Annotated in this window: 193 protein-coding genes and 9 pseudogenes (2 of these 202 cut by a window edge); 90 read left to right on the forward strand and 112 right to left on the reverse strand. The window is 59.4% G+C overall.

The window, feature by feature from the left end:
- Together gspD and IPI80_RS03425 are read left to right on the forward strand one after the other, a co-directional pair.
- A protein-coding gene (gene gspD, locus IPI80_RS03420) for a type II secretion system secretin GspD (protein WP_413857155.1) crosses the window boundary here: on the forward strand, positions 1 to 129 show its 3' end. Its footprint begins 1,968 nt before the window's first position; only the last 129 of its 2,097 coding nucleotides appear in the window; its start codon lies off the left edge, out of view; its stop codon occupies positions 127 to 129.
- Positions 130 to 143: 14 nt separating this feature from the next.
- Entirely contained in the window at positions 144 to 1,541 is a 1,398-nt protein-coding gene (locus IPI80_RS03425; protein ID WP_413857588.1) for a GspE/PulE family protein, read from the forward strand.
- Positions 1,542 to 1,563: 22 nt separating this feature from the next.
- On the opposite strand, the gene IPI80_RS03430 is transcribed toward IPI80_RS03425, so the two are convergent.
- Both IPI80_RS03430 and IPI80_RS03435 read right to left on the reverse strand, forming a co-directional pair.
- Positions 1,564 to 2,535, reverse strand: coding sequence for a lipase secretion chaperone (locus IPI80_RS03430; RefSeq protein ID WP_413857157.1), 972 nt, complete (start codon positions 2,533 to 2,535; stop codon positions 1,564 to 1,566).
- 6 nt (positions 2,536 to 2,541) lie between these two features.
- Positions 2,542 to 3,459, reverse strand: a complete 918-nt coding sequence (locus IPI80_RS03435) for a lipase family alpha/beta hydrolase (RefSeq protein WP_413857590.1) — start codon at positions 3,457 to 3,459, stop codon at positions 2,542 to 2,544.
- A gap of 286 nt (positions 3,460 to 3,745) precedes the next feature.
- On the opposite strand from IPI80_RS03435, the gene gspF reads away from it, so the two are divergent.
- Positions 3,746 to 4,978 (forward strand): type II secretion system inner membrane protein GspF, encoded by a 1,233-nt coding sequence (gene gspF, locus IPI80_RS03440; protein ID WP_413857159.1) that lies wholly within the window; start codon positions 3,746 to 3,748, stop codon positions 4,976 to 4,978.
- Positions 4,979 to 5,027: 49 nt separating this feature from the next.
- Here the strand turns inward: gspF and IPI80_RS03445 are convergent, their stop codons facing one another.
- On the reverse strand, positions 5,028 to 5,177 hold the full coding sequence (locus IPI80_RS03445; protein ID WP_413857161.1) for a hypothetical protein: 150 nt from the start codon (positions 5,175 to 5,177) through the stop codon (positions 5,028 to 5,030).
- Between the two features lie 126 nt (positions 5,178 to 5,303).
- Positions 5,304 to 7,286 carry a S9 family peptidase gene (locus IPI80_RS03450; protein WP_413857163.1) on the reverse strand — a complete coding sequence of 661 codons (1,983 nt, stop codon included), beginning with the start codon at positions 7,284 to 7,286 and terminating at the stop codon, positions 5,304 to 5,306.
- Between the two features lie 162 nt (positions 7,287 to 7,448).
- On the opposite strand from IPI80_RS03450, the gene IPI80_RS03455 reads away from it, so the two are divergent.
- From IPI80_RS03455 to IPI80_RS03465, 3 genes are all read left to right on the forward strand, one after another.
- On the forward strand, positions 7,449 to 7,661 hold the full coding sequence (locus IPI80_RS03455; RefSeq protein WP_413857165.1) for a hypothetical protein: 213 nt from the start codon (positions 7,449 to 7,451) through the stop codon (positions 7,659 to 7,661).
- Positions 7,662 to 7,805: 144 nt separating this feature from the next.
- Entirely contained in the window at positions 7,806 to 8,948 is a 1,143-nt protein-coding gene (locus IPI80_RS03460; protein WP_413857167.1) for an efflux RND transporter periplasmic adaptor subunit, read from the forward strand.
- A 2-nt stretch (positions 8,949 to 8,950) separates the two neighbouring features.
- The gene (locus tag IPI80_RS03465; RefSeq protein WP_413857169.1) at positions 8,951 to 12,172 is read left to right on the forward strand and encodes an efflux RND transporter permease subunit; all 3,222 of its coding nucleotides are present in this window, start codon (positions 8,951 to 8,953) and stop codon (positions 12,170 to 12,172) included.
- A gap of 190 nt (positions 12,173 to 12,362) precedes the next feature.
- Here the strand turns inward: IPI80_RS03465 and ssb are convergent.
- Together ssb and IPI80_RS03475 are read right to left on the reverse strand one after the other, a co-directional pair.
- Positions 12,363 to 12,859 (reverse strand): annotated as a pseudogene (gene ssb / locus IPI80_RS03470) (single-stranded DNA-binding protein).
- 33 nt (positions 12,860 to 12,892) lie between these two features.
- On the reverse strand, positions 12,893 to 14,098 hold the full coding sequence (locus IPI80_RS03475; RefSeq protein ID WP_413857592.1) for an MFS transporter: 1,206 nt from the start codon (positions 14,096 to 14,098) through the stop codon (positions 12,893 to 12,895).
- 162 nt (positions 14,099 to 14,260) lie between these two features.
- Between IPI80_RS03475 and uvrA the strand changes: the two genes are divergently transcribed.
- Entirely contained in the window at positions 14,261 to 17,371 is a 3,111-nt protein-coding gene (uvrA, locus tag IPI80_RS03480) for an excinuclease ABC subunit UvrA (RefSeq protein ID WP_413857171.1), read from the forward strand.
- A 105-nt stretch (positions 17,372 to 17,476) separates the two neighbouring features.
- Entirely contained in the window at positions 17,477 to 20,305 is a 2,829-nt protein-coding gene (locus IPI80_RS03485) for a tetratricopeptide repeat protein (RefSeq protein ID WP_413857173.1), read from the forward strand.
- A gap of 13 nt (positions 20,306 to 20,318) precedes the next feature.
- On the opposite strand, the gene IPI80_RS03490 is transcribed toward IPI80_RS03485, so the two are convergent.
- The 9 genes from IPI80_RS03490 to IPI80_RS03530 form a co-directional block, all read right to left on the reverse strand.
- Positions 20,319 to 20,939: a glutathione S-transferase family protein gene (locus IPI80_RS03490; protein ID WP_413857175.1), complete on the reverse strand. Its 621-nt coding sequence runs from the start codon at positions 20,937 to 20,939 to the stop codon at positions 20,319 to 20,321.
- A 19-nt stretch (positions 20,940 to 20,958) separates the two neighbouring features.
- On the reverse strand, positions 20,959 to 21,660 hold the full coding sequence (locus tag IPI80_RS03495; RefSeq protein ID WP_413857177.1) for a glutathione S-transferase family protein: 702 nt from the start codon (positions 21,658 to 21,660) through the stop codon (positions 20,959 to 20,961).
- Between the two features lie 79 nt (positions 21,661 to 21,739).
- The gene (locus tag IPI80_RS03500) at positions 21,740 to 23,197 is read right to left on the reverse strand and encodes a DUF1501 domain-containing protein (protein WP_413857178.1); all 1,458 of its coding nucleotides are present in this window, start codon (positions 23,195 to 23,197) and stop codon (positions 21,740 to 21,742) included.
- Positions 23,198 to 23,199: 2 nt separating this feature from the next.
- Positions 23,200 to 25,032, reverse strand: coding sequence for a DUF1800 domain-containing protein (locus tag IPI80_RS03505; protein ID WP_413857180.1), 1,833 nt, complete (start codon positions 25,030 to 25,032; stop codon positions 23,200 to 23,202).
- A gap of 113 nt (positions 25,033 to 25,145) precedes the next feature.
- The gene (gene pyrF / locus IPI80_RS03510) at positions 25,146 to 25,982 is read right to left on the reverse strand and encodes an orotidine-5'-phosphate decarboxylase (protein ID WP_413857182.1); all 837 of its coding nucleotides are present in this window, start codon (positions 25,980 to 25,982) and stop codon (positions 25,146 to 25,148) included.
- A gap of 5 nt (positions 25,983 to 25,987) precedes the next feature.
- Positions 25,988 to 26,800: a uracil-DNA glycosylase gene (locus tag IPI80_RS03515; protein WP_413857184.1), complete on the reverse strand. Its 813-nt coding sequence runs from the start codon at positions 26,798 to 26,800 to the stop codon at positions 25,988 to 25,990.
- A gap of 15 nt (positions 26,801 to 26,815) precedes the next feature.
- Positions 26,816 to 27,283 (reverse strand): ribosomal protein S18-alanine N-acetyltransferase, encoded by a 468-nt coding sequence (gene rimI / locus IPI80_RS03520; RefSeq protein ID WP_413857186.1) that lies wholly within the window; start codon positions 27,281 to 27,283, stop codon positions 26,816 to 26,818.
- A gap of 2 nt (positions 27,284 to 27,285) precedes the next feature.
- Positions 27,286 to 28,053 (reverse strand): tRNA (adenosine(37)-N6)-threonylcarbamoyltransferase complex dimerization subunit type 1 TsaB, encoded by a 768-nt coding sequence (gene tsaB / locus IPI80_RS03525; protein ID WP_413857594.1) that lies wholly within the window; start codon positions 28,051 to 28,053, stop codon positions 27,286 to 27,288.
- 10 nt (positions 28,054 to 28,063) lie between these two features.
- Positions 28,064 to 29,110, reverse strand: coding sequence for a DMT family transporter (locus IPI80_RS03530; protein WP_413857188.1), 1,047 nt, complete (start codon positions 29,108 to 29,110; stop codon positions 28,064 to 28,066).
- 58 nt (positions 29,111 to 29,168) lie between these two features.
- On the opposite strand from IPI80_RS03530, the gene dacB reads away from it, so the two are divergent.
- From dacB to IPI80_RS03545, 3 genes are all read left to right on the forward strand, one after another.
- Positions 29,169 to 30,638 carry a D-alanyl-D-alanine carboxypeptidase/D-alanyl-D-alanine-endopeptidase gene (gene dacB / locus IPI80_RS03535; protein ID WP_413857190.1) on the forward strand — a complete coding sequence of 490 codons (1,470 nt, stop codon included), beginning with the start codon at positions 29,169 to 29,171 and terminating at the stop codon, positions 30,636 to 30,638.
- Between the two features lie 143 nt (positions 30,639 to 30,781).
- Positions 30,782 to 31,957 (forward strand): SGNH/GDSL hydrolase family protein, encoded by a 1,176-nt coding sequence (locus IPI80_RS03540; RefSeq protein ID WP_413857192.1) that lies wholly within the window; start codon positions 30,782 to 30,784, stop codon positions 31,955 to 31,957.
- Positions 31,958 to 31,976: 19 nt separating this feature from the next.
- On the forward strand, positions 31,977 to 32,651 hold the full coding sequence (locus IPI80_RS03545) for an OmpW/AlkL family protein (protein ID WP_413857194.1): 675 nt from the start codon (positions 31,977 to 31,979) through the stop codon (positions 32,649 to 32,651).
- A 65-nt stretch (positions 32,652 to 32,716) separates the two neighbouring features.
- Here IPI80_RS03545 and IPI80_RS03550 read toward each other — a convergent pair whose 3' ends face one another.
- Positions 32,717 to 34,594 carry a hypothetical protein gene (locus IPI80_RS03550; RefSeq protein WP_413857196.1) on the reverse strand — a complete coding sequence of 626 codons (1,878 nt, stop codon included), beginning with the start codon at positions 34,592 to 34,594 and terminating at the stop codon, positions 32,717 to 32,719.
- 91 nt (positions 34,595 to 34,685) lie between these two features.
- On the opposite strand from IPI80_RS03550, the pseudogene IPI80_RS03555 reads away from it, so the two are divergent.
- Both IPI80_RS03555 and IPI80_RS03560 read left to right on the forward strand, forming a co-directional pair.
- A pseudogene (locus IPI80_RS03555) lies at positions 34,686 to 35,789 on the forward strand (ExeA family protein); the annotation flags it as partial.
- Positions 35,790 to 35,796: 7 nt separating this feature from the next.
- Positions 35,797 to 36,456: a general secretion pathway protein GspB gene (locus tag IPI80_RS03560; RefSeq protein WP_413857198.1), complete on the forward strand. Its 660-nt coding sequence runs from the start codon at positions 35,797 to 35,799 to the stop codon at positions 36,454 to 36,456.
- Here IPI80_RS03560 and IPI80_RS03565 read toward each other — a convergent pair.
- From IPI80_RS03565 to purE, 3 genes and pseudogenes are all read right to left on the reverse strand, one after another.
- A pseudogene (locus IPI80_RS03565) lies at positions 36,440 to 37,491 on the reverse strand (L-threonylcarbamoyladenylate synthase). The gene IPI80_RS03560 and the pseudogene IPI80_RS03565 sit on opposite strands and share 17 nt — an antisense overlap.
- 51 nt (positions 37,492 to 37,542) lie before the next feature.
- A complete protein-coding gene (locus IPI80_RS03570) occupies positions 37,543 to 38,721 on the reverse strand; it encodes a 5-(carboxyamino)imidazole ribonucleotide synthase (protein WP_413857200.1) in 1,179 nt (392 codons plus the stop codon).
- Positions 38,718 to 39,212 (reverse strand): 5-(carboxyamino)imidazole ribonucleotide mutase, encoded by a 495-nt coding sequence (purE, locus tag IPI80_RS03575; RefSeq protein ID WP_413857202.1) that lies wholly within the window; start codon positions 39,210 to 39,212, stop codon positions 38,718 to 38,720. The genes IPI80_RS03570 and purE overlap by 4 nt, the downstream gene beginning before the upstream one ends.
- 120 nt (positions 39,213 to 39,332) lie before the next feature.
- Between purE and trxA the strand changes: the two genes are divergently transcribed.
- Together trxA and IPI80_RS03585 are read left to right on the forward strand one after the other, a co-directional pair.
- Positions 39,333 to 40,289 (forward strand): thioredoxin, encoded by a 957-nt coding sequence (trxA, locus tag IPI80_RS03580; RefSeq protein ID WP_413857204.1) that lies wholly within the window; start codon positions 39,333 to 39,335, stop codon positions 40,287 to 40,289.
- Positions 40,290 to 40,330: 41 nt separating this feature from the next.
- Positions 40,331 to 40,738: a hypothetical protein gene (locus tag IPI80_RS03585; protein ID WP_413857206.1), complete on the forward strand. Its 408-nt coding sequence runs from the start codon at positions 40,331 to 40,333 to the stop codon at positions 40,736 to 40,738.
- A gap of 75 nt (positions 40,739 to 40,813) precedes the next feature.
- On the opposite strand, the gene IPI80_RS03590 is transcribed toward IPI80_RS03585, so the two are convergent.
- The 10 genes from IPI80_RS03590 to def all read right to left on the reverse strand — a co-directional run bounded on the left by IPI80_RS03590 (position 40,814) and on the right by def (position 51,333).
- Positions 40,814 to 41,995 carry an acetate/propionate family kinase gene (locus tag IPI80_RS03590; RefSeq protein WP_413857208.1) on the reverse strand — a complete coding sequence of 394 codons (1,182 nt, stop codon included), beginning with the start codon at positions 41,993 to 41,995 and terminating at the stop codon, positions 40,814 to 40,816.
- Between the two features lie 14 nt (positions 41,996 to 42,009).
- The gene (locus tag IPI80_RS03595; protein ID WP_413857210.1) at positions 42,010 to 43,446 is read right to left on the reverse strand and encodes a bifunctional enoyl-CoA hydratase/phosphate acetyltransferase; all 1,437 of its coding nucleotides are present in this window, start codon (positions 43,444 to 43,446) and stop codon (positions 42,010 to 42,012) included.
- 14 nt (positions 43,447 to 43,460) lie between these two features.
- Positions 43,461 to 44,369 carry a phosphoribosylaminoimidazolesuccinocarboxamide synthase gene (locus IPI80_RS03600; protein WP_413857212.1) on the reverse strand — a complete coding sequence of 303 codons (909 nt, stop codon included), beginning with the start codon at positions 44,367 to 44,369 and terminating at the stop codon, positions 43,461 to 43,463.
- A gap of 195 nt (positions 44,370 to 44,564) precedes the next feature.
- Positions 44,565 to 45,629: a class II fructose-bisphosphate aldolase gene (gene fba, locus IPI80_RS03605; protein WP_413857214.1), complete on the reverse strand. Its 1,065-nt coding sequence runs from the start codon at positions 45,627 to 45,629 to the stop codon at positions 44,565 to 44,567.
- Positions 45,630 to 45,695: 66 nt separating this feature from the next.
- Entirely contained in the window at positions 45,696 to 47,129 is a 1,434-nt protein-coding gene (gene pyk, locus IPI80_RS03610; protein ID WP_413857216.1) for a pyruvate kinase, read from the reverse strand.
- 267 nt (positions 47,130 to 47,396) lie between these two features.
- On the reverse strand, positions 47,397 to 48,590 hold the full coding sequence (locus IPI80_RS03615; protein WP_413857218.1) for a phosphoglycerate kinase: 1,194 nt from the start codon (positions 48,588 to 48,590) through the stop codon (positions 47,397 to 47,399).
- Between the two features lie 84 nt (positions 48,591 to 48,674).
- The gene (locus IPI80_RS03620; RefSeq protein WP_413857220.1) at positions 48,675 to 49,037 is read right to left on the reverse strand and encodes an AzlD domain-containing protein; all 363 of its coding nucleotides are present in this window, start codon (positions 49,035 to 49,037) and stop codon (positions 48,675 to 48,677) included.
- Between the two features lie 2 nt (positions 49,038 to 49,039).
- Complete coding sequence (locus IPI80_RS03625; protein WP_413857222.1) at positions 49,040 to 49,783, reverse strand: AzlC family ABC transporter permease; 744 nt, start codon at positions 49,781 to 49,783, stop codon at positions 49,040 to 49,042.
- A 7-nt stretch (positions 49,784 to 49,790) separates the two neighbouring features.
- On the reverse strand, positions 49,791 to 50,798 hold the full coding sequence (fmt, locus tag IPI80_RS03630; RefSeq protein ID WP_413857224.1) for a methionyl-tRNA formyltransferase: 1,008 nt from the start codon (positions 50,796 to 50,798) through the stop codon (positions 49,791 to 49,793).
- 25 nt (positions 50,799 to 50,823) lie between these two features.
- Positions 50,824 to 51,333 carry a peptide deformylase gene (gene def, locus IPI80_RS03635; RefSeq protein ID WP_413857226.1) on the reverse strand — a complete coding sequence of 170 codons (510 nt, stop codon included), beginning with the start codon at positions 51,331 to 51,333 and terminating at the stop codon, positions 50,824 to 50,826.
- Positions 51,334 to 51,521: 188 nt separating this feature from the next.
- On the opposite strand from def, the gene IPI80_RS03640 reads away from it, so the two are divergent.
- The 3 genes from IPI80_RS03640 to IPI80_RS03650 all read left to right on the forward strand — a co-directional run bounded on the left by IPI80_RS03640 (position 51,522) and on the right by IPI80_RS03650 (position 54,496).
- Positions 51,522 to 52,742 carry a LysM peptidoglycan-binding domain-containing protein gene (locus IPI80_RS03640; RefSeq protein ID WP_413857228.1) on the forward strand — a complete coding sequence of 407 codons (1,221 nt, stop codon included), beginning with the start codon at positions 51,522 to 51,524 and terminating at the stop codon, positions 52,740 to 52,742.
- 18 nt (positions 52,743 to 52,760) lie between these two features.
- Entirely contained in the window at positions 52,761 to 53,903 is a 1,143-nt protein-coding gene (dprA, locus tag IPI80_RS03645) for a DNA-processing protein DprA (protein WP_413857232.1), read from the forward strand.
- Between the two features lie 95 nt (positions 53,904 to 53,998).
- Positions 53,999 to 54,496 carry a DUF494 domain-containing protein gene (locus IPI80_RS03650; RefSeq protein ID WP_413857234.1) on the forward strand — a complete coding sequence of 166 codons (498 nt, stop codon included), beginning with the start codon at positions 53,999 to 54,001 and terminating at the stop codon, positions 54,494 to 54,496.
- Between the two features lie 56 nt (positions 54,497 to 54,552).
- Here the strand turns inward: IPI80_RS03650 and IPI80_RS03655 are convergent, their stop codons facing one another.
- From IPI80_RS03655 to IPI80_RS03675, 5 genes are all read right to left on the reverse strand, one after another.
- The gene (locus tag IPI80_RS03655) at positions 54,553 to 57,183 is read right to left on the reverse strand and encodes a DUF1631 family protein (RefSeq protein WP_413857236.1); all 2,631 of its coding nucleotides are present in this window, start codon (positions 57,181 to 57,183) and stop codon (positions 54,553 to 54,555) included.
- A 14-nt stretch (positions 57,184 to 57,197) separates the two neighbouring features.
- Positions 57,198 to 58,151 (reverse strand): protein translocase subunit SecF, encoded by a 954-nt coding sequence (gene secF, locus IPI80_RS03660; protein ID WP_413857238.1) that lies wholly within the window; start codon positions 58,149 to 58,151, stop codon positions 57,198 to 57,200.
- 12 nt (positions 58,152 to 58,163) lie between these two features.
- Positions 58,164 to 60,044, reverse strand: a complete 1,881-nt coding sequence (gene secD, locus IPI80_RS03665) for a protein translocase subunit SecD (protein ID WP_413857240.1) — start codon at positions 60,042 to 60,044, stop codon at positions 58,164 to 58,166.
- Positions 60,045 to 60,081: 37 nt separating this feature from the next.
- Positions 60,082 to 60,414, reverse strand: a complete 333-nt coding sequence (yajC, locus tag IPI80_RS03670; protein ID WP_413857242.1) for a preprotein translocase subunit YajC — start codon at positions 60,412 to 60,414, stop codon at positions 60,082 to 60,084.
- A 154-nt stretch (positions 60,415 to 60,568) separates the two neighbouring features.
- The gene (locus tag IPI80_RS03675) at positions 60,569 to 64,186 is read right to left on the reverse strand and encodes an indolepyruvate ferredoxin oxidoreductase family protein (RefSeq protein WP_413857244.1); all 3,618 of its coding nucleotides are present in this window, start codon (positions 64,184 to 64,186) and stop codon (positions 60,569 to 60,571) included.
- A 135-nt stretch (positions 64,187 to 64,321) separates the two neighbouring features.
- On the opposite strand from IPI80_RS03675, the gene IPI80_RS03680 reads away from it, so the two are divergent.
- On the forward strand, positions 64,322 to 64,801 hold the full coding sequence (locus IPI80_RS03680; RefSeq protein ID WP_413857246.1) for an Lrp/AsnC family transcriptional regulator: 480 nt from the start codon (positions 64,322 to 64,324) through the stop codon (positions 64,799 to 64,801).
- 25 nt (positions 64,802 to 64,826) lie between these two features.
- Positions 64,827 to 65,204, forward strand: a complete 378-nt coding sequence (locus IPI80_RS03685) for a hypothetical protein (protein WP_413857248.1) — start codon at positions 64,827 to 64,829, stop codon at positions 65,202 to 65,204.
- A 35-nt stretch (positions 65,205 to 65,239) separates the two neighbouring features.
- On the opposite strand, the gene IPI80_RS03690 is transcribed toward IPI80_RS03685, so the two are convergent.
- On the reverse strand, positions 65,240 to 66,448 hold the full coding sequence (locus tag IPI80_RS03690; protein ID WP_413857250.1) for a murein transglycosylase A: 1,209 nt from the start codon (positions 66,446 to 66,448) through the stop codon (positions 65,240 to 65,242).
- On the opposite strand from IPI80_RS03690, the gene IPI80_RS03695 reads away from it, so the two are divergent.
- A complete protein-coding gene (locus tag IPI80_RS03695) occupies positions 66,381 to 66,533 on the forward strand; it encodes a hypothetical protein (protein WP_413857252.1) in 153 nt (50 codons plus the stop codon). The genes IPI80_RS03690 and IPI80_RS03695 overlap by 68 nt on opposite strands.
- Before the next feature lie 67 nt (positions 66,534 to 66,600).
- Here IPI80_RS03695 and IPI80_RS03700 read toward each other — a convergent pair whose 3' ends face one another.
- Both IPI80_RS03700 and IPI80_RS03705 read right to left on the reverse strand, forming a co-directional pair.
- Positions 66,601 to 67,416: a carbon-nitrogen hydrolase family protein gene (locus IPI80_RS03700; protein ID WP_413857254.1), complete on the reverse strand. Its 816-nt coding sequence runs from the start codon at positions 67,414 to 67,416 to the stop codon at positions 66,601 to 66,603.
- On the reverse strand, positions 67,413 to 71,552 hold the full coding sequence (locus IPI80_RS03705) for a YhdP family protein (protein ID WP_413857256.1): 4,140 nt from the start codon (positions 71,550 to 71,552) through the stop codon (positions 67,413 to 67,415). The genes IPI80_RS03700 and IPI80_RS03705 overlap by 4 nt, the downstream gene beginning before the upstream one ends.
- A 15-nt stretch (positions 71,553 to 71,567) precedes the next feature.
- Between IPI80_RS03705 and glnE the strand changes: the two genes are divergently transcribed.
- Positions 71,568 to 74,312, forward strand: a complete 2,745-nt coding sequence (glnE, locus tag IPI80_RS03710; protein WP_413857258.1) for a bifunctional [glutamate--ammonia ligase]-adenylyl-L-tyrosine phosphorylase/[glutamate--ammonia-ligase] adenylyltransferase — start codon at positions 71,568 to 71,570, stop codon at positions 74,310 to 74,312.
- On the opposite strand, the gene rfaE2 is transcribed toward glnE, so the two are convergent.
- Together rfaE2 and IPI80_RS03720 are read right to left on the reverse strand one after the other, a co-directional pair.
- Positions 74,309 to 74,806, reverse strand: coding sequence for a D-glycero-beta-D-manno-heptose 1-phosphate adenylyltransferase (gene rfaE2, locus IPI80_RS03715; RefSeq protein ID WP_413857260.1), 498 nt, complete (start codon positions 74,804 to 74,806; stop codon positions 74,309 to 74,311). The two genes, glnE and rfaE2, sit on opposite strands and share 4 nt — an antisense overlap.
- A gap of 560 nt (positions 74,807 to 75,366) precedes the next feature.
- On the reverse strand, positions 75,367 to 75,981 hold the full coding sequence (locus IPI80_RS03720) for a glutathione S-transferase N-terminal domain-containing protein (RefSeq protein ID WP_413857262.1): 615 nt from the start codon (positions 75,979 to 75,981) through the stop codon (positions 75,367 to 75,369).
- A 96-nt stretch (positions 75,982 to 76,077) separates the two neighbouring features.
- Here IPI80_RS03720 and purB point away from each other — a divergent pair, with 96 nt between their 5' ends.
- Together purB and IPI80_RS03730 are read left to right on the forward strand one after the other, a co-directional pair.
- On the forward strand, positions 76,078 to 77,457 hold the full coding sequence (gene purB, locus IPI80_RS03725) for an adenylosuccinate lyase (RefSeq protein WP_413857264.1): 1,380 nt from the start codon (positions 76,078 to 76,080) through the stop codon (positions 77,455 to 77,457).
- Positions 77,458 to 77,468: 11 nt separating this feature from the next.
- On the forward strand, positions 77,469 to 78,029 hold the full coding sequence (locus IPI80_RS03730) for a YaeQ family protein (protein WP_413857266.1): 561 nt from the start codon (positions 77,469 to 77,471) through the stop codon (positions 78,027 to 78,029).
- A 31-nt stretch (positions 78,030 to 78,060) separates the two neighbouring features.
- Here IPI80_RS03730 and IPI80_RS03735 read toward each other — a convergent pair whose 3' ends face one another.
- Entirely contained in the window at positions 78,061 to 78,489 is a 429-nt protein-coding gene (locus IPI80_RS03735; RefSeq protein WP_413857268.1) for a DUF3717 domain-containing protein, read from the reverse strand.
- Complete coding sequence (locus IPI80_RS03740) at positions 78,490 to 79,164, reverse strand: class I SAM-dependent methyltransferase (protein ID WP_413857270.1); 675 nt, start codon at positions 79,162 to 79,164, stop codon at positions 78,490 to 78,492.
- 177 nt (positions 79,165 to 79,341) lie between these two features.
- On the opposite strand from IPI80_RS03740, the gene IPI80_RS03745 reads away from it, so the two are divergent.
- Genes IPI80_RS03745 through IPI80_RS03755 form a run of 3 tightly spaced genes read left to right on the forward strand, consistent with a single transcriptional unit; the run spans position 79,342 to position 82,110 of the window.
- On the forward strand, positions 79,342 to 79,644 hold the full coding sequence (locus IPI80_RS03745) for a hypothetical protein (RefSeq protein WP_413857272.1): 303 nt from the start codon (positions 79,342 to 79,344) through the stop codon (positions 79,642 to 79,644).
- A 7-nt stretch (positions 79,645 to 79,651) separates the two neighbouring features.
- Positions 79,652 to 81,763 (forward strand): tetratricopeptide repeat protein, encoded by a 2,112-nt coding sequence (locus IPI80_RS03750; RefSeq protein ID WP_413857274.1) that lies wholly within the window; start codon positions 79,652 to 79,654, stop codon positions 81,761 to 81,763.
- On the forward strand, positions 81,760 to 82,110 hold the full coding sequence (locus IPI80_RS03755) for a phage holin family protein (RefSeq protein WP_413857276.1): 351 nt from the start codon (positions 81,760 to 81,762) through the stop codon (positions 82,108 to 82,110). Before IPI80_RS03750 ends, IPI80_RS03755 begins: the two co-directional genes overlap by 4 nt.
- On the opposite strand, the gene IPI80_RS03760 is transcribed toward IPI80_RS03755, so the two are convergent.
- Positions 82,081 to 83,664 carry a M48 family metalloprotease gene (locus tag IPI80_RS03760; protein ID WP_413857278.1) on the reverse strand — a complete coding sequence of 528 codons (1,584 nt, stop codon included), beginning with the start codon at positions 83,662 to 83,664 and terminating at the stop codon, positions 82,081 to 82,083. The two genes, IPI80_RS03755 and IPI80_RS03760, sit on opposite strands and share 30 nt — an antisense overlap.
- Before the next feature lie 56 nt (positions 83,665 to 83,720).
- The gene (gene tfpZ, locus IPI80_RS03765) at positions 83,721 to 84,494 is read right to left on the reverse strand and encodes a TfpX/TfpZ family type IV pilin accessory protein (RefSeq protein WP_413857280.1); all 774 of its coding nucleotides are present in this window, start codon (positions 84,492 to 84,494) and stop codon (positions 83,721 to 83,723) included.
- 90 nt (positions 84,495 to 84,584) lie between these two features.
- On the opposite strand from tfpZ, the gene moaC reads away from it, so the two are divergent.
- Entirely contained in the window at positions 84,585 to 85,073 is a 489-nt protein-coding gene (gene moaC, locus IPI80_RS03770) for a cyclic pyranopterin monophosphate synthase MoaC (protein ID WP_413857282.1), read from the forward strand.
- On the opposite strand, the gene IPI80_RS03775 is transcribed toward moaC, so the two are convergent.
- Positions 85,050 to 86,345: a PglL family O-oligosaccharyltransferase gene (locus IPI80_RS03775; protein WP_413857284.1), complete on the reverse strand. Its 1,296-nt coding sequence runs from the start codon at positions 86,343 to 86,345 to the stop codon at positions 85,050 to 85,052. The two genes, moaC and IPI80_RS03775, sit on opposite strands and share 24 nt — an antisense overlap.
- Before the next feature lie 243 nt (positions 86,346 to 86,588).
- Here IPI80_RS03775 and IPI80_RS03780 point away from each other — a divergent pair, with 243 nt between their 5' ends.
- From IPI80_RS03780 to IPI80_RS03835, 12 genes and pseudogenes are all read left to right on the forward strand, one after another.
- Positions 86,589 to 87,230, forward strand: coding sequence for a glycosyltransferase (locus IPI80_RS03780; protein WP_413857286.1), 642 nt, complete (start codon positions 86,589 to 86,591; stop codon positions 87,228 to 87,230).
- Between the two features lie 20 nt (positions 87,231 to 87,250).
- Entirely contained in the window at positions 87,251 to 87,709 is a 459-nt protein-coding gene (locus IPI80_RS03785; protein ID WP_413857288.1) for a glycosyltransferase, read from the forward strand.
- 781 nt (positions 87,710 to 88,490) lie between these two features.
- Positions 88,491 to 89,047: pseudogene (locus IPI80_RS03790) on the forward strand (sugar transferase).
- 19 nt (positions 89,048 to 89,066) lie between these two features.
- Positions 89,067 to 89,987 carry a glycosyltransferase gene (locus IPI80_RS03795; RefSeq protein WP_413857290.1) on the forward strand — a complete coding sequence of 307 codons (921 nt, stop codon included), beginning with the start codon at positions 89,067 to 89,069 and terminating at the stop codon, positions 89,985 to 89,987.
- A gap of 191 nt (positions 89,988 to 90,178) precedes the next feature.
- Complete coding sequence (locus IPI80_RS03800; RefSeq protein WP_413857292.1) at positions 90,179 to 90,868, forward strand: hypothetical protein; 690 nt, start codon at positions 90,179 to 90,181, stop codon at positions 90,866 to 90,868.
- Positions 90,869 to 91,091: 223 nt separating this feature from the next.
- Complete coding sequence (locus IPI80_RS03805; protein WP_413857294.1) at positions 91,092 to 91,487, forward strand: hypothetical protein; 396 nt, start codon at positions 91,092 to 91,094, stop codon at positions 91,485 to 91,487.
- 7 nt (positions 91,488 to 91,494) lie between these two features.
- The gene (locus IPI80_RS03810) at positions 91,495 to 92,025 is read left to right on the forward strand and encodes a hypothetical protein (protein ID WP_413857616.1); all 531 of its coding nucleotides are present in this window, start codon (positions 91,495 to 91,497) and stop codon (positions 92,023 to 92,025) included.
- Positions 91,965 to 92,246, forward strand: coding sequence for a DUF268 domain-containing protein (locus IPI80_RS03815; protein ID WP_413857596.1), 282 nt, complete (start codon positions 91,965 to 91,967; stop codon positions 92,244 to 92,246). The genes IPI80_RS03810 and IPI80_RS03815 overlap by 61 nt, the downstream gene beginning before the upstream one ends.
- A 50-nt stretch (positions 92,247 to 92,296) precedes the next feature.
- A complete protein-coding gene (locus IPI80_RS03820; protein WP_413857296.1) occupies positions 92,297 to 92,992 on the forward strand; it encodes a class I SAM-dependent methyltransferase in 696 nt (231 codons plus the stop codon).
- A gap of 223 nt (positions 92,993 to 93,215) precedes the next feature.
- Positions 93,216 to 93,545: an alpha-1,2-fucosyltransferase gene (locus IPI80_RS03825; protein WP_413857298.1), complete on the forward strand. Its 330-nt coding sequence runs from the start codon at positions 93,216 to 93,218 to the stop codon at positions 93,543 to 93,545.
- A pseudogene (locus IPI80_RS03830) lies at positions 93,524 to 93,865 on the forward strand (alpha-1,2-fucosyltransferase); the annotation flags it as partial. The gene IPI80_RS03825 and the pseudogene IPI80_RS03830, both read left to right, overlap by 22 nt.
- Complete coding sequence (locus IPI80_RS03835) at positions 93,862 to 94,449, forward strand: glycosyltransferase family 2 protein (RefSeq protein ID WP_413857300.1); 588 nt, start codon at positions 93,862 to 93,864, stop codon at positions 94,447 to 94,449. The pseudogene IPI80_RS03830 and the gene IPI80_RS03835, both read left to right, overlap by 4 nt.
- Positions 94,450 to 94,525: 76 nt before the next feature.
- Here the strand turns inward: IPI80_RS03835 and IPI80_RS03840 are convergent, their stop codons facing one another.
- The 11 genes from IPI80_RS03840 to sucC all read right to left on the reverse strand — a co-directional run bounded on the left by IPI80_RS03840 (position 94,526) and on the right by sucC (position 109,800).
- A complete protein-coding gene (locus IPI80_RS03840) occupies positions 94,526 to 96,274 on the reverse strand; it encodes a Wzy polymerase domain-containing protein (protein ID WP_413857302.1) in 1,749 nt (582 codons plus the stop codon).
- A gap of 8 nt (positions 96,275 to 96,282) precedes the next feature.
- Positions 96,283 to 96,924, reverse strand: a complete 642-nt coding sequence (locus IPI80_RS03845) for a pilin (RefSeq protein WP_413857304.1) — start codon at positions 96,922 to 96,924, stop codon at positions 96,283 to 96,285.
- A 20-nt stretch (positions 96,925 to 96,944) separates the two neighbouring features.
- On the reverse strand, positions 96,945 to 99,365 hold the full coding sequence (locus IPI80_RS03850; protein ID WP_413857306.1) for a GspE/PulE family protein: 2,421 nt from the start codon (positions 99,363 to 99,365) through the stop codon (positions 96,945 to 96,947).
- Entirely contained in the window at positions 99,362 to 100,153 is a 792-nt protein-coding gene (locus tag IPI80_RS03855; RefSeq protein WP_413857308.1) for a 3',5'-cyclic-nucleotide phosphodiesterase, read from the reverse strand. Before IPI80_RS03855 ends, IPI80_RS03850 begins: the two co-directional genes overlap by 4 nt.
- Positions 100,154 to 100,163: 10 nt before the next feature.
- The gene (locus tag IPI80_RS03860) at positions 100,164 to 102,413 is read right to left on the reverse strand and encodes a CHASE2 domain-containing protein (protein ID WP_413857310.1); all 2,250 of its coding nucleotides are present in this window, start codon (positions 102,411 to 102,413) and stop codon (positions 100,164 to 100,166) included.
- A gap of 56 nt (positions 102,414 to 102,469) precedes the next feature.
- Positions 102,470 to 103,141 (reverse strand): FHA domain-containing protein, encoded by a 672-nt coding sequence (locus IPI80_RS03865; RefSeq protein ID WP_413857312.1) that lies wholly within the window; start codon positions 103,139 to 103,141, stop codon positions 102,470 to 102,472.
- 48 nt (positions 103,142 to 103,189) lie between these two features.
- Positions 103,190 to 103,975, reverse strand: a complete 786-nt coding sequence (locus tag IPI80_RS03870; protein ID WP_413857314.1) for a Stp1/IreP family PP2C-type Ser/Thr phosphatase — start codon at positions 103,973 to 103,975, stop codon at positions 103,190 to 103,192.
- Positions 103,976 to 103,981: 6 nt separating this feature from the next.
- A complete protein-coding gene (locus tag IPI80_RS03875; RefSeq protein WP_413857316.1) occupies positions 103,982 to 106,729 on the reverse strand; it encodes a CHASE2 domain-containing serine/threonine-protein kinase in 2,748 nt (915 codons plus the stop codon).
- A gap of 159 nt (positions 106,730 to 106,888) precedes the next feature.
- Entirely contained in the window at positions 106,889 to 107,563 is a 675-nt protein-coding gene (locus tag IPI80_RS03880; RefSeq protein WP_413857318.1) for a TerC family protein, read from the reverse strand.
- A gap of 111 nt (positions 107,564 to 107,674) precedes the next feature.
- Positions 107,675 to 108,568 carry a succinate--CoA ligase subunit alpha gene (sucD, locus tag IPI80_RS03885; protein ID WP_413857320.1) on the reverse strand — a complete coding sequence of 298 codons (894 nt, stop codon included), beginning with the start codon at positions 108,566 to 108,568 and terminating at the stop codon, positions 107,675 to 107,677.
- A gap of 68 nt (positions 108,569 to 108,636) precedes the next feature.
- A complete protein-coding gene (gene sucC, locus IPI80_RS03890) occupies positions 108,637 to 109,800 on the reverse strand; it encodes an ADP-forming succinate--CoA ligase subunit beta (RefSeq protein ID WP_413857322.1) in 1,164 nt (387 codons plus the stop codon).
- 182 nt (positions 109,801 to 109,982) lie between these two features.
- Here sucC and argC point away from each other — a divergent pair, with 182 nt between their 5' ends.
- The gene (argC, locus tag IPI80_RS03895) at positions 109,983 to 110,918 is read left to right on the forward strand and encodes an N-acetyl-gamma-glutamyl-phosphate reductase (protein WP_413857324.1); all 936 of its coding nucleotides are present in this window, start codon (positions 109,983 to 109,985) and stop codon (positions 110,916 to 110,918) included.
- 117 nt (positions 110,919 to 111,035) lie between these two features.
- Here argC and recX read toward each other — a convergent pair whose 3' ends face one another.
- Positions 111,036 to 111,488 (reverse strand): recombination regulator RecX, encoded by a 453-nt coding sequence (gene recX / locus IPI80_RS03900; protein WP_413857326.1) that lies wholly within the window; start codon positions 111,486 to 111,488, stop codon positions 111,036 to 111,038.
- A gap of 62 nt (positions 111,489 to 111,550) precedes the next feature.
- On the reverse strand, positions 111,551 to 112,651 hold the full coding sequence (recA, locus tag IPI80_RS03905; RefSeq protein WP_413857328.1) for a recombinase RecA: 1,101 nt from the start codon (positions 112,649 to 112,651) through the stop codon (positions 111,551 to 111,553).
- Between the two features lie 142 nt (positions 112,652 to 112,793).
- Between recA and IPI80_RS03910 the strand changes: the two genes are divergently transcribed.
- The 3 genes and pseudogenes from IPI80_RS03910 (at position 112,794) to IPI80_RS03920 (ending at position 115,482) form a co-directional block, all read left to right on the forward strand.
- Positions 112,794 to 113,276 carry a MarR family winged helix-turn-helix transcriptional regulator gene (locus tag IPI80_RS03910; RefSeq protein WP_413857330.1) on the forward strand — a complete coding sequence of 161 codons (483 nt, stop codon included), beginning with the start codon at positions 112,794 to 112,796 and terminating at the stop codon, positions 113,274 to 113,276.
- A gap of 99 nt (positions 113,277 to 113,375) precedes the next feature.
- Positions 113,376 to 114,049, forward strand: a pseudogene (locus IPI80_RS03915) (response regulator).
- Entirely contained in the window at positions 114,046 to 115,482 is a 1,437-nt protein-coding gene (locus IPI80_RS03920) for a sensor histidine kinase (RefSeq protein WP_413857332.1), read from the forward strand. Before IPI80_RS03915 ends, IPI80_RS03920 begins: the two are co-directional and overlap by 4 nt.
- Positions 115,483 to 115,515: 33 nt before the next feature.
- Here IPI80_RS03920 and IPI80_RS03925 read toward each other — a convergent pair whose 3' ends face one another.
- The 3 genes from IPI80_RS03925 to IPI80_RS03935 are packed head-to-tail and all read right to left on the reverse strand — an operon-like array spanning position 115,516 to position 117,481.
- The gene (locus IPI80_RS03925; protein WP_413857334.1) at positions 115,516 to 116,178 is read right to left on the reverse strand and encodes an SPOR domain-containing protein; all 663 of its coding nucleotides are present in this window, start codon (positions 116,176 to 116,178) and stop codon (positions 115,516 to 115,518) included.
- Between the two features lie 4 nt (positions 116,179 to 116,182).
- Entirely contained in the window at positions 116,183 to 116,962 is a 780-nt protein-coding gene (locus tag IPI80_RS03930) for a biotin--[acetyl-CoA-carboxylase] ligase (RefSeq protein WP_413857336.1), read from the reverse strand.
- Between the two features lie 3 nt (positions 116,963 to 116,965).
- The gene (locus IPI80_RS03935; protein WP_413857338.1) at positions 116,966 to 117,481 is read right to left on the reverse strand and encodes an SET domain-containing protein; all 516 of its coding nucleotides are present in this window, start codon (positions 117,479 to 117,481) and stop codon (positions 116,966 to 116,968) included.
- A 115-nt stretch (positions 117,482 to 117,596) separates the two neighbouring features.
- Here IPI80_RS03935 and IPI80_RS03940 point away from each other — a divergent pair.
- Positions 117,597 to 120,268 (forward strand): annotated as a pseudogene (locus IPI80_RS03940) (DNA topoisomerase III).
- Between the two features lie 38 nt (positions 120,269 to 120,306).
- Here IPI80_RS03940 and IPI80_RS03945 read toward each other — a convergent pair.
- Complete coding sequence (locus IPI80_RS03945; RefSeq protein WP_413857340.1) at positions 120,307 to 120,687, reverse strand: YchJ family protein; 381 nt, start codon at positions 120,685 to 120,687, stop codon at positions 120,307 to 120,309.
- 78 nt (positions 120,688 to 120,765) lie between these two features.
- On the opposite strand from IPI80_RS03945, the gene IPI80_RS03950 reads away from it, so the two are divergent.
- Positions 120,766 to 121,356 carry a lysophospholipid acyltransferase family protein gene (locus IPI80_RS03950; RefSeq protein WP_413857342.1) on the forward strand — a complete coding sequence of 197 codons (591 nt, stop codon included), beginning with the start codon at positions 120,766 to 120,768 and terminating at the stop codon, positions 121,354 to 121,356.
- A 44-nt stretch (positions 121,357 to 121,400) separates the two neighbouring features.
- Complete coding sequence (locus IPI80_RS03955; RefSeq protein ID WP_413857344.1) at positions 121,401 to 122,435, forward strand: potassium channel family protein; 1,035 nt, start codon at positions 121,401 to 121,403, stop codon at positions 122,433 to 122,435.
- Here IPI80_RS03955 and rarD read toward each other — a convergent pair.
- From rarD to tkt, 4 genes are read right to left on the reverse strand one after another with little or no spacing between them, the layout of a single operon-like run.
- The gene (rarD, locus tag IPI80_RS03960) at positions 122,425 to 123,306 is read right to left on the reverse strand and encodes an EamA family transporter RarD (protein ID WP_413857346.1); all 882 of its coding nucleotides are present in this window, start codon (positions 123,304 to 123,306) and stop codon (positions 122,425 to 122,427) included. The genes IPI80_RS03955 and rarD overlap by 11 nt on opposite strands.
- Positions 123,307 to 123,341: 35 nt before the next feature.
- The gene (locus tag IPI80_RS03965) at positions 123,342 to 125,300 is read right to left on the reverse strand and encodes a tetratricopeptide repeat protein (protein WP_413857348.1); all 1,959 of its coding nucleotides are present in this window, start codon (positions 125,298 to 125,300) and stop codon (positions 123,342 to 123,344) included.
- Positions 125,301 to 125,339: 39 nt separating this feature from the next.
- Positions 125,340 to 126,338, reverse strand: coding sequence for a type I glyceraldehyde-3-phosphate dehydrogenase (gap, locus tag IPI80_RS03970; protein WP_413857350.1), 999 nt, complete (start codon positions 126,336 to 126,338; stop codon positions 125,340 to 125,342).
- Between the two features lie 31 nt (positions 126,339 to 126,369).
- Positions 126,370 to 128,451, reverse strand: coding sequence for a transketolase (gene tkt, locus IPI80_RS03975; protein WP_413857352.1), 2,082 nt, complete (start codon positions 128,449 to 128,451; stop codon positions 126,370 to 126,372).
- Between the two features lie 141 nt (positions 128,452 to 128,592).
- Here tkt and IPI80_RS03980 point away from each other — a divergent pair, with 141 nt between their 5' ends.
- From IPI80_RS03980 to IPI80_RS03995, 4 genes are all read left to right on the forward strand, one after another.
- The gene (locus IPI80_RS03980; RefSeq protein ID WP_413857354.1) at positions 128,593 to 128,985 is read left to right on the forward strand and encodes an S-adenosylmethionine decarboxylase family protein; all 393 of its coding nucleotides are present in this window, start codon (positions 128,593 to 128,595) and stop codon (positions 128,983 to 128,985) included.
- Between the two features lie 59 nt (positions 128,986 to 129,044).
- On the forward strand, positions 129,045 to 129,710 hold the full coding sequence (locus IPI80_RS03985; RefSeq protein ID WP_413857356.1) for an N-acetyltransferase family protein: 666 nt from the start codon (positions 129,045 to 129,047) through the stop codon (positions 129,708 to 129,710).
- On the forward strand, positions 129,707 to 130,630 hold the full coding sequence (locus tag IPI80_RS03990) for a carbon-nitrogen hydrolase family protein (protein ID WP_413857358.1): 924 nt from the start codon (positions 129,707 to 129,709) through the stop codon (positions 130,628 to 130,630). The genes IPI80_RS03985 and IPI80_RS03990 overlap by 4 nt, the downstream gene beginning before the upstream one ends.
- A 191-nt stretch (positions 130,631 to 130,821) precedes the next feature.
- A complete protein-coding gene (locus IPI80_RS03995; RefSeq protein WP_413857360.1) occupies positions 130,822 to 132,270 on the forward strand; it encodes a catalase in 1,449 nt (482 codons plus the stop codon).
- 6 nt (positions 132,271 to 132,276) lie between these two features.
- Here the strand turns inward: IPI80_RS03995 and IPI80_RS04000 are convergent, their stop codons facing one another.
- From IPI80_RS04000 to IPI80_RS04010, 3 genes are all read right to left on the reverse strand, one after another.
- Entirely contained in the window at positions 132,277 to 133,041 is a 765-nt protein-coding gene (locus IPI80_RS04000; protein WP_413857363.1) for a ParA family protein, read from the reverse strand.
- 72 nt (positions 133,042 to 133,113) lie between these two features.
- Positions 133,114 to 133,719 (reverse strand): hypothetical protein, encoded by a 606-nt coding sequence (locus IPI80_RS04005; RefSeq protein ID WP_413857365.1) that lies wholly within the window; start codon positions 133,717 to 133,719, stop codon positions 133,114 to 133,116.
- A gap of 100 nt (positions 133,720 to 133,819) precedes the next feature.
- Entirely contained in the window at positions 133,820 to 134,152 is a 333-nt protein-coding gene (locus IPI80_RS04010) for a hypothetical protein (protein WP_413857367.1), read from the reverse strand.
- 217 nt (positions 134,153 to 134,369) lie between these two features.
- On the opposite strand from IPI80_RS04010, the gene IPI80_RS04015 reads away from it, so the two are divergent.
- Positions 134,370 to 135,305 (forward strand): LysR family transcriptional regulator, encoded by a 936-nt coding sequence (locus tag IPI80_RS04015; protein ID WP_413857369.1) that lies wholly within the window; start codon positions 134,370 to 134,372, stop codon positions 135,303 to 135,305.
- A 12-nt stretch (positions 135,306 to 135,317) separates the two neighbouring features.
- Here the strand turns inward: IPI80_RS04015 and IPI80_RS04020 are convergent, their stop codons facing one another.
- The 6 genes and pseudogenes from IPI80_RS04020 to IPI80_RS04045 all read right to left on the reverse strand — a co-directional run bounded on the left by IPI80_RS04020 (position 135,318) and on the right by IPI80_RS04045 (position 142,195).
- A complete protein-coding gene (locus IPI80_RS04020) occupies positions 135,318 to 136,991 on the reverse strand; it encodes an NAD(P)-binding protein (protein ID WP_413857371.1) in 1,674 nt (557 codons plus the stop codon).
- A 12-nt stretch (positions 136,992 to 137,003) separates the two neighbouring features.
- On the reverse strand, positions 137,004 to 137,522 hold the full coding sequence (mobB, locus tag IPI80_RS04025; protein WP_413857373.1) for a molybdopterin-guanine dinucleotide biosynthesis protein B: 519 nt from the start codon (positions 137,520 to 137,522) through the stop codon (positions 137,004 to 137,006).
- Positions 137,523 to 137,560: 38 nt separating this feature from the next.
- Positions 137,561 to 139,169: pseudogene (locus IPI80_RS04030) on the reverse strand (polyamine aminopropyltransferase).
- Positions 139,170 to 139,299: 130 nt separating this feature from the next.
- Positions 139,300 to 139,518, reverse strand: coding sequence for a DUF350 domain-containing protein (locus IPI80_RS04035; RefSeq protein WP_413857375.1), 219 nt, complete (start codon positions 139,516 to 139,518; stop codon positions 139,300 to 139,302).
- 24 nt (positions 139,519 to 139,542) lie between these two features.
- Entirely contained in the window at positions 139,543 to 141,054 is a 1,512-nt protein-coding gene (locus tag IPI80_RS04040) for a DUF4178 domain-containing protein (RefSeq protein WP_413857377.1), read from the reverse strand.
- A 94-nt stretch (positions 141,055 to 141,148) separates the two neighbouring features.
- Positions 141,149 to 142,195, reverse strand: coding sequence for an SPFH domain-containing protein (locus IPI80_RS04045; RefSeq protein WP_413857379.1), 1,047 nt, complete (start codon positions 142,193 to 142,195; stop codon positions 141,149 to 141,151).
- Positions 142,196 to 142,324: 129 nt separating this feature from the next.
- On the opposite strand from IPI80_RS04045, the gene IPI80_RS04050 reads away from it, so the two are divergent.
- Genes IPI80_RS04050 through IPI80_RS04060 form a run of 3 tightly spaced genes read left to right on the forward strand, consistent with a single transcriptional unit; the run spans position 142,325 to position 145,749 of the window.
- Positions 142,325 to 143,134: a nucleotidyltransferase family protein gene (locus IPI80_RS04050; RefSeq protein ID WP_413857381.1), complete on the forward strand. Its 810-nt coding sequence runs from the start codon at positions 142,325 to 142,327 to the stop codon at positions 143,132 to 143,134.
- A gap of 18 nt (positions 143,135 to 143,152) precedes the next feature.
- The gene (locus tag IPI80_RS04055; RefSeq protein ID WP_413857383.1) at positions 143,153 to 145,093 is read left to right on the forward strand and encodes a sensor histidine kinase; all 1,941 of its coding nucleotides are present in this window, start codon (positions 143,153 to 143,155) and stop codon (positions 145,091 to 145,093) included.
- Positions 145,090 to 145,749 carry a response regulator transcription factor gene (locus IPI80_RS04060; protein ID WP_413857385.1) on the forward strand — a complete coding sequence of 220 codons (660 nt, stop codon included), beginning with the start codon at positions 145,090 to 145,092 and terminating at the stop codon, positions 145,747 to 145,749. The genes IPI80_RS04055 and IPI80_RS04060 overlap by 4 nt, the downstream gene beginning before the upstream one ends.
- Before the next feature lie 7 nt (positions 145,750 to 145,756).
- Here the strand turns inward: IPI80_RS04060 and IPI80_RS04065 are convergent, their stop codons facing one another.
- A complete protein-coding gene (locus tag IPI80_RS04065; protein ID WP_413857387.1) occupies positions 145,757 to 147,238 on the reverse strand; it encodes an RNB domain-containing ribonuclease in 1,482 nt (493 codons plus the stop codon).
- Positions 147,239 to 147,350: 112 nt separating this feature from the next.
- Between IPI80_RS04065 and IPI80_RS04070 the strand changes: the two genes are divergently transcribed.
- Complete coding sequence (locus tag IPI80_RS04070) at positions 147,351 to 148,703, forward strand: putative bifunctional diguanylate cyclase/phosphodiesterase (RefSeq protein ID WP_413857389.1); 1,353 nt, start codon at positions 147,351 to 147,353, stop codon at positions 148,701 to 148,703.
- On the opposite strand, the gene IPI80_RS04075 is transcribed toward IPI80_RS04070, so the two are convergent.
- The 3 genes from IPI80_RS04075 to IPI80_RS04085 all read right to left on the reverse strand — a co-directional run bounded on the left by IPI80_RS04075 (position 148,619) and on the right by IPI80_RS04085 (position 150,734).
- Positions 148,619 to 149,623 (reverse strand): LysR substrate-binding domain-containing protein, encoded by a 1,005-nt coding sequence (locus IPI80_RS04075; protein WP_413857391.1) that lies wholly within the window; start codon positions 149,621 to 149,623, stop codon positions 148,619 to 148,621. The genes IPI80_RS04070 and IPI80_RS04075 overlap by 85 nt on opposite strands.
- Before the next feature lie 188 nt (positions 149,624 to 149,811).
- Positions 149,812 to 150,159 carry a PspC domain-containing protein gene (locus IPI80_RS04080; RefSeq protein WP_413857393.1) on the reverse strand — a complete coding sequence of 116 codons (348 nt, stop codon included), beginning with the start codon at positions 150,157 to 150,159 and terminating at the stop codon, positions 149,812 to 149,814.
- Positions 150,160 to 150,323: 164 nt separating this feature from the next.
- Positions 150,324 to 150,734 (reverse strand): SirB2 family protein, encoded by a 411-nt coding sequence (locus IPI80_RS04085; RefSeq protein WP_413857395.1) that lies wholly within the window; start codon positions 150,732 to 150,734, stop codon positions 150,324 to 150,326.
- 150 nt (positions 150,735 to 150,884) lie between these two features.
- On the opposite strand from IPI80_RS04085, the gene IPI80_RS04090 reads away from it, so the two are divergent.
- From IPI80_RS04090 to IPI80_RS04100, 3 genes are read left to right on the forward strand one after another with little or no spacing between them, the layout of a single operon-like run.
- Entirely contained in the window at positions 150,885 to 151,121 is a 237-nt protein-coding gene (locus IPI80_RS04090) for a FeoA family protein (RefSeq protein ID WP_413857397.1), read from the forward strand.
- Complete coding sequence (gene feoB / locus IPI80_RS04095; protein ID WP_413857399.1) at positions 151,118 to 152,998, forward strand: ferrous iron transporter B; 1,881 nt, start codon at positions 151,118 to 151,120, stop codon at positions 152,996 to 152,998. Before IPI80_RS04090 ends, feoB begins: the two co-directional genes overlap by 4 nt.
- Positions 152,999 to 153,002: 4 nt before the next feature.
- A complete protein-coding gene (locus IPI80_RS04100) occupies positions 153,003 to 153,236 on the forward strand; it encodes a hypothetical protein (RefSeq protein WP_413857401.1) in 234 nt (77 codons plus the stop codon).
- A gap of 2 nt (positions 153,237 to 153,238) precedes the next feature.
- Here IPI80_RS04100 and IPI80_RS04105 read toward each other — a convergent pair whose 3' ends face one another.
- Together IPI80_RS04105 and IPI80_RS04110 are read right to left on the reverse strand one after the other, a co-directional pair.
- Positions 153,239 to 155,827: a cation-translocating P-type ATPase gene (locus IPI80_RS04105; RefSeq protein WP_413857403.1), complete on the reverse strand. Its 2,589-nt coding sequence runs from the start codon at positions 155,825 to 155,827 to the stop codon at positions 153,239 to 153,241.
- A 9-nt stretch (positions 155,828 to 155,836) separates the two neighbouring features.
- Positions 155,837 to 156,796 (reverse strand): cation diffusion facilitator family transporter, encoded by a 960-nt coding sequence (locus IPI80_RS04110; protein WP_413857598.1) that lies wholly within the window; start codon positions 156,794 to 156,796, stop codon positions 155,837 to 155,839.
- Positions 156,797 to 156,943: 147 nt separating this feature from the next.
- Between IPI80_RS04110 and IPI80_RS04115 the strand changes: the two genes are divergently transcribed.
- From IPI80_RS04115 to hemN, 10 genes are all read left to right on the forward strand, one after another.
- Positions 156,944 to 157,702, forward strand: coding sequence for a substrate-binding periplasmic protein (locus tag IPI80_RS04115; protein WP_413857405.1), 759 nt, complete (start codon positions 156,944 to 156,946; stop codon positions 157,700 to 157,702).
- Positions 157,703 to 157,710: 8 nt separating this feature from the next.
- Positions 157,711 to 159,585 carry a GGDEF domain-containing protein gene (locus IPI80_RS04120; RefSeq protein ID WP_413857407.1) on the forward strand — a complete coding sequence of 625 codons (1,875 nt, stop codon included), beginning with the start codon at positions 157,711 to 157,713 and terminating at the stop codon, positions 159,583 to 159,585.
- Positions 159,582 to 160,337 carry a substrate-binding periplasmic protein gene (locus IPI80_RS04125; RefSeq protein ID WP_413857409.1) on the forward strand — a complete coding sequence of 252 codons (756 nt, stop codon included), beginning with the start codon at positions 159,582 to 159,584 and terminating at the stop codon, positions 160,335 to 160,337. The genes IPI80_RS04120 and IPI80_RS04125 overlap by 4 nt, the downstream gene beginning before the upstream one ends.
- Before the next feature lie 88 nt (positions 160,338 to 160,425).
- Positions 160,426 to 160,650, forward strand: a complete 225-nt coding sequence (locus tag IPI80_RS04130; protein WP_413857618.1) for a hypothetical protein — start codon at positions 160,426 to 160,428, stop codon at positions 160,648 to 160,650.
- Positions 160,651 to 160,821: 171 nt separating this feature from the next.
- On the forward strand, positions 160,822 to 163,173 hold the full coding sequence (locus tag IPI80_RS04135) for an NADP-dependent malic enzyme (RefSeq protein WP_413857411.1): 2,352 nt from the start codon (positions 160,822 to 160,824) through the stop codon (positions 163,171 to 163,173).
- A 209-nt stretch (positions 163,174 to 163,382) separates the two neighbouring features.
- Positions 163,383 to 163,712 carry a ribonuclease gene (locus IPI80_RS04140; RefSeq protein ID WP_413857413.1) on the forward strand — a complete coding sequence of 110 codons (330 nt, stop codon included), beginning with the start codon at positions 163,383 to 163,385 and terminating at the stop codon, positions 163,710 to 163,712.
- A gap of 36 nt (positions 163,713 to 163,748) precedes the next feature.
- On the forward strand, positions 163,749 to 164,150 hold the full coding sequence (locus tag IPI80_RS04145; protein ID WP_413857415.1) for a barstar family protein: 402 nt from the start codon (positions 163,749 to 163,751) through the stop codon (positions 164,148 to 164,150).
- Positions 164,129 to 164,350, forward strand: coding sequence for a hypothetical protein (locus IPI80_RS04150; protein ID WP_413857417.1), 222 nt, complete (start codon positions 164,129 to 164,131; stop codon positions 164,348 to 164,350). The genes IPI80_RS04145 and IPI80_RS04150 overlap by 22 nt, the downstream gene beginning before the upstream one ends.
- Before the next feature lie 185 nt (positions 164,351 to 164,535).
- Complete coding sequence (locus tag IPI80_RS04155; protein WP_413857419.1) at positions 164,536 to 166,563, forward strand: PAS domain S-box protein; 2,028 nt, start codon at positions 164,536 to 164,538, stop codon at positions 166,561 to 166,563.
- 29 nt (positions 166,564 to 166,592) lie between these two features.
- A complete protein-coding gene (hemN, locus tag IPI80_RS04160) occupies positions 166,593 to 167,984 on the forward strand; it encodes an oxygen-independent coproporphyrinogen III oxidase (RefSeq protein ID WP_413857421.1) in 1,392 nt (463 codons plus the stop codon).
- Here the strand turns inward: hemN and IPI80_RS04165 are convergent.
- From IPI80_RS04165 to IPI80_RS04180, 4 genes and pseudogenes are all read right to left on the reverse strand, one after another.
- Positions 167,977 to 168,453: an RrF2 family transcriptional regulator gene (locus IPI80_RS04165; protein WP_413857423.1), complete on the reverse strand. Its 477-nt coding sequence runs from the start codon at positions 168,451 to 168,453 to the stop codon at positions 167,977 to 167,979. The genes hemN and IPI80_RS04165 overlap by 8 nt on opposite strands.
- Before the next feature lie 73 nt (positions 168,454 to 168,526).
- Positions 168,527 to 169,339, reverse strand: coding sequence for a 16S rRNA (adenine(1518)-N(6)/adenine(1519)-N(6))-dimethyltransferase RsmA (gene rsmA, locus IPI80_RS04170; protein WP_413857425.1), 813 nt, complete (start codon positions 169,337 to 169,339; stop codon positions 168,527 to 168,529).
- On the reverse strand, positions 169,336 to 170,643 hold the full coding sequence (locus IPI80_RS04175; protein ID WP_413857427.1) for a peptidylprolyl isomerase: 1,308 nt from the start codon (positions 170,641 to 170,643) through the stop codon (positions 169,336 to 169,338). Before IPI80_RS04175 ends, rsmA begins: the two co-directional genes overlap by 4 nt.
- 6 nt (positions 170,644 to 170,649) lie before the next feature.
- Positions 170,650 to 172,838 (reverse strand): annotated as a pseudogene (locus IPI80_RS04180) (LPS-assembly protein LptD).
- A gap of 88 nt (positions 172,839 to 172,926) precedes the next feature.
- Between IPI80_RS04180 and IPI80_RS04185 the strand changes: the two are divergent.
- The 4 genes from IPI80_RS04185 to IPI80_RS04200 all read left to right on the forward strand — a co-directional run bounded on the left by IPI80_RS04185 (position 172,927) and on the right by IPI80_RS04200 (position 178,686).
- A complete protein-coding gene (locus IPI80_RS04185) occupies positions 172,927 to 174,066 on the forward strand; it encodes an aminoglycoside phosphotransferase family protein (protein ID WP_413857429.1) in 1,140 nt (379 codons plus the stop codon).
- Between the two features lie 67 nt (positions 174,067 to 174,133).
- Positions 174,134 to 174,895, forward strand: coding sequence for a 16S rRNA (uracil(1498)-N(3))-methyltransferase (locus IPI80_RS04190; RefSeq protein WP_413857431.1), 762 nt, complete (start codon positions 174,134 to 174,136; stop codon positions 174,893 to 174,895).
- Between the two features lie 128 nt (positions 174,896 to 175,023).
- A complete protein-coding gene (locus IPI80_RS04195; RefSeq protein WP_413857433.1) occupies positions 175,024 to 176,340 on the forward strand; it encodes an iron-containing alcohol dehydrogenase in 1,317 nt (438 codons plus the stop codon).
- Between the two features lie 54 nt (positions 176,341 to 176,394).
- Positions 176,395 to 178,686, forward strand: coding sequence for a saccharopine dehydrogenase NADP-binding domain-containing protein (locus IPI80_RS04200; protein ID WP_413857435.1), 2,292 nt, complete (start codon positions 176,395 to 176,397; stop codon positions 178,684 to 178,686).
- A 316-nt stretch (positions 178,687 to 179,002) separates the two neighbouring features.
- Here IPI80_RS04200 and IPI80_RS04205 read toward each other — a convergent pair whose 3' ends face one another.
- The 16 genes from IPI80_RS04205 to IPI80_RS04280 all read right to left on the reverse strand — a co-directional run bounded on the left by IPI80_RS04205 (position 179,003) and on the right by IPI80_RS04280 (position 198,836).
- Positions 179,003 to 180,280 (reverse strand): Tm-1-like ATP-binding domain-containing protein, encoded by a 1,278-nt coding sequence (locus IPI80_RS04205; RefSeq protein WP_413857437.1) that lies wholly within the window; start codon positions 180,278 to 180,280, stop codon positions 179,003 to 179,005.
- 27 nt (positions 180,281 to 180,307) lie between these two features.
- Complete coding sequence (locus IPI80_RS04210) at positions 180,308 to 181,714, reverse strand: APC family permease (RefSeq protein WP_413857439.1); 1,407 nt, start codon at positions 181,712 to 181,714, stop codon at positions 180,308 to 180,310.
- A gap of 31 nt (positions 181,715 to 181,745) precedes the next feature.
- Positions 181,746 to 183,101 (reverse strand): aminotransferase class III-fold pyridoxal phosphate-dependent enzyme, encoded by a 1,356-nt coding sequence (locus IPI80_RS04215; protein ID WP_413857600.1) that lies wholly within the window; start codon positions 183,099 to 183,101, stop codon positions 181,746 to 181,748.
- Positions 183,102 to 183,106: 5 nt separating this feature from the next.
- Positions 183,107 to 183,808 carry an HAD-IA family hydrolase gene (locus IPI80_RS04220; RefSeq protein WP_413857441.1) on the reverse strand — a complete coding sequence of 234 codons (702 nt, stop codon included), beginning with the start codon at positions 183,806 to 183,808 and terminating at the stop codon, positions 183,107 to 183,109.
- Positions 183,805 to 185,241, reverse strand: coding sequence for an NAD-dependent succinate-semialdehyde dehydrogenase (locus IPI80_RS04225; RefSeq protein ID WP_413857443.1), 1,437 nt, complete (start codon positions 185,239 to 185,241; stop codon positions 183,805 to 183,807). The genes IPI80_RS04220 and IPI80_RS04225 overlap by 4 nt, the downstream gene beginning before the upstream one ends.
- Before the next feature lie 60 nt (positions 185,242 to 185,301).
- Positions 185,302 to 186,279, reverse strand: a complete 978-nt coding sequence (locus IPI80_RS04230; RefSeq protein WP_413857445.1) for a WD40/YVTN/BNR-like repeat-containing protein — start codon at positions 186,277 to 186,279, stop codon at positions 185,302 to 185,304.
- Between the two features lie 13 nt (positions 186,280 to 186,292).
- Positions 186,293 to 188,626: an efflux RND transporter permease subunit gene (locus IPI80_RS04235; RefSeq protein WP_413857602.1), complete on the reverse strand. Its 2,334-nt coding sequence runs from the start codon at positions 188,624 to 188,626 to the stop codon at positions 186,293 to 186,295.
- A 121-nt stretch (positions 188,627 to 188,747) separates the two neighbouring features.
- On the reverse strand, positions 188,748 to 190,400 hold the full coding sequence (locus tag IPI80_RS04240) for a DUF1302 domain-containing protein (RefSeq protein WP_413857447.1): 1,653 nt from the start codon (positions 190,398 to 190,400) through the stop codon (positions 188,748 to 188,750).
- A gap of 30 nt (positions 190,401 to 190,430) precedes the next feature.
- Positions 190,431 to 191,789, reverse strand: a complete 1,359-nt coding sequence (locus IPI80_RS04245; RefSeq protein ID WP_413857449.1) for a DUF1329 domain-containing protein — start codon at positions 191,787 to 191,789, stop codon at positions 190,431 to 190,433.
- 262 nt (positions 191,790 to 192,051) lie between these two features.
- Positions 192,052 to 192,597, reverse strand: coding sequence for a methylamine dehydrogenase light chain (locus tag IPI80_RS04250; RefSeq protein WP_413857451.1), 546 nt, complete (start codon positions 192,595 to 192,597; stop codon positions 192,052 to 192,054).
- A complete protein-coding gene (gene mauD / locus IPI80_RS04255) occupies positions 192,594 to 193,214 on the reverse strand; it encodes a methylamine dehydrogenase accessory protein MauD (protein WP_413857604.1) in 621 nt (206 codons plus the stop codon). The genes IPI80_RS04250 and mauD overlap by 4 nt, the downstream gene beginning before the upstream one ends.
- Positions 193,214 to 193,762 carry a MauE/DoxX family redox-associated membrane protein gene (locus IPI80_RS04260; protein WP_413857453.1) on the reverse strand — a complete coding sequence of 183 codons (549 nt, stop codon included), beginning with the start codon at positions 193,760 to 193,762 and terminating at the stop codon, positions 193,214 to 193,216. Before IPI80_RS04260 ends, mauD begins: the two co-directional genes overlap by 1 nt.
- Positions 193,759 to 194,970 carry an amine dehydrogenase large subunit gene (locus IPI80_RS04265; RefSeq protein WP_413857455.1) on the reverse strand — a complete coding sequence of 404 codons (1,212 nt, stop codon included), beginning with the start codon at positions 194,968 to 194,970 and terminating at the stop codon, positions 193,759 to 193,761. Before IPI80_RS04265 ends, IPI80_RS04260 begins: the two co-directional genes overlap by 4 nt.
- Positions 194,971 to 195,156: 186 nt before the next feature.
- Positions 195,157 to 196,110, reverse strand: a complete 954-nt coding sequence (locus IPI80_RS04270) for an AraC family transcriptional regulator (protein ID WP_413857457.1) — start codon at positions 196,108 to 196,110, stop codon at positions 195,157 to 195,159.
- A 76-nt stretch (positions 196,111 to 196,186) separates the two neighbouring features.
- Positions 196,187 to 198,388, reverse strand: a complete 2,202-nt coding sequence (locus IPI80_RS04275) for a cytochrome-c peroxidase (protein ID WP_413857459.1) — start codon at positions 198,386 to 198,388, stop codon at positions 196,187 to 196,189.
- Complete coding sequence (locus IPI80_RS04280) at positions 198,378 to 198,836, reverse strand: hypothetical protein (RefSeq protein WP_413857462.1); 459 nt, start codon at positions 198,834 to 198,836, stop codon at positions 198,378 to 198,380. Before IPI80_RS04280 ends, IPI80_RS04275 begins: the two co-directional genes overlap by 11 nt.
- A gap of 277 nt (positions 198,837 to 199,113) precedes the next feature.
- Here IPI80_RS04280 and IPI80_RS04285 point away from each other — a divergent pair, with 277 nt between their 5' ends.
- From IPI80_RS04285 to IPI80_RS04295, 3 genes are all read left to right on the forward strand, one after another.
- A complete protein-coding gene (locus tag IPI80_RS04285) occupies positions 199,114 to 199,671 on the forward strand; it encodes a MarR family winged helix-turn-helix transcriptional regulator (protein WP_413857464.1) in 558 nt (185 codons plus the stop codon).
- Positions 199,672 to 199,735: 64 nt separating this feature from the next.
- Positions 199,736 to 199,909, forward strand: a complete 174-nt coding sequence (locus tag IPI80_RS04290) for a hypothetical protein (RefSeq protein ID WP_413857606.1) — start codon at positions 199,736 to 199,738, stop codon at positions 199,907 to 199,909.
- Between the two features lie 87 nt (positions 199,910 to 199,996).
- Positions 199,997 to 201,163: an MFS transporter gene (locus tag IPI80_RS04295; protein WP_413857466.1), complete on the forward strand. Its 1,167-nt coding sequence runs from the start codon at positions 199,997 to 199,999 to the stop codon at positions 201,161 to 201,163.
- A 16-nt stretch (positions 201,164 to 201,179) separates the two neighbouring features.
- On the opposite strand, the gene IPI80_RS04300 is transcribed toward IPI80_RS04295, so the two are convergent.
- From IPI80_RS04300 to otnI, 3 genes are all read right to left on the reverse strand, one after another.
- The gene (locus IPI80_RS04300; protein ID WP_413857468.1) at positions 201,180 to 202,022 is read right to left on the reverse strand and encodes a lysophospholipase; all 843 of its coding nucleotides are present in this window, start codon (positions 202,020 to 202,022) and stop codon (positions 201,180 to 201,182) included.
- Positions 202,019 to 203,479, reverse strand: coding sequence for a M20/M25/M40 family metallo-hydrolase (locus IPI80_RS04305; RefSeq protein ID WP_413857470.1), 1,461 nt, complete (start codon positions 203,477 to 203,479; stop codon positions 202,019 to 202,021). Before IPI80_RS04305 ends, IPI80_RS04300 begins: the two co-directional genes overlap by 4 nt.
- 71 nt (positions 203,480 to 203,550) lie before the next feature.
- Positions 203,551 to 204,372, reverse strand: coding sequence for a 2-oxo-tetronate isomerase (otnI, locus tag IPI80_RS04310; RefSeq protein ID WP_413857472.1), 822 nt, complete (start codon positions 204,370 to 204,372; stop codon positions 203,551 to 203,553).
- Between the two features lie 107 nt (positions 204,373 to 204,479).
- Here otnI and IPI80_RS04315 point away from each other — a divergent pair, with 107 nt between their 5' ends.
- On the forward strand, positions 204,480 to 205,430 hold the full coding sequence (locus IPI80_RS04315) for a Bug family tripartite tricarboxylate transporter substrate binding protein (protein ID WP_413857608.1): 951 nt from the start codon (positions 204,480 to 204,482) through the stop codon (positions 205,428 to 205,430).
- A 27-nt stretch (positions 205,431 to 205,457) separates the two neighbouring features.
- Here the strand turns inward: IPI80_RS04315 and IPI80_RS04320 are convergent, their stop codons facing one another.
- Positions 205,458 to 207,005, reverse strand: a complete 1,548-nt coding sequence (locus tag IPI80_RS04320) for a wax ester/triacylglycerol synthase family O-acyltransferase (protein WP_413857474.1) — start codon at positions 207,003 to 207,005, stop codon at positions 205,458 to 205,460.
- 17 nt (positions 207,006 to 207,022) lie between these two features.
- On the reverse strand, positions 207,023 to 207,871 hold the full coding sequence (locus tag IPI80_RS04325; RefSeq protein ID WP_413857476.1) for an esterase/lipase family protein: 849 nt from the start codon (positions 207,869 to 207,871) through the stop codon (positions 207,023 to 207,025).
- Positions 207,872 to 208,066: 195 nt separating this feature from the next.
- Here IPI80_RS04325 and IPI80_RS04330 point away from each other — a divergent pair, with 195 nt between their 5' ends.
- Positions 208,067 to 209,419 carry a hypothetical protein gene (locus IPI80_RS04330; RefSeq protein ID WP_413857478.1) on the forward strand — a complete coding sequence of 451 codons (1,353 nt, stop codon included), beginning with the start codon at positions 208,067 to 208,069 and terminating at the stop codon, positions 209,417 to 209,419.
- Positions 209,420 to 209,451: 32 nt separating this feature from the next.
- On the opposite strand, the gene IPI80_RS04335 is transcribed toward IPI80_RS04330, so the two are convergent.
- From IPI80_RS04335 to metX, 6 genes are all read right to left on the reverse strand, one after another.
- Complete coding sequence (locus tag IPI80_RS04335) at positions 209,452 to 210,756, reverse strand: TRAP transporter large permease (protein WP_413857480.1); 1,305 nt, start codon at positions 210,754 to 210,756, stop codon at positions 209,452 to 209,454.
- Positions 210,753 to 211,256 (reverse strand): TRAP transporter small permease, encoded by a 504-nt coding sequence (locus tag IPI80_RS04340; RefSeq protein ID WP_413857482.1) that lies wholly within the window; start codon positions 211,254 to 211,256, stop codon positions 210,753 to 210,755. Before IPI80_RS04340 ends, IPI80_RS04335 begins: the two co-directional genes overlap by 4 nt.
- 67 nt (positions 211,257 to 211,323) lie before the next feature.
- On the reverse strand, positions 211,324 to 212,304 hold the full coding sequence (locus IPI80_RS04345; protein ID WP_413857484.1) for a DctP family TRAP transporter solute-binding subunit: 981 nt from the start codon (positions 212,302 to 212,304) through the stop codon (positions 211,324 to 211,326).
- A gap of 97 nt (positions 212,305 to 212,401) precedes the next feature.
- Positions 212,402 to 213,862, reverse strand: coding sequence for a WS/DGAT/MGAT family O-acyltransferase (locus tag IPI80_RS04350; protein WP_413857486.1), 1,461 nt, complete (start codon positions 213,860 to 213,862; stop codon positions 212,402 to 212,404).
- Positions 213,863 to 214,026: 164 nt separating this feature from the next.
- A complete protein-coding gene (gene metW / locus IPI80_RS04355) occupies positions 214,027 to 214,614 on the reverse strand; it encodes a methionine biosynthesis protein MetW (protein WP_413857488.1) in 588 nt (195 codons plus the stop codon).
- Positions 214,611 to 215,780, reverse strand: coding sequence for a homoserine O-succinyltransferase MetX (gene metX / locus IPI80_RS04360; protein WP_413857490.1), 1,170 nt, complete (start codon positions 215,778 to 215,780; stop codon positions 214,611 to 214,613). Before metX ends, metW begins: the two co-directional genes overlap by 4 nt.
- A 262-nt stretch (positions 215,781 to 216,042) precedes the next feature.
- Here metX and IPI80_RS04365 point away from each other — a divergent pair, with 262 nt between their 5' ends.
- The 5 genes from IPI80_RS04365 (at position 216,043) to IPI80_RS04385 (ending at position 222,954) form a co-directional block, all read left to right on the forward strand.
- Entirely contained in the window at positions 216,043 to 217,245 is a 1,203-nt protein-coding gene (locus IPI80_RS04365) for an ammonium transporter (RefSeq protein WP_413857492.1), read from the forward strand.
- Positions 217,246 to 217,323: 78 nt separating this feature from the next.
- Positions 217,324 to 221,022, forward strand: a complete 3,699-nt coding sequence (locus IPI80_RS04370; protein WP_413857494.1) for an ATP-binding cassette domain-containing protein — start codon at positions 217,324 to 217,326, stop codon at positions 221,020 to 221,022.
- A gap of 124 nt (positions 221,023 to 221,146) precedes the next feature.
- A complete protein-coding gene (locus IPI80_RS04375) occupies positions 221,147 to 221,707 on the forward strand; it encodes a cytochrome b (RefSeq protein WP_413857496.1) in 561 nt (186 codons plus the stop codon).
- Between the two features lie 43 nt (positions 221,708 to 221,750).
- Positions 221,751 to 222,338, forward strand: coding sequence for a YceI family protein (locus tag IPI80_RS04380; protein WP_413857498.1), 588 nt, complete (start codon positions 221,751 to 221,753; stop codon positions 222,336 to 222,338).
- A gap of 40 nt (positions 222,339 to 222,378) precedes the next feature.
- Positions 222,379 to 222,954, forward strand: coding sequence for a YceI family protein (locus tag IPI80_RS04385; protein ID WP_413857500.1), 576 nt, complete (start codon positions 222,379 to 222,381; stop codon positions 222,952 to 222,954).
- Between the two features lie 37 nt (positions 222,955 to 222,991).
- Here IPI80_RS04385 and IPI80_RS04390 read toward each other — a convergent pair whose 3' ends face one another.
- On the reverse strand, positions 222,992 to 224,167 hold the full coding sequence (locus tag IPI80_RS04390; RefSeq protein WP_413857502.1) for a YbfB/YjiJ family MFS transporter: 1,176 nt from the start codon (positions 224,165 to 224,167) through the stop codon (positions 222,992 to 222,994).
- Positions 224,168 to 224,306: 139 nt separating this feature from the next.
- Here IPI80_RS04390 and IPI80_RS04395 point away from each other — a divergent pair, with 139 nt between their 5' ends.
- The 7 genes from IPI80_RS04395 to IPI80_RS04425 all read left to right on the forward strand — a co-directional run.
- Positions 224,307 to 225,428 (forward strand): alkene reductase, encoded by a 1,122-nt coding sequence (locus IPI80_RS04395; RefSeq protein WP_413857504.1) that lies wholly within the window; start codon positions 224,307 to 224,309, stop codon positions 225,426 to 225,428.
- A gap of 161 nt (positions 225,429 to 225,589) precedes the next feature.
- Positions 225,590 to 226,792 carry an ABC transporter substrate-binding protein gene (locus IPI80_RS04400; protein WP_413857506.1) on the forward strand — a complete coding sequence of 401 codons (1,203 nt, stop codon included), beginning with the start codon at positions 225,590 to 225,592 and terminating at the stop codon, positions 226,790 to 226,792.
- Positions 226,793 to 226,982: 190 nt separating this feature from the next.
- Positions 226,983 to 227,219 carry a DUF883 family protein gene (locus IPI80_RS04405; protein WP_413857508.1) on the forward strand — a complete coding sequence of 79 codons (237 nt, stop codon included), beginning with the start codon at positions 226,983 to 226,985 and terminating at the stop codon, positions 227,217 to 227,219.
- Between the two features lie 19 nt (positions 227,220 to 227,238).
- On the forward strand, positions 227,239 to 227,646 hold the full coding sequence (locus tag IPI80_RS04410; RefSeq protein WP_413857510.1) for a phage holin family protein: 408 nt from the start codon (positions 227,239 to 227,241) through the stop codon (positions 227,644 to 227,646).
- On the forward strand, positions 227,627 to 227,941 hold the full coding sequence (locus tag IPI80_RS04415; protein WP_413857512.1) for a YqjK-like family protein: 315 nt from the start codon (positions 227,627 to 227,629) through the stop codon (positions 227,939 to 227,941). Before IPI80_RS04410 ends, IPI80_RS04415 begins: the two co-directional genes overlap by 20 nt.
- A 24-nt stretch (positions 227,942 to 227,965) precedes the next feature.
- Positions 227,966 to 228,382: a hypothetical protein gene (locus IPI80_RS04420; RefSeq protein WP_413857514.1), complete on the forward strand. Its 417-nt coding sequence runs from the start codon at positions 227,966 to 227,968 to the stop codon at positions 228,380 to 228,382.
- A gap of 124 nt (positions 228,383 to 228,506) precedes the next feature.
- Positions 228,507 to 230,686 carry the 5' portion of a M1 family metallopeptidase gene (locus tag IPI80_RS04425; RefSeq protein WP_413857516.1) on the forward strand. Its footprint extends 442 nt past the window's final position, so only the first 2,180 of its 2,622 coding nucleotides appear in the window; the start codon lies at positions 228,507 to 228,509; its stop codon lies beyond the right edge, outside the window.

The raw sequence follows: 230,686 nt of genomic DNA on the forward strand, positions 1-230,686 counted from the left end.
GAGCTGATGCGTGCTACGCAGCAGGGGGCTCAGCCAGCACCCAGCTTGTCGGTTCCGGTCAACGCCGGACCGGTCATGCCAACGGCGCCTATTCCGCGCGCGGAACAACCCACCCCCAAGCCGCAGTAGCCATGGCCCAGTCCGTGCAGTACCCCCTGCCTTACGCCTTTGCGCGCAGCCACCAGTTGCTGCTGGAGGAGGCAGACGGGCAGTTGACACTGTGGCTGCATGCGCTCGACAGTGAGCGCACCACCAGCGCCGTAGGCGAAGTCAACCGCAAATTTGGCATCACTCAGGTTCAAACCGAAGGCATTGAGGCCTTGAGCCAACGTATCAGCGCCGCTTATGCCCAAAGCGAGTCCAGCGCCGCCACCGTGATCAGCGAGGTAGAGGCCGACGTGGACCTCTCACGCATGATGCAGGCCCTACCCGCCATCGAGGATTTGCTGGAAACGTCGGACGACGCCCCCATCATCCGCATGCTCAACGCCCTGCTCACGCAGGCCGCACGTGACGGCGCCAGCGACATCCACATCGAACCCTATGAGCGCCACAGCAGCGTGCGTTTTCGCGTCGATGGCTCGCTGCGCGACGTGGTACAGCCCAACCGCGCCCTGCACGCCGCACTCATTTCGCGCCTGAAGATCATGGCCGATCTGGACATTGCCGAGAAGCGCCTGCCGCAGGACGGCCGCATATCTTTGCGCATCGGCACACGCGGGGTGGACGTGCGGGTCAGTACGCTGCCCAGTGCCCACGGCGAACGCGCCGTGCTGCGTTTGCTGGACAAGAGTGGCGGCAAGCTGAGCCTGGAATCGGTGGGCATGCAGGGTGATGTACTGCAACGCTTTGAGCACCTGGTGGCCCAGCCCCACGGCATCATTTTGGTCACTGGCCCCACCGGTTCGGGTAAGACCACCACGTTGTATGCCGCACTGCAAAAGCTCGACACCCGGCGTCAAAACATCATGACGGTGGAAGACCCTATCGAGTACGAACTTGCCGGCGTCGGGCAGACCCAGGTCAATGCCAAGATCGACCTCGACTTTGCCAAGGCCCTGCGTGCCATCCTGCGCCAGGACCCGGACGTGATCATGATCGGGGAAATCCGCGATTTCGAGACCGCGCAGATTGCCATCCAGGCCTCGCTCACCGGGCACCTGGTACTGGCCACGCTGCACACCAATGATGCGGCCAGCGCAGTGACCCGACTGACCGACATGGGGATCGAGCCATTTTTGTTGAGTTCTTCTTTACTCGGCGTATTGGCGCAACGCTTGCTCCGTAAACTCTGCACGCCCTGCAATGGCGCAGGCTGCCCCGATTGCGGACACACCGGCTACCAGGGTCGCACGGGCGTGTTCGAACTGCTGGTGACCAACGATGCCATCCGTGCGCAGATTCACCACCAGGCATCCGAAGCCGACATTCGCGCGGCAGCCCAAGCCAGTGGTATGAAACTGATGCGCGAGGATGGCGAACGCTTGGTACAGACCGGCATTACCTCGCGCGAGGAACTGGTGCGCGTGACACGCGACTGATCGCTACGGTAATTTCAATCCGCTACTCGTAGGCCGCCAGCCGAGGGCGCTCCGATTCACTGAACAAACTTTGCTGGAGTTGCACCAGCCTCGTCTGGCGCTCGGATTCCGTGGCATTGGCATCGGCCTTGAGCAACTTGGCGCGCTCATCCTGGTAGCGGGCAATCCGGCCTTTCCAGGCCGCTTCGTCGCGGTCTACCTCTGCTAGGCGCGCTGCAGCCTGCGGATCAAACTCTTTGGCGCGCATACGGTAGACGTCGTCTTCGCTGGCGCCTTTGGCTCGCAACTCCTGGGCCATCTGGTCCACACGAACCACCACAGAGCTCGCGTCACGTTCCTTGCGCAGGTTTTCAGGCATAGCCGCATCCATAGCGGCCAACTGTTGCTTTTTCTGTTGTTCACTCAGGTTCGGGTTCTGGCTGATTTCAAGGCGCGCCACGGCATCCATGTCGTAGGCATCTTCAAATCCAAACATGCCCGTCACTTCATCCGCACTGAAGTAGCGTGCACGCAGGTCCTGCATGGCCAACAGGCGTTTGCGGATGGCGGTCACGCCTTGTCCCGCCAACTCTAAACGGGATTCCAGCTCCACCAATTCACGCTTGAATGCAATGTACAGACCAAGCAGGCGCTGGGCCCTTTGCGCCTGGTCAGGTGGCAAGCGGCGTTGAAGTTCGCTCTGGATGTGGGCAGTAATGGCTTCGATGCTCTGCTCGCCCACCGTACTCAGATAGTAGTCGAACAGACGTCGGAGTTCCCCATAAGCCAGTGCGCCGGACACTGCAGTGCCGCTGGCTGTTTGCATGGATTGCAGGTCGCCATCAGGCAGCGTGTCCTGCAACGAGCGCACAAAAGGCGCAGGTTGGTGGGGCTGCGCCACGGATGGCGCAGTGAGTGCCTCAGTAGGATCGCTTTGCTGCCACCAGTAGAGCCCCATCCCGCTTAGTGCCAGGGCCAGCAGGCCCAGACCAACGCGGGTAGGGCTGAGTCGCATGGACGTTTACAGGCCCATACCCCGCAGCCGGTTGGCTTGCTGGCGGTACAGGGTGACCGGGTTGGTCTCAAAAATGTTGATCAGGCCCACGGTCTGGTTGACTTCGTCCATGTGGTTCATGGCATAGTCATCGCGGATGACGCGGCCCAGGTGGGTTGAGCAGCTTGCCACCAAACCGTCCGTCTTGGCACCGCCAAAGGCCAGCGAGGTCAGCGCCAGGGCCGGGTCCATGATGTCAAACACATTGGTGTAGGGCTTGGCGCCACTCCACGAGAAGTAAGACACACCCTTGACCGTGTAAGCACCTTCGCCGCATGCGCTGGTGGGTATGCCTTCAGGATGGGCCTGGTTGAACTTGAGGGAACCCGCCGTGCTCAGTGACTTGGCTGCCGCCAAAGCGTTTTGGCTTAAGCCAGAGCCGCCGCTGAGGAAATTGATCACCGTTGCCAATCCGTTGGTAACGGAAACGACTACGCTATTGGCCAGTGTTCCGGGAGGTGCCACGCCCAACAACACGTCCGCCACGGCCGATCCCTTGTTCACACCACCCACCGAAGTGACAGACGCCACCAGGTCCGGCCGAATAGAGGCCACGTAGCGAATAGTGGGGCCGCCATGACTGTGGCCAATGAGGTTGACCTTGGCCGCGCCCGTAGCCGCCAGGATTTGCTTGACCTGAGTGAGCAGTTGCTCGCCACGCACCTCGGTGCTGTTGGCGGCAGAGACCTGCGTCACGTATACCTTGGCCCCATCCGCACGCAAGGCAGAAGGAATGCCGTACCAGTATTCCACCGGGCCGATATTGTCAAAGCCAAACAGGCCGTGGACCAGCACGATGGGGTATTTGGTCTGGGTGTAGCCCGCCGCGAACGCGGAGGCCGGAAATAGTGTCAGGGCCAGCATGCAGGCGCCCAGCCAGGTCATTACGATTTTTTTCAAAATAATCTCCAGTTGGGCCGCAGGCCCTGGGGTTGAAAGGAATCCGTCCGATAAGGCAGTGCGACCTCTTGGGTGGGGGCGCTGTCGCAGGATGACCCGGCACCGGCCGCTGGTATCGGTCGATCCAAATCAAAAAAGCACGATCGTGCGTTTTCATTGATATTACTGGACTGTCGCCATCGTGTCATTCTGGAAAACCCGGATGACGTGAAAAATCTGGGTCGTGATCGACTTAGCGCATTCACGGAAATTCAGCGGATAACATCGAGCCATGCCCGCCTACACATTTGAAGCCCTGGACGCTGACGGCAGCACCCGCAAGGGCGTCATCGAAGCCGACACCGCCAAGAGCGCCCGCGGCCTTTTGCGGGCTCAGTCTCTGGTGCCCATGGTGGTGGAGGCTATAACTGCCGGTAACGCTGCCGGGGCGAACACGCCGGCCAGGGGCACCACGCTATGGAGCAGCCGGGTCTTTGGCTCCACCGCCCTGGCAATCTGGACACGCCAGATCGCTGGCTTGGTGGTATCGGGCCTGCCGTTGGAGCGCGCACTGACATCGCTATCCGAGGAGTCCGAAGACGAACGCCAGCGCCAACTGGTGGCAGCCCTACGCGCCGAGGTAAATGGCGGCACGGCTTTTGCCACAGCCCTGGCACAACACCCACGCGAATTCAGCCCGACCTATTGCGCCGTGGTCGGTGCCGGCGAACACAGCGGCAACCTGGGCCTGGTACTGGAACGGCTGGCCGATGATCTGGAGCAAGGTCAGGCGCTCAAGGCGCAGTTGGTGGGCGCTGCACTGTACCCCGCCATCGTGACACTGGTGGCCATTGCTATCGTGATGTTTTTGCTGGGTTACGTGGTGCCCCAAGTGGCCGAAGTGTTTGCCGGCAGCAAGCGCGCGCTACCCCTGTTGACGGTGATCATGCTGGGTCTGGGCAACTTTGTCCGCAATCAGGGTTGGTGGTTGTTATTTACTATTATTTTTATAGTTATTTGTGCACGTTTGGCGTGGGCTAGCGCCACTTTTCGTGAACGCTTCGATGCTGCATGGCTGAACCTACCGGTGTTGGGCAAGCTGTCCCGCGGCTACAACGCCGCGCGCTTTGCCAGCACCTTGGCCATGCTGGCCAGCGCCGGCGTGCCTATTCTGAAGGCCTTGCAGGCAGCGGCCGACACCGTATCCAACCGCGCCATGCGCATCGACGCGCTGGACGCGCTGGTACTGGTACGTGAGGGCGCGCCCCTGGCACAAGCCCTGGCACAGAAGAAGCGGTTTCCCGGCCTCTTGGCGATGTTTGCCCGCCTGGGGGAACAAACCGGCCAGCTCCCAGTGATGCTGGAGCGCGCATCTCGACAACTGGGCACCGAGGTGCAACGCCGAGCCCTGCAACTGGCCACGCTGCTGGAGCCGCTGCTGATCGTCGCCATGGGACTGGTGGTAATGCTGATCGTGCTGGCGGTGCTGCTGCCCATCATCCAGCTCAACCAGCTGGTGCGCTGAACTCAGGCCCGCTGGTCGACCTTGTGTACAAAGCGGTGTGCACGCAAAATCAGATGCCTTCAGCCACCCAGCGCCGTAATCGGGTCATACCACCAATTTTTGATGATTGGCTGCGACCCAAACTACTAATGCTTTCGGCCTCGGTGTCCTTTCCCGCTCGGCGCAGACTGGCAGCATGGGCCAGGTTCTTGATCGTCATACTGGGAACAGCATGGATCACATCGGTTAGAAAGCGGGGCGTTAAATAGGATGGAGCTGCCACCGATACGGTTGCAACAACGGGAAGTGGCGGCGCCCCAGTCCATTCATCGCTCGGTCGCTACTGCTACTGACTACCAGACAGCAGGGTCTGCTCCAGAAAACGTACCGTGGCATAGAACTCAAAGTCGGCATTGGCTTTGCGCCGAAATCCGTGACCCTCGTTATCAGCCAGCAGGTACCACACCGGTACGCCGTTCTTGCGTACTGCCGCCACCATTTGATGAGCCTCGGTGTAAGGCACGCGCGGGTCGTTCTTACCCTGCACCACAAACAGCGGCACGGTGATGGAGGCAGCATTGTTCAACGGCGCAATCTTCTCGTGAAAGGCACGCATTTCCGGGTCGCGCTCATCGCCATATTCGACGCGACGCAGATCACGGCGGTAGCTTTCGGTGTTGTTAAGGAACGTAACAAAGTGGCTGATGCCCACCACGTCGATAGCGCCGCGGATCAGCGGGCTGTAATCCACCGCCGTAGCCAGGCTCATATAACCGCCATAGCTGCCACCGGAGATGGCGATGCGCTTGCCGTCCAGGCGTGGGTGGCTGGACGCCCAGGTCAAAAAGGCACCGCCGTCTTTGACCGAATCCTTGCGCTTGAAGCCATTGTCCAAATCCAGATAAGTCTTGCCGTATCCCATAGAGCCGCGCACATTGGGCAGCAGCACGGCTACGCCCATTTCGTTGAGGAAGTAGTTATAACGACCCATGAAACGCACGGTCGACTGCCCCTCTGGACCACCGTGAAAGCTCACCAACAGCGGGCGCTTACCGGGAAACTTGGCCGCATCTGGCAGAAAAAGCCAGCCGCTGATGGTTAAACCATCAAAGCTCTTGATTTGCACCAACTCCGGACTGACGAACGTGTCGGGCTGCACCCCAGGCGCGGAGGCCGCCGTCGTCCAGCGCTCGGTCTTGCCGCTGGTTGCATCCAGCGTGTAAACATCGCCCGGACTTTGCGGTGAGTTGATTGAGAACGCCAGCGCGTTGCGCTGGGTTTCGTGCCACTTTCCACCACCCAATGAGCCACCTGGGATGTCGGGGCGTGCCATTTCCTTGCCGGTGATGCCGTCAAACAGGTGCAACTCATCGCGCCCGTTGACATTGGCCACGGACATCAGGCGCTGGCCGTCTGCCGACAGGCCGATATTCTCAATATCCCAGGGGATGTGATGCGACAGCATGGTGAGGGACTGATCACGCCGATCAAACACCGCCAGCTCGGAAAATTCGCCGCCCTGGTTGGTGGTAAGAAACAGGCGCTGGCCGTCAATGCTCCAGGCAAAACCGCTGTATCCGGCCGCTGGCATACCGGCTTTGGGCAGAATCTTTTCACGCGCACCGGTCTTGGCATTGATCAGGAACACGTCCGAATCATTGGGCGTACGGTACTGCTGCGCGGCAATAGTGCTGTCGTCCGGGCTGAATTCAAAGTTACCCCAGCCGCCACCGGGCAGCTCAGCTAAACGCGTGTGGCCCTCAGGTGTCAAGGGGTCCACCATTAGAAGAGTGGTGGCCACCTGGGCACGGCTGCCACTTTGGGCTGTTTTGTCCAGCGGGACGGATTCAACCAACAACCGGTCGCCTGCACGGGTCCAGGTGTAGCCGCTGCGCTCGTCCGGGTTGGAAAGCAGGGTGGACGCACGCGTGTCCAGGTCCATACGAAACACCTGGGTGGCTTCGTTGCCGCCCACATCGCGGCTGTACACAATGTACTTGCCATGCTTTGGCGCAAAGGAAGCCGATGACACGTAATCCGGGAAATCCGTGATCTTCTCCAGTTTGCCACCGGGGGTTTTGAGCCAGTAAATCTGGGCAATGCTGGCACCTTGTTCGCGGTGGCGCACCAGCATGGAGCGCTCGGCAGGGTGCCAACCCACAAAACCATAGCCACGGAACTCGGTGTACAGCGACACTTTGTCGGCGATAGCCTTGGAGATGGGCGGAATCCCGTCCGCCAGCAAATGGGTATTGGGCTGCACCACGTCCTGCGCACCCGCGCAGGCCACGGCAAGGGCAAATACGACACCAACAAACGTTTGTCTCATTCCTTCATCCTTATTGATTTTTGCAAACCTATTGTGATCGAGTCGCATCCCACCCCTGCAAATCAGCAGATCGTCACATGGGATGGGAAGTTGGTCGCAAACCTAGTGCGCCACGCGCCGCCCTTGCCTACATTACGGACCAACAACCAAACGGAGCCCACCATGACAACCCGCCGCACTCACCAAATCCTTGCCTTGATCGTGGGTAGTACCCTATCGGCTATCTGTCTGAGCACTGTGGTGGTCGGTATGCAACGCCCTGAGGCGCCCCGCCTGTACTCGATAGAATTGCCGACTGTCACCGTCGTCGCCCACCGGGCTGCGGCTCCGCAGGCTACCGCACAGGCCAACCCGGTTTTCGACAAAAACAGCTAAGCTTGCGGTTGTACATGGCCGCGATGCTAACTGGCCGGTGCCGCAGACTGGCGCCATAATCGCGACCTTGGCACTGTCACATTGACTCTGGTCAAACACTTCTTGCCCCCCAAAATCATTGATGTTCCCCACGGAAAGCTCTCTATGTTGCGACCTCTAATCCTAGTCATTGTCCTGCTTGCGAGCCTTTCAGCCTGTGACAAATTTCCGGGGAAAGGGGATAAAAAAGATGCTGCCGTCGCTCCTGCCAAGTTGGTCATCGGTGCAGAAGACATCATCACCGTGACCGCCAACGCACTGGCGTCGGGTCCGGTGGTAACCGGCTCTATCCAGCCCGAACGCAAGGCCGACCTGCGCGCCGAAGTGTCAGCAGTCGTGCTACAGGTACTAAAGGAAAACGGGGATGCTGTCCGCCAGGGTGATGTGCTGGTGCGTCTGGACCAAACCGCCATCCGCGACAGCCTGCACTCCGCCGAGGACAACGCCCGCAATGCCGCGCAATCGCTGGACCAGGCCGAGCGCAACCTGCAGCGTCTCAAAACTCTGCGGGCGTCGGGCATGACCTCGCTACAGGCTCTGGACGATGCTGAAGTGCGCCGCAACGGCGCCCAGAGCGAACTGTCTGCCTCCAACACCCGCTTGGTGCAGGCGCGCCAGCAACTGGAACGCACCATCGTGCGCGCACCGTTCAACGGTGTCGTGGGCGACCGCAAAGTGTCCGCCGGCGATACGGCCTCTATCGGCAAGGAACTGCTCAAGGTCATCGACCCCACCAGCATGCGCTTTGCCGGGCGCATTTCGGCCGACAAGGTGAGCCTAGTAAAGATCGGACAGACGGTTAGTTTCCGCATCAACGGCTATCCTAACCAGGAGTTTCACGGCAAGCTCACGCGCATGGACCCCAGCGCCAACGACGTGACACGCCAGGTGGAGGTGTTGGTCAGTTTCACCGACGCCAACCAGCCCCGCGTGGCCGGCTTGTTTGCCGAAGGCAACATTGCCACCGAGAAGGTCATGGCCATCACCCTGCCCGAGTCTGTGATGGTGAGAGCCGGGGACAACGTCTCGGTCTGGCGCGTCAAGGACAAGAAACTCAATAGGGTCGAACTGGCCTTGGGCGTTCGCGACGCCCGCACCGGTTTCTATGAAGTCCGCACCGGGCTGGCCGATGGCGACGTCATTCTGCGCAATCCCAGCTCCAACTTCAAAGAGGGGCAGGAAGCCGAAATGGCGACCAGGAAGCCCGCAGTCGCCGGTTCTGCTGCCGCCGCCGCACAAGGAACCTGAGCATGTTTCTCTCCGACTTCAGTATCAAGCGCCCGGTCGCCACCATTGTCCTGATCATCGCGCTCATGGCCATGGGCCTGCTGGCACTCAACAAGTTGCGGGTCAACCAAAACCCGGATGTGGAAATTCCCGGCATCCAGGTTTTCATCAACTACCCCGGAGCCTCGCCGGACTCAGTCGAACGCGAAATAGTCAACCGGCTTGAGCGCTCCTTCCAAAGCGTCTCGGGCGTCAAAAATGTGTACTCCACCAGCAAGGAAGGCAATGCCAGCTTCTGGATCGAGTTCGCCTTCAACAAGAATATGATCGAGGCGGCCGACGACGTCCGCACTGTCATTTCCAGTGTGCGCTACAAGTTGCCCACGGAAATGCGCGAACCCATCGTGCGCCATTTCGACCCGGCCGCCCAGCCCATCATGAATCTGGCCCTGTCCAGCAGCAAGCAAAGCCACGCCGAAATTTCCCGCGTCGCTGAAGACGTGCTGGCCGACAAGCTACGCGCGGTACCCGGCGTAGCCACCGTCAATGTCAATGGCTCACTCAAACGCGAACTTTCGGTGCTGTTGCGATCGGACAAATTGCGGGAGTTCAACGTCTCGGTGGGTGACGTGACAGCCGCCCTGCGCGCGCAAAACGCGAACGCTCCGGTGGGTAAGGTGCTCAGCTCCCTGGACGAGGAAAGCATCCGTCTGGTCGGACGCATTGAGTCGCCCGAAGAATTCCAGGGCATTGTAGTCAAGCGTGTGAATGGCCAGGTGGTGCGCTTGTCACAAGTAGCCACTATTCAGGACGGCTATGCCGATCTGGACGGTTTTAGCATCCGCAGTGGAAAGCCTAACGTGGGAATCTTTGTGGTGCGTGCGCGAGATGCCAGCACGGTCAGCGTGGCTGAGGATATTCGAAAAGTAGTGGAAGACGTCAATAAGGATTTCGACAAGGACGGCAATGGCACCAAGCTGGAAATCACGCGTGACGGTGGTACAGACGCCCAACGCAGCCTCAACAACGTGGTCGAATCTTTGGTGCTGGGCGCCTGTCTGACCATTTTCGTGGTGTACGCCTTTCTTAACTCCTGGCGCTCCACGCTCATTACTGCGTTAAGTCTTCCTACCTCAGTCATCGCCGCCTTCATTGCTGTCTGGCTATGCGGTTTTACGCTCAACTTCATGACGTTGCTGGGGCTCTCGCTGGCGATTGGCGTGCTGATTGACGACGCCATTGTGGTGCGGGAAAACATCGTGCGCCACATGCAACGCGGTTCTGACCGGCGCAAGGCCTCGCTGGATGGCACGGCCGAAATTGGCCTGGCGGTGGCAGCCACCACCTTCTCCATCATCGCGGTGTTTATTCCGGTGGCCTTCATGCCTGGCGTGTCCGGCGAATGGTTTCGGCCCTTTGCATTGACAGTAACCTGTTCGGTGCTGGTCAGCCTGGGCATCTCTTTTACGCTGGACCCCATGCTATCGGCCTACTGGGGCGACCCACCGGACCACCATACCGCGCCAAAGAAAGGCTTTGAGGCGGTCCTGGCACGCTTTAACACCTGGTTTGACCACCAGGCAGACCGGTACGGCAACGTGATTGCCTGGGCCCTGCACCACCGCCGCTGGATGGCCATCATTGCAGTGTCCAGCCTGCTGGTGGCCATAGTGTTGCAAGTCAAAGTCGGTGGCACCGCCTTTTTACCAACGTCGGACTCCGGCAACCTGATGATTGAGGTCCGCACCCCTCCTTCGTCTTCGCTGGAATACGCACGGCTAAAAATGGAACGCGCTGCTGAACTGGCGCGCACCATACCCGAGACCAAGGACACCAACAGCAACATTACATCGGGTGGTGGGCGCATCTATATCGACATCGGCAAGCGCAACACCCGCGCCCGTACCGCCAAGGCGATCGCCACCGATCTGCGTGAAAAAGTTCGTGGCCTGGTCGGCGCCGAATACACTGTGCTTGACGATCTGAATAATGGTGCACGCAAGCCGATCCAAATTGACTTCACCGGGCCAGACTCCCGCAAGTTGTTGGAAATTACCAGTGCCTACATGGATAAGTTGCGTCTGATTCCGGGTGCCGTCGATGTGGGCCTGTCGCAGCAAGATCCCAAGAAGGAGCTGACCATTGAACTCAACCGCAGCTTGGCTAACTCCATGGGCATCTCGGCCAACGACGCAGCACAGGCCTTGCGGGTGGCCTTTGCTGGCATCGAAGTTGGCGACTGGGTAGACCCCACCGGCGAGACCCGTGACGTTGCTGTGCGCCTGCATCCCGACGACCGGGTTAGCAAGGAAAACATCGAACGCCTGCCCATTGCCGTGAGTGGAACCAACCTGATGGTGCCACTGGACCAGATTGCCACCATCAGCATGGGCAAGGGCCCATCGGGCATTGAGCATGCCAATGGCAAACGCACCATCACCGTGTCTGCCAATGCGCAGGGCCGTTCCAACGGCGAGGTGACGGACGATGCCATGAAGCTGGCCAAGAGCTTTGACTACCCACCGGGCTATGGCCTGTCCCTCGGCGGTGCCGGCCAGGACCAAAAGGAATTGTTCACCGAAATGCTGATAGCCCTGCTGTCGGGTATTGGCCTGATGTACCTGATCTTGGTGATGCAGTTCGGCTCATTTACCGCACCGCTGGGCGTGATGCTTTCCCTGCCGCTGTCGTTGATCGGCGTGGTGCTGGCGCTCTTGATCACCCGTGGCACGCTCAACCTGATGAGCTTCATTGGCATCATCATGCTCATGGGCCTGGTGGCCAAGAACGCCATTTTGCTGCTCGATGCTGCCCGCAAGAAGGAGGCCGAGGGCGTGGACCGCGAAGATGCCCTGATGCATGCCGGACGGGTGCGCCTGCGACCCATCCTGATGACCACCTTTGCCTTGATTGCCGGCATGATGCCGGTTGCCATTGGTTTGGGTGAGGGCGGCGAGTTTTACCAGCCCCTGGCAGTGGCCATCATTGGCGGCACTATCACCTCCACCCTGCTGACCCTGCTGGTGGTGCCCACCTTCTATGACAGCATCGAAATAAGTCGCGACCGCATGGTGGCCAAGTACCAGCGACGTGCCACGCGCATGAACGGTCTATTGGCCTTTGCCCTGACCTTTGCCGAAGCGATTCTGACACTGTTGTTGTTGCGCCTGGTGTACCGGCTGCTGATGCGCCTGGTTGCCCGAATCACCGGGACTCGGCGCCTGGCACCTTCCGGATCACACTGACACCAACCGAAATCCAGCCGGCCACCACCCACACAACGGGCGCAAGGGGCGTGGCGTCTGGCCAGGGTGTGCCAAATGATGTTGTCAGGAATTGCCTGCGTGTTCATGGCATCGTCAAAAGCATTGTGCACTGAAAAACCCGGAGCGGTGGGGCACCGATCCGGGTTTTGAATTGGGAAAACGGAACTGTCTAAAAAGGAATGTCGTCATCCATGTCTTCAAAGCCACTGGCCGGGCGCGGGGGCGGTGCCTGGCGTGCGGCAGGTGCTGCGGCAGCCGGGCGCGGGGCGCTGGTGCAGGACGGCGCGGTGCGCTGTCGTAACTGCCTTCGTCACCCGACGGCTCGCCCATGCCTTCACGGCCACCCAGCATCTGCATCTCGTTGGCGATGATGTCGGTGGCGTATTTCTCGACTCCATCTTTGTCGGTGTACTTGCGGGTCTTGATGCGGCCTTCCACATAGACCGAACGTCCTTTCTTCAGGTACTGGCTCACGATCTCGGCGAGCTTACCGAAGAAAGTTACGCGGTGCCATTCGGTCTCTTCCACCATTTCGCCGCTCTTGTTTTTGTACTTGCTGCTGGTGGCAATGGTGATGTTGGCCACCGGCTCGCCGCTGGGCATGTAGCGCACTTCAGGGTCGCGCCCCAGGTTGCCGACCAGAATGACTTTATTGACTGATGCCATGGTGTTCCTAATTCTCTGAATGTGGGAAGGAGTTTAGCCGGCCTTGGGTGCGTGCGACTGGGTTAGAGATGGCGCCTCCATGGGCCAGGCTACGAACAACCAGGCCAACATGGCCAAGGCAGACACAATGAACAGAGCCTGTGGCCCATGGCTCTTGACCAGCCACCCACCCACAGCGCCACCAGCAAACAGACCCAGCGATTGCAGGCTGTTATACATCCCAAGGGCCGTGCCCCGGGCACTGGTGGGTGCCAGACGAGACGCCATACTGGGTTGACTGGCTTCCAGCACATTGAAGCCACAGAAAAAGACAAACAGCACAAAACCCAGGGCATTCACCGTGGGCGTGCCGAGCACAATGCCCAGCAGCCCGAGTTGCACCAGGCAAATCACCCCTACCGAGGACAAAAAGACGGCACGCAAATAACCCCGCCGTTCCAGCGGAAACAGGGTCGCGCCCATGACCACAAAAGAAGCCAGAACGGCCGGCAGGTAGACCCACCAATGGTGATCCTTGGGCAAACCGGCCTGAACCAGCATGGTCGGCAACGCCACCCACATGGACAGTTGCACCGCATGCAAAATGAACACGCCGAAATACAGGCGTCGCAGGCCAGGATTGTGCGCAGCAGTACGCAGGCTCGCACCCAGGCTGACCGGGGCCTGCTCGGCGTGCTTGGTGGGCTCCGGCGGAACCATCCACAGCACCACCGCAACACCAATAATTGCCAAAACGCAAGTGAGCGCAAACATGCCATTTAATCCCATGACGGCATTGAGTAGCGGCGACAGCACCAGCGACACCGCAAACATCAGACCAATACTGGCGCCGACCAGTGCCATGGCCTTGGTTCGCACCACGTCACGGGTCTGATCGGCCAACAGCGCGGTGACAGCGGCCGAAATGGCGCCGGCACCCTGCACTGCGCGTCCCGCAACCAGCCATGCCATGGTTGGTGCCAGGGCCGCTATGGCGCTGCCCAGGGCAAAGACCAGAAGCCCAATTACCATGATGCGCTTGCGACCAAATCGGTCCGAAGCCACCCCAAAGGGAATCTGTAACAGGCCCTGGGTCAGGCCGTAAATTCCCATTGCCATGCCGATAAGAGCCGGGTCATCGCCCCCTGGGTATTTGCGGGCTTCCAGAGAGAAAACTGGCAGCACCAGAAACAGGCCCAACATGCGCAGGGCAAAAATCAAGGCCAGCGACGCGCTCGAGCGTCGCTCCTGAGCGGTCATAGCCGTTGTAGTGGGTGGCGTCCCGGCGTCTGGAGACAGGGTGGTGGATGAAGACAAGACTGTAAAACCCATGGGCACCGCACGGTGCGGCAAGAAACTCCATTGTCTCCGATCCACCTTCAACCGGCCCAGGCTGGGCCGAAAATACCGCAAGTCACTATCATGGTGGGTTTCCCTTTACCGGCACCTACCTTGAATTCTTCATTTGACGACAAGCACCTCGAAGCCCAACTGGAAGGGAAGTACCTGGCCCGCGCCTTGCAGCAACAAACCATCAGCATCCGGGGTGCGCGCACGCACAACCTGAAGAACATCGACCTGGACATTCCGCGCAACCAGCTGGTGGTGATTACGGGGTTGAGTGGCTCGGGCAAGTCCAGCCTGGCCTTTGACACCCTGTACGCCGAGGGGCAGCGCCGCTATGTCGAAAGCCTGTCCACCTACGCCCGCCAGTTCCTGCAGTTGATGGACAAGCCCGACGTGGACGTGATCGAGGGCCTGTCGCCTGCCATCTCCATCGAGCAAAAGGCCACCAGCCACAACCCGCGCTCCACCGTGGGCACGGTGACCGAGATTCACGACTACCTGCGCCTTTTGTTCGCCCGTGCCGGCACGCCCTACTGCCCCGACCACGATCTTCCCCTGCAAAGCCAGACGGTGAGCCAGATGGTGGATGCCGTGCTGGCCCTGCCGGTGGACACCCGCCTGATGATTCTGGCCCCGGTTGCGCGCGAGAAGAAGGGCGAGTTTCTGGATGTGTTTGCCGAAATGCAGGCCCAGGGCTATGTGCGTTTCCGGGTCAACGGCGTGATTTATGAAGTTGACGATCTGCCCGTGCTCAAGAAGACCGAGAAGCACGATATTGACGTGGTGATCGACCGCGTCAAGGTCCGCGCAGATATGCAGCAGCGCCTGGCAGAAAGTTTCGAGGCGGCCCTGCGGGTGGCCAACGGGCGCGCCATCGCCCAGGAGATGGATACACCGGATAGCTCTGAAAATGATAGTGCCTTACGTAGATCCGACGAGGGCTACAGGCCAAAAGAGCATTTATTCAATGCGAAGTTTGCCTGCCCGGTGTGCAGCCACTCCATCTCGGAGCTGGAACCGCGGCTGTTCTCTTTCAACTCGCCCGTGGGCGCGTGCCCTGCCTGTGACGGCCTGGGGCAGCAGGAGTTTTTCGATCCGGCGCGGGTGGTGGCTTTTCCCACGCTGAGTCTGGCCAGCGGCGCCATCAAGGGCTGGGACCGGCGCAATGGCTATTACTTTTCCATGCTGGAGAGCCTTGCCAAGCACTACAAGTTTGACATCGATGCCCCGTTCGACACGCTCCCTCAAACGGTGCAAGCGGCCATCCTGCACGGCTCGGGCGAGGAGGAGATCAAATTCAGCTACGTCATGGATTCCGGGGCGTCACAAGGCAAAAAGCTCTCCAAAAAGCACGCCTTTGAAGGCATCCTCCCCAACATGCAGCGGCGCTACCGCGACACCGACTCCAGCGTGGTACGCGAAGACTTGGCCCGCTTCCGCAGCACCCAGCACTGCCCGGTTTGCGATGGTACGCGCCTGCGTCTGGAGGCACGCCACGTCAAGATTGGCGAGGGTGATCAGGCCCGGGCCATTTACGAGATCAGCCGCGCCACCCTGAAGGAAAGCTACGCCTACTTCCAGACCCTCACTATGCACGGTGCCAAAGGCGACATTGCCGCCAAGGTGGTGCGCGAGATCGGCTTGCGGCTGAAGTTCCTGAACGATGTGGGGCTCAATTACCTCAGCCTGGACCGCAGCGCCGAGACGCTCAGTGGTGGCGAAAGTCAGCGCATCCGCCTGGCCTCGCAAATTGGCTCCGGCCTGACTGGCGTAATGTATGTGCTGGACGAACCATCCATTGGCCTGCACCAGCGCGACAACGAGCGCCTGATCGACACCCTCAAGCACCTGCGCGACATTGGCAACAGCGTGTTGGTGGTGGAACACGACGAGGACATGATGCGCGCAGCGGACCACATCATCGACATGGGTCTGGGCGCGGGCATTCATGGCGGGCGTGTCATTGCCCAGGGTAATTTTGAGCAAGTCAAAGCCAACACCGAATCACTCACCGGCCAATATTTGGCCCATACGCTGCAAATTGCGGTTCCCAAACGCCGCACGCCCTGGCTGCCCACCGTGCACGGTAGCAGCTACAAAGGGCCGGACAAAAACAAGCAGCGCTTCGCGCCCAGCCCGGCTGCCGAACGCCGTGCAGCACGTGAAGCACACCACCAGGCCACGCTGGGTGACTTGCAAGCCTTGCGTGTGGTGGGCGCCACCGGCCACAACCTGAAAAATGTCAGCGTGGATTTCCCTGTGGGCCTGTTCACCTGCGTGACGGGTGTATCGGGTTCAGGCAAGTCCACCCTGGTGAACGACACGCTCTACGCGGCTGTGGCGCGCACCCTCTACCGCGCCCATGAAGAACCGGCAGCGCACGTGGCCATTGAAGGCATTGAGCATTTCGACAAGGTCATCAATGTTGACCAGAGCCCGATTGGCCGCACGCCGCGCTCGAACCCAGCCACCTACACCGGCTTGTTCACCCCCATCCGCGAGTTGATGGCCGAGGTGCCCATGGCGCGCGAACGCGGTTACGGCCCGGGGCGCTTCAGTTTCAACGTAGCCGGTGGCCGCTGCGAAGCTTGCCAGGGTGACGGAATGGTCAAGGTGGAGATGCACTTTCTGCCCGACGTGTACGTGCCCTGCGACGTATGTTTGGGTGCGCGCTACAACCGCGAAACGCTGGAGGTGCTCTACAAGGGCAAGAACATTGCGCAAATACTGCAGCTCACGGTAGAGGCCGCATACGACTTCTTGCAGGCGGTACCCACCATCGCCCGTAAGCTACAGACGCTATTGGATGTGGGGCTCTCGTACATCAAGCTCGGCCAAGCTGCCACCACCTTGTCCGGCGGGGAGGCGCAGCGCGTCAAGCTGGCACTGGAACTGAGCAAGCGCGACACTGGACGCACGCTCTACATTCTGGATGAACCCACCACGGGGCTGCACTTCGCTGACATTGCCCTGCTGTTAAACGTTTTGCACCAGCTGCGTGACGCCGGCAACACCATCGTTGTCATTGAGCACAACCTGGATGTCATCAAAACCGCCGACTGGCTGATTGATATGGGCCCCGAGGGCGGTTCGGGCGGTGGCACGGTGCTGAGCATAGGCACACCAGAAGACATTGCTGCCAACCCGGCCAGCCATACCGGGCGGTATCTGGCGCGTTTGCTGTAAGCGGTTCAACTGCGGCATGGTTCGCCAGCGAGCGTGCTATTGTTCGCCCACGCAGCCCACAACGGCTGTCGCTCTACCATTAAAGCCCACTCCGCACGCCACACAATGCAACTGTTCGAGCGCAATGTCGAAGTTGATCGTCTTCTCAGCACATTGGACGACGCCTGCCCACTGGAAGAAGCCCTGCAGAACCAATGCACAGTGGCATGGTATTTACGACAGCGGGACAATGCCCACGCCAACCAACTGGCGCAGTGCGTGCGGCAGGCCTTGGCGGCACAGCACGCCATCCCTTCACCTGCGGCCCAACGGCTGGAGGCCCGTTTAAGTCTTATCGATGCAGAAACCGCCTGGCTGATGTCCGATCTGGAGCGCGCGCTCCAGATGGCCCAGACCGCGCTGCAGGTTTTCAAGATCTTGCAAGACTCTATTGGTTGTTCAGATACGCAGGGCATTCTGACGTCCATCCACTCCAGCGCCGGCAACCTGTCATTGCGTGACGAATGCCTGGCCGCAGCCGTGCACAGTGCACAGCAAAGCGGCGACGCCCAGCGGCTGGACTTCCTGGAGGCCACCCAGGCGCGCTACGCGACCTTGCGCGATGTGCACCTGAGCCATGCGCTGTGGGGTGCGCGCTTCTCCGAAGGTGAGGAACCGGTCCACCCCTGTGCAGCTACCAGCGTCCACTCTTACTTTGCAACACGCGACTACAACTCTGGCAACTTCGCCGGTGCCCTGCAACACTTTGACCGCGCCTTTGCTGCCGCAATGGCCTCTGGCCAGGTCGTCACGGCGGTGGTCGTGGCAGTCAATACCGGAAGTGCTTATGGAGTGCTCAACGACCACGAGGCCGCACTAGAATGGCTGCAACGCGGTCTGGATCTGGCCCGCCCTAATGGCTGGGCCATCACACTGGGCCCCTGTTTGCGCCAGATGGGCGAAATTCTTCGGGTCATGGGCCGGCTGGATGCGGCGCAATCGCTGCTAGACGAGGCCATGCAGGTCTACACGCCGTTGCGCCACTCGCGCAATTTCAGCTCAGTGCTGAGCGGTCTGGGTGACCTGGCCCAAACCCGCGGCGACTACCAGCGCGCGCTGGCCCTGTTTCGCGAACAGGTCGAACGGGCCCAGCATATGGCCCAGACCGACCAGGCTATTGAAGGCCACATCGGAATTGCCAGCGCTTTGCTGCAATTGGGTGATGTTGCCGAGGCAGAACGCGAGGTGCAAGCCGCCTTGCAACTGGCACAAAACCAGGGTGCTGCGGTGCTGGAAGTCAGTTGCCTGCGGCTGATGGCGCGCATCGACACCAGCCATGGTAAACGGGCGCTCGCCCTTGAGCGCCTGGAACAGGCCCTGGTAGCTGCCCGCCAGATCGACGGTTATCTGATTCCGGGCGACCTGCTGTTCCTTTTGGCCGAAGAATATTCCCAGCAGGGACGCCATGCTGAGGCCTATCGCATGGCGGTGCAGGCCAGCGAAGCGCGCGAACGGGTATCGAGTCAAGAGGCGTCCAACCGCGCCACTGCCATGCAGGTTCGCCTGGATACCGAGCGTTCCCACGCGCAAACGGAGCACCACCGCCGCCAGGCCGAGGCTGAAGCGCGCCGAGCCGAATTGCTGCAACAAAGCAGCGACACCTTGGAACGACTGGGGACGATTGGTCAAGAAATCACCTCGCAGCTGGACAAGGAAAATGTCTTTGCTGCCATTGAACGTCACGTGCACGGCCTGTTGGACACCACCAGCTTTTCCATTTATATGATGGACGCTGATGGCCAGGGGCTGACGTCGGTGTACGACATCGAAGAAGGCGTGCGTCTGCCCAGCGACCGGGTACACATTAGCGACACACAGTCTTATTCGGTACGCTGTGTTCGGGAGCGACGAGAGTTGTTAGTGGACTTTGCCGACATGGTCACAAAACCGAACTATGTGCCCGGCACCCTGGCCACCATGAGCGCCCTGTTTGCACCGCTGGCCATTACTGATCGGGTGCTCGGTGTCATGACCATCCAGTCGACCCGTGCCCATGCCTATGCCGAAAACGAACGCCTGATCTTCCGCACCCTGTGCGCCTATACGGCCATCGCCTTGGACAACGCGGTGGCCTACTCCCACCTGCGCGATGCCAAAAACCAACTGGTGGTGCAGGAAAAACTTGCTGCTCTGGGCTCACTGGTGGCTGGTGTGGCGCACGAACTCAACACGCCCATCGGCAACAGCTTGCTGACTGCCAGCACGCTGCAGGAGAACACAGCGGTGCTGGAAGCTGCCGCCGCCGGCGGGACCATGCGTCGAAGCGCCCTGGCCGACTACATCGCTTCCACGCAAGAGGGACTGGAACTGGTGATCCGTGGGTTGCACTCTGCCGGGGAACTGGTTCAGAGCTTCAAACAGGTTGCTGTGGATCGTGCCACGGAACAGCGACGCAGCTTCGACCTGTTACGCACCAGCCAGGAAGTAGTGGCCACCCTGCAACGCGGCGTCCAGAGGGCAGGGCACAAGCTCACCATGGATATGGAACCGGACATCCTGCTCGACAGCTACCCCGGCCCTTATGGCCAAGTGCTGACCAACCTCATCAACAACGCTTTGCTGCATGCGTTCGAAGGTCGCCAGGGTGGCACTATGCACCTGCACGCCCAACGACTGCGTCCATCGCAAGTTGAAATTCGGTTCACGGACGATGGTGTGGGCATCGCGCCCGAGAACCTGAGCCGAGTTTTTGACCCGTTCTTCACCACCAAGCTGGGCAAAGGCGGTAGCGGACTGGGTATGTCCATCAGCTACAACATCGTCACCTCGCTGTTTGGCGGTGAAATGGCAGTCAGCAGTGTCCTTGGTCAGGGTAGCTGCTTTACGTTGCGGTTGCCACTGGAAGCGCCACTCAACACGGTGGACACGCTGCACGCGCCTGAACTGGAGCGTTAAGAAGCAGGGTGGCTTACTTCGCAGCAGCGCTGGGACGGTCGGCCACCCGATCACGCCAGGCCTGCAACGCCAGCATGCCCTCATGGCCGGGCTTGAACTTCATCAGCTTGGCAAACTCGATGGCACAAAACGCAGTGATGTCGGCAATGGTGAAGCGGTCACCGGCAATCCACGGCTGGCGCTCCAGCACATGGTCAAACCAGGCTGCCACCTCGCGCACCTTTTGCGCCTGGGATTGACCATACTCCGGAAATTGCGGCTGCTCCAGTGGCGCCAGACCTGGGTGGGTGTGGCGCACGACGTTGGCGATGCCACCCAACAGGTACAACTCAACCCGACGGTCCATCATTTCGATGAATGCGCGCTCCTCAAAATTCTCGCCCATCAGGTTGGGTTCGGGGTGCAGGCCTTCCAGATAGGTGCAAATGGCACGGGTTTCGGTCAGCACGCGGCCATCGTCCAGCTCCAGCGCGGGCACTTTGGCCAACGGGCTCTTGGCCCGGTAGGCCTCACCCTTGTGTTCATTGGCGTTGAGATCGACATTGACCAAGTCGATACCGGCAATGCTTTTTTCAACCATGAACATCATCACGCGCCGTGGGCTGGGCGCACCGGGCGATACATACAGTTTCATGCGAGTCTCCTGGATTTCATTACTTGCGGGATTGTCCCGTTTCCAGCATTTTGCGCGCACCTTCGGCAAACGCTTTGGCCTGTTCGGCATCGTCCGTGCGCAGGTCCAACGATGAAGGCGGCATCTGGATGCCGCGCAGCACCGCAGGGCGGGCACGAATGGCATCGAGCCAACGCTTGAGGTTCGGCAGGTCATCCATCTCTACCCCCGACCATCGGTGGGTGCGCACCCAGGCCCAGTTGGCGATGTCGGCAATGGAGTAATCACCAGCCAGGTATTCATGGTCCTTGAGGTGGCCATCCAACACGCGAAACAAACGCTTGCTTTCCCCCTGGTAGCGGTCAATCACACTCTGGATTTTTTCGGGAAAATATCGATGAAAAACATTGGCCTGGCCCATCATGGGACCGATACCACCCATCTGGAACATCAACCACTGGATCACGCGCGAGCGGCCCTTCATGTCCGTCGGCATCAGACGTCCGGTCTTCTCCGCCAAGTAGATAAGGATGGCGCCCGACTCAAACACGGCAAAGTCACCCTCATCACGGTCGACAATGGCGGGAATGCGCCCGTTGGGGTTAATGGCCAGAAACGTTGGCGTTTTCTGCTGACCCTTGGACAGGTCCAGCACCTGCAGGCTGTAGGGCAGCGCCAGTTCTTCAAGGGCTATGGATATCTTGTGCCCATTGGGCGTGGCAGCGGTATAGAGATCAATCATGGCGGCGGGGCTCCCGGCAAGTTTAGCCTTGCATTCTGCCCGCGAGCACCAAAGCGCGCTGTCACAGGGTTGCCAGGTTCTAGCCCATGAAGCCTAGATTGGTCGGGTAGTCGGGTCGCCCAGCGGCCACACCAAAGCGCCGCAGATTGGGCAGAATACCGGCAAGCTCCGGGTCAGTGACGCCGAACCAGGTGGCCAAGGTTGCTGCGTACTGATCCACCGCAGTAGATGGCAGCAGGCGCCCCTGCCCCACATGCCACTGGTCCTGCGCCGCAGCCGTGCTGCCTACGCTCACAGGAGGTGGCGTACCGTAAAAAGCAGCACCCCGTACGGCACCGCCCACAACCAAGTGGTGGCTGCCCCAGCCATGATCAGTGCCGTCGCCATTGGAGGCCAGTGTGCGGCCAAAGTCCGAGGCGGTGAAGGCGGTAACATGGTTGGCCACGCCCAACTCCACTGTGGCGTTGTAAAACGCTGTCATGGCATCACTGACCTTGCCCAGCAGTGCGGGGTGCTGGGCAATCAAGTTGTCATGCAGGTCAAAACCCCCAATGGACACCATGAAGACCTGGCGTTTGGCACCCAACGCATTGCGCGCACCAATGAGGCGCGCCACCATCTTGAGCTGGTCAGCCAGCGAGTTGCTGGCGGGAAAACCCGTACCCAGGCTCACACCGGCCAGGCCGGAGGTGATCTGCGTCTCCGCCCCAATGGCCCTAGCAGTGACGCGGTTGCATTCGTTCTCCAGAACATGGGTGCGCGGCTGCTGAACCAGGGTGGCCAAGGCGGCTTTCACTGCGCTAGAGCCATACACATTGTTCTTGACCGCGTTGATGGCCACAGCACCGCCGGGACTGACCTGGTAAGACAAGGCGCTGTCACCCGACAGAAACACCGCATTGCCCGTGACGTTGATGCAGGTGAACAGCGAATTGCCGTTGCCAGCCATGGCCAGGTCTCCGATGTTGCCGCCCCAGCCAATGGTGGAGCCTTCGGGCGAGGACGACTGCCAAATGGACTGCTGGTCATTGTGGGAGAAGAGCTTGGGCGGACGCGGATAGTTGGCACGATCAGAGCTGCTGTACTGTGCCTTGGTCAACGGCACCACTAGCGGGCCAACATTGAGCTGCACCGCCGCATGGCCTGCATTAAACAAATTGGCCATCCCGGTCATAGCCGGGTGCAGCGCGTATTGCCTGCCACCCGCCAGCGGGGCGAAAGGATTGAGCAAAGTGGGTGCCAGTGCAGACTTGGCCAGAGCAATACCACCGGCTGTCTGGCCGGCACCACCGCGTCGTATGGCGCTATACAAGTTGTAGCTTTCGTCGTCATAGGTGACGACCGTATTGGCATAGTCATTACCACCATAGAAAAACACGCAGACCAGGGCTTTGTAATCGGTGGCATCGAAGGCTGCCGCCTCGCCAATGGCAGCCAGGTTCAACGCGAACGGCAACGCAGTGCCGCTCAGAGCCAGCTGGGCGCTGCGGCGCAGGAAGGCACGGCGGCCCTGGTTGTCGGGTTGTTGGTTATGCATGGCTATTTCTGGATCAGGTATTCGCTGGATGCCATGACCAGCAGCACCGCTGCGGCCACGCGGTTGCGCTTGTTGGCGTCGGTACTGGTGGCGGTCAGCGCCGTGGCATTGAGTGCATTCACGATCAGGGTCTGGTTGGTTACCGACATTTGGCCCGCGCACAGCAACAGGTTCAGCCGCTTGACCAGCGCGGTGGCGTCCAGCACCAGGGCCAGCTCAGCTGTGTAGCTGGCGGCGATGTCATACCCATTGGTGGTATTGCTGGTGCTTTGCGGCAGGTCCGGTGCATTCACGTAAATACCGTTTCGAATGACGCCCTGTATGGCGTTAAGGTAGCCGCCCACGCTGCTCTCGTTGACCAACTGAAACTCGGGGGCTGGTGTGAGCGAGGCACTCAGTGCCGTACTGGGCGGAACATAACCGGGGCGGAAATAATTGAACACACTGGGTGAGCGCAGCGGGCTTTGCCCCAGCTGCGTGGCGGGGTTGCTCTGGTCGCCAATCTTCCAGCTACCCCGCGCGGACCCAATGCCAAAGCTGCGCCCCCATTGCACAAACCGCACCATTGGTTCGCGCAGCTTGCCAAAACCATTCTGCATGAGGCCGCCGGGGCCACGCGCTTCGTCGTCCAGCAACACAGCGGACAACACCGCCTGCAGGTCGCCGCGCACGCCGGCTCCATTGTTGTTAAAAGCGCTGGCCACCCGCGCTACGTAAGCCGGACTGGGGTTGCTGGTGACCAGCCGCTGGATCATCTGCTTGCCAAAGAAGGGGCCGACGTTGGGGTGGTTGAACAGGGTGTCCAGCGCCGTGCGCAGCGCGGCCACACCGTCGGTGTCGGCCGGCACGGTGGCACCAAGAAAGGTGGCTGCCAGTGCAGAGTGGTTGTTGGGGGTTAGGCGCATGGGGATGCGCGTGAACACCGTGTTGGGAATGTTGCGACGGTTAACTGGTTCCAGCGTGTTGACGTTCTGCGTCTGGTCGAAGTCCCATCCGGTGAACACGCGGGCAATGTTGGTGATGTCGCTTTGGGAGTAAGTCTCGATTTTGTTGCCATTACCGTCGCGCTTTTCAGTTCCATCCAGGTTGAGCTGATACAGGCCGATGGTGAAGAGTTGCATCACCTCACGACCGTAGTTTTCATCCGGTGCGCGATTTGTGGCGACGTTTTCCTTGAGGTTCCCTTTGGTGTTCAGGTAGTAGCCCATGGCCGGGTGGAGGGTGACATCCTCCAGCAGCTTGCGGTAGTTGCCAAAGGCATTGGACGCCAACATGTCCCACCATGCGGCAATGGCGTAGCTGCGCCAACTGAAATCCAGTCCTGATAGCGACACCACGAAAAACTCGGACAAGGCCAAGGCCACGCGCTTGCGCACCGCATCGCTGGACGTCATGAGCTGATTCCAGACCATGTAGTCGCCGGGGTAGGTGTTGTCGTAGAAATTGGTGCTGCTGCTGATGGTGCCGTAGCCGCGCACATTGAGCCAGTCAAAACCGGTCTGGCTCGCCGGGGTAGCGAATTGCTCGCCCAGCCAGGCGGCATAACCTTTGGCACGCACGGCGGCCATCTCGGCATCGGATGCAGAAAACTGGGCCTGTAATAGAAACCGTGCGGCATCTTCGTCGTTGTTAGCGGACGGGTAATGGCGACCGACACCTTGATCTGTCGGATCGGTGGGAGGTGCGATGGCTGTGCCACTGCCTCCACCGCCACAGGCGGTGACCAGTGCAGAGAGTGCCAGAGCAGCCGCAAGGGGCGCGTTGGGGGTTTCGCTTGTGGAGCCTGGCGGTGATGCAAGCGCCGGCTCACATTCGCTGTAATCTGTGACGCGCATAGTGTTGTGACTCTCGTTCGACAAGAGTTTCAGCTTAGCGGTAATCACTCCCACGCATTGTGATAAGTGCGCCGTCAAGCGCATCAAGTGTTACGCCATGTAACGCCTGGGAGCTAGCGCGCTGCCGCCAACAGGTCGCGGGTGCGCAGGGCCTCGCGCCGCGCCGCATCGGCAAAGTTCACACTGGCGTCGGCGTACAAAATGGCACGCGATGAGTTGACAACAATGGCTCCAGCCGTGGTGCCATCCTGAACGCGCAGGCCAGCCTTGACGGTGGCAACTGCGTCACCACCCTGGGCGCCCACACCCGGGATCAACAGGGGCACGGTGGGGGCAAGGGCCCGCACGCGCTCAATCTCTGCCGGGTAGGTAGCACCGACCACCAAGCCTAGCTGGCCATTGAGGTTCCAGGGGCCTTGCACCAACCACGCAATGTGTTCGTATAGCAAGGGCTGGCCTTCCACCGAGGCCAGACGTTGCGACTGCAAATCATCCCCACCGGGGTTGGATGTACGGCACAGCAGGAAAGCCCCTTTGCCGTGGTACTGAAGATAAGGTGCTACCGAGTCAAAGCCCATAAAGGGTGACAGCGTGACGGCGTCAGCGCCATAGCGCTCAAAGGCCTCAATGGCGTACTGCTGGGCTGTGCTGCCAATGTCGCCCCGCTTGGCGTCCAGAATAACGGGCACATGGGGCGCAACGTTGCGAATGTGGGCAATGAGCCGCTCCAACTGTGCCTCGGCGCGGTGCGCGGCAAAGTAGGCGATCTGCGGTTTGAAGGCGATCACCAGGTCGGCGGTGACGTCCACAATGGCGGCGCAAAAGTCAAAAATCTTGTTGGCGTCACCCCGCCAGTGGGTAGGAAACTTGGCCGGTTCCGGGTCCAGCCCTACGCACAACAGCGATCCATTTTGCTGCTCGGCAGCGCTCAGTTGCTCAAGAAAGGTCATGAGCCCTATTGTAGGTGGGCCCCCTCCAGCACATCCAGGGCCAAACACAAATCGGCCCAGGCTTTGGCCTTGTCGGCGCTGGCGCGCAACAGCACTTTGGGGTGGTAGCTCACCACGACCGGAATACCCTGATAGTGGTATACCGTGCCGCGCTGCTTACCCAGGGGCAGGCTGGCCTGCTCAGGGTGTTCCTGTAACAACAGTTGTGTGGCAAAACGCCCCAGCGCCAATATGAGCTTGGGTTGCACCAACCCGATTTCGCGTTGCAGGTACTGCGCGCACTGTTGCAAGTCTGCCGCCTGGGGCAGGCGACCGGCAGGTGGACGGCATTTGACGACGTTGCACAGGTAGGCGCCCTGGCGTGCCTGGCCGTTGCGGCTGGCATCCACGGCTTTGAGCATGTTGTCCAGCAGCACGCCGGCTTGCTCCGCAAAAGGCTGGCCCAGGTGGTCCTCGTCTTCATCGGGCGGGTCTCCCACCACCATCCAGTCGGCTTGCACCGCGGTTGCAGGGGCGCACAGCGTGGACTGCTTGCGCCCAGCGTACAGGCCGCAGGCCTGGCAGATGGCGGCCGATTGGGCCAACGCGTCCCAGTCCATGTCTTGCAGCGCCAAAGGCTGGCCGGGTGCTGACGCGGACCTAACGGGCACAGCCACTGCCTGGGTGCGCTGGGGTTGTCCGGGTGGTGGTGCAGGGGACGCAGATTGCTCTTCAGCGAGCGTACCGGTGGCCGCCACCGGCACCCTTTCAGGCAGCCAGACGTGCACACCCATCTCTTGCAGCATGGCGCGTTGGCGGGTGTCGAGTTCTAAGACCATGGTGGATTCTCGCCGTTACAGCTTCAGGCTCATGACCACGGCATCCTCACGCTGGCCGTGGATGGACGGGTAATAGTCCCGGCGGTAACCCACGCGTCGGTAACCATGGGCTTCGTAGACCCGCATGGCCCGTTCATTGCCAACGCGCACCTCCAGCCACAGCCACTGCGCTGTGCGACCTCGCGCCCACAGGGTCAGCGCGTCCAGCATGACGCGGGACCAACCCTGGCCTCGGTATTCGGGCGCCACGGTGATGTTGAGCAGATGCACTTCCTCAAAGCCCTCCATGGCCACAAAGTAGCCCAAGAGCGCATCGTCTGCCACCAGCATCTGGGCCTGGTAGCCGGCTTGAAGCGCATCCAGGAAATGGCTACGGTTCCAGGGGTGGGCGTAGGCACGTTGTTCCACCGCCAACACGGCGTCCAGTCGCTCGGCCGTCAGGCTCTGAAATTGCGCTTGCGCCATGGCCTTGGCACTGGACATGCTCAGATCCCGGTTGCGACCAAGCTGGCCACCTTCTCGGCCATGCGTTCGGCCGTGGTCTTGGCTACCTTGTCGCGGATATAGCTGGGCAGGGCGTCTTTGGCAGCCACGGTCATGCCCGCAGCCATCAGTTGGGGGGCCAGACGCAACATTGCCATGGCGGTGGGCAGTGCGGGAAAATGCATCGCCGTGGAGGCGGCAGCATCACCAGCAGCCACGCGTTCGCCGTATACAGTAAACACATTGCCGGCCATCAGCCAGGGCGCGTTGTCTTTGCCGTTTGCCGCATGTGGACGGGTCAGGTTTTCAGGGCGCACCAGGGCGCTGGCTTGCTGTTCGGTCCATTGGCCATCGACGTTCCAGGCATAGGTAGCGGCGTACAACTCGTCCATGCGCGCGTCCAGCAGGGCCGTTACCACAGCCGTGCTTTGGCCATTCAAAGCGGTGAAACGCGCCTCTTCCGCCAGTGCCAACAGGGAGTCAACCGGCAGCACGGGCACGTTCGCGCCAAAGGCCAAGCCCTGCGCCACCGAGCAAGCGGTCCGCAGACCAGTAAACGATCCCGGCCCGCAGCCAAAGCAGATGGCATCGAGTTGATCCAACCGCAAACCGGCCTGCAGCAGCAAATCCAGGACAGCCGGAATCAGATCGGTAGACGCTTTGGCGCCGCCTGTGGCGTTGTGTTGCCAAAGGCGCACCTGGCCCTGCTCCGTGCGCGCAACGGCAACCGACATCACTTCGGTCCCGGTATCAAACGCCAGCAGATTCATGGTTTCCACATCACCTATAGCCATTTCGGCCTCTAGCCCTCGTAGATGCTACGTTAGGCGCTACTGATTTAATAGTAATTTTAGCCATGCCACGCACCCCAAACACAATGCCACAGGTCACCAAGGCCAGGCCGGCCAGCAGATTCCAGACCAGGGGCTCGCCCAGAAAGATCGCTGCAGAGATGGCCGACAGCCCTGGAACCAGGGCCGTAATCATGGTGGAACGCACCGGGCCAAAGTACTGAATCATCTTGGTAAAGGTAATGCCCGACACCACCACCGAGCCCACGCCCTGGAAGAACATCTGAAACGTCATGTCAGCAAGGGGTGCCACCAGCGCCTGACCCGGAACCAGGTGCAGAAGCAGCAGCACGGTGTAGATGGGCACATAGACGATAGAAGCCACCGCCGTGACGGCAATGGTGGCGCGCACCGCATCCAGCGCAAAGTGGCGCACCAGCACACTATAGGTGGACCAACACAGCGAGGCCAACACAAACAGCACATCGCCCCGCCAGACGCCACTACCGTCCAGCGCATGCAAGAGGCTGCTGCCGCCCACCAGCAGGTCGCCTCCCACGATCAAAACCAGGCCCAGTGCCCGGCTGGTAGAGACGCGATCTCCCAGAATCACGTAAGCCAACAGCGTGGTCCACAAGGGCAGGCTGCCCGGCATCAGCACCGAGGCGTGGGCCGCTGGCGCAAACACAAAACCGCTGTAGGCCAACATGGCGTACAGCAGGCCGCCAAAAAAACCGGTGATCAGGGTCTGGCGCAAGGGCAGCGGCGACAGACCAAACAGCGAGCCGGCCCAGGGCTGCGTGCGGCGGTCACGGCGCACCAGCCACCAGCCCCAAGGCAGCAAAATCAGGCCGGCACCAAGCAGCCGTGCATAGACGATGTCAAACACGTTGAGCACACCGCCGCGTGCCGGATCGGCCGATGCGCGCGCGATAACGATGAACGATGTCCAGATCGTGACCGTGATGACCGCCGCCAACACGCCCACCGCTTTGGGCGACAAGGCTGCAAACGGGTTCTTGAACGGGGTGGGCATCGCCAAGATTATCGGGGAAGGCGCGCCTAAGCTGGCCGTGCGCCGGATAATCCCGCAGATGCTGTTCACCTTGCGATTGCTTCTTGTCTCCCTTCTCGCCGCCTTATTGGGCTGCACGGCCCAGGCCCAGGGCCTGCCTCCCGAAATTGACGCCGCCCTGGCCCGAGCCAAAGTGCCGCGCGATGCCGTATCGGTTCTGCTGTTGGACGCGCAGGGCCAGAGCGCGCCGCGCATCAGCCACCGGGTGGACGTGCCCATGAACCCTGCCTCGGTCATGAAACTGGTTACCACCTTTGCCGCGCTGGACCTGCTGGGGCCAGCCTACACCTGGAGCACGCCGGTCTATATCGACGGCACGATGCGGGACGGCACGCTGCACGGCAACCTCATCATCCAGGGCCAGGGCGACCCGAAGCTGGTGCTGGAGCGCTTGTGGCTGCTGCTGCGCCGGGTGCAGGGCCTGGGCATCCAGACTATTTCCGGTGACATCGTGCTGGACCGCAGCGCCTTTGACATACCGCCACTCGACCCGGCCAGCTTTGACGGCGAGCCGCTGCGCCCCTACAACGCCGCGCCCGACGCGCTGCTAATCAACTTCAAATCGGTGGTGATGACCCTGGCGCCCGAACCCGGCAATACCGTGGCCCGCGTGCAATACGACCCGCCCCTGGCCGGGGTACAGATGCAGGCCACAGTGCCGTTGCTGGCGGGTGACTGCGGCGACTACCGCGCCCAGCTAAAGGCTGATTTCAGCGATCCCAACCGCATCCGCTTTGCGGGCGGTTACCCCGCAAGCTGTGGCGAAAAAGTCTGGGCTGTGGCCTATGCCGACCCTGGCAGTTACGCCGCACGCGCAGTGCAGGGCCTGTGGCAAAGCATGGGCGGCAAGCTGCAAGGCAGCGTGCGCTTGGGTGTGATTCCCAAAGCCGTCGGTGGCGCTGCACCCAAACCCTCGTTCGAGCTGCGCTCTGCCCCCTTGGCTGAAATCATCCGTGACATCAACAAGTTCAGCAACAACGTGATGGCGCAGCAGGTGTACCTCACTTTGGGCCGCGCACTACCCACTGCCACCACCGCAAGCACCAGCGGGGCGATCACCACGCCAGCGCTACCCGGCAACTATGCCGCGTCGCAGACCGTGGTACTGCATTGGTGGAAAGATCGCATCAGCCCTACCGACTTGCCCATAATGGACAACGGCTCAGGTCTGTCACGCAGCGAACGCATCAGCGCCCAGGCCCTGGGCCGACTACTGCAAACCGCCTATGCCTCACCCACCATGCCGGAGTTAATGGCGTCTCTGCCCATCACCGGCGTGGACGGCACGCTGCGCCGCGTCAAGACCCAAGCTGCGGGCTCGGCCCACCTGAAAACCGGGAGCTTGACCGACGTGGTAGCAGTGGCCGGCTATGTGCACGGGACTGGCGGCAGGCGCTGGATACTGGTGGCCCTGGTTAACCATGCAAATGCCCGCGCCGCCCGCCCAGCCATTGACGCCCTTGTCGAATGGGCAGCCAAACTGCGCTGAATACCCCCATCTGTATTTATCTTTACACAATTAAGCTGAGCCCTCCAATCCCCGTCAGTATTTACCCCATGGTCCGTGAGACTCAACCCTTTTATCATTAACAGTCCGAAAACGAACGGTCGTTCTATTTAATGGAGAGAGCAATGAAACAATGGAAATGGGCAGCGGTTGCTGCGAGCTGCGCGGTATTTTTAGCGGGATGCGGCGGAGCCAGCGACGGCTCTGACATCACGCCCAAGACCATTGCGCCTTCGGTCAAAGTCTTTGGTGACAGCATCATGGACAGCGGCACGTTTGGCTACAAGTTCACCATCCAGAGCGCCGACCCTGCAAAGCCCTTCCTGATCTTCCCGGAATTGGTAGCCGCCAACTTTGGCGTGAGCAACCTGTGCTCTTTCTTCCGTTTTAACGGAACGACCTTCATACCCAACACTGCCTGCACCAGCTTTGCAGTGGGCGGTGGCCGCGTTAACAACCTGACCAATGCATCGGCTCCCAGCAACAGCGTTCCGTTCTCTATCACTTACCAAATGGCAGTGGGCTCGGCCACACTGGCGCCCAGCGATTTGGTCATCATTGACGGTGGCGGCAACGATCTGGCGGACCTGACCGGTGCCTACCTGGGCGCCACCACACCCACTGGTGTTGGCACCTATATCGGCCTGCTAAACACCCTGCTGCCTCCAGCCACCGTATCGGCCATCATCGGCGCAACTCCCACTCCCACCAGCTTGGGTACTGCCGCTGGCGCTTATGCACAAGCCGTGGGCCAGACACTGGCGGCCTCCATCAAGGCCAATATCGTCGCCAAGGGTGTGAGCAAGGTTGTTGTCGTCAATTCGCCCGACATCACTGTTACACCACGCTTCATGGCTGTTCTCTCCGCAGTAGCCGCTGCTGGCGGTAGCGCCCAGCGCGATGCCGTGCAGGGCGCCGTGCGCGCCTGGACCGCTGCCTTCAATGGTGCTTTGGCCCAGGGTCTGGCCGGCACCAATGTGCAGTTATTTGACCTGAACACTGAAGGCGGCAAAATCAGCGCCAACCCGGCCCAGTTTGCCCTGACCAACATCACCACCCCGGCTTGCCCCAAGGTTGCTGGCGGTCTGGACACTACCACCGGTCAAGCCAGCCTGAGCTACCCTGCCACCGTGGCAGCTTGCAATTCGGCCAGCATGTCGGCCAATATCCCTGTGGGTGAGACCGCCGCCGACTGGTGGACACGTTATGCCTATTCCGACAACTTCCACCCTACGCCAGCACTGCACAAGTTGATCGGCCAATCCATCAACCTGCAACTCGCAAGAGCGGGCTGGTTGTAATTCACGGAGTCCACACATCATGAAAAACACACACATGAAATTCCTCCTGATCCCCGCCCTGCTGGCCTGCACGTTCGCTGCCCAGGCGCAATCCGCTGGCACAATGCTGATCCGCGTGGGTGCCACCAACATTACCCCCAATGTCACCAGTGACGACCTGACAGCCCCCAGCCTGGTCGGCACCAAGTCCAGCATTGGTAGCTCATCGCGTCTTTCAGGCGGCATCACCTACATGGTCGATGACCACTTTGCCATTGATCTGCCCCTGGCCATACCGTTCCAGCATGACATTTCGGGTGACGGTGCCATCCGGGGCGCGGGCAAGATTGGTGACGTGAAGGCGCTGCCGGCTACCTTGTTTGCACAGTGGCGCTTCCTGGATGCCAACGCGACAGTGCGCCCTTACGTGGGCGCCGGCATCACCTATGCCGCGTTCTATGGTGCCAGGTCCACCTCCACACTGACCGCCCTCACCGGTGGTACACCAGCCAACCCGACCACGCTGTCGGTGGACTCCAAGTGGGCCGCATCGTTCCAGTTGGGCGCTACATTCCAGATGAGCGGCGGCTGGTTCATTGATGCGAACTACGTCTACACGCCCCTGCGCACCCGCACCACGCTGTCAACCGGCCAGACACTGGATGCCACGCTGAACCCCAGCGCAGTTAGCTTGGCCGTGGGCATGAAGTTCTGACCCTCATCGGGTCCACATCCAAAAAGCAGCCTTCGGGCTGCTTTTTTTATGGCGCTACTCCTCCCTTACGCGTCATCTGCACAAGTCAATGCCAACACAACGCATGTCCCATCCGTCCCCGAGCGAATACTCATAACGGCACCCAGTGCCTTGGCGCGCGCAAGCATGCTTGCCATGCCCTTGCCTGCAGGGGAATTTGATGAATCAGGGGTGATCCCTGTACCGTTATCGCAGATTTCAATGTTGATGTTTGAAATAGGCTGCTGAACATGATGGTGGGCTGATAGGGTCACACAATTGGCCCCCGAGTGAGCGACGATGTTGGTAAATACCTCAAGGAGAATCATTTGAAGATCGTACGACTGCCGCACACCCCAGTGCTGCATAGTAGGCAGGGGGTCAACATTCCACTTCAAGCTGATACCCGCCGCTTGCAAACGCGGTGACAGCCGATAGCGTATCGCGCCAAGCAATGATGGTATGTCGCCTTCGACATCCTGCATGGCGTCGACAGTTATTTTGAGCTGGTCCACTGCCATTCGCAGTTGGGCCGTGATCTCGGCCTTGGACGCAGAAACCTGCTGTGCCATACGCAAAGCCCCAACCAAATGGCTGCCCAGCCCGTCATGCAAGTCCCGCATCAGCCTCTGCCGCTCAAGCAATGCACCTTGTTCCATGTCGCGGACTCTTTCGCGTTCGAATGCTGCTGTCAGTTCTACATCGCGGGCAGCGAGTTGATCAGCCAATGATGCATTCATCTCCGACAAAGCCTTCGTTGCCCTGCGCATCCGCTCAGCAATAATCCACGCGAATCCTATGCCGAAGCCTGTCCAGGCATAGCGGACCCAAGCGATATCCGTGTAGATGGATGGTGACATCCATCTCACAGTGACATCCCGAATTGCACAAATCAACATAATCGCTACGGCACCCGCAAGTATTTTCCGCTCGAGGTTTGAGTTTCGCGATAGTGTTGAAAAGACCACCCAAGCCATGGCCAAGACGTCAATGGCAAGCAGGCCCATCCAAAAAAAACCCAACGTGCGACCACCATAGATTCCAACAGCAGCAACAGCAGGTATTGCACCAATAATCAGGAAATTGGTCAGTTTGCTCACCCACCCTTTGTCCTGATCAATAACGATCAAAGCAAACTTGCATTGCAACGGCACACTCAGCACAAAGGCGGCCTGGATGACGTGGCCCCAGAGTGGCCACGGAAGCGGGGCAGGACTAAGCAAGTGCCGAGCCGTCAGAAAGGACCACAAAAGTTCAGCCAGCGCGTAGTAAAGGTAGGAAATGTCACGTTGGCGAACCCACCACAGCAGTCCCAGCATGCCGAGCATTACCCCAACCACAATCAGCATCAACCTCAAATTGATTTGTTCAAACTCGTCCCTCGCAAATAGTTTGTGAACCTCTTCGGGTGAGCCCGTGGTGATCGTGGAAAGGCCACCAAAGCGGCCGCCTTTCGCGGCGATGATCACCTCCAATGTGGTTTGCGGCGTCAGCCAATCTGTTGGAACGCTGAAATAGCGCGGTCGGGTTGCTGCATCGTCATAAGGCCCCGGAGGGTTGGATCCATAGCGCGCCAGCTCATGTTGGTTGATGTTGACTACAAACGAGTTTCCAACACGTGGTATGTAAATGGCCAGGGGTTCCGATATGTTGCTAACCGGAATCTGCATCACAAACCTGGCTTGTCCGTCTACCGCGCCAATGCTTCGGTCCCAGTTGAAGGACAAGTGAATAGGTTCGGTTTGACGCGTTGTGCCGGCGACTGTAATAGCCACCTCGGCCTCGTCAATAACAGCGGGTGCCGCCCATGATACTGATGGAACACTTGCAAGTGCAATAGCCAGGAGCAAGGCTGCACAGTTCATCAACCTGATCGCAATGGAGAGCATCACGTCGACTTTAGCAGTGCTATTGGCATAGGCCAAATTGGCCTTGGGTCAGTGTCATTCCAAATGGGTGGCAGTTGGGCAATCTATGATGACTGCCCCCTTTGCCGATTGGTATGCTTGAGGAACTATGTATTCGCAACACTTCGGGCTGACGCAGGACCCGTTCTCCATTGCCCCTGACCCACGCTACCTCTTCATGAGCGAGCGCCACCGGGAGGCCCTGGCGCACCTGCTGTACGGCGTGGCTGGGCCCGACCGGGCCAACAGTGGCATAGGCGGCGGTACGGGCGGGGGCTTTGTGCTGCTCACAGGTGACATTGGCACCGGCAAGACCACCATCTGCCGCTGCTTCCTTGAGCAAATCCCGCAAGGCTGCCATGTGGCCTACATCTTCAACCCCAAGCTCACCGTCACCGAACTGCTGCAGTCCATCTGCGAAGAGTTCCACATCCCGCTGGCGCCCACACCCGGCAACCCGCCCACGGTCAAGGCCTATATTGACGCACTCAACGCCTTTTTGCTGCACAGCCATGCCAATGGCCAAAGCTGCGTGCTCATCATTGACGAGGCACAAAACCTGGCACCCGACGTGCTGGAGCAGTTACGCCTCTTGACCAACCTGGAAACCAGCGAACGTAAGTTACTGCAGATCGTGCTGATAGGCCAGCCCGAACTGCGCACCATGCTGGAGCGCCCCGAACTGGAACAACTGGCCCAGCGGGTGATTGCGCGCTTCCACCTGGATGCACTGAGCCAGACCGAGACCGCAGATTACATCGCGCACCGCATGGCCGTGGCCGGCCACCACGGCGCCCTGCCCTTTGATGCGGCTGCGCTTCAACGCATCCACCAACTGGCGCGCGGTGTGCCACGGCGCATCAACCTGTTGTGCGGGCGTGCGCTGCTGGGTGCCTGGGCCAACGGATTGCACGAGGTTAGTCGAACGGTGGTGGACCAAGCGGCGACCGAAGTCTTTGGAGACGCTCACTCTAAAAAATGGAGCCTGCACCTGTCCCGTACAGGCCTGACTTGGGGCGGTGTCTGCCTGGTGTTGATGGTCGCTGTCCTGGGCATTGCACTGTGGCCGCCCGGTCAACACGCGGCCACCATTGCGCCCATCCAACCGGCCATCGGCGAGCTCAGATCTGAACAACAACTGGCCCCTTCCACACTGAAAATGATCGAACGCACCTCCCGCGAGACTGCACCGCGCCGAGCGGCCAGCGTACCCTGAACCCATGTCCTACATTCTTGATGCATTGAAAAAGGCCGAAGCCGAACGTGGGCGCGGCGGCGTGCCGGGTTTGCATGCGCGCCAGGTCACTGCGCCCCATGTTCCCGGCGCAGGTGGTAGACATGACCGCCTGTGGATCGCCCTGGTTGCATTCCTGGTGGTGGCTGGACTAGCGGCTTACCTGTGGACGGCTCAATCAGCACCATCCCCGGCTGTGACGCTGGCGACTGCACCTGTGGCCCAACCCGTGCCGACATCTGCTCCGGTGACCGTGGCTGCACCACCCATCGCATCCGCACAAGCCACGCAACCGGCAATGCCCCCACCAAAACCCGTGGCTCGCATAAAAGCATCGTCGCCGCTGCCCAACCGAGCTAGCGTTCCCGCAGTGGTCAGCACCGCCAAGGTGACACCCGCATCGAAACCCGCAGCCACATTGGTACCGCTATTGAGCGAACTGCCCGAAGACCTGCGCCGCCAGATTCCGGCGATCAAAATCACGGGTAGCGTTTATTCGGACAACCCGTCGCAGCGTTTGCTGCTGGTCAATGGGCTGGTGCTCAATCAGGGCGGCACCGTGGCAGCTGAGCTGACCGTGGTGGGCATCCAGCAAGGCCAATCAGAATTCAGCTTCAGGGGAACGCATTTCAGGTTGGTGCACTAGCGCGCTGCAATCGGTCGCGCACGCCTTCCCAGTCCTGGGTGTCGGGCGGTGTCTCCACCCAGATCAGTTTGACGCCAGTGGCGTCCAACTCGCGCAGCACAGAGAACAACTCGTGTGCGGTCGGGGCTGCATACTGGGGCATGTTACGCAGCACGATGTTGCGTGGCACGTTCTTTAACAGGGTGCGGGCGTAGACGGCAATCGAAGGGCGCGCGACCGAGTCAATAGCGCCGTCCAGCATCTTGAGCGCAGTCTGTAACGCCTTGGCGTCCATCAGGCGCACGGTGGCGTTGGGGGCGTAGTGGGATTCCAGAGTACCCGAAGCCTTTGGGGCCTCTAGCCCTCGTGTTTCCTGCTCCAATAGCTCTTCTTTTGATAGCAATTTGCGGCCGCACGCCTGCTCCACCTGGGTACGGCTGATGGAGCCTGGCCGCAGCAACACGGGCGCGCCACGCGTGCAGTCGATGATGGTGGACTCAATGCCCAGGTCACACGCACCACCGTCCAGAATCAGCAGGTCGGGGCCCAGCTCGCTGTCCACATGCAGAGCGGTGGTCGGGCTGACACGGCCAAAGCGGTTGGCGCTGGGCGCGGCCAGGCCCCACACCGGCGCCACGCCGGCTGGCGCATCGTGCAAGGCGCGCAGCACGGCCTGTGCAGCCGGGTGCGAGGGGCAGCGCAGCCCCACCGAAGCCTGGCCACCCGCAGCGGCACTGCCAACGCCTTCGCGGCGCGGCAGGATCAAGGTGAGCGGCCCCGGCCAGAAGGCAGACATGAGCTGCTGCGCAAAGGGTGGCACCTGCGCCGCAAAATGCGCCACGCCGGACATGCCGCCATCGTGGGCCGACACATGCACGATCAGCGGGTGGTCAGCCGGGCGGCCCTTGGCGGCAAAATCTGCGCCACCGCCACATCGTTGCCGGCGTCTGCTGCCAGGCCATACACCGTTTCGGTGGGCAAACCTATTAGTCCACCCGCGCGCAGGGTGTCGGCACAGGTGGCTATCGAGGCAGGATCAGAGGCGCTGAGGATCATGGCGGGCGAATGCGAAGGAACGGGCTAAAGTGACGTGCCGTGAGGTGCGGATCAAAACGCCGCAATGCCCAGCAGTGCGGCGGCCTGCAGGGCCGTAACCCGCACCTGCTCCACAGTTGCCCCGGTAACCGTCAGGTGGCCCATCTTGCGGCCCTTGCTGGCCGTGGCCTTGCCGTACAGGTGCAAATGCGTGCCCGGCAGGGCCAGCACCTGCGCCCACGGCGGGGAGCCCCCGTCGGGCCAGATGTCACCCAACAAATTGAGCATGATGCAGGGGCTGTGCTGGCGCGGTTGGGTGAGTGGCAAGCCGGTCAGGGTGCGTACCTGCAGGTCAAACTGCGACACATCGCAGGCGTCGATGCTGTAGTGGCCGCTGTTGTGCGGACGTGGCGCCATTTCGTTGACCACCAGGCCACCCAGCGTCTGCGCGGCGGGGCTGGCAGGGTCCAGTACAAAAAATTCCACGCACAACACACCGATGTAGTTCAATTCAGTTGCTATGGATTTTGCAGCGGCTACTGCACGTTCCACGAGGGCTAGAGGCAGATTTCCTTCATAAACTTCGGTCACGGCAAGGATACCGGCACGGTGCAGGTTGCGTTGCACTGGCAAGTTCACGCAGGTGCCATCTGCGCCGCGCGCCACGATGACAGAGCATTCCAATTGCAGCAGCAGCATCTTTTCCAGCACACAAGGCACGCCCTTCAGGTCGACCCAAGCGTCCGCCAGTTCGATGCGGTTGGCGACGCGGACCTGGCCTTTGCCGTCGTAGCCCATGCGAGCGGTTTTCAATATTCCCGGGAAGAAGTCAGCCCCCACGCTCGAATCATCAGCCACAGCAGCCAGTTGTTCAGCCGTTTCAATCACCGCATAGGGCGCCACTGGCACGCCACAACCGGCGAAATGCGCTTTTTCCTCCGCACGGTCCTGGGCAATGGCCACCGCGCTGGCCGCTGGTGAGACGGTGCAGCTTTTGGCCAACGCTGCCAGGGCGGGCGCGGGCACGTTCTCAAATTCGGTAGTAACCGCTACACAGAGCTGGGCCAGTTGTTGCAGACCGGCGGGGTCGGTGTAGGCAGTCTGAATATGGTGGTGGCTCACGCGACCGGCTGGGCTCAACGGGTCCGGGTCCAGCACGGCAGTGAAATAGCCCATTTGCTGCGCAGCCTGCACAAACATGCGGCCCAACTGGCCGCCACCCATCACGCCAAGTGTGATCTCTGGGCTCATAAGGCGGGGGGGACGGTCATGCCACGGGCCACCTCGGTCTGGTGCGCGCGGTAGGCTTCGAGTTGCTTGCGCAGCGTGGGGTGGTCGCCAGCCAGCATGGCCACGGCAAACAGGGCCGCATTGGCAGCGCCAGCTGCGCCAATGGCAAAGGTCGCCACTGGTATGCCCTTGGGCATTTGCACAATACTGTGCAGCGAATCCACGCCTGAGAGGTGCTTGCTGGCCACCGGCACGCCCAGAATCGGCACCGTGGTCTTGGCCGCCAACATGCCCGGCAGGTGGGCCGCGCCGCCGGCACCGGCGATGATGGCGCGCAGGCCGCGACCCACGGCGGCTTCGGCGTAGGCGAACATGTCGTCGGGCATGCGGTGGGCAGAAACCACCCGGGCCTCATGCGCGATACCAAACTGTTGGAGAATCTGGACTGCATGTTGCATGGTGTCCCAGTCGGAACTGGAACCCATGACGACGCCGATTTGAATGTTTGTCATTCCCCGATTTTACTTTTTCAACTTGCGCTGTTTTGCCGATGGGCCTTCACCAGGTAAAACGCACCCCCTGAGAGCAGCGACCTCCGTCGCGGCACAGCGTAGTGGCACTACACTTGTCACATGATTAACGTCACCATTGAAAACTTTGAATCCGAAGTTGTTGCCGCTTCCGCTTCCATTCCTGTGCTGGTCGATTTCTGGGCCCCCTGGTGCGGGCCCTGCAAGGTTATCGGACCGATTCTGGAGAAGGTGGAAACCGAATACGAAGGCCGCTTCAAGCTGGTCAAGATCGACTCCGACGAACAACAGGAACTGGCCCAGGCCTTTGGCATTCGCAGCATCCCCACCTGCGTGCTGATGGTCGGTGGAAAGCCGGTAGACGGCTTCATGGGCGCCAAGCTCGAGAGCGAGATCAAAGCCTTTCTGGACAAGCACGTGCCCTCAAGCGAGGTGCTGGAGGCCGAATCTGATGCCGAAGACGCCCAGGCCCTGCTCGCCGCTGGCGACCCACAAGCCGCGCTGCACAAGCTGCACGAGTCACTGTCCATCAACCCCGATAACGACGATGCCCGCTACGACTACGTCAAGCTCCTGATTGAATGCAACATGCTGGACGATGCCGAGGCAGCGCTGGCAACCAAACTGACCGAGATTCCGCGCCAGCTGCGCTTTGAAGCTTTGGGCCAGTTTATAGACGCTATCAACTTTGTCACTTCTGATGCACGCGGTACGTGGACTCCCGAGCAATTTGATGCCCTGATCGCCGCCAACAAACGCGACTTCGACACCCGCTTTGCCAAGGCCCGTGTGCTGATGGTGGGCGGCAATTGGACCGAGTCCATGGACGAGCTGCTGGAAATCATCATGCGCGACAAGGCCTGGAACGACGCGCTGCCCCGCAAGACGTTTGTGGCGATTCTGGAGCTGCTGACGCCGCCCAAGCCCAAGGTTGACATATTGGCCAGCGGCAAGACGGCCGGTGGTATCGAGATTGCCGGCAAGACCGTGGGCGAAGTGGACCCACAGGCCCAACTGGTGGCCAGCTACCGGCGCAAACTGAGCATGGCGTTGAATTAGGCAGCGCAGGCGTGAAAGCAGCCAGGGCGTAAGATCGCCGTATGCCAACACCTGCAAAAAAAACGACCAAGCCTGCGGCGAAGACCAAAACCGCCACACCATCAACAACAGGCAAAAAGGCGCTGCCGTTTTTGCGCTTCTCCCACTCAGAGGCTCTGCGCACCAAGACGCTGGATGTCCTCACCACCCTGGAGCAGTCTGACGATCCCACCGCGCACCGGGACGCGCTGGCCAAGCTGGTGGTCGAGTTGAATGATGTCGGCATGAAGTTCTACTTCATGGAACCACTCAAGCTGGCAAAACCCGGTTTTCTGGTGGAGCAATCCGCAAACCTTGGAATGGCGGGCGCCATTCAAGTCATCGGGTCGGTTGTTCGTAAAATTATTGGCCGCATGGAAGCGCCACAGCTGTTGTCGGTTTGTGCATCGATTCGTCAATTGATGCGGTAATACACGGTCTTTACTATTGATTTTATAGCGCCTCACGTATATTGCCCGAGGGCTAGAGGCTTATTTGATGTGCAATTATGCCGTCAACCGCGCCGCTTCTCGCGCCGCCACGCGGCCCTCGTCGGTCGGCACCACCCACACCTCCACCGCGCTGTCGGGGGTGTGCACAGCCATGATTCCCCTGGCGATGGCCGCCTGGTTCAGGGCCGGGTCGATCTGTACGCCCAGGTAGGCTAGGCTGGTGCAGACTTCGGAGCGCAGTACTGCGTCGTGCTCGCCAATGCCACCGCTGAAGGCCAGCACATCCAGCCCACCCATGCAGGCGGTCAAAGCGCCGCTCGCGCGCACCACGCGACGCGTGAACAGGGCAATGGCCTTGCGGGCCGCATCCGAGCCGTCGGCGCGCAAGCGGCGCATGTCTGCAGAAATGCCAGACACACCCAACAGGCCACTCTGCTGATACAGCATAGTCTGCAGACGCTGATGGTCCCAGCCCTGCTCCAACAGGTACAGCAGCACGCCGGGGTCCAGCGCGCCGGTGCGGGTTCCCATCATCAGGCCATCCAGCGCCGAGAAGCCCATGGTGGTGGAGCAGCTTTTGGCGTCCGTTGCGGCGCACAGGCTGGCGCCATTGCCCAGGTGGGCCATGACCACGCGGCCCCGGGCGCGCGGGCTGTGTTCCAGCAGGTTGTCCATGATGAACTGGTAGGACAGTCCGTGAAATCCATAGCGGCGCACGCCCTGCTCGGACAGTGATTGCGGCAGCGCAAAGGCGTAATCCTCCTCGGCCAGCGTAGCGTGATAGGCCGTATCAAAGCAGGCGATCTGCGGCAACTCTGGAAACGCCAGCCGAAAGGCGCGCACACCCGCCAGATTGTGGGGTTGGTGCAGCGGCGCCAGCGAATTGAGCCTGGCCAGTTGCTCCAGAATCGCATCAGTCACGATCACACTGGCACGAAAGTTTTGGCCACCGTGCACGACGCGATGTGCAACGGCCTCTATCGCCGGCATGCCGGTTTCGCGGGTCAACAGGCTGCGCAAGGCCAGCAAGGCACGCTCAAAGGTGCTGCCGTTACCGTCTTGCAACAGCTGCTGATGCGACACACCGTTGAAAGTCCAGCCCATTTCGGGCGTTCCGTGGGGCTCCAGCCCCTGAATACTGCCCGACAGCACACTGGCCAGAATCTGGTCAGCGTGGCGCGGGTACAAAGAGAACTTGAGGCTTGACGAACCGGCGTTGACAGCAAGAATGGCCATGGATGCTTCCCGACTCAGGATTGTTTGTCTTTCCAGGCCTCGCGCGAGCGGGTCCGCCGGGCATGGTGCGCCGCCAGCAGGGCCAGCAATGCCGAGGCCACGCGGCTGGCAGGACCGTCAGCGCGGCTGGTCAGGGCAATGGGTATCCGCGCCCCCAAAACCAGGCCCGAACCCGATGCACCGGCCAGGTATTCGAGCTGCTTGGCCAGCATGTTGCCGCTTTCCAGGTCGGGCACCGCCAGAATGTCGGCGTACCCAGCCACCGGCGAGTCAATCTGCTTGATTTGGGCCGCCTGGGCGGAGATGGCGTTGTCAAAAGCCAGCGGGCCGTCGAGCACGCCACCGGTGATCTGACCGCGCTCGGCCATTTTGCACAGGGCTGCCGCATCCAGTGTGGACGGAATGCTGGGGTTAACGGTTTCGAGCGCCGACAGAATGGCAACTTTGGGCTGGTGCACACCCATCACGCGGGCAAAGTCGATGGCATTTTGTATGATGTCCATCTTCTCGGCCAGAGTCGGCTTGATGTTCAGGGCCGCATCGGTGATGAGTAGCGGCTTGTTGTACAACGGCACGTCAAAACGGAATACGTGGGACATACGCCGCCCGGTGCGCAACTCGGGGCGCGCAAGCACGGCGTGAATCAATTCGTCGGTGTGCAGGCTGCCCTTCATGATGACTTCAACCTCACCCGAGACGGCCATGTCGGCGGCCTTGTCCGCAGCAGCGTGACTATGAACCACCGAGACGACCTCTACGCCCGTCAGGTCAATGCCGCCTTCCTTGGCCAGGTGGCGAATGCGCGCCTCGGGGCCAATCAGAACCGGAATGATGAGACCATAGCGGGCGGCATCCATGGCACCGCTGAGTGAGCCAATGTCGCAAGGGTGTACCACCGCGCAACGCACGGCTTCCAGGTCTTTGCCTTGTGCCAGCAGCGCCTTGAAGCGCGCTTCGGGATCGAACAGCTGGATCTGTGGGCCGTTGTTGCGTGGCATACGCACCTTGTGCGTGGGCGCTATGACGAGGGCCGTGCCATACAGCACGCGCTCACCTTTTTGGTTGACCAGTTGGCACTCCAGCTCGACGGTCTTCTTCGCGTCATTTTTGCTGAGCACGGTGGCTGTCACAGCCAAGGTGTCGCCCACCCGCACCGGCTTGCTGAAATGCAGCGTCTGCTCCAGATAAATGGTGCCAGCACCCGGAAACTGCGTGCCCAGTAGAGCTGAGATCAGTGCGCCACCCCACATGCCGTGCGCAATGATGCCGTGGAACAGGGTGTCATTGGCGTATTCCACATTCAGGTGTGCCGGATTGGTGTCGCCCGATACAGCGGCAAAGGCCTGAATATCCACCGCCGTGAGCGTTCGCAGCATGCGTGCGCTCTGGCCAACCTGCAACTCGTCGTATGTGACGTTTTCAAACGTTTCTTCGTTCGGATTCATGTTCATAGCGTGGTCCCACATTAACTGGTCAGGCGCTGCAACGCCTCTTGGTACTTGGCAGCAGTTTTGGCAATCACCGCGTCGGGCACCCGCGGCGCAGGCGGCGTTTTACTCCAGGGTTTGCCGTCTACCAGGGCCTGCTCCAGCCAATCGCGCACAAACTGCTTGTCATAGCTGGGCGGGTTGCTGCCTTCCACGTAGCTTTCCACCGGCCAGTAGCGGGAGGAATCGGGGGTGAGCACCTCGTCCATTAGGGTCAGGGTGCCGTCGGCGTCCAGGCCAAATTCAAACTTGGTGTCGGCAATGATGATGCCCTTGGAGAGTGCAAATTCGGCTGCAGTCTTGTAAATCTGGATGCTGATGTCGCGGATGCGGGTGGCCAGGTCCAGACCAATCATCTCCACCGTTTTCTCAAAGGTGATGTTCTCATCGTGGTCGCCCGCCGCAGCCTTGGCCGCTGGCGTGTAAATGGGCTGGGGCAGCTTGGATGCGTTTTTAAGACCCGCAGGCAGCTTGACGCCGCACACCGCGCTGTTCTCCTGGTATTCCTTCCAGCCGCTACCTGCCAGGTAGCCGCGCACCACAGCTTCTATGGGAATAGGCTTCAAACGCTTGACCAGCATGGAGCGGCCTTCCACCTGAGCCACTTCATTGGGCTGCACCGCGCCCTCAGGCGCGTCGCCAGTCAGGTGGATAGGGCACAGGTTCTGTCCCTTGGGGCCAAGCTTGTCGAACCAAAACAGGGCCATTTGGGTGAGCAGCTTGCCCTTGCCCGGAATGGGCTCGCCCATGATGACGTCAAACGCGCTGAGGCGGTCGCTGGCGACCATGAGGATGCGGTCATCCCCCACGGCGTAGTTATCACGCACCTTGCCACGGGCAAGCAGCGGCAGGGACGTCAGGGCGGAGGTGTGTACGGTAGAGGTCATGGTCGGAGCAAACGAAACGGGGTGCCACAATTAAAAATGCCCGCTGAACAGCGGGCGGGCCAGAAACTATTCCCGCTGATTATCGCAAGGAATGCCGTATGCGTAGCACCTGTTTCGCCGCCGGGCCGCCCCAAGGCGAAATGCTCCCCTCTGGGGGGCAGCGCAGTACACGCAGTGACAAGCGTGGGGGCCCTTTTACCGCACCGTCTGCGCCAGTTCACCCTTGGCGTACCGGGCGGCCATGACCTGCAGGTTGTCGCCCTTGATCTTGCCACCCTGGCCTTCGCAACCAAACTGCAGGTAGCGCTGCTTGGCAATAGCCTTGGCGGCCTCGCGGGCGGGTTTGAGCCACTCGCGGGCGTCAAACTTTTCGGGGTTCTCGGCCAGGAACTTTCGTACCGCGCCGGTCATGGCCAATCGAATATCGGTGTCGATGTTGATCTTGCGCACGCCGTGCTTGATGGCTTCCTGAATTTCTTCGACCGGCACACCGTAGGTTTCCTTCATCTTGCCGCCGAACTGGTTGATGATGGCCAGCAAGTCCTGCGGAACGGAAGATGAACCATGCATCACCAGGTGGGTATTGGGGATGCGAGCGTGGATTTCCTTGACGCGGCTGATAGCCAGAATGTCGCCCGTGGGCTTGCGGCTGAACTTGTACGCGCCGTGGCTGGTGCCAATGGCAATGGCCAAAGCATCGAGTTGCGTGGCCTTGACGAAGGTGGCGGCTTCTTCCGGGTCGGTCAGCATCTGGCTGTGGTTGAGCTTGCCCACAGCGCCAATACCGTCTTCTTCACCGGCTTCGCCCGTTTCCAGGTTGCCCAGGCAGCCGAGTTCGCCTTCAACCGTTACGCCGCTCTTGTGGGCCATGTCGACCACCTTGCGCGTCACCTCAACGTTGTAGTCAAAGCTGGACGGCGTCTTGCCGTCTTCCATGAGCGAGCCGTCCATCATGACCGAGCCAAAGCCCAGGCCAATGGCACCTTCGCAAATTTTGGGGCTGGTGCCGTGGTCCTGGTGCATGACCAGCGGGATGTGGGGATACGCCTCACAAGCTGCAAGGATCAGGTGCTTGATGAAGGGTTCACCGGCGTACTTGCGGGCACCGGCACTGGCTTGCAGGATGACGGGGGCTCCTACTTCGTCAGCAGCGGCCATAACGGCCTGCACTTGTTCGAGGTTGTTGACGTTGAAGGCTGGAATGCCGTAGCCATTGGCGGCGGCGTGGTCCAGCAGCTCGCGCATAGAAACGAGTGCCATTTTCGAGATCTCCAGAGAAGTTGGTAACCGCTTGGTAACTTGTACCGCTACGGCATTTTACCTACCTCACTCCACGCGGCAGATTTTCAGCATATTGGTGCCCCCCGGCGAGCCCATAGGTTCACCACAGGTAATGGCGTAGACGTCACCGGCGTGCACGATGCCACGGGACTTGAGGTAGTTTTCGGCCTCACGCAGTGCGGTGTCACGGTCGGCGATGGTATCGGCAAACAGGGGACGCACATTGCGGTACAGCGCCATCTTGCGCTGGGTAGCCACTTTGGAGGTGAGCGCATAAATCGGCACGCGAATCAGGTGGCGGCTCATCCACAGCGGGGTGGAGCCACTGTCCGTCATGGCGACAATGGCCTTGGCGCCCAGGTGGTGTGCAGTGAACAGCGCGCCCATGGCAATGGTCTGGTCGATGCGCTGGAAAGTCTTGCCGGTGAAGTCGGCCTCCAGCTCAAAATCTTCATGGTCTTCAGCCGCGTGGCAAATTTTGGCCATTTCCACAATGGTTTCCAGTGGGTATTTTCCGGCTGCGGTTTCGGCCGACAGCATGACCGCGTCGGTGCCATCCAGCACGGCATTGGCCACGTCGCTAACCTCGGCACGCGTGGGCACGGGGTTGGTGATCATGGACTCCATCATCTGGGTGGCTGTAATCACCAAGCGGTCATGCTCTCGGGCCAGCTTGATCATGCGCTTTTGCAGGCCTGGCACCAAGGCGTTGCCTACTTCCACTGCCAGGTCGCCGCGCGCCACCATAATGCCGTCGCTAGCCAGCAAAATTTCAAGCAGTTTCGGGATGGCCTCGGCCCGTTCAATCTTGGCAATCAGTCCGGGCTTGTGGTTGTACTCGGCTGCCGCCACATTGCACAACTGGCGCGCCATTTCCATGTCAATCGCATTTTTGGGAAAACTCACGGCCACATAGTCGGCCTGAAAGCTCATGGCGGTGCGGATGTCCTCCATGTCCTTGCCCGTGAGTGCAGGAGCGGTCAGTCCGCCACCCTGCTTATTGATGCCCTTGTTGTTGGACAGTTCACCACCGACCTTGACGGTGGTGTGCACCGCCTCACCCTGCACGGAATCAACCGTGATCACGATCAGGCCGTCGTTGAGCAGCAACACATCACCGGCTTTCACCTCACGCGGCAGGGCCTTGTAGTCCAGCCCCACGGCATCGATGTGACCCAACTCCGTGCGTGCGGCGTCCAACACAAATTTCTGGCCTGGTTCCAGAAAGATCTTGCCGTCTGCAAACTTGCCGACACGGATTTTGGGGCCCTGCAGGTCGGCCATGATGGCCACTTCTCGCCCAGCGCGCTGGGCTGCTTCGCGCACCAACCCAGCGCGGGTGATATGGTCTTGCGCCGTGCCGTGGCTGAAGTTGAGGCGCACCACGTTGACACCGGCGCGAATCATCTGCTCCAGCAGGGCAGGATCGCTGGAAGCGGGTCCTAGGGTGGCAACAATCTTGGTGGCGCGACGTGACATGAATCTGACTCCTCTGGTGTGGAGGGCATTTTCTCACGGAACAATGAACAACGCGGTTATCAACTGCATAGACAACCACGTGGGTTTCGGACTTTGAATATGGTGTGGCAATGTACCACCCTGATTCAATAGATGAGTGGCGGCGAGGTGCAGACCAGCTTTGTACTACGCCAAGCACAATGCTCGAAACCAGGTGTGTAGCGAGCCCGATCTGGTGCGCCGGGGACTGCTCAAGGTAGACCTCAAGGTCGGAGACGTGGAATTGTTCTAGCCCGCAGCACGACGCGACAGCACTTCAAACGCCGGCAGGGTCTTGCCCTCCAGCACCTCCAAAAAGGCGCCGCCGCCGGTGCTGATGTACCCGATGTGTTTCTCGATACCGTACTTGGCAATGGCCGCCAAAGTGTCGCCACCGCCAGCAATGCTGAATGCGCTGGATTCAGCAATGGCCTGTGCAATCACCTTGGTGCCGTTCTCAAACGCGGCAAACTCGAACACGCCCACTGGGCCGTTCCAGACGATGGTGCCAGCCTTCTTGAGCTGTTCGGCCAGGGCCTGTGCAGTTTGTGGACCGATGTCCAAAATCAAATCATCGTCAGCTACATCCGTCGCAGCTTTGACCGTTGCTACTGCTTCAGCCGAGAAGGTCTTAGCAGTCACCACATCGGTCGGAATCGGCACTGCCGCGCCGCGTGCTTTCATGGCCTCGATCACAGCTTTGGCCTGGTCCAGCAAATCGGGTTCAGCCAGACTCTTGCCGATTTTCAGACCCGCTGCCAGCATGAACGTGTTGGCAATGCCACCACCGACGATGAGCTGGTCTACATTGGCGGCCAGGCTCTTCAAAATGGTGAGCTTGGTTGAGACCTTGGAGCCAGCCACGATGGCCACCAGTGGGCGTTTCGGGTTCAGCAAGGCTTTGCTGATGGCGTCCATCTCGGCGGCCAGCAGCGGGCCAGCGCAGGCGATGGGTGCGAATTGGGCGATGCCGTAGGTGGAGGCCTCGGCACGGTGGGCAGTGCCAAAAGCGTCGTGCACAAAGATATCGCACAGGGCGGCCATTTTTTTGGCCAGCGCTTCGTCATTTTTCTTCTCGCCCTTGTTGACGCGGCAGTTTTCCAGCAGTACCAGTTGACCGGGCGCAACCACCACGCCATCCACCCAGTTGGCCACCACGGGCACGTTACGGCCCATCAGTTCACCCATGCGTACGGCCACCGGTGCCAACGAGTCTTTTGGCTTGAATTCGCCTTCGGTGGGGCGACCCAAGTGCGACGTGACCATAACGGCAGCACCGGCCTTCAAGGCCATTTCAATGCAGGGAATGCTGGCACGGATGCGGGTGTCTTCGGTGATGGCGCCCGTGTCATCCTGGGGCACATTCAGATCAGCGCGGATGAAGACGCGCTTGCCAGCGACTTGGCCACTGGCACACAGATCGGAGAAACGGATGACGTTCATGGGGATTCCCTCAATGGAAAGTGAAAATACCGTGCACCACGCGCATGCGGCCAACCCGGGATTGTAAAAGCGTGCGGAGTGCGGCTACCAACCCAGACCAACGTGCAGCGGCAGGTACACCGCCATGCCCACCACGATCGTGCCCAGCACCACTTGGCCAGCCCCTTTGCGCCAGAAGAAGTAGGCCACCCCGGCAGCGGCGGCAAACAGGCGTGCATCCAACACGGTGTGGATCAGGGCGCCCTGCACCATCACGACCTCAGGCACGATGACAGCTGCAATTGCCGCAATGGGCGCGTACTGCAGGCCACGTTGGGCCCACTGTGGCAGCGCCCAGTCTTTCTGTGAAATGAAGAACAACGAACGCGACAGCACCGACACGCAGGCCATCGCAACGATGGTCAGCATAGTCCAGGCGTCGGTTTCACCGGTAAAAAACCCGCCCATGTTCAATGCCCTTTGCCAGCAGCGGTTGGTTGGGATACCTGCATCTTTTCCAGCAGCAGGCACACCAGCACCGAGGCGGCAATTGCCGTCAGGATGTTGAGTTTGAGCGGCAGTGCATAGGCTGCCACGGCAGCGCTGCCCGCCACAATTGCCGAGACCCAGCGCAGCCGGGTAGACGTCAGAGAGCACATCATGCCCAACAACGCCAAAATACCCGCAAAGCCCAGCCCCCATTGGGTGGGAATCGCATTGGCCAGCACCACGCCCAGCAGGCTGCAGGACGTCCAGGCAAACCAGTTAACGCCGCCATTGCCCATCAGATAGGCCATCTGACCGATGCGACCGGCATCATCGGCGGCAGGCTGGGGGTAACGATTGACGAACAGCACATAAGTCAAATCACCGGTCATGTAGCCGGCCAGCAGACGTTCACGCAACGTCAAATGCATGACATAGGGCCGCATGTGCACACTGAAGACGACAAAGCGCAGATTCACGCACATGGCCGTGGCAAGGACCACCCAGATGGGCGCCCCCGACAGGATCAGTGGGATGGATGCCAGCTGGGCACTGCCGGCAAACACGATGGCCGCCATGAACAGGGCCTCAATCGTGCTCATGCCGGACTTAACCATCGCCACGCCGGTCATCAGGCCCCAGGCCGCGATGCCGGGCGCCACACCCAGCATGTCCGACGCACCCCGGCGAAACTCGGGTGCGCGGCGGTGCGCGCTGTCCAGAATCATGGGCCGGTCATAGTTTGGGCGCGGTGGTCGCCGGGCTCAGGTCAAAGTGCATACCCACGCGCACATCAAAGCCACGCAGAAAGTCCGCCACCGCCAAACGCTTACCGCCAGGACGTTGCAATTCCGTGAGGGTTACTACTGAATTCATAGCTACAACTGTAATACCGTCGAGGGCTGCAGCCACAATTTGTCCCAGGGTTTGCTCCACAGCGGGTACTGCGGATACCTGGCCCGCGCGCGCGCCCCAAACTTTGATGATCTCGCCATTCAATGTGCCCGTGGCGCCCGGAAACGGATCAAACGCACGCACTCGTCGCGCAATAGTGGTTGCATCCAGGCGCCAATCAATGGCCGCTTCGTTCTTTTCGATCTTGTGGGCGTAGCTCACACCCTGCATCGGCTGGGGCGTGGGTTTGAGGCGGCCCGCAGCAGCCTGTTCCAACGCCAGCACAATCATCTTGCCACCCAGATCCGCCATGCGGTCGTGCAGGATGGCAGTGGTATCCGTCTCCGAGATAGGTAGGCGTTGCATTAGCAACATATCGCCAGTGTCCAGCCCCGCGTCCATCTGCATGATGGTGATGCCGGTTTCGGTGTCGCCGGCCTCGATGGCGCGGTGGATGGGCGCGGCGCCGCGCCAGCGCGGCAGCAGGGAGCCGTGGATGTTGAGGCAGCCAAATTTCTGGCCGACGGCCATGTCATCCAACACCCACTGCGGCAGGATCAGGCCGTAGGCAGCGACCACCATCACGTCAGCATGGGCGTCTGCAATAGCCTGGCGCGCACTGCTGGCGTCCTCGGGGTATTTTCCATCCAGTCGCAGGCTGCGCGGCTGGGCCAGGGGCAGTGCATGCTCTAGCGCAAACTGTTTAACTGCTGACGCCTGCAGTTTCATGCCGCGCCCGCCCGGCCGGTCGGGTTGGGTCAGTACCAGGGCAATCGTGTGGCCGGCGGCATGCAGACACTGCAGCGCTACACGGGCAAATTCCGGGGTCCCGGCAAAAATGACCCTCATGACTCTGCCCGGGTTGCGGCGAACCTCACTGCTCGTCCTCGCGCTGGGCTTTGAGCATTTTTTTCTTGATGCGGTTGCGCTTGAGCGGCGAGAGGTATTCCACGAATACCTTCCCCATCAAGTGGTCCATCTCGTGTTGAATGCACACCGCCAGTAATTCCTCGGCCTCAATCACGCGGGCCTTGCCATCCAGGTCCAGCGCGCGCACGTGTACTGCGTCAAAACGCTCCACACCGTCGTAGATGCCGGGTACCGACAGACAGCCTTCCTCGTTGAGGTGGGTGGTCGGACTGGTCCACGCCAGTTCGGGGTTGATCAGGACCAGGGGTTCATCACGCTCTTCAGATACATCAATCACGATGACCCGCTCGTGCACGTCAATTTGTGTGGCTGCCAGGCCAATGCCCTTGGCCTCGTACATGGTTTCCAGCATGTCAGCAACCAGGGTGCGAATGCGCGGGTCAACTTCGACCACTGGCTTGGCAACCTTGTGCAATTTGGGATCGGGGTAGCAGAGAATCGGGAGTAGGGCCATGGTTTTTAACGGAGGACGCGCCTGGCAGGCGAAGGCGGGTTACCCCGCAAGATTTTGGAAATGTGGCTATTTTCGCCACTTTTGCAGGTCTGCGCAGCGTCATATGGCTAAAAACGTTGCCGAATCAAGGGCTTGAGCGCAAAATCGCGCGTAACTTATCAAGTTCTTTTTTGGAACCCCCGCACGATATGACGACACATTTGATGGCCACATCCACCATAGCGCTCGGCAAGTTGGCCACGCTGACCGCCATTGCCAGTGCACTGGTGGCCGCGCCTGCGTGGGCCCAGCACTATCCCGTAACCACTGCCCAAAAGCAGACCGCCAACGTGGTCGCACAAAGTGGCGTACCCTTGAGCGAGTTGGCTGCCAACGCGCCAGAGCGCTATACCGTCAAGTCTGGCGACACCCTGTGGGCCATATCCCGCCTGTACCTCAAGAGTCCCTGGCGTTGGCCCGAGTTGTGGGGCATGAACCTCAATGACATCAAGAATCCGCATCGCATCTATCCGGGCCAGGTATTGGTGCTGGAACGCATGAACGGCATGGCCAGCCTGAGGCTCGAAGCCGAACAGAATGCCGAACCGCCTATTGTGCGCGTGTCACCCCGCACCCGGTATGAGACGCTGTCGGATTCCGCGCTGCCCACACTTCGCTCCCACATCATCGAAGCCTTCCTGGCCGAACCGATTGTGGTGGATGATGCTGGCCTGAAGGCGGCGCCTCGTATTGTGTCTGCCCTGGAAAGCCGTGTACTGATTACCCGGGGAGACCGTGCTTATGCCCGCGGATCAGACGACGCGCCGCTATTGGACGACCAAGGCAAAGACCAGTTTTTCCGCGTATTTCGTAACGCCACCCCACTGAAAGACCCCGATACCGGTGAAGTATTGGGATACGAAGCCCAATATGTGGGTAAGGCCCTGCTAGTGCGCGGCGAGGGCACTGCTGACACCGTCAATCGGGACGGCAGCCACACCGAAGAATTTGTTCCCGCCACCATCGACATCATCAGTGCCAAGGAAGAGATCCGGGTCGGTGACCGGCTGATTCCTGAGCCCGCACGCCAAATGCAAACCTATACGCCGCGCGCACCTGAGGGCAAGGTAGAGGGACGCATCGTATCCGTCTACGGTAACGCGGTACTTAACGCTGGGCAAAACCAGGTGGTCGCCATCAACCGCGGTACTGCCGATGGTATGGAACCCGGCGTTGTGTTGGCCATCCTCAAAGACGGCGCCCGCAAGGTTGACCGCACCGGGGATACCCCCATCACCATGAAACTACCCGATGAACGCAACGGTCTGATGATGGTATTCCGCACCTTCGAGCGCGTCTCCTATGCCTTGATTCTCGAAATCACCGATGGCGTCCAGGTGGGTGACCGTCTGGTCAATCCGCGCCAGTAAGACGTCCAGCGTTGGTGCATGGATCGGGAAGAACTTGGCGCGTGGTTGCGCCTCGAATTGACGCCCGGTGTCGGCAACGCGACCGCGCGCAAACTGCTGGCCGCGTTTGGGCTACCTGATCAGGTATTTTCGGCATCAAGACAAGCCTTGGAACAAGTCGTCAGCCCAGCGCTGTCCACTGCACTTCAAAGCACACCTGCCGAATTTGCAGATCGACTGGAAGCCGCCTGGCAGTGGCTGCAGACCAGCCCGCAACAACGTCGCGTATTGACATTGGGCGATTCCAGCTACCCGCAGTCACTTTTGCACTTGGAAGATCCTCCGTTGCTGCTTTACGGCATGGGGGCGGAATCGGTGTGGACCCGTGGCGACCTAAGCCACTGCATGCCACACAGTTTGGCAGTGGTCGGCAGCCGCAACCCGACCGCACAAGGTGCGGTCAACGCACGGCAATTTTCCAAAGCTCTGACCCAGGCCGGACTGACCATTGTTTCTGGCCTGGCGCTTGGGGTCGATGGTGCGGCCCATGAAGGTGCGCTGGACGGCGCATCGCCGGATCAACTGGCCACCATTGCGGTCGTCGGTACCGGCCTGGACCGCGTTTACCCCAAACAACACCGGGACTTGGCCCATCGTATTGCGCAACATGGTTTGTTGCTTAGTGAGTACCCATTGGGCACGCCACCCCTGTCAGCAAATTTTCCCAAACGCAATCGCATCATTGCAGGACTCAGCAATGGAACGCTGGTGGTGGAGGCCGCGCTACAGTCAGGCTCACTGATTACCGCCCGCCTGGCGACGGAGCAGGGCAAGGAGGTTTTCGCTATTCCCGGCTCGATCCACTCCTCCCAGGCACGAGGCTGCCACGCGCTGATTCGCTTGGGTGCCAAACTGGTGGAAAGTGCGCAGGACGTGCTGGAAGAATTGCTCCCACAAACATCCGTACCGGCCCGAGCCACGGCAGCCGACACCACTCCGACAAGTGCACCTGAAGACAGCCTGCTGGGGGCGTTGGGTTTCAACCCTGTTGGCCTGGACGCTTTATTGGCCCGCACTGGACTGGATACGCCCACCCTACAGGCCCGCCTGATGGAGTTGGAGATTCAAGGCCAATTGGCCCGGCTGCCGGGCGGTCTTTTTCAGCGCATGGCCCTGGGTTGACGTACCCTTTCAACGGTGGCGTGCTACTAACCGGGAAATAAGCGGGAAGTCCATCGCCTTGACTACACCCCAATTTTCTGCGTTATATTGGGACCATGTTTGAAGTGCTTGTCTTCGTTTACGAAAACTACTATGCCGGGGACGGCTGCCCCGATCCGGCCCATCTGGAGCGCAAACTCAATGCCGTCGGATTTGAATCGGACGAAATTAGTGATGCGCTGACCTGGCTCAATGGGCTTCATCACGCCGCCCGGGGCTCCAAGGGTTTTGCGGGCACTTCGCAACAAGTTCCGCCAGAGTCCTGGCTGCGCGAGCCCTGCACTACCAGCGTACGCATCTATCCGGTGGCAGAGCAAAACCATTTAGGGCAGCAATGCCTGGGTTTCATCAGTTTCCTGGAGTCTTCTGGCGTACTGCCTGGGTCCATGCGCGAGGTGGTGATTGACCGCGCCATGGCCGCACCGGGCGCTCCCGTATCGCTGGATGACCTGAAGATCATTATTCTGATGGTGTTCTGGAGCTTTGGGCAAGAGCCCGATGCGCTGGTGCTGGACGAGCTCTGTGACGATTCAGACGACCGCGTGGCGCACTGACCAATTGAGGACAGAGTTGGCTCGCTGCGGGTAACTGCGGCCTGTTCCGCAAAAACTCAGGCGAGCAATCGCTCTGGGTTGGCCTCGATTTTGGACAGGGCGTCGCGCGTGGCGCGCACCGTCAGCGTTTCTTCTTCTTGCGGCAACAAAAGACCAGCCTGCAAATACGCTGCCAACCGCCCACCCTGAATCAAAAAACTCTTGCCAGAAGTGGCTGCAAACAGGTTCAAATGCTTGCGTTCACTGCGCCAGGCAAATTGCACTTGGGTGATCTGGTTGTTGTGGTCCAGGGTGAACCAGGAGCCCAATTGCAGTTCCTGCGCCCAGGCCATCATGGCGGCCGTAGGTTTGGAGCCACCGTTACCCACCACCTCGATGGCCGAAGCATCAATGCCCAACATCATTTCGATGCTTTCGGCGTCCAGCGGCAGGTCACCCATGCCGTCTTCACTCACAAAATCTTCCAGATTGCCTAGGCGCTGTGCCATGGCATCAATCTTCGCCTGGGGAATGGCCTGGGTCTTGGACAGGAATGCATCCGCCAGCGTATCGCTCACAGTTTTGATGTGTGCATCCTGCTCCGACGGCGCCATAGCCAAAAGCGTCATACCCGAACGCAATCGCAGCAGCAGATTGGGCAGGTCCTGAATCACGCGCGCGCGGTCAGCGCGATTGGGCTTGGCGCTGGCGGCCCACACCAAGTCGGTAGCCGATTTTTTGAGGGTCAGGGTGTCTTTGTGTTGCGGCCCTTTGCGCACCGCAGCAACTGCGAGCACTTCGGCCCAGACCTTGAACAAGAATTCCCGGATCTCGTCGCGCACGGGCATGTCCTTGAGCATGTTGCGCATCTCGATGGTGTACTGGATGGCCAACGTTTCCTTTTGCTCTACCTGTTGTGCGACGCTGACAACCTTTTGCGTAGCACCTTTCTCGGTGAGGAACTTGGAGAGGAATTTCTGAAATTCCTCGTACACCACTTGGTACACCTTCTTGCCGGTTTCTGGATATTGCTCGATCACCTGAACAATGCGCTTGATCTCCAATTCCATTGCGTTTCCCTGCACGCCGGTGGAGTCAAAACCCATCACGCAGGAGCCCATGCGGTCGATCAGCAGGCGGGCTGGATGGGTAGTGGTGCCCAGAAAATCCGGGTCTTCCAAGGCAACGCGTAACACCGGCATCTGCAACCGTGCAAACCAGACGCGAATACCGGGCGGAATGCGATCCTCAGCCAAAATGGCCTGGAACATCAAGGCCACAATTTCAATGGTGGCCTTCTCCCCCTTGGTTTCGGCTTTCTTCTTGAGCTCAGTGGTCTTTTCACGCAAGTCCACCGCCACGCGGGCGACTCCAGCTGGGCTGTAGTCCTCGTACATGGTGCCGCCAGATGCGTAGCTGCCCGCCTGACCCGGCCGGGGTGGAGCCATCGCTGCCGCCAATGCCGGCGACGGTGTGTGGTGCTGCTGCGTGCCGACAAAATCGCCGCCACCGTGGCTGACAAAAAGCCGGCGAATCTGCCCAATCACACCTTGGGCACGGCTGCGAGCGCGCGCCATGGGCGTAGCCGCTGTCATCATGCGCGTCTCTTCGGACGCGCCGTAACCCTGACCCACGGCGTTTTGCATACCGGAAGACTGCTTCCAGAAGGGCGTGGGCGACGATGAACCCGGGCCGGACGTTTGCGCACCGTCGGGAGCACCGCCACCACCCGAAGACGTAGCGGCCGACCGGTTGCCCCAACCCAAGCGACCGCCAAAAAACCCCCCGCCCGCACGTCCTTGCCCCTCGCCACCACCGGCATGGCCTCCTGAGACACCTGGACCGCTCGCATTCCCGGTTTGATCACCCGATCCTTGGGTCGGTGCGTACCCCCCTTGGGGTTGACCGCCGCCTTGCTGGGCGTAACCGCCACCGGCTTGTCCAAAATCGCCATATCCACTGCCACCCCTTTCGGACTGCTGCTGTTGCGACGGCGGCTGATTGACGGGCGCTCCCGGCTGCGGGCGTGGTCGTGACGACGCGCCACGGGTGGGGCTCTTGACACGATCTTTGAGCTCAATGGTGGGCATAACGCCCTTCTTGATGAGTACCTCGTTAGCGTTGGCGTAGGCGGTCTTCAGACGCTCGATCAGGAGCTTTTGCACTACTTCGGTCACCATGGACCATGCGTCTCCCGGCATACCGGAATTGGCCCACTGCTCCACCATTAAAAGGACCAGAACTTCGGGGCGCAAGACATCATTTCCGGCAAGCTCTTCAGTTCCTTCCAGAAATTGCATGCGCAGCCGCAAGTCTTCCAACTGGCTGTTGACCTTATCCATCACGGCCATAACCATGCGGGACGCCAGAATTTTGTTCTCAACGACATCGGTGCCCACCAGCTGCAAGCCTACCGCTTCAAGATTCTCGGCCTTCTTTTTCTTGGGCGGCTCCAGGCAGTCTTTCCACACCTTCATGGTGCCTTCTTGCCAAAGGGGACGGCACTTCTTGTAGGCCATCCAGACGTCACGCCGCTCCTGGCTCTCCCGCGCATTGCAGGGCTCATCCATCAGCGTAGTGAGATGTTCCTGCGCCACAGCGGCGATTTCACCCATGGCCTTACCCAGCTCAGCCAGAAAACGTTCACGCACCGCCCTGGCGAATTGTTGCCGGGGCGAGAGACTAGGAGAGCCGTGCGCTGTAGCCATGGTTTAGAACAACATTAAACGGTAGCACCCGCATTCGGGTCCGCAGGGTCACCATCTTTCTTGACGGTACCCTTGACTAGGTCTTCCCGCTGAATACCCAGCCACATCGCGATGGCGGCGGCCACAAACACCGAGGAGTAAATACCAAACAAAATACCGATGGTCAGCGCCAGCGCAAAGTAATGCAGGGTAGCTCCACCAAACACCAGCATGGACAAAACCATAAGTTGCGTCGATCCGTGCGTAATGATGGTACGACTGATTGTGGATGTGATCGCGCTATCGATGATCTGCATCGTATTCATCTTGCGATAACGTCGAAAGTTCTCGCGGATTCGGTCAAAAATCACAACCGACTCATTCACCGAATAACCCAGCACCGCCAGCACCGCCGCCAGCACCGGCAGAGAGAACTCCCACTGGAAGAAGGCAAAAAAGCCCAAGATAATGATCACATCGTGCAGGTTGGCAATGATGGCAGCCACCGCGAATTTCCATTCGAAGCGGATAGCCAGATACAGCATGATGCCAACCACCACACTTGCCAGGGCTTTAAGTCCATCAGTTGCCAGTTCGTCGCCCACCTGTGGGCCAACAAACTCGGTACGGCGCAAGTTGGCACTGGCATCGGCAGCCTTTAGCGTGGCCAGCACTTTCTCGCTTTGTGCACCAGAACTGCTGCCCTTTTGCACCGGCATACGGATCAGCACATCTTGTGCGGTACCGAAGTTCTGCACCTGCACATCGTTGATGCCCAGGGCCGCTACGCTCGCACGAATGGTGTTCAGGTCTGCAGGCTGGGAGTAGCTCACCTCCATCAGCGTGCCGCCCGTGAATTCCACAGAGAGATGCAAACCGCGGGAAAATAGGAAAAAAACCGCCGCCAGAAACGTGACGAACGAGACCACGTTGAACACCAACGCATGCCGCATGAACGGAATGTCGCGGTGGATTTTGAAGAATTCCATGCCTTTTCCCTGTTAGTTTGTCGTTACCTGATTGCCGGAATCAGGCCGCCAAACCGTCCCAATGGACACGCTTTTTAGTTTCTTTTGCCGACCGTACCACAAATTTACCACTCCGCGCGAGAAGAAGACCCCCGAGAACATGCTGGTCAAAATTCCCAGGCAGTGCACCACGGCAAAACCCCTCACCGGACCTGACCCAAAGGCGAGCAAGGCCAAACCGGCAATCAGTGTTGTTACGTTGGAGTCGATGATGGTGGCCCAAGCGCGGTCGTAACCAGCATGGATGGCCGCTTGGGGCGAAGCACCGCTGCGCAACTCTTCGCGCACCCGCTCATTGATCAGCACGTTGGCGTCAATCGCCATACCCAGTACCAGCGCCATGGCCGCCATACCCGGCAGCGTCAGCGTTGCCTGCAACATGGACAGCACCGCCACCAGCAGCAACAGGTTGAAAGCCAGCGAAATACTGGAAATCATGCCGAAGAGCATGTAATACACGCACATAAATACAGCCACGGCACAGAAGCCCCAGGTTACGCTGTGGAACCCCTTGGCAATGTTTTCGGCACCCAGGCTCGGGCCGATGGTGCGCTCTTCGATGATTTCCATCGGCGCGGCCAGCGAGCCAGCGCGCAACAGCAGCGCAGTGTCGGCTGCTTCCACGGTGTTCATGCGGCCGGAGATTTGCACCCGGCCACCACCGATTTCAGAACGGATCACTGGCGCGGTAACGACTTCGCCCTTGCCCTTTTCGAACAGCAGGATCGCCATGCGCTTGCCAATGCTTTCCCGGGTAACGTCGCGGAAAATGCGGGCACCCTTGGCGTCCAGTGTCAGATGCACCGCAGCTTCCTGGGTTTGCTGGTCAAAACCGGGCTGCGCGTCGGTCAGGTTGTCGCCGGTCAGGATCACCTGTTTCTTGACGATCACGGGTGCGCCACTGCGCTCCAGGTAGCGCTCGGAGCCAAACGGCACCGGACCGGTACCTTGCTCGGCGGCACGCGCTTCGGCGCCCTCGTCAACCATGCGGATTTCCAGCGTGGCGGTACGGCCCAGAATGTCTTTGGCCTTGGCCGTGTCCTGCACGCCAGGCAGCTGTACCACAATGCGATCCAGTCCCTGCTGCTGAATCACCGGCTCGGCCACGCCCAGCTCATTGATCCGGTTGTGCAAGGTGGTGATGTTCTGCTTGATCGCCTGCTCTTGCACCTTGCGTGCCGCAACTGGCTGAATAGATGCCACCATCTTGACTTCGGTACCGTCGGCTGTCTCCATGGTGCTCAGTTCGGCGAACTGGTCCTGAATGATGCGTCGTGCGGCTTCTGCAGTGGCAGCGTCCTTGAAACGGATCTCGATGGTCTGGCCATTGCGGTTGATGCCGCTGTGACGCACATTCTTTTCACGCAAGGTGGTACGAATATCACCGGCCAGCGACTCCGCGCGCTTGGACAGTGCGGCCTGCATGTCCACCTGGAGCATGAAGTGCACACCACCACGCAGATCCAGACCCAGGTACATGGGTGAGGCGTGCAGCGCGGTCAGCCAGGCTGGTGAACGCGACAGCAGGTTCAGCGCAACCACATAGCTGCCTTCAGCACCTTCGGGGTTGAGTGCCTTCTGGATGGCGTCCTTGGCCTTGAGCTGCACATCGGTGCTGGCAAAACGCGCCTTAATGGAAGTCCCATCCAGTGTCACCGCATCAGCGGTGATATCTGCGGCCTTGAGCGCGTCTTGCACGCGACCCAGGGTTGCGTCATCGAGCTTGAGCGAGGACTTGGCCACCGAGACCTGAACGGCCGGCGACTCACCAAAAAAGTTCGGCAGGGCGTACAACGCACCTACTACCAGTGCGATCAGGATGATCGCGTATTTCCACGCCGGGTAACGGTTCATGATCGCACTTCAGACTGGGGAGACAGTTTAAATAGAATTACTTGATGCTGCCTTTGGGCAACACCTGAACCACAGCACTGCGCTGGATTTGAAGTTCCACGCCATTGGCCACTTCCAGACCCAGGTAGTTGTCGCCCAGTTTGCTGATCTTGCCCAGCACACCACCGGCCGTCACCACCTCGTCACCCTTGGCAACGGCGTCGATCATGGACTTGTGATCTTTCTGCTTTTTCATCTGGGGGCGGATCATCACAAAGTACAGCACCACAAACATCAAAATCAACGGCAACATACTCATCAGGGAAGACTGCATGTCACCCCCGGCAGCGGCGACAGGGGCAGTTTGGGCAAAGGCAGATGAAATAAACACAGGCTAGAACTCCACAAAACGAGGGAAACAAACAAGTGCTTCACCACCACTAGGGGCGGAGCACACCCAATCGGGCAACCCTTGATTGTAATCGGGCAGCCCTTCTTGCCGCTCTCAGAATACGTTTTTGTGGACTTTGTTGCTTGAAGGGAACTCAGGCTGGACGATGAAACTGCTCCAGCAAGGTTCCCCATTGCTTGCGCGCCGCAGCCAGATGGCGGGCTTTGACATGCCCAAACCCACGAATTTGCTCCGGCAATTTGGCGAATGCCAGTGCGGCATCGCGGTTTTGCCCATTCAGCATTGGCAACATAGTTTCCAGTTCGGCGCGGTATTCCTGCACCAGTGCGCGCTCTTCCCGGCGTTCGGCGGTGTAGCCAAAGATATCGAACGGGCCGCCACGCAATACTTTCAGGGGTGCCAGCCCACGAAATGCGGTTTGCATCCAGGGGCCATAACTGCGTTTTTGCAATTCGCCCGCCGCATTGCGTTTTGCGGAGATCGGAGGTGCAAGATGGTAGTGCAGCTTGAATTTGCCCTCAAACTGGGCTGCAACCTTGGACAAAAAGGCGCCATCGGTGTGCAGGCGTGCAACCTCGTACTCGTCTTTATAGGCCATGAGTTTGAACAGGTACCGGGCCACCGCTTGGGTCAAAGGAAGAGCGGTTGCTTTGCCCGTCGGCAGGTCGGCATCGGCGATTGCCACTTCGGCACGGCGCACGGTTTCGACAAAACCGGCATAGCGGGCGGCGTAGCCTGCGTTCTGGTAACCAGTCAAATACTCCACCCGCTTGGCCACCATGGCGTCCAACGACTCTTTGACCGGCAGCGTGAACTGCACCACCTGGCCCGGGTTCAGCAGATTCTGAACAGCAGGCCAATCCAGCGCCGCTTTGCGGCCCCAGGCAAACGCCGACTTGTTGGCGGCCACAGCCACGGCATTGAGTTCTATGGCGCGCTCCAGGGATGCCAGTTGCAGCGGAATCCAGCCCTTTTGCCATGCATAGCCCAGCATGACAGGGTTCGTAAAAATACTGTCGCCCAAAAACTGCACCGCTATGGCATCGGCATCAAAGGCGCCCACACCCTCTGCGCCCACCACTTGGATGATGTCCGCCAGGCATTGCTGGGCCGGGTTGATCCAATTGGGGTTGGACACGAACGCCGCAGTGGGAGCACTGTGGGAATTCAACGCCACATGGGTGCGACCCTGGCGCATGCGCAGCGTGGTTTCTTTGCCGGCCACCACAATGGGGTCGCAGCCAATCACCAGATCGGCCGAAGCCATGCTGACCCGGGTGGTGCGGATTTCGTCCTGGTTCGAGGCAATGAGGACATGGCTCCAGGTGGCACCGCCCTTTTGCGCCAAACCGCCTGCGTCTTGGGTGACAATGCCCTTGCTTTCCAGGTGTGCTGCCACACCCAGCAACTGACCGATGGTGATAACACCGGTCCCCCCCACGCCGGCCACGATGATGCCCCAGGCCCCACCATCCAGTGATGGCAAGTTGGGTTCAGGCAAGGCACTTGTATCACCCGTGGCAGCAACAGCGCCCTTGGCCTTTTTGCGCAACTGACCGCCTTCCACCGTAACAAAACTGGGGCAAAAACCATTCACGCAACTAAAGTCCTTGTTACACGTACTTTGGTTGATCTGGCGCTTGCGGCCAAACTCGGTCTCCAGCGGCTCCACGCTCACGCAATTGCTCTGCACGCTGCAGTCGCCGCAGCCTTCGCACACCAGCTCGTTGATGACCACGCGCTTGGCCGGGTCCACCAGGGTGCCGCGCTTGCGGCGGCGGCGTTTTTCAGTGGCGCAGGTCTGGTCATAAATGATGACAGTGGTGCCCTTGGTCTCCCGGAACTGCTTCTGAATGGTGTCGAGTTCGTCGCGGTGGTGCACAGTCACACCCTGCGCCAGTTCCACTTCGGCGTATTTCTCGGGCTCGTCCGTCACCACCACAATCTGGGCGGCGCCCTCGGCCCGCATACTCTGGGCGATCTGCACCACGGAATGGCCTTCCGGGCGCTCACCGATCTGCTGGCCGCCCGTCATTGCCACGGCGTCGTTGTACAAAATTTTGTAGGTGATGTTGACCCCGGCAGCAATGCTCTGGCGCACGGCCAGCAAGCCACTGTGGAAGTAAGTGCCGTCGCCCAGGTTGGCAAACACGTGTTGCTCGTTGCTGAACGGCTGCTGCCCGACCCAGGGCACGCCCTCGCCACCCATTTGCGTAAAGCCCACGGTGGCACGGTCCATCCACACGGTCATGAAATGGCAACCAATGCCGGCCATGGCGCGCGAGCCCTCGGGCACCTTGGTACTGGTGTTGTGCGGACAACCGGAGCAGAACCAGGGCTGGCGGTCGCCCGACTTGATCTCGGCCTGGGCACGGCTGATGTCCAGTGCCTGCATGGCACTTTCCTTGGCCGCCAAAATGGCCAACTGCGTGTCCAGGCGCGCGGCAATGTCGGCGTCCACGCCCAGATTTTTGAGGCGTGCGGCAATGGCGCGGGCGATGATGGCGGGCGACAGATCGGCATTGGCGCGCAACAGCGTGTTGTCGCTGGGGTTGGGCATGCCCCATTCGCCGCCGCTGCCAAAGCCCGATCCGTCGGTCTCCATCTCATTGAACTTGCCCAACACGCGCGGACGTACGTCGGCGCGCCAGTTGTACAGGCCTTCCTTGAGTTGGTACTCGATGAGCTGGCGCTTTTCTTCCACTACCAAAATCTCTTGCAGGCCAGTGGCAAATTCGCGGGTCAGTTGCGCCTCCAGCGGCCAGACCACACCCACCTTGTGCAGGCGGATGCCCACGCGTCGGCAGGTGGCGTCGTCCAGCCCCAGGTCCAACAGGGCCTGGCGGGTGTCGTTGTAGGCCTTGCCACTGGAGATCAAGCCCAAACGGTCACTCGGACCTTCGATCACGTTGTAGTTCAGGCGGTTGGCGCGGATGTAAGCCAGGGCCGCGTACCACTTGTAATCAAACAGGCGGGCTTCCTGCTCCAGCGCGGCGTCGGGCCAGCGGATATGTACTCCGCCGGGTGGCATGACAAAGTCGGTCGGAATCTTGATCTGCACCCGATCCGGGTCAATCATGGCCGTCGCGCTGGACTCCACGATCTCCTGGATGGTCTTCATGCCCGCCCACACACCCGAGAAGCGGCTCAAGGCAAAGGCGTGGATTCCCAGGTCCAGAATTTCCTGCACGTTGGCCGGAAAAAACACCGGGGTTCCGCAGGCCTTGAAGATGTGGTCGCTTTGGTGTGCCGCTGTCGAGCTTTTCGAGATGTGGTCATCCCCGGCCACTGCGATCACACCGCCCCAAGGGGTGGTGCCAGCCATATTGGCGTGCTTGAATACGTCGGAGCAGCGGTCCACGCCGGGGCCCTTGCCGTACCAGATGCCGAACACACCGTCGTACTTGTTGCTGCCCTTGGGCGCAAAGCCCAGTTGCTGGGTGCCCCACATGGCGGTGGCGGCCAGCTCCTCGTTCACTCCGGGCTGGAATACGACGTGGTGGGCCTTGAGGTACTTCTCGGCTTTTTGCAAGGACTGGTCGTAGCTTCCCAGGGGCGAACCACGATATCCGCTGATAAAACCGGCCGTATTCTTGCCGACGCGTTGGTCGCGCACACGCTGCAACATGGGCAGCTTCACCAGGGCCTGAACGCCGCTCATGAAGGCATGGCCATAGTCCAGCGTATATTTATCGTCCAGCGAGACAGTTTGCAGCGCTTTGAGAATGTGGTCGGGCAAGGGTGCGTTCATGGGCGGTGTCTCCAGGGCTGGCCTCGGGGGCCGTTGTTCTGGAGTCAGTGTAGGGCGGTCTGGCTGATATGTCTTTGCGTTCTATCGCCCCTGTACCCTGGCAAAAGAAAGGATATTGCTTCAAAATGCCTGTAAATGGAACATCTAGACAAATTTGACCTTGCCATACTCCAAGAGCTTCAAAAAGACGGCCGCCTGAGCAACACCGAACTGGCGTCGCGGGTTGGACTTTCCACCGCGCCTTGCTGGCGGCGTGTGCGCGCACTGGAGGAGTCGGGTGTCATCAAGGGCTACCGTGCCGAGCTGGACCGCAAGAAAATCGGCCTGGGCGTGCTGGCCTTTGTTCGGCTGGACGCCGAACGCAATACCGGCGACTCCACGCGCGCGCTGGAAGAAGCTATTCACAAGTTGCCCGAAGTGGTGTCTTGCCACTACATCAGTGGCACAGGCACCTTTGAGTTGCAGGTCATCACCCAGGACCTGGACAGCTTTTCCCGCTTGGCACGCGAAAGCTTGATCAACCTGCCCCACGTCAAGGACTTGCACACCAGCTTTTCTCTGGGTGAAGTGAAAACCAGCAGCGCGCTACCGCTGGGCCACCTGCAGAGCCGCTAGGCCACACCCTTCTGGAGCGCGCACCATGAACACCCCACAACCCGCTTCCGCCGGCCATAGCAACTGGCGCCGCCAACTGACGGGTTTCTTGATGCTATTTTCGCTTCTAGCCCTCGTCGCCATTGCACAACCCACTATTAATTCAATAGTGTTAGAAAGCCAACTACCGCTGCGCAATATCCAGATTGAGGTGCGTCAGGTGCAAAGCGGTACCCAGGAAACCCACAACCGGCAAAGCCAGCGCAACAGCACCAGCAGCACCGTGCTGGTACCACTGGGTGAATGGGTCAGGGTGGCAGAGTCCGACATAGACAGCCGCACTAACCGTGCCGGTTGGGGCGGCCCGGGCGTAGAAGGCACCCAGCAAGCCAGCGAATTGCAGGTGCGCCTAAGCGTGCGATAGGGCTTCGCTGAAACATCGGGTATTGCGTGGTGACGTTATCTGGCCTGTTTGGGCCACAACGCCCATAACTGCAGTGGCTGGCGCAAGCGGCCTGCCAATTCACCTGCCTCGGCGCCCCAGCCCACGAAATAGTCCGCCCGCACAGCACCGGTAATGGCACTGCCCGTGTCCTGGGCCAGCACCAGTTTCTGCAGGCTCATCTGGGGACCACTGGATGCCAGCCACACCGGCGTACCAAAGGGAATGGACGCTGGGTCCACCGCAATGGAGCGCCCAGGCGTCAGTGCCACGCCCTGGGCGCCACGCGGGCCTTCGCTGGAGTCGCGGTCGCTGATGGCTTCTTCGCGGAAGAACACTACGCGCGGATTGCTCCACAACAGTTCTTGCTGGCGCTGCGGGTTCTGCGCCAGCCAGCTTTTGATACCGGGCCAGGAGGCATCTTTGACCAGGCCCTGGTCCAGCAACCAACGGCCCACGCTGCGGTAGGGCTGGTCGTTGGTGCCGGCATAGGCCAAGCGGACCCAACGCTGGCTACCATCGGGCTGGGAGATGCGCAGACGCCCGGAGCCCTGAATCTGCAGCATCAGGGCGTCTACCGGGTCGGCCATATAAGCGATAGCACGCCCCTGCAAGGCGGCCTGGGCCTCGGGCAGAGTGTCGATCTCCTGGCGCGAGTACCAGGGCTTGCGCTGGGCTAGCCCCGCTGGTGGTCCGTACAGGGGCACGCCAAAACCATTAGCGGGCAAGCGGCTGGCTTGCATCATTGGCTCGTAATAGGCTGTCAGCAAACCTGTGGTTTCACCCTGCGGTGATTCCACGCGGTACGGTTGCAGGCGCTCCTGCATCCAGGCACGCTGCTCGTCCGCGCTACCAATGCTCAGTCGGCGGATATCGCCGCACAGGGGTGCAAACGGGCCACCGGGGCGCTCACACCCCTTGAGCCATGCGTTCCAGGCATCAAACAGGGCGTCGTCGGCCAAGCCGGGCAAATCAGACCAGGCAGCGGGCACCCAGCGACTCTTGGTCCGGTAGAGCGTTCCGGGCACCGATCCCACCCCTTGCGACGGCGGCGTGCGCACATCCTCACCCGGCGTCGGGACACTGATCGGCGCACTGCCGCAGGCCACCAGAGTTCCTACAATCAGCGCCATTGCCCCATAAGCCAGGAGCCGTTTCATGTCATTGTTATTTCTGGAAGCCCTGGGCGCGGGGCTGATACTGGTTGGAATCATCTGGTGGACCATGTTCTCGGGTCGTAAAAATGGCGAACTGCCGGATATCGATGCCGCTGAGTCTTCTCCCGATTCTTCAGATAAAAAAACACACTAGCCCTCGTCGGATATGCGTATACAGCTATCAATTCAATAGTAAATTAAAACTACCACCGCCACACCTGTCAGAGCACACGGTGCTGCAGCGCTGGCAGTTGCGATCGGCATTGCGCCAGACGCGCAGAGTCCAGCTCGCCGCAAACCACACCGGGCTCTTGTGCCTGCTGCGCCAGCACCTGCCCCCAGGGATCAATCAACACCGACTGCCCCCAAGTGCGCCGACCGTTAGGGTGGGTTCCGCCCTGGGCGGCGGCGGCCACAAAAGCCAGGTTCTCAATCGCACGGGCACGCAACAGCACCTCCCAGTGGGCCTGGCCGGTGGTGTGGGTGAAGGCGCTGGGTACCAAAATCAAGTCAACACCATCCTGCGCATAGCTCCGATACAACTCCGCAAAGCGCAGGTCGTAGCACACGCTTAAGCCCACCTGCCAAGTGTGGCCGTCACGCGAGGGCAGGGCAAACCGGGTCGGCTGTGAGCCGCGTTGCAATACCCTGGATTCGTCGTAGGACTCGACTCCATTGTCAAAACGGAACAGGTGAATTTTGTCGTAGCGCGCCACGCACACGCCCTGCTGGTTGAAAGCCAGTGAACTGTTGAAAACCCGGTCCGGCTGCGACGCACAGAGCGGCAAGGTACCGCCCACCAGCCACAGGCCCAGCCGGCGCGCCGTATCCGACAAAAACTCTTGAATGGGTCCGCTGCCATACGCCTCCTGTATGGCCAGCTTGTCACTGTCGTGCTGTCCGATCAGACAAAAGTACTCCGGCAGGATGGCCAGTTCGGCGCCCATCTGTGCCGCCTGCTCCAACAGACTTTGGGCCTGCACCAGGTTCTCGGACAGAATGCCAGTGGACACCATCTGGATAGCTGCAACCTTCATTTGGATGACTCCTGGGTTTGGCTCGCTGGGAGAGCAGGTGCGGCAGGGGGAGCCGAAGCCGACTTGCGATTAAGTTTGGTCACCCGGGGATCGGTCCAGGTGCCGTCGAGCATAAATTCCTGCGTGGCCGCCTCCATCAACGGGCGGCGCAGGATGAGTTGGGCCAGAAAGGTGCTCAGCCCCACCACCGGGTTGATGGCGGACGCCAGCAACGAGGCACCGCCGACATTGATATCCGGCACCACAACCACCTTGATGGCCTGCGTCTCGTGGGCGATGTCGGCCTGCCCCTCCATCAACACGGCGGCGTTGATGCCCTTCATCTGCAGGTTGTTGGTGCGGGCAATACCCTGGGTAATGGACACATCGCCGCGAAAAAAATCAAAGGCAAAGCCTTCGCTGAACACATCGCGAAAATCCAGTGTCAGGCGCCGTGGCAGCGACTGCAGGCTGAGCACGCCGAGCAGTTTGCTGATGCCAGGGTCGGTCTTGAGGAACTGCCCGTTTTCCACATTGATGTTGAAGTTCCCGCCCAGGCTGGGGTAGTCCAGCGTGATGGGCGAACCCAGCCAGGCAACCTGACCTTCCACCAGGCCCCGCCCCTTGCGCACCACGCCCTTCATGCCGAAACGGTTGAGCAGTTCGCCCGAGTCCGCAATGTCGAGCTTGAAGTTCATCACCGTGCGCCGGCGTTCCTTGATGCTGCGCGGCGCGGGTGCACCGGCGCCTGGGTTGAGGTCGGTCCAGTTGCCGCTGGCAGTCAGCACGGCTTCGGGGGTGGAGATGTTGAAGCGGTTGAGGCGCCATTCACGTGGCACATCCCGTGCGGCGGCGCTGGCCGAGGCACCCAGATTGACAGCGTCGATCTCGATTCGGCCCAGCTTCTTGCCCCGCAGTTCCAGGTCGTCCACCACAATGTCCAGCGCGGGGATGCTGGCGGGTTGTTCGTCGAGCACGCTTTCCACATCCTGTGCGGCGCTGGGTGCGATCACCAGCCGGGCCAGGCGACCGTACAGACGCCCGGCGTTGGCGCCCGACGGCTGGCGGTACTCGACGTAACCATTGAGCTCGGAGGCATCCATATTGGCCCGCCACAGCGTACCGTCGCGGCCACCACCAATCACCAAGTTGTTGAGCTTGTGCCCGCCCACGGTCAGCTCCCGTGCGCGCACTGCCAGGCTGGTGGGCAGGTAGCCGATGCTCACCTGATTGGCGGGACTGGTGATGTTGGCGGGCGACAGGTCGGCCCCGGCGGCGCGGGACAGGACGCTGGACCAGGCATCCATGTCCAGACTGGCCAGGTTGATGTTGGCCACCACACCTTCAGTTGGCAAAGGGGCAGATTCGTCGGCGGCCAGCCCCACACCAATGGCGCCGCGCAGCACCCGGGCATCGGCACCGGACACGTCGCGCACATAAATCAGGTTGAGCAGTTTTCCTACGTCCAGTAGCAACTGGTCTTGCTGGCGCGCCGTGCCCTCGCTGCCGGCGATGGGGCGCACCGCTGCAATATCGAGCCGCACTGGCAGGGTTGCCTCCGCCGATTTGGCAAAGGGTGCGGGCAGGGTCAAGGCCATGCCCACCAAGTTGCTGTTGATCTGCAATTCCGGAACTTTGCCGCGCAACCCGAGTGTGGCTGTGTACGCAGCCGAGCCGTTAGCGTACTGCGCCAGCCGCGCCGCAAACCCCAACTCTTTGGCCTGGCGCAAACCGTCGGAAGTTGCAGTGCCTTGCAAACGCAGCACCGGGGGTGCAGACGATTTGTTTCCTGCGGGCGCGCTGCCAGAGAGCGCGGTCAGCCCACCGTCAATGCGCACATCACCCCCCAAGGCGCGAGCCTGCACACCGGCTACGGAAAACCCGGTTTCCGAAAACGCAATATTGCCACGCATGCGCGCAAGGTGCGGCGTATCCGGAGTAACCTGCAATTCGTTCCCCGCCAGGGCAATAGTGCCTCGCACGGTGGCCCGGTCCACCGCCGCAATCGGAAAGGCCAACTTGAAACGGTAGTCCGCCGCCCCTGCGGCACTGGCATGGTCCAGCGCCTTGCCCATCAAGCCGCCCAACGGAGAACCATTGACCACGCCGAGTATGTCGGTCAGCGGCCCCTGGGCCGCAGCGGTGACGGTAACCGTGGCGCCACCGTACAGGCTGTCCACCACACCGTCGACCTTGGTAACGCGCAGGCCCGCAGTATTGGCTACATTGCCGTGCGCACCCTTGACCTGCAGCACGGCGCGGTCAATCACCAGTTCGCCCGAGAGTTGGGTCAGTGCCGGCCACTGCAGACTGCCCTTGTCCAGCAGGAAAGACGGCACATAGGCAAAGGTAGCGTCGTGCATGTCGGCCGATATGCGGAAGTCCCCCTGCTTTGGCGTGGTGTAGGGAAAGTCATGCAGATTGCCCTTGACCTTGAATTTGACGCCCGTTGCCGTACCTGCTGTTACCGCTTCACGCACGTAGTCACGCACGTCTTTGGGCAGGCCCAATGGCAAATAGCGGTGGACCCTGGTGCCATCGGCCCGGCTCAGGCTCCCCTGCAAGTCCAGCAATCCTGGAAAACGCTTGGCGCTTGCGGCACCATCCACCGTCTGCCATTTGACTTGGGCCTCGCCCTGGGCGTCGGCATTGCCGAAACGCAGATTGGGCAGGGTCAGGCTGATCTGGGTGCCGTCCAGCTTCCATTGCACATCGGTGCTGAGTTGGTCAAAGGGCAGCAGCGGGTCTTCAAACACACCTGGCAAATCCATGCTGCCGTCCTTGACCGCCACTGTGGCCCGGCCACCGCTCTGGTTCAGGTCGAAGTCAATGTCCGCCCCTTTGAAGCCGGGTCTGGTCTCACCCGCTGTTGCCCGTGCGGCAAGTTCCAGTTGGGTCACGCGGCCCTTGGCGGTGTAGCGGCTGGGCTGCTCCATGGTTCCCTGCCAGGTGGCCTGCAAATGCTCTACCAGCCCCTTGGGCGCGAGTTGCTGCAAGGCGGTGCGGACCTTCTCTGCCAGTGGCAACCGCTGGGCAATTTGCGACAGGGCAGCCAGGTCCAGGCGGTCGGCCACCAGTTCGCCACGCGCGGGTTTGCGCAGGTCTGCATCGAACACCGATAGCCGCACGTTGCCGCCGGGCCAGTGCAAGCCATCCGCAGTCTCAAACTGCAAGGCCTGGGTAGAAACTTCGCCACCACCATCCAGCCGACGGGCACCCAGACGGCCGGTAACTCCACGCAGTGCCAGAGGCTCCAGTTTGGGGCTGAGTGTGACCATGACGTCATCCAACGCCAAGTCGGCAGTGGCGCCTGTCACGACGCCGCGGCTCACATCCACCCAGGCACGCACTGAACCAGCGCCCTGGGCCAGATCCACCCCCAGGTCGGCGTAGCGACGCAACTCGGCCAGATCGACCTGTGCAAATGTTGCAAATAACTGCCCTTGCCATTCACGCCACCGACTAGCACTGCGTGACAGCAATGGCTGACGGAAAATGCCGGCCACGCTCAGACGTCCACCCCAGTGTGCAGGCGGGTTGGCGTCCAGGCGCATGGAGTGGGACCGGTGCTGATTGCGCAGAACCCAGTCCACATCAGTCAGCGCGATAGTGGGCTCATTGCGCAATTCATCCGTCCATGTGACGGTACCGTGGCGAATCACCAGCTCGGGCTGTGAGAACACCCAATCAGCAGCTGTGCTGTCCGCATTATCCGTACTGGATACAGGGATACCCGCCACCCAGATACGCCCATCCACAGAGCGGCGAACGGCCAGCTCTGGGTGGTCTACAGTGATCTGCTCGATTCCCATTCCCATAATGGATCGGGCCGAGAGCGCCGCCAACACCTGCGGCAGCCTGAGGGTTTCGCGCCCCTGTGCATCCAACAACCGGACATCGTTGAGTTCGAGCGAAGGGATCAGACCGTTGGAGCGGGCGACGATGTCCCCCACCCGCACGGTCACGCCCAACGCACGGGACACTTGCTGCTCCAGCGTCGGACGGAATTCTGCGATTCGCGGCACAATCACGAAATGCAGTGCGCCCCAGACCATGATTAACACTATCCAGACGGATGCCACCAACCAAAAAGCTGCGCGCACAGCGAATGCGCCGACCCTGAGCAAGGGAGAGGGGTTGGGAGTCAATTCAGTCATCGCAATCGGAACACCATGTCAGGAATTATGACCCGCAATGGACACCAGGATCTGAGCGATGGTTCCCGCTTCAGCCAACGTATTCGCCGACGCTACGCCCAGCAATTAACCCTACTCCCGGCGGGCACACCCACACGGGCCAGCATGCAGGCGCTGTACGAAGGCTTGCTGGCCAATGGCAACGATGTGGGCAGTGGTCTGCGCACTGTGCGCCAACTGGTCGTTGAGCGGCTCATCCACCTGGATTGCAACGAAGGTGCCTCCCTGTCCGCCGTAACCGGTGTCATGACCGACTTGGCCGAATTTGCCCTGGATACGGCTTACCACGAGAGCTGCAAAACACTGGACGCACAACATGGCGCACCACATACGCCACAGGGCATGCGAGCCGAGTTGTGTATTGTCGGCATGGGCAAGCTTGGTGCACGTGAACTCAATGTATCCAGCGACATTGATCTCATCTATATCTACGACCAGGATGGCGAGACCGGCGGCAATGCCGAAGGCAGAAACCGCGTATCCAACCAGGAATACTTCGGCAAGCAAGTCAAGGCCATTTATGCGCTGGTAGGCGACACCACGGAGCATGGCTTTGTCTTTCGGGTTGACTTGGCGCTGCGCCCCAACGGTAACTCTGGACCTCCCGTGGTTTCGTTGGGGGCGTTGGAAGAGTATTTTCACGTTCAGGGGCGCGAGTGGGAGCGTTTTGCCTGGCTCAAGAGCCGGGTGGTGGCCCCCACGCAGTCGATTGGATCGGCCTGCGCGCTAAGCCTGCGCAGCGTGGTGATGCCTTTTGTGTTCCGGCGCTACCTGGACTACAACGTCTTTGATGCCCTGCGCGTGCTGCACCGCCAGATCCGCGACCACGCCACCAAGCGCAGCGCCGGCAAGCCCGAGCGCAACAACGACGTCAAACTCTCGCGCGGCGGTATCCGCGAGATCGAATTCACCGTACAACTGCTGCAGGTGGTGCGAGGTGGCCAGTTCCCCGAGTTGCGCACCCGTCCCACGCAGAGCGCTCTGAAGCGATTGGCCCAGGCTGGCCTGATGCCGCAGGCCACGGCCGAAGCATTGGCCCAGGCGTATGTATTTTTGCGCCAGGTGGAGCACCGCATCCAGTACCTGGACGACCAGCAGACCCACCTGCTGCCCACGGCTGATCCTGAGCTGGAATGGATTGCCCACACGCTGGGCTTTGAAGGAACTTGCGCCTTTCTGGGTGAGCTTGACCGCCACCGTGAACTGGTCGCCCAGGAGTTTGACGCCCTGCTCGGTGGTGCCCCGAAAGAATGCAAAGGCTGTGGTGGTGCGGCAGCGGCTTCACCAGGCACTAACGACTTCGACGCCCTACTGGCCCCACTCACTGGGCGTTTCCATGAGCGGGTGGCGAGCTGGCGTCACCACCCCCGCGTCTTGGCCCTGCGCGAAGAATCCCGCGCACGCTTGGCCCGGCTGGTACTACGCACAGCGCAATGGTTGGCCGAGGGCCGTGTCAGTGAAGACGCCGCAGTGCGGCTGGCCGACTGGATTGAACCCCTGCTGCGGCGCGAGAGTTATCTGGCTTTGCTACTGGAGCGCCCTGTTGTGCATGAGCGCCTTCTGCACATGCTGGGCGCTGCTCGCTGGCCTGCGCGCTACCTGCTCAAACACCCCGGCGTCATCGACGAACTGGCAGGCAACGCCCTGTTCGAGGAACGGTTTGACCCCGCTGATTTCGAGCAGGAACTGGAACGACGACGCAGTGCCTTGCAAAGCAGCGGCGAAGATGACGATGAGGCCCTGCTTGACTTGCTACGCCGCGCCCACCATGCGGATGTGTTCCGCATTCTGGCGCGCGACGTGGAAGGACGCCTAACAGTAGAACAGGTTGCGGATGACCTCAGCGCCCTGGCCGAAGTGGTATTGCGCGTTACCACCCGCTGGTGCTGGGAACGGCTGAAGAACCGCCACCAGCCGGAATGCTGCTTTGGCATCATTGCCTACGGAAAACTTGGTGGCAAGGAGTTGGGCTATGGCAGTGATCTGGACATTGTGTTTGTCTACGACGACCCGGATGACCGAGCCGGCGAAGTCTACGCAGCCCTGGTGCGCAAGCTGATCAACTGGCTCACCGTCAAGACCGGCGAAGGGGACTTGTACGAAATCGACACGGCCTTGCGCCCCAACGGCAATTCAGGGCTCTTGGTCACCAGTTTCGATGCCTATTCGAATTATCAACAGCAGCGTGGCAGCAATACGGCATGGACTTGGGAACACCAGGCCATGACCCGGGCCCGCTGTGTACTGGGCGATGCCGCGCTGCAGGCCCGCTTTGATGCGATGCGCGAAGCCGTGATCAGCGCCGAGCGGAATAACCAGGGGTTGCTCGCAGAAATTGACAACATGCGCGACAAAGTGCGCAGTGCTCACCCGGTGCGCGGGGCGCTGTTCGACATCAAACACAGTCCCGGCGGCATGGTGGACATCGAGTTTGCGGTTCAGTTTCTGGTGCTATCCCAAGGCTACCGCCATCCTGAACTGCTGGCTAATGCCGGCAATATTGCTCTGCTGCAACGTGCCCAAGCCTGCGGGCTGCTGCCAGCACCGGTAGGCGATGAAGCCGCACAGGCCTACCGCAGCCTGCGCCAAATCCAGCACCGTGCCCGCCTCAATGAAGAAACCACCCAGATTGAGGCGGCTTCGGTCGCCCACGAACGCGCTGCTGGGCTGGCCTTGTGGGAGGTGGTTTTTGCTGCCGCATCCGCGCCACAGGCCGCCTAGTTGCTTGCACGGATGCGCTGCAGTAGGCGGGTGGTTGAATAGCCTTCAACAAAAGGCAGCGCTTGGGCGCGTCCGCCCCAGGTATGCATCAGCGCGGTTTCCGGTAGCACATCCATGTCGTAGTCACCGCCTTTGACCAGAATGTCCGGTCGTATCTCCGCAATGATCTGGACCGGGGTGTCCTCATCAAACCAAGTAACCAAGTCAACGCACTGCTGGCTGGCCATGACAATGGCCCGGTCCATCTCCTGGTTCAGCGGGCGATCTTCGCCTTTGCCCAGCCGGCGCACCGAGGCGTCGGTGTTGAGCGCCACGATCAGGCTGCCACCCAGCGACCGGGCCTGCGCCAGGTACATGACATGGCCTCTGTGCAGCACGTCAAAAACACCATTGGTAAACACCCAGGGGCGTGGCAGGCCGGATAGGTGTGTCAACAGGTCGCTGCGAATGCAGATTTTGGACAAAAAGGCGGGGGTTGGGTCGTGGGCGTGCATGATGACAATGCTAGCAGGCACCTTGCGGACGCAAGAGTGGCACCTCTGTGGCGATCTGCCGATGCGAAATCCCGAACCCACCCACTCACTCCACCTGCCCCTTCGTTTTCCTCTGATGGAAAAGCGCCACTTCCCGATTGATTCCCATGAAGACCTTGCAGCTATAGTGCGACGCGGAGGCGGTTTGTACGTTGAAGTGGTCGATTCCGAGTACAGCCGTCATCCCGCGGGGCCTGATAAGCACTAACCGGGAAAGCTGCTGGACTGAAAATCGAGCTGGCGCCGGGGTTCCCACCAGGCACGCAGCGATGCAAATATGTTGCGGCAACCCGTACAACGGTATTCGCCCGTCGCCTGCAAAACACCATTGGGCGCGCGGTCAACTACCCGCTGATAGCTGGTTGCCCCGCATTCGCGGCATTTGTAAACAGTCTTGAACGTGGTCGCCATGAGCCATGCACTTTAGTACCAAGTGCACCGCTTGGGAAGTTCAAAAATGTAAAGTGGTGTGAGAAATGCAAGTAATGTTGCACCTGCGCGGCGCGGGAAAACCCGCTGTATCAGCTCGGAATCGTTTCTGCGAAGCTGACGCGTTGTATCAGCTTGTCGTGCAAACGGACCAGATTGGGGTATTCGGTGCGCCAGTCGATCTGTGGAAAACGGAAATCCAGGTAGCCCAATGCACAGCCCACGGCCACATCAGCCAGACTGAAATGAACGCCACCGCAAAAGGACTTGTCTCCCAGGCCATGACTCATGGCCTTGACCGTCGCGTTGACCTTGACAAGCTGACGGTCAATCCAGGCCTGGCTGCGTTGCGCCTTGGTGCGCCCGATCCAGGTGGCTTCCAGGCGCGCCAATATGGCAGCGTCCATCAGGCCGTCGGCCAGGGCTTCCCAGGTCTTGATCTCGGCACGCTCGCGGCCTACGGGTGGAATCAACTTGCCCACCGGTGATAGGGTGTCCAGGTACTCCACAATGACGCGCGAATCGAATAGGGCCTCCGCCCCTTCCATGATCAGGCACGGTACCTTGCCCAAAGGATTGGACTCGGAAATGGTTGTGTCGGCACTCCACACATCTTCAGACACGAAGGTGTAGTCCAGCTTTTTCTCCGCCATGACAACGCGCACTTTGCGGACATAGGGGCTGGAGGTGGATCCGAGTAATTTCATGGGCGCTCTGTTGTTTCAGGGAGCTTCATTCTAGCTATTGAGGGAGCAAACCCGCACTTTGGAGGCCAATGGTGGCGTACAACCTACAATTCGGACATGAGTTTTTCCTCCATTTCCGCCCTATCCCCCCTGGATGGCCGCTACGCCGCCAAGTTGGCCTCACTGCGTCCCTTGATGAGCGAGCAAGGCTATATGCACCGCCGTGTTCAGGTTGAAGTAGCCTGGTTCATTGCCTTGAGTGACGCCGGCTTTAAGGAATTCAAGCCGTTGACACCGGGAGCACGTACTTACTTGCTTGGTTTGATCAAAAACTTCTCGGAAGCGGATGGCGAGGCCATCAAAACGATCGAGAAGACCACCAACCACGACGTGAAGGCAGTGGAATACTGGATCAAATCCAGGTTTGAAGCCCGCCCAGAGCTGCTGGCAACCCAGGAATTTGTGCACTTTGCCTGCACCAGCGAGGACATCAACAACACCAGTCACGCCCTGCAAATCAAGGGCGCACGCGACTTGGTACTGCTACCGGCGCTGGACGCGGTCATCGCCAAGCTGCGCGGCATGGCCCACGCGTTTGCCGAGGTGCCCATGCTCAGCCGCACCCACGGCCAGACTGCCAGCCCGACCACGGTGGGTAAGGAAATTGCCAACGTGGTAGTGCGTCTCGCGGCCGCGCGCGAAAAGATTGCCGCTATCAAGATCATGGGCAAGATGAATGGCGCTGTGGGCAATTACAACGCCCACCTGTCAGCCTGGCCGGACTTTGACTGGGAGGCCTTTGCCCGCAAGGTCATCGAAACACCCGAGCCCCTGGGCTTGGGCCTGACCTTCCAGCCCTACAGCATCCAGATCGAGCCGCATGACTACATGGCCGAGCTGTTCGATGCCATTGCCCGTGCCGACACCATCCTGATTGACTGGTCGCGTGACGTCTGGGGCTATGTGAGCCTGGGGTACTTCAAACAAAAGCTCAAGGATGGCGAAGTGGGCTCCAGCACCATGCCGCACAAAGTCAACCCGATTGACTTTGAAAATGCCGAAGGCAACCTAGGTCTGGCCAACGCCTTACTCAAGCACCTGAGCGAAAAGTTGCCCATCAGCCGCTGGCAGCGCGACCTGACCGACTCCACCGTACTGCGCAACATGGGTGTGGCGGTAGGCTACGCTGTGCTGGCTTACCAGTCACTGTTAACCGGTTTGAACAAGCTGGAGATCAACGAGGCAGCCATTGCCAAAGATCTGGACACTTCATGGGAAGTGTTGGCCGAGCCCATCCAGACCGTGATGCGCCGATTTGGCCTACCCCAACCCTACGAGCAATTGAAGAAGTTCACCCGGGGCGCCGCCATGACGCGGGAACTGATGCAGGGCTTTATCGACGGCCTGGAGCTGCCGCAATCCGAGAAAGACCGCCTGCTGGCCATGACGCCAGCCAGCTACACCGGCAAGGCAGCTGAACTCGCACGCCGAGTCTGATCGCCTGAGCCATGGCCCTTAAATCCACTATCTTCAAGGTCAATCTGCAAATTGCAGACATTGACCACGGCTATTACGCCGACCACGCGCTGATGCTGGCACGACACCCCAGCGAGACCGATGAGCGCATGATGATCCGCTTGGCCGCGTTGGCCCTGCACGCCCATGCCTTACAGGACGTGTGCAACGGCGACGGCACCCTGGCGTTTGGCGCGGGCTTGTCAGACCCCGAAGATCCGGACGTTTCCCTGACCGACTATACCGGCCGCAAACGCCTGTGGATCGAGGTCGGCCAACCCGAAGACAAACCGCTGAACAAAGCCTGCCAGAAAGCCGACCAGGTAGTGGTGTACTGTTTTGCCCATGCGGCCGAAGTCTGGTGGAAAGGCATTGAGAACAAACTCACCCGCATGGACCGCCTGCAGGTCTGGCGGGTGCCCACGGAATCATCCCAGTCACTGGCCAAGTTGGCGCAGCGCAGTATGCAATTGCAAGCCACTATCCAGGAAAGCGTGCTGACACTGGGAGATGAAAAAACTACGGTAGACCTGGAACCCATACGCTGGAAATAGGTGCTAGCCCTCGTCAAATAAGCCTAACCAGCTATTGATTTGATAGTGCACCAAACCCTTCAACGGCCCGCTCGGCATATTTGTTGAAGCGCCAGGCCGTCCCCTCGTCCGTAATGCGTCGCCAGGCGGCTCGCTTTTCCACCGGAGTCATTTGCGGCCAAAGCTGTACCTCCTCAAACGTGCGCCCGCAGCCCTTGCACACGGCATCACCCTGGCTGGTGGAACAAATAGCAATGCAAGGGGTGTCGGGGGTGGTGGCGTACCAAAGGCGCCATGCTGATAACGCCGCTTCGGGCACATATTTCTCGTCAACACGCGTTACCCGTGAATAAACCATATGGGCGTAAATTTCTGCCAGTACGCGGGTATGACCCGGCAGCGAAATGCCATCAACCGAAGGTTCGTGCTGGCGCCAGTAGTTGATGGCCAGCTCCAGATCGGTGATGTGGATGTACGCCATCTAGGGTGGCGGCAAATCCAGCAGCGCGCGTTGTCTTGCGGTGGGTTCTGTCTTGAATGCCAGCGCATGAACCGCCAGTTCCACGCCTTCGGCCAAGAAGATATGCCGAAAACCACCTTGCGACAAAAACTTCATCAGCGACTTATTAGTAAAACCCGTTTTGTGTGCATAGAAATCTTGTCCGCTGCTGACAATTTCTGACTGAAGCCCGTACATCACATCGTGTGCCGATATCGGACCAGCCGGACTCACATACAAAACGTCATCCAGATCGAGCTGCCGCTCTTGCACGGCTGCGATGACTTTGGCAATGTCGGGCACACGAATTTCGGCAAATCCATCATCTTTCAATATATGCACAAAACCCTGCAACACTTTTAACCCTTCGTGGCGATAGTAATGTTCCAGGTTGTGCGAGCAATACACCGCGTCATATTGACCCGGCTCCAACGACATAAGCTCCCTGGCATCGCAAACCAGGTCCGGATTGCCGCGATCATCAATATCCAAAAGGTCATGTTGCCACCCATCGAAATAGGCAGGGATCGGTATCAACTTGCTGTTCCCGCCAACGTTGAGAACCTTGTCTGACGAAGGCAAGTTTGTAGCTTCGGTCACGACCGGAAGCTGCTCAGCCCGTCGACGAGTAAAAATACCGTTGATGGTTTCAATCAAGATTCCCAAAACGAATCACTCCTGCAAGTATTTGAAAACGCTATGAAGAGCGGCAACACACATTCTATATACGCACAAAGCCCCAACGATTAAGCATCCCTCAACATGAGGTCCATAGCCGCTTAGAATGAACTGTTCCCCCATGTCGGGGAGTGTGATGTCAAACTGGAAATTCACATGTTTAATTGGTTGAGCGCAAAAAATGCTGAAGCATTTGGTTCGGAACTGGCCAAGTTGGTCACTGAGTTTGTGCCCAATGACCCCAAGCTGGGTGACACCAAACGTCAGTCTAAGGTCAACTATGCCAAAGAGAAGATGCTTAAGCGAATTAAGCAATTCAAACAAGAAGAGATATTGAACTTCTACAAAACCGCTAAGCTTCTGAATGCTTTCAAATGGGACTTGAAGGATGCGGGTTACGACCAAAAGCTGGCAGATACGTTGGCGTCCTGGATTCTGATTAACCTTCGTGCCCAGTAGCAAACCCATGCTTGATCGATTTCGCCAAGCCTTGCAGCGTCGGCTGGATACGCTGACTGGTCAAAATACGCCACAGCCAGCACCCGTAATCAACCTGGAATACGTGGACAGCTTGAGAACCAAAGGTAACGCATTTCTGGCAGACGAAAAGTTGGATGCAGCAGAAGCCTGTTTTCGTGAGGCTCTGGACCATAAAAAGGACGACACGCGGACTTTGATTTGCCTTGGATATGTTTTAAAAGAACAGGGCAGACTAGCTGAAGCCCGCATCGTATTAAAGCGCGCCACAAATCCAGTCAACACCGACCCGGAAGTATTCGAAGCGTTCTATTTACTGGGTGAGATCTGTGAAACACAAACCGACCTTGAAGGCGCGAAGAAGCATTTCAAATCCACCCTGGGTTTGAAACCGGATTTCACAAGAGCCTGCGAAGACGTCGTACGAATACTGCGGCAACAAGGGCGGCCGAAAGAAGCCAAGGAGTTTTTGGAAGAGCAAGTGCGCCTTTGCCCAGACAATACCGACTACCGTCTCATGCTTGCCAAAGCATGTACCGATGTTTTTGACTTTCAAGGCATGGTGGACCATCTCATGGTGGCAGTTGCACGGGGCGTCAAAGACGCGTCGATCAACATGTTGCTTGGGGCCGCACTGTGCCGACTCGAACGCGAAGATGAGGCCCGTCCCTATTTTGAAATGGCGCAGGCAGCGGATCCATCGGTGTCCCACGAAGTCGATTACCACCGAGGCTACTTTTACACGCGAAATGGAAATGCGCGCGCAGCAGTAGAACTATTGGATCAGTCAATCAAGCACAAGCCGGACTACCTCCCTGCGCACTCGTTGCTGCTGCTTAACTTGAGCCATACCGCGATAGAACTGAACCGGTCGTATAAAGAAGCGGCTCAACAATTCGCCCGTGTGGCCGAAAGCACCTATCTACCACTACCAACCCTGCCAGCGGAGGTTGTTGACATTGACACCAAGGTTCTGCGTGTTGGTTTTGTCTCTGGAGAGTTTAGAGAACACCCGGTGTACCACTTTCTTGTCGGCATCTTGGAGCAAATTGACAAAACCCGATTCCATTTGGTCGCTTTTTCCAATAACCAGTTGGATGACGCACCAACCGCAACATTCAGGACACTGTTTTCTGAATGGCACGATGTACAACATCTGAACCACGCCGCTGTCGCGGACCTGGTGCGGGAACAAAGAATCGATGTACTCTTTGATTTGAGCGGACATACAGGTGATGCAAGATTGCCGGTTTTTGCGCGCAAACCTGCCCTGGTGCAAGTCGCCTGGCTGGGCTACTTCGCCAGTACCGGCCTGACAACGATGGACTACATCATTGCAGACGCTGCATGCGTACCCAAAGACTCGGATGAGTGGTTCAGCGAAAAAGTTATTCGCCTACCCAGTACGCGGCTATGCATGACAACTCCACGCACAACACGCCCAATCCCCGTAACACCAACTCCATGCAAATCCAAAAACTATATGACCTTCGGGTCCTTTCAACAGGCTGCCAAGATCAATAGCCAAGTGCTGCGGGTGTGGGCCAACGTCTTGGAATCCGTTCCACAATCCCGCTTACGGATTCAAAACAAGGCCCTGGACAGTGCCACCATTGCCAACAAGCTCTGCGCAGACATGACGCGGGCGGGCATCGACTTGACCCGCGTGGATTTGTTTGGGGCAATGGGTTGGGAAGAATACCTTGAAGCCCACCGTGAAATCGATATCCTGCTCGATACTTTCCCGTATCCTGGCGGCACAACCACGGCATTTGCGCTGTGGATGGGCGTGCCAACCATTACGCTTCGTGGCGCAACCATGCTCTCACTGCAAGGTGTGTCCATGTTGGAATGTGTCCGTTTGACCGAGTGGATTGCCAACAGCGAGGCGGAGTACGTGAACATTGCCAAGCGGTTTGCCTGCGACACAGATGCGCTTGACCTGCTCCGTCACCAGTTAAGAGCCATCGCTGAAAGCTCCCCACTCTTTGACTGCAAACTTTTCGCCACCGATCTGGAATGTGCAATCCGCGTCATGTACCAGGAAAAACTGTCAACCCTGGCGGCCCCACAAACCCACAGTGATACGCATACCCCATGAAACTCATTACCAAATGGCTGCTAAGCGCGGCATCCCTGCTGCTGGTCGCCTATCTGTACAGCGGCGTGGAAATCAAAAGTTACTCGGCAGCACTGATTGCTGCGCTGGTGATCGGGCTGTTCAACACGGTTTTGCGGCCTATTCTGGTAATCCTGACTCTGCCGGTAACGGTGGTGACGCTGGGGTTGTTCCTGTTTGTGATCAACGCCCTGATGTTCTGGTCAGCGGCCGGCATTCTGGACGGCTTCACCGTGGCGGGATTTGGCGCGGCGCTGATTGGCTCCCTGCTTTATTCCGTGCTGGGCATCGTTATTGACTCAGCGCTCCAGCGCCTGTTCCCGAACTAATTGCTCCACCTGTCGGGTGCGGGTGTCAATGATGGACGCCTCGAAGTGGTCCACGGCCGTACCTTGTTTGCGAACCCAGTCCTGGGCCGTTTTGAAGCGCGCCAACGCTGCCGGGTAGTCCAGCTGCGCCACATTGATCTCGGCCTGCGCCCGTATGGAACTGAGCGTGCGGCCCTGTGCGGCGTAGATACTGGCCAACAACTGCCATGCCTGGGCGTCTTTGGGGTGTTCGGCCACCCAGGTTTGCAGGGTTTGACTTACGGCTAACAAATCGCGAACCGGTAATGAATCTGGCGGGGCGCCCGTGGCCGAGGTCGCAGCCTTCAGCCGGGTTTGCGCCGCGAGGAACAGCTCTGCACGACTGGTCGGAATTCCGGTAGCAGCACTACCCTGGGACAGCAGGCGCGATGCGCGCGCAGTGTCATCCATGGCCAGCGCCAACTCCACTCCCAACAACCGTGCCAAACGCGCAGCTGCTGTGTCGTTACGAGTCACCTCGGTCAAACGCAGCCAGAAACCCTGTGCAGCCGAATGGTCACGCAGTTTGATGGCAGCCAGTGTCGCCCCATACAGCGTGGCGGCCTGCTGCGCCGCAGTGGTCTTGCTGAGCAGCGTGGGTTCGGCCTGTAATGACCAGGTTCGCAAGGCATCCACGGTCGGGTTGGACAACACACCCGCCCGTGCGGACATCATGGCCTGATCAGCCTCCTGCACGTTCTGACGTACCCCAGGCTGCGTGACCGGAGCAACCCCGGTCGGCGCGATGCGGGACTGCATGTCCGACATGCGTTCGGTACTCAATGGGTGGCTGCGCAGGTACGGAAAATTACCAGAGTCGTTCAACCGGGAAGCCTGCTGCAGTTTGGCAAACATGCTCACAAAACCCTGTGGAGCAAAACCGGCCTGGGTAGCGACACCAAAGCCCACCCGATCGGCCTCGCGCTCCATATCGCGCGAGAAATTGAGCTGGCTCTGCACGCCGACCGCCTGACCGCCCACAATCATGGCATTGGCGGCATCGGGGCTCTTGCCCGCAGCCAATATGCCCAGAATCATGGCGCCCAACAACCAGGGTGCCTGCTGACTTTGGCGCGTCATCATGCGCGCAATGTGGCGCTGCGTGACGTGGCTGAGTTCATGGGCAAGTACCGACGCCAATTCGTCGCGACTGGTCACAACAGCAATCAGCCCCAAATGCAGCCCCATATAGGCCCCTGGCAAAGCAAAGGCGTTTACAGTGCGGTCCCGCCCCAGAATGACCTCCCATGCATAGGTTTCATCCTGTTCGGGCGTGATCTCGCCGCGCTGGCGCGCCGCAGCGAGCAAAGGTTGCCAGATGCTTTGCACGTATTCCGTGAGGATTGCATCATCCACGTAGTCTGGGTCGCGGTACAGCTCGCGCGCAATGCGGTCGCCCAGCCGGCGTTCGGCGCTGGGGGTCATGTCGGTGCCATCACCGAGATTGGGCAAAGTGGCAGCCGAGGCGCCTGCCGGGCGACCACTGGTGACTTGGGCGGTTGCCACCGTCACACCACCGATTGCTACAACAAGCATAGCTGCTTGTGTAGCAGCGACGAGGGCTAGCACTCGATTTTTCTTATAACTCACAGTCAAAATGAATCCAGTGGCATGGTGGCTAGGATTTGCGCCGTGGAGGGGTCCAGGAAGACAGTCCAAAAGGCCTTACGCCCAACCAGGGGCAAGTACACCACGCTTTCAGCGCGGCGTCCGGCGCTGGCCAACACGCTGTCGATGTCGGCGGCCTGGGTGGGAAACCGCCTCTTCAACTGGCTGACGGGCTTGGCCGCCTTCACCACATCGGGTACTGCTTGCGCATAAGACTCCCACAGGTCTGGTCGCGCACCCAAGGGAACGCCTTGTATGGCGGCCATGGTGGCATCCATGCTTTCCTGGCTGCTCTTAAAGGGCCGCACCGCCAACAGGGTCGGCCCCAGCAAAGGCAATGCCTCTATACCTGCGGGTGTTTTATCCAGCAGCTCCGGCGGCACTTCCACAGCATGCACCACTCGAAACCGGTCAATCTCAAACACCATGTGCACCGGGCGGGCCATGCTGACGGTCCACAAACCATAGGCCAGCGCTCCCAGCTGAAGCAGCACAACCACCGCAAGGTCCCGCGTCAACTCCCTGCGAGGCTTGGCGCGGTTGAAAACTGCCAGTGTGATCAACGGGCCAAGGATGACATCCACGCTGACCACGAGCAGAAACAACTCCCGTCCGCCCGAAATTTCGCGATAGGGATAGGGGTACCAAACACCAAACACCAGTGCGCCCGCAAAAGCGGCAATGAGCAAACTGGCACCAAAATGGACACCACTGGCCGTTAGGCGGTCACGCCAGAACTGGGGTGCGTTTGTCAACATGTTGTATATCGTCCGCCAAATGGGTACAAGTAGAACACTGGGGGTATAAAGCACAGGTAAAGTTCCCTGATTTTCATACCAAATCCATCCATGCCCACACTAACCCATTTTGACACCCAAGGACAAGCCCACATGGTTGATGTCGCCGGGAAACCTGCCACCCGCCGAATTGCCATTGCCACCGGGTGCATTGAAATGCAGCCTGCCACGCTGGCGTTGATCGAATCAGGCAACGCCAAAAAAGGCGATGTGTTGGGCATTGCCCGCATCGCTGGCATCCAGGGCGCCAAGCAGACCAGCACTTTGATCCCGCTGTGCCACCCCATCGCACTGACGCGCGTTGCCATGGACTTTGTTGTAGCGCCCGCCAGCGCCACGCAGGCCGCACTGGTTACCTGCACGGCCACAGCAGAAACGGTAGGCCCAACGGGGGTGGAAATGGAGGCACTGACCGCCGTTCAGGTTGCCCTGCTCACCATTTACGACATGTGCAAGGCGGTGGATCGCGGCATGACCATCAACGGTGTGCGCTTGGTGGAGAAACACGGCGGCAAGTCAGGGAGCTTTGTGGCCAGCTGAGGCCGCAGCCCACCGCGCATAGGCGTCAGGGAACGCTGCCTTGTATCGTTGCAAATAGTAGGCGGCATCGTCATTCCGTCCCAATAGTGTGGCGCTTTCAATCAACTTTTCTATTACCCGCGGCTCGGACGAAAAATGCAGCAATTGCAAAGCTTGTTCGTAAATTTGTTCGGCGCTATCTGCGGTCAGGTTTGTGGTGGTTAGTTCCGCGAACTGCACCTGACTCTCAAATAGCCACGATTTGCGGAGCTTGTCCATCGTGTTGTCCCGGTAGTAGCTAGACCGCTCGTCAACCGGCAGGTAGATCTGGCTGATGCGCCAATAGTCCCATGCTGCATAGGCACAACCCGCCAACATGAGTGCAGCCACCCACGCAATCCGGGGTGGTGCCTTGGGTGACCTCAAGAGCAGCCAAGCACACAACCCCACTGCGATCTGAAACGGTCCGTACCACAATGGATATTCCAGCAAACTGTGCAAACCAATGAGCGCAAGGATTGTCCATGCCATTTGCCGTGTTGGGTCCTTTTCGCGCCACGGTTTGGCCCGTATCACGACCCAGAGCCCGGCGCCGCACAGTGCGGCTGCAATCGGCGCCCCCAACTCAACGGCCAGATGCAGTGGCAGATTGTGGGCATTGTCCAAAATGTCACAAAATCGCGGACCGGGATACAAGGTAACAAATTGGGCATGGCCCAACTCGCCCCAACCCCATCCGAGCCACGGTTTTTGGGTGATGAGATGCAGCACGTTGGACCATAGCGTCAAGCGACCCATGCAGGCCGCGTCACCTGCACGCAACCGTGCCCAGGCACCGCTGTTCATTGGGTCCAGCCCGGCCAGCCACGGCAGGCCTACGGTGGCAACCGCATAGACCAGTGCAGAGATCAGCAACACGCGCCGCACAGTCGATTGACGGTTCCCGCCGCACTGCGTAGCAACTGCTATGCACAACAACCACTGCAAAAGACCGGTTCGCGATGACGACGCAACGCTGCCCATTGCCAACAGCACAGCGGCTGCAACGGCCAGCCGCCAGGAAGCGCCTTGCATCACCCACCACACTAGCGCCGCCAAACCCATTGCCATGAGCGTGGCAAACTGGTTGCGCTGACGCAAATTCCCATACGCTTCACCCAACTCGGTGCCATTCACCCAAGGGGTCAGGGCGGCGCTGTCGCCAAAATACTGCACTAATCCAATAGCAGCACTAATCAGGGCGGCTATCACCCAAGCACCAGCTATGGCGCGCACCCACGTCTGCCTGTCCATGCCAGGCGCAGTTGTCGCTGTGATCACCCCAACAATCCCCAGCACTGTCCCGGCACATGCCATGGAGAAAAGCCAGGGAACCACGGCTGGTGTTGGCCCAAAGGTAAAGGGATTGAGCCATGGCAGCGTGAGCAAGCAGAAAGCACCGAATAGGAACATGAGACGATTCACTGCAAAGAAAGAGCCGCTTCGACCCGCTAGTCAAACGGGTATTTTCACCGCAATACCTTTACCATCAGGCGTATGCCAAGCCAGTTGCCTGATGTTCGCAAGAAGATACTGATCGCTTCAACCAACGCGGATTGGGCTGGTGCGCCCATCCACGTCCTGACACTGGTCACTGCATTGCAGACGAGCTTTGATGTATTTGTGGTTTTTGGAGAAGACGGGCCGGTTCGGCAAGCGCTTCTGGCAAAAGGAGTCCCAAGCACGGTTTTGCCCACACTCAGAAGCAGCATCAACCCAATTCGGGATTTTCGCTGTCTTATGGCTTTCCTGAGAATTGTTCGATCGGAACGCCCTGACCTGCTGCATGCCCATAGCAGCAAGGCAGGCATGATTGCCCGTATGGCTGGGTATCTCCAGCGCTTGCCTTGCCTCTATACGGTCCACGGCTGGGGTTTTGGGGAGGGTCGTACAGCACTTCAGAGCACGCTGGTGTACTGGGTGGAACGGGCTTTTTCACACATTGCGGGTACGGCCTACCTATTTGTTTCCAACGCTGACCAGCAGGTTGGAATAGATAGACTGAAAATTCGGCCAGATCGGTGCCTGACTGTCCACAACGGTATGCCGGATCACGGGTGCCGTGCGAAGGTTGAGAGTAGTACAACAGTCATCATGGCGGCACGTGCCAGTCACCAAAAGATCATGATCTGCTGCTGAAGTCATTTGAAGAATGCCGGATGCCATTTAGGCTAGTGCTGGTTGGCGAAGGAACTGACTCACCCGAATTTCATGCTCGAGTGCTGGCTGGAGCGCCAACCAAGCACGCACAAGTCGGCTGTCTTGGCTTGAGCGACCAAGTGCCGCAACTGCTGGCACAAGCTGGCATATTTGTGCTGTGTTCCCGATACGAGGGCCTGCCGCTTTCTATCATCGAGGCGATGTGTGCTGGTCTGCCCATTATTGCTACCGACGTGGGTGGCGTGCGCGAGTTGGTTGAAGATGGTGTGAACGGATTCCTGGTACCAGCGTGCAGTCAAGCCGCTCTCTCTAATAGCCTTGACCGTTTGCAAAGCGACACGGCACTCAGAATCCGCATGGGGCATGCAAGCCGGGAACGCTATCTGTCAAGCTTTGGTGACAAGCAAATGGTGATAGCTGTGGCACAGCGGTATCGTGCCATGCTTGGTACAGTCTAAAGGATGACAATAACCTATGTACACGGCATCCACCCCAAGACCTACGCGCACTGATCGCGGCACGCTGGCCTCGTCCATTGCACGGCGACAAAACGCCCAGCTGGGATGGTCTTTTGCGGGCTGCATCACGTTGGTGCTGAGCTACACCATTGCCCGGGGGCTGATGTGGCTGGAATGGGCGACACCTCAATTTGCGCAAACAGTGCTGTGGTGCACATTGCCCTACCTACTGTGCGCGCACTGGATCTACCGCGGGGCAAGCCTGCCGGCTGCCGAGCGCACCAGCATGCTGGTGGTGACCACGGTGATGCCCTTTCTATTGCTGATGTTGGGGTTTGCGCTGTTTCAAGAGCCCTATTCACGCGGAGCTGTATTGCTGGTCTATGTTTTGAGCACCAGCTGGTTTGTGCTGGGAGATCGGTTGCGCAAACGCGGCCGCGCACAACGGCTAGTTTGCCTGGACCCTGGCATTGCCGAACAACTAAGTGTGTGGTGTGGTAAAGGCAACCTTAGCAGCCGTGACATTGAACTAGCTCCGTTGCCCACAGATCCCCCGGAGGACTTGACGCTTCAGGGCTTTGACGGCGTCGTGCTGGACCGTCGGGTTGCGGCCAACCCCGAGCGCAGCCGATTGCTAGGCAGGCTCAAACTCAGCCACATGCGGCTGTACAGCGTAGAGGCAGTTGCAGAACTGCTTAGCGGTCGCAAAATGCTGCCTAGCGAGCAAGATGAACTTTGGGAGCTGGACGGCAACCCCGCCTACGACGTAGCCAAGCGCGCAATGGATGTACTGATAGTGCTGGCCACCGCACCCGTGTGGCTTGGGATTTGTCTTTTGGTGGGCATAGCCGTGCGCCTTAATTCCGCAGGACCTGCGCTGTACTCCCAAATGCGGGTTGGGCAAAATGGTCACCCTTTTCGGCTCTGGAAATTTCGCAGCATGCGCCACCAAGCCCAGGAGTCTGCAGCCCAGTTTGCACAGACGAATGACGCACGCATCACAGGTGTAGGTCGCTTCATACGGCGCTGGCGCTTGGACGAGTTGCCGCAGTTGTACAACGTGCTTGCAGGCCATATGAGCCTGATTGGTCCACGCCCCGAACAATTGACGTTTGTGGACGCCTTTGCTACCCGCATTCCGGCCTATACGTACCGCCACTTGGTGCGTCCTGGTTTGACTGGGCTCAGATACAGCAGGGGTACGCCGACAGCGAAGAAGGCGCGGCTGTTAAGCTCAGCTATGACTTGTATTACGTTGCCCACTACTCCATGGCGCTGGACTTGCTGATTTTCTACAAGACCGTTCGGATCGTATTAAGTGGGTTTGGGGCGCGATGAGAGACAGGCGAATCTCATCATGTTGATTCATTTCGTACATACTGGGAATGCATACCTCCCAGAATTGCACGCCTATGTGGAATTTATTCAATCTACTGGAAATCACGCACGGGTGTACCGCGAGTTAGATGCAGTACCCAACGACGCGGAAGTAGTTTGGTGGATGTGTGGTCTTGTCACTTTCCAAGCCCAGCGTAGGTTCCCTAAAGCCTTTCATATTCACGAATACGCTTCCGCGTCTATCGGCAGGCTATGCCATTTCAAAGATATTTACAAACGCTGGCTTCAAGCCACGCCTGACTACCGAGTCTTCCAGAACGAGTGGGTTTGCGCGAGACTGGGTTTTAGAGACACCGTGCCATTTGAATATCGCGACATGGGCGTCACCCCCCAATTTTTTCCAAAAGAAACTCTAAGTAGAGTCCGCGATTTTGATTGCGTTTACTCGGGAGAAATGCGAAGACTGAAGTATTTTTTGCCAGTTTTTGAAGGCCTCGCTCGGTCTGGAAGAACGGTTCTATTGATTGGCCAACTGCCTGACGTGATAAAGGACTACTTTGATACCCAATCCAATGTGACCGCAGTCGGTCGAGTGTCGTATACAGAAGTTCCACAACTATTAATACGCGCAAGTTATGGTTTGAATTTGGTTCCGAGCCAGCTACCCTATACCCAGCAGACATCTACCAAGCTAATTGAGTACTGCGCCGCCGGCCTCAAGATCGTGTCCTCCGACTATCCTTGGGTGAGAAGGTTTGAGCAACAAAACGAGGCATCCTTCTATTTCATTCCCTATTTGAACAGCGCTAAGACCTATTCCGAAATTTTTGGGGATGCCCTCGATCTTCAACCTTACCGAACACCGAAGCTACACAACTTAACATGGCCGTTGATACTCAATCGCATGCGCGTGTGGCAGGCGATTGGAATACGAGATTGACTTTTCATGAACTTTACCGCCAAGAGAGTACCTACCATACATATCTTCATACATTGAGCCGCCCGATGTGTGAGAGGTCGTCACAAACATCAGCATTTGCGGTGTGGGACTCGCACTGCGGCCCCACAACATTCCAGCCCGAAACACCTGAGACGTAGAGCCAATTCTGCACCGTCAAGAGTCTGTTTACGTTGTCCTCACGCATTAATCGCTTGGCTAAAGAGAGTAGTTGGATCATCGCCGGACAAGTCTTTTCTGTCGTGGGCTCTTTGATATTGATTCGCATACTGACGGAGTATCTTCAGCCCGCACAATATGGCGAGCTTGCGCTTGGCTTAACGCTGGCTGGACTGGTAAATCAGGTTCTGATGGGTGGAGTGATCGCCAGCGCAGGTCGCTTTTATTCGATTGCCGCAGAAAAATCTGACTTGCCCAGTTACTTTGCGGCGACGAAATCTCTTGTCGCTGATGCAACACTCGCATTGGCGGGCATGACGCTGTTGCTAATATTTGGCATGTACTGGTATGGCTACACTCATTGGTTGACCTTCACGATAGTGGTTCTGGTATTCGCAGCGTCAACTGGCAATAGCGCCCTTTTAAACAGCATACAAACTGCTGCCCGTCTACGTGCGCTCGTCGCTTCACATAGTTGCCTAGATCCATGGCTGAAGTTAGTTTTTGCTATTGGATTCATGCTTTGGCTCGGAAATACAAGCACCGCGGTGGTATCGGGCTATGCAGTTTCATCCATTCTGCTATCAGGATCGCAGTGGTATTTTCTCGGGCGAGCGATTCCTAAATCACGTAACCCACCACTTCTGACGACAAATGCTTGGCGACAGCCAATGCGAATATATGCGTGGCCGTTTTCGGTTTGAAGTTTTCACCTGGGTACAGCAGGCATCTGATCGTTGGTTCTGCAACATTTCGTGGGTGAATCAGGTGTAGGAATGTACACAGTGGTATTTCAACTTAGTTTTGTTCCCATTGGGTTGATTTACGACAATGGCAATTACAACTAATTGGTCCAATCTTGTATCTGCGCGTGGGCGGCACCAAGACACGATCCGTAATAATTCTGGGCACCGATTGGCTTGGGTCATGACCTGGCTCAGTCTTGCCGCCACAGGGTTAGCATTTTTTGTAGCACTTTTACTGCACAAGTGGCTCTTTAAACTGTTTGTCGCAGAGAACTATTCCACAGCCTCATATCTCTTGCCTTGGGTTATTTTGGCTGGCGGGCTTTTTTCGGCAGGACAAATTTTGGCATTAAAGCTCATGTCGGAAATGCGTCCTGAGTCGATGACAGTGGTAAAGGTCACAACGGCCATTGGTGGCGTTGGCCTGAATATTTGGTGTGCGTCATATTTTGGTATCGCGGGAGTAGTGGCCTCGCTTGTAATCTTTTCCTTTGTCTATTGCATATGGATGGCTTGGCTCGCCAGGCATTCAGCGGTTCTTGACGCACTGCAAGTTGAATCGCCTCACCTAGATTGACGTTTACATGAGAAAAATTGGTTTCCCCAGACTGCGCTGGCTGCTAACAGGGCAGTTTGGTTTCGCCCCCCGTGTAATGTGGAACTCGTTGCGAGAACTTCCGCGCTATGTGTCAAATTGGTATCGATTTCGTAGACACTACATCGGACCAATGCGGTTTGCGCCTTGCTTACACGATCGAAACGAAGAAGGTGGCTCCACCAAGAGTGAATACTTCTGGCAAGATTTATTAGTTGCTCGTTGGATTTTCGCCGCAAACCCTACGCGCCATGTGGACATAGGCTCCCGTGTCGACGGATTCGTTGCTCATGTTGCGAGCTTTCGCAACATCGAGGTATTTGACATTCGACCCACTGACTACGCCGGACCGGGTATTGTTTTCATGCAAGCCGACGTGATGCAAAGCGAGGCGTTAATGAAAATACCACCAGACTATTGCGATTCCTATCCTGCCTGCACGCGCTGGAGCATTTTGGGTTGGGACGGTATGGTGATCCCATTGATCCGTTGGGTTACCAAAAGGGTTTGTCCAATATGATTGCATTCTTGAAGCAAGGTGGCACCTTCTATCTGTCAATCCCAATCGGACAAGAGCGAGTGGAATTCAATGCCTTCAGAGTTTTTGATCCATTTGAAATTATTCAACTCACAAAGGCGCAGGGACTAATTTGCAATCTCTTGACAGTGATCTCCCCAAAATGCTGCAGTCGAGCATGGTCCGATTTCGCCGGAGAGACTGAAGATACTTTCAAATTCTGAGTACAACTTGGGTATATTTGTTTTCACCAAACTACTAGAAGATCTTTGAAATGAAAATCTTTAAGGATATTAATGAGACAGCTCGCAAGGATTGGCTGGAAAAGACCCTTTCTGCGTTGCCTGGCGGACTGAGATTATTAGATGCTGGTGCTGGAGAACTCCAAAATCGCAAGTACTGCAACCATCTGTCATATGTATCGCAGGATTTCTGCCAGTACCATGGGGTCGCTGGTGGTCTACAAGAGGGCCTTCAAACTCTGGCATGGGACACCACAAACATTGATATTGTTAGTGACATTACTTCGATTCCCCTTCCTGACGTCAGCTTTGATGTGATCCTCTGCAGTGAAGTACTGGAGCACCTGCCCGAGCCTACCCATGCTCTTGATGAATTTACCCGGCTCCTAAAGCCGGGTGGCGTAATAATTCTTACGGCACCCTATAGTTCAAATGTGCACATGGCACCGTATCACTATTGCTCTGGTTTCTCTAAGTATTGGTATCAGCATCACTTGACCCAGCGTGGCTACGCTATTAGACAACTCATTGCGAATGGGGATTGGTACGCCCTACTTCGGCAAGAGATATCCCGTCTGGGAGGACTTGAGCGCCGTTTAGGCAACTGGTCTTGGCCATTCGCATACGCATACGTTTTGCTCGGCATGCTCTACTTTAAGCTTCGCGCCAACAAGCCAGCAGTCGATCTAGCTTGTTTTGGCTGGCATTGTGTCGCGGTAAAAATATGATCATTGTGCGCATGTTCGGCGGACTAGGAAACCAAATGTTTCAACACGCCGCCGGTATTGCTTTCGCGCACCACCATAAGTGCGAATTGCTTTGGGATCTTTCTGCCTTTGGACACGTGAGATCGCAACGTAGTTTTGAGTTGCAGCAGGTGTTCGACTTGATACTACACACGCCGACGAATCTACGTTGCGTTTTGTACTTGGATGGCGAGGACACCATGCAATGAGAGTTGCAATTGGGAATGATCGTTTAAGCAGGCTCCGTCCTAAGACTTATATTCAGGAGCCACATTTTCAGTACTGGTCAGGTTTTTTCAGTACCAAAAACGCCTACCTAGATGGATATTGGCAAGGCGAGAAGTATTTTGAGAGAATCAGTGGCGTAATTCGTGATGCATTCACTTTCTCGGTACCCATGTCAGACCGCAACCAAGCACTAGCGGATGAAATCGATACCTGCAATTCAGTAAGTGTTCATGTTCGACGCGGCGACTACATAACCAACCCTGAGCCAGTCAATTTCATTCTTGCTGTACTCTTGAGTATTACATGATGGCAATGCAGAAAATGCTTGATCGCGTTGGCAATGCACATTTCTTTATTTTTTCGGACGATCCAGAGTGGGTTAAAACCAATCTCGTATTAGCCGCACCGTGCACTTACATTCAACATAATCAAGGGACTGCCAGTTACCGCGACATGCAGCTAATGTCTCTATGTCACAACCATATTATTGCCAACAGTTCGTTTAGTTGGTGGGGGGCTTGGTTGAGCGTAGTGCCTGGGAAGATGGTGATCGCCCCTAAGCAATGGTTTAAAAAAAGTATCATCGACACTAGCGATCTGTATTGTTCTGAATGGATCCAACTGTGATCGGAAATTTGCGATTACCTCCGGTGCTTTCGGTAATTCTTCCGGTATATAACGCCAAACATTTCGTTGAACATGCTGTCGTGTCGATCTTGCAACAGAGCTACTCAAATTTTGAGTTGATTATTATTGATGATGGATCCTTCGACGGCACAACCGATATCCTCAAACGTCTCTCCAGCCAAAACGCTCGAATAGTTTTACTCATTCGGGAGAATCGCGGCCTGGTTGCGAGTCTCAATGAGGGTATTCGCATGGCACGCGGCGAGTTTATCGCTCGCATGGATGCCGACGACGTCGCGTTAACACAACGTTTTACTGACCAGATCGCGTATCTACATCGTACAGGGTATGACCTATGTGGCACGGCAATACAGTGCTTTGGGAAAAGTGAGCTAGTTTGGCGCTATCCATCAACTCCAGCAGAAGTAGAAGTTCAATTACTGTTTGACTCGCCGTACGCACATCCATCGACCATGTGCAAAGCATCACTTTACAAAACGCTGGGGTACCGTAACGTTTTTGCAGGTGCCGAAGATTACGACTTTATGGCAGCGTGCCTGGCAATTGGGAGCAAAGGGCGCTAATCTCCCAGAAGTACTTTTACGTTATAGGGTTCATGATGCGCAAATATCCAACGCGCAGAAAGTTCATCAACGCCTTTTAGCAGACGAAGTAAGACAGAGGCATTGGCATTCGATCGCTGGCCGCGGCGTTGAGTTGGGAGTACTTTTCAGTAGCCAGAGTCGTCCAAGCCGCTTTAATCTTTGCATAGGCCTTAGCACCGTGCTGTGCACGCATTACCCGGAGTTGGCGGGTTGCCTCTGCCGGATTGCCATTCAGTGCCAACGCCAATGCGTAACGATTTTGTGTAGCAGGCCAAGGGTAGCGTAACGCAACCATCTTTACCAATTCAATTTCCTGCTCAGGCATGCCTGGTCGTGGGGTGACTCGGCCGCCATAAAGCAAGGCATCGAGCTGCGATAGCAGATGAACGGTTGGTCTCTCGTAATCCTGTGGCGTTTGGCCGACGCGCAACGCCTCAAAACGAACAACCCGAAAGTCCTCCTCTACCGCCTGGTATTCGCATGCGGACCAAACCAACATGGTCGTTCCGATGGCGAGCCCGATCGCTACCGGTTTGATGCCCCACTTTTGGGAGGGTTGGAAGCCTAAATGTGCATCCAGTGCGCCCAATGCGAACATAACTGGCACCAAGAAATACGCGTATGCGAACGGAAATTCCACCATCGAATGGACGGCTACGGGAATCACCACTGCCAGACAATACCAAGACACCATGTCTGCACTTGCTCGGAGACGGCGCCACAACCACGCCCCCGTCATAAGCACAATCAATATGGTCAATGGCAGTCCAATGCCCAGCGCAAGATCCAGCACAATATTGTGCGCATAGGTGTAGGCCTCGCTTGCACTGTATGCATCAACCACTGCATTGTGCGCAGTTGACACTTGCCCAACGCCCCAGCCCAGCCATGGGTGTAACAGTACGGCCTGCAGAAGTTGCGGCCAAATAATCCAACGGTTATAAGCCACTGCGTTTGTCCGCACCAAACCGTCCGGCAGTTGATAGAACTCGCCCATCAAAACTGGCCAATACCAATAGAGACCTAAATACGTTGCACCAACCAGTACGACTACCCAAGGTTTCAGTTGGGCTGCAATAGATTTGTGCTTCGCAAACCACCAGACGTTCAAAACCAGAAAGCCCAGTACACCTGCACGCGATTCTGTGGCTGCCAAACTGATAACCAAAACGAGCGCCATCAGGAACGCAGGAATGGCTCCGAGCTTCTTGGATTCCAGCAAGAAGAGCAGACTGGCGATGCCCATCAAAAGCAATGTAGCCAATTGATTGGGCTGCCCCAGATTTGCGCCGGGCCGCCGCACATCCGGCATGCTGTTGATCCAGGCAAATTCGCTGGATAGTTCCAGCGCTTGCAGCAACGCGATAACCGCTGAAACCAATGCACCTGCCAATAGCGCAGTTGCCATTCCTACAACCAAGGCAGATTTGTCTCGACTACTCTGATACCCCCAAACTAGGCATGCTATGCACAATAGCAAATAGGCCCAGTCAACAAGCACATCCCCGATAAACGGAATCAACCCAATGCCCCACTGCACGCCAATCAGCAAGCACAGCCAGAGCAAAGGCCTTGCAGCAACCGGGAGTGAAACGGTAGAAGTTGCCCTTTTTCTTGCCTGGGAGAAAACCAACGCCCAAGCAAAGCACAACGCAGCCAAAAACGCCAGCACTTCACTGTGCCAACTGACCCAAGGCAATATGTGAAGTGGCTGCATCCAGCTGGCAAACAGCAGCAAAAAGCCTGACAAGTACATAAGCAATTGAGCAAAAAAAACGCCCCAAATGGGGCGTTCAAAAACCATTGAATGGCTTAGTTGCCGCGGCAAGAACCAGGCAAGTATTTTGGTGTAATGCCATTAGTGGCACCTGGTCCGCAGATCCATTTGTAAACAGTAAGGCTAACATCCGAGCTAGCGAATGCAGCACCGGTGGAGTCTTTGGACGGGGTCAGTTCTACTTGGCCACCTGTGGTTACAGGGTTTCCGGTGTTTTTAATATTTTGGCTGACAACCGTGATTTTTCCTGCACCATCAGTGGCAATAGACTTTACATACTGCGAAGTAGGAACAGACGACTCGCAACCCCAAGCATTAGCACCTGGCAAGGAAACGGATGACGACTGGATAGTCTCTGTGATGGAGGTGCGGCAACCGGAGGCCGCCAGAATGACTTCCGAGTTTTTGGCACGGATAGTGTAGTCCTGGTACGCAGGCAAAGCCACCGCAGCCAAAATACCGATGATCGCGACAACGATCATCAATTCGATCAGGGTAAAACCCTTTTGCATAGAACGCTTCATTTGAAACTCCTTGGTTGAAAAAAATAACAAGAACAATGGAGCATGTTTCGTGCCAAGCATTTTAGGCATCAACTTGCTGGCTAGCGACGGCAATTTCGACAGAAATGGATGAAGTAAAGGCAATTTTTGGCGCAAAGCATTTTGTTTTGACATTTTTGTCAAAATAACGCCGCCTATTTGATACAAACCTGCCGCACCATCTTCAAGTCCGTCAGCCCCATCATGATCTTCTCCATGCCGTCCATTTTTAAGGTTCGCATGCCACCCTCTACCGCAGACGCAAACAACTCTGACACGCGTGCGCGCTCCTGAATGAGTTTTTTGACACCATCATCCGCCACCAGCAATTCGTGCAGTCCAACCCGGCCTTTGTAGCCTGTCTTTCCACATTTCTCACAGCCGACTGCCTTGTAGAGCTTGATGTGCCCATCCTCACCATAGGTTTTTAGCCAGCTCTCCACAAGTTTCTTTCGTTCGCCCTCAGGGTCGGTTTGCCAGGCTTTGGAATGGCGTAGCTCTTCGGAATACTCTGTCACGAAAAGACGAAATTCGTCAGCGTCGGGCACGTAGGCAACCTTGCAGTCGCACAATTTCTTGGCAAGCCGCTGAGCCAGGATGCCCAACAGGGCATCGGCAAAATTGAAAGGGTCCATGCCCATGTCCATCAACCGCGTGATGGACTCCGGTGCCGAATTGGTGTGCAAGGTAGAGAAGACCAGGTGGCCAGTCAACGATGCCTCGACGCCCATGGACACCGTTTCTTTATCGCGCGACTCACCCACCATGATGATGTCGGGGTCGGCCCGCAAGAAGGCACGCATGATGAGTGCGAAGTCAATTCCCGCTTTTTTGTTGACCTGAACCTGTCGCAACCCCTTCTGGGTGATTTCGACCGGGTCCTCAGCTGTCCAGATTTTGGTATCTGGCGTGTTGAGAAACTTGAGAATGGAATGCAGTGTGGTGGTTTTGCCGGAGCCAGTTGGGCCGCATACATAAAACAGACCGTAGGGTTTGCTGACCGTAGCCTCCAGCCGCGCCTTGTTGTGCGGAGTAAGCCCCAGCTTTTCCAACGGAATGGGCTCGCCGGCGGCCAGAATCCGCATGACCACGTCTTCCACGCCGCCTGCAGAAGGAATGGTGGCTACACGCAGTTCAATGTCCAACGGGCCGTATTTCTTGAACTTGATCTTTCCGTCTTGCGGTTTGCGGCGCTCGGAAATGTCCAGGTCACACATGATCTTCAAGCGCGTGACCATGGCTTGGCGGAAGTGCGCAGGCACTTCGACATACGGCACCAAGCTGCCATCAATGCGAAACCGAATACCGGTCTTGAACTTGCCAGGCATGGGCTCAATATGAATGTCAGAGGCCTTTTGGTTGTAGGCATCGATAATCACTTTATTGACAAATTTGACCAGTTCATTGTCAGCGGCAGCGGACTCCAATGAGTCGTCATTGAAGCCGTCGTCAACCGGCCCGCCGTCCATGCCAGCGAGCAGTTCGTCAACCGTGGTTCCGTCTGCTATGGCGCCAAACAGCTGCGCCAGCGTTTCTTGAAATTCGGTCTGCGTGGTGACCCGGTACGCAAATTTTGAAATACGGGGATAGACCTGCGGCACAACCCGCGAGCCACGTACCGCCTCAGGGTCCATGCACATGATTACCAGCCCCTCGGGCGACTCCTCCAGTGGAATCCAGCCCTGCTCAACCATGAATTCCCGCTTGAGCGCACCGTGCAACATTTCGGAGCGTATGCGACTCGGATTGAACGCTTCATAGGGAACACCAAAAAACTTGCCCAGCGAAGGGCCAATTTGCAGCGGCTTGATTTTGTACTGCGCCATGAGCAGGTGTTCTACGGACTGTCCTTCTGCCCGTGCGTTCTGAATACATTGGCTGAGCTCATCGTCGGTCAAAAGTCCATCCGCAACCAGTGAATCGTATTTTGTTGCCTTCTTGCGCGGGGCAGATCCCACGCCATTGGCCCGTTGACGGATGGCAGTGGCCAGTGTCTTGCAAAGCTCTGCTACACCATCGACTTCCAAATCGCCAAAGGGCTCATCACTTTTGTTGTTGATAACCTGCAGCACGCCATGCAGGGTGCTTCCCTCCAAAATAGGTGCTACCAGCATTTGCTTGGTGCGGTAGCCCGATCGTTTGTCCACCACTTTCAAAAAGGTTAGCGCAGGATGGACCTGCTTGAGGGCGTCATCATCATAGACATCGGTCAAATTTAGCAACTTGCGGCTGAATGCAACATAACCGGCAATGCTCTGAGGAGAAATGGGCAGCTTAAGGTCGCTGCTGCTATTGAGCCCTGTTTTTATCTTGGAAACAATGGACGATTGGTCTTCATTGACGGCATACAAGGTCAATCGATCCGCATTAAGCAACTTGCAAATATCCTGGCTGGCCTCAAGCATGATTTGCTCCAGGTTTTCCGTGTCATGAATGCGCGCAGTCACATGGTGCAGTTGCCTGTAAAACAGGGCTTCAAAAGTCATGCCCCGCTTTTTCGACGGCAGCTTTTGTGATTCAAAGAAGGCCTGCTCCGATGCTTTCTCGGATGTTCCTGCCGGTACGACGGTACTCATATTTCAAACTCCTGCCCGGCACGCAACCTGCGGATGTCATGCGTCACGTTGGGGCCACAGGGTTCGGTTTGGTCAAACCGCTGAATTTCGGCCATGATGAGTTCCGTTTCTGCGGGCTTGGTATGGGTGATGTATATGGGGTAGTTCTTCCCCTTGGCAATGCAATCCAACTCATTTGCTAAAACCGTAGGCGACAAGTGCAGGCTGCGGCGCGCGAGGTCTTTCTCTCGGTTACTGAAGGCCGTTTCAATCACCAGCATAGCCACATTCAACTGGTTAACCCGATCCCAAAACGCCTGGTTGCGTTCGGTGTCGCCGGTAAATACCCAACACCCACTTCCGGCCGTGATGGCGAACCCTGCGGCCGGTACGGTGTGAACGGCTGGCAAGACTTCAATGTACTTGCTGCATAGCTCAATGGTCTGTCCAACCTGTATTTCGTGAAAACTGATAAAGGGCGCCTCAGGTGATGGGATGCGTGAGAAATCAGGCCAGATAACGTTGTTAAAAATGTGTGCGCGCAGGGCCTGAATGGTTCCGGCCAAAGCATATATTTTCAGGGGTTCTTTGCGCTGAGCAGCGATGGCATCCACCATCAAGGGCAGTGCTGCCACATGGTCCAGGTGGGAGTGGCTGAGCAACACGTGGTCAATGCATCGCATTTCATCCAAAGTCAGATCTCCAACTCCCGTGCCGGCGTCCACCAGGATCTCACCATCAATGAGAAACGAAGTCGTCCTGCAGTCTTTGGCTATGGCGCCTGAGCAACCTAGTACACGTACTTTCACGACAAGAACCTCACTTGCTTTCGAAATTGGTTGCACCATCCCATTCGGGGTCGAATGGGAGCAGACGCATCGAGGCTACTCGGTCTGCATACAGTTGGTAAAGGAATTTTTTTGCATTCATTCGCATTAAGTTGATCAACAACACGTCCGCCTGATCCCAATTCTGCGCTCGATAGGCTTTGATGAAGGCATTCCAGGTTTTAAGCTCTGTTGCAGACGACTCGTTGAGTTTTGTCACGAGAGCCATGGGCCAGAAAATGGCTACGGCCTGTTCTTTGCCCTTGACCCGAACTCGATCCAACTCCTGCCAGGCGAATTCAGGCGCCAACTTTTTGGTTGTTTCACTGACCACAATATCCACACCGTAGGCCTTGCACAAACCTTCCAGGCGTGAACCCAGATTAACCGCGTCGCCAATCACTGTATAGGCGCGGCGGATATTGGAACCCATGTCACCCACGCACATGGTTCCGGTATTGAGGCCAATACCAATCCCAATATCCGGCAAACCCCGTTCCCGGTGGTCTTGATTGATATCGCCTACTGCAAGGACCATTTCCATTGCCGACTTGACTGCTAAATGCGCATGTTCAGGTGTCTCCACAGGCGCACCCCAGAACGCCATCACACAGTCACCCATATATTTGTCAATCGTGCCGCGATTCGCCCTGATGGTGCTGGTCAGCTTGCTAAAAACCCCCGTCAACAATTCCTGCAACTGGGTAGGCTCCATGTGCTCGGACATTTTGGTAAAACCCCGCATATCACAGAACATGACCGTCAGCTCCCGGCTAGACGCCTTCATGCTGTAGCTGTCAGGGTCCTTGACCATCTCGTCCACTAATTCCGGAGGAACATAGGTACCAAACAGATTTGCCAGTTCTCGCTTGGATCGGGTTTCAACAAAATAGCCGTAGCTCATGTTCAACGCAAATGCGGTCAACGTCATAACGCATGCAGCCGCCAATGGCATGACCAGTCCATACGACAAATAGAGCCAAGAATTGATCGCGGTGATACCTAGCAATACCCCCATACTCAAAATCACTGCCCGCAACGCCGAAAGCAAAGGCAATCCAACCGCAAGCAACAAACCCGCCCCTGTCAGCAGCACTATGTCGTAGCCCATGGCGTAATCCGGCTTGAGCGTGACCTTGCCATCAAGCCACCCTGACAACAGGTTTGCGTGCGACTCAACACCTGGATAGACCTCACCAACGGGCGTGGCCCGCAAATCCTTCAATCCTGGCGCTGTTGTTCCTACAAGAATAATTTTGCCTTTTAGACTCTCAGGTGGCAGACGCCCCGCCAACACATCGGCGGCCGAAACGTACCGAAAAGAGCCGCCTCGTGGGCCGCCGACGCCCCGATAGGGGACCAGTGTTGCAATACTTTCGTTAACAGGTATTGCAAGCGAGGATTTGCCTGATTTCAGCAATACGCGGTCTAGGCCCTGGTAACGTTTGGATAACCATTGCTCGTCAGAAAACCCCAACTCGACCGGCGGCGAGCCTACCAGTCGCCGGAACATGGCAAGTGCCAGCGATTCGTAGTATTGGCCTTGGTATTCCATCAGCAAGGGCAAAGAGCGAATGACGCCATCAGTATCAGCAACGGGGTTGAAATGCCCAGCCAATGGCGCAGCATTGGCCAGCACTTCAATGTTTGCACCATAGCCAGTCCACGAAAACGCGGCAACCTGTCGACCCTTCACGGCGTCTCTCAGTATGACGGGAGCAGGCAAATGACCGGTGGTGCGTCCGTCCTCATCGCCAGTAAAGTAATAGCCCAACACAACGGGGCGCTTCTCCAGCGATTTGGCAAATACGCCGTCATAGTCCAGTTCAGGGCCAAGTTGACGCACACGGTCTGCAAAACCGGCCTGGTCCTTGAATTCGTTTCGCGCCAACTCGTTCAGACGACTAAGCCCGGAACTGTCGTCTGCCTCGGCAAACACAATATCAAACCCCAGCAAGGCAATCTTCTGCTGGTCAAACAGAATGTCGACTAAATGCCCAAGCTTGTTGCGCCCCCATGGGAATCGACCGACTTCCGCCAGACTTTTCTCGTCTATGTCAACAATAACGACGCGCTCGTCCAGCGTCTTAGGCATAGTCGCACGTAAACGAGCATCGTAGATGATGTCATCCAGCCGCTGCAGCACCCCAATAGGGAGAATTCCAATGGCATGCAGGAGAGCGAAGACCAACGGAATGAGCGTTACCGCAATCCGTTGCCAGTGCCTAGCTAGTGTTTTCATGCAGTATTACCTTGAAAACTGGCACGCAACGGACTCTGCCGTAACACCACAAACCGTCAGGTTTGCACGAACTGCATCTGCGTACCCGCGAGTTCGATCACATCCCCATTCTTCAAAGCCACCGGTTCAGCCTTGATAGGTGAACCATTCAACGTGGGGTTGCCGGCACCCTCTACATGGTGGACAACAAAGCCCTGATGACGTCGGGTTATTGCCGCCACTGCAACGCCGGGTTTACCAATGGTTGTCACCACCTTGGTGAGCGGGACTTCCCGCCCAGCAGCGGCTCCCGACAGGACCTTAATGGAAGCTTGGAACGCACCAAAACCTACAGAGTCGCCACCAACGCTAGCTGGCGCGGCCGCCCGCGTAGGCACCGACTGTGGCGAGGAGGCTGGACGAGCCTTGACGACCATGGTCTTGTCAAAGTTGTCGGCCTCACCGTCGCCTACAAATTTAATTTTGTATTTGCCAATTTCAATGCTGTCGCCATTTTGCAATTGCTGCTTTTTAACAGCCTTGCCGTTCAGATAGGTACCATTGGTGCTATTGAGGTCTTCCAAAAACACCTCACCGCCGGTCATCTGCAACACCGCATGTTCACCGCTCACCGCCAAATTGTCGATAACGATGTCGTTGTACGGTCTGCGCCCCAAGGTAGTCTTGTCCTTGGTGAGTTGCACTTCTTTGATCACGACCTCATCGATCGAAACGATCATTTTCGGCATGATCGACTCCTTTTCCTGTAATGTGTTTCTGGAAAACTTTGCTGCATCTTACTTCCCTAACCAACGGGCGATTAAACCGCGCTTTTCCGCTGCTGGATGAACTTCTACCATCAGCACCGAAATATTGTCTCTTCCGCCATTTTCGTTGGCGGAATCAATGAGTTGCGTCGCCTTTTGCTCCAGTGGCGAATCTTCCATAATAATTTTAGCGATAGCGGCATCGTCGATCATGTCAGAAAGCCCGTCGGAACACATGAGATAGACGTCCCCAACCTGAACCGCAAATTCGCTGACGTCCATAAGCACGGAGTCATCCACGCCCAATGCCCGGGTGACCAGATTTTTGATGGTGGACGTAGCTGCCTGTTCAACGGTAATCAGCCCAGCGTCAATCTGCTCCTGTAACAGCGAGTGGTCCTTGGTAATTTGATCCAGCAAACCCGCACGCATCCGGTAACACCGCGAATCGCCAATATGCCCCAATACCAGCGTGTCTTCGCGAAACACCCCAACCACCAGTGTGGTGCCCATGCCAGCGTAGTTAGTATTGGAGTTGGCGGAATTGAATATGGACCGGTTGGCATTGTCAACGCAAATCTCCATGGCCCGACGCACTTCCGCAGCCTTGGCCGTATCGCCAGCCTCCATCAACCAACGGCTAAGCTCCGACTTGATGAAAGCCGTAGCCATTCCGCTGGCAATTTCACCCGCGTTATAGCCACCCATGCCATCGGCCAATACTGCGGTCAGCGTTGCTTCATCGTAGGCGACCGAATCTTCGTTGTTATCGCGTGCCCTGCCAGGGTCTGACTTTGCACAAAAATGGTACATCATGGTTTCTTATCTCTTTGGGCCTGATCCGGTATCAGACCCCGCGTTTCCAGGCGCTGTGGGCTTTTGGATCACGGTCTTTTCAAAAATGTCGAGGCCTGCGGGAACCGTTTGCGTAAAATCGGCTTTACTTGGCGCTACCGCACCCATGGCGGGAACCGTTGCAGCAAATGCAACTGTCTTTTCGCTGGATTGAACGCGCACATCCAGCTTGCTCGTATTTACTGATGGTGCCACTTCACCCGTGAGTTGGCCCATGACACCACGCAAATCCGCTGCAAACTGGTCCCCGGTCTGAAACCGGGTTTCGGGCCGCTTGCTCAGCGAAAGCGCCACCACATCTGCAAGTGCCTGTGGCAATTCGGGCCGGATGACACGAATATCCGGCGCCTCTTCATTGGCAATCTTAAACATTAACTCCGACATGGAGTCGCCGCGAAACGGCAAGACACCCGCCAGCATCTGGAACAGCATGACCCCCAGCGAGTAAAGGTCCGAACGACCATCAACCTTCTTGCCCGCAAGTTGTTCAGGTGACATGAAACTCGGGGTTCCCAAAACCAAGCCGGTTTTGGTTTTACTCGAATCGGTGATGCGGGCAATGCCAAAATCGGTCACCTTGACCGTGTCGCTTTCGGCCTCGTACATGATGTTGGCCGGCTTGATATCGCGGTGCACCACGTGCTGCTTGTGTGCGTAGGCCAATGCCTCCGCCACCCGGGCCACGATGCTGAGCACTACCGGCACCGGCAATAACTGATCGCCCTTGCAATGGTCTGCCAGATCCTTGCCTTTGAGGAACTCCATGGCGATGTAGGCCAGGTCATGCTCTTCACCCGCATCGAAGATGGTTACGATGTTCTGGTGTTGCAGGCGCCCCGCTGTCTCGGCCTCACGGAAAAAACGCTCGCGGGCATCAACCAGTTCATCACCCGCAAACTCCTGGCTCAGGGCCATGGTTTTAATGGCGACAACACGGCCAATTTTGGGGTCTTTACCCAGGTACACAACACCCATGGCACCCTTACCCAGCTCTTTATCCACCTGGTAACGGCCCAACATGGGTTTTTCTACAGCTCCGCCATCAAGCAACATGGTTCCACCGGGATGGCTGCCGCCACCCCCCAACATGACGGTCTCTGACAGGTTCTTGGCGCGGTTGAGCTTGGCCTGAAGATCCTTGTAGCCCTTGTCAAAGGCGGCCATGTGGTTGTAAACCGCTTCGGCCTTGTTGAATTGGCGCTTGCGTTCGAAATCCATTGCCAGGTTGTACAGATTGTCCATGACGGCTGCATTCACCGGCACCCTGCGGAACCGGTCAAAGGCCATGTCCAACTGGCCCTGGCCCTGCAGCGCCAGTCCCATCATGCGATTGGTCTCGGCCGACTCTTCATCCGCCTGCACTTTACCAGCCTCGGTGACCAGGAAACGCTTGGTCGTCAACGCCAGATGCCCCAGAATCAGCACAACAGCCGGGAACACCAGCTTGAGCCACATCGCTGCAGAAGACAGCAATCCGAATTCAACCGCCAGCAAACCAAAGAACAAAATAGCGGTCGCGCTCGCTGCCATTCCTGCCGACAACCGCGGCAATGCCCCCAGAATGTATGCCACTACCACCAGGAAAATCCCAAAGCTCGCCCAGATACCCCAGACGGGCTGGACAATGAAGTGTTCGCTCAGAATGCTGGACGTGATGTGGGCAATGATTTGCGCCGGTGAAAGTGACGCGTTACCAGGCACAGTAAACTGAACGCCAACACCCGCGGCGGTGGCACCAATGATGACAATTTTGTTGGCGTACTTGGAAGCTGGAATCTTGCCACTCAGCACGTCATAAAACGAATCTACCGGGAACGCCGGCTTGCCATCGCGCTCCTTATAGAACTGCGGAAGCATCAACGCCGTTTCATCCGTTTTGACCCGCAGCTTGCCGATCTGCACGGACTGCCCCGCGTTGAGGTGCACATCCGAGGCTGACAGATTCAGGCTCTTGGCCGCCGCCAGCAAGGCCAATGATGGCACCGCTCTGCCGTAGTAGTTGACGAGCAGGGGTTCTTGTCTTACCGCACCATCAATGTCCTGAAATTGGTTCAAATGCCCAATGCCGGCGGCGGCAGCCCCGATGCTGGCTATTGGCTGTTGTCCGCGCACTGCGGAGATGGAAAACCCGTTAGGGTCATCCAGCGTGCTGGCAAGTGCGTAGGGTGGCAAGGGATTGTCGGGCTTGCCTTGCTGGTCACCCAACACGTAAACCGATGGCAGCAATACATTGCCAGCATTTTTGATACTGGCTGCCAGCACCGCATCGGTGTCCAGCGCAACTTCAGCCTCCGCAATCAGCTGGTTCAGTTGCTCATTGGTTGCCGAGATATCCTGGGCGCCTCCCAAAGCCGATTTCATCTTGCGGATGAACGCCAGGCCCGCGTCCACCTGGGGCTCAAAGAAGTATGCGGTGTAAACGATGGTTTTGGCTTTGGCCGCCCCCAATTGGTCAATCAGCTTGGCGTGGATATCCCGTGGCCAGGGCCAGCGCCCCAGATTGGCAATGCTCTGGTCGTCAATGGCAATGACTGCGATGCGATCAGACGGTTGGCGCGACGTACTGGTGCTGGCGAAATCATAAAAGCGCCGCTCCATCGTGCCAATGACGTCGGTTGTGGCGTGCAACGCAACGGCCGCGACCACAATGGCAACGCCGGCAAACCAGTCGGCCTTCCAGAAAGGCCCCGATTTCGATGAAAGAGATTTCGCCAATTGCCAGCCCTGCCCCTAAATGCTGCCGCTTTCAAATAGCAGCGCTCACACCACAACGCCCGACCCATAGGACGAAACTGATGCCGACGTTAGCAGATGCCGCCCATTCCGACAAGGGACTTATGCACGCACTCCCACTCTTTTTTGATAGCGCAAACCCTACTGCGAGTGCCGCCTCTGCAGTTTTTTCCCCAAGAGGATGACCAAAGCGGCACCTGCTACCGCACCGAGGTAATGCAGGCTGGGGTATGTCCTAGCAATACTTTGCAGCGCGGTATCGCCGACAATGGTCTCACCCCCCACCCAACCGATCAGGGCTGCTCCCAGCAGGATGATGATGGGAAAGCGCTCCATCAGCTTGATCATCAAGGTACTGCCAAAGACTACCAGCGGAATGCTGATGGCCAGACCCAGAATCAACAGAACCATGTTGCCCTTGGCCGCTGCCGCAACGGCGATCACATTGTCCAGGCTCATGACGAGATCGGCAATCAGGATGGTACGAACCGCCGCCATCAATCCGCCGCTGCCCTTGGACTCAGTGTCCTCGTGCTCCTCCTCGCTGAGCAATTGCACGCCAATCCACAGCAACAGCAAGCCGCCAACGATTTGAAGGAAGGATAGTTCAAGCAGCTTGGCCGCCACCACCGTCAGGGCAATGCGCAAAACAACGGCCGCGCCGGAGCCAAAGAAAATGGCCTTCTTTTGCTGTCCCGCTGGCAGAGAACGCGCCGCCAGAGCAATGACCACCGCATTGTCCCCGGACAAAATGATATTGATCCAGACTATCTTGAGCAGACCGATCCAGAAGTCCGCGCTGCCCTGCCATTCCATCGTTCCGACTCCCGCTCGTCAATGCAAAAGCGCCCCAAACATGCCGCTTGGAGCGCTTCCATGGTGTGGTGCACAGTGTAGCGGCCTGGCCGCAACTGTCGCCGTTATGTGTTACAGCATGGCCTTGAGCAGCTTTGCCATTTCGGACGGATTGCGTGTGACCTTGAAACCACACTCTTCCATCACCGCCAGTTTGGCATCGGCTGTGTCAGCACCGCCAGAGATCAACGCACCGGCATGGCCCATGCGTTTGCCAGCCGGTGCCGTGACACCTGCGATGAAACCAACGATCGGCTTCTTCATGTTGAGCTTGCACCAGCGGGCGGCTTCGGCTTCGTCGGGTCCACCAATTTCGCCAATCATGATGACGGCGTCGGTATCGGGATCGTCGTTGAAAGCGCGCATCACGTCGATGTGCTTCAAACCGTTGATGGGGTCGCCACCAATGCCCACTGCAGTAGACTGGCCCAGACCGATTTCAGTCAACTGCGCCACGGCCTCATAGGTCAGCGTTCCGGAACGTGACACCACACCGATACGACCCTTGCGGTGGATGTGTCCGGGCATGATGCCAATCTTGATTTCATCCGGCGTAATCAACCCAGGGCAATTGGGGCCAAGCAACAAAGTCTTCTTGCCGCCAGCGGCCTCCTTGGCCTTCATGCGATTACGCACTTCCAGCATGTCACGAACCGGGATGCCTTCGGTAATACAAATGGCCAGATCCAGATTGGCTTCGACGGCTTCCCAGATGGCCGCAGCAGCGCCAGCCGGTGGCACATAAATCACCGACACCGTGGCGCCAGTTTCCAATGCGGCTTCTTTAACCGAAGCATAAATCGGGATATTGAAGATGGACTCGCCAGCCTTTTTGGGGTTCACACCCGCCACAAAGCAGTTCTTGCCGTTGGCGTATTCCTGGCACTTTTCGGTGTGGAACTGACCGGTCTTGCCGGTGATACCCTGGGTGATGACCTTGGTGTCTTTATTGATGTAAATTGACATGAAATTCTCCTAATCAGTTGAGGACAGAGCTGGCTCGCTTTGCGAACTGCGGTCTGTCCCGCAAGGTCTCACGCATTCACCGCTTTAACGGCTGCCTGCGCAGCTTCTGCCATGGTGTCCACGGAAATGATGGGCAGACCGCTGTCCTTGAGCATCTGCTTGCCCAACACCTCATTGGTACCCTTCATGCGCACAACCAGCGGCACATTCAGGTTGGTGGCCTTGCACGCGGTGATCACGCCGGTGGCAATGGTGTCGCACTTCATGATGCCGCCAAAGATGTTGACCAAAATGGCCTTGACCTTGGGGTTTTTCAGCATGATCTTGAAGGCTTCGGTGACCTTCTCGGGGGTGGCACCGCCGCCCACGTCCAGGAAGTTGGCTGGCTCTGCGCCAAACAGCTTGATGGTGTCCATGGTGGCCATGGCCAGGCCGGCGCCGTTGACCAGGCAGCCGATGTTGCCGTCCAGGCTGATGTAGGCCAAGTCGAACTTGGATGCTTCGACTTCGGCCGGATCTTCTTCGTCCAGATCGCGGTAGGCCACGATTTCGGGGTGGCGGAACAGGGCGTTGGGGTCAAAGTTGAACTTGGCGTCCAAGGCCATCACGTTGCCCTTGCTGTCGCGGTTCAGCGGGTTGATTTCCACCAAGGACGCGTCGGTGTCCATGTAGCACTTGTAGAGCTTCTGGAAAATGTCCACGGCCTGTGCCGTAGACCCTGCGGGCATGCCGATGGCATCGGCAATCTTCTTGGCTTGCGCCTCACTCAGACCCGTCAGGGGGTCGATGAATTCGGTGATGATCTTCTCGGGCGTGGAGTGCGCCACCTCTTCAATGTCCATGCCGCCTTCACTGGAGGCGATGAAGGCCAGTTTCTGCGACGCACGGTCGGTCACGATGGACACGTAGTATTCCTTTTGGATGTCGGCACCGTCCTCGATATAGAGGCGACGCACCTTTTGGCCGTCGGGGCCAGTCTGGTGGGTCTTGAGCTGCATGCCCAGAATTTCTCCGGCGATGCGCTTGACGTCCTCAATCGTCTTGGCGACCTTGACGCCGCCGCCCTTGCCGCGGCCTCCGGCGTGAATCTGCGCTTTGACGACCCAGACCGGGCCACCCAGCTTTTGTGCGGCTTCAACAGCCTCTTGTACGGTAAAGGCGGGGATGCCGCGGGGCACCGGCACACCGAATTGGCGCAAAATTTCTTTGCCTTGGTATTCGTGAATTTTCATGACGTCTCTTTGGGGGCTGGACAATCTTCACCAGTTTGCAGCGAACATGGCTGCGAATCTGGCACTGGACACATCTAATACGAAATGTATCATGTTGCAACGCACCAAACTTGTGGCTGGCTTACAGCCCGGTTTGGCTCCGAACCCTTTTTCCCCTTTGGAGCCGCTTGTGCGGCAGTGGCATGAAAAAAATATTTATCGATGGCGAAGCCGGCACCACCGGCCTGCAAATCCGGGAACGGCTGCAAACTTTGTCCGGTGTGGAACTCATCAGCATTGATCCGGCTTTGCGCAAGGACGCCACTGCCAAACAGGCCCTGATGGCCCAGGCAGATCTGGTGATTCTGTGCCTGCACGACGATGCTGCTATTGAATCCGTAGCGATGATTGACGATTTGACGCGGGCTAACAATGGAATTGGCCCAAAAATTATTGATGCATCCACCGCCCACCGCACGGCACCGGGCTGGGTCTATGGGTTCCCCGAGCTGGCCGCAGGCCAACGCGACGCCGTGGCGCGGTCCAGCCGCGTGGCCAACCCCGGCTGCTATGCCACTGGTGCCATTGCGCTGATTCGCCCACTGGTGGATGCTGGCCTGTTACCGGCCGACTTTGCGCTGTGCCTGCCCTCTATCAGCGGCTATTCCGGCGGCGGACGCACCATGATTGAAGCCTACGAGGCCGGCACCGCGCCTGCCATGGAACTCTATGGGTTGGGGCTCAAGCACAAGCACATTCCCGAAATCATGCGCTACACGGGTTTGACCCGGCGTCCGCTGTTTGTGCCGTCGGTCGGTAATTTCAAACAGGGCATGCTGGTGCAACTGCCCCTGCATCTGGATACCTTGCCGGGTCAGCCCAGCGCACATGACCTGCACCAAGCACTCGCCCGGCACTATGCCGGCAGCGAATGGGTCACGGTTGAGGCGGCCACGCCCGACCAGAAGCTTGATGCCGTGGCGCTGGCTGACACCAACCAGATGGAATTGCGGGTGTTTGCCAATGATGCCAAGGCGGATGGATTCGCCCACGCGGTGCTGATTGCTCGGTTGGACAACCTGGGAAAAGGCGCTTCGGGTGCTGCTGTGCAGAACCTCAAGCTGATGCTCGGGTTGTAAACCCTGGCGACTGCTCCGCTCGTACGCGGCAAGGGACCCGCCGGGCGGCTCATGCTGCCAAATGCGCAGAAATCGCCGCCCGGCGTGCCCCTTGCCGCTGGATGGGTGCCAATTTCGTTATTCATCTTCACTGCTGGTTACCACGCGCCGGATGGCCTCGCCGCCAAAGCCGCGACTGGCCAGAAAGCGCATCTGCTTGGCGCGGCCTGAGGCATCGGTAGCGGGCTCACCGAATTTTTTGCGCCAGACTTCCCGCGCACGCTCCACTTCGGTTGCCCGCAGCTGCTCCATAGCGCCCAACACTGCCTCCGGTGCCAGCCCCTTGCTTTGCAGCTCCTGGCGTATGCGTGCCGTGCCCAGCTTGGCAGAGCGGCGGTTCAGCACCGATTCGAGCACGCGCTGTTCGTTGATGAAGCCCTTGGCCTGCAGGTCGTCCAGCGCTTTGGCCAAAGCTCCCGGCTCTTCCTCAAACTGGGCCAGTTTGCGCTCCAGCTCGGCACGGGAATGCTCCCGTGCGCTGAGCAAGCGCAAGGCCCTGCCTTTGAGAGACAGCGGTGTCGTGGTGGCCATGGTGGACGTAAAGGCGGGAGTAGCTACAACTGCTATTGTTTTTATAGCTACTTACGTATATTTCACGAGGGCTGGTCGGCCTTTTTGCTTGAAGTTTTGGTTTTGATTTCGGGCTCTGGCGCGCCGGGCAGCAGAGGGATGCCCAGTGATTCGCGCACCCGGTTCTCGATTTCCATGGAAAGCGCTTTGTTTTCGCGCAGGAACTCGCGGGCGTTGTCGCGGCCCTGGCCGATTTTCTCGCCTTTGTAGGCATACCAGGCACCGGATTTTTCCAGGATGTTGGCGTTCACGCCCATGTCGATGATTTCGCCGTGGCGGCTGATGCCTTCGCCAAACAGAATGTCGAACTCGGCCGTCTTGAACGGAGGCGCCACCTTGTTCTTGACCACCTTGACCTTGGTTTCGTTGCCAATGGCTTCGTCACCCTTCTTGATGGTGCCGGTGCGGCGAATGTCCAGGCGCACCGAGGCGTAGAACTTCAGCGCATTGCCGCCGGTGGTGGTCTCGGGGCTGCCGAACATCACGCCGATCTTCATGCGGATCTGGTTGATGAAGATGACCATGCAGTTGGTCTTCTTGATGTGGGCGGTGAGCTTGCGCAGGGCCTGGCTCATCAAACGGGCTTGCAGGCCGGGCAGGCTGTCGCCCATTTCGCCTTCCAGCTCGGCCTTGGGGGTCAGTGCCGCCACCGAGTCCACCACGATCAAATCGACCGCGCCAGAGCGCACCAGACTGTCCACAATTTCGAGCGCCTGCTCGCCGGTGTCGGGCTGGCTGATCAGCAGGTCTTGCAGGTTGACGCCCAGCTTTTGCGCGTACTGGATGTCCAGCGCGTGTTCGGCGTCCACAAAAGCACACTGGCCGCCTTGTTTTTGCATCTCGGCAATCACCTGCAGGGTCAGCGTGGTTTTACCGCTTGATTCTGGTCCGTAGATTTCGACCACCCGGCCGCGCGGTAGGCCGCCCACACCCAGGGCAATGTCCAGCCCCAGTGAGCCGGTGGAAACCACCTGGATGTCTTCAATCACCTCGCCTTCGCCCAGACGCATGATGGTGCCTTTGCCGAATTGCTTTTCGATCTGGGCCAGTGCTACTTGCAGTGCCTTGGCTTTTTCGGCGTTGGCGCCATTGGTGTTGTTGGGGTTCTTGACGGGTGCGTCCATGGAAATCTCCTTAAAAATCAATGAGGTGGTGCATCACAGTACTTGTGATTAATTACAGGCTGTATGCGTAAACAGTAGTTTAACGGTGTTTATTGAAATTCGTATACACATTTTTTAGTCAGTTTGCATTACTATTTGCAATATGCCTTCCACACCTGTTTCAGAGTCCACTACTTGGCGCCAAACCCACATCGGCCACTGGCTGCGCCACGCGCTGGCGCAGTTCGACGCACGGGTCATGGAACTGATGGCCCGCCATCCAGCCGTACCCCTGGGCTTGAGCAACCTGGCTGCGCGCGGCCAGGTGGGCGCCGCCCACATTCACATCACCCGCCACCTCGCACCCGAAGGCGCACGTCTGACCGCGCTGGCACAAGCCGCCGGCATGAGCAAACAGGCCATGGGCACATTGGTGGACCAATGCGAAGCCTGGGGGATGGTTGTGCGTGAAAACGATCCCCTGGACGCGCGGGCGCGCCGGGTGTGCTTCACTGCCACGGGGCTGGCCTGGCTGGGTGCCTACCACGATGCTGTGGCCCAAGCCGAGGACGAGTTGCGCCATGCCGTAGGCACCGAAGTGGCTACCGTAGTCACACTGGGCCTGGAAGCCTATTGCGGCCGATGAATACCCCGCACCAACCCACACCTCAGGCAAGCCTAGAATGGCAAAAAAACCCGTGCTGTGGCCGGTTGGGCGCCACTGCACACATAACCAGGAGCACACATGCGGATTTTGATTGCCGAAGATGACCAGGTATTGGCTGACGGTCTGCTGCGAGCCCTGCGCAGTGCCGGTGCCGCCGTGGACCACGTGGCCAGCGGCTCTGAGGCCGATGCAGCGTTGATGACCAACACCGAATTCGATCTGCTGATTCTGGACCTGGGTTTGCCCAAGATGCATGGGCTGGAAGTGTTGAAGAAATTGCGCGGTCGTGGCTCTTCGTTGCCGGTTCTGATCCTCACGGCAGCCGACGCGGTGGACGAGCGCGTCAAGGGTCTGGACTACGGCGCCGATGACTACATGGCCAAACCCTTTTCCTGCAAGAGCTTGAAGCCCGCGTGCGCGCTCTGGTACGCCGCGGCATGGGCGCCACCAGCAGCAGCATCAAGCACGGCCCGCTGGTGTATGACCAGGCCGGTCGGGTGGCCACCATCGACGGCAAGATGGTCGAACTCTCGGCACGCGAACTCGGTCTGCTGGAAGTTCTGCTGCAGCGAGCTGGCCGTTTGGTCAGCAAGGACCAGCTCGTGGAGCGCTTGTGCGAGTGGGGCGAAGAGGTCAGCAACAACGCCATCGAGGTGTACATCCACCGCCTGCGCAAGAAGATCGAAAAAGGCCCGATCCGCATTGCCACCGTGCGCGGGCTGGGCTATTGTCTGGAAAAAATTCCAAATTGAAGATATTCCAACGCGAGCAACGCAGCCTGTTCGGGGAGATCCTGGACTGGATGCTGACGCCGCTGCTGCTGCTGTGGCCGGTGAGCCTGGTGCTGACCTGGCTGGTAGCGCAGGGCATTGCTGGCAAACCCTTTGACCGGGCGCTGGAATACAACGTGGGCGCCCTGGCCCAGTTGGTCACGGTCAAGCACAACAAGGCACAGTTCGTGTTGCCCCTGCCTGCCCGCGAACTGTTGCGCGCCGACGATTCCGACACCGTGTACTACCAGGTCATGGGTTCCAATGGGGAGTACCTCAGCGGCGAAAAAAATCTGCCCATGCCACCCGAGGATGAAAAGCTTCTTCCCGGCGAGGTGCGCCTAAGGGACGCTGAGTTCCGTGGCATGGGTATCAAGGTAGCCTATACGTGGGTCAAACTGGACTTGCCGGACAGCAAGCCGGCCCTGGTCCAGGTTGCAGAGACAATGGACAAGCGCTCAGTGCTGGCCACCGAAATCGTCAAGGGCGTGATGCTGCCGCAATTCGTCATTTTGCCGTTGGCGGTGCTGTTGGTATGGTTGGCGCTGGTGCAGGCCATCAAACCGCTCAACCATCTGGAAGAACGCATCCGTGCCCGTAGCCCAGACGATTTGAGCCCACTGGATGCGCAGGCCGTTCCGTTGGAGGTAGCGCCTCTGGTGTCGTCCGTCAATGGCCTGCTGGAACGCCTGAAAGATTCAATTGCTACGCAAAAGCGCTTTCTGGCCGATGCCGCACACCAGCTCAAGACCCCGCTGGCGGGATTGCGCATGCAGGCCGACCTGGCCCAGCGCGAGGGGGCCAACGCTGAAGACTTGAAACAGTCGCTGCGACAGATCGGGCGCTCCAGCATCCGGGCCACCCACACCGTCAACCAGCTGCTGGCACTGGCGCGCGCCGAGAGCAGCGGTACGGTCATGACCCAGCAACCTTGTGACTTGGTGCGCCTGACCATGGATGTGATCCACGACAGCCTGCCACGCGCCATGGACAAATACATCGACCTGGGCTACGAAGGCGAACAACCCGGCGGTGAGGAAGTAAACCTCCAGGGCAATCCGACGCTACTAAAGGAAATGGTGCGCAACCTGGTGGACAACGCCATCAACTACACCCCCTCCACCGCTGATAAACCCGGCGTCATTACCGTGCGCATTCTGCGCGATCCGTTCAGCAAAATTTTGGTGCTGCAGGTGGAGGATTCCGGCCCCGGCATTCCCGCCGCCGAGCGTGAATTGGTGTTCCAACCCTTTTACCGCGTGCTGGGCACCGAGGCTGACGGCTCTGGCTTGGGCCTGCCCATCGTGCTGGAAATTACCCGCCAGCATCATGCCAGCATCACCATAGAAGACAGCCACCCGGGCCACTCTCCTCCCGGCACCTGTTTTACCGTCCGGTTTACGCAGTTTGATTGAAGCCTAGGCCTGTTTCCAGGGCCAACAGTCCATTCAACCGCAGGGCTTGAGGGTACGCCCGGCAAGAGCCGGCTTGATATCGTTCAAACGGTTCTTCTGTTCGGCCGTGAGCGCTGGCAGCTTGAGCTGGTTTTGATCGCCTTGGGCACGTTCCCGCACCACCTTGGCGGTGCGAATCCCGCGCTGGCTCGTCAAGCGCGACAACTCGGCGGCAGCGGCGGCTTGCGTATCAAAGCCACCCAACGAAAAACCCGGCTCCAGATCGGGGTTGGTCAGCGGTTGCGCCACCAGATTCATGACCGCCAGTTCAGCACGCTTCTTGACCATGGCATCGGCATTGGCGAACTTGCCCATGTAGACAATCCAGCGCTCGGATATGTGGACTGAATCAAACTGCCAACTGCCCTGCGCCAGAGCAGACTCCAGCGCACGGCGAGCCACGGCCATCTGGGCATCATCAAACGGACCGGCCTGCAGGCACTCCTTGGGCGCTGAATCGGCCTGCGCTTGGCTCTTAACCCGATTGAACTCGGCTGGGCTCATTACGTGCAACGATTCGGGGCGTATCTGTTGCGCTGCGCGTTGGGGCTCACTTTGCGGGGCTGGTCCATAACCGTAGGCGCGCAGCAGGCCGTCACTCCAGGCAAAGTACAGGCCGTTGGCCAATATCAGGATCAATATAAGGAAACGCAACATGGGTTCAGAAACGGGATTCGCACGCACCAGCCAGCGGCCGCACACTGACCTCTGCACTGGTAATCTTTTTGACACCGCCATCAGTATGCACCAAGAGTGCACCGCTGGCGTCCACGCCTTGGGCGGTACCAGCCACCCCGTCCGTACACACCACGCCACGCCCGTACAAGATGTCACGCGCATTGAAGGCCGCTACCAGCGGAGCAAAACCTTGCGCCGCAAACCGCTGAAGTGCCCGCACTAGGGGCACTACAACGTGCTCCAGCACATCTGGCGCCAGAACGTCGGGCAATACATCCCGCAAACCGGCCGGCGGCGTGCGCAGTCCGGCCGCGTCCGGGGCCACGATGTTGATGCCGATGCCGATGACCACAAAGCGGTCCTGACCCACGCTGGCGGTCTCTATCAGAATGCCGGCCAACTTGCGGTCACCCAACCACACGTCGTTGGGCCACTTCAACTGCAACCGGGGGTGCAGGGACTGCACGATCGACAAACCCACCGCCAAGGACAGGCCCGACCAGTCTAGGGGCGTCAGCAGCAAGCCTAAGGAAAACGTCAATGTGCGCCCCAGCGACTGGGTATCGCTACTCCAGTCACGGCCCAGCCGTCCCCGCCCAGCGGTCTGGCACTCGGCCACCAGCAGTATCGGCTCCAGCCGTCCAGCACGAGCGCGGCGCATCAGCTCCGTATTGGTGGAATCAATCTCCGGGAGAATTTCTACCGTGAAGCCCGGCAAGAACGGCTCCACCGCCTCCCAAATTGCCTCCGCCGGCCAAATCATCAATTATCTCTTGCCGCGCTTGGGGGCCAGCAGGGTACCCCGGCAGGTCTTGGTGCCACACCAGCAGGGGTATTCGGCCTTGAGTTTGGGGGTATAGCGCTCGTCGATGATCAAACCATAGTCGTAGTTGAGCTCTTCACCGGCATGAATGTTGCGCAGGGCCTTGATGAAGATACGGCCATCCACTTCGTCTGCCTCGCAGTTGGCATCGCAGGCGTGGTTGATCCAGCGCGAGGAATTGCCACCAAACAAGGCATCGATTACATGGTCTTCGTCGATATGGAAGTAAAACGTGTGGTTGGGGTCCTGGGGATCATGCGGGTGACGGCGCTGGGCCTCCGCCCAGCTGATGACCTCGCCCACGTACTCGATGATGACTTCGCCCTCGGCGATATCCTGCACCGCAAAGACACCCTTGCCATGCACGCCCGAGCGACGGGTCTGAATACGACGGTTTGAAGCAACGAGGTGCCCCCAGGGCGCTAGCCGGGCTTTGGGCCCACGGCGTTTTTCAAGCAAAAGCCCAAAATTTTGGTATGGTGAATCGTATGGGCGCGCATGTGTGTGCGTGCCCGCGTGTGTGTGAGCGCGCCCACGTGTGTACGTGCGTGCGCGAGAACCGGATTGTAGTCAGATGAATAAAACATTGGTCATTGCAGAAAAACCGTCGGTCGCCCAAGACATCGTGCGGGCGCTTACGCCCACCGCAGGCAAGTTTGAAAAGCACGACGAATATTTTGAGAGCGACTCCTATGTCGTCTCGAGCGCCGTGGGCCACCTGGTCGAGATTCAAGCGCCCGAAGAGTTTGATGTGAAACGTGGCAAATGGAGCTTTGCCAACCTGCCGGTGATCCCGCCTCACTTTGACTTGAAACCAGTGGACAAGACCAAAACCCGGTTAAATGCCGTGGTCCGGCTTGCCAAGCGCAAGGACGTGGACAAGATCGTTAACGCCTGCGACGCGGGCCGCGAGGGGGAACTGATCTTTCGCCTGATCGAGCAGTACGCTGGTGGTGCAAAACCCCTGGGCAAGCCGGTAAGCCGCCTGTGGCTACAGTCCATGACACCACAAGCGATTCGGGACGGCTTCGACAATCTGCGTACCAACGCACAGATGCAACCGCTGGCCGATGCAGCCCGTTGCCGTTCTGAGGCCGATTGGCTGGTGGGTATTAACGGCACGCGTGCCATGACCGGCCTGCGACGGTTTCTGAGGAAAGCAAACCCACCACGCAAGCCAGTCCCTTGCTGTTCGACCTGACCAGTCTGCAACGCGAGGCCAATGGCAAATTTGGCTACAGCGCCAAGACCACGCTACAAATTGCCCAAAGCCTGTACGAGCGCCACAAAGCGCTGACCTATCCGCGTACCGATTCCCGCAACCTGCCGGAAGACTATGTACCGGTCGTCAAAGACACGCTGGCCATGCTTGCGGACAGCAGTATGAAACACCTGGCGCCGTTTGCGGCGCAGGCGGTCAAGGGCGGCTATGTCAAACCTACTAAGCGCGTGTTTGACAACGCCAAGGTAAGCGACCACTTTGCCATTATTCCTACGCTACAAGCTCCCCATGGTTTGAGTGAGGCAGAGCAGAAGATTTACGATCTGGTGGTGCGCCGCTTCATGGCCATCTTTTTCCCCAGCGCCGAATACCAGGTCACCACCCGTATCACCACTGCAGTGGGCCACTCCTTCAAGACCGAAGGCAAGGTACTGGTCAAGCCGGGCTGGCTGGCCATTTACGGCAAAGAAGCCGCCGACGAAGTGGCCGACGCCAAAGAAGGTGATAAGGGTCAAAACCTGGTGCCGGTACAACCCAATGAGAAGGTGAAGGGCGACCCGGTCGACCCCAAAGGCCTCAAAACCAAGCCCCCAGCGCGCTACTCAGAAGCTACTCTTTTGGGTGCCATGGAAAACGCCGGAAAAACGGTGGACGACGACGAGCTGCGCGAAGCCATGGGCGAAAAAGGTCTGGGCACGCCTGCGACCCGCGCTGCCACCATTGAAGGCTTGATTACCGAAAAATACATGCTGCGCGAAGGCCGCGAGCTGATACCCACCGCCAAAGCCTTCCAGCTGATGACCCTCTTGCGTGGCCTGGGCGTGGAAGAACTCTCCAAAGCCGAACTGACCGGCGAATGGGAATACAAGCTGGCCCAGATGGAGCACGGCAAGCTAAAGCGCGAAACGTTCATGGCCGAGATTGCCGCCATGACCGAGCGCATGGTCAAAAAGGCCAAGGAATACGACCGCGACACCATTCCCGGCGACTACGCCACGCTAGCCGCACCCTGCCCCAATTGCGGCGGCATCGTCAAAGAAAACTACCGCCGCTACACCTGCACCGGCAAATCCGGCGACACCGAGGGCTGCGGCTTCTCCTTCGGTAAAACCCCCGCCGGACGCACCTTTGAGGTGGCGGAAGTGGAGCAATTTTTGCGTGACAAGAAGATCGGCCCCCTGGAAGGGTTTCGCTCCAAAGCCGGCTGGCCGTTCACGGCCGAGATGGTCATCAAGTTTGACGACGAGACCAAGAACTACAAGCTCGAATTCGACTTTGGCGACGACAAAAAGGGTGAAGAGAGTGGCGAGATCATCGACTTCTCGGCGCAAGAATCCCTGGGCAAGTGCCCCAAGTGCGGCGGTGCGGTCTATGAACATGGCAAGAACTACGTCTGCGCCAAATCCGTGCCTACGCTAGAACAACCCACACCGAGCTGCGACTTCAAAACCGGTCAGATCATCCTGCAGCAACCCATTGAGCGCACGCAAATGGTCAAGCTGCTGGAAACCGGCAAGACCGATTTGCTGGACAAGTTTGTTTCCATGCGCACCCGACGCGCCTTCAAAGCCATGCTGGCCTGGGACGCTGAGGCCGGCAAGGTAAATTTTGAGTTTGCGCCGAGCAAATTCCCACCCCGCAAGACGGCAGCGGGTAGAACTTCAGCTACAAAGACAGGAGCTGCTCGCGCAGATTCCACGAGGGCTCCAGCCAAAAAAGCACCTGCAAAAAAGGCCGCCACCAAATCTGCAGCCACCAAGGTCGCCAAGCCGAAAGTCCCGCGCAAAACCACCGCCGCCAGCGGCAAATTGCCCAGCACTGAGTTGGCTGCCGTCATTGGTACTGATCCGGTCGCCCGCACCGAGGTCATCAAAAAGATCTGGGACTACATCAAGGCCAACGGTCTGCAAGACGCCACCAACAAGCGCGCCATCAATGCCGACGCCAAGCTGTTACCGGTGTTTGGCAAGCCGCAAATCACCATGTTTGAGCTGGCCGGCATTGTGGGCAAACACCTGTCTTGAAGCCGCGGCCTCCTTGTGAGGCTTGCGTTACACCCCAATCAGCTCGTCTGCCCGTCGATGTACAGCCAGCGCCCGTCCTGGCGGACAAAGCGGCTGGTCTCTTCCATGCGCTCGGCACGGCCACCCACCTTGCAGCGCGCCACAAACTCCACCACGCCAGCGTCGCCGGTCATCTCGGCGTGGCGCACTTCCAGGCCCAGCCATTTGACTGGCTGCAGTTCCAGATCACCCGGCGCGGTGCTGGGGTGCCAGGTTGCTAACAGGTAGTCGATCAGGCCGAGCACGTAGGCGCTGTAGCGCGATCGCATCAAGGCCTCGGGTGTGGGTGCGTGTTGGCCCAGTGCCAGGCCGGTGTGCCATTGGCCACAGCAATCGGCCAACTCCCGTTCCGAGCCGCAAGGACATTCATGTTTCTTCAAGGGTAGTCCTCGTTCAGGGGTGGGGGAGTGAATGCAGCGACAATCATCCTAGCAGCAAGCCCCCATCGCGCCCAACCCATGCACCACACCATTTTCGACACGCCGGTTGTCAACACCATACTGCGGGCTCTGTCGATTCTCTTTCTCACGTTAGCCGGTTGGAAAGTGAAAGGTGCTCTTCCACCCAATGGCCACAAGTGTGTGTTCATTGCTGCGCCGCACACCAGCAACTGGGACCTGCCTTACACCTTGATGGTGGCCTTTGCGCTTAGGCTGAACATTTACTGGATGGGCAAGGAATCGCTCTTCAAGCCCCCGTTTCGCAGCATCATGATGTGGCTGGGGGGCATACCCGTGCGGCGCGAGTCGTCCAACAATCTGGTGACGGCGTCGGTGCAGGCCATTCTTGAAGCGAAGGGTCCCCTGCAGCTGATTGTTCCGCCGGAGGGTACACGCAACAAAACGCGTTACTGGAAAACCGGCTTTTACTACATCGCATTGGGTGCCAAGGTGCCCATCGTGCTGGCCTACATGGATTATTCCCGCAAGGTCAGCGGCCTGGGACCGGTGTTTGAGCCAACTGGCAACATTGAGGCGGATATGCTGGCCATCAAGGCGTTCTACGCACCTTTCAAGGGCAAGAACGCCGACCAGTTTCACGCCGACTAAGCGCTCTGGCCACACGCATCGAAACCATTTCCCAAGGCATAGACATGCAACGCCACGGATTAGAAAAAGTCTTTCGAAGCAGGCACTTCAAGGGTCTGGTCTACGGCGTTGCCTTGCTGCTGGTGATAACCGCCATGGGTACACTGGGCTACCACTATATTGGGCGCCCATCCGCCACCTGGATCGACAGCTTCTACATGACCTTCATCACCATCGCCACCATTGGCTTTGGTGAGACGGTGGACCTCAGCGCCCACCCGATGGGGCGGCTGTTCACCGTGTTCATTGCCATTATTGGCATTGGCACCCTGAGCTACCTGTTCTCGACCCTGGTGGCCCTTTTGATCGACTCCGACCTCAACGCAGAGCTAAGGAAAAAGCGCATGGAAAAACAGATTGCCCAGATGAAGGGTCATTACATCGTGTGTGGCATCGGGCGCGTGGGCTCCAACGTGGCCCATGAACTGGCCAAGACCCGACGCAGCCTTGTCGTCATTGAACGGGACCGCGCGGTTCTGGATACGTGGCTCGAACACCACCCCCATGCCCTTTACCTCCATGACGATGCGGCTGATGACGACGCTTTGCACCGCGCTGGCCTCTCCAATGCGACCGGCGTGTTTGCAGTGACCGGCGATGACAGTCACAACCTGATGGTGGCGCTATCAGTCAAACTGCTCAGTCCCAAGGTGCGGGTAGTGGTGCGCTTGCATGACATCCGCAACACCAACAAGGCCCGCCGTGCCGGTGCTGATGAGATCGTATCGCCCGACTTTACCGGCGGCATGCGTATCGCCTCGGCCATGGTTCGCCCCCATGTGGTCAACTTCATGGACCAGATGCTGCACAGCGATGAGGGCCAGCGAGTGGAGCAGGTGGTAGTCCCCGACGGATTTGACAGCAAGCCATTGGCAGAACTGGTGCCCAAATCCAAGGACTACTTGCTGATGGCCCTCCACGAGCATGGCAACTGGGTATTCAACCCCAGCGATGACCACATGGTCAACGCCGGCACTGCCCTGGTATTGATGACCAGCCCCGAAGGACGAATGCGCGTGGAAAAGCTGTTCACGGTCTGAGAGACGGCGCCCGACGAGCATGGCGCCAGCCTTCTGCCGTGTACAACGCCAGCGCGATCCAAATCAACACAAAGCCCATCACACGCGGTCCAGCAAATGGCTCGTCATACAGCCACACACCCAGCAGCACCAGGATACTGGGCGAAATGTATTGCAACACGCCCATCATGGACAGCGGAATGCGCCGTGCGCCGGCGGCAAACAGCAACAACGGCAGCGCTGTTACCGGGCCAGACAACATGAGCCACGCAAGAGACGTATGGTCTTGCGCCACCAGCGCGCCCTGTCCATGCCAGGCCATCCAGCCCATTGCAACCAGTGCCGCCGGGGCCAGCACCAGGGTTTCCAGTGTCAACCCTTCCAGGGCGCCTAGCGGCGCCACCTTGCGCAGCAGGCCGTACAAGGCGAACGTAATCGCCAGGGTTAGCGCCACCCAGGGCACGCGACCGCCCTGCCAAGAGAGCCACAGCACACCCGCACAAGCCACCGCAAAGGCCATCCACTGGCCAGCGCGCGGACGCTCATGCAAAAAAACATACCCCAACGCCACATTCATCAGCGGCAAGATGAAGTAGCCCAGGCTGGCGTCCAGCACGTGGTCGTTATTCACCGCCCAGATATAAACCAGCCAGTTGCTCGCCAACAGCGTGGCGGACAGCGCAAAGATGCCCACCACACGGGGTTTGCGCACCGCCCGCAACCAAGCCCAGCGCCGCCGCACCAGCAAGACCAGCACCACAAACACCAGCGACCACACGGTGCGGTGCATCACCACCTCCAGCGGCCCCACGGCCGCGAGGCGCTTGAAGAACAGCGGAAATAGTCCCCACAGCGTGTAAGCCAGAGCAGCGAAGACAGCACCAATTTGCATGGACGATCAGCTTAAACAGTGATGAGGGAGGTCGATTAGACACCGCGGGACAAACCCCCCCCGGGCGGGGGGGTGATTTCCCCGGGCGGGGGAGAGCACAGGCGCAACAGGTGCCGGCCCAACACCGCAACGGTTTCTTGATCGCCAAACAAAGCCTGGCGACGATCGCGCATTTGCGTCTTCACACGCGCACGCAATCCGCTGTCACTTGCCAGCTGCTCCACCAGGGCAATATATTGCGCCACTGATCCTGCCACCCATTCATCCAGCCCCATCTGCCGCAGGATGGCGCTGGCAAAACGGCCCCGCATGAATTCCCCCTCAAAGGCAACTATGGGTGTTGCGCATTCGACGGCCTGCATAACCGTGTTGAACCCGGAAAATCCCATGCTATCGAGGTACACATCGGTCCGGTCCAACAGCGCAAAAAAAGCTGCCTGGGACTGCCAGGGAACAAACGCCACAGTTGCATCGAAATCCACGTCAGCGGCATCGAAGGCCAACCGCAGGCGCTGCTCCAGTCGTTGCGATAGCGTTTGCGATTCGCTATGAAAAAACACCAGCTTGCAGGGCTGGCATCGCCTTGCAATCTCCACCAGCGCCACATCGTACTGCGGCGCGTATTTGAAAGACGTCCCGGCGCACAGCAACACCCGATCAGCAGGTTGAATGCCCCATGCGGAACAATCGATTCGACCAGGTGCGGTGCCAAAGGCCTGGTAACAGCAACCCAGCCTGGGCAGGGTCAACAGATTTTCGCTGTAGTGCTTGGCGGCCTGCGGTGGCTCCAACGCCTCGGCACCAATATAGCCATCCATCGTCGGCAACCCGGTAGTCATGGGATGCCCCCAGGACGCCAGTTGCACCCGTGCCAGCCGCAAGGCAGACAGGCGGATGGTGGTCGCATCCATGCCGATCTCGGGATAAATCAGCACGTCCAGTTGCGCATCCGATACTGCCTTAGCCCAGTTTGTCCAGTCTCCCAATCCGTGGTGGAGTTGATGCACGCGGCGTTGCGCCCATTCGGTCTGTGCGTCGCGCAACTGCCCAGTGTGAAAGATCTGGATCTCGAACACCGCAGGGTCCAAATGTTCTATCCAACCCCGAACCAAAGCATGCCATACCGAGTGGCTGTGGATGTGAGCGGAGACTATTCCCAAACGGCATTTGCCGGAATGATTTCCAGCAGGTGCGGGCACGCCCACCTTCTTGCTCCAAATCGCCATGAGCTTGGTGCACAGATCGCCGTAAAGCGATAGCACAGCTTTGTGGTTAGTCGCGATATAGGCCAAAAAATAAGGCTGCTGTGCACCTACGGCCAAATACCCGTTGGGAGAATGCGTCCCTAACAGCTTCACACGCAGCTTGTCGAGCTCACGGGCGAAAGCATCACACGCTTGGGTTTGTTCATCTTCTGTCTGTGCAATAGCGGGCAACTGCGCCATCACAAGGCCCCAACGGGCCTGAACGTAGGATGGATTCAAGCGCACGGCCGCTGCATAGGCTTTTCGTGCACCAGCACCATCTCCCGTACCGGTCAGGGCGTTGCCCAGCCAGTAGTACGCATTGGCTTCATTGGGAGATAGCTGCAACAGCCACTGCAGGAGGTCAGCGGCCTCCAACCAGCGCGCCTGATCGATGCGCATCATGGCCAGATTGAAATAGGCTGGGCCAAGCTGCGGATTCAACGCAAGGGCCAGCGTCAGCCACTGGTCTGCTTCGGGCAATGCACCACGGTCTTTGAGGAGGCTGCCGAGATTTGCAGACGCCTCCGCGAACGCAGGATGGATAGCCAAGGCGCGGCGGTAATGCCGTTCCGCAGCTTCCCAATGGAGGCTTTCCCGCTGCTGATTGCCCTGCGCGAACTCGTCCTGTGCCAGACCTTTATCTTGGGTCGATAGCTGGCTGGCCTGCCGTACGGCAGCAGCCACATCAATACTGGCGTACTGCGTTGAAGCAGCACCCTTGAGCCTGGATCGGAGCCAGTCAAACACGGCATTCACCGCATGGCTAGAACTGGCCGCGCTCTTCGCTTACTTGGCCACCACCCGCACCATTTCCAGGCACTTGTTGGAGTAACCCCACTCGTTGTCGTACCAGGCGACGATCTTGACGAAGGTGCTGTCCAGGGCAATGCCGGCGTCGGCGTCGAACACGCTGGTGCAGGTTTCGCCACGGAAGTCGGTGGCAACCACCTTGTCTTTGGTGTAACCCAGCACACCCTTCAAGGCACCTTCGCTTTGCGCCTTCATTTCAGCGCAGATGTCGGCGTAGCTGGCTTCCTTGTTCAACTCCACCGTCAGGTCGACCACAGACACGTCACTGGTTGGCACGCGGAAAGACATACCGGTGAGCTTCTTGTTCAACGCAGGAATCACAATGCCCACGGCCTTGGCGGCGCCAGTGCTGGATGGGATGATGTTTTCCAGAATGCCGCGCCCGCCGCGCCAGTCTTTGTTGGAAGGGCCGTCCACGGTCTTTTGGGTGGCGGTGGCCGCGTGAACGGTCGTCATCAAGCCGCGCTTGATGCCCCATTTGTCGTTAAGCACCTTAGCCACAGGCGCCAGGCAGTTGGTGGTGCACGATGCGTTGGAGATGATGGCCTGACCTGCGTAGGTGTCGGAATTCACGCCGAACACGAACATGGGCGTGTCGTCCTTGGACGGCGCGGACATGATGACCTTCTTGGCACCAGCATCCAGGTGTTTCTGGGCGGTAACCTTATCCAGGAACAAGCCGGTGGACTCGATCACGATGTCGGCACCGACTTCGTTCCACTTCAGGTTGGCGGGGTCGCGCTCTTGCGTCAGGCGGATCTTCTTGCCGTTGACCACCAGGGTGTTGCCGTCAACCGAAACTTCGCCCTTGAAGCGGCCGTGCACGCTGTCGTACTTGAGCATGTAAGCCAGGTAGTGCGGCTCCAGCAGGTCGTTGATGCCAACGACTTCAATGTCGCTGAAGTTTTGCAAGGCTGAGCGCAACACGTTGCGTCCGATGCGGCCAAAGCCGTTGATGCCAATTTTGATCGTCATGATTACTTCCTGTTAAATAAAACGAAAACACTCACTTCTTTGCCAGCACGGACTGCACCGTATCGGCCACATTCTCAGGCGTAAAGCCAAAGTGCTTGAACAGCACCGGGGCCGGGGCCGACTCGCCGAAGCAGTCGATGCCCACCACGGCGGACACACCGTATTTCCACCAGCCACCGGTAGCACCCATTTCAACCGCCACACGGGGCAGGCCGGCAGGCAGCACGGACGATTTGTACGCGGCACTTTGCAGGTCAAACGTGGTTGTGGACGGCATGGAGACCACGCGCACGGCAATCTTGCGTTCGGCTAGCAGCTTCTGGGCATGCAAGGCCAGTTGCACTTCAGAGCCGGTGGCGATGATCACAGCCTGGGTCTTCTTCTTCAGACCCACTTCGGTTGGCTCTGCCAGCACGTAGGCACCCTTGTTGATGGCGTCCAGGCCGCAGGCATCCGGTGCCAATGCGGAATCGGCCTTGGGTGCGTAACTGATGTTCTGGCGGCTCAAGAGCAGCGCGGTGGGCTTGGTCTTGTTTTGCAAAGCAACGGTCCAGGCCACGGCGGTTTCGGCCGTATCACCGGGACGCCACACATCCAGGTTGGGAATCAGGCGCAAGGACGCGGCGTGTTCGATGGACTGGTGCGTGGGGCCATCTTCGCCCAATCCAATGGAGTCGTGCGTGAATACATGGATCACACGCTGCTTCATCAACGCAGCCATGCGGATGGCGTTGCGGCTGTAGTCACTGAATGTGAGAAATGTGCCACCGTAAGGAATAAAGCCACCGTGCAGGGTCACACCGTTCATGATGGCGGCCATGCCGAACTCGCGCACGCCGTAGTTGATGTGGCGCCCACCCTCGCCCGCTTCATTTTTGATCACGGCGCCGGTCAGCGAGTCAAAGCGCAAACTGGGTGTGGATTGGGTGTTGGTCAGGTTCGAGCCGGTCAGGTCGGCACTGCCACCCAACAATTCAGGCAGGGCTGCGGTAAAGGATTCCAGCGCCAATTGGCTGGCCTTGCGGCTGGCCACGGTTTCGGCCTTTTGGTGGGCGGCAATGACGGTGTCTACGGCGGTCTGTACAAAATTCTTGGGCAAATCGCCCTTCATGCGGCGCACCAACTCTTTGGCCAACGCGGGGTGGGCAGCCTGGTAGGCGGCAAATTGCTCTTTCCACGCGGCCTCAGCGGCCTTGCCGGCGGTCTTGGCGTCCCAGTCGGCATAAACCTCTTTGGGGATAACAAAGGGTGCGTAATTCCAGCCAATCGACTCGCGCGTGAGCTTGATCTCTTCCGCACCCAAGGGCTCGCCGTGGGCCTTGGCAGTGTCGGCTCGGTTGGGTGAGCCAAAACCGATGTGCGTCTTGCAGATGATGAGCGTGGGGCGGTCCGCAGAATTTTTGGCCTCTGCAATCGCGGTGGACACCGCAGCGGCATCCTGACCGTCGATGGGGCCGATCACGTTCCAGCCATAGGCCACAAAACGCAGAGCGGTGTTGTCGGCAAACCAGGGCGTGACCTGACCGTCAATGGAGATGCCGTTGTCGTCGTACAGGGCGATCAACTTGTTGAGCTTCCATGCGCCAGCAAGCGACGCCGCTTCGTGGCTGATGCCTTCCATCAGGCAGCCGTCGCCCATGAAGACATAGGTGTGGTGGTCGACAATCGCGTGGTCTTCACGGTTGAACTCACTTGCCAACAGCTTTTCAGCCAAGGCCATGCCGACCGCATTGGTCAGGCCCTGGCCCAGCGGGCCGGTGGTGGTTTCCACGCCGGGCGTGACACCGACTTCGGGGTGGCCAGCAGTCTTGCTGTGCAACTGGCGAAAGTTCTTCAACTCAGCCATAGGCAACTTGTAGCCGGTGAGGTGCAACAGCGCATAGATCAACATGGATGCGTGGCCGTTGGAGAGCACAAAACGGTCGCGGTTGATCCAGTGCGGGTTGGTGGGGTTGTGGCGCAGATGGCCAGACTGTGGTCCCCACAGGGCCACGGCCATGTCGGCCATGCCCATGGGCGCACCGGGGTGGCCGGAGTTGGCGGCCTGAACGGCATCCATGGCAAGAGCGCGAATGGCATTGGCCATCTGTTGGGAATTTTGCGTGGTGGCCATGGGCTGGGCGACTCCGGGTAAGGTGGGGGACTGGGGAAAACCCGCTATTTTAACAATGCCCCCACGGTCGCTCACTTCGTGTAGCTCACTGCCCCCCGAGGGGGCGCATTTTTGCCTTGAAAATCATCTACAGTCGCGGGTATGCATGGCCTGCACCTCACCGCCGATCTCAGCCACTGCCAGTGCGACGCTGGTTGGCTCACAGACGCGCCGCGCCTATTGGCGCGCTGCACGCGTGAAGTGGCTGGCGCCGGCTTGCAAGTGGTCAACCAACTGGCCCACACTTTCCCCGCCACAGACCACGGCCCCGGCGGTGTGACCGCTACCGTGCTGTTAGCCGAATCGCACCTGTGCGTGCACACCTGGCCCGAGCAAAGCGGGGTCACGGTGGATGTGTATGTTTGCAACTTTGGCGGCGACCATTCAGCCAAAGCACACGCGCTGATGGACGCCATGGTGGCTTTGTTTGAGCCGCAGCAGGTACTGCGCCAAGTCCTGCAGCGCGGCGCCGTTGCGGACGTCAAATGCTATTAAATTAATAGTGATTTACGTATAACCGACGAGGGCTAGCGCCATTTTTAATCGATTAGTCCATGCGTACACGTTCAACCACCCACAAAGACATTGACGAATTGCTGCGCTTGCAAAAGGCCGTCTACCCGACGATTGCACCATGGCGGCGCGACCAACTCGCCCAGCAACTAGAGGTGTTCCCCCAGGGACAACTGGTGGCCATCGTGGACGACCGCATTGTGGGTTGCGCCAGCTCCCTGGTGATTCTGTGGGATGAATGGGCTGACGAACACACCTGGAAGGAGATTACCTCAGCGGGTACCTTCGATAACCACAACCCGAACGGCTTCACCCTCTACGGTGCCGAGGTTTTTGTGGACCCCCGCGTGACGGGGCGGGGCATAGGCCATGCACTATACGATGGTCGGCGGGCACTGTGCCGCCAGATGAATTTGCGCCGCATCATCGCCTGTGGTCGGCTGCCGGGCTACCACAAGGTGGCGGCCCAGATGCCCGTTGAGCTCTATGCAAAAAAGGTGCTGTGGGGCGATTTGACCGACCCTGTGCTGAGCTTTCAACTCCGTGAGGGATTTCGCTACTGCGGCATCATGTACGGCTACATCCCGGAAGATGCCGAATCCTGTAGCCATGCCGCACTCATTGTTTGGCTCAACCCAAACCACAATCCTGGTAAACCGACCACCTTGCAAGAGGCGTATGACAAAGAACAGGACATAGAGCTATGACCACGGTCCCTGACCTCAAGAGTGCGCCCGAACACAAGCCCAAAGCCACGGTCGTGCGTATCGCAGCGGTCCAGTACTTGCTGCGTTCCATTGCCGACTGGGATGGTTTTGAAAACCAGGTGCGCTTCGTGATGAAAACAGCTGCCGAATACAAGCCCCAGTTTGTGCTGTTCCCGGAGATCTTCACGACCCAACTCTTGTCGTTTCTGGATACGACAGACCTGTACGCAGCAGTGCGCGGCCTCAATGACTTTACCGAGCGGTATGTGGCCTTGTTCGTTGAGCTGGCCCAGCACCGCAAAGTGCACATCATTGGTGGCAGTCACCCCACCATCACCAATGGCCACATGTACAACACGGCTTATCTGTTTACACCCGAGGGCAAGGTCTTCACCCAAGACAAAATCCACCTGACACGGTGGGAGAAAGAAAAGTGGAAGGGTGATCCCGGCAACATGCTGCGGGTCTTTGACACACCGCACGGCCGTATCGCCATCCTGATTTGCTACGACATTGAGTTTCCGGAACTGGCCCGCAAGGTAAGCGAACAGGGCGCTGACATCATTTTTGTGCCGTCTTGCACTGACGATAAACAAGGCTTTTTGCGGGTGCGGTATTGCTGCCACGCACGAGCCATCGAGAACCAGGTTTACGTCGCCGTCACCGGCACGGTGGGCAACTTGCCGGTCGAAGGCCTTGGCCAACACTTTGGCCAAGCCGCCATCATCACACCGTCTGACTTTGCGTTTGCACGCGACGGCATTGCCGCCGAAGGTGTGCCCAACATGGAACAGGTCGTCGTGGCAGACGTCGACTTGGGCAAACTGGTGAACAACCGCCTCCACGGCACCACCATTCCGCTGTATGACCTGCGCCATGATGTGTATGGCACCACGGCAGAGGTCATCTCGACGACCTAGTGTGCCGTCGTGCCAGCGACAGAACAGTCCGTCGCCGCACCGCGACGTACGCCCCAGCGCGGCGTACCAAGCTGGGTGAATTGAAAATGCCTATCAACAACTTTGCCTAAAGCCCATTGCCCTATTCCTCTGGGTGACCTATCGTGCACCCTTGTAGAGCGTTTCCGTAGATTCACTTCAGGAGGTTTTTCATGAGCACCAAACCCGTTTGTCCCTTCTTGACCACGACTGGCGGCGCGCCGGTTGTCGATAACCAGAACGTCCTCACCGCCGGCCCGCGCGGCCCGCAGTTGTTGCAAGACGTGTGGTTTTTGGAGAAGCTGGCCCACTTCGACCGCGAGGTGATTCCCGAGCGCCGCATGCACGCCAAGGGCTCGGGCGCATATGGCACCTTCACCGTCACCCACGACATCACCCAATACACCCGCGCCAAGCTGTTTTCGCAGATTGGCAAGAAGACCGAGTTGTTCAGCCGCATGTCCACCGTGGCCGGCGAGCGCGGTGCGGCCGATGCGGAGCGCGACATCCGTGGCTTTGCGCTCAAGTTCTACACCGAGGAAGGCAACTGGGATCTGGTGGGCAACAACACGCCGGTGTTCTTCCTGCGCGACCCGCTGAAGTTCCCCGACCTCAACCACGCGGTCAAGCGCGACCCGCGCACCAACCTGCGCAGTGCCAAAAACAACTGGGACTTCTGGACCTTGCTGCCCGAGGCGTTGCACCAAATCACCATCGTCATGAGCGATCGTGGCATTCCGGCCAGCTACCGCCACATGCATGGCTTTGGCTCGCACACCTTCAGCTTCATCAATGCCAAAAACGAGCGCCATTGGGTCAAGTTCCACTGGCGCACGCAGCAGGGCATCAAGAACATGACCGATGCCGAGGCCGCCGCTGCGGTAGCCGACGACCGCGAAACGCACCAGCGCGATCTGTACAACGCCATCGAGCGTGGCGACTGTCCCAAGTGGACGCTTTTCGTGCAGGTCATGCCCGAGAAAGACGCCGAGAAGGTGCCTTACCACCCGTTTGACCTGTCCAAGGTCTGGCCACACGCAGACTACCCGCTGATCGAAGTGGGTGAGATCGAGTTCAACCGCAACCCCGAGAATTACTTTGCCGAGGTGGAGCAGGCTGCGTTCAACCCCGGCGCGGTGGTGCCTGGCATCAGTTTTTCACCCGACAAGATGCTGCAAGGCCGCCTGTTTAGCTATGGCGACGCACAGCGCTACCGCCTGGGCGTGAACCACGCACACATTCCGGTGAACAGCCCGCGCTGCCCGGTGCACAGCTACCACCGTGACGGCGCCATGCGGGTGGACGGCAACTTTGGCAGCACCCTGGGTTACGAGCCCAACAGCGAAAAAGTGTGGCAGGAGCAACCCGACTTCCGTGAGCCTCCGTTGGCCATCAATGGCGCGGCTGACCACTGGAACTTCCGCGAGGACGATGAAGATTACTACGCGCAACCCCGCGCCTTGTTTCGCCTCATGACACCGGCCCAGCAGCAGGTGCTGTTTGACAACACGGCCCGTGGCATGGGTGACGCGCCGGTGGCCATCAAGGAACGGCACATCGCCAACTGCAGCAAGGCCGACCCGGCTTATGGTGCCGGTGTGCGCAAAGCGTTGGGGCTGTAGCGCCTTTTAAGCCAGCGCGTCGTGCAGAGCCACAAACTCCTGCGTGAGTGTATGGCCGGGGTCCAGAAAAATCATCGGCAGCGATTGCTCATGTGATTCGCGGATGCGCACCGATGAGCGCAGGTAGGGCTGCAACACGGGCAGGCCCTCGTCGATCAGCTCTTGCACCATGCGCTGGGGCAGGTTGGCGCGGGCCTGAAACTGGTTGACGATGATGCCTTCAACCTTGAGATCGGCATTGTGGTCAGCCTGGATTTCCTGCACATTTTCCAACAGGGTGTAGAGGGCGCGGCGCGAAAAATCGTCGCAGTCAAATGGAATCAGGCAACCCTGCGCGGCTATCAGCGCGCAGCGGGTATAGAAGTTCAGCGCTGGGGGCGTGTCGATATAGATCTGGTCGTAGTCTTCGGCCAGCAGTTCCAGTGCATCGCGCAGCTTGTAGATTTTGTGGCGCGATTCCAGCTTGCTGTGCAGTTCGTCCAGCAACGGGCTGGATGGCATCACATCCAGGCCTTCCCACTGGGTGTGCACGATGAATTCCTTGGCGCCTTTGTCGCGGATGGTGAACTTCAGGCTTTGCTCAAAAAACTCGGCCACGTTGGGCATGTCTTCGGGCATGTCCGCACCCAGCAGGTAGCGTGTGGAGTTGCCTTGCGAGTCCAGGTCAATCACCAAGGTGCGCAGGCCTTGCCACGCGCTGATGGCCGCCAGGTTACAGGTGATGGTGGACTTGCCTACGCCACCTTTTTGGTTGAACACGACATGCTGCATGGGTTGGGCCTTGGGATGAAATATGAAAAGAGAAAGGCACAAAATGTGCCCGTAAACGAGTGTAGCCGCCGCTCAGCCCGCCACCAGGGCGCAATAGGCCTGGCGTGTAGCGGGCGCTACCGAATCCAGTACCTTGGCATAGGGCGTCTGGTGGCGCAGCACAAGCCGGGCCGAGGCCACGCCTTTGGATTTGCAGTACCAGTGGCAGGTGTGCTGCATCAAAAACATCTCGGCCAACAAGGTGAAGGCTTTGTCTTTGGGGGCGTGGTGTTCGGCATTGGCCACGGCGGCGTTGATGCCGTGGGCATGTACTGCCAGCGCCTTGCGCAAATCAAATGTGTTGCCCGGCAGCAGTTTGCCGGTGTAGAAGATGGACAGTGGCAACGTGCTGACCCGGGTGGCATCGGCGTCAGCGCGTGCAAAATCGGCAACCAAGCGGGTAAATTGTTCGCTCAGGGTCTTCTCGGCCGTGTCCAGCATGCTCCAGATTTGGGACTGACGTTCGGTGTCGGGCTGGCTCAGCGCGCGCATGTAACCGTCGGTCAGCGTTTCCATGAGTTTTTCGATCTGGTAGTGGCCCAGGTGCTGGCTCAACAAGGCCATGCGGCGGCGTTCGTCGCGGCCTTGAAAGTGACGCGCCACAAATACCAGCATCAGCATGAAAAACACGAATTCCATTGCACACCAAAAGACCCTGTTGAACAGGGCTCCAGTGTAGTCATAGGAAACACATAAAAAAACCCGCCACGGGGGCGGGTTTTTGCTGGGGATGCGGCAATTAGCTCAGTTCGCCCATGCGGGGCAAGGTACCCGATTTTTGTGCTTGTTGCAGATCAGCCTTGACTGCGGCACGGCTGAGCACGCTGGGTGCCGACTGGGCGAAGTAGGAGCTGGTTTCCTTGGCGTTCATATGGGCTCGGGCTTGCTGGGTGTTGATGACTTCAGCCTTGACTACGGCGCGGCTGAGCACGCTGGGTGCCGACTGGGCGAAGTAGGAGCTGGTTTGCACGCTGTTCAAACGGGCGCGGGGTGAACTGTCAGCGGCAAAGCTGGCACCGGCGGTCAGGCCCAAAGCGAGGATGAGAGCGGTAGTAGTGGTTGCGTTTTTCATGATGACATTTCCTTCAAAAGTTGATTGACATTTCCGGGCAGGTCTGGGGCCTTTCGTACCCCGGCTTGTCCAGCCTCGGTGAGTCGTCAAAGTAGTTTCGGCTCATCGATGGGTTGAACTGTAGGCCGATTGAACTCAATTAAAAACCACGTAGTCAGTAATTCATCATTCCTCAAAATGGAATAATCAAAACAAAATTACTTTATTCATTGCGTATATGGACCGTCTTTTATCGATGCGGGTGTTTCAAAAAGTGGTGGACGAGGGCGGTTTTGCCGCCGCTGCCCGGGCGCTGGATATGTCACCAGCCGCCGTCACGCGCCTTTTTGGTGACCTGGAACACCACCTGGGCGCGCGCCTGATGCAACGCACCACGCGCAAGCTGGCCCTGACCGAGGCCGGTGAGATGTACCTGCTGCGGGTGCGCGGTATTCTGGGCGAAATCGCCGATGCTGAAGCGGCCGTAGGACACAGCACCCAGGAGCTGCAAGGCACCGTGCACATCCTGGCGTCACCGGTGCTGGCCGCCTATGTTCTTGCACCGCAGGTTGCCAAGTGGCGCCAGCGCTACCCCAAGGTGGCGCTGGAGATTTCGGTGGACCCCTTTCCACACAACCGGGTGGATGAATTTGATGTCACCTTCATGGCCGTGGACGAGGGCTACGACGCCAACGTGGTGGCGCGCCCGCTGGCCACCTCCGATTGGGTTTTATGCGCCGCACCGGCCTACCTGCAACGGGCTGGCACGCCCCTGCAGCCACATGATTTGTCCAGCCACGATTACCTGAAATTTCCCTGGCAGCAAGCGGGCGGCACCACCAACCGGCGCCTGCGCCTGCACCCTGCCAACGGCAAGGGCGAACCGGTGGAGGTGGACGTTCCCGTGGCCCTGCAATCGGTGAGCTTTGACGTGCTGTACCGTGCCGCACTGGATGGTGCCGGCGTGGCCGTGCTGTCGCGTCTGATGGTGGAAAAGCACCTGGCACGGGGCGATCTGGTGCACCTGCTGCCCGACTGGGTTTTTGGCCGACTGACCGTGTTTGCCGCAGTGCCCTCCCGCAAGCTGTTGCCAGCGCGCACCCGTGCCTTCCTGGACTTTCTGAACGATGGCTTGCCCGCCCAAAACAGAGCCTTTGCACCCGGCGCTGGCTGAGCGCTGCCGCCCTCAACTCCCCGCCGCGTGCCCGGCGGTAAACGCTTCCTCAAACACCGAATAACCCGCCCAATCCGCGTGGGCAAAGCGCAACCGCTCCCAGGCCAAAACCGGCCGCGGTGGGTATCGCTCTGATTTCGATAGCGCATTACGTATATTTGACGAGGGCCAGTGGCCTATTTGACCATTCGCTTGTGGCTGAGGAATGGCCATGGCGTGGCCATAGCGGGTAATGTCCATGCGGGTGGCCTTGGCAGCCAAATCCGGGTGGGCAGTCGACAGTTCGGCCACGATGGTGTCGCGCCAGGCCGCCCAGGGCCGATCCAGCAACAAGCGCCGCCCGGCAGTTCCCACCGCAGCGTCGGCAGGGCCCCCAAGCACATCCCCCAGCGCACGGTAGTGGCTGAGCACGGTAGGACCGGGCATGGTCTGCAGACTTTGGTGGGTGGCGTCCACATAGCCCAGGCCATTGCCGTTGCCCGCGCCATAGAGCACGTTGTCCCAGCTTGGGGCCGCGCCGGGGCGGTCGTGCAAGGGCTGGTCGATGTGGATATTGGCCACCAGCCAGGGCGCGTAGGCCAGCTTCTGTGCCACTTGACGCAGAAAATCCGGCGGGTTTTGCACCACGCGCGCGGCCACAAACACGGGCAACGCCACGACCGCCTGCGCGGCGTTCCAGCGCTCCATGCTTTGGGTCGCGGTGTTGTAGGCATCCACTTCCACACCGCTGCGGGTGCTGGCCATGCGCAGCACCACGCGCCCGGTGTGCAGGCGCTCGCCCAGCGGCGCGGCCAAGCGGCGGGCCAACCAGGCGTTGCCTTCGGGCCAAGTGAGCAGGCCTTCGCGCTCGGCGCTCTCGGCACCCGGTGCGTGAAAGCCGTGGCGGCTGGCAAAGTAGTGGATGCCGGCCCAGGCCGAAACGGCGGCCATGCCGGCGCCATAGTCGTCGCGGCAGCAGTAGTCCAGGTACCAGCGCAGGTAGGTGTCGTCAAGACCGTTTTGGTCCAGATACGCTACAAATGTCATAGCTGCCAGTGCAGTCTGCACGAGGGCTACCCGGCCATTTTGCACTGGCATATTCCAGTGCGCCGCATGGCGTGCCTGCTCCACCAGAGCGGCAAAACGGCGATACTGCGCCAGGGTGGATTCACCCACGCCGTGTACCGGCAGCAAACCATCTTGCCATTCACCGTTGAAGTACAGGCGCTCTTGCGGGCTGTGGCACAGGGTGCGCTCGTCATACTGCCAACGGCCTGCCACGCGCGTGCGCAGGCCCAGTTCTTCCAGCAGGTCTTGCACCTCGGGGGCGTCGTCGCCGGGCAGGGGCAGGTAGTGCGCGCCCTGCGGGCAGGCCAGGCCAGTAATCGAACCGGCGCGGCTGTTGCCACCGGCGGTGTCTTCCAGTTCCAGCAGGGCAAAGTCGTCCACGCCGCGCAGGCGCAGCGCGCGCGCGGCGGCCAAGCCGGCCACGCCGCCACCGGCAATCAGCACCTGGGTGGTGAAGGTGCGCGCAGGTGCCGGCCACGCCCGCCCGCTCTTCAAGTTGTCGCGCATCCAGTGGCCGCGCTCAACCTGGATGCCGGTAAAGCCGCCCGTGATGTGGGCGGTATCCCCATCCGCCCGGCACCCACCCAACGTTGCTGCTGCGCCCGCACCGGCAAGACAGAATTGGCGGCGGTCCAGCATGGCGGGGCTTGCTTACAACATTGTCGCGTGCAGCAACACGGCGTCAGCGATTGCGCGGGTGTTGGCCAGATCCAAGCGCAGCGGCGCAGTCTGACCCGCTGGGGGTTCTGGCCACGCATCGGCCGCCTCTGAAGCAATTCCCACGATGCCTGGCCACAGCGGCCACAGCGTGGCACGGCCCACCTCAGAGCGCCACACCTCGATCTTGGGGAAGTTGCCGTCCTTGAAGCCCTCAATCAACACCAGGTCGCAGGGCTGCAGGCGGCCCAACAGATAGTCCAGCGAGGGCTCGGGCGCGCCACGCAGCTCATGCATCAGGGCCCAACGTTCGTGGCCCAGCAAGACCACCTCGCTGCAACCCGCTTCGCGCAGGCGGAATGAGTCTTTGCCAGGGCGGTCAATGTCAATGGCCTTGTGGCTGTGTTTGATGAGCGATACGCTCAGCCCGCGTGATGTCAATTCAGGCACCAGCCGCTCCAGCAGCGTAGTCTTGCCCATGCCGGAGTGACCGGCGATTCCAAAAACTTTCATAGCCGGGGGGGGGGGGGCGGGCGGCGCCCGATTGTTGCCTACTGCGCCACCCGGCCCCACTCTTGCTCGTAGGTGGTGACCAGAACCTGGTTGGAGAGGCGATTCACCTCGGCGGGTACGCGAGCCATATCGATGGGGAAGTCGAACAGCAACGGCAGCGTCTGCAGATTCAAATAGCGCAGGCCAGGTGGCAAGGTGGTAGGCAGATGCCAGGGGCGGTGGCTGGCAATGATGTAGCCCCACTCGCCAAAACTGGGCACGTTCGTGTGGTAGGGCGTGGCGCGCAGCCCAACCGATTCGATGGTGGTCGCCACAGTCCAGAAACTTTGGCGCGCCACCAGGGGCGATGTGGTCTGAATGACCGCATAGCCGCTGGCAGAGAGGCGTTGTGCCAGCAGGGAATAAAAGGAGTTGGTGTAGAGCTTGCCAATCGAGAAATTGGTGGGGTCGGGGAAGTCCACCACAATGACATCAAAAGTATCGAATGCCCCCACGCTCCCCGCTTTGCGTGGTTCGCTGCCCCGAGGGGTCCTTCGCTCCTTGGGGCGGCCCGTCGGAGCTCATGTCCTCGCCGTTTTGCAACCACTGAAAGGCATCGGTGTTGACGATGTGCAGTTTGGGCGAGCGCAAGGACCCGGCGTTGAGCCGCGACATGGCCGGGTCATTGGAAAACAGGCCGGTCATGTTGGGGTCCAGCTCCACCAGAGTTACGCTTTCCACACTGGGGTATTTGAGGATTTCACGCACCGCCATGCCATCGCCACCGCCCAGCACAGCGACCCGGCGCGGCGCGCCAAAGGCCGACATGGCGGGGTGCACCAACGCCTCGTGGTAACGGTATTCATCGCGTTCGGCAAACTGCAGGTTGCCGTTCAGAAACAGCTTGTGGCCCGTGTGGCCGTTGGTGACAACGATGCGCTGGTAGGGCGAGGTGGCCGCCAGCACGATGCGGTCATGGTAGAACTTGTCTTCGGCCAGCGTGGTGATTTGCTCGGCCACCGCAAAGCCGCCAGCCAGCACCGCGGCGGTCAACACGCAGGCCCAGGTGTGGGCAGCCAATTGGCGCAGCTCATGGCGAAACACCCACAGCGTCCAGAACGCCACCGCAGCATTCAGCAAACCAAACAGCAGCCCGGTGCGAATCAGCCCCAGCTGTGGCACCAGCAACAGCGGAAAAGCCACCGAGACGGCCAGTGCGCCTAGGTAGTCAAAGGTCAGCACCTGCGACACCAGTTCTTTGAGCACCACTTCGCGCTTAAGGATACGCATCACCAAGGGAATTTCCAGCCCCACCAGCGTGCCCACCACGCCCACCAAGGCATAGAGCAAGAAGCGAAACGCACCCGGCGTGTACGCATTGGCCAGAAACAACAAGGCGGGCAAAAAACCACCAGCCAACGCCACCAGCAACTCAATGCGCAAAAAATGCGCCGGCAACTGCCGGTCAAAAAAGCGCGACAACCACGAGCCCACGCCCATGGCGAACAGGTAGCAACCAATCACCGTGGAGAACTGCAGGATCGAGTCGCCCAGCACATAGGACGCCAGTGCGCCGGCCGCCAATTCGTAGACCAGGCCACAGGCGGCTACTACGAAGACGCTGGCGAGGAGGGTGACTTCGAGTGGGCGCGGCGCGCGGGTTTTCATCGGTTGTCCGGCCTGCGTGGGCCGTCTGAAAATTCAATTCTCGGGATGCAGAGCAAGGCGCACGGAACGCGGCCAGCCTGTGCATGAAGACGCGCAGCCGCATGCGCCCGAGGATTTGCAGATGTGCCCACTAATGGATTGCAGCTGCCACGATGATGCAGATGCCCAGGCTCATGGCCGCCACCACCAGGGCCAGCGCAACGTTTTGCTTCTCCACAATCTCGCCCCACAGGTCGTAGGGCGTAATCTTGTCGATGATGATGAAGCACAGCCAGAACACCACAATGCCCAGCAGCGCAAACACCAGTGAGGCGACGATAGCGCCGGGTTTCAACATGTCAAAGTCCATTTCATTCTCCTCTAATTGAATCCGTCACTTATGACCACCACCACCTGAAAATCCGCCAAACGAACCACCCGAACTACGCGAACTCGATGACGAAGAACAGTTCTCGACCCGGGGGTCGCAACTGGAGCAGCGGCTCAGCATGGACAACAGAATCAGTATGATGACGAGCACTACAAACATGGTGCCAAAGCCGATGCTCTTGGCGGGGCTGAAGGGCGCTGCATCGTCGCGTTTGAGCAGGTCTTTTTTGTCTTCCAGACCAAACGCCTTGGCCACCACGTCAAAGGCAATCTGGTCGCCACTGGACCACACCAGCTCACTGGGGGTTTTCTCCATCGAAAGCAGACGTTTGCCACTGGCAAAGTCCTTGTTGGACGTTTTTTGTCCGCGCTGCACCACCCAGTAGAACTCGCCGCAGACGTAGTTGGTTTCGGCCTCGTAGCTGTACTTGAGGTCGTAGGTGGTGCCCATATAACTGGCACTGCGCGCGGTGGAGCTGGTCATGGTGGGCGCGCCGGTAGTGGGACGCACCAGGCTCCAACCCTCTTCAGAATCCACCAAAAAGCTAAAACCCCGCTTCTGGTTGTAGAGCAGGTATTCGCTCCAGCCAAATTGCTCGTCGTCGCCAGGCGCCACGCCCGTACGGTGCTGAAAGCCCACCACCTGCCACTGCACGCCCTGAAGCTGGCCCAATGAACCCAGAGGGATCAAGGGCTGCACCGGCTCGTCCTGCGTGGCGGACTTGAGCTCGCCACCGATTCCCTGGCTCAGGTCAATCACGCTGTTGCAACTGCCGCAGGTGATGCTCTTGCTGGTGGCCAGCGCCACCGTAACAGGCGCACCGCAATGCGGGCAGTTGAACTGGCGGCCCTTTTCTTCTTTGGTCGATGCGTCTTTCAGGCCCTTGAGCGCCAGGTCGTCCAGCAGCACCGCCGTGCCCTGCGAAACCGAGGGTGGTGTGCCGGTGTAGTCGATGCTGATGACTTCGCCACTGGCGCTACGCAGCTCCACCACATCAAACGCTTGCCCCAGCGGCGGCAGCTTGGGCAGTTCGCCCTGGGCACTGATGAGCTGTGCCGATACATTGCTGGCTACGGTATAGGGCTTGCCACTGACACTGACCGAACGCCCCACCACGTAGCGGTCGGCCGGTGGCATGTTCATCGACTGGGTATCAGGCTGGGTGAAGACGTAGGCACCGTTGTCCTCAGCCAGCCAGCCGTTGGTGCCGTCGTCAAAGAAAGCGTTCCACTCGGCCCAGGTACCGTCTGTAGTCTTGTATTGCAGTCGCCCGATCAGCGTGAAGGGGCGCTTGTTATAGGTGCCGGTGGCAAAAAGCTGCAACGGGCTGTGGTCGTCAAACAGCTCGGCCATCTTGCCGATACGCGACAGCACATCACCCTGGCGTACCACGGTGCTCTGGCAAAATCCGCACACCGCATGGGTGGATTGCGCCGAACGAAACTCCACCGGCGCGCCGCAACCGGGGCATGGCGCCGTGTAGGAGCGTTGGGCTGCAGAATTCTCGTGAGCCACAGAGGTAGGGGCGTTAGGGGTTTATGCGCAGGTAAAGGAGGAGCCCGAAGGGCGGGGGACACGGAGCATAAGCCCCTGACGCCCCGGACTGCGCCTACGCCAGCTTCTTTAGTAGCTCGGCCTTTTTGGCCGCAAACTCCTCATCGGTGAGGATGCCCTTGGCCTTGAGTTCACCCAGCTTTTCCAGCGTGGCCAGCACATCATCGGGCTTGAGCGTGGCTGCCGCTTGCACAGCCGCCGCCTGGGCCGACGCCGCAGCATTGCCTTGCAAGCCCGAGGCCAGGTTTTGCGCCAGCACCTGGCCCAGTGCCACACCGGCGCCAAGCCCCATGGCGTCACCCGCAATGCCGCCTCCGCCACCACCGCCTTCGGCAAATTTGGGAATGGCCTGCGCGGTTTGGTACTGCATGAACTTGCCCATGTCGTTGCCAACCATGCCCATGCCGATCTTCTGGTCCAAAATTTTCTGTAGCTCTTCGGGCAAGGACACGCTTTGCACCGTCATGCTTTCCAACTTGATGCCCAGTTTGGCCATCTCGGGTTCCAGCTGGGTGGTAAGGGCCTTGGCAAACTCGATCTGGTTGGACGCCAGGTCCAGAAAGGGAATGCCGCTGGCCGCAATGGCGTTGCTGATGTTCTGCAATACCAGGCCGCGCAGCTGGCCGTCCAGATCGGCCGCCGGGTACACATCGCGCGTGCCCGAGATTTCGGTGTGGAACAGCTTGGGGTCGGCAATGCGGTAGGCGTAGTTGCCAAAGGCGCGCAGGCGCACGGCGCCAAAGTCCTTGTCGCGGATGGTGATGGGCTGGGGCGTGCCCCACTTCTGGTCGATTTGTTGGCGTGTGCTGAAGAAGTACACATCGCTCTTGAAGGGGGACTCGAACAGCTTGTCCCAGTTCTTCAGGTAGGTCAGAACCGGCAGGGTCTGGGTGGTGAGCTTGTGGGTGCCGGGGCCAAAGACGTCGGCCACCTTGCCTTCGTTGACGAACACCGCCATTTGCGATTCGCGTACCACCAGTTGGCCGCCGTTCTGGATTTCCATGTCGGCCATGGGAAAACGCCAGGCCAGGGTACCGTCGCCAGCTTCGGTCCACTGGATAATGTCTATGAACTGTTTACGAATGAAATCCATCAGGGCCATGGTGTGAGTCTCCTCAAGTGGGTTGGCAGGAACCGACGGCAATGATACACAGCACAGGAGTCGTTGTGTCAGCCCATTTCATGCCTGAGTCTGTGGGACGATTGCACTGAGAAGGCACAATGTGTTTCCATGCCGCCTGCCACTCCGCCCAGCGATTTTTCCGCCACCGTGCCGGCCATGTTGCTGGCCGCCGGGCGCGGCGAGCGCATGCGCCCACTGACCGACACCACCCCCAAACCCTTGCTTGCCGTGCACGGCAAGCCGCTCATGCAGTGGCCTCTGGAGGCGCTGGCACGTGCCGGCTGCCCGCAGACAGTGATCAACACCGCCTGGCTGGGGGATCAGATCTCCGAAATGTTTGGTCATGTTTTCGGGCTCCAGCCCTCGTCAAACATACACAAGTCACTATCAAAAGAGGAGCAATCAGGTATTGCAATGGCCTTGCGCTACTCCCACGAAGGGCGGGATTTTGGCGATGCGCTGGAGACCGCCGGCGGCATTGTGCGGGCGCTGCCCCATTTGGGTCCGGTTTTTTGGGTGCTCGCTGGCGATGTGTTTGCGCCCGACTTTGTTTTCAGCGCCCAAGCCGTTCACGACTTTGTGGCGGGCAATCGTCTGGCCCATCTGTGGCTGGTTCCCAACCCGGGGCATAACCCGCGTGGCGACTTCGGCCTCGAATCGGGTCTGGCGCTAAACCTGCCCGCCAGCGACCCACGGCCACGCTACACCTACAGCACGCTGGGCTTGTACCGCCGGGAGCTTTTTGTTGCCCCCTGGTGCGACATCCCCAGCGGTAATCCGCAGGGCGTCAAAGCCGCCCTGGCGCCCCTGCTGCGCGCGGCCATGGACCAGGGGCGCGTCAGTGCCGAGCTCTACACGGGCCGCTGGACGGATGTGGGTACGCCTGAGCGCCTGGCACAGATCAACGCACTGGACTAACGCGGTTCACCAAGCCGTATGGCCACCGCCCCCATTGCCCCGCATTCCGACGGACCCCAATCCGGGCGCAGCGCATTCTGGGGGCGCTGGTTGTGGGTGGCACCGTTATTGTTGTCGGTCGCTTTCACGGCGTTGGTCGTGCTTTGGGCGCAAGACAACGACAAACTGGAACGCGAGGTAGCACGGCGCAGCATGGTGGCCGACACGCTGAGCCTGGACGCCCAACTCACGGGACGCATGGAGACCGAAGCCACGCGCCTGCGCTCGGCCGCCGTGCATTTGCCGCCTGCCGGCCCGGACGCGGACCGCCAGTTGGCCAACCTGCCCGAAATTGCCGCAGGGTTGGACCGGCGCTGGCTTAGTGTGCTTTGGCTGGATGTCAACAACCGGATCGTGGGCGAGGCCCGACGCGACCAGCGTCCCGGTGGCTTGCGTTTGGCATCAGGAGAGGGCATCACCCTGCACTTGGTGGCGCCGACCAGTGACGCGCGTCGGCCCCAGACAGGGCAACTGATTGCACGTTACGACCCGGCCGACCTGATCAAGAGCAAGGACTTTTGGTGGCTGGCCGCCCAATACGAGGTGCAATTGCTCGGCAGTCAAGATCAGGTCATTGTCTCCACCGAGAGCGCGGGTCGCCCGGCACTTGGCGAGAGTTACGAAATGGCATTCATCGCCATCCCCGACACACGTCTGCGCCTAACGTTGCGCGCGCGCCAACCGCCCTGGTTTACTACGCTGCCGGTGGTCCTGATGGTGGGATTTTTGGCGCTGATCACCGCGGCCACGCTGCTGCTGCGCCGTCAGATCAACCAGGTAGCCCGCGCCGAATCGGCTTGGCGCACCGAAGCCGCCTGGCGCCAATCATTGGAAGAGTCCGCGCTGGTGGGTTTGCGTGCCCGCGATCTTGACGGACACCTGCTATTTGCCAACCGCACCTTTTGCGACATGGTCGGTTACACCCTGGAGGAACTGATCGCACAAGGCCCCGCCATCAACACGCCAGTGCCGAACCAGTCAGGCATCGCAGTGCAACGTGCCAAACGCGAGGGTTTTGAGACCCGCTGGCGCCACCGTGATGGGCATTTCTTCGATGTCATGGTGTTCGAGTCACCCCTGGTGGATGGGTTGGGGCAACAGGTCGGCTGGATGGCTTCGATTGTGGATGTGACAGAACGCAAGCGTCTGGAAGAACTGGAACGGCGCCAGCGCGAGGTGCTGGCCAACCACGCCCGCCTGAGCACCCTGGGCGAGGTGGCATCCACCCTGGCCCACGAATTGAACCAACCGCTAACCAGCATCGTGAGTTACAGCGCCGGCATTGCACGGGCGTTGCAGCGCCGCCCCGACGCCGACCCCGATCTGGTGGCTGCCGCCCAAGCGCTGTCGCGCCATGCCACGCAAGCCGGTGGCATCGTGCACCGCATCCGCGCGCGCCTGGCCCGCCGCGAACTGGTGCTGGAGGCCTGTGACATCAACCCCCTGGTGGCCGCTGCCGTGACCCTGTTGCAACGCGAAATTCGCCGGGCCGGTGTGGAGGTAACCCTGGAACTGACACCAGGCCTGCCTGCGGTGCGTGTGGACCGCATTGGCATTGAACAGGTGATTTCCAATCTGCTGCGCAATGCCTGTGATGTCATGACCGGACCCAACCCCGGCAAGAAGCTGCTGGTGCGTACCGGCCTGTGCGTGGAGCCCCCGTTAGACAGCGTGCTGGGCTGGATTGCAGTAGACATTTCTGACCAGGGACCAGGCCTGGGTGGGCGCGACATGGAGACCCTCACCGAACCCTTCTTTTCAACCAAGCAGGAAGGTACTGGCCTGGGGTTGGCCATCTGCCGCTCCATCCTGGAGTCCCATGGCGGAGTCCTGCATGCGCAAGATGTGCCGGGCGGCGGCGCCCGGTTCAGCTTCTTTCTGCCCACCGAACGGCCCACACCGGAGGCCCGCATGCCATGACGACACCCACCATTTACCTGTGTGACGATGACGAGGGAGTGCGCTCGTCCATTGCCTTTCTGCTGCGCCAGCACGATCTGAATGTGCTCACCTACGCCAGCGGCCCGGAGCTGTTGGCAGCGCTGGATGCATGGACCACACCCCAGCGCGGCATCTTTGTGCTGGATGTGCGTATGGAACCCCTGTCGGGCCTGCAGGTGCACGACGCGCTGATCAGCCGAGGCCTGGGCACCCGTATGCCGGTGTTGTTTCTGAGCGGCCACGGAGATATCCCCATGGCCGTGGCCGCCATGGCCAAGGGGGCCTTCCATTTTGTCGAAAAGCCCTATGCCGACGACGCGCTGGTCCAACTCATGGAGCGCGCCCTGGAACAGGAAGTGCAGTGGCATGCCCGTATGGCCCGCCATGACGCCATGCTGCAGTTAATAGCCGGTCTGTCGCGCCAGCAAGTGCGCCTGATGCCACTGGTTGCCGCTGGCGAGTTGAACAAGACCATCGCCTGGAAGATGGAACTCAGCGTGCGCACGGTGGAAGAACACCGGCGCAAAATCTTCGAACGGCTGAACGTGCACTCGGCCGCCGAACTGGCCACCCTGCTGGCCGAGGCGCGCGCAGCAGGCATTGACATCCCGCAGGGAACACCTCCAGCGACTTGAAGGAACGCTACTGCCCCGCGCCCGACAGAACAAAGTCGATAAAGCCGCGTAGCACATTGGTATCCACCAGCTGAACCCGCACCAATTGGCCCACGGCCAGCTCCCCCACTCCGGCCACCAACCGCCCTTCTGCAGGCGGTGTGAAGGTGCGTACCCAGATACCACTCCCGGTGTTGCCGGTGATGATGGCATCGAAGTGCTGACCAATCATGGATCCCAGCAACAAGGCGGCTTCCGACTTGCGCACCTGACGTTCCACCTTCTTTGCGGCATCTTCCTGGTGCGTGCAGTGCACCGCAAGCGCCTCTAACTCGGGCCCGGTGTAGGGAGCTGGCTCACCTCGCAGCAAGCCCTTGAGCAGACGCAGGGTGATCAGGTCTGGGTAGCGGCGGTTGGGCGCAGTGGAATGGGTGTAGTCGCGCAGCGCCAGACCAAAATGCCCTATTGGTGCGCCGTGGGGCAGTTCGACCACGTATTCGCCTGAACCCATGAGCTTGACGATGACCAGGGACAGATCGGGAAATCGCAGGGGATCGGCCTTGCGCTGGCGCGCCAGAAACGCCTCCAGCGCGGGGGCATCGGGCTGCGGCGGCAAGGTTTCACCGTATTTGGCGGCCTCGGCAACGATTTGCAGCCAGCGTTCAGGCGAGCGAACCACCCGGCGCAGCGAGGCGCCGCCGTGGCTCATGAGGAAGTGGGCGGTGCAGACGTTGGTCGCGATCATCAGCTCTTCAATCAGCTGGCGCGCCCGGTTGTGCGCCTGTTCGTCGATGGCAACCACCCGCTCGCCCTCAAACACGGCATGGGGCTGAAAGGTCTCGAATTCCAGCGAGCCTTGGGCATGCCTGCGCGCGCGCAGGCGCTGGGCCACTGCATCCTGCACACGGATTTGTACGTCCATGCCGGGCACCGCCTGGGCCGCTTGGGGCAAGTCGCCTTGGCCATCAATCCAGGCTGCCACTGCGTCGTAAGCCAGCTTGGCCTTGTTGCGCACCTGTGCGCGAACAACGGTGGAATGCTCCACCGCACCATCGGCTGCGATGAGCATTTCGCTGACAATGGCCAAACGGGTCTGATCGGGGTTGAGTGAGGTCAAATCCGTACTCAACTGTTCAGGCAGCATGGGGAATATGCGCGCCGATGTGTACACCGAGGTGGTGTTGATGCGTGCGTGCGCGTCAATGGGTGAGTCCTTTCGGACCAGGACATCCACATCGGCTATGGCTACATAGATTCGTACACGCCCACCGTCCAATACCTCGCAAGCTGTCAGCTGGTCCAGATCGCGCGAGTCATCGTTGTCTATGGAGCACCACGGCAGCGCCGTGCGGTCCTGTATCTGCGGGTCACTGTCCTGGCCAGGGCCGGTCAGTCCGGCGAGCTGACGCACAACTTCAGATGGAAAGTCCGGTTCCAGCCCGCGCTCGCGCATGGCTTCACTGGCAATGCGTGCCAGATCAGTTCGGGTCATGTTGGGCGTGGTGCTCATGGCTTTCCGTTTCGAAGGTGTTGAAAGGGCATTGTGTCGCTCACTGAGTCTACTGGCCATGACTGCAATAACTGGCGACCACCGTCATAATCATTTGTATACACCACCGCCCATGATGTCACCAAGCGAACCGTTTGTGCCCGTACGCCCCAGCGAGCTGCACCGCCGCCGCATGCGCTTGATGCTGTGGATCGGGTCGGCCCTGCTGATCGTGGTAGGGCTGGGTTGGGGCGCCTACTTTACCGCGCTCGGCCGCTGGGCCATCGTCGCCATGGACCTGGTCATCCTGTCAATAGGCATTGTGATTGCGCTATTGACCCGCCAGCAGCACATCCGCCGTGCCTTCTTTTTGTTGGCTGTGAGCATGTTCGCAATCATTTGTGCGGTATCACTGCTGCTGGACGTGCCCACGGCACAGGCACCGCGATCTACCCACCACTTTTTGCTGGTGCTGGCGGTGGCATCGCTTTTGTTCCTGCGGGATGACCGCGCACTACTGCGCTATGGAGTCACGGGCGCTTGCTTCTGTGCGTTTGTCGCAATGGCCAGCGCCCAATTGGGTGTCACCACCGCCTACAACCTGCCCGATAGCTTGCGCATCTGGGGCACGTGGGTGAACAACGGGCTATCCGCGCTGGGCGTATTTTTGTTGATCCATGTGATGGTGTCGGACATTGCCGAGCATTCGGCCCTGGAAGTCGACCTGCGCAAAGGCCTGATGCGCGGCGAGTTTTTTTTGGTCTACCAACCGCAAGTTACCACCCAGGGCCAAGTGACCGGTGCCGAGGCGCTCTTGCGTTGGCGTCACCCCAAACTCGGGCTGGTGCCGCCCGAAGAGTTCATTCCCCTGGCCGAGCAGTCCGGATTGATTCTGCCACTGGGCTCCTGGGTGCTGGGTACGGCCTGCGCCCAGCTGGTCGCCTGGTCCCATCAGCCGGGCCTGAATGCGCTGACGTTGGCGGTGAATGTGAGCGCGCACCAGTTCCGTCAGGCCGATTTTGTGGGCCAGGTGCAGTCCGTCATGGAGCGCACGGGCGTGAAGCCCCACCGACTCAAACTGGAACTGACCGAGAGCTCTCTGGCGCACGACATGGAAGACATCATTCAGAAAATGGTGCAGCTTAAAGCCCAGGGCGTGGGTTTTTCATTGGACGACTTTGGAACGGGTTACTCGTCACTGAACTACCTCAAACGCCTGCCGCTGGACCAACTCAAGATCGACCAGTCTTTTGTGCGGGATGTGCTGACAGACCCCAACGATGCAGCCATCGCACGCATGGTGATTGGCTTGGGCGAAAGCCTGCATTTTGCCGTCATTGCCGAGGGTGTGGAAACCCGTGGACAACAGGAATTTTTGATGCAGAACGGCTGCCGCCTGTTTCAAGGATATCTGTTCAGCAAACCCATTTCTGCCGAGGCTTTTGAACATTTTGTATTGGCGGCCTCATCTGGCACAGCGGGGTAGGCGTCCTTCCAGGTGCCTTCGGCGCACAAACGCTGCACCAGTGCCACGGTCAAGCGCGCCACCGCTGCAGCTGCGCCAGACAGTGGGATGTGGCGAGAAGCACACAACGCTATGTCCCGCGTCAGCACCGGTGACATCACGGCGCGGGCCTGCAAGCGGCCCGCATCCAGATCGGCCTGCATGGGCATGACCGGCAACAGAGTCTGTCCCATGCCTGCCAACAAGGCCGTGCGCAAAATGCTGATGGAACTGATGTCCGCCACCACTGCGGGCGGTGCATAGCCCTTTTGGCGGGCGGCGGCCTCAATGATGGGGCGCACACCGTGCGGGGCTGCCGGCAAAATGAGGGGTTGTTCCAGCGCCTTTTTGAACGTGATGCTGGCGGGTGTCCGCGGTCCATCGGGTTTTGCCAACGCAATCAAACTCAGACGCTCGGTCAACACCCGCTGGTGCAGAAATTCGGCCAGGTGGCCGTCGTCAAACAGCACCGCCAGGTTCAACAGGCCGGTGCGCAGCTGGGCGATGAGATTGCCGGTTAATTCCTCGGTGAGTTCCAGTTCTACCTGGGGCAACTGCTGGCGCACCGCCTGCAACAGCGGCAAGGCCAAGGCGTTGGAAACACTGTGGGGTATGCCAAACACGACTTTACCCGTGGGCTCACCACCGGTGCTGTGCACGCTGGCACGCGCATCTTCAACCTGTCGCAGGATTGCCTGGGCGTGCGCCAAAAAAGCCTTGCCCGGCTCGGTCAGCTCCACCCCGCGTCGGGTACGCAAAAAGAGCGATACGCCCAACTCGGCTTCCAGCTGGGCCAGCTGAAAGCTCAAGGCCGACTGGGCGACAAAGACCTGGCTTGCCGCCTTGGACAGGGCGCCATGCTCGGCGATTGCCACCACATAACGCAATTGGCGAAGCTCCATGGCTGCATTTTAGCGTACCTATCTAAAAACCAGATGGCATTAACTGAAATTTGTATTTGTCAGATAGACAAGACAGGGCTGTAATACGCAGGCCCCAGACAAACATCCTGTGCGACTTACCGGCCGCACAGCATGAGCAAACCCAGCTTGCGATGCTGTCTGTGGCACCTTCTTACCAGAAGGTGTTGTCAGTGGTTCGACGACAGCGGCAGGCCCGGAACCTCTGGCTCCAATGGCACCAGAATCCACATCAGCACGTACACCAGCAAACCGGTGCCCGCCATAATCACCAGTAGCGTAAACGCCAGGCGCCACAGCCAGGCGTCCACACCTGAGAAGCGGGCGAGCCCCCCGCACACGCCACCCAACCAACGATCCACGTTGGAGCGGCGCAACCCGTTAAGACTGCTGGCATTGGGCCGGGGTGTCTCCGGCTGTTGCAGCAAGCGCGCCTTGGCCTGCGAATACTCCGTCTCGCTCAGGGCGCCACGGTTGCGCAGTTGTTCCAGGTTTTCCAGATCGTTTGCCAGGCTCATTGCATACTCCAGTTGCTTCAACATTCCCGCCCATTCAAACTGGCCAGGCCAGCCCAACGAAACGGTGGCGGGTGAATCGGTCTCGATGGCGTAAGAATAGTGACCCGTCAGTCAGCCGTCCAGCGCGCTGCGACGAATGGCAGTTTGGCAAGGACACACAGGCGTCATTGCGTCATGAACTGTGAAAGAAAGCCAAGTGCGTTGTGCGCACGTGCCACGGTCAGCATGAAAGCAAAGCACAGAAGGGACGCCAAAAAGAACAGCAGTTTGGCCCGCGCAGTGCGTGCCCGCTTCAACGCAAAACTTCCCAGCACGATGTAGAGTAGCAGCAGCGCAATCTTGGTGCTCAGCCAGCCCACGGTAAAGGGGTTGAGATCCAGAATGTAGAGCATCAGCAGGGCGGCACCCAACAGCGCTGTGTCCAAAAGGTAACTAAAGCGTCGCACCGTTGGCGTCATGCCCCACTGCGAGCCCAACAATACACCCGCACCACGTGCGGCAAACAAAGTGCCGCTGGCCAGCACACAACTGATGTGGGTCCAACGGATCAGGGGATAGAGTTCAGACACTGTCATGGTCGGCGCACTATAGCAACAGTCAACCGCCGGATCGCTTTGCCCGCAGTTAAAGCAATATTTGATCTAGTTGTTTTAATCTGAATGAGATACACTCTCATCTACAACCCGCACACCTTGCGGCGCAAATCCTCTTAACCCATCATGCTATTGACTCAGCTTCCCACCGGCGCCCACGCCACCGTGGCACGCGTCAGCGCGCAATCCGTTCACGCTGGCAACAGCACTTTGGAGCGGCTCGGTGAGTTGGGCTTTATCCCCGGTGAGCCGGTGCAATTGCTGCAACGCGGCCCCGGTGGGCGCGAGCCGTTGGCCGTGGTCGTGGGTGAGACCATGTTTGCCTTGCGCTGGCTGGAAGCCGAGTGCATTGAAGTAACACCCGTATGACTGCCGATACCACCGCACTACCGTCCAGCCCCTGGAACGTGGCGCTGGTGGGTAACCCGAACTGTGGCAAGACCGCCCTGTTCAACCTGCTGACCGGTGCCCGCCAAAAGGTTGCCAACTACGCTGGCGTCACCGTCGAGCGCAAGATTGGCTTGCTGCGCCTGCCATCGGGACGCAGTGTTTCCATCATCGATCTACCCGGCGTGTACAGCCTGCACCCAGCGACGCCTGATGAAGAGGTCACGCTGGAAGTGATTGAAGGCCGACGCGCCGGCGAAGCTGCGATTGATGCCATCGTGGCCGTGGTGGACGCCACCAACCTGCGCATGAACCTGCGCCTGGTACTGGAACTCATGCGCCTGGGCCACCCCGTCATCGTGGCGCTGAACATGACCGATGTAGCCCGTGCGCGCGGTCTGGCCATTGACGTGGCCAAGCTGTCTGACGAACTGGCCTGCCCGGTGGTGGAGACCGTGGCCATTCAGCACAATGGGCACAGCCGCCTACTGGCCCAACTGGACCATGAATTGGCCCGCCCGCTAGCCCGAGTCGCAGCAGCCGTGCGCCACACACCCCGCAACAGCACCGAGATCCAGCACGAGGTGCGGCGCATTCTGGCCATTGCCGCGCCCCAGGCCGGAAAATTCCAGCGCTTTCACTTCCGGGTGGACGCCTGGGCAATGCACCCGGTGTGGGGGCTGGTGATATTGGCGGCGATCCTGTTTCTAGTATTCCAGGCCGTGTTCTCCTGGGCCAATATGCCCATGGATGCCATCAAATCGGCTATGGCGTTTCTGGCCGAGTGGACCAGCGCCCACATGGATGCGGGCCCACTGCGCAGCCTGCTGGTAGACGGTGTGATTGCCGGCGCGGGCGGCGTGCTGGTGTTTTTGCCGCAGATTCTGATTCTGTTCTTCTTTATTTTGGTGCTGGAAGACTCTGGCTACCTGCCGCGTGCGGCGTTTTTGCTCGACACCCTGATGGGCAAGGTGGGCCTTTCGGGCCGTGCTTTCATTCCGCTGTTGTCGAGCTTTGCCTGTGCGGTGCCCGGCATCATGGCCACCCGCACCATTGCCAATTGGCAGGATCGCCTGGCCACCATCATGGTGGCGCCGCTCATGACCTGCTCGGCCCGGCTGCCCGTGTATGCCCTCTTGATTGGTGCCTTTGTGCCGGACCGCACTATCGGCATCTTCAACCTGCGCGGGTTGACACTGTTTGTGCTGTATGTGGCCGGTGTCTTGTCGGCCATGGGTGTGGCCTGGGTGTTCAAGCGCATCTGGATGAAAAGCCGCTACCAGCCGCTGATGCTGGAACTGCCCCCCTACCGCCTGCCCAGCCTGCGCAACCTGACGCTGGGGCTGTGGGAGCGGGCCCGTATTTTTGTGCGCCGCGTGGGCACCATCATCTTCGCCCTGATGGTGGTGTTGTGGTTCCTCTCCACCTACCCCGGCCCACCCGACGGAGCCACTGGTCCCGCCATTCAGTACAGCCTGGCGGGCATGATGGGGCACGCACTGGAGCCGTTGTTTGCACCCATTGGTTTCAACTGGCAAATCTCGGTGGCACTGGTACCGGGTCTGGCAGCGCGGGAAGTGGCCGTGGGCGCGCTAGGTACCGTTTACTCGCTATCGGCCGCCGGTGACGCAGTGGCCAGTGAACTCGCTCCCGTCATTGCCAAAGGCTGGTCGCTTGCCACTGCTTTTTCTTTGCTGGCCTGGTACGTGTTTGCGCCCCAGTGCATATCCACCCTGGCGGTGGTCAAACGCGAAACCAATTCGTGGCGCTACCCGCTATTGATGACGGCCTACATGTTCGCCCTGGCCTATCTGGCCTCTTTTATCACGTACCGCGTGACGCTTTGGTGGGGAGGTTGACGCCATGACTGCACAAAACCTGATTGTCTCTGCCATCGTTGTGGCCTGCAGTGTGTATGCGCTGTGGGCGCTGATGCCGTCCTCGGCACGCCGTTTTCTGGCGGTGCGGCTGGTTCACTTGCCCTTGGGCTCCAAATTGCAATCCGTGTTCCAGCGCGCTGCCAAACCGAGCGCGGGCTGCGATTGCAGTGGCTGTGACGCTGTGGTGGACAAGCGCGGGCCATCCAACAAACATTGACGCTAAACGCCAGGGAACAGACGCACAGTCACCCGGCGCAACACGCCAATCCAAATCAAGAACGACACCAGCAGCGCCACCACCAGCGCCACGGACTCGACCCCAGGAACCGCCATCCCCAACAGTTCGCGTAACCAATTAACGCCGAGCATCGCAGTCAGTAACAAGGCGATGCCAATGGCCATGCGCCACAGCCAGGGATTGGAAGCATGCGAGTGCGACCAGACCGGGCGTGACGGATGACGATTGGCCAGAATCAGCAGCATCACGCCCAACACCAGGGCGCTGAATCCCACCGTACGCGCCTGCACCATGCTCCAGCCTTGCGACAACATTGCAGCGTGACCCAGCAGCAACAGGGCCGCGATGCCGGCCCCCTGCAGCGCCGCCGGCAACCACTGCGCCAAGGCAAAAGGCGAATCCACGCGGGGCCGTGGCGGGCGCTGCATGAGATCGTCTTCTTCGGGCTCGGCTTCAAACACGACAGAGCAGGCCGGGTCAATCAACAGCTCCAGCAACACAATGTGCAGCGGCAACAACAAGGGCGACCAGTGCAGCAAGGTGGGCACCAAGGTCAGGGCGATGATGGGCACGTGCACCGCAAAAACAAACCGCGTGGCCTTGCGAATGTTGTCGTAAATACGCCGCCCCTGGCGAATCGCCTCCACGATGCGGGCAAAACTGTCGTCCAGCAGCACCAGCGCGGCCGCCTCACGCGCCACATCGGTGCCCCGTTCACCCATGGCAATGCCCACATCGGCAGCCTTGAGGGCTGCAGCGTCGTTGACCCCATCGCCCGTCATGGCAACCACCTCACCCGACGCTCGCAACAGGTGCACCAAGCGCAACTTGTGCTCAGGGCGCAGGCGAGCGCAGATATCAACGTGGTGCAGGCGTTGCAACAACGTTGCATCATCCAGCGCATCCATTTCAGGCCCGGTGATGGCATCAGGGCGCTCCGACAACCCGACACCCTGGGCGATAGCCCGGGCCGTAACCGGGTGGTCACCCGTCAACATAATGACCCGCACCCCCGCCTGGCGGCACTCTGCCAGGGCGGCTGGCACATCGGGGCGGGGTGGATCGGCCAGCGCCACCAAACCCAAAAATTCAAAATCAAAATCGTGCTGGCTTGCGGGCCATGATCCGCTCGCCGCCTCGGCGTTGCTGCCTTGCTGCCAGCGCCCGCAGGCCACACCCAATACGCGCAAGCCCCGCTCGGCCATGGCCTCGACCTGGTGCCGGATGGCATCGCGCTGGGCGGTGGCCAGGTGGCAAAGGTCGGCCACCGCCTCGGGTGCGCCCTTGGTGGCCAGCAGGTGCTGGCGCACACCGGTGCTGGGAAACACGCGTGTCATGGCCAGGATGTCGTTTGACAGCGGGTACTCAAACACCGGCTCAAAACCGTCGTGCACATGCTCGGTGCCCGCCAGCCAGCGGTGGCCAAACGCCTGAATGGCCTTCTCCATCGGATCAAACGGATCGCCCGGTGTGGCCAGCATGGCAAATTCCACCAAACGGTGAAAATCCTCGGGCATATCGTGCGCGCCCTCGGGCGGAAATACATCCTTGACGGTCGACACCTCCACCACCGCCATGCGGTTTTGTGTGAGCGTTCCGGTTTTGTCCACGGCCAGCACCGTAATGGCGCCCAGCGCCTCCACGGCGGTAACCCGGCGCGTGAGCACCTGCCGCTTGGAAATGCGCCAGGCGCCCAGCGCCAGGAACACGGTCAGGATCACCGGAATTTCTTCGGGCAAGATCGCCATGGCCAGCGCAATGCCCGACAACAGGCTGTCCAGAATGGGCCGGCCACTCCACCACCATGACAGCCCCACTTGGGCTGCAGCCACCACCACGGCACCCACGCCCAGCCAGCGCACCAGCGCGCGCGACTGCTGTTGCAGCGTAGAAGGCGGCTCCACCGTGGCCGCCAGATCGGCACCAATGCGGCCCACGGCAGTGCGGGCACCCGTAGCGGTTACCTCTGCCAGCGCCACACCGCGGGTAACCACGGTGCTGGCAAAAACGCTGGCATGTTCCGTAGCGTCGGCTGCGTTGCCTGCCGGTACCCGTTTGGACACCGGAACCGATTCACCCGTCAACAACGACTCGTCAACATCCAACTCGCCTTCCAGTAGCCGGGCGTCGGCCGCAACACGGTCACCCTCATGCAATACCAGCAGGTCACCCAGCACCACATCGTGGCCGGCAATGCGCAGCTCCTGCCCATCGCGCACCACCAGGGCACGCGGCGCCGACAGCTCGCGCAAGGACTCCAGCGCCCGCTGGGTGCGCCGCTCCTGGACCAGGGTGATCCCAATCACCACCAACACAAAGCTCAGCAAGAAGAGCGCCTCTGCCCGGTCACCCAGCGCCAAATAGATGCCACCCGCCGTCAGCAACATCAGGAACATCGGCTCGGTCACCACCTCACGCACGATGGCCAGCGTGGTCTTGGGGGCGCTGCCGGGCAACAGATTGGGGCCGTCATCCAGCAGGCGCTGGGCCGCTTGGGCCGCAGTCAGGCCACTGCGCGACGCGGCACCGTCAGGACGCTGTGACTGAAGGGGTTGTGCAGGGTGTGCCATGGTCAGCCTTCAGGGTGGTGTGGAGACACCCGCCTGCCCATGGTCCAGGTCGGGCCGCCGCCAGGGGTCCACATGGGTCATCAGGTTGAGCACCCGGTGGCGCTGCAAGACCCGCTGGCGGGCCAGCACCGCGATGTCGTGGCCGGCTTCCACGGTGATGTTGGCGTCCACCTCGATGTGGGCATCGACCACAATCATGTCGCCCATCTTGCGGGTGCGCACATCGTGCACATCGCTCACACCGGGTGTCTCGACCAGGGTTTTCCGGATGGCGGCCACTTCCTGCTCGTCCACCGCACGGTCCATCAGGTCATGCATGGCGCTCCAGCCAAAACTCCAACCCATTTTGGCCACCATAAAGCCCACAATCAAGGCGGCAATCGGGTCCAGAATGGGGTAGCCGGCCAGGTTGCCGATGATGCCAATGCCCACCACCAGTGACGATGCCGCGTCTGATCGCGCATGCCAGGCATTGGCCACCAACATGCTGGACTTCACCCGCTTGGCCACCGCCAGCATGTAGCGGAACAGCAGCTCTTTGGACACCAGCGCGCCGCCTGCGACCCACAGCGCAACCACGTGCACCTGGGGCACCAATTCGGGCGCTTCGAGCTTGCGAAAAGCCGACCACAGCATGCCCACGCCCACCGCCAGCAATATCAGGCCCAGTGCCAGTGAGGCAGCAGTCTCAAAGCGGTGGTGGCCATAGGGGTGGTCTTCGTCCGCGTCTTTCTTGCTGTGGTGGTTGGCGAACAGCACCACAAAGTCGGACACCAGATCCGACAGCGAATGGATACCGTCGGCAATCAAGCCTTGGGATTTGGAAAAAATCCCCACCGATATTTGCGCGGCGGTCAAAACCACGTTGACACCGACGCTGACCCAGGTGCTGCGCGATGCGGCGACGGCACGCTCGGCCACGGTGTGGCTGGCGTGTTCGTTGTCGTCGTTGATGTCAGGGAAGTTCATGGGGCTCATGGGCAAATGCGCTCTGTCGTACAGGTCTCAAGCTTAGCGGGTTCGACATAAGTCGAATAATCTGGAGATACATGGGTTAGTATTTAGAATCAGTCCCATGGCTGGCAATCCTTGCGTCCACCGATAATCGGAGGTGTTGTGTTTTGGCAGAATAGCAGCGTTCTCTGCTTCGCACTGCTGGGTGTCCTACTGGGACCTGTTGCCCCGGCGGGTGCCGACACGCTGAAGGTGCTCACCGAAGAATACCCTCCATATAACTACACCGACGACGGGCAAATCACCGGTTTTAGCACCGCTGTCGTCCGGGCGGTTTTGCAGGAAGCCAATCTGCAAGGTGATTTTCAATCGATGCCGTGGGCACGCGCCTACGAGACGGCGCAAACCAGCGACAGCGTACTGATCTACTCGATTGGCCGCAACCCGCAGCGTGAAAAGCTGTTCAAGTGGGTGGGCGTCATCGCGCCGACCCAGTATTACCTGTTTTCACTGCCACAGCGCAAACTCAAGTTCGAGCGACTGGAACAGGCCCAAGCGTTGCAGGTGGCCACGGTTAACGAAGATGTTGGTGAACAGTTTCTGATCAACAAGGGATTCGTCAAAGGGCAGAACCTGCAGTCCAGCATCAAGTACGAACTCAACTACGAAAAACTCAAACGGGGCCGTGTCGATTTGTGGATCATGTCCGAGCTGGTAGCCGTCTACTTGGCACGCCAAGCCGGCGATGTGCCCACCCAAACGCTGGCACGCAGTTACGCCATTACCGAACTGGGCAGTGACGGCTACTACATGGCCTTTGGCGCCAGCACGCCGGATGCGCTGGTGGAACGTCTGGCCAAGGCCTTGGCCACTATCAAGGGCAACGGTACCTACGATGCTCTCAAAAAGAAGTGGCTGTAGGGACCAATATGCAAACCCGCAATCCCGCAAGCCGCCAGCACTCCCTGGGTACCCGCCTGGTACTGGCTACCTTGGGGTTTTGCTTTGTCTTTACCCTGTTCGCCGTCGGGGCACGCACCCTGTCTGCCTGGAATGAGGCCTGGGCCGCCATGAACGCCGACCTCACTTTGCTGGAACGCGTCTATCAACAAACCCTGAGTAAAGCCATTTGGGATATGGACCGCGATGCCCTGCACACCCAGGTAGAGAGCACCGCCCAGGTTGCGTCAGTTGGACGCATCGTGGTCAAGCTAAAGTCCGGCAACCGCACACCCGAACTGATTGAGCGCCAGGCCGACGGTTGGCAGCCCTCAACCCTGGCGCCCACACGCCATCTGGACTTGGTGTATGCCCCGTTCCCAGGCGGGTCCGAGACGGTAGGTGAACTCACATTAGCGGGCGATGAGCGCGTGCTGTGGGCCCGCCTGCGCGATGAGGTGAAAGGCATCATCCTGACCCAATTGCTGCAGTCGCTGCTGCTGGCGGGCCTGATCATGCTGCTGTTCAACCGAGCGGTCACAGTCCATGTGCGGCGTATTGCCCAGCACTTGGGCCAGTTGACTCCACAGAACATGGGCCAGACCCTGCGTTTGGATCGCAACCCGCAGCACGGCGACGAACTGAGCCTGCTGGAGACCGGCGTAAACCAATTGCAAGGCAAGCTGACCGACCACTTGGCCCAGCTCCAGCACTACGAAGACGAACTGGGCGCGCATCGCGACCACCTGGCAGAACTGGTTCGTGCGCGCACGGCCGAGCTGGAGTCATTGGGCCAAGCGCAGCAACTGGTACTGGGCCTGTCGAACCGGCTTATTCATGCGCCGCCAGATTCATTTGACGTTTGCCAGCAAGAATGCCTGGATGAGGTAGCACGACGATTGGGTGCCAACCATGCACTGTGGCTGGTGCCAGTGCCGGGCCAGGCCGCTTTTCGCGTGTTCACCGAATGGCAGTCCGCCGACTTACCGCAGGCACCCGTGGCGTTGCCTCTGGCGGGCCTGACCCAGGTACCCACCCGGCTGGCCCACGAAGAACTGCTTTTTTTCTACAGCCAGGCTGAAATGGGGCGCAGCTTGAGCCCACCCGAAACTGCCGTCTTCACGACCCAACCGGTAGGGGCCTGTGCGTTGGGGCTGCTGCGCAGCGATGGGGAAGACTACGGCATGTTGTTTGTCGGCAAACCGCTGGGCCAGGGCGAATGGCCCCCCGAGGACCGCGCGCTGCTGGCCATGACGACGCAGCTGTTGCTGCACAGCGTGCGCCACAAGACGCAACTCATCGCTATTCTGGCAACCCAGGATGCTCTGCGCAACGCCAATCGTCAACTGGAAGTTTTGTCACGCCACGACTCGTTAACTGGCCTTTTTAACCGGCGCCATTTTGACCAGACAAAGGTAGACGAGTTCCAACGCGCCCTGCGCAACAACCAGCACCTGAGCCTTTTGATCTGCGACATCGATGATTTCAAATCCTTCAATGATCTTTACGGCCATGCGTGCGGTGATCAGTGTCTGCGCGATGTAGCCGGCGCCATGAATGCAGTCATCAATCGCAGCGGCGACGCGCTGGCCCGCATCGGAGGTGAAGAATTTGCCATTTTGCTGCCTGTCACCACGGCGGCTGCGGCTTGGCAGGTGGCCGAGCGGGTGCGCCAGGCGGTGGTCGATTTGCACATTCCTCACGTCGCGTCGCGCGTTGGCCCCTACGTCACCGTCAGCATCGGTCTGGCCGAGCTGGATTTGGAACTTACGCCAGATTTCGACGCCCTATTTGAGGCCGCCGATCAGGCCCTCTACCGCGCCAAGGAATGCGGTCGCAACCGCATCGAATTCACCGCACCATGACGACAGCACCCTCCCGCCTGATGAAACCTGTAATGCTTGGCCTGCTACTGGCAGGTGCATGGGTAGCGCCTTTGGTGCAAGGCCAGACCGTGCGTGCGGTGACCGAGACCACGCCCTACACCTACCAAAAGGGGGGCCGGGTCGTGGGCACAGCCACCGAGGTCTTGGAGACGACGATGCAGGCCGCTGGAATATCCGACTACCAAATTCGACTCTACCCCTGGGCACGCGCCTACGACATGGCGCTCAAAGAACCCTACGTCCTGATTTTCCTGATCGCCCGCACGCCTGCGCGTGAAACCCACTTCAAATGGGCCGGCGAGATCATGAAGATCCAGTACCACCTCTACCGGCTTAAGGAGCGCAGTGAGATTTCCGTCAAAACGCTGATGGATGCCAAGAACTACACCATCGGCGTAATGCGCGACGACGTACGCCAGCAATACCTGCAGACCAAAGGCTTTACGCGGTTAGCAATTTCCGCCCAGTGGAGCGAAAACTTCGCCAAGTTGATCCAACGCCAAGTGGACCTGGTACCACTAACCGAAGATGATGCCAGTAGCCTGTGCGTGGAGGCCCATTTCGACTGCGCTGGCCTGGAACGCGTCTTGACCCTTGATGAGGCCTCCACCGGCCTGTACATGGCCTACAGCCTGGCCACTCCGGACGCCACCGTACACAAGACCCGCAACGCCTTTGACAAACTCAAGGCCGACGGCACGGTGAAACGCATCATGGACAGAAAGTCGTGAACGTCTGCTTGAGCTTCATAATGCTACATATAGTATAGCAATCAATGTAGCTTCTACGAGGGCCAGAACCTGATTTCACTTCGAACTATTGGCTGAAAGCAAACAGACCACGCGCCTCCTGCTCGCCGAAGACGACGCCCTGCTGGGGGATGGCCTGCGGGCCGAGTTGCGTCAGCTGGGCTTTCAGGTGGATTGGGTGCGTGACGGCGAGGCTGCTGAGCGCGAGCTGCGTGCCGGTGATTACAAAACGCCGCCGTGCGCGGGCGGAAATTGCTGGTTCGGCGCTCTGCATCCCTGGGCGGGTTGGCAGTGACAGTGGAAAAAATAGCACCTGTATAAAGCCATGTTGAATCTGCATCAACGTGTGGTAACTACGGGCTGCCACTTCGGCTGGCCAGTAGGGCCGAGGTCTACAATGCACAACCCATAACAGGGCACCGGGCCATGCGCCTTTGCATCGGCCCCGCGCCACAGAGGATGCACGATGCCCCATCAAAAGCCCCTTTCCCCCAAGGCCCCGGTCTCCAATTCGGCAGAAAAAGCCGCCCAATTGCGCCAGGCCGCCCTGGAATACCACGAGTTCCCGACGCCTGGAAAAATCGCCGTAAGCGCCACCAAGCAGCTGGTCAACCAGCACGATCTGGCCTTGGCCTATTCGCCCGGTGTCGCTGCCCCCTGTGAGGAAATCGTCAAGGACCCCAACAACGCCTTCAAGTACACCAGTCGGGGCAACCTGGTGGCAGTCATCACCAACGGCACGGCCGTGCTGGGCCTGGGCGACATCGGCCCGCTGGCATCCAAGCCCGTGATGGAAGGCAAGGCTGTGCTGTTCAAAAAGTTCGCGGGCATCGACGTGTTCGACCTGGAGATCAACGAAAAGCACGACCTGGACAAGCTGGTCGACATCATCGCTTCGCTGGAACCGACCTTTGGTGGCATCAACCTGGAAGATATCAAAGCGCCCGATTGCTTTTACGTCGAGCGCAAGCTGCGCGAGCGCATGAACATTCCGGTCTTCCACGATGACCAGCACGGAACCGCCATTTGCGTCGGTGCCGCCATGCTCAATGGCATCAAGGTGGTCGGCAAGGACATCAAACAAGTCAAGTTGGTGACCTCCGGTGCGGGCGCGGCGGCATTGGCCTGCCTTGGCCTGTTGGTCAAGCTGGGCATGCCCCGCGAGAACATCTGGGTCACAGACCTGGCTGGCCTGGTCTATGAAGGCCGCACGGAGCTGATGGACGAAGACAAGGCGCAGTTCGCCCAGAAAACCGAACAGCGCACCCTGCGCGAAGCGATTGTCGGTGCTGACATTTTCCTGGGTCTGTCCGCCGGTGGCGTGCTGAAGGCCGATATGGTGAAGTCCATGGCCACCAAGCCCCTGGTGTTTGCGCTGGCCAATCCGACGCCCGAAATCCGGCCCGAGGAAGCGCATGCCGTGCGCGACGACGTCATCATGGCCACTGGTCGCACCGATTATCCCAACCAGGTCAACAATGTCCTGTGTTTCCCCTATATCTTCCGCGGCGCACTGGATGCAGGCGCCTCCACCATCACGGTGGAGATGGAGATCGCCGCCGTGCATGCCATTGCCGAGCTGGCCCAGGCCGAGCAAAGCGAGGTAGTGGCCGCTGCCTACGTGGGCGAGCAACTCGCCTTTGGCCCCGAGTACCTGATCCCCAAGCCGTTTGACCCACGCCTGATGATGAAGATCGCGCCGGCGGTGGCCCAGGCTGCGGCTGACAGCGGCGTAGCCTTGCGCCCCATTGCCGACATGGATGCCTACCGCGACAAGCTGCAGACCTTTGTCTACGCTTCTGGTACCACCATGAAGCCCATCTTTACGGCGGCCAAGAACGCGCTGAAAAAACGCGTGGCCTACGCCGAGGGTGAAGAAGAGCGCGTTTTGCGCGCCGCCCAGATCGTGGTGGACGAACGCCTGGCCCTGCCTACCCTGATCGGGCGGCCAAAGGTAATTGCCGAGCGGATCGAAAAATTCGGCCTGCGCCTGCGTGAGGGGGTGGACTACAACGTGGTCAACGTCGAGCACGACCACCGCTACCGCGACTTCTGGCAGACCTACCACCGCATGACCGAACGCAAAGGCATTACGGTGCAGGTCGCCAAGATCGAAATGCGACGGCGCCTGACCCTGATTGGTGCCATGTTGCTGCAAAAGGGCGATGTAGACGGCCTGATTTGCGGTACCTGGGGCACCACTGCCTTGCACCTGCAATACCTGGACCAGGTCATTGGCAAGCGCGCACCCACCACGCCCGGTGACGACGTACAAATCTACGCCTGCATGAATGGACTGATGCTGCCGGACCGGCAGATTTTTCTGGTGGACACCCACGTCAACTACGACCCCACGGCACGGGAACTGGCCAAAATCACCATCATGGCGGCCGAAGAAATGCGCCGATTTGGTGTCATGCCCAAGGCAGCGCTGCTCTCCCACTCCAGTTTTGGCAGCAGCAACGAGCCCAGCGCCGTCAAGATGCGCCAGACCCTGGCCCTGCTGCAACAGCAGGCGCCTTGGCTGGAAGTGGACGGGGAGATGCACGGAGACGTCGCCCTGGACGGCGCCGCCCGTGCCGCCCTGATGCCCAATAGCACGCTGCACGGTAACGCCAACCTGCTAGTACTGCCGAACATCGATGCCGCCAATATTGCCTACAACCTGCTTAAAACAGCAGCGGGTGGCAACATTGCCATAGGCCCGGTCTTGCTGGGTGCCGCCAAACCGGTGCATGTACTCACCGCCAGCACCACCGTGCGGCGCATTGTGAATATGACGGCACTGACTGTTGCTGACGCAAATGTTAATCGATAAGACTTTACAGAACAGTTAGCACAAACTCACATATATTTATAGAGTAAAGGCCTTGCCTAAATTTTGGGCAAGGCCTTGCTTTTTGGAGTGAAATACGCGAAACTGCACGACTTGGGTTTTTCGGGTTTACCCGGGGTTGTTTACGAGGAGTTATGGTGCGCAGTGGGGTTGTTAAGTTAGTGCTTACCTGCTTTTTGTTGGCGCTGACCATGACGTTTGGCGCAGTGCAGGCCAAGGAGCCAATGGCCTTCGTAACAACGGTGGCATTGAACCAATTGCCTCCGCAAGGGATCGAAACCTACCAGTTGATACACCAAGGCGGCCCATTTCCATTTGGAAAGGACGGCGTGGTTTTTGGCAATCGGGAACGCGTGCTGCCCACTCAAAAGCGCGGGTATTACCGCGAGTACACCGTTAAAACGCCCCGGTCACGTGATCGGGGTGCCCGTCGAATTGTGTGCGGTGGACCGACCACGGCACCGAATGCGTGTTACTACTCTGCCGATCATTACGCGAGCTTTCGCCGGATCGTGCCCTAAACGGAATTTGTTTATTTTTTTGAAAGTGAAGCGGGGATGGATATGCCACTTCGAACAGTCAGAACCAACATCGTTCAATCGATACGGGCGTTTCGCGTGCCTGATTTACAGTCAGCCGCGCAGACGCTGGGTCACCACTTCCTCTACGCCAATCTGGCGGATGCACAGACCAAGCAAGACGTACTGGACTTGATCGGCCAGCAGTTCAAGTTGCCCACACATGTGGGCAAGAATTTTGACGCCCTCTACGACAGCATGACGGACCCGGTGCACAAGTCGGGGCCGCAGCCTGGTTTCATTGCCGTGCTGGAACACATTCCGGCCAACACCAAGTTCGACAAGGAAGCCCGAGAGCAGTTGCTCGACATCTTCCGGGATACGGCCGATTACTGGGGAGACCGGAAGATACCGTTCCGATGCTTCTATTCTTTTCTGTAGCCCGTTCTGCACACACCAGCCAAGCAGAACGGGCTAACGAGGCTAACGCAACCGCCACCCAGACTCCCGCCATTGCCGGAATCGAAATGACCACCGAAGCGGGCGAGAGGATGCCAACCGACAAACTGTTGGACGTATCACCCCTGGCGCTGCGCATGAGCAGCCCCTTCAACTCCGGATACTGGCTGGCAGCAGCTTAAAGTCCCCTGTGGCATTCGCGCCGCCGACTTCCCGTTACGTGCGAGTCCAGCCAGTCTCCAAAGCCCATCTGCGTGATGGGCTTTTTTCCGCCTGCGCTGTACTATCACCCCTCAACCACTACGACACGCCTGCGCCAATGGGACTAATGGCTAAGCTGCTACCGTCAGCGATCACACGATGGCTCTTGAGGTCCCTGGGCGGGAGCAACAATGACCGCTATGCACGGGTTTTTCAGGCCAGCCCCGACTGGATTGTGGTCACCCGCATGCGCGATGGTCTGATTGTTGATGCCAACCGGGGGTTTGAGATTATTAGTGGCCACCGGGCAACCGATGTACTGGGCCATAGCATCGCGGAATTTAATGTTTGGGTGCACCCCGAGCAACGGGACCGATTGGTCCAGGAACTCGAGAAACACGGTGTGGCACGCGACACCCTGGTACAACTGTGCCGACGTGATGGCACCGTACGCGACTGTATGGTCAATGCGGCAGTGATCGCGCTGAGGGGCGAGACTGACCCCCACGCCGTATGGATTGCCCGCGACGTGACCGACCAGAACGCCATCCATGAACAATTCAAGGCCGCATTCCAGTTGACGCCGGACTTCATGTCTATTTCACGACTGAGCGATGGGACCTATGTCGAAGTCAATGCCGCCTTTGAACGCATCACCGGTCTGACCCGCGAGAACACCCTGGGACGAACCTCTCTGGAATTGGGCGTGTGGCACGACCCCAAAGCCCGCGAGGCACTGGTTGAGGCCTTTCAATCCTGCGGCTCGCTACACGAGTATTTCATCCTCATCAATGGTCGCGACGAAAAGGTGCGCGAGGCATTGGTCAATGCTGCCACCTTTGAGGCACGCGGGGATCGTTACATGATTGCCCTGCTGCGCGATGTGACCGATGACCGCGCAGCTGCCCGCGCGCTGCAGGAAAGCGAGGCACGCTTTTCGCGCCTGTTCGAGCAATCGCCCTTGCCCATGTGCTACTCCAGCGACAGCGATGGGTTTACCACTACACAGTGGAACCACGCCTGGTTTGTAGCGTTCGGTTTTAATCCTGCCACCGCCCAGGGAAAATCCGGCAATACCTTGGGCATCTGGGTGAACCCCGATGAACGCAAAAAAATACTGGACCAATCCATCCAGGGAGGCGACCTGTCAGATGTGGAAGTGGCCATGCAGCGTGCCAATGGCGAACTTCGCTGGATTTCGATTTCTACCCGTACCTTCAAAGAACCTCTGCGCACCCTGATTCTGTTTTCCTACTTTGATACCACCGAGCGCCGCCGTGCGCAGGACGAAATCCAGAGCCTCAACGCCGAACTCGAAGGCCGGGTAGCACGACGCACAGCCGACCTCGAACAGGCCAACCAGGAACTATCCCAAACCTTGGCTACCCTGAAAACGGCCAAAGACCAATTGGTGCAGTCGGAAAAACTGGCTGCACTGGGCGCCTTGGTGGCGGGCGTAGCCCACGAACTGAACACACCCATCGGCAACGGTCTGACGGTAGCCAGTTCCCTACAGTTCCGTGTAGAAGAACTCGCCACGTTACTGGACAAAGGCATGAAGCGATCCGACCTGTCGGAATTCCTGGAAGATACTCGCATGGCCACCGATATCCTGACGCGCAACCTGGCCAGAGCCGGCGCCCTGGTGGCCAGTTTCAAACAAGTGGCAGTGGACCAGACCAGCTCCCAGCGACGCCGGTTTTTGCTCTCGGATCTGGTGTCTGAAATTCTGCTCACGCTCAACCCCACCATTCGCTCGGCGGGCTGCCACATGCAAGTGGATGTTGCCGACACCCTGCAAATGGACAGCTTCCCGGGGCCACTGGGCCAGGTTCTCAACAACCTCATCAACAACGCCATCGTGCACGGATTTCAGCAGCAGGCAAGCGGCACCATTTCCATTGTGGCCAGGGCACTGGGCGATGCGCAATTGACGCTCCTGGTTCAAGACGACGGCTGCGGCATCCCCGAGGCAGACATGGTGCACGTTTTCGAGCCTTTTTTCACCACCCGCATGGGGCATGGCGGTTCCGGCTTGGGCCTGCACATCGTGCACAACCTGGTCACGGGAGTATTGGGCGGAACGATTGAAGCCCAGAGTGAGGTGGGACGCGGTGCGCTCTTTACACTCACCCTGCCCATGTCCGCACCCATCCTCGACAGCACGCACCAGGACAGCCTGCCCACCGTCTAACACCCGTTCATCATCATCAGGACCCCGCAATGACACTCCCCACACCCGACATGGAACTATCGGAAGAACTGGTCCGCAAATTTGACAAGTTGGGCCCGCGCTACACCTCTTACCCAACGGCCGACCGCTTTCACGCTGGCTTTACCGAGCAGGACTACCGGGGCTACCTCGACCAGCGCGCCGCACGCAGCGACAACCCGCCGCTGTCCATCTACTTCCACCTGCCGTTTTGCGAATCGCTGTGCTATTTCTGCGCCTGCAACAAAATCATCACCAAGGACCATGAGCGCGTGGGTGAATACCTGCGCTACCTGGACAAGGAAATGGCCCTGGTAGCCTCGCGACTGGGGCCCGACCGCAGGACCGTGCAGCTGCACCTGGGCGGCGGCACACCTACCTTCTTCAATGCCGACGAGCTGCGCCAGCTCATGGCCATGGTGCGAGCGCACTTTCAATTCACACCGGACGCCGAGTTGGGCGTTGAAATCGATCCCCGCACCGTGCAGGGCGGGACCCTGGCCATGTTGGCCGAATTGGGTTTCAACCGCAACAGCTTTGGCGTGCAGGATTTCGACCCCGCCGTGCAACAGGCGGTCAACCGTATCCAGCCGCTGGAAATGGTGGAGGCGGCAGTAGTGGAAAGCCGCAAGCATGGCTTTGAGTCCGTCAATGCCGACCTGATTTACGGTTTGCCCAAGCAGACTCTGGAGAGTTTTGGTCGCACATTGGACAACCTGATCCGTGTCTCGCCCGACCGCATTGCGCTGTACAACTACGCCCATCTGCCCCAGCGCTTCAAGGCCCAACGCCTCATCGAGCCCAGCGACCTGCCGTCGGCCGAGGCCCGGTTGCAGATTTTCCTGATGTCAATGCGCCGCCTGCTCGACGCCGGCTATGTCTACATCGGACTGGACCACTTTTCCAAACCCGATGACGAACTGAACAAGGCGCGCCTGGACAAGAGTCTGCACCGCAACTTCCAGGGCTATACGACCCGCGCCGAGTGCGACTTGATTGGTTTTGGCGTCTCGGCCATCAGCAAGGTGGGCAACTCCTACAGCCAGGCAGTGCGCACGGTCAGCGCCTATTACCAGCACCTGGACGCGGGAGAACTTCCGATTGAAAAGGGGTTTGAACTCAGCCAGGACGACGTGTTGCGCCGCGACATCATCATGACCCTGATGTGCAGCGCACCGGTGGAAGTGGACGGCGTTAACCGCAAATACGGCATCGACTTCAATACCTATTTCGCACCGGAGCTGCAGCGGCTTCTGCCTTACGAGGAAGCAGGTCTGATCACGATCACGCCCGACGCGATTCGTGTGACACCCAAGGGGCGCCTGTTTGTGCGTGCCAGCGGGATGGTGTTTGACAAGTTCCTGGGCCAGCCCACCACGTCCACCTACTCCAAGCTCATCTGACCAGCGGCATCTTGCTGAAGAACCGAACCGTTTGTTGGGCCGTGGCAGCCGAATCAGGGTGCGCGGCGGTTTTGCGCACCAGATGGTCCAGGGTCACCCCATCGAGCACCTTCAGGTAGGCCGCCGTGGCCTCGCCCAGCACATCTTCGAGTACGCAGGCCGAGGCATAAACACAGCGGTTGCTTTCGCGGTTGAAACACTCGGCCATGTTGAAGTCGGTTTCAGTCTGGCGCACCACTGAACCGATATTGATGTCTGCTGGTTCACGGCCCAGCTTGAGCCCACCATTGCGTCCCCGAACAGTGGTCAGCAAGCCGAGTTGGCCCAGGTGGTGCACAACCTTGGTCAAATGGTTTTTGGAAATGCTGTGCAGGCTGGCAATGTCCTGAATCGTAACCAGACGTTCCCGATTGACGGCCAGATACATCAGCGTGCGCAGGGCGTAGTCGGTGTATGTGGTCAGTTTCATGGTGTGTCAGCGGTAATCTGCAAGCTTACCGCAATGTGGCTTGGGCCACATGCCGAGTGCGCCCCGCCCCCACTCAGGTAGCGGTCGGCATCTGTTGAGCCAGGGCCACGTAGTCAGCGACCGCAACTTCTTCGGCACGGCGCTGTACATCGAAGTGACCACCAAAGCCCTTGTCCGCCAGCCATCGCCCCAGGGTATGCCGCAGCAGCTTGCGGCGCTGGCTAAAAGCCACCTGCACCAACTCGCTCAGAAGCGCTACGTCCAGCAGCGGCGGTTGGGACAACGGCAGCATGCGCACCACGGCGCTGTCCACCCGTGGCGGCGGATCAAAACTCTGAGGTGGGACAAACAGCACGTTCTCCATGGCATACCGCCATTGCAACATCACGCTCAGGCGGCCATACGCTGATGTGGAGGGCTCTGCCACCATGCGGTCGATCACTTCCTTTTGCAGCATGAAGTGCTGGTCTTCTATCACGTCCACCGCCGCCAACAAATGAAAGAGGATGGGGGTGGAAATGTTGTAAGGCAGGTTACCCACCACGCGCAACTTGGCCTGCGGCACTGAACCAGCGCCTGCATTTGCTATTGAATTAGTAGCTGACCACGTAGCGTTGACGAGGGCAAAGTCCACGTTCAGTACATCGGATTCGATGACTGTGAGTTGACCATGACCGCGCAGACGCTGGGCCAGATCACGGTCCAGCTCAATCACCGTCAGGTGACCCAGACGCTCCACCAACGGTTGGGTCAGTGCTGCCAGACCCGGACCAATCTCCACCATGCGCTGACCCGGGCGTGGATCAATCGCACGGACAATGGCATCAATGATGCCGCCGTCGATCAGGAAGTGTTGGCCAAAACGTTTACGGGCAATGTGCTTCACTGGGGCGGCTCGCGGAACTCCACAAAGGCGTTGTTGCGGATTTCCTGCGCCCACGCGGTAAACGCGGCTTCGTAGCGGCTCGCGCGCAACTGGGCGCGAATGGATTCGCGCACTTCGCGGGGGCTGAGCTCGGTGCGGCGACGCTCCAGGGCCTGAATCAGGTGCACACCAAAGCGTGACACAACGGGCGCACTGATCTGTCCGTCCGCCAGGCGGTTCATGGGTTCTTCAAACTCCGGCACAAACGTGCCAGGCGATGCCCAACCCAAGTCACCGCCTTGCGTGGCGCTGCCATCTTGCGAGTTTTCACGGGCCAGTGCCTGAAAGGTGGTACTGCCGGACTCAATGCGCTTCTTGAAATCGGTAAGGCGGGCCATGGCGGCGGCCTGTGTCAACTGAGGACCCAGACGCAGCAGGATGTGGCGGGCATGGGTTTGCACAACGGTTCGGGTCGGGGCCGACGGCGCACGGCGTTCAATCACTTTGAGAATGTGAAAGCCCGCACCCGAACGCACCAGATCCGACACTTCACCCACGGCCAGCTTCTGTGTGGCGTTGACAAAGGAAGGCGGATAACGGTCGGCCCGGCGCAGCCCCATCTGGCCACCATTGCTGTGGTCCGCCGACGACAACTCCTGTACCAGAGCAGCGAAGTCTTCGCCGGCGCGTGCACGGGTCAAAGCTGTTTGGGCTTTCTGCTGCAACGCAGCCACCTGTTCGGTGGTGGCCTTTTCGGGCACGGCCACTAGCAGGTTTGCGAGGTTAATCTCCTGGGCCATGGCGTCGGCGTCGCTGCCCTGTTGTTCAGCGATGAAACGGTCAATATCGGCATCGGTTACACGCAGTTTGCCTTCGACTTCGCGCTCGTGCAGGCGTTGCAGCGTAATCTGGTCGCGCAATTGGCTGCGGTACTGCTTCAGGTCAACGCCGTCGCGAACAATGCGGCGGTGCAACTCTTGCACGTCAATCTGGTTCTGCCGTGCGATAGCCTGCTCAGCTTGCTCGACTGCGGACTCCTCAACACGAATTCCTTTTTCGCTGGCTTCCTGCAACTGGGCGCGTTCGTTGATCAGACGCTCCAGCACCTGACGGCGCAACTCGGCCTCTGGTGGCAGCGCCACCCGCTGCTGGGTGAGTTCACGCGTCAGCCGCTGCTGGGCGACACGCAATTCGCCATTGGTGATGGGCTCGGAATTGACCACGGCCACGATGTAATCCGCTGGTTGTGCACTCTGGGCGTGCAGACACGGGACAAAGAGGCTGCAAAGGAGGCCTATGGCGGGCGCCAAAATTCGAAAATTCATGGTCATTCAATCGTAGTTGCTAAAGCGGCTGGAACTCCCGCCCGATTCACGCAAATTCTGGTAACGCGAAATATTTTGGGTCAGGGACTGCAGTGGACTCACGCCCAGCCGGGTCAATCCCACCAACTCCAGTTGGAACATCAGGCGTCCGGTTGCAGTGGAGGTGCTGGTCTGCACCCGCTCCAGCACAACCCGGGCCAGCCAGCAGCCCGCATCGTACTCGACGCCCAGAATCGTGTCGACCAGGCGCCGCTCGTCGAAGCTATAGTTTAGACGCCCCACGCCGTAGTAGCGTCCCGGTCCCTGGCCGCGCCCGGCGCCCAGATCTGTACCGGTATCACCCCACAGATTGTTGAGCGGCCACTGCCAACTCACATCCATTTGTTCGCTGGAGTCGCGCTGGAAACGGTAGGCCGCGTTGATAACCTGGTAATGTCCCGGGGTGTAACGAACCCCAAAAGTTGAGCGGATGGACCGGTCAGTCTTGGCGTTGTACTGCACGGTGGTGTCCAGCGCCCAGCTGTCTTGCACGTTAACCGAGGCACCCAGCAACACATCGCTAAAACCCGCCTGTGCGGCAGGCGTTGCCGCGTTCAATGCGACGCGTTGGTCTTCAAACCGCAACCGCTGGGCCACACCAAAACTGGCAAGCTGTGCGCCGCTTTCGGCATCCAGAAAGCGCGTGCTCACGCCCAGGGTCAACAAGTTGTTGTCGGAAATCTTGTCGTGTCCGACAAAGGCGTTCTCGGTGTAAATAGTGGCAAAGTTGAAGTCATTGGCTGCCGTGTCGTAGTTGGGTAGCAGGCCTTGGTTGCGGTAAGGTGTGTATACATAGAAGGCGCGGGGCTCTAGCGTCTGGATCAGGTTGTGCCCGAAAAGCCGGGTATCGCGTTCAAACACCAGTCCACTGTCCAAGCTGAAGGTTGGCACCACGCTGTCGGCCGCACGCGAACCATCGGCCAGGGCCGCATCAAACTGGTAACTGGTGGCATGCCACTGCAGTTTGGGCGTGATGAAGCCCTCTGGAGCCAACCACGGGCGGCTGATCTGCAGAAGGCCCATGCCACGGCGCGCATTGGGTTGCAGGGTGAGACTGCGGTCGGCCTCGAATTGGGTGAAATCACCGTCGAACGACCAGTCGAACCCCCGCACGTTGGTCAGCGCGTAGCGACCGGTCAGTTGCGGTGCACGGTCATACGGCGGAATGATGGGCGCTGTCACATCTTGCAGCGTCTGCCACTTGAGCACGCGTGCCGTACCAAAAAAAGCTCCCAGGCCCCAAGCAGCAATCAGGTCGGTGGGCAGAAGGCGCTGGGTGATGGCCGCAGGCTCAAGGTAGCGGAACTCACCGCCCAAGTCGATGCCGCGATGGGTCATCAGCTTGGGTGTAAAAGTGGCATCGCGGTTGGGGGCAATGTTCCAATAGTAGGGCAGGGCCACCTCCACCCCGTTGTCGGTGCCCACACCAATGGTGGGCGGCAACAGGCCGGACTTGCGCTTGTCCGTCAGCGGAAAGCTGAGGGCAGGAATGGGCAGGATCGGCACACCCTTGAAGCTGACTACCGCGTCATGGGCGATGCCCACGTCTTCGTCGTTGTCCAGCTCGATGCGGCTGGCCCGCAATATCCAGTCGGGCAGCCAGTCGGGGCCCGGCTTGCGCTGGCAGGTGGTGTAAGTGGCGTTGTGGATGATGGTGTGGCTCTCGTCCAAAATTCGGCTTTCTCAGCCTCACCATGGCCGTCGCTCTTGAGAAAATGGTAGCTGGGCGCTGTGAAGAAGCCTTCAAAGGCATCCACCTTGAGGTCCAGCAGTGGGCCTTCGAACACATCACCTTTACGGTTGATGTGTACGTTGCCGCTGGCTATAACCTGATCGGTGGGCTGGGAGTATTCAATGCGGTCGGCACGGATCACGGTCCCGGCCTTGCGCAGCTCCACATTTCCTTCAATCACGGTATCCAGATCGGGGCGGCCCTTTAGACGGTCTCCCACCACAAAGACGGGCAACTTATCGCCCTGGGTGGAGGGCAATTGCTCGTCCAGCAGACCGGTGGATTTGAGCGTCAAACCCGCATCGGTCTCCTGGGCGTGCACCGAAACGCCAGACACCGCCAGCGCCGCAAGCACAGCCATGCCGGGCAACAGGCAGCGCAGTGCTGGCCGGCGCACACTCAGATCTGGCTGGGTAACAGGCATGGGCGAAAGGACGGGATCGTCAAGACGGCGACTCGGGGCTAAGGGGCGTAGCAGCAATGTGGAATGGGCTTTGTAGAATGGATTATCCATGAGCCCCACTGCCAGCCCCACCACGCCCCCCGCCCCCCTGTCCACCCTGTGGAGCGATCCCCAGCGCCAGGCCTTGCTCGCCACCTGGCTGGCCGGTCTGCAATCCGCCCACGGGTTGGTCCTGAACTCCGTTCGCCTGGCCTCTGCGGACGCCAGCTTTCGTCGCTACCTGAGGGTGGAGCGCGTACCACCATCCGGTGGCGGCAGCCTGGTAATCATGGACGCCCCGCCCGACAAAGAAAACTGCCAACCCTTTGTGCACGTAGCCGGGTTAATGGCCGAGGCCGGCCTCAAAGCTCCCCAGGTACTGGCCTGGGATGAGGCCAACGGTTTCATGCTGCTCACTGACCTTGGGACGCAGACCATGATGCAGGTGATCAATCCCACTGCGGCACCGCCGCTGACCCTGTATCTGGATGCCGTGGAAACCCTGGTGCAGTGGCAAAAAGCCTCGCGTGAAGGCGTGCTGCCACCCTATGACCGCCCCCTGCTGTTGCGCGAGCTGGAGCTATTCCCACAGTGGTACATCGCCCAGCACCGCCAGTTCACTCTGGACGCTGCCCAGCGCAAGACTCTGGACGACGCGTTCGAGAAAATCATCACCGCCAACCTGTCCTGGCCCAGCGTTTTTGTGCACCGCGACTTTATGCCCAGAAACCTGATGGTCCAGGATGTGACCCCGATGCGTAGCTCGCTGCCGCTCACTCCGGGGCTCCCCACTGCCACCCGTCTAGGGGTACTGGACTTTCAGGATGCCGTGTATGGCCCCATCACCTATGACATCGCCAGCCTGATGCGCGACGCCTTCCTTAGCTGGGATGAAGACTTCTGCCTGGACGTCACCATCCGCTACTGGGAAAAGGCGCGCAAGGCCGGCCTGCCGGTGGGCGACGACTTTGGCGAGTTTTACAAGGGCGTGGAATGGATGGGGCTGCAGCGCCATCTGAAAGTGGCCGGCATTTTTGCCCGCCTGACCCTGCGCGACGGCAAGCCGCAGTATTTGGCCGACACCCCGCGTTTTATTGACTACATTCGCGCCACCTGCAGCCGCTATATGGAACTCAAACCCCTGCTGCGCCTGGTGGAGCGTATCGAAGGCATCGCCGTTCCAAACGCCTATTCATTCGGACGATCATGAGTCAAATAACACTCCAGCCCTCGTCGAATATACGTAACAAGCTCCTATATTCATAGCATTTATCCATATGCCCCGCTTCTACTGCCCCGCACCCCTGGCCAGCGGCGCCCCGCTGGAACTGCCGGCTGGCGCAGCGCGTCACGTGCAGGTGCTGCGCCTGCAGCCGGGTGACAGCATCACCCTGTTCAACGGTAGTGGCGACCCCACGGCGGCTTGGCATGGCGCCGCACCCAGCGGTGGCGAATTTGAAGCCACAATCACCCACATGGGTCGCAGCGACGTGCAGGTCTTGGTGGGTGCCCACCATGCAGTCGAGCGCGAAGCCCACCACGCCGTGCACCTGGCCGTGGGCATGCCAGCCAACGAGCGCATGGACTGGTTGGTAGAAAAAGCCACTGAACTGGGTGTGGCCAGCATCCAGCCCTTGATGACCGAGCGCAGCGTGTTGCGCCTCTCGGGTGAACGCGCCGAGAAAAAAGTAGCCCACTGGCAAAGCGTGGCCATTGCGGCCTGTGAACAGTGCGGCGGCAACCGCGTGCCGCTGGTGAAGCCGGTAAAGACCCTGCAAGCCTGGCTGCAAGCCCTGGCACCCAAGGGCGACGATGCCCGCTGGCTGCTGTCCCTGTGCGACGGCTCCAGCCCCTTGCGCCAACACCTGGCCCACGGCACTGCGCCGCACACCACGTTTCTCTCTGGGCCTGAAGGTGGCCTGAGCGCCGGCGAAGAAGTCGCAGCAGTGGCCAGTGGCTTCACGCCGGTCACGCTGGGCCCTCGCGTGCTGCGGGCCGAGACAGCTGCACTCACGGCCCTGGCGCGCTTGCTTTCTTAGCCCCCACGCTCGCTCACTGTGCGCGTGCCCTGCCATCAGGGTTTGTCCGCGTCTAGGTTGGCGCCCCAACTCTTGTAGGTATGGGCATACTACAGTGCCATCTTTGTCCAAATGCCAGGAGCTATCTCGTGATTTCCGAATCCATGCGCAACACCGTCCGCGCCAAGGGACTGGGGGCTTTGATGAAGGGTGCGGGGCTGATAACCCGCTTCATTCCCATTCCACAACCCACGCTGCTGGTCGGCCCCGGCTCCAGCGCCCGCCTGGGCCAGGCCGTTGCCGGCTTTGGCCACCGAAAAATCCTGATCGTCACTGACAGCATCATCTCCAAGTTGGGCCTGCTCAAGGACCTGACCGATGCGTTGAATGCTGGCGGCGCACAGTTCGTGGTGTTTGACGAAATCACACCCGACGCCCCCATTCCACTAATCCAGAAGGGCATCGATTTCTTCCACGAGCATGACTGCGATGCCATCGTCGCCTTTGGCGGCGGCTCCAGCATGGATGCCTCCAAGGCCATTGCCGTGGCGGTATCCAACCCCAAGCCACTCAATCAGTTGGCCGGCTACCTCAAGGGCCTGCGCGCGCCGGTCAAGATCTACGCGGTACCCACCACGGCCGGAACCGGCTCTGAAGTGACGGTGGCGGCCGTGATCTCTGACCCCGTCACACACAAAAAACTGGTCATCGTCGACCCCCGCATGGTGCCAAAAATGGCCGCGCTGGACCCGACCCTGATGACCGGGCTGCCGCCCCACATCACGGCGGCCACCGGTATCGACGCCCTGACCCACGCCATTGAGGCGTTTGTCGGCAACTGGACCACGTCGTACTCGGATGGCATGGCGCTGTCGGCGGTGAGCCTGATTTTCGAGAACCTGCGCACCGCCTACACCGATGGCCAGAACCTGGCCGCGCGCGAAAAAATGTCGCTGGCTTCCACCTACGCCGGCTTTGCCTTCACCCGCGCGAACGTGGGCTATGTGCACGCCATCGCCCACCAGTTTGGCGGCCTGTACCACACGCCGCATGGTCTGGCCAACGCCATCATGCTGCCCTATGTGCTGAAATATTCGCACCCGGCCATCGTGGACCGGCTGGCCCTGTTGGCGGTTGCTGCCAAGGTTGGAACGGAAAATGAAGACACCGACACCTTGGCACAAAAATTTCTGGATGCGGTCGACCAGCTCAACCGTGACTTGGGCATTCCCACCACACTGGCGGCGCTGCGCGAGGCCGACATCCCCAAGCTGGCAGTCGCAGCCTGCCACGAGGCACACACCGGATATCCGGTGCCCCGCTATATGTCGCAGCAGCAGTGTGAAGACCTGATACGCAAGGCACTGCCGCCCAAGGAACCATCTAGCACCAAGGCGGATAAAGCCGCTGCAAGTGCGCCCAAGCGCACCAGTGCCAAGAAGTCACAAAAGCCGGCCAAAAACTAATGTGCGTGCACGGGTTTTGACGGTTGGGTTAAAAAGCAATACGAGGAGCAAACAATGAAAAAAGTAGTCACAGTCACCTTGGGTTCGTCCAAGCAGGATTTCGAATTCAAAACCGATTTCCTGGGGCAGTCGTTTTCCGTGCGCCGCATGGGTGCCGATCAAGACACAGGCAAGGCCTGGGAACTGATGCGCCGCCAGCAGGCCACGGTAGACGCCATCGGCCTGGGTGAAATCCCTGACCACTACCAGGTTGGCTTGCGCACCGTCATCAACAAAGAAACCCAGCGCCTGCTGAACGTCGTGACCCGTGTGCCGGTGACCACCGGCGCTACGCTGCGCCGCTTGCTGCAAGTGCGCGCCGTGCGCCACGTGCAAAAAGAACTGGGCCACTATTTCAACAACAACCTGGTGCTGTTTCTCTCCGGCATGCGCAACTACGACATGGCGGTTGCCATGTCCGACTACACCAAGAACCTGAGCTTTGCCGATGCGCTGTTCCAGACTGGCGCACCCACGATGCTGGGCTCGCTGGACCAACTGGAGCTGTATGCCAAGGGTAGCAAGTACATGCTGCAGGGTAAGTCCGGCCAGATGCTGGAAGCCGCACTATCGGGTTTCAAAAATAAAATGGTGGCCGATGTAGTGGCCAAATCGCACGTCATCGTGGGCACCTTTGCCGAACTCAAGGCCGTCAGCAATGCCTCCAACCTGGAAGGCAAGACCATCATCACGTCGGCGGTTGACGACCAGCGCCTGGCCTTTTTCACCAAGTGCAAGGTCAACTTGGTCATCGACGTGTCGCCCAAGCTGTTTCCCGAGGTGGTGGGCATCAACACCATTGAGGCCATGATTCTGGCCGCGTTGGAGAAGCCGCAAGAAGAAGTGTCGGACGACGACTTCGAAGAGATTTTGAACGAGCTGGACATCAAACCACGCTTGTTGCACCCCACTGGCAAGTTCCGCAACATCCGCCGCTTTGCGTTTGTGATCCACCCCTTAAGCCAGAACTACATCAAGAACGCCTTCCCCATCCCCAAAGCCACGCCGAAGTTTGTCATGGACAAAGTAGAGACCCTGGCCGCGCACATGCCCCCCATGGTTTATTGCAAGATGAGCAACATCGTGTCCCCCACGGGCGCAGAGGCTGAAGGTTGGCTGATCAGCGTGGGCGGCACGCCCAAGGAAATGCTGTCGCGCAGCCCCGAGTTCACCTACCGCCGTCTGCTGCAGGCCTCCAAGATGGCCGAGAAGATGGGTGCGCAAATCATGGGTCTGGGTGCCTTTACCAAAGTCGTGGGCGATGCCGGTGTGACCGTGGCACGCCGCTCCAGCTTGCCGATTACCACAGGCAATAGCTACAGCGCCTCGGGCGCGTTGTGGGCTGCGGCAGACGCCATGCGAAGAATGGGACTGGTGCACATCAACAAGCACAACAAGAAGGTGGCCGCCAAGACCATGGTGATCGGGGCGTCTGGCTCCATCGGTTCTGTCAGCGCACGGCTGCTGGCCATGTCGTTCGACGAGGTCTACCTGGCCGGGCGCACGTTGAGCAAACTTGATGAACTCAAGGCCTCCATACTGAAGGAAACACCAGACGCGAAAGTCTTCACCACCATCGACTACAACGAGTTGCTGGCCGATATGGACATGATCGTCACATCCACCTCGGGTGCCGGCAAAGAGATTCTGGACATCATGCGGGTCAAGCCTGGTTGCGTTATCACCGACGTAGCACGCCCTCTGGACCTGCCAGCTAGCGACGTGGCCAAGCGCCCCGACGTGCTGGTAATCGAGTCGGGAGAGATTGACCTGCCGACCAAGGTCAAGGGTATGAAGAGCATTTCTTTGCCGCCCAACGTGATCTATGCCTGCCTGGCAGAAACCATCGTGCTGGCACTCGAAGGCCGCTTCGAAGTGTTCACCGTCGGGCGCGATACCGAGTGGGAAAAGGTCAAAGAGATCTACAAGCTGGGCCTCAAGCATGGCATGAAGCTGGCGGCCATCTCGGGCGTCAACGGTGTGTTTACCGACGAAGCCATTGCCAAAGTTGTCACGCTGGCCAAAAAAGCCCGCCTGACTTGGACCGGCTCCAGCACCGCTGCACCGGTCAAACCCAAAGCAGCGGCCAGAACGAAGGTAGCACTAGCTCCAGCGGCCAAGCCAAAGGCAGCAAAAGTTACAAAGGCGGCGGCAAAGGCTGTAACCAAGAAATCCAATGGCAAGGCGTCGGCCAAGAAAGTGGTTGCAGTCAAAGCAACACCAGTTAAGGTTGGAACAACCAAAGCGGCTTCCAAGAAAGCTCCCGCAAAAAAGGCACCCGCCCGCACAGTCACCAAGGCAAGTTAAAACGGGCTACCTGACACCATATTGCATTTCTATTTCATCAATGAAGTTAATAGTGCAGCCACGATGCAGGGCAACCACACGATTGAGCCAAGTGAGCTGGGGTTGTCTTCCAGAGTTTTCAATGCTGCCAGCAGGTGTCCTCCAACGCGTCAAGGCTCTTAAACACCCGGTTGTGGAAGTACTTCTCGCTTAGCGCATCCCAGACGCCTTGAACAACCGGGCCGAGAATTCGCATTAGCCAAAGCGAGTGCGGGAGAAGGTCTTGCGCCGATTTCAAATCGACACGCCAACTACAGCAATTCGTATCCGTTCATCCTCAGGAGGTTGACAGTACCTTCCGGAGCGACCTTTTTCGGACCCCAGCCGGAATTTTCCCTTCCGCCACCCAGCGATCAAAGATGGCCAATGCGGCGTCGACAAAGGAATCATCGTTGATGTGCACGTCCAAATCGTGCAACTCAATTGGATCTTGAACACAGCGCCTGAACTCGTCCATGTAAGCGGCGTGGGCCTGCGGGGCATGCAATGGCTGGTCGGGGCGGTCCCACTCGTGCACACCGTGACGCGGTAGTAGCAGCGCGGTCGGTCCTTTGGAGGTGGCCAACTTGGCCGCAATCGTGCGCGCCAGTTCGCGACGCTCGTCCTCTGTCGTGATGACAGACCCAATCAATCGATTGTGTGCGTGATAGGGGCGCACTGCGTACCGGGGTGGCAGTGGCAACCAGCTTTGTACATCGATCATGTCGCTTGCGCCCGGTGCCACCAATTGCGGCACGCCGCGCCGACCAGCCCCTTCCAGGCGGCTAGGGCCAGCACTGACGACCGAGCCATTCAGATGATTGGTGACCTCGCCCAACGCAAAGTCAAACACGGCGACAAATTGATCCTGCTCGATCAGCGTCTCCATGGCCCGCCCACCAATCCCGGTGCAATGGAAAACAACCGGCTCATACCCCCGCGCGGTCAACCCCTCGGTCAACCGCACCATGTACGACAAGCAAGATTTCCCTAGCGAACCGATGGCCACCCGGGGCTGATTGGGCACGCTGACAACAACCGTGCTGCAGGCACCCAAAACAGCGCCTGCGGCCTGGCTAAGAATCGACTGACAGATGGTGTTTAGACCATAGAGTCCTCCGGCCCACAGAATCATCATCAAGTCAGGAGCCAGACGCTCCGGCGCAATCAAGTGCGAGTAAGCCACTGTGGTGACAATGAGCTTGGGCATACCCAACGGCAATGCAGCCATCACGTCTAAAGCCAAATCGGTGCCCATGGTGCCGCCCAACGCCAGCACACCATGAACCTGTCCTGCACGATAGAGATCAAGCGTCAACTTGACCGCGCCTTGGGCCATCTGGGTCATCGCCGCGTTCTCGTCGCCGAGCGCCGCGATAGCCGCCAGCGTGGTGCCGGCTGCCACCGCCACGCTGCCATTGGTGTACTCGGGTTGAAAACTTGGCACACCCAGCACGCCCACATCCATGATGGCTGCCGAGGCACCTTGCGCCTCAATACAGCGTTTCATGAATTGAAGCTCATCGGCTTTGGTGTCGGCCGTGCCGACAATCAGAATTCTCAGACCTTGTTTCATGGTGTTGTGTACCCTTACACGCTTGAACTACTGACTTGCACCGTGCGTCACCGGTGTAGTTGGTTCGAACAAACCCTTGCGCATCACGCCCTTGACCCAGATCGCACCCACCACGGCGAACAAGGCCAACACGATGCCGGTGTACTGCACTATTTGTTGCGTCATTTCGGGCGCTGGTGAACTGTTGATGACAACGTACGTCATACCGCCGATGGCCAATAGTGGCAGCCACGGCGCACCAGGCATGCGGAAGGGCCGCGCCATCTCCGGGTGGCGCCAACGCAGCACCAGCAGCGACACCTGCGCCATGATGTAAGCCAGCAACCACGCGACTGACGCAGCAATCGTCAACGGCAGGATGGCCATAGCGTCGCCGCCCGACCAGGCCAGCCCGATCAAAGGTAGCGCCGCCACAAACAGAATCGCCACCACCGGTGTACCAAATCGCGAATGCATCCGCTTGAAGACCGGAAACACCTGGCCATTCTCAGCCATGCCGCTAAGCATACGCGGCACGGCCGCCAGCACGGTGTTGAGCAAACTGGCCGATGCCAATAACGCCAGTACGGCGAACCAAACGCGCGCGTTCGGACCGAACACCGCCACCGCATAGTCGAGGTGGGGCGTGGCAGAGGCAGCCAGTTTGTCGCGCGGGATCAGCGCTGCAGCACCCACCGCAAACAGCAGTTCGGCCAGAAAAATCAGAATCAACCCACCGATCATGGCGCGCGGCAAATCACGCTTTGCATTGCTGGCATCAGGCACCAGCGGCGTAACAAACTCAGACCCCACGAATACCCAAAACGCCAGCGCCACAACACCCATCGTCACGGTGTCTTTACCCATGGCAGCGAACGCCAGCGTAGAACCACCCACCATTGGTGTGGCCGCCTGCCCTGACAATGCCAGCAGACCGGTCACCACCAAAAACAGCAGCACGGTAAAGCTCAACGTGGTCTGCACCTTGGCAAACACATCGGTTCCCAGAATGTTCAGGCCAGCAAACACCACCACCAGCATCACCGGCCAGGCAAACGGCGGCAAATGCAGGGGGATCGCCTGGGTCAAAATCTGGTCCGCCAATATCAACTCAGCCGGCAGGCCAAAGAGGGCCGGCGTCACATAGCCGGCGAAGACCAGCAAGATGGCCGGGAAGTTGCCAATCGCAGCCTCGGCATAGCTGCTCAAGCTCCCGGCGCTGGGCATCATCAAGGCCATCTCGGCGTACGCCATGGCGTTGGCCAGCGCAATCGCAAACGCCACCACCATTGCGACAAAAAAGCCCCAGCCACCGATGCCGACGCCTTGCATGACCGCGACCATACCGATTTGCGCCACGATGACGCCGATGGAGGCGGCCAGCAGCGCGCCAAAGCCCAGTCCGGCTCGGGGCTTGGGTAGGCTTGATATGGCCGGGGTGGACAATGAATTCATAGCAATAGCTCCTGCGTGAGGGTTTGTAGCTTTAGCGTTCTACGGCGGCGAAAGATTCGTCCAGCGCATCGCACAGAAGGTCGATTTGCTCTCCGCTGATGGTCAGGGCGGGCGACAAGATGATGTTGGCGCCCGAAGTTCGTACCATGGCGCCTCGCTCGTAGGCGCCACGTGCCACCATCGCTACCTCTTTGGCACCACGGCCAAAAGCGGCCTTGGTGGACTTGTCTGCCACCATCTCCAGACATGCCATCAAGCCGACACCGCGCACGTCACCAATGAGGCGCGAACGCTTGCCCAGGGCTTGCAACCGGGACATCAAGCGATCGCTTTGCTGCTTCACGTTGCCCAGAATGTCTTCACGTTCCAGGATGTCGAGTGTTGCCAACGCCGCCGCGGCTGCAACCGGGTGCGCACTGTAGGTGTAGCCGTGAGCCACCGATGCCAGCGCGGGATCGCCCTGGCTAAACACATCGGCAACTTTTGTAGAAATCGCAGTGGCGCCCAGTGGTACGTAGCCTGAAGAGATACCTTTGGCCAAGCACCACATGTCAGCCTGTACGCCCCACATCCGGGTACCAAACAGATGACCGGTGCGGCCAAAGCCGGTCACCACTTCATCAGCAATCAGGAGCACGCCGTATTTGTCGCACACCTTACGGATCAGTGGCCAGTAATTGGACGGCGGCACAATAACACCGCCAGCACCCTGCACCGGCTCGGCGATAAAAGCGGCCACGGTATCGGGTCCCTGAAACACAATCTCGCGTTCGAGCATCTCGGCGCAGATCTTTCCAAGTAGCTCCAGGTCCTGGGTAAATGGGTTGCGGTACAGCCAAGGCGTATCGACATGAAAGCAGCCTGGCAGCAGTGGCTCGTAGGCACGCCGAAAATTGGTGTTCCCATTGACGCTCATGCCGCCGAAGTGCACCCCGTGGTAGCCCTGCTTGAGGGAGATGTATTTGATGCGATCAGACTGACCCTGAATCTTCCAGTACTGGCGCGCGAGCTTGAGGGCACTCTCGACCGCGTCGGACCCGCCGTTGCTGAAGAACACGGCGCTGACGCCGTCAGGCTGCATCAGGTTGACCACCCGCTCCGATAGCTCGATGGCGCGGGCATGGGTGGTACCGCGAAAGATGTTATAGAACGGCAGCTCGTCCATCTGCGCTACTACTGCGTCACGAATTTCGCGCCGCCCAAAACCAAGGTTGGCACTCCACAAGCCGCCGACGCCATCAACCATGCGGTGTCCGTCCACGTCCCAGATCCAACTGCCGTCGCCACGCACAATGATGTCAGGCGGCGTGTCCTGCATCGCCTTTGGGTGCGCCATGGGATGCCACAGGCTGCGAGCGTTGGCCTGCTTCAATTCGGTCGGGGTCATGCGTGTCATGGGGTTACCTGTAAAGTAAGTTGGAGACGCGCGGCGATGGCAGCCAGGTTGCCCTCCACGTCGCGCAAATCAAAGAATTGAGTTTGCAAACCGGCCTTGTCGGCACCCACAATGTTGCGAAACTGGTCGTCCACAAACAGCACCTCGCCGGGCTTCACGCCCAAACCCGAAACCGCCTCCGCATAAGCGCGAGGGTCGGGTTTGAGAATGCCAGTGTGCGTGGCGTCAATGATGACGGACATGTCAGCCAGAACGTCCATTCGACTCAGAAATTCACTGCCGTAAAACAGCTCGAGCTCATTGGAGAGGATGCCCACCACAATGCCGTCGGCCTTGGCGGCGCGAATCAGCCGCTTGATCTCGGGGCGCACGATGGAGTTGGGATCAGTCTGGCGTACCCGCATCAGCATGGTGTGCACATCCCAGCTACCTTCCCCCATCCGCTCGCCCAACTCTTTGGCCCGGGCGGACCAGTAGCCGCGTTCGGTAATCTCATCGCGCTGCATCGCCAACCACAGCGGATCGGTGTCAGGCGCAATCGGGCCAAGCCAGGTCAACGTGCCAGCGGGAAGCCCCAAAATGCGCTCGGTGTCGCGGTGGCGTTCAAACACCGAGACGCTCATCACCGAGCCAAAATCAAGCAACAATGCCTTCGGTGGCGGGACCGTGGTGGCTTGCGGGTTGCAGTCTGCAATCATGCTGCGACGCTCACAAATTTCACTTCGGTGTAGGCCAACAAGCCCTCCAGACCTCCTTCGGATCCGAAGCCGCTGTCCTTGAGTCCGCCAAATGGCGTCTCAGGCTGGGACACGCCAAAATGATTGATGCCCACCATCCCTGCATGCAACCCACGGCTCAGCCGGTCCGCACCAACCAGATCCCGCGTAAAGGCGTAGGCGGCCAGACCGTACGGTAAAGCATTGGCACTCGCGATGGCGTCGTCCAGATCATCAAACGGGTCCAGCAGGCCGATCGGCCCGAATGGCTCTTGCTGCTGCACGCGGCACATTAGCGGCGCGCCCTCAATCAAGGTCGGCTCAAAGAAATAGCCCGGTCTGTTGATGCGTTGACCACCACACAGCAGCTTCGCCCCGCACTCCAACGCATCGGCCACCAGGGCTTCCATTTCGAGCACGCGTCGTTGCGCTACCAGCGGGCCCATCTGCACACCGGGCTCAAGCCCGGAGCCAACTTTCAGGGCCTGCGCACCAGCCACGAATGCATCGCGAAACTCGGCAAAGAGCGAGTGGTGCACCAAGAAGCGGATGGGGGATGCACACACTTGCCCGGCACCCCTGAACTTGGCCGCGACGGCCAGCTTGGCTACCGCAACAGGGTCGGCGTCGGCGCAAACGATCACTGGCGCGTGGCCCCCCAATTCGGCTGTGTAGCGCTTGAGGTAATGGGCCGACTTCTCAGCCAACACACGTCCGACGGGGGTCGAACCTGTAAACGAGATCTTGGCAATTTCGGTACTGGCTATCAAATGATCAGAGATTTCCGCCGGGTGCCCAAGGACCATGTTGAGCACACCAGGCGGTAGTCCGGCATCTTGAAACACCCGCACCAGTTCCATGCAACTGGCGGGAGTTTCCTCGGCCGGCTTGATGATGACGCTGCAACCAGCTGCCAGTGCACCGCCGAGCTTGCGCGCGGGCAAGTTGACTGGAAAGTTCCATGGCGTGAAAGCCGCCACTGGCCCAACCGGCACACGCAGCACGGTTTGACTGAGCACGTTGGCGACCCGCGGTGGAACACCGCGCCCGCCCAAGCGACGGCCTTCCTCGGCCAGAAAGTCAATGATGTCGGCCGAGAGTTGAACTTCACGCAATGACTCAGCCAGCGGCTTGCCTTGCTCCAGGGTTACGATCTTCGCAATGGCGGGCGCGCGTTCTCGCAGCAGCTCAGTGGCCCGCGTGATAATGCGCCAGCGCTCATAGGGCGATGTGTTGGACCAAGTCAGGAAGCCACGACGGGCCGCCGCCAGCGCCGCGTGTAGTTCTGGCTCGCCGGCCACTGGGAAGTGGCCCAAGACTGATCCGTCAGCTGGGTTAAAAACCGGCAACTGACCGCATGCGGTTGCCGCCACCCACGCACCGTCGATATGGAGTTTGAGGTCAGGATAGGTCATGGTTCAACGCAATACAAAAAAATGGCAGCCTTATCAGATTCAACTTGGCAAGCGGGGTGTTCAAGGCTTGACCACGCCCTGTTTGGAGAACAACTGCATTGACCCCTTGTCGCCCAACAGCACCGCCGTCAGCGGCAAGCGATCATCACGTGCGGTGGCTTTAAAACTGGCGCCAGCGTCGACGCTTTGTAAAACCAAGCCGTCAAGCCCGGCCGCCGTGACATTCGATCCCGCCGCAACGATGTCGGTAATGGAGCTCTGAGTGCCTGATTTAACCGCTTGCCACAATGCACCATGGTTTGTGCTGCGGTAAAGACTACCGCGCAATCCACCGACCAGCAAACTGCCGTCATCCAGCGCCGCGCCTGCCCACAGCGAGCCCTTGTAGCCAGTTGTCAGATAGGACCACGTCGCTCCGTGATCGGTAGAGCGCAGCACGCTGCCACGCTCGGCGGCCACGTACAGCGCCCCAGCAGGATCCGCAAAAACCTTAAAAAGATTACGGTCGGCCTTGCCGCCATCCGGAGGCGCGGGCAGCTTGACCTCGGTCCACGAAGTGCCACCATCGGCGGTCACCAATACCAGGGACCACAGGCCCACCGCAACGCCATGTTTGGCGTCACTGAAATACACCGAGAACAGCGGTCGGTCGGCTGCCGCGTCGAAACGCTGCAAGACCCAAGTTTGCCCACCATCCGTGCTGGCGATGATGGCGCCATTTTGCCCAACCGCCCAAGCGCGCCCATCAGCATTCAGATAAACCGCACTCAAGGTTACCCTGACCGGCACGGCCTTGGCCTGCTGCCACGTACCACCGGCGTCATCTGACACCAGCACCATGCCGCGCGCTCCAACGGCGATCATTCGCTCGCCGCTGCGTGCAGCACCCAGCAAGGGCGTTCCGGCAGGTACGCTGTTGACCCACGCCGGGGCGCGACGTAGCGCGACGCCATCAGCCAGGTTCACTCCTTGGGTCCATGCCGAGGGTGCGAACGGCATAAGCAACGCGGCGGCGATCAGAGAGTAAATAGGTTTCATGGGAACCGGTCTGTCAGTGGCTCAAAATGCCTGGTGCACGCACCGGATGGCGTCGCGGAAACAGGCGCTCCAGCCACACCGCCAGCGCCGGTAGCGTGGTCATCGCCATCACCAGGTTGACCAGGAACATGAAGGCCAATAGCTTGCCCATGTCCGCTTGGAACTTTAGCTCGGAGAATGACCAGGTGGCTACGCCCACGGCCAGCGTGATGGCGGTAAAGATGGTGGCCATGCCAACTTCGAGAATCGAATGCTCCAGCGCCTTGACGATGTTCTGCCCCGCCGCGAGGTGCATTTGCAAGCGGTTGTAGATATAGAAGGCGTAGTCGACACCGATGCCAACTGCAAGCACCATCACCGGTAGCGTGGCAACCGTCAAACCGATCTGTAGCTCCTTCATGAACCAGTAGCCGATGAAGGTGCCCACCGTCAGTGGCAGGCAACAGGCAATGACTGCCCGAAAATCACGGTAGACCAACAGAACCAGTAGGATGATGGCACCATAGACGTAGCCCATCATGGGTAGCTCGCTGCGTTCAACCACCTCGTTGGTGGCGGCCAATACGCCGGCATTGCCAGCAGCCAAGCGAATCGTTACACCGGCCAGCGGGTGGTTGTCGCGAAAGCGTTTCACTGCGGCAATCACGCCGTTGATGGTGCTGGCCTTGTGATCTGTCAGAAATAGGTGCACCGCTGTCATGCTGCAATCCTTGCGCATGTAGCCACGAATTCGGCCGATTTCTACCCCCAACCCTGCATAGTTGGCTGGATCGGACGGGACCACCGCCATCTTGGGGTTACCCTCGTTATAGCCTTCGTTATAGACCTTGAGCAGGTCGGAAAAAGAGGAAACCGCGTGGACTCCGGGTGTGTTCCCCATGGCTTCGCCAAACTGGTCTTGATAGTCAGCAATGGCGATGTTCTCGCAGGATCCTGGCGGTGCCTCAAACATGACGCTCAGCCAGTCCAGTCCAGTGTCGTAATTGGTGGCGATCGACGTGGCATCCATGTTGTAGCGCGAGGTGGCACGCAGTTCGGGTGCTCCCGGCTGGAGCGAGCCGACGACCCGGTCACGGCTTTGCCATACGGCGGTGACAAACACCGCAGCGCTGCACACCAACACGATCAAGGCGTTGCGCGGCACCGCCACGCGCGCCAGCAGACGCAGGGCCTTGGCGCGGCTCTCCTGTCGCTGCATCGCCAGGCGCGCATAGGTGACGTCGAATGAAAACAACGACGCTGCCAGCGGCAGCATCACCAGATTGGTGACGATTTTGAAGCCAACACCAATCGAGGCAGTAATCGCCAACTCGCGCACCATCGGAATGGGAACCATAACCAGCGTAATGAACGACACGAAAGCCGTCACCAGCGCCAGGGTGCCTGGGATTAACAGGCCACTGAAGCTGGCACGTGCGGCGGCCTCGGTGCTTTTGCCATGTGAGATCTCGCGCACGATGTAGTTGATTTGCTGCACGCCATGCGAGACGCCAATGGCAAACACCAGGAATGGCACCAACACTGCTAACGGGTCAAGGCCGAAACCGGCCAAGCGCAAGGTTCCGAATTGCCACACCAATGAGGCCAGTGAGCAGGCCACAGGCAACAGCGTGAGCGCAACCGAATGGCAGTACCAGTAGACTGCGGCAGCCGTCAGCAGCAGCGCAATGCCACAAAACACCAGCACCCCGCGTGCACCTTCGGCAATATCTCCAATTTGCTTGGCAAAGCCAATAATCTGAATTTCAAACTGAGGGTCCTCAAACTTGGCACGCAGGGCTTCGAGCTGTGCGTTGTACGCGACATAGTCCAGCGGCGTTCCATCCACGCTTACCTCGTTGAGCTCGACGATTACCATGGCACTGGTCTGGTCGCGGGACACCAGTGTGCCGACAAAACCGCCCTGACCAGTGGCACGGGCAATTTTGTCGATGACATCCTGATTCAAGGACTCAGGCACGATGCTGCCGTCGATCAACGGATCGGCCCTGAAGCCGTCTTCAGTGATCTCATTGACAAAGCTGTTCGGTGTCCACAACGATTGCACACCCAGACGCTCGGCGTTGGGTAAGAAGCTCACCGCCTGTGTGACCTGGAACAACCGCGTCAGCGCGGGAGCTGTCCAGATCGTACCGTGGCGAGCCCGCACCACGATATTGAGCCGGTTAGCCCCCAACATATCGGAGCGGTACTCCTGGAAGGCCTGGATGTACTCGTGCCCAGTTGGCATCTGCTTTTCGAAGCCGGCACTAACTCGAAGTTGCACTGCAAACCAGGCCATGACCATCGTCAGCAGCAGCAGGACCAGCAAGATCGATTTGCGCCCGGCGAACAGTATGCGCTCCATCGCCTGGACGGCTCGCGCCGCCCGGCCAACCGAAGCGGGGGATGATTCAGTCAAGTTTCTTCTCCCGTCAAGAGCGGCAACGGCATGAGATGCAGCACAACACGCGTTGCGTCACCTTGCATCAGAAATTGCGTGAAAGCACAGCACCGAAGAAGTCACGGTCGCGGTAAGGTTGGTCAAATACAGACGACCCGCCCTGGAATCGGGCGTAATTGATTGCAAATTGCCACTTTGCTGGGTTTTGAATGAATGTGACGGTGAAATTGGCTGATTTGGCACCCTCCATGAATAGTGCCGAAGTGTTCGGAGTGCGCCCAGTCACAGCCTGAAAGTAGTAGATCTCTGGCACCACCTGCCATCCAGGAATCAGCGTACCGTCATAGACCCAGCTGAAGTCAAAGTTGAAGCCGGCAGAAGTCTTGGTGCCAACCGACTCAGGCATAGCCATAGGATCGGTGGCATTGCCCCAGCCCCAGCCACCGGCCGCGACCGGGTCTCCGCCGTAGCTCGCCTGTAGGCCGGGGTAGTGGATCACGACGGCCTCGGCCAACAGGGTGGCGGTGTCGGCGCCCAGCATCTTGAGAAGCCCTGAACCAGTGCCGCTTGGAGTCAGGCTGAGGATACCCGTCAAGTGCCATTGATAGCGTTTTTCATCCACCCAGCAGTTTCCGTTCTGAGAGCTACAACCACTGGCGTTGACGTTAAGTGAGACGGCGTCACGTGGCCGGTAGGAAAGCTCGGTGCCGACGGCCCAGTCGCCCACCGGGAAACTGGCGCTGACTCCGTACAGTTCCCGATTCTCCGCATAGGTCCAACCGACTGCGCCAGTATCTTTGATATTGACGCTGAACTGTGGTGTCTTGTCGTGAAAGTTCATCGCGTAGAAACCCATGTTGAGCTGGGTTCCTTCCGGTTGGTAGCGCAATGCCGCGCCCCACTGACCACGATCGGGTGCTTTGTCCTCGGCCAAGCCATAGGTGTCATGGCCCTTGCCCAAACCGTTGACCATGGACCAGTAGCTCCCCGTGGGGGGAAAGTAGCTGGCGTTCCAATTCGTTTGAACATAAGCTTCGGCGTTGAGGCCCTTGCCCAGGCCAGAGGCCACGCTGATCATCGGAGCTGGCAGGAACACCTCTTTCAATTGGGTACCGGGCTGCGACAGTCGCATGATGTCCATGGCATTGGTGCTGTTGATACCGCCGGGTAGAAACAAACTCTCGCCCCAACTGATCACTTGGTTACCAACGCGAACACGTGCCTGTTGCTCACCCACTTGGAAGCCCTTACTGACCCACAGATCCAGAAGCCGACCCTTGAATTGGAGATCATCGCGCGCGTCTTCGGCCAGGTTATCACGCAAGCCAGGGGGAGTTGTTGCGCTGACGATTCCTGACGTGTGGGAGGCGGCGAAGTCACGCACCCAGTTTGCGCGCGCGAAAATCTTTATGTCTTCTGGCAATTTCAACAACAGCTCGTGACTGCCCTTGAGTTGACCGGCAAACAGATCACCCCGTGCATAGTTGAGATTGCCCTGATCACCCAGCCCGGATATCGGGTCGAGGCAACCGGTGGGCGCTCCGGGCCCTGTGGCGCCTTGCAAAACCAGGCCACAGGTCGGTGTGCTCGCACGCACACCGAGTCCCAGAGAAATCGTAGAGTCAAAGTTGCCTGATATGTTCTCGGTCTCAAATGTGACGGCCTTCGCCGATACGCCACATGTCAGGCCCACGGCCACTGCTACCAAACGTAAAGGGAGTTTGAAAGTTGGATTCATGATGCTAGTGCTCGGTATGGATTGATGAGGTCAACGTTCGCTGACGGCGCGCAAGTTGTCTGCGGTGTAGAAACCGGGCTTGTAACGTGCCCCGGTTACTTCGGTAATCCAACGCACGTCGGTACCAGTCCCCGCAGCGTGCATGTCAAAGACGTAGCGGCCTTCGGTCAGGTTGTTCTGAACAAATGCTTCCACGTCACAAGTGCCGGTCTCGTAAACCGGAATGGCAAATCCCTCGCGCATTTTGGCCAACTTGCCCTGGGCATCGTAGTCGTCGGCCACCAACAGAGTCCAACTGTCCTCATCGAGATAGAACGTGCGCTTGGGTGCGGTGTGGCGCATGCCTTGCTTGACCGTTGCTTCGACAACCCACACGCGGTGCAACTCATAGCGGCGGTGGCCCGGATCAATGAAGTCGGGCTTGGCAATGTCTTCGAATTTGGCCTTGAAGTCGTAGGCGCCAAAGGCGTTGTAAAGAACGTACATTTCCTTCTTGCCAACCAGCTTCCAGTCAAAGCGATCCATCGTTCCATTGAAAACAAAGGGCTCATCCAGCGTGTACTGGTTTTCCATGCCAATCTGTGGTGAATCGTAGGCGTATGTGGGCATGCGACGCACTCGACGCTGACCCGGAAAATAGTAGAACGTCTCGCTTCCCGGTTGATTCAAAAAGAAAGTCAATGCCAGTGCTTGACCGGCCAGAGCGGTTGGCGAGCTGTAGGCAAAGTAGGCAAAATATTCGACAGGGGGCAGCGTGGACAGCAGTGTCGAACCCTTTGCACCCCAAGGCATGAACGCTGTGAACTCCTGACCTGCCCGGATCCATTCTGTGCTGCCCTTGCGTGGCGACACTGAGGTGACCACGTTCTTGTACTCGACACCGACACCTCGGTAGCGCATTTTGCTGTTCCACATCGCCTCTGTGCCATTGGCTGGCGTAGGAAATGGATAACCGGGCACGACGGCTTCCTGAAGGCTCCAGCCATCAGGGCCGATCTTGGCGATTCCGCCGGCGTTTTTCTTGGTGTTCTCGGCTACAAAGTCTGGCACGCCGCAGGTGCGCCGTGTCGGGTACACGTCCATGCGGTAGCCTTTGACCTGCTTGAGCATGGCCAGTTGACCCGGTGAAAGCATGGCGGCGTATTTGTCGGCGTTTGACGCATCAATGGTCAACGTTGACTTGTCGCCCTTGTATTTGAAGTTGTCGCTGCGCAATTTGCCGTATGACCAGCCTGTTTGCTGCACTTCGTTGCCAGGCCAGGCAGGAATACTGCCGCTGGCATTGCCGGCACGCTCGGCGCCAGCTGGTGTTTTGCCCGTGTCTTGCGCGGCTGCACAGGCTGTGATCGCTATCAACGCGGACGCGACACTGGTGCGAATCGTAATCATGACTACCCTTTCACTCAAAAACTGCAGTTGGCCGGATTAATGTCCACCCCGAGGCGTACCAGATGGCTGGCTGCTGCGCACCACCGGTCTACCCCGCCGACATTCGAGGTAAATGAATTATTGAAATGGTTTGTTTCGTTGTCAACAAGTGTTTCTACTAACTCGTTTCAATGACAACAATATGAAAACTATAGAGGCGCACTAACGAGCGCCCGTCAACGCGCGACCGCCACTCAGGAGGTCTGCCTAGAACTCGAACGTATCAGCCCTTGTCAGTGATGCCGACAATCACCGAGACGGTGCAGTGGTAGACCGAACTGTCATTGGCCATACACCAATTGATGTCGTTGTGAATCCCCATGTGGTAGCCGGGTCGGTCACCATGGTTCGTATTGCAGAAACACCGGCCGCAGGACGTCACGCCGCAGCAGTCGCTGTAGCTGAGCAGGTAGTCTTTCCCGTCGGCCGGGTTGTGGCAGGTGCCAACCCAGGACACCTTGGACGCAGTGGTGCCGGGCGGACAACTGGTGGCACTGCCACCGCAACAGGAACACAGGAAACCGTCAACCGAACAATAGCGCCAATAGTCGCAGTCGGTGTCTTTAGCGGGCCCCTTGGTCGCTGCGGCCGCAGCGCCGGCCGCGTGCGCCTGCGAGGTACGATCAAACGGCAACACTGGCAAAGTTATGGCCCCAGCCAACATTGCCTTGCCAACCCCCACCAGCAAACTGCGTCGCGACGTGCGCTGCGCAAGCGACCGGCTGCGCCGCTCAGTTGTTCGATCCAACCATGCCCAAATTTTGTTCATGTCGACTCCTTGCTCAGAGCAGCCCTGGCCTGCACGGTCTGCTCAATGTAGTCCTGAACAGACGCCACGCCCAGGTCGTGGGACGTGAACAGGCTCTCGATCTGCTCGCGCGAATTGACCAATCCTTTGGACCGGACCACGCCGCGCTCGTCAATCAGCACCGCGTAAGGCAGCTTGCTGATGCGCCATTGCATGCCGAGCTCCGTCGACAACAAATATGGGTAATCGGTCAGCATCGCCCGACGCCGAAACGCTTCGTGCTCGGGCTGTTCGCCATCGGAGGCAAAAATCAACTTCACCCAGGACGCCTCAGTAGTTTGCACAGAACGCAGAATCGGCAGCAGCTTCTTGCAAACTGGACAGGTCGGGGATAAAAAGAACAACAACGTGCTGTGTTGGTTGGGCGCGCCAATCGATATCTGCTGGCCGTCGAGCGAAAGCAAATCCAGCACTGGCGCGGCTTCACCGACCTTGGGCCCGGTGTCCATCATCAAAGCTCCCATGGGCGCAATTCGCTCGTACAGAATGCCGATTTGACGCGACAAGGCTATCACGGCCACCAGCAGCGCCATGACAGCCACCCAAAGCAGAATATTGGAAACGATCAGAGACTCGATCACGGCGCATTCCTCAGGTCGATAAAACGGGATTGGTGGCTGAGCCACAAGTTGGCGGCTTGGTAGAGCCCCAGTAAAAACAACGTGGCCATCAGAGTGGACAGCAAATCAAGCCATACGGTAGGACGCAAGTTGTGGCTCTGCGATGCCACTACTATGACCATACCGACGACACTGTTGCGCCACAGCAAGCCCGCAGACAAAGGCAAGGCGTCATCGCCGCAACCACAAACGATGCGAGAGCGTCCTCGGCGCAGGTTGACCGCCACTGCACCACTGACCAACACCAACAAGCCCAACGCCAAGACTGCCCCGGAAGGGCGCGATACCAGCGGCAGTAGTAACACGCCAGCCGCCAACTCCAGCGTCGGCAGCACGCGCGCGGCCACCGGCACCAACGCAGAGGGAAGCAGTTGGTAGTTGTCCAGCACCGCGTGGAACAGCTCAATGTCCCGCAATTTGGATAACGCGGCAAGCAGGAATAGCACCGCCACTGACGCCGCCGCCGCGTGCCCCATGACCGGATCAACGAGAAACAGTCCGTTCATGGTGACTGGGTTTCGATGTAGACCGGCATTTCACCAAACGGTGCTGACTTGCGCGACGGTTTGCTCAAGCCGCGCGCACTGAGGAGGTCAAACGCCACCAAACTGTTGTCCATACCGTTGAGCACAATGAGTTCCGGCTTCTCTCCAGAGGTCATGGCCATCGAGACTGCAGCGTGTCCCGGCACGCGCGCAAGACGTTTGTGCTGTTGCAAATCGAACGCCCACAATTCCTGGGCTGGATTTTTATGGCTACCTTCAGTTGCCTTGGGATGCATACCGACCACCATGCGTCCACTGCGCGGATCAACAGCGAACAGCGCCATGCCACCGGGCCGCCAGCCCTGCTTGCGTGTCTGCGCATCAAGCAGAGACCATGCTGACGGAAAAGTTGGTGTTGCACCACTCAAATCAACGGTGTACACCGAGCCCCCATAAGAGACAAACACCAACTCCTGATTTACCATCTGGTAATGCATAAAAATCGGGTCGTCACTCGAGTCAAAGAATCGCACACTGTTGCTGCGCGAAGCCAAGCCTCCACTGGCATCCAACTCGAATGTGGCGAGGGTGCCGTCGCCACACACGCTGGAGAACTTCGGCTGCGCTTGCGGCCAGGGGATCACACCCCAGCACCCTGAATTTGGAATCTCTGCGCTCACCTTGTGTGATTGCAAGTCCACCACGGTGACCGTTGCGGCCGGCGTAGCGTTCTGCACCAATAGAAAGCGGCCATCACGCGTTTGCCGCAACAGCGCCTTGATGTTGAGTCCCTGCGCACGCCGCGGTGGTACTTCGATTTCGTATTTGAGACGCAAATCGGCGGTGTTATATGCCTCAACCACATCGGTCCGGATACCACGCTGCAAGCGGCTGTGATAGGTAGTAGCCAGAAAAAGCGTCTGTCCGTCATTCGAAAGCGCCGTCGCTGCCGCAAAACCTGCCCCTATCAGGCCCAGGTAGCGCATCTTCTCGCCATCGATCACGTGGATGCGACCATCGACGATATGCCCAAGACTGGGATCACTGAGGTAGAGCCGATGCGAATTGGGCACAGGCAGCGCCGTGGTGCTCAACTGCTCAAGCGGCAACTCGGCGCGTGCTGGCGCCAGCGAGCATGCCGCGACCAGCATCAGGGCCGCGAGTTTAGTCAGAGCGGACCATATATTCACCCCACCGGCCGCTGTACCCCGCTCATTTTGCATATTCATGTCTCCTGTTGCCGCACCCTCAACCAACGCCCGACTTGCGCCGCCACGCCGCCAGCGACGCTATGAAGTATCAGTGGCCAATCGGTCAATGTACTCACACGCGACAGACATAGCTTGCACTAGAGTGCATTCAATAGTGGATAAACGTGCAATTTATTGCATGATCGCACTCACATAGCGCGATGCCTATGCGGTGTTTCGGACTGAGGTCCGGAATTCGGTCGGGGTGCAACCGTATCGACGTCGAAAGATGCGCGCGAAATAGGCCGGGTCGGAAAACCCGATTTCCAGCGCGAGTTGCGTGATACTGGCGCCGCTGCCACCTTGGCGAGACAGGTCGTCGCGGCAGCGCTCCAGACGCAAGCGTTGAATGCAGGCTTGCGGCGTCTCTCCCGAGGCTGCGAAGGCGTGGTAAAGCGTCCGGCGGGAGACGCCCAAGGCTAGTGCAATTTGACTTGGACCGAGGTCGGGGCGTTCCAGGTGTCGGCGCACATACTGCTGTGCATCGTCGAACAGGATTTCCAGCGACTTGCGCCGAAGCGCCCCCGCGCCATTTTCCAGGAACTGCGCCTCCTGCGCCAACAGCGTGGCTACAAAGTTTCCGACTGTGCTGTGGCTACGCGGATCCAGCCTGTCACCCTGCGATTGCATGGCGTCAAGCGTAGCCAAGGCAACCGCCGCACCACCTTCAATTGCCATGCTCCGCCCAGCCACGCGCGGCAGCAGCTTGGCCAGCGCGTCGCACTCGTCAACCTCACACAACAGCACTACGAAGGCAGAGTCGTCGCGCATCTCGATTTGGTACGGGCGGCTGGCCTCGTAGATCGCCCAATGCCCAGCCTCAATGTCAACCACGCGCTCGGTTTGGCGAAGCTGGGCACTGCCGTGCTGTTGCCACAGCACTTTGACATAGCGGCTGCTGAGTTTTCTGGCACTTGCCGTACTCAGTGAGGCACAGTGGGCGTTCGCCTTGACCTGTGCGACGCGGCAGTTAGCCATTTGACTCACTTGCACCCAGGCGGCGAACGGTTTGCCTGGGGCAGCTCGAATCTCGAGCGGGAAAAACGAGCTTGCCACCTGGGCACCCCATTGCGCCAGATCGACCTCGATCGGCGTAATTCGCGTTGGGCAGTAATTCATGCTGAAACCTGTGATGAACGGGTGACTCGACTGGCGGTGCGTCGCAGCAGGCTGGTACCCGATTCACACGCTTGGCTCATTGCATGGCCTGGTATTCAGGCAGACTGGGCGGCGTCACCAGCAAGGGCTCGTCCATGCTGAGTGATTCCAGAAACGCCAGCAATGCCAGCTTCTCATCGCTTGACAGCGCAAGCGGCTGCAGCAAATCAGTCTTGTGCTCGACACCACCACCCTGGTCGTAAAAGTCGATTACCTGACGCAAATCAGCCAGACTGCCGTTGTGCATGTACGGCGCGGTGTACTTGAGTTCACGCAAGCTCGGTGTGCGGAACTTGCCGATGTCGGCTGGTTTTCTGGTGCGGTAGTACAAACCCATGTCTTGCGGACCGGCACGGTACGTGGCCTCAGGCGCACCGTGCTGAGCATTCTGCCAGCGCTGTGTAATCTGATGCAGCGGGCTGTCCCGAAAGACATCATTGCGGGGCACGCTGGTGGCATGAAAACCTTGATCGGACACCAGCGGGCCGTTGTGGCAGCGGATGCAGCCCGCCTTGCCACTGAATAGTGTCAAACCCTTAACTGCGGCGGACGACAGGGCAGCTTTTTCTCCGTTCATGTAGCGATCAAAGGGAACCTTGCTCGGGTCCGACACCACGGTGCGCTCGAATGCGGCGATCGCCTGCCAGGCATGAGTGATGCTCGGCCACTCGGTTCCAAAGACACGCCGAAAACGCGCCACGTAGTCAGGCACGAAGCGCAGGCGCATTTCCATCATTGCTGGGTCACCGTTACCTTCGACCGCACCCTGTGCAGCGAACGGCGCCTGGGCTTCAAGGCTGCCAGCCGCACCGTCCCAGAACAACTTACCGAAATGGGCGGCGTTGAGCACCGTCAGGGTATTGCGCCATTGCCTGGTACTGGGGTAGCCGCGCGACACGGTCGAGCGCTCACCCCACCCGAGTTCCGGAAAGTGGCAGGATGCACAGGCGGTGCTGCCGTCGCCGCTCAGTCTCCGGTCAAAAAACAGCATCTTGCCCAGTTCGATTTTCTCCGGCGTTGCCAGATTGTCAGACGGTACAGGTACCGGTGGCAAGGGGGCCAACGGCACGATCAGAGCGAGTTCCGGCGCAGTCGTGCCCGGCCGGATATCCGCGGTTGCAGGCAGGGAGGGTACCGTGCTCAAGTACAGGGAATTTTCCAGGTGCTGCGGCTGCACCACACCAACCGGGTCACCGCTGAGTGTGTCCAGAAACGCCAGCAGATCACGCTTCTCAACCTGGCTGAGGCCGAGTGGCTTCAGGCCGCTGTTGGGGCCAGCGCCACGATCATAGAAATCGACGACCTCGGTCAAGGTCTGAAACAGGCCATTGTGCATATACGGCGCGGTGTACTTCAGTTCGCGCAGCGACGGAGTCTGGAATTTGCCCCGATCTTCCGCCGATTTGGTGACCGCAAACGCCCCCACATCTGTACGCTCTTGCATATAGTTGGGTAAGCCGCTAGCGGCAAAGTAGCGCAACATCGTAATATGGCGCAGCGGTTCAGCGGTGATAGCCAAATTCTCCGGTACGTCCAGACGATGGCGTTGGCCATCCGACAACAAAGCACCACGGTGACAGGCAATACAACCCGCTTTGCCCTGAAACAACCGCAGACCAGCGGTGGCGCTGCGATTCATGGCTGCAGTATCGCCGCTAAGGTAGCGATCAAAAGGCACGTTGTGTGACGCCAGTGTTTTGACGAATTCTCCCAACGCGTCGAACAACTTTGGCGCAGAAGGTTCACTGCCTGGGCCGTAAGCCTCGCGCCAAAGTGCCAGATACCCTGGCGCCTGCTTGATCCGTTCCTGTACCAGGCGCGCGTCGGCGTGCATGAAGTGCGCCTGGGTCACCATGTCACGCACAGCGCCACCCAGATCGGTACCATCCAGTCGGCCATCCCACATGAAGCGGACACGGTGCCGCGCATTGATCAGGCCAGGCGCATTGCGAAAATACTCCGAGCCAGGATAGGAGCGGGCCAATGCATCCCCATCGGCCCATCCTTTGCCGGGCATGTGGCAACTGGCGCAGGAACGGCTACCGTCAGCAGACAACCGGGGGTCGAAGTACAGGTTGCGCCCCAGCTCTGCGAGTGCCGCGTTGACGGGTTTCGTGGCTGGCAAAGTCGCAAGCGACGCATGACCGGGCTGCACGCCCTGTGAGTGCGTCAGCGTGGCCGCCAGCATCACGAGCGCCCACGCGATCAAAATCACCAGCCGCCGAATGCTAATGGACATCATGACTCTGCTTTGTGACCGCGTGTCTGTCGGCTTGTGGCAAACCCACCACCGGTGAACTGCGTAAGACGGCTGTGCAAGACCTGCGCCAGTTCAAAATTTCCGCGATCAGTCTGGCGTCGTCCTCGGCCGACAGTGGGTGGCCATCGGCAGATGGCAGCCGCATGAAGAACTGTCTTCCCAGCGGGAGTTGCACAAATTCACCCGCCGGTCGGGCGCTTGAATGCGTCGTGCTGGCGCCCTCCGGTACCGGGTGACAGCCGAGACAATTGAGCGCGTAGACGACTCGCGCGGACTGCGCCGCTACCGGCGCGACCACCGCGCTAGACAAAGCGGCCAGGCAGGCCAACACCAGGTGGCGCTGGCGCACTTTGGTCTGGATCAGCGCGCGCAGTCTGGCTGCATTGATGGACCCTGGGGCAGGGGCATCCACGTGAATCGTGCTCATAACTGTCCTTTTGATTTCTATCTGCTATCAACCGGCCACCAAAATTTGACACAGATGCGTGAAAATAGTCTCCACAATGGTCCAAATTTGTACCCGCTGATACTTAAACTGGCATAATTATTGAAAATTGTTTGTTTCGTTGTCAACAAGTGTTTCTACCAATTCACGGCACGCGCTCCTCTTTTTTTCACGCAAACCGCATGCATTACGACCCTTGTAGATTGATTCAATTGACTCGAATTTCGACATTACATTTAGACTGGGCCACATCATCATGGTGACTACCCGCCGCGCGCACATTCCTGCCGCCACGCCGAGCGGCAAACCGGTCCGAAAGAAGTCTCCTGCTCCCACCAAGCCCAAGCGGGTTTCGGTGAAGCGTCGCACCCTGGGGCCTATTGGCAAGCTTGAAGACTTCATCCCGTTCAAACTGGCCGTTGTTGCCAACCGTGTGTCGCAATCGATTGGGCACCTGTTTCAGACCCAGTACAACCTACAGATGCCGGAGTGGCGCATATTGATGGCGCTTTACGCCTATGGTGATCTGTTGTTTACAGAGGTGGTAGAGCGCACCAGCATGGACAAGGCGCGTGTCTCACGGGCCCAACGCCGGTTGGTCGACCTGGGCATGATCACCACTGCAGATGATCCCGGTGATGGACGCCGCTTGATCCTGTCGCTGACGGCCACAGGCGCCCAGCGTTGCGCCGATATCTTGCCGGCCGCCGCAGCACGCGAAGCCTGGTATCTGGAAGCTTTGGATGACCACGAACACCAACAGCTCGACGTGATCTTGAACAAGCTGATGGCACGCAGCAACGAGGTGGAAGGCTAAGCGACGGGAGTACGGTTACGCTTGGCTTTGTTGCCAATTCGGCATCTCCGTTTAGGACGCCGACATCAAAGCACTTGCACCTTTTGACGCGGCGGACTACCTTGATGATGAAGCGACCACCACGCAATACATCACTGCCGCACTGGAAGCCTCCAACACCGACGTATTTTTAAACGCAGTGTTGAAGCTGCTTCACGCTCTGGGCGTTAAATTGTCCGCATCGCCAATCTATTCATAGATTTCTATTTATGCTGGCCATTTGTGCCTATGGCCCTCGTCGAATATACTTAAGCAGCTACTAAAATAATAGCAATTTACTCTAATCATGAACCGTAACCTTTGGCTACTGGCCTTGTGCCAGGGACTCTTTCTCACCAACAACGTCGCTTTCATCGCCATCAACGGCCTGGTCGGCCTGAGCCTGGCGCCGTTTGGCTGGATGGCCACGCTACCCGTCATGGGCTATGTGGTGGGCGGTGCCTTGAGCACCCCATTGGTCGCGCGTACCCAATCGCGCTACGGGCGGCGCATCTCGTTCCAAATCGGTTTGCTGGTGGCCCTTCTGTCTGCCGTCGTGGCGGCCTGGGCCGTGGTGGACAAGAACTTCTGGTTGCTGGTGGCCACCACCGTGGTCGCTGGTTACTACAGCGCCAACGGGCAGTTGTACCGCTTTGCCGCGGCCGAACTGGTGCCAGCGCCCCAACGCGAAAAAGCAGTGTCGCTGGTACTGGCCGGTGGTCTGTTGGGTGCCGTCATTGGCCCCAACCTGGCGGCGCGCTCGCGCACGCTGCTGGACGTACCCTTTGCCGGTGCCTACGTGGTATTGGCGGTGGTTGCGCTCATCGCCATGGCGCTGATGGCGGCCATTCGGTTTCCCGCGCCTGTCGCTGCCACTTCCGCGACTGGGGGCGGTCGCCCCTTGGGCGAAATCATGCGCCAGCCCGTATTCATGGTGGCCTGTGCCAGCGCCGCCCTGGGCTATGGCGTGATGAACTTGCTGATGGCCGCCACGCCGCTGGCGATGCAGCAGTGTGGGCTGTCGTTTGATGATGTGGCCTTTGTGCTGGAGTGGCACGTGATTGGCATGTTCGCGCCGGGCTTCTTTACCGGCGGTTGGATCAAGCGTTTCGGCACACTGCCGGTCATGGGCGTGGGCGTGCTGCTGAATCTGGTTTGTATCGCCGTCGCCTTGTCGGGCGTGGAGCTGCACCAGTTTGGCATTGCACTGTTCTTGCTGGGCGTTGGCTGGAACCTGATCTTTACCGGCAGCACCACGCTGGCACTGGGCGCTTACCGGCCCGAGGAAAAGGACCGGGCCCAGGCGGCCATCAATTTCTGCGTGTTTGCGGTGATGGCGGTGACCTCATTTGCTTCCGGCGCGCTCATCACCACCCGGGGCTGGGCACTGCTCAATTGGGGTTCGTTGGTACCCCTGTTGCTAACCGCGCTGGCATTGGCATGGCTGGCGGCCAACCAACGCGTGCGACGCTAGTGCCCACGGGGTTGCGTTAGTAGCGCTGATCCAGCCAGCGCTTCAGCGTGACAAAGACCGGGGTTGCGTCAAGTTCATTGAATATTTCGTGGTACAGCGTGTCAAAGCACACTGCCTTCACCACATCCGCCGGCGCGGCGGCGGCAAAATTGCGACTGCCCTGAGGATTAAGCATGCGGTCATCTCCAGCATACATGAGCAGGGTAGGAACTTTCCACCGGCGCGCCAGTGCCACCGTGGCGGGCCCGGCCTGGGCAATGAACTGCGCCAGCCTTGCGGAGATTCGGTCATGCACCAGCGGGTCGGCTCGGTAAGCTGCAACCACTGCTGGGTCGTGCGAAATGAACTGGGGTTTGAGGCCGTTGCCCACACGCAGGTTGGGGCTGATGCGGGGCAACACATTGATCAAAAATTTTTGAAAGGCGCTCAGGCCAGCGTCCAGCGCGGGTGACGACAGGATGAGCCCATCCACCGACCGCAGCCCCAAAGACACAAAGCGCGCTGCCACCAGCCCGCCCATGCTGTGACCCAGCAAAATAAGCGGCGTGCTGTGCCCCAGGCGCGCGCGTGTGCTGTCCACAATGTCGGCCAGATCGTCCAACAAGCGCGTATCCGTGGGCAAGCTACCACGCGCGCCACCGGATTCACCATGGCCGCATTGGTCGTAGCTGCGCACGGCAAAACCCCATTGGTTGAGTTGCAAGGCGACGTGCTCGTAGCGGCCGGCATGTTCACCCAGGCCATGCACCAAGACCACCACACCACGCAGGGGAACCTCGGTTAGCAATGGCCAATCCAGAACCACAACGCGGTCGCCATCGCTGGCAACAAAGGTAGACAGCGTGGATTCCGAAGTCATGGGCACTGGGCAATCACTTGCGCCACCGCAGCGGTCAGCTTTTTGGCATAAGGGATGTGCAGGAATTCATTGGGGCCGTGCGCGTTGCTCTTGGGGCCGAGCACACCACACACCATCATTTGCGCAGCCGGGAATCCTTTTGACAACATGTTCATGAGCGGGATGGTGCCGCCCTGTCCCACGTAACCACACGACGCGCCAAAATGCGTTTGCGAGGCGTCGTTTAGCGCCGCCTCAAACCAGGGAGCCGTGCTGGGCGCATTCCATCCAGTCGCGTTGGACAGGCCTTCAAACGTTACTTTGGCTTGGTAGGGCGCGTTGTCTTCCAGCAGGGCCTTGAGTTCCTGCACCGCAGCGGCCGCCTCAACCAGAGGGGGCAAGCGCAAGGACAGTTTGAAAGCGGTGTAAGGCCGCAACACGTTGCCCGCGTTCGTGAGGTCTGGCAATCCCTCCGCCCCGGTCACGCTCAGCGTAGGCAACCAGGTCCGGTTGAGCAGGGCCTGCAGAGGGTCGGTGGTGGTTGGCAGGGCAAACGCCGTGGCACCGCCGCAGTCGTAATGCGCCCAGGGAAAGCGCTTGTAGATTTCGTCGCCCAAAATGGCCGCTGTGGCCTTCGCTTGGGCCAACCGGTCTGCTGGCACCTCGCAATGAAAGCTGGCGGGCAGCAGGCGCCCCGTGGCGCTGTCTTCCAGGCGGTCCAGCACCTGGCGCATGATCCTAAAACTCGACGGCACCAAGCCACTGGCATCACCGGAGTGCACACCCTCGGTCAGGATCTCTACTTTGAGCACACCACTGGCCATTCCGCGCAGACTGTTGGTCAGCCACAACTGGTCGTAGTTGCCGGCACCCGAGTCCAGACAGACCACCAAGCCCACATCGCCCAGACGGGGTTTGAGCGCATCGATGTAGTGCAGCAAATCGTACGAGCCGCTTTCTTCGCAGGTTTCGATCAGACCCACGATGCGCGGATGCGTCACATTTTGGGATTTGAGCGTCTGGATGGCGGCAATGGCGGCATAGGCGGCGTAGCCGTCGTCCGCACCGCCACGGCCATAGAGCTTGCCATCATCGATCTTGGGCGTCCAGGGGCCCAAGTCGCTGCGCCAGCCAGAAAATTCGGGTTGTTTGTCCAGGTGACCGTACATCAGCACGGTCTGGGTGGAGCCCGCCTTGGTGGCCGGCACTTCAAAAAACAGCACCGGGGTGCGCCCCGGTAGGCGGACGACTTCCAGACTCAGACCGCTGACCTTCTGCGCCTCGATCCAGACCGCCGTGTTGCGAACCACCGTGTCAAGATAACCGTGGGTGGCCCAATCGGCATCGAACATCGGCGATTTGGCCGGAATGCGGATGTAGTCCTGCAACTGCGGGACGATTTCGGCGTCCCATAGCGCACTAACTTGGCTGAGGGTTGTGTCCGCGTTCAACACGGACGGGGGTATACGGGCATTCATGGCTTGGCCTCCTCACACTGCTGCCACGCGGGCAGTCAAAGCGGCATCATGCCACGGCTTGCAAGCCTGCGTCACCCTCTGGGTATCCATTGCAGTCCCTGGCGGGTGGCGCCGGCCTGCGTACCAGCGCTGGGGCGGTACTCGCAGCCCACCCAGCCCCGATAGCCCAGCGCATCCACTAGGTTAAACAAATAGGGGTAGTTCAGCTCGCCCGTATCGGGTTCATGGCGTTCGGGCACACCCGCAATCTGAATGTGACCAACCCTTCCGGTGGGCAGGTATTGATGCAATTTGGTGGCTAGGTCGCCCTCCATGATTTGGCAGTGGTAAAGGTCCATTTGTACCCGCAGATTCGCAGCACCCACGGCCTGCACCGCAGCGTGCGCCTGATCTTGGTGGGTCAGAAAGTAGCCCGGCATGTCGCGCGTGTTGATCGGTTCGATCAGCACCTCTACCGCAACCTTGGCGGCCGCTGACGTGGCATAGTGCAGATTGGCCAGGTAGGTGGCTTGCAAACGTGCCAGTTCCACACCGGCCGGCGCCAGACCGGCCATGACGTGAACCCGTGGACAGCCCAGGGCCGCCGCGTACTCCAGCGCCCAATCAACACCGAAGCGAAACTCTTGCTCGCGTCCGGGCAGGCAGGCTGTGCCCCGCTCGCCACGCGCCCAGGCGCTGTGCACAGTCGCCGCATCGGTGCCACCGGGCGGTGCATTCAAAAGAACCTGCTGCAACCCATGAATCTGCAGGCGCTCTCGCACGTCGGCTACCGCATAGTCGTAAGGGAATAGAAACTCAACCCCCTGGAACCCATCTTGCGCGGCAGAACGAAACCGGTCCAAAAAGGCATATTCACCATACAGCATGGACAGGTTAGCGGCAAATTGGGGCATGGGAAACATTGCTACAGTGGAGACAGTGCCCGACTGTACTTTTTTTAATGGAGATATTCATGCCACTTTCGCTCTCCCCCTCTTTTTCGGCCCGGCTCAACCGACGAATGGCCACTGTGCTGGCCGTCAGCGCCCTGTGCTGGGGTAGCCTGGCCCAAGCGCAGACTGGTCCCATCAAGATTTTGGTGGGGTTCCCCCCCGGCGGCGGAACCGATGCCATTGCCCGCACTCTGGCCGACAAGCTCAAAGACCAACTGGGCACGCCCGTGGTTGTGGAGAACAAGGCCGGCGCTGGTGGACAGATTGCCGCACAGACACTCAAGGCTGCCCCAGCCGACGGCACCACACTGTTCCTTTCACATGACCACACCATCTCCATCCTGCCGCTGGTGGTGAAGAACCCGGGTTTTGATCCAGCCCGTGACTTTGTGGCCGTGGGTGGTTTTGCCACCTTTGTGAATGCGCTGGCGGTATCGGGCGGCACACCGGCCAAGTCCATGAACGAGTACGTGGCGTGGGTGCGCAGCCAGGGCGCCGGCAAGGGCACTGTGGGTGTGCCGGCACCGGCCTCAGTCCCGGAGTTTTTGGTCAAGGTGATTGGCCAGAAGTACAAGCTGGACCTGCAATCTGCGCCTTACCGCGGCAGCGCCCCCATGATCGGCGACATGCTGGGCAACCAGATTGCGGCCGGAACCGGCTCTATCCCTGACTTTATCGAGAACCACAAAGCCGGCAAGATCCGCGTGGTCGCCGTCATGGGAACTGCGCGTCAGCCGCTTCTGCCGGATGTGCCGACCTTTGCAGAGCTGGGATTGGCTGGCTTTGAAGACCTGCCCTACTACGGCCTGTTTGCGCCGTCTGGCACGCCCACTGCCACCATCGACAAGATCTCTGCCGCACTGGCCAAGGTGGTGGCCATGCCGGATGTACATGACCGGCTAACGGCCATGGGCCTGAGCGTGGGCTACATGACGCCGCAGCAACTGAGCACCCGCGAGCGGGCCTACAGCCAGACCTGGTCCAAAATCATCAAGTCCAGCGGCTTCGTACCCCAGTAATGGACTAACGGGACCGCGGCGCACCCGTCAAATGGTTGCGCCAGCGTCCTGAATAGGTTTGGATTTGCGCTGAGGCCGGGCGCGCTTAACGGATACTACAGGCGTCATGGATGCCATGCGCACCCGCCTTACCGCAGACGACTTGCGTCGCTGGGCACGCACGGCACGCTGGGCCAGTGCCAGGTATTCCTGGAAGCTGTCACGCAGGCACTGGGCCAGTACTTCGGGGTCGGGCAGTTGTTCGTAGCAGCCGGTGACCGAGACCACAATCGTATTGTTGTAACCGGTCACCGAAAACACCAGGCCCATGCCGTCGGAGATGGGCATGATGGCTGACAGGTACGTGAGCTTGGCACCTTGCAAATACAGCGGCACTCGTGAACCCGGTACGTTGGTGATGGCGCAATTGGCCAGCGGTGCCCAGCCGCCCAGGAGGGCCGAAGCTGAACGCAGCATCTTGCTCGTAACCATGATGCCCAATGACGGTGCCAGTTGCGCCAAGCTGGTCAGCTCCCGCGCGCTGATGGCCTGCGTCATGGCGGCTGAAGACGAACTGGCCAACTGAATGGCAACCAAGCGCTGCACCGGATCGACAATGTCCGTGCCCAAACCCACCCGCACCCAGGATAAATGGGTTTGTGGATCGGACTGCAGGTCACTGTGCACGGCAATGGGTGCCGCTGCAACCAGACTCGTTTCGGGCAATTCAGCCTGCATGGCCAGGTAGCTGCGCAGACCGCCGGCGCACACGGCCAGCACCACATCATTGACCGTGGCATGGGGCACCAAGGCACGGATGGTTTTGAAATCTTCCAGCGCAAAACGGCGGGTCTCGAAGACCCGATGCGGCGATACCTCGGTGTTGAAGCGCGTCATGGGGAAGGCGTGGGGCTGGCCCAAAATTTCACCGGCAAAAGTTTTGACTGTGGATTTGATGGCGGTCCAGCTGCTGCGAAGCGGCTGGACCATGCGAAACGGGAAGGTAGCCATATTCATGCCTGCCAACCAGACCAGCGCCAGATTGCCGGGAGGTGACTCTGGAAACCAGGGTGCCGCCGGCGGGGGCAGTGCGGCACTGGGAGACAGATCGTGCAGCAAGCTGGTGATTTCGTTGCCGTTCTCCACGTCAATGGCAGCGTGGTGGATTTTCAGGAGTACCGCAAAGCTGCCGGGCGGCAGGTGCAGCAGACTGTCCAGACCTTCGATCACATACAGTTCCCATAGAGGGCGCTGCAGGTCCAGCGGGCGCGCATGGATGCGCGAAGACTGGATGCAAAACTGACGCCAGTCGCCAGGCCTGGGCAGTGCGATGTGGCGCACGTGGTATTCGATGTTGAACTGCTCATCCTCTACCCAGTACGGATAGTCCAGATCCAGTGGCACCCGCAGGATTTTTTCCCGGAAATTGGGCAGACGATCCAGCCGGCTCGCTACGTGGGCCAATATTTGCTTGAAACGCACCACTCCGCCTGGCGCCGTGGACTGATCGTAGATGTGCAGCAGCGTGATGTTGGAATTGGCGTGGGCGCTGTCTGAATAGATGTAAGCGGCGTCGTGTTCACTGAGTTGGCGCATGAAGGTTCTTTCGCAAGTCAGTTTGCGTCTGCTGCTGGCCTGCAAGCTTTTGGAGTGCCCGTTGTCAGACCCAAGACCTGCCCCAGCAGCCCTTTGGCAACAAACGGTTTCCAATTATCTTCTGGCTGGGCCAGACGGTCGGCCACGACGGCCAGCACAATGCCGTTGAAACCCAGCCCGATATGGCTGCCTGCAACCCGGATGTTTTCGTGCAGGGACGGGTCACCGTCGATCGTGGCTTCCTGCGGCGGAACCACACCATCCGACAAAGAATACAGGCAACTGGTAGGAATGGCCAGGCGACGGCGCTCGCGCATATCCTTGGCGCGCGGCTGCATCACATGCGCGGAGGCACCCAGCCGGTGCGACACGAGACGGTAAAGCGCTTTGATTGCGTTGGGTGACTGGCTGCCAGCGGCATCCACACTGACCGGACTGCCCAAGGTGATGACGCAGCGCACACAGTCAAGCGCCTGTTGTGCGCCATACATGGAAAAGACGCCGCCCAGACTCCAACCGACCAGGCTCACCTTCTTGCCGGTAACGTGGTGCAGGTAGCGGATCTTCTGCGGAAGGGCATTGGCATGCTTGCTGCGAAAGCCCATATTGCGACCCAGACCCCAGGTGTGGACGTCATAGCCCTTGTTCTGCAAAAATAGCTTCAACGCCACCAACGACGACTCGCTGGCCATGAAGCCGGGTACCAAGAGCACGGGGTGACCGTCGCCCGCAGGGGCATTCATCAGCAGCGGCAGGGAAGCCGGCAACAAGGCCATTTCCAACAGCCCGCGCGCTTCCAGCAGTGACGTCAACACATGCGGCGCGCCAACATGGGCATTGCGGACGACGGGATGGTGACGGTGCATGGAAAAGAATCCTCTATCTGTCTGTTTTGACAGTAACCGGTACAGTCTAAAACCATTCTGGGACTTGTATTTAGGAGAATTGCCTAATGCAGTGATGCATTGGTGACACCCCAATGGCTACGACTACACAAAAAAATCAGCAACGTTCACAATCAGACGGTCATTTTCAAACCCGACTTACTGCAACAGAACCCCATGAAACGCATCCTTTTTGCCACCCTGTTGACCCTGTGCACCACCGGCCCTGCAATGGCCTGGAGCAACCACGCAATGGCCAGTTATCGCGCGTTCGAAGGCATGCCCGAAGTGGCCAGGGCCGCTACCGTGCCAGCTGAGCCGCTTGAATCATTTCTGGCCGCACAGGCCCAGCCTATTGCCCAACTGCTGGCCCAACAGGACGCCTGGGCCAAAGCCCATATTGCGCATTACCCGCCTCTTTCAGCCGCGCTGCGGTTTGATGCACAGGTAGCCCAGCAAGGCCCACAGGCGCTGCGCAAAGCATTCTTGACAGCGTTGCGTGTATCACCCGAAAGCCGCCTGGCGCTCTACATCCAGCCCGACCCCTGGTCCACAGCGCCGCAAGCCGAGCCGTTAGCGCACGACACCGTGAGCGCGTTGCCAGCGCGCGACAAAGACGACGACGACCACCATTTCGTACGACTGAGTCCAGGCGAAGCCGTGGCGCCGCTGGCAGTGCTGGCCTCGGCCAGCGACGAGCCCGACTACGGTATGGACCTGAACCTGTGGGAAGACAGCCCGTCGCCCTGGGGCGCACGCTACGGCTTTGGCAAGATTCCCTTCGGCAACCCCAGCCTGGCGTTCTCTACCCAAGCGCCCTTTCATATGGGCTTCTACCACGAGTCGCCCGTCATCTACATGGCCGCCGGGTTCCTCAAGCGCACCTATCCCCTCTTGCGCATCCACCAGTATCGGGGCCTGTCAGAACTGGCTTTCCGCAGCGGCCACACCTACTGGGGCTGGCGCTTTGCCGGGCTGGCCATGCACTACGTACAGGACTTGACCCAGCCCTACCACGCCAGCCTGGCACCCGATTTTTCGGCGACCCGCCTGATCGGCATCAACCTGCTGGCCATGCTGGGCATGCCGGGCGCAAAGAACAACATGATCATCCTGCTGTCCAATCGCCACTTCGTGCTGGAGCGCTACGAGAGCCAGATGGTCCAGGCCGACGCACAAGGCCGCCAGACCGGCAGCGTGGAGCAGGCCCTGCATGACACGCGCACCGACGCCGGCTACCCTGCGTGGTCAGACCAATACGTACGGGACACTGTGGCCAATCAGGCGCACGACCTGGGCGTCACGGTGACCAGTCAAATGCTCGCCACCGTACCTACAGGCTATGTGAATGACCCAAGCTTTGATTTTGGTCTGCACGCCAAAGACATCGACCTGATGACCGAGGTTGCTCGCCAGGGTGCCGCCCCCAAGGCCGCGCTGGAATCCACCATTGCCACCTTGATGCGCAACGCTGGCGCGCACAGCCGCAACCTAGTGCGGGGCATCCTGCTGGACGTGTCGCAGCATTAACGCAACCAGCTAAATGAGGGCCGTCATCTGCATCATCGGTAAAGCAGAGTGGGCAGCCACATCGTCAAGGGTGGCCACAGGGCCGCAATCAGCAAGTCCAGCATGGCTACCGCGACCAAGGGCATCACCGCACGCGATATTTTTCCCAGCGAAATACCGGCGATACCGCAACTCACAAACAGGCAAATGCCCACAGGCGGTGTCATCATGCCAATGGCCAGGTTCACCACCACCAGCACGCCAAAGTGCACCGGATCGACCATCATCTGCGGAGTCAACAGCGCCAGCACCGGCACCATCAACAAGAGTGCCGCAGTGGTCTCCATCACACAACCCACCACCAGCAGCAAGGCCATCACCAGCAGCAGCAAACCGGTGGGCGGCAGTGACAGCGAGTTGACGAACACGTCCAGCAGTCTGGCACCCTGCTGCATGGCCAGCAGCCAGCCAAAAATCTTGGCCATGGCGATGATGAACAGAATACCGCCCGCGGCCACCTGTGACTTGATGATGAGTTGCGGCAAGTCTTTCCAGGCCAGCTCACGATTGATCAGCGTGCCTACCAGCAGCGCGTAAAACACCGCCAGGGCAGCGGCCTCGGTCACCGTCACAATGCCACTCAGAATGCCGCCCAGCACCACCACCGGAGCACCCAGCGACCAGGCAGCGGCTCTGCCGGTGCGCGCCACCTCAGTCCAGCGAAACGGCACACGCTGCCCATAGCCTTTACGCCAAGAGATCCATACCGCCACCGCCATGAACGACAGCCCCAGCAGTAGCCCCACCAGCATGCCGCCGGCAAAAAGTTGCGAGGTCGAGATGTTGGTCATGAAACCAAAAATCACCATCGGAATGGACGGCGGAATGATCACCCCGATAGCACCACCCGCCGCAACCACCGCAGCGGCAAACGCAGCCGGGTAACCCTGGCGGATCATGGCGGGAATCACCACTGCGCCAATCGCCGCCGTGTCGGCCGCCGCCGAGCCCGAAATGCCGGCAATGATCATGGATGCCACGATCGCCGCTGCGGCCAGGCCGCCGTGCGCCCAGCCCACCAGGCTGTTGCAAAAGTCGATCAATCGGCGCGAGATGCCGCCGGTTTCCATCAGCGCACCGGCAATCATGAACAGCGGCACAGCCAGCAGGTCAAACGAATCGACCCCTGAAAAAAGCTGCTGGACAATGGTTTGCCCCAGCGCGGCCAAGCTGGCCGTGGCCGGGAACACGCCAGGTGTCACAATCAGGCCAATCGCGGGCAGGCCAATCGACAAGGCGATGGGCAGGCCCAGCGCCTTGAGAGTGAACATCAGTCCGAAAAGCAGGACGATGATCATGGCGAATCTTGTACAAGGCCGCTGCCCGCACCCTTGCGTCGCGTCAAATCAGTCAGGATATGGAGCAAAAAAATACCGCCCGACATGGGCAAAACAGAAATGGGCAGCGACATCGGCATCTGCACTGCAGTAGATGTCTGGTCCCAGGCCTTCATCGTATAAAGGACACCGTACCAGGTGATCAGCCCAAAACAGCCCAGCGTGAGTAGTTGCAGTGAACGCACGATGATCTGTTCAATCGCGGTGCCAAAGCGTGCGCCAAAACCCGCCAGACCGATGAAATGCGCACGCTTGTACGCTACTGTGGCACCCAAAAAGGTCGTTGCCACCAACAGGTAGCGACCAATTTCCTCTGACCAGCTAAGTGAATGGCCCACGTAACGCGCCACCACTTGGGCGAACAGGATGAGTGAAATGGTGGCACCGACCAACAGGAGCACGCGTTCGACCCACAGGTTGACCCAATCGCTCGTACTCAACAGGCGTTGATGAAAATTCATGAATGCTTCAAAAGCCGAGGTTCAGGCGCATCCGTCTGCGCGCGAACCTGGCATCGGCGGTGACGATTTATTTGACGGTCTTGCGAATTTCGTCAACGATTTTTTTGGTATCGCCGGTCAAAGAGGCATAGACCGGTTCGGTTTTGGCACGAAAAGCCGCCAAATCGGGATTGTCCACCACCTGCATACCAGCGGCTTTCAGGGCGGCCAATTGGCTGGCTTCGTTGTCCCGCACAAAGCGCCGTCCGGCCATGGAAGCTGTCGCTGCTGCGTCCATGAAGACCTTGCGGTCCGCAGCGGGCAGCGTATCCATAAAGGCCTTGCTGGCGACAAATACCAGTGCCGAGTACACATGGCGGGTCATGGTCAAGTATTTCTGACCTGCCTCATTGAGCTTGGCCGCCGAGATCACCGACACCGGATTTTCCTGCCCATCCAGAACGCCTTGTTGCAGCTGAGTCGTAATAGGCCAGGCCATTGGGGTTGGGTTGGCCCCAATTGCACGCCAGATGGCCAGGTGCGTGGGCGACTCCATGGTGCGGATCTTCATGCCCTTCAAATCATCCGGGCCCTTGACGGCTTGCTTGGAGTTGGTCACGTTGCGGAAACCGTTATCCAAAAAATGCATGCCGACCAGGCCGGCTTTGTCGAAGCGTTTGAGCAAATCCTGACCAATCGGGCCGTCGAGCACCTTGTCGGTGGCTTCGTAGGAGCTGAACAGGAAAGGCATTTCCAGCGCTTTGATCTCGGGCACAAAGGCTTCGACCGGGCCGGTGGTGCAGACGCTCATCTGCACGGTGCCAAGCTGCAACTGCTGCAGCACCTGGGTTTCGCTACCCAGCGCGGCGGAGTGGTGCACCACGATGTCGTATTTGCCAGGCAAAGCCTTGTCGACTGCTTCCTTGAACTTGTTAGCCGCCAGGGTGTGAACAAAGGTCGGGCCGGTGACCACGCCAATATTGACTTTTTCGGCAGCCAGCGCGGGCAAGCCAAAAGCCAGACTGGCAGCGCAAATCAGACCGGACAGGGTGCGGGGAATGAATGTCATGGTGTTCCTTGAAGTGAAAAAGTCACTGAATAGCTACCTGTGCGCAGCGCTCATCGCCATATGCACCTCAATCATAGGTGCAGAATGCGGCGCTCCGCTAGGCGGCTTTCACCACCTTCTTTCGCGCGCGCTTCACGGGCACTTTCGGAGCCGGCAGAAACGCGGTCTCCAGTTCAGTCAGGGCATCGGCGGTGTAGACCGCCAAACGCTGGATGCCAGGAATGGACGAGTGGCACGCCGTAAAGCCAAAATTCATGAATCCCGCGTAACTCTGACAGGTGATGTTGAGCGCCTGACCATGCGTGACGATGGAGGCTGGATAGGTGGCCACCATCTCCGCACCACGAAAATACAGCGGCGTCTCCGGTCCGGGCACATTGGAGATCGTGATGTTGAACATGGGCCGTGAGCGCCCGCCAATGCCAGTGAGCAATGTGAGTATGGTGGGGGTCATCAGGAACACGGTGTATTGCATCATTGCCTGGCGTGGCAGGCTCTGTACGTGTTCCTTGGCGAGCTTGACTGACTGGCGGATAGCCGCGAGCCGGTCTTTGGCATTTGCGATGTCGGTTCCCAGGGTGGACACGATAAAGGTAATCGCATTGCCATTGCCGTCGTCGTCCTTGGGCCGCACGGAAACCGGAATCCCTGCAGTCAGCGCCTTGTCGGGCAGGCTGTCGCGTTCAGCCAGGAAGCGCCGCAGGGCGCCGCCACACACGGCCAGCACGATGTCATTGAGCGTGCAATTGGCAGCAGTCGCCACCGCTTTCATGCGCTGTAGCGAGAATTGCTGGGTGGCAAAGCGCCGCTTTTCGCGTACCCGCCCATTGAATATGGAACGAGGCGCATCAAACGGATGGGCCATGCCAGACGTCGGTCCAAAGGCATCCTTGACCAGCTTGCCAAACGCCATTGCCAGTTGGGGAGTCGCCGACGCCTGAATGCGCAGTTCCTGCATGGCTCCGGCAATGGCGTGGGCAACGGTGGGCACCAGCGCTTCGTGTGGCTGCTTCGAATCGGCACGCGCCGCCGGTTTACCTGCCGCCCAGAAAGGCGGCAAATGCAGGCTCTTTGCGCGGTCTGGCGACATGCCACGCTGCAGCAGTTTGACTCCGCTGATGCCATCGATCAAAGAGTGGTGCATCTTGATGAACAGGGCGAACCGGTTGCCTTCAAGGCCTTCGATGATGGTGCACTCCCAGGGCGGACGCGACAGGTCCAGCGGTGTACTTTGCAGGCGCCCGACCAGTTCACCCAGTTCACGCTCACCACCCGGCCAGGGCAGTGCCGCATGGCGCACGTGGTACTCCAGATCAATGTTGTCGTCTTCCACCCAGACCCGCATCGGATTCATGCTAAATGACTGCTTGAGGCGCTGGTTCCACGGCGGTGTGAATGTGCGGTGGTTGCGGAATTCCACCATCATCTTGTGCATGAAGTCCTGCGGTGCATCGTCAGGCAGCTTGAACTGCAGCAACCCGCCAACGTGATTGGGTGTGGCACGCGATTCGGTGACGATCCAGGCGGCGTCAAGGGGGTTCAGACGAAGGGATTGCATGATCTATCCTGAATGTAGGTTTCCAAAGACTACCACCACGGGTCAACTCAAATACAGCGCTATTAAATATATAGCTATTTATACATATTCGACGAGGGCTAGAGCTCAATTTGACAACTAATTATCTGGCAAATCGAGCCTTACGCCACGATTGCGCGGAAGGATCAGCCGCCCTTGGCCAACTGGTAAACCGAGGTGCCCGCCATCAGATTGGGCGCCCAGCGCACGGTCTTGCCGCCCTGCAGACCAAAGCTGTCCAGTACCTGCAAGCGGTTGCGTGCGGCCAGAACCGCCAGATCGGCATGGGTGCCAACGCGGATGTTGGGTGTGTCATACCACTGGTAGGGCAGGCGTTTGGTCACCGGCATACGGCCTTGGAGCACGCTCAAGCGGTTGGGCCAATGGGCAAAATTGGGGAAGGCCACGATGCCGATACGCCCCACCCGCACGGTCTCGCGCAGCATGACCTCGGCATTGCGCAGGTGCTGCAAAGTGTCAATCTGCAACACCACATCAAAGCTGGCGTCGTCAAACATCGCCAGCCCCTCGTCCAGATTGAGCTGGATGACGTTGACGCCACGCTGCACACAGCCCAGCACATTGGCGTCGTCAATCTCCACGCCATAGCCGGTGCACGCCCGCGTTTTCTGCAGGTGGGCCAACATGGCGCCGTCGCCACAGCCCAGGTCGAGCACGCGCGAACCGGGCGGCACCAGTTGGGCCAGCGCGTGCATGGTGTGGATATCGGTCATACCAGCACTCCCTGTTCAGCATGAACACTATCGAAATAGGAGCGTATGACATCCATATACCGAGGGTCATCCAGCAAAAAAGCATCATGGCCGTGGGGCGCGTCGATCTCGGCGTAGCTCACGTCACGCTGGTTGTCCAGCAGGGCCTTGACCATTTCGCGGCTGCGCTTGGGTGAAAAACGCCAGTCGGTGGTGAAGCTCACCAACAGGAATTTGCAGGTTGCACGTTGCAGCGCCCGGCTCAAGTCACCGCCAAAGGCAAGGGCCGGATCAAAGTAATCCAGCGCCCGGGTAATCAGCAGGTAGGTGTTGGCGTCAAAGTATTCGGCAAACTTGTCACCCTGGTAGCGCAGGTAGCTTTCGATCTGAAACTCCACGTCTTGCGTCGTGTAGTGGTAGGGGTCTTCACCCAGCACAGCTTGCTTGAGTTGTCGACCAAATTTTTCATTCATCACATCATCACTCAGGTAGGTGATGTGGCCGATCATGCGGGCAATGCGCAGACCCCGCTTGGGCACAGTGCCGTGCTCGTAGAAGTGGCCGCCATGAAAGTCCGGGTCGGTCACGATAGCGCGGCGCGCCACTTCGTTGAAGGCAATATTCTCGGCCGTAAGGTTGGGCGCACTGGCCACCACCACAGCGTGGCGCACGCGGTTGGGGTATTGCAGCGTCCACGAGAGCGCCTGCATGCCACCCAACGATCCGCCCATCACCGCCGCCAGGGTCTGAATGCCCAGCACGTCCAACAAAAGTGCCTGGGCGTTGACCCAGTCTTCAACGGTGACCACGGGAAAATTGGCGCCATACACCTGGCCAGGCACATCCGGGTTGGGGTGCATGGGGCCGGTGGTGCCAAAGCAGGAACCCAGGTTGTTGACGCCGATGACAAAGAAGCGGTTGGTGTCCACCGGCTTGCCGGGGCCAATCATGTTGTCCCACCAACCCTCGGAGTTGGCCTGGCCCGCATAGGTGCCGGCCACATGGTGCGAGGCGTTCAGGGCATGGCAAATGAGCACGGCGTTGCTGCGATCGGCATTGAGCGTGCCGTAGGTCTCATAGCTCAAGGAGTAATCGCGCAGGGATGCGCCGCTTTGCAAATGCAGTGCGTCTGCGAAATACTGTGACTGTGGTGTCGCGATCATTGGCATGCCCAACCCAAACCCCATAAAAAAACCCGGCGTCGCTAAAAACGAGGCCGGGGTACTGGTGTCGGTCCGTCTTTAGCTGTATTTATTAAGCGCCCGCAAGCTGGAGCAAATTGGCGCTACGGTAAGTATAAATCCAAGTCAGGCATCCACCCAACGGGGTAACACACCTTCTTACGCTTGCATGACCAACATTGGCGCATTTCTTGCAAGAAATTGGTGCAATTTTGAATTTCCGCTCAAGACCGCACCAATAGGCAGCATTTCACGCAAAGAGGTTGATATGGACGCACTCAAACAGGGCGCAGATGCCTTGTTCATTTTGCTCGGTGGCATCATGGTTTTGGCCATGCACGCCGGATTTGCATTTCTGGAGCTGGGTACCGTTCGGCGCAAAAACCAAGTCAACGCGCTGGTCAAGATTTTGGTGGACTTTTCGGTTTCCACCGTAGTGTATTTCCTGGTGGGCTATGCCGTGGCCTATGGCACCGGCTTCTTTGTGGGTGCCGAGGAGCTGGCCGCAAAGAACGGGTATGCGCTGGTCAAGTTCTTCTTTTTGCTGACCTTTGCCGCCGCCATTCCCGCCATCATCTCCGGCGGCATTGCGGAGCGCGCACGCTTTTGGCCCCAACTGATTGCAACTGCCGTCATCGTCGGCTTCATCTACCCATTCTTCGAAGGCATCATGTGGAATCACCATTTTGGTGTGCAGGCCTGGCTGAAGGCACTGACCGGTGAGGAGTTCCACGACTTTGCCGGCAGTGTGGTCGTGCACGCCGTGGGTGGCTGGATAGCGCTGCCAGCTGTCATCTTGCTGGGTGCACGCAGCAACCGCTACCGCAAAGATGGTGCGATCTCGGCACACCCGCCATCCAGCATTCCGTTTCTGGCCCTGGGTGCCTGGATTTTGACCGTGGGCTGGTTTGGCTTCAACGTGATGAGCGCACAAACGCTGGACAAGATTTCTGGCCTGGTTGCCGTGAACTCGCTGATGGCCATGGTGGGTGGCACGCTGGCGGCCCTGGTGGCCGGCAAGAATGACCCCGGTTTTGTACACAACGGCCCACTGGCCGGTCTGGTGGCCGTATGCGCCGGGTCTGATTTGATGCACCCATTAGGTGCATTGGTGGTGGGTGCGATGGCTGGCACCACCTTCGTGGTGATGTTCACGCTAACGCAGAACAAGTGGAAAATTGACGACGTGCTGGGCGTGTGGCCCCTGCACGGCCTGTGCGGCACGCTGGGTGGCGTGGCGGCGGGCATTTTTGGCACCAAGGCGCTGGGCGGGCTCGGCGGTGTGTCCTTTTTCGCGCAGCTCATCGGCACTACCATGGGTGTCGCTTGGGCCGTACTGGGCGGCGTGGTGGTGTACGGTGTGCTTAAGGCGACGACCGGGTTACGCCTGAGTCAGGAGGAAGAGTTTGACGGCGCCGACCTGTCCATCCACAAAATCAGCGCCTCGCCGGAGCGCGAAGCCAACTGGTAAGGCACTGCCTTCCGTCAGACCCGGGGGCGTTCGTTTGCATCGCTACCGGGGCGGTGTGGCAGTGCGATACTTGTCTTGATGTTGCTCAAAGTTCCCGCCCAAGCCCTGCATTCCCTGGCGGACGATTACTACCGGCATCTGACCCCCGAGCTAAAACGGCTTGCGCTCGACGGAGCCACAATGGGTGTCGACGACATCACGCCCCAGCTCGAAGTCTTGGAGCAAATCCACGGCCGCGCCGTGTTCCAGCCCGATTTTGCGCATGGTTCCCTGTCGTTTGTACGCAGCCTGGTCCGCTCGACCCAGCCGCAGTGGTGGCGCACTCTGATTTACATGACGATCTCGACCATGGCCACCGCCGCGCCTGCGTTGCTGATCGAATGGGTGATGACAGACTTTGGTGCGATCCAGGCCGCGCCCCTGGCAATACACAACCTATTGATGCTGCTGTGCTTTCCCCTGGTCATTTACATCACCAATGTCAGCTTCCAACGCTACCTCAAGGCGTTTGCCCACGCCCACATGCTGCAGCGCAGTGCGCTAATGCACGCGTTTGCCGTCAAGTGGTTTCGCCTGGAACCCCAAACCCGCCATAGCCTGCCGCAGGGCAACATCCAGAACCTGATGCACGTGGACGTGCCCGCGGTCAGCCACTGCGTGGAGCGCGTGGTCGATGCCCTGATGGTGGTGGTGCACATCAGCATTGCGGCCATTTTGCTGTGGCGCTACCTGGGTTCAACCGCACTGGCCGGTCTGGCCATGATGGCGCTGACCCTGCCGTTGCTGCGCTCCATTGTGCGCAACACTTCCAGGCGCCAGGGAGAGTTGTTGAAAGCACGTGATGCGCGGCTGGACTTGGTGTCTCAGGTGCTGTCGGCCATCAAAGTGATCAAGCTGTCAGGCTGGTCCGAAGTCTTTTTGGGTCGCACCCGGCAAGCGCGCAGCGCCGAGGTAGAACGGTTGATAGCCGTGATGCTGCTGCAGACCCGCGCCTCGCTGCTGTTCTCGTGCGCCGGTTTGGTGGTGGCCACCGCCACCTACGGCATCCACATTTTGCGCGGCGGCGAGCTGCACGCGGCCATGCTGCTGCCCACGCTGCTGATTTTTCAGACGCTGGAGTTTCCGTTCATGGTGATCAGCGACGTGGCCAGCACATTGGCCCAAACCGAAGTGTCCGCACGGCGCCTGCTGGAATATTTCAACCTTAAGGATGCACCGCCTTCCAACGCTACGGCGACCGACCAGCCCCCTAGCTTGCAGGTGCGCGACTTGGTGTTTCGTGCACGCGATGAGCACCCCATTCTGAACGGTATTTCCTTCGATCTGGCTGCAGGCCAGAGCCTGGCCATTGTGGGCCCAGTGGGCGGTGGCAAGACCGTGCTGCTGCGTACCTTGCTGGGCGAATACGCGGCCAGTTCCGGCACCGTCCATTGGACCGGCACGCCTCGCTTTGCCTACTGCCCACAAGAAGCATTTATTGCCAGCGGCACGTTGCGCGACAACCTGACGCTGTTTGACCCCACGCTGCAAGGGCAGGACGCAGCCCTTGAACAGGCACTGCACTTGGCCAGCCTGTCCAACGAGGTGGCGCAGTGGCCCGCCGGGCTAGCCACAGAGATTGGCGAACGCGGCCTGAACCTGTCGGGCGGACAGAAGCAACGCGTGTCATTGGCGCGGGCTGCGTTGCACCCGGCCAACGCCATCATCCTGGACGACCCCTTTTCGGCACTGGATGTGGGGACTGAGCAGACGATCGCCCGCGACCTGGTGTTTGGTCAGTGGCACCAGCAGTTGCGCATTTGCGTGACCCACCGGCTGGCACAACTCGAACAGTTTGACCGCATCTTGTTCATCGACACTGACGGTTGCGGCCAATTTGGCACCATGGCCGAACTCACGACATCGAGCGCGCGGTTTGCCGAGTTCCTGCGCATTGAAGCGCAAGGCGAGGCCGACCACAGCTTGGTGGCGCGCCAGCTGGGGGTACAAACCAGCCCTTCTGCAGGCAAGGAAGAATTGCTCACCACCAACGAAACCCAGGCCCTGGGCAAAGTGCACGGTTCGGTCTGGAAGGACATGGCGCTGACCCTGGGCGACAGTAGCTGGACCGGCCATGCACGGGTCGGGGCCCTGCTGGTGCTGGGTTTGATGCTGCTGGCCAGTGTGCTGCCGATGTCGCAGCAAGTGCTGATGTCCACCATGGATGGCAGCGGCGCCATGGGGCCCGTCACATTTTTTGTAATTTTTGCCACGTTGACGCTGCTCACCGTGGCCCTGAGCTATGTGGCGCAAGCCACCTTCCGCCAGGCCTGCGCGCACGCTGCACAGCGGGCACACGACAAGATGCTGGGCGGTGTGATGCACTCGCCCCTGCGGTTCTTCGAGACCACACCGTCAGGGCGGATGATGAACCGCTTCTCGGCCGATATCCAGCAGCTCGATGTGGAACTGGCCGGTCGTGGTTTTCGTTTCACCCAGGGCGCCAGTGCCGCCATTGCCAGCACCATCGGCATTGTGGGGGTAGCCACGGCGGCCATCGTGCCGTTCACCCTGGCTGGCTACGTGTCGATCCGCGTGTCGCGCCTGTACGGCGCTGCCGTGCGCGAGACGGCGCGCATGGGTGCCATCACCCGGTCGCCCGTGTTTTCGCTGTTCAACGACGCGCTGCGTGGCCACTCCACCCTGCGCGCCTTTGGACGCGAGGCCACCGTAGTGGAGCAGTTTGACCGCGCCTCACGGCTCAGTCTGAACACCGAGCTGCGGCGCTGGGATCTGGTTTTTTGGTTGTCGATGCGGCTGACATTGGTGTCTTGCGGCGTCATGGTTTGCCTGCTGGTGCCGCTGGTGCTGGGCCCAGCATTACCGTTTCTTCCCGCGCTGGGTAATGGCGCGGTGGGTCTGTTGCTGGCGTTGACCTTTGGACTGCTGGTGCGCATTGAGCGTTTGTGCCGGGACTTCTTTGCACTGGCCACCATCATGGTGCCTTGGGAACGCTGCCAACAATGGGCTGAGCTGCCACCCGAAGCGCAAGCCGACACAGTTGCCAACATCAACACGACCATCCCTGTCGACTGGCCCCAGGCGGGTGAGATACGCTTTGAGCAGGCCTGTCTGCGCTATGCACCGGACCTCCCTGCCATTGTGAACAACGCCACCTTCACGGTACCAGCCCGCAGCCATGCCGCACTGCTGGGGCGCACCGGCGCTGGCAAATCGACCGTGCTGCTGGCCCTGCTGCGCACGCTCACCGTCGAGCGCGGCACCATCCGTATTGACGGTGTGGACATCGCCCAGGTGCCCCATGCACGCTTGCGCCAGGCGATTGCTTACGTGCCGCAAGACCCTGTGCTGTTTTTAGGGCCGCTGCGGGCATCCATCGACGTGACCAACCAATACAGCGACGATGCCATTCACGCGGCGCTGGCCCAAATTGGGCTAACCCGTTTTGTGGCCACGCTGCCAAAAGGATTGGACACGCCGCTGGAAGAGGGTGGACGCAACATCAGCGCCGGGCAGCGACAACTGATTTGCCTGGCACGGGCCCTGCTGTCCCAGGCCAAGGTCATCTTGATGGACGAGGCCACCGCCAGCATGGATGTAGAAACCGACGCCTTGATTCGCGCCGCCATCCAACAGCATCTGCGCAGCACCACCATTTTGCTGATTGCCCACCGTCCCAGTTCGCTGGCGCTGTGTGACCAATGGATCCAGGTGGAGAACGGCCGCACGGTGGTGGTTGAACGTATCTCAGAAAAGTTGAATCAAAATTTACTTTAAATTCAAATAGTTTGAAACATTGCGTCAAGTAATTTGAAATTTATGAACGATTTGCAGCCCTAGACTTCCAACCATCACAAGCCGCTGTTGGCTTGCAGGTATTTTTGTCCACACATTTGCCCGCATGAACACTGATATAGCATCCCGCCGGTACAACGGTTTTTCTATGCTGCTGCACTGGATATTGGCACTTGCATTGGTGGGAATGTTCACCATGGGGCTGTACATGGCCGATCTGCCGTTTTCGCCCCAACGCCTCAAACTTTACAACTGGCACAAATGGGCCGGCATCACGGTGCTGACCCTGTCGACCTTGCGCCTGCTGTGGCGCCTCACCCACCGCCCACCACCCCTGCCGCAAGCCGTAACCCTGGCCATGCCGGGCTGGCAGATGCAGGTCTACCAGGCCACCCACGTGTTGATGTATGCGCTGTTCTTTGCGGTGCCCTTGATTGGCTGGAGCTACAGCTCGGCTGCCGGTTTCCCCATTGTGGTGTTTGGCGTGCTGCCACTGCCCGACTTTGTGGCGCCCGACAAGGCGCTGGCCGAGTTGATCAAACCCTGGCACGCCATTGCGGCGTTTACCCTGGCTGGACTGGTGGTGCTGCATGTAGCTGCAGCCCTGAAACACCACTGGATCGACAAGGACGGCCTCCTGGCGCGCATACTGCCCGGCAAACGCTGAACCCCCGCACCCTTTCACCCATACCCCTTAACAGACTAACCGCATGACCCATTCCACAACCATTGCCCCTTTTGCCAGAACTACGGCCATTCTTTTGCTGGCTACCTTGGGCAGCGTGGCCGCGCAGGCCCAGCAAAAGCTCGTTCCAGCGCAGAGCGAGATTGCTTTTGTCACCAAGCAAATGGGCGTGCCGGTAGAGGGGCACTTCAAAAAGTTTGATGCCCAAATTGCCTTCGACCCAGCCAAGCCGCAGACTGGCAAGATCGCCTTTACGGTGGACATCGCCAGTGCCACGCTGGGCTCACCAGAAACAGATTCAGAGCTGCCCAAATCCGAGTGGTTCAACACCGCCAAGTTTCCACAGGCCACCTTTCAGTCCAGCAGCATCAAGGCACTGGGCGGCGGCAAGTTTGAAGTGGCAGGCAAGCTCGCCATCAAGGGCGCCAGCCAGGATACGGTCGTCCCTTTCACGCTGACCCAAACCGGCACAACCACCACGGCCAATGGCACATTCACCTTAAAGCGATTGGCGTACAAGATCGGCGAAAAAGAATGGGCCGATACGTCCATGGTGGCCGATGATGTGCAGGTCAAGTTCAAGCTGGCGCTGACCGGTGTCGGTAAATTCTGATTTCTTTCCCCAACCCTTGTTTTTAATGGAGCAATCGAACATGCGTAAATCCCTACTTGGCCTGGCAGTCGCCACCACCCTGTTGTCCGCCGTGGCCCACGCCGAAATGGCCAATTACGCCATCGACCCCTCCCACACCTTTGTGTCGTTTGAGATTGGCCATTTTGGCACTTCAACCAACCGCGGTCGATTCGACAAAAAAGAGGGCACCGTGCAATTCGACCGCACCGGCAAGAGCGGCAAAGTCGATGTGAGCGTGGACGCAGCCTCCATCAACACCGGCTTTGCGTCGTTTGAGAAGCACCTGCGCAGCCCCGATTTGTTCGATGCCGAGAAATATCCCACCATCAAATTTGTGTCTGACAAGTTCGTGTTTGACGGCGACAAGGTCACCGAAGTGCAGGGTAACCTGACCCTGCTGGGAAAGACCCTACCCGTCACCCTCAAGGCCAACCAGTTCAACTGCTACCAAAGTCCCCAGTCCAAGCGGGAGGTTTGTGGTGGTGATTTTGACGCGACCATCGACCGTACCGCCTTTGGCATGGACTATGGAATCAAATGGGGCTTCCCCAAGAACGTGCGAATGATCGTTCAGATCGAAGCTGTCAAGCAATAAACCGACTGAGCGACGAGGCCTTAAAGCAGGTCAGCCTTCACAAGGCTGGCTGCCGCCAGGCCAGTACCGCGCCCAGCCACAGCGCCAAAGCAGAGTACACCAGCCCCCGCGCCAAGCCACCGGGGCCGTCGGCTATCCAGCCCACCACCGTGGGCCCGATAATTTGGCCCGCCGCAAATACGATCGTAAAGGCGCTGATACCCGCAGCCCACGCCGCATGCGGCAAGTTGTGGCGCACCAGTGCGGTGGTCGACGCGACGACCGACAGGAACACCCCACCAAACAGCAAACCAGAGCCCAGCACCACCGGCCACGACTGGGTGAGCGCAGGCAGGATGGTTGCCACGCCCAGCAAACCATTCAAAATAGCCAGCGCACGCCCGCTGCGATGACGGTCCAGCAGACCCGCCCAGATACGTGAAGACGCTACCACCGCCAGCCCCAGCAAGGCATAAAAAACCGTTACTTCCACGGCGCTGCTGCCCTGCTCGCGCAGCAGGGCCACCACGAAGGTCATGTAGCCGATATAACCCACGCCAAACAGGGTGTAGCCGGCCAATGCATAGCCAAACGCACGCCAGCGAAAATGCACGGGCGCGCCCGTGCCAGCCTGCGTGGTGGGTACCGTAAAACGCGCCATGGCACGTGCGGGAATGACCAGGGCCGCGCTGGCCAGCAGACAGACCAGAGCCAGCAACCACCATACCCAGCGCCAACCATGCAGCTGTGTGGAACTGGCGTCCAGTGCCCAGGGCACCAGCACTGCCGACAAAGCAATTCCGAAGCCAGTGCCACCGTAGTACAGGCCGATCAAAAATCCGCTGCGGGATGGCGCTTGTGCACCCAGGCGTGCCGCCAGCAGACCACCGGCAATAAACACCAGTGCACTGGCCACGCCGGCCAGAAAGCGCTGCAGCAGCAGCGGATCGGTCTCTATGAAAAAACCGCTCAACGCCATGAAAATACTGGACAAAAAGGCCCCAACCACCAGCACGGTGCTGGCGCCCCAGCGCGCGAGCAACTTGGGCGTCATTAGCGCACCCACAAAGTAGCCCAAGGCATTGGCCGTATTCATGCCCCCGGCCAGGGTGTAGGACCATGCCAGGTCGGCACGCATGGCCGGCAACAGCAGGCCATAGGCAAAGCGGGTGATGCCCAGGGACACGGCGGCTCCCAGCGACAGCAGCAGGGCCTGCAACCAGATGTGTCGCACAGGTGTCAAAACGAAGGGCCCAAGTCGTATGGCATGACTTGCATTCTGCAGTATTGGAAGCATCTGATTTCCGAACGCCAGTAAAGTCAGTCCTCCATTCGTACTTTTTGGCTTTTTTTATCCACCACAAGCAATCTCAATGACCCAACTGTTCGAACCCCTCCAGGCCGGCCAACTCTCCCTGTCCAACCGCGTCGTCATGGCACCACTCACCCGCAACCGGGCACCCGGCGCCATGCCCAATGCCTTGATGGCCACCTATTACTCCCAGCGCGCCAACCCCAAAGACGGTGCCGGTCTGATCATCACCGAGGCCACGGCCATCAGCCACCAGGGCCAGGGTTACTCGGATGTGCCCGGTATCTGGAGCGACGCGCAAGTTGCCGCCTGGAAGCCCATCACAGAATCCGTCCACGCTGCAGGCGGCAAGATCGTGGTGCAGTTGTGGCATGTGGGACGGGTCTCGCATGTGGACCTGCAACCCGGCGGCCAGGCGCCGGTGGCCCCTTCCGCCCTGACCGCCAAGACCAAGACGGTGCTGATCAAGGACGGTGTTCCGCAATTCCAGGACACCTCGGCACCACGCGCACTTGAACTGGAAGAGCTGCCCGGTATCGTGGCCGACTACCGCCGCGCCGCACGCAACGCCATTGCCGCCGGCTTTGACGGCGTGGAGGTGCATGGCGCCAATGGCTACTTGCTGGACCAGTTCATGCGCTCAGGCTCCAACCACCGCACCGACGCCTATGGCGGATCCATCGCCAACCGTGCGCGGCTGCTAGTCGAAGTCATGCAGGCGGTATGCGACGAAATTGGTGCCGGCAAGGTGGGCCTGCGCCTCTCGCCCGTCACACCGGCCAATGACGCCTTTGACCCCCAACCCCAGGCGCTGTTCACCCATGTGGTGCAACAACTGGCCCCCCTGAAGCTGGCTTACCTACACTTCATCGAAGGCTCTACCGGCGGCCCACGTGATTTCACCCAGGGTGATGCCCCGTTTGATTACGCTGCCCTGCGCGCGGCTTACCGCGCCGCTGGTGGCCAGGCGGCCTGGATGGTGAACAACGCCTATGACCGCAGCCTGGCAGACGTAGCTCTGTCCGAAGGCGCAGACCTGGTGGCCTTTGGCCGACCCTTCATCGCCAACCCGGACCTGACCCGGCGCCTGCGCGAGGGCACCCCACTGAACGCACCCGACCGCGCCACCTTCTACGGGGGCGGCGCCAAAGGCTATATCGACTATCCAATACTATTAAATTGATAGTGCATTACGTATATTCGACGAGGGCTAGATGCACATTTCGTCATATGCGATTGGGCCTGACAAAGCCCTGACGGCTGGCTAAAAATCAGGGTAAACCTCCGTCTGCGGTACCAGGCGGGGGTCTAGACTGCGCTCGGACCCACTATCCGGAGAAAAAGATGCGCGCTACCCAGGTTTGGCTATCGGGACTTGTTGGCACGGTCGCCCTGTGCCTGTCACTGGCGGCATCAGCCCAGGGCGGACCCACGCTGAAGGTGGGCGTGATTGGTCCGTTCACCGGACCCTCGTCCGACTTTGGCGTGCCCATGCTACAGGGCATCCAATTGGCAGCGGAAGAAATCAACGCGGTGGGTGGCTACATGGGGCGCCATCTGGAACTGGTCATCAAGGACGACCAGGGTAACCCTGACATTGGCCTCAAGGGTGCAAAAGAACTGGTTGCCGCAGGCGTTGCCGCCACCATTGGCTTTTGCAACACCGGCGTGGCGCAAAAGTCACTGGAGGTGTTTCAAAATGCCAAATTGCCACTGATCATCCCCTGCGCCACCGGCACACCACTGACCACCCAATACCCGGCCCCGGAAAGCTACATCTTTCGAACCTCGGCGCGCGACGCCATCCAGGCCCCCTATGTGGTGGAGGACATTGTTCGACGTGGCTGGACCCATGTAGCGATCTTTGCTGACACCACCGGCTACGGCGAGGCCGGGCTGAAGGACGTGGTGGCCGCGCTGGCGGCAAAAAACCTCAAGGCCGTGCACATAGCGCGCTTCCCGCTGGGCGTAAAAGACTTGCGGACTGAACTCACGGCCGCGCGCGAGGCCGGAGCCGATGTAGTGTTCAGCTACACCGTGGGGGTTGAGAACGCAGTCATTGCGGTTGGGCGCAAAGAACTGAAATGGAAGGTTCCGCAAGTGGGCGCCTGGCCGCTGTCGTTCCCCTTCTTCATCAACGGTGCAAAAGACGCAGCCGAGGGCGCCATGATGGCCCAGACCTTCATCGCCGAGCCCAGCAATGAACGCCGGGCGGCATTTCTGAGTGCATACCGCCACAAGTTTCAACAGCCCATGGCCGTGCCCATGGCGGCGGCCCAGGGTTACGACAGCACCTACTTGCTGGCTTTTTCACTGTTTGGCGTGCGCGACGGCAACCCCACCGGGCCGGTACTCAAGGCCGCTCTGGAAAATATCTCCCGCGTCTACTATGGAGTAGTGGCCACCTATGAGCACCCCTTCAGCCGCGACGACAAGGATGCAATCTCGCCGAACATGCTGGTCATGGGCAAGGTGAGCAATGGTGCGGTGACCTTTGCCCGCCCCGAAGATGCCAAGCGCAACCTGCTGGTCAAGCGCAAACACTAACTGCCGCGAATCGCGCCTAAGGTTATTGCGATTCGGGTTTTGACGCGGACCGCACTGAATCTGCTACCCTTTCACCCCAAACCCATTTATTTGAAAGGTTCGCACAATGTCTGACTCCCCAACCTCCCCCATGGGCTCGCAGGAAAGGCTCGTAAACGATATCCGGGCCGTGATTGTTGATGCCTAGGACATGCTCCTGGCCACTGCAGACCAGTCGGGAGACAAGATTGCCCAGCTGCGCGCCCGCATTGAAGCCCGGCTGAAAGACGCTCGCTCCCGCTTGGCGTCGGCCGAGGCCATACTGGTGGAGCGGACCCGTGCCGCTGCACAGGCCACCGACGACTACGTTCACGATAACCCATGGCAAGCCGTGAGCATTGGTGCTGGCGTGGGCTTTTTGGTCGGCTTCATCCTGGGCCGCCGTTAATCCCTGCTGACAGCTCCCGATGGCAACAAACCCGCAAGGCAGCTCCAGTACCTGGAGTTCTGTCATGGCCAAGGCAGCCTCGCTGCTGGCCATCGGGCAGACACGCCTGGAGTTGCTGGGCAACGAGATTGAGGTCGGACGCGTCACGGCCATGCGCCAGCTCATGCTGGCGTTATCCATGCTGTTTTGTGTGGCGCTGGGCGTGGTGCTTGTCGTCATTGCAATCACCCTGCTGTTCTGGGAGCAACGTCTGATCGTGGTCGCGTTGGCGGGTGGCCTGTTCTGGGCCTTGGCACTGTATTTCTACTTCACCATGCGCAGCACAGCCAGCAAGACCGAACCTCTGTTTGCCACCAGTCTGGCCGAACTGCAGGAAGACCTGCGCCAACTCAAAGCCGCTTCCCGCCATGGACCAGCGCCTGATTGATTTGTATGTGCAGCGTGGGCGGCTGCGTGAACGCATAGCCAGCCAACGCGGTCAATTGGCCGATTCACTGCAGCCCCTGGGCACCGCCTTGCAAACCGTGGACCGTGGTCGCGCACTGGCGCATAAAGCCCAGGTCTGGTTAACGGCCCACCCCGGCCTGGTCACTGCTGCAGTGGTGACATTGCTCATCTGGCAGCCCCGCGCGGTGTTGCGTACCGCCCGCCGGGCATTTTCCTTGTGGAGTAGTTGGACCCGCGTGCGGGACTGGGCCAGCACCGGCTTGCGTACACTGTGAACCGGATACCGGATAATTCACTCCATGGGACAGCCCAAACCTTCCACCCAAGAATCTGCTGCGGAGCCGGCATCGCTTCCTCCTGCGGCGGCGTTTGATCCGGACAAGACGATCTCGTACCAAGCGCGGTTGCGCCATGCCCCCGGCTGGTTCCATTCGTTTTTAGCCGGCAATAGCCGCGAAAAAAACCGCATGCGTGTTGAACTGGGCAAGATCAAGGGTGCCATTCCTTTACTGATGAAGCCGCGCAATGGGTTGAAATGGACAACGCAGGACAGACGTGATTTGCAGCGCATGCTGCGCGCCGCATCGGCGGTTTATCCCTACCTGATCATCTGGGCACTGCCCGGCTCCATCTTGCTACTGCCCTTCCTGGCCTGGCACCTGGACGCCCGGCGCAAAAATCGCGAGCGCAAGGCCGGCCCCGGACCTGCGGTATAAACGCCAATCCCGTTCCCAGCGGGGGCCGCCTGCAATCCAGTGCGGCCAGAGCATGCGGCGGCGGAGTACCCTGTCCGCCTCCCGCACCGTTGGGGCCAATCTCTCTACCGGAAAGACCCATCGCATGAAGCTGATCGCTGGTTTGGTGTTCTCGTGTCTGTTATCACTGCAGGCATTTGCCGCTGAAGATGTACTCCCCCTGCGCCTGCCCAGTGGCGTAACACCCACCGCTTACCGACTGGCGCTCACCGTAGACCCCAACCAGGAACGCCACCAGGGCGAGGTGGGCATTGACGTCACCATCACCCAACCCGGCACGGTTATCCGGCTCAATGCGGCTGAAATCACCGTCACGTCGGCTCGACTGGAGCTGGGCGGCAAGACTTATGTAGCCCGCGCCCGTATCCGCAATTCGGACCTGATGGACCTGGAATTCGACACCCCCTATCCTGCAGGCCAGGGCTTGCTGACGGTGGCGTTCAGCGGACGACTGGAAGACAAGGACAGCCAAGGGCTGTTCCGTCAGAAAGAGGGTGGCGACTGGTATGCCTTTACCCAGTTTGAGTCCATCAGTGCGCGTCGGGCCTTCCCCGGTTTTGACGAGCCGGGCTGGAAAGTGCCGTGGACGCTATCTCTGACGATTCCACAAGGCATGACGGCCGTGGCCAGCGCTCCCATGGCGCGCGAAGTGCTGCTAAGCAACGGCCAAAAACGTGTGGAATTTCAGACCACAAAGCCACTGCCAAGCTATTTGTTGGCGTTTGGCGTAGGGCCATTCGACATTCTGGATGGCGGCATGGCCGGAAAGACGCCCGTGCGTTTCATAACGCCACGCGGTCGTGCTCATGAAGCTAGGTTTGCCGCCAGTATGACGCCCGAAATCCTGGGTCGGCTGGAGGCCTACTTTGGCACACCCTATCCCTATGAAAAACTCGATGTGATGGCACTGCCCATGACTTTGAGCTTTGGCGCCATGGAAAACCCCGGGTTGGTCACATTCTCTTCCCTGCGCCTGTTGGCCAAACAAGGGGAAGAGTCTGCACCATTCAAACGCTACTTTGTCTCCACCCAAGCCCATGAACTGGCTCATATGTGGTTTGGTGACCTGGTGACCATGGCCTGGTGGGATGACCTGTGGCTTAACGAGTCCTTTGCCTCGTGGATGGCCGACAAGATCACCAGCCAAATGGCCCCTGAGTACCACGAAAGTGGCACACAGGATGCACGGGCCTGGGCCATGCAGACCGACCGACTGCTATCCACCTCGCAAATTTACCAGCCGGTGACCGGCAGTTTTTCCCAAGGTGACCCGCTGGGTGGACAGGTGGCCGCCATCGTATACGGCAAAGGCCAGGCTACGCTGGCCATGTTCGAAAACTGGTTGGGCGCCGATCGCTTCCAGGCCGGTGTGCGCCGCTACATGGCCAAGCACGCGTGGGGTAACGCCACCGGCGAAGACTTTGTCGCCGCGCTGGCCCAGGGCGACACCGAACTGGCTACGGCCTTCAAGACTTTCACCCACCAGCCTGGCGTTCCGCGCGTAACGGTGGCACTGGATTGCAGCGCAAAGCCTCTGCTGAAACTATCGCAATCACGCTTTTTGCCCGCTGGTAGCGAAGCCACCAACAGTCCCCTGTGGGAAGTGCCGGTGAAGGTGCGCACACCCGCTGGCGCAGCACAAGTTTTGCTCAAGGGCAAGACGGGGGAACTGCCCCTGGCGGACAGCACCTGCCCAGCGTGGGTGCAGGCCAACGCGGGAGGTTCGGGCTATTACCGATCCGTATATGCCCCGGGTGCCATGCGCACGCTGATGAACACGGCTGATCTGAGCGTGCCCGAGTTGCTGGCCAACCTGGACGATGCCAAGGCCCTGACCGAGTCCGGTGACTTGCGCGTCGCCGAAGCCCTGTCGATGGCCACCCGTTTTGCCGGCCATCCTTCACGGGAAGTTACAACCACCGCCTTGGGATTGATTGCCCATGTCGAGCCGCTACTGGAACCCAAACAACGCTCGGCTTACGCGGCCCTGTGGCAGCAAGCCTTTGGTGAACGGGCACGCAGTTTGGGTCTGCTGGACCGACCCACAGACTCGGCCGATGACCGGCTGTTGCGAGCAAACTGGGTGGGACGTTTTGCCGAACTGGGCCAAGATGCCGGTCTGCAAACCCAAGCCACCAAACTGGCAAAGGCTTGGCTCAAAGACCGCAAAAGCCTGCCCGTCAACAGCCGCGCCATGGTGCTGCACGTGGCGGCGCTGTCGGGTGACAAAGCCTATTTTGATGCCCTGTTGGCTGCCGTACACGA

The organism is Candidatus Aalborgicola defluviihabitans, from assembly GCF_016705985.1.
In the GTDB taxonomy this organism is placed as follows: Bacteria; Pseudomonadota; Gammaproteobacteria; order Burkholderiales; family Burkholderiaceae_C; genus Allorhodoferax; species Allorhodoferax defluviihabitans.

Excerpts from the sequence above, each read along its gene's own strand:
- IPI80_RS04145 (WP_413857415.1), top strand. The coding sequence starts at position 163,749 with ATGGATATGCCACTTCGAACAGTCAGAACCAACATCGTTCAATCGATA.
- argC (WP_413857324.1), top strand. The coding sequence starts at position 109,983 with ATGAAAAAAATATTTATCGATGGCGAAGCCGGCACCACCGGCCTGCAA.
- IPI80_RS04325 (WP_413857476.1), bottom strand. The coding sequence starts at position 207,871 with ATGCACCGTCACCATCCCGTCGTCCGCAATGCCCATGTTGGCGCGCCG.
- IPI80_RS03805 (WP_413857294.1), top strand. The coding sequence starts at position 91,092 with ATGACCTGGCTCAGTCTTGCCGCCACAGGGTTAGCATTTTTTGTAGCA.
- IPI80_RS04370 (WP_413857494.1), top strand. The coding sequence starts at position 217,324 with ATGTTGCTCAAAGTTCCCGCCCAAGCCCTGCATTCCCTGGCGGACGAT.
- tfpZ (WP_413857280.1), bottom strand. The coding sequence starts at position 84,494 with ATGTTGACAAACGCACCCCAGTTCTGGCGTGACCGCCTAACGGCCAGT.
- IPI80_RS03450 (WP_413857163.1), bottom strand. The coding sequence starts at position 7,286 with ATGAGACAAACGTTTGTTGGTGTCGTATTTGCCCTTGCCGTGGCCTGC.
- IPI80_RS03475 (WP_413857592.1), bottom strand. The coding sequence starts at position 14,098 with ATGACCGCTCAGGAGCGACGCTCGAGCGCGTCGCTGGCCTTGATTTTT.
- IPI80_RS03650 (WP_413857234.1), top strand. The coding sequence starts at position 53,999 with ATGTTTGAAGTGCTTGTCTTCGTTTACGAAAACTACTATGCCGGGGAC.
- gap (WP_413857350.1), bottom strand. The coding sequence starts at position 126,338 with ATGACGATCAAAATTGGCATCAACGGCTTTGGCCGCATCGGACGCAAC.
- IPI80_RS03990 (WP_413857358.1), top strand. The coding sequence starts at position 129,707 with ATGACCACGGTCCCTGACCTCAAGAGTGCGCCCGAACACAAGCCCAAA.
- IPI80_RS04260 (WP_413857453.1), bottom strand. The coding sequence starts at position 193,762 with ATGAACGGACTGTTTCTCGTTGATCCGGTCATGGGGCACGCGGCGGCG.
- metW (WP_413857488.1), bottom strand. The coding sequence starts at position 214,614 with ATGACCGATATCCACACCATGCACGCGCTGGCCCAACTGGTGCCGCCC.
- IPI80_RS03995 (WP_413857360.1), top strand. The coding sequence starts at position 130,822 with ATGAGCACCAAACCCGTTTGTCCCTTCTTGACCACGACTGGCGGCGCG.
- IPI80_RS04245 (WP_413857449.1), bottom strand. The coding sequence starts at position 191,789 with ATGATTACGATTCGCACCAGTGTCGCGTCCGCGTTGATAGCGATCACA.
- IPI80_RS04270 (WP_413857457.1), bottom strand. The coding sequence starts at position 196,110 with ATGAATTACTGCCCAACGCGAATTACGCCGATCGAGGTCGATCTGGCG.
- IPI80_RS03865 (WP_413857312.1), bottom strand. The coding sequence starts at position 103,141 with ATGCCGAAAATGATCGTTTCGATCGATGAGGTCGTGATCAAAGAAGTG.
- IPI80_RS04335 (WP_413857480.1), bottom strand. The coding sequence starts at position 210,756 with ATGATCATCGTCCTGCTTTTCGGACTGATGTTCACTCTCAAGGCGCTG.
- IPI80_RS03435 (WP_413857590.1), bottom strand. The coding sequence starts at position 3,459 with ATGACCTGGCTGGGCGCCTGCATGCTGGCCCTGACACTATTTCCGGCC.
- IPI80_RS04120 (WP_413857407.1), top strand. The coding sequence starts at position 157,711 with ATGCAAACCCGCAATCCCGCAAGCCGCCAGCACTCCCTGGGTACCCGC.
- tkt (WP_413857352.1), bottom strand. The coding sequence starts at position 128,451 with ATGGCCACCACGCAAAATTCCCAACAGATGGCCAATGCCATTCGCGCT.
- IPI80_RS04220 (WP_413857441.1), bottom strand. The coding sequence starts at position 183,808 with ATGATTGCAGACTGCAACCCGCAAGCCACCACGGTCCCGCCACCGAAG.
- IPI80_RS03860 (WP_413857310.1), bottom strand. The coding sequence starts at position 102,413 with ATGAAAACACTAGCTAGGCACTGGCAACGGATTGCGGTAACGCTCATT.
- IPI80_RS03560 (WP_413857198.1), top strand. The coding sequence starts at position 35,797 with ATGTCCTACATTCTTGATGCATTGAAAAAGGCCGAAGCCGAACGTGGG.
- IPI80_RS03745 (WP_413857272.1), top strand. The coding sequence starts at position 79,342 with ATGTTTAATTGGTTGAGCGCAAAAAATGCTGAAGCATTTGGTTCGGAA.
- IPI80_RS03955 (WP_413857344.1), top strand. The coding sequence starts at position 121,401 with ATGCAACGCCACGGATTAGAAAAAGTCTTTCGAAGCAGGCACTTCAAG.
- IPI80_RS04205 (WP_413857437.1), bottom strand. The coding sequence starts at position 180,280 with ATGAAACAAGGTCTGAGAATTCTGATTGTCGGCACGGCCGACACCAAA.
- IPI80_RS03755 (WP_413857276.1), top strand. The coding sequence starts at position 81,760 with ATGAAACTCATTACCAAATGGCTGCTAAGCGCGGCATCCCTGCTGCTG.
- trxA (WP_413857204.1), top strand. The coding sequence starts at position 39,333 with ATGATTAACGTCACCATTGAAAACTTTGAATCCGAAGTTGTTGCCGCT.
- IPI80_RS03980 (WP_413857354.1), top strand. The coding sequence starts at position 128,593 with ATGCATGGCCTGCACCTCACCGCCGATCTCAGCCACTGCCAGTGCGAC.
- IPI80_RS03530 (WP_413857188.1), bottom strand. The coding sequence starts at position 29,110 with ATGCCCACCCCGTTCAAGAACCCGTTTGCAGCCTTGTCGCCCAAAGCG.
- IPI80_RS03680 (WP_413857246.1), top strand. The coding sequence starts at position 64,322 with ATGGAACATCTAGACAAATTTGACCTTGCCATACTCCAAGAGCTTCAA.
- IPI80_RS03615 (WP_413857218.1), bottom strand. The coding sequence starts at position 48,590 with ATGAACGTCATCCGTTTCTCCGATCTGTGTGCCAGTGGCCAAGTCGCT.
- feoB (WP_413857399.1), top strand. The coding sequence starts at position 151,118 with ATGACTGCCGATACCACCGCACTACCGTCCAGCCCCTGGAACGTGGCG.
- IPI80_RS03750 (WP_413857274.1), top strand. The coding sequence starts at position 79,652 with ATGCTTGATCGATTTCGCCAAGCCTTGCAGCGTCGGCTGGATACGCTG.
- IPI80_RS03625 (WP_413857222.1), bottom strand. The coding sequence starts at position 49,783 with ATGATTCTGGACAGCGCGCACCGCCGCGCACCCGAGTTTCGCCGGGGT.
- IPI80_RS03500 (WP_413857178.1), bottom strand. The coding sequence starts at position 23,197 with ATGCATAACCAACAACCCGACAACCAGGGCCGCCGTGCCTTCCTGCGC.
- IPI80_RS04305 (WP_413857470.1), bottom strand. The coding sequence starts at position 203,479 with ATGAATGCCCGTATACCCCCGTCCGTGTTGAACGCGGACACAACCCTC.
- IPI80_RS04125 (WP_413857409.1), top strand. The coding sequence starts at position 159,582 with ATGACGACAGCACCCTCCCGCCTGATGAAACCTGTAATGCTTGGCCTG.
- IPI80_RS04380 (WP_413857498.1), top strand. The coding sequence starts at position 221,751 with ATGACCCATTCCACAACCATTGCCCCTTTTGCCAGAACTACGGCCATT.
- IPI80_RS04320 (WP_413857474.1), bottom strand. The coding sequence starts at position 207,005 with ATGCGCCAACTCAGTGAACACGACGCCGCTTACATCTATTCAGACAGC.
- rfaE2 (WP_413857260.1), bottom strand. The coding sequence starts at position 74,806 with ATGCACGCCCACGACCCAACCCCCGCCTTTTTGTCCAAAATCTGCATT.
- IPI80_RS04340 (WP_413857482.1), bottom strand. The coding sequence starts at position 211,256 with ATGAATTTTCATCAACGCCTGTTGAGTACGAGCGATTGGGTCAACCTG.
- IPI80_RS03595 (WP_413857210.1), bottom strand. The coding sequence starts at position 43,446 with ATGAACATGAATCCGAACGAAGAAACGTTTGAAAACGTCACATACGAC.
- otnI (WP_413857472.1), bottom strand. The coding sequence starts at position 204,372 with ATGCCCCAATTTGCCGCTAACCTGTCCATGCTGTATGGTGAATATGCC.
- IPI80_RS03485 (WP_413857173.1), top strand. The coding sequence starts at position 17,477 with ATGCAACTGTTCGAGCGCAATGTCGAAGTTGATCGTCTTCTCAGCACA.
- dacB (WP_413857190.1), top strand. The coding sequence starts at position 29,169 with ATGCTGTTCACCTTGCGATTGCTTCTTGTCTCCCTTCTCGCCGCCTTA.
- IPI80_RS04315 (WP_413857608.1), top strand. The coding sequence starts at position 204,480 with ATGGCCACTGTGCTGGCCGTCAGCGCCCTGTGCTGGGGTAGCCTGGCC.
- IPI80_RS03690 (WP_413857250.1), bottom strand. The coding sequence starts at position 66,448 with ATGGTCCACCAGATGATTCCAACCAGTATCAGCCCCGCGCCCAGGGCT.
- IPI80_RS03585 (WP_413857206.1), top strand. The coding sequence starts at position 40,331 with ATGCCAACACCTGCAAAAAAAACGACCAAGCCTGCGGCGAAGACCAAA.
- IPI80_RS04330 (WP_413857478.1), top strand. The coding sequence starts at position 208,067 with ATGAAACGCATCCTTTTTGCCACCCTGTTGACCCTGTGCACCACCGGC.
- secD (WP_413857240.1), bottom strand. The coding sequence starts at position 60,044 with ATGAACCGTTACCCGGCGTGGAAATACGCGATCATCCTGATCGCACTG.
- fmt (WP_413857224.1), bottom strand. The coding sequence starts at position 50,798 with ATGAGGGTCATTTTTGCCGGGACCCCGGAATTTGCCCGTGTAGCGCTG.
- IPI80_RS03845 (WP_413857304.1), bottom strand. The coding sequence starts at position 96,924 with ATGTCAAAACAAAATGCTTTGCGCCAAAAATTGCCTTTACTTCATCCA.
- hemN (WP_413857421.1), top strand. The coding sequence starts at position 166,593 with ATGACACTCCCCACACCCGACATGGAACTATCGGAAGAACTGGTCCGC.
- IPI80_RS03825 (WP_413857298.1), top strand. The coding sequence starts at position 93,216 with ATGAGAGTTGCAATTGGGAATGATCGTTTAAGCAGGCTCCGTCCTAAG.
- IPI80_RS04300 (WP_413857468.1), bottom strand. The coding sequence starts at position 202,022 with ATGACTTCGGAATCCACGCTGTCTACCTTTGTTGCCAGCGATGGCGAC.
- IPI80_RS04365 (WP_413857492.1), top strand. The coding sequence starts at position 216,043 with ATGGACGCACTCAAACAGGGCGCAGATGCCTTGTTCATTTTGCTCGGT.
- IPI80_RS04420 (WP_413857514.1), top strand. The coding sequence starts at position 227,966 with ATGGGACAGCCCAAACCTTCCACCCAAGAATCTGCTGCGGAGCCGGCA.
- IPI80_RS03870 (WP_413857314.1), bottom strand. The coding sequence starts at position 103,975 with ATGATGTACCATTTTTGTGCAAAGTCAGACCCTGGCAGGGCACGCGAT.
- IPI80_RS03655 (WP_413857236.1), bottom strand. The coding sequence starts at position 57,183 with ATGGCTACAGCGCACGGCTCTCCTAGTCTCTCGCCCCGGCAACAATTC.
- IPI80_RS03460 (WP_413857167.1), top strand. The coding sequence starts at position 7,806 with ATGTTGCGACCTCTAATCCTAGTCATTGTCCTGCTTGCGAGCCTTTCA.
- IPI80_RS04005 (WP_413857365.1), bottom strand. The coding sequence starts at position 133,719 with ATGGAATTCGTGTTTTTCATGCTGATGCTGGTATTTGTGGCGCGTCAC.
- IPI80_RS03780 (WP_413857286.1), top strand. The coding sequence starts at position 86,589 with ATGCCAAGCCAGTTGCCTGATGTTCGCAAGAAGATACTGATCGCTTCA.
- IPI80_RS04075 (WP_413857391.1), bottom strand. The coding sequence starts at position 149,623 with ATGGAGCTTCGCCAATTGCGTTATGTGGTGGCAATCGCCGAGCATGGC.
- IPI80_RS03490 (WP_413857175.1), bottom strand. The coding sequence starts at position 20,939 with ATGAAACTGTATGTATCGCCCGGTGCGCCCAGCCCACGGCGCGTGATG.
- IPI80_RS04015 (WP_413857369.1), top strand. The coding sequence starts at position 134,370 with ATGGACCGTCTTTTATCGATGCGGGTGTTTCAAAAAGTGGTGGACGAG.
- IPI80_RS04085 (WP_413857395.1), bottom strand. The coding sequence starts at position 150,734 with ATGACAGTGTCTGAACTCTATCCCCTGATCCGTTGGACCCACATCAGT.
- IPI80_RS03640 (WP_413857228.1), top strand. The coding sequence starts at position 51,522 with ATGACGACACATTTGATGGCCACATCCACCATAGCGCTCGGCAAGTTG.
- IPI80_RS03505 (WP_413857180.1), bottom strand. The coding sequence starts at position 25,032 with ATGCGCGTCACAGATTACAGCGAATGTGAGCCGGCGCTTGCATCACCG.
- IPI80_RS04415 (WP_413857512.1), top strand. The coding sequence starts at position 227,627 with ATGGACCAGCGCCTGATTGATTTGTATGTGCAGCGTGGGCGGCTGCGT.
- pyk (WP_413857216.1), bottom strand. The coding sequence starts at position 47,129 with ATGTCACGTCGCGCCACCAAGATTGTTGCCACCCTAGGACCCGCTTCC.
- IPI80_RS03925 (WP_413857334.1), bottom strand. The coding sequence starts at position 116,178 with ATGTTGCGTTTCCTTATATTGATCCTGATATTGGCCAACGGCCTGTAC.
- IPI80_RS03985 (WP_413857356.1), top strand. The coding sequence starts at position 129,045 with ATGCGTACACGTTCAACCACCCACAAAGACATTGACGAATTGCTGCGC.
- purB (WP_413857264.1), top strand. The coding sequence starts at position 76,078 with ATGAGTTTTTCCTCCATTTCCGCCCTATCCCCCCTGGATGGCCGCTAC.
- uvrA (WP_413857171.1), top strand. The coding sequence starts at position 14,261 with ATGGTGGGTTTCCCTTTACCGGCACCTACCTTGAATTCTTCATTTGAC.
- IPI80_RS04230 (WP_413857445.1), bottom strand. The coding sequence starts at position 186,279 with ATGAAACCTATTTACTCTCTGATCGCCGCCGCGTTGCTTATGCCGTTC.
- IPI80_RS03515 (WP_413857184.1), bottom strand. The coding sequence starts at position 26,800 with ATGGTCTTAGAACTCGACACCCGCCAACGCGCCATGCTGCAAGAGATG.
- IPI80_RS03840 (WP_413857302.1), bottom strand. The coding sequence starts at position 96,274 with ATGGTTTTTGAACGCCCCATTTGGGGCGTTTTTTTTGCTCAATTGCTT.
- IPI80_RS04035 (WP_413857375.1), bottom strand. The coding sequence starts at position 139,518 with ATGGACTTTGACATGTTGAAACCCGGCGCTATCGTCGCCTCACTGGTG.
- glnE (WP_413857258.1), top strand. The coding sequence starts at position 71,568 with ATGTCAGGAATTATGACCCGCAATGGACACCAGGATCTGAGCGATGGT.
- IPI80_RS04165 (WP_413857423.1), bottom strand. The coding sequence starts at position 168,453 with ATGAAACTGACCACATACACCGACTACGCCCTGCGCACGCTGATGTAT.
- IPI80_RS04055 (WP_413857383.1), top strand. The coding sequence starts at position 143,153 with ATGGCCACCGCCCCCATTGCCCCGCATTCCGACGGACCCCAATCCGGG.
- moaC (WP_413857282.1), top strand. The coding sequence starts at position 84,585 with ATGCCCACACTAACCCATTTTGACACCCAAGGACAAGCCCACATGGTT.
- mobB (WP_413857373.1), bottom strand. The coding sequence starts at position 137,522 with ATGAAAGTTTTTGGAATCGCCGGTCACTCCGGCATGGGCAAGACTACG.
- IPI80_RS03735 (WP_413857268.1), bottom strand. The coding sequence starts at position 78,489 with ATGGCGTACATCCACATCACCGATCTGGAGCTGGCCATCAACTACTGG.
- IPI80_RS03445 (WP_413857161.1), bottom strand. The coding sequence starts at position 5,177 with ATGACGATCAAGAACCTGGCCCATGCTGCCAGTCTGCGCCGAGCGGGA.
- IPI80_RS04070 (WP_413857389.1), top strand. The coding sequence starts at position 147,351 with ATGATGTCACCAAGCGAACCGTTTGTGCCCGTACGCCCCAGCGAGCTG.
- IPI80_RS04265 (WP_413857455.1), bottom strand. The coding sequence starts at position 194,970 with ATGAATATGCAAAATGAGCGGGGTACAGCGGCCGGTGGGGTGAATATA.
- IPI80_RS03540 (WP_413857192.1), top strand. The coding sequence starts at position 30,782 with ATGAAACAATGGAAATGGGCAGCGGTTGCTGCGAGCTGCGCGGTATTT.
- IPI80_RS04060 (WP_413857385.1), top strand. The coding sequence starts at position 145,090 with ATGACGACACCCACCATTTACCTGTGTGACGATGACGAGGGAGTGCGC.
- IPI80_RS04080 (WP_413857393.1), bottom strand. The coding sequence starts at position 150,159 with ATGAGCCTGGCAAACGATCTGGAAAACCTGGAACAACTGCGCAACCGT.
- IPI80_RS04175 (WP_413857427.1), bottom strand. The coding sequence starts at position 170,643 with ATGAATTTTCGAATTTTGGCGCCCGCCATAGGCCTCCTTTGCAGCCTC.
- IPI80_RS04395 (WP_413857504.1), top strand. The coding sequence starts at position 224,307 with ATGACCCAACTGTTCGAACCCCTCCAGGCCGGCCAACTCTCCCTGTCC.
- IPI80_RS04200 (WP_413857435.1), top strand. The coding sequence starts at position 176,395 with ATGAAAAAAGTAGTCACAGTCACCTTGGGTTCGTCCAAGCAGGATTTC.
- IPI80_RS04010 (WP_413857367.1), bottom strand. The coding sequence starts at position 134,152 with ATGAAAAACGCAACCACTACTACCGCTCTCATCCTCGCTTTGGGCCTG.
- sucD (WP_413857320.1), bottom strand. The coding sequence starts at position 108,568 with ATGTCAATTTACATCAATAAAGACACCAAGGTCATCACCCAGGGTATC.
- IPI80_RS04400 (WP_413857506.1), top strand. The coding sequence starts at position 225,590 with ATGCGCGCTACCCAGGTTTGGCTATCGGGACTTGTTGGCACGGTCGCC.
- IPI80_RS04375 (WP_413857496.1), top strand. The coding sequence starts at position 221,147 with ATGAACACTGATATAGCATCCCGCCGGTACAACGGTTTTTCTATGCTG.
- IPI80_RS03700 (WP_413857254.1), bottom strand. The coding sequence starts at position 67,416 with ATGAAGGTTGCAGCTATCCAGATGGTGTCCACTGGCATTCTGTCCGAG.
- IPI80_RS04150 (WP_413857417.1), top strand. The coding sequence starts at position 164,129 with ATGCTTCTATTCTTTTCTGTAGCCCGTTCTGCACACACCAGCCAAGCA.
- IPI80_RS04100 (WP_413857401.1), top strand. The coding sequence starts at position 153,003 with ATGACTGCACAAAACCTGATTGTCTCTGCCATCGTTGTGGCCTGCAGT.
- IPI80_RS03465 (WP_413857169.1), top strand. The coding sequence starts at position 8,951 with ATGTTTCTCTCCGACTTCAGTATCAAGCGCCCGGTCGCCACCATTGTC.
- IPI80_RS03850 (WP_413857306.1), bottom strand. The coding sequence starts at position 99,365 with ATGAGTACCGTCGTACCGGCAGGAACATCCGAGAAAGCATCGGAGCAG.
- IPI80_RS03820 (WP_413857296.1), top strand. The coding sequence starts at position 92,297 with ATGAAAATCTTTAAGGATATTAATGAGACAGCTCGCAAGGATTGGCTG.
- IPI80_RS04050 (WP_413857381.1), top strand. The coding sequence starts at position 142,325 with ATGCCGCCTGCCACTCCGCCCAGCGATTTTTCCGCCACCGTGCCGGCC.
- IPI80_RS04225 (WP_413857443.1), bottom strand. The coding sequence starts at position 185,241 with ATGACCTATCCTGACCTCAAACTCCATATCGACGGTGCGTGGGTGGCG.
- IPI80_RS04345 (WP_413857484.1), bottom strand. The coding sequence starts at position 212,304 with ATGACATTCATTCCCCGCACCCTGTCCGGTCTGATTTGCGCTGCCAGT.
- IPI80_RS04045 (WP_413857379.1), bottom strand. The coding sequence starts at position 142,195 with ATGGCCCTGATGGATTTCATTCGTAAACAGTTCATAGACATTATCCAG.
- IPI80_RS03810 (WP_413857616.1), top strand. The coding sequence starts at position 91,495 with ATGAGAAAAATTGGTTTCCCCAGACTGCGCTGGCTGCTAACAGGGCAG.
- fba (WP_413857214.1), bottom strand. The coding sequence starts at position 45,629 with ATGGCACTCGTTTCTATGCGCGAGCTGCTGGACCACGCCGCCGCCAAT.
- IPI80_RS03730 (WP_413857266.1), top strand. The coding sequence starts at position 77,469 with ATGGCCCTTAAATCCACTATCTTCAAGGTCAATCTGCAAATTGCAGAC.
- IPI80_RS04235 (WP_413857602.1), bottom strand. The coding sequence starts at position 188,626 with ATGGAGCGCATACTGTTCGCCGGGCGCAAATCGATCTTGCTGGTCCTG.
- IPI80_RS03930 (WP_413857336.1), bottom strand. The coding sequence starts at position 116,962 with ATGATTTGGCCGGCGGAGGCAATTTGGGAGGCGGTGGAGCCGTTCTTG.
- IPI80_RS03620 (WP_413857220.1), bottom strand. The coding sequence starts at position 49,037 with ATGGGCGGGTTTTTTACCGGTGAAACCGACGCCTGGACTATGCTGACC.
- IPI80_RS03880 (WP_413857318.1), bottom strand. The coding sequence starts at position 107,563 with ATGGAATGGCAGGGCAGCGCGGACTTCTGGATCGGTCTGCTCAAGATA.
- IPI80_RS03545 (WP_413857194.1), top strand. The coding sequence starts at position 31,977 with ATGAAAAACACACACATGAAATTCCTCCTGATCCCCGCCCTGCTGGCC.
- sucC (WP_413857322.1), bottom strand. The coding sequence starts at position 109,800 with ATGAAAATTCACGAATACCAAGGCAAAGAAATTTTGCGCCAATTCGGT.
- IPI80_RS04210 (WP_413857439.1), bottom strand. The coding sequence starts at position 181,714 with ATGAATTCATTGTCCACCCCGGCCATATCAAGCCTACCCAAGCCCCGA.
- IPI80_RS03795 (WP_413857290.1), top strand. The coding sequence starts at position 89,067 with ATGTTGATTCATTTCGTACATACTGGGAATGCATACCTCCCAGAATTG.
- IPI80_RS04240 (WP_413857447.1), bottom strand. The coding sequence starts at position 190,400 with ATGAATCCAACTTTCAAACTCCCTTTACGTTTGGTAGCAGTGGCCGTG.
- dprA (WP_413857232.1), top strand. The coding sequence starts at position 52,761 with ATGGATCGGGAAGAACTTGGCGCGTGGTTGCGCCTCGAATTGACGCCC.
- IPI80_RS04000 (WP_413857363.1), bottom strand. The coding sequence starts at position 133,041 with ATGCAGCATGTCGTGTTCAACCAAAAAGGTGGCGTAGGCAAGTCCACC.
- rimI (WP_413857186.1), bottom strand. The coding sequence starts at position 27,283 with ATGTCCAGTGCCAAGGCCATGGCGCAAGCGCAATTTCAGAGCCTGACG.
- IPI80_RS04350 (WP_413857486.1), bottom strand. The coding sequence starts at position 213,862 with ATGCAATCCCTTCGTCTGAACCCCCTTGACGCCGCCTGGATCGTCACC.
- IPI80_RS04105 (WP_413857403.1), bottom strand. The coding sequence starts at position 155,827 with ATGGCACACCCTGCACAACCCCTTCAGTCACAGCGTCCTGACGGTGCC.
- IPI80_RS03430 (WP_413857157.1), bottom strand. The coding sequence starts at position 2,535 with ATGCGACTCAGCCCTACCCGCGTTGGTCTGGGCCTGCTGGCCCTGGCA.
- IPI80_RS04215 (WP_413857600.1), bottom strand. The coding sequence starts at position 183,101 with ATGACCCCGACCGAATTGAAGCAGGCCAACGCTCGCAGCCTGTGGCAT.
- IPI80_RS03720 (WP_413857262.1), bottom strand. The coding sequence starts at position 75,981 with ATGAAATTACTCGGATCCACCTCCAGCCCCTATGTCCGCAAAGTGCGC.
- IPI80_RS04275 (WP_413857459.1), bottom strand. The coding sequence starts at position 198,388 with ATGTCCATTAGCATTCGGCGGCTGGTGATTTTGATCGCGTGGGCGCTC.
- purE (WP_413857202.1), bottom strand. The coding sequence starts at position 39,212 with ATGACAAACATTCAAATCGGCGTCGTCATGGGTTCCAGTTCCGACTGG.
- IPI80_RS03675 (WP_413857244.1), bottom strand. The coding sequence starts at position 64,186 with ATGAACGCACCCTTGCCCGACCACATTCTCAAAGCGCTGCAAACTGTC.
- IPI80_RS03760 (WP_413857278.1), bottom strand. The coding sequence starts at position 83,664 with ATGCTTGTTGTAGCAATCGGTGGTGTGACGGTGGCAACCGCCCAAGTC.
- IPI80_RS04190 (WP_413857431.1), top strand. The coding sequence starts at position 174,134 with ATGCCCCGCTTCTACTGCCCCGCACCCCTGGCCAGCGGCGCCCCGCTG.
- IPI80_RS03455 (WP_413857165.1), top strand. The coding sequence starts at position 7,449 with ATGACAACCCGCCGCACTCACCAAATCCTTGCCTTGATCGTGGGTAGT.
- metX (WP_413857490.1), bottom strand. The coding sequence starts at position 215,780 with ATGGGGTTTGGGTTGGGCATGCCAATGATCGCGACACCACAGTCACAG.
- IPI80_RS03695 (WP_413857252.1), top strand. The coding sequence starts at position 66,381 with ATGTCATTGTTATTTCTGGAAGCCCTGGGCGCGGGGCTGATACTGGTT.
- IPI80_RS03705 (WP_413857256.1), bottom strand. The coding sequence starts at position 71,552 with ATGACTGAATTGACTCCCAACCCCTCTCCCTTGCTCAGGGTCGGCGCA.
- IPI80_RS03495 (WP_413857177.1), bottom strand. The coding sequence starts at position 21,660 with ATGATTGATCTCTATACCGCTGCCACGCCCAATGGGCACAAGATATCC.
- gspF (WP_413857159.1), top strand. The coding sequence starts at position 3,746 with ATGCCCGCCTACACATTTGAAGCCCTGGACGCTGACGGCAGCACCCGC.
- IPI80_RS04410 (WP_413857510.1), top strand. The coding sequence starts at position 227,239 with ATGGCAACAAACCCGCAAGGCAGCTCCAGTACCTGGAGTTCTGTCATG.
- pyrF (WP_413857182.1), bottom strand. The coding sequence starts at position 25,982 with ATGACCTTTCTTGAGCAACTGAGCGCTGCCGAGCAGCAAAATGGATCG.
- IPI80_RS04110 (WP_413857598.1), bottom strand. The coding sequence starts at position 156,796 with ATGAACTTCCCTGACATCAACGACGACAACGAACACGCCAGCCACACC.
- IPI80_RS03600 (WP_413857212.1), bottom strand. The coding sequence starts at position 44,369 with ATGACCTCTACCGTACACACCTCCGCCCTGACGTCCCTGCCGCTGCTT.
- IPI80_RS04295 (WP_413857466.1), top strand. The coding sequence starts at position 199,997 with ATGAACCGTAACCTTTGGCTACTGGCCTTGTGCCAGGGACTCTTTCTC.
- IPI80_RS03590 (WP_413857208.1), bottom strand. The coding sequence starts at position 41,995 with ATGGCCATTCTTGCTGTCAACGCCGGTTCGTCAAGCCTCAAGTTCTCT.
- IPI80_RS04250 (WP_413857451.1), bottom strand. The coding sequence starts at position 192,597 with ATGAACAAAATTTGGGCATGGTTGGATCGAACAACTGAGCGGCGCAGC.
- IPI80_RS03910 (WP_413857330.1), top strand. The coding sequence starts at position 112,794 with ATGCCTTCCACACCTGTTTCAGAGTCCACTACTTGGCGCCAAACCCAC.
- IPI80_RS03785 (WP_413857288.1), top strand. The coding sequence starts at position 87,251 with ATGCCATTTAGGCTAGTGCTGGTTGGCGAAGGAACTGACTCACCCGAA.
- IPI80_RS04185 (WP_413857429.1), top strand. The coding sequence starts at position 172,927 with ATGAGCCCCACTGCCAGCCCCACCACGCCCCCCGCCCCCCTGTCCACC.
- secF (WP_413857238.1), bottom strand. The coding sequence starts at position 58,151 with ATGGAATTCTTCAAAATCCACCGCGACATTCCGTTCATGCGGCATGCG.
- IPI80_RS03570 (WP_413857200.1), bottom strand. The coding sequence starts at position 38,721 with ATGAGCCCAGAGATCACACTTGGCGTGATGGGTGGCGGCCAGTTGGGC.
- IPI80_RS03950 (WP_413857342.1), top strand. The coding sequence starts at position 120,766 with ATGCACCACACCATTTTCGACACGCCGGTTGTCAACACCATACTGCGG.
- IPI80_RS04280 (WP_413857462.1), bottom strand. The coding sequence starts at position 198,836 with ATGAGCACGATTCACGTGGATGCCCCTGCCCCAGGGTCCATCAATGCA.
- def (WP_413857226.1), bottom strand. The coding sequence starts at position 51,333 with ATGGCCCTACTCCCGATTCTCTGCTACCCCGATCCCAAATTGCACAAG.
- IPI80_RS04135 (WP_413857411.1), top strand. The coding sequence starts at position 160,822 with ATGCCCCATCAAAAGCCCCTTTCCCCCAAGGCCCCGGTCTCCAATTCG.
- IPI80_RS03775 (WP_413857284.1), bottom strand. The coding sequence starts at position 86,345 with ATGGACAGGCAGACGTGGGTGCGCGCCATAGCTGGTGCTTGGGTGATA.
- IPI80_RS04065 (WP_413857387.1), bottom strand. The coding sequence starts at position 147,238 with ATGAGCACCACGCCCAACATGACCCGAACTGATCTGGCACGCATTGCC.
- IPI80_RS04020 (WP_413857371.1), bottom strand. The coding sequence starts at position 136,991 with ATGCTGGACCGCCGCCAATTCTGTCTTGCCGGTGCGGGCGCAGCAGCA.
- IPI80_RS04140 (WP_413857413.1), top strand. The coding sequence starts at position 163,383 with ATGACGTTTGGCGCAGTGCAGGCCAAGGAGCCAATGGCCTTCGTAACA.
- IPI80_RS04405 (WP_413857508.1), top strand. The coding sequence starts at position 226,983 with ATGCTCCTGGCCACTGCAGACCAGTCGGGAGACAAGATTGCCCAGCTG.
- rarD (WP_413857346.1), bottom strand. The coding sequence starts at position 123,306 with ATGCAAATTGGTGCTGTCTTCGCTGCTCTGGCTTACACGCTGTGGGGA.
- IPI80_RS04385 (WP_413857500.1), top strand. The coding sequence starts at position 222,379 with ATGCGTAAATCCCTACTTGGCCTGGCAGTCGCCACCACCCTGTTGTCC.
- recA (WP_413857328.1), bottom strand. The coding sequence starts at position 112,651 with ATGGACGCACCCGTCAAGAACCCCAACAACACCAATGGCGCCAACGCC.
- tsaB (WP_413857594.1), bottom strand. The coding sequence starts at position 28,053 with ATGAATCTGCTGGCGTTTGATACCGGGACCGAAGTGATGTCGGTTGCC.
- IPI80_RS03685 (WP_413857248.1), top strand. The coding sequence starts at position 64,827 with ATGAACACCCCACAACCCGCTTCCGCCGGCCATAGCAACTGGCGCCGC.
- recX (WP_413857326.1), bottom strand. The coding sequence starts at position 111,488 with ATGGCCACCACGACACCGCTGTCTCTCAAAGGCAGGGCCTTGCGCTTG.